The 173,371-nt window shown below is 36.1% G+C and carries 136 protein-coding genes and 11 tRNA genes; 66 read left to right on the top strand and 81 right to left on the bottom strand.

Annotated features, from left to right (window positions below; all coding sequences use genetic code 11):
* Window positions 1–208: 208 nt before the first annotated feature.
* Window positions 209–985 (bottom strand): tryptophan synthase subunit alpha, encoded by a 777-nt coding sequence (trpA, locus tag HHU12_RS00735; protein ID WP_169654223.1) that lies wholly within the window; start codon window positions 983–985, stop codon window positions 209–211.
* A 226-nt stretch (window positions 986–1,211) separates the two neighbouring features.
* On the opposite strand from trpA, the gene dapF reads away from it, so the two are divergent.
* On the top strand, window positions 1,212–1,991 hold the full coding sequence (gene dapF, locus HHU12_RS00730) for a diaminopimelate epimerase (protein WP_169654222.1): 780 nt from the start codon (window positions 1,212–1,214) through the stop codon (window positions 1,989–1,991).
* A 176-nt stretch (window positions 1,992–2,167) separates the two neighbouring features.
* Entirely contained in the window at window positions 2,168–4,138 is a 1,971-nt protein-coding gene (locus tag HHU12_RS00725) for an OmpA family protein (protein WP_169654221.1), read from the top strand.
* A gap of 119 nt (window positions 4,139–4,257) precedes the next feature.
* Here HHU12_RS00725 and HHU12_RS00720 read toward each other — a convergent pair whose 3' ends face one another.
* From HHU12_RS00720 to HHU12_RS00710, 3 genes are all read right to left on the bottom strand, one after another.
* On the bottom strand, window positions 4,258–6,246 hold the full coding sequence (locus tag HHU12_RS00720; protein WP_169654220.1) for a DUF3857 domain-containing protein: 1,989 nt from the start codon (window positions 6,244–6,246) through the stop codon (window positions 4,258–4,260).
* Between the two features lie 143 nt (window positions 6,247–6,389).
* On the bottom strand, window positions 6,390–8,312 hold the full coding sequence (locus HHU12_RS00715; RefSeq protein WP_169654219.1) for a DUF3857 domain-containing protein: 1,923 nt from the start codon (window positions 8,310–8,312) through the stop codon (window positions 6,390–6,392).
* Between the two features lie 6 nt (window positions 8,313–8,318).
* The gene (locus tag HHU12_RS00710) at window positions 8,319–10,316 is read right to left on the bottom strand and encodes a DUF3857 domain-containing protein (protein WP_169654218.1); all 1,998 of its coding nucleotides are present in this window, start codon (window positions 10,314–10,316) and stop codon (window positions 8,319–8,321) included.
* A gap of 373 nt (window positions 10,317–10,689) precedes the next feature.
* Here HHU12_RS00710 and HHU12_RS00705 point away from each other — a divergent pair, with 373 nt between their 5' ends.
* The 4 genes from HHU12_RS00705 (at window position 10,690) to HHU12_RS00690 (ending at window position 15,099) form a co-directional block, all read left to right on the top strand.
* Window positions 10,690–11,052 carry a CoA-binding protein gene (locus HHU12_RS00705; RefSeq protein WP_169654217.1) on the top strand — a complete coding sequence of 121 codons (363 nt, stop codon included), beginning with the start codon at window positions 10,690–10,692 and terminating at the stop codon, window positions 11,050–11,052.
* On the top strand, window positions 11,052–11,954 hold the full coding sequence (locus tag HHU12_RS00700; RefSeq protein WP_169654216.1) for a histone deacetylase family protein: 903 nt from the start codon (window positions 11,052–11,054) through the stop codon (window positions 11,952–11,954). The genes HHU12_RS00705 and HHU12_RS00700 overlap by 1 nt, the downstream gene beginning before the upstream one ends.
* A gap of 285 nt (window positions 11,955–12,239) precedes the next feature.
* On the top strand, window positions 12,240–13,934 hold the full coding sequence (locus HHU12_RS00695; RefSeq protein ID WP_169654215.1) for a Na/Pi cotransporter family protein: 1,695 nt from the start codon (window positions 12,240–12,242) through the stop codon (window positions 13,932–13,934).
* 205 nt (window positions 13,935–14,139) lie between these two features.
* Window positions 14,140–15,099: an acetyl-CoA carboxylase carboxyltransferase subunit alpha gene (locus tag HHU12_RS00690; protein ID WP_169654214.1), complete on the top strand. Its 960-nt coding sequence runs from the start codon at window positions 14,140–14,142 to the stop codon at window positions 15,097–15,099.
* 60 nt (window positions 15,100–15,159) lie between these two features.
* Here HHU12_RS00690 and HHU12_RS00685 read toward each other — a convergent pair whose 3' ends face one another.
* Together HHU12_RS00685 and HHU12_RS00680 are read right to left on the bottom strand one after the other, a co-directional pair.
* Entirely contained in the window at window positions 15,160–17,163 is a 2,004-nt protein-coding gene (locus tag HHU12_RS00685; protein ID WP_169654213.1) for a hypothetical protein, read from the bottom strand.
* Window positions 17,160–17,996 carry a hypothetical protein gene (locus tag HHU12_RS00680; RefSeq protein ID WP_169654212.1) on the bottom strand — a complete coding sequence of 279 codons (837 nt, stop codon included), beginning with the start codon at window positions 17,994–17,996 and terminating at the stop codon, window positions 17,160–17,162. The genes HHU12_RS00685 and HHU12_RS00680 overlap by 4 nt, the downstream gene beginning before the upstream one ends.
* A 266-nt stretch (window positions 17,997–18,262) precedes the next feature.
* On the opposite strand from HHU12_RS00680, the gene HHU12_RS00675 reads away from it, so the two are divergent.
* From HHU12_RS00675 to HHU12_RS00655, 5 genes are all read left to right on the top strand, one after another.
* The gene (locus HHU12_RS00675) at window positions 18,263–19,486 is read left to right on the top strand and encodes an asparagine synthetase B (RefSeq protein WP_169654229.1); all 1,224 of its coding nucleotides are present in this window, start codon (window positions 18,263–18,265) and stop codon (window positions 19,484–19,486) included.
* 3 nt (window positions 19,487–19,489) lie between these two features.
* Window positions 19,490–20,626 carry a glycosyltransferase gene (locus tag HHU12_RS00670; protein WP_169654211.1) on the top strand — a complete coding sequence of 379 codons (1,137 nt, stop codon included), beginning with the start codon at window positions 19,490–19,492 and terminating at the stop codon, window positions 20,624–20,626.
* The gene (locus HHU12_RS00665) at window positions 20,617–21,222 is read left to right on the top strand and encodes an RNA polymerase sigma factor (protein ID WP_062618524.1); all 606 of its coding nucleotides are present in this window, start codon (window positions 20,617–20,619) and stop codon (window positions 21,220–21,222) included. The genes HHU12_RS00670 and HHU12_RS00665 overlap by 10 nt, the downstream gene beginning before the upstream one ends.
* Window positions 21,223–21,439: 217 nt before the next feature.
* The gene (locus HHU12_RS00660; protein ID WP_169654210.1) at window positions 21,440–22,429 is read left to right on the top strand and encodes an aspartate-semialdehyde dehydrogenase; all 990 of its coding nucleotides are present in this window, start codon (window positions 21,440–21,442) and stop codon (window positions 22,427–22,429) included.
* 202 nt (window positions 22,430–22,631) lie between these two features.
* Window positions 22,632–23,939, top strand: coding sequence for a Na+/H+ antiporter NhaC family protein (locus tag HHU12_RS00655; protein ID WP_169654209.1), 1,308 nt, complete (start codon window positions 22,632–22,634; stop codon window positions 23,937–23,939).
* A 296-nt stretch (window positions 23,940–24,235) separates the two neighbouring features.
* Here the strand turns inward: HHU12_RS00655 and atpG are convergent, their stop codons facing one another.
* The 9 genes from atpG to HHU12_RS00610 all read right to left on the bottom strand — a co-directional run bounded on the left by atpG (window position 24,236) and on the right by HHU12_RS00610 (window position 31,711).
* On the bottom strand, window positions 24,236–25,132 hold the full coding sequence (gene atpG, locus HHU12_RS00650) for an ATP synthase F1 subunit gamma (RefSeq protein ID WP_062618525.1): 897 nt from the start codon (window positions 25,130–25,132) through the stop codon (window positions 24,236–24,238).
* 73 nt (window positions 25,133–25,205) lie between these two features.
* Window positions 25,206–26,783, bottom strand: coding sequence for a F0F1 ATP synthase subunit alpha (gene atpA, locus HHU12_RS00645; RefSeq protein ID WP_169654208.1), 1,578 nt, complete (start codon window positions 26,781–26,783; stop codon window positions 25,206–25,208).
* Between the two features lie 78 nt (window positions 26,784–26,861).
* Window positions 26,862–27,398, bottom strand: coding sequence for an ATP synthase F1 subunit delta (gene atpH / locus HHU12_RS00640; protein ID WP_169654207.1), 537 nt, complete (start codon window positions 27,396–27,398; stop codon window positions 26,862–26,864).
* Between the two features lie 53 nt (window positions 27,399–27,451).
* The gene (gene atpF / locus HHU12_RS00635) at window positions 27,452–27,943 is read right to left on the bottom strand and encodes a F0F1 ATP synthase subunit B (RefSeq protein ID WP_169654206.1); all 492 of its coding nucleotides are present in this window, start codon (window positions 27,941–27,943) and stop codon (window positions 27,452–27,454) included.
* Window positions 27,944–28,062: 119 nt separating this feature from the next.
* Window positions 28,063–28,314, bottom strand: a complete 252-nt coding sequence (atpE, locus tag HHU12_RS00630) for an ATP synthase F0 subunit C (protein ID WP_169654205.1) — start codon at window positions 28,312–28,314, stop codon at window positions 28,063–28,065.
* Between the two features lie 134 nt (window positions 28,315–28,448).
* Window positions 28,449–29,510, bottom strand: a complete 1,062-nt coding sequence (gene atpB / locus HHU12_RS00625) for a F0F1 ATP synthase subunit A (protein ID WP_169654204.1) — start codon at window positions 29,508–29,510, stop codon at window positions 28,449–28,451.
* 491 nt (window positions 29,511–30,001) lie between these two features.
* On the bottom strand, window positions 30,002–30,313 hold the full coding sequence (locus tag HHU12_RS00620) for an AtpZ/AtpI family protein (RefSeq protein WP_169654203.1): 312 nt from the start codon (window positions 30,311–30,313) through the stop codon (window positions 30,002–30,004).
* Complete coding sequence (locus HHU12_RS00615; RefSeq protein ID WP_240970784.1) at window positions 30,300–30,758, bottom strand: bactofilin family protein; 459 nt, start codon at window positions 30,756–30,758, stop codon at window positions 30,300–30,302. The genes HHU12_RS00620 and HHU12_RS00615 overlap by 14 nt, the downstream gene beginning before the upstream one ends.
* Window positions 30,759–30,838: 80 nt before the next feature.
* The gene (locus HHU12_RS00610; protein ID WP_169654202.1) at window positions 30,839–31,711 is read right to left on the bottom strand and encodes a M23 family metallopeptidase; all 873 of its coding nucleotides are present in this window, start codon (window positions 31,709–31,711) and stop codon (window positions 30,839–30,841) included.
* Between the two features lie 170 nt (window positions 31,712–31,881).
* Between HHU12_RS00610 and porW the strand changes: the two genes are divergently transcribed.
* The 3 genes from porW to HHU12_RS00595 all read left to right on the top strand — a co-directional run bounded on the left by porW (window position 31,882) and on the right by HHU12_RS00595 (window position 37,889).
* Window positions 31,882–34,149 (top strand): type IX secretion system periplasmic lipoprotein PorW/SprE, encoded by a 2,268-nt coding sequence (porW, locus tag HHU12_RS00605; RefSeq protein WP_169654201.1) that lies wholly within the window; start codon window positions 31,882–31,884, stop codon window positions 34,147–34,149.
* Window positions 34,150–34,386: 237 nt separating this feature from the next.
* Window positions 34,387–36,759: a transglycosylase domain-containing protein gene (locus HHU12_RS00600; RefSeq protein WP_240970783.1), complete on the top strand. Its 2,373-nt coding sequence runs from the start codon at window positions 34,387–34,389 to the stop codon at window positions 36,757–36,759.
* Between the two features lie 314 nt (window positions 36,760–37,073).
* A complete protein-coding gene (locus HHU12_RS00595) occupies window positions 37,074–37,889 on the top strand; it encodes an AraC family transcriptional regulator (protein WP_169654199.1) in 816 nt (271 codons plus the stop codon).
* 43 nt (window positions 37,890–37,932) lie between these two features.
* Here the strand turns inward: HHU12_RS00595 and HHU12_RS00590 are convergent, their stop codons facing one another.
* The 7 genes from HHU12_RS00590 to HHU12_RS00560 form a co-directional block, all read right to left on the bottom strand.
* Window positions 37,933–41,604, bottom strand: coding sequence for a S8 family serine peptidase (locus HHU12_RS00590; RefSeq protein WP_169654198.1), 3,672 nt, complete (start codon window positions 41,602–41,604; stop codon window positions 37,933–37,935).
* A 6-nt stretch (window positions 41,605–41,610) separates the two neighbouring features.
* Window positions 41,611–42,531, bottom strand: coding sequence for a hypothetical protein (locus HHU12_RS00585; protein ID WP_169654197.1), 921 nt, complete (start codon window positions 42,529–42,531; stop codon window positions 41,611–41,613).
* Between the two features lie 13 nt (window positions 42,532–42,544).
* Window positions 42,545–44,032 (bottom strand): SusD/RagB family nutrient-binding outer membrane lipoprotein, encoded by a 1,488-nt coding sequence (locus HHU12_RS00580; protein ID WP_169654196.1) that lies wholly within the window; start codon window positions 44,030–44,032, stop codon window positions 42,545–42,547.
* Between the two features lie 10 nt (window positions 44,033–44,042).
* On the bottom strand, window positions 44,043–47,171 hold the full coding sequence (locus HHU12_RS00575) for a SusC/RagA family TonB-linked outer membrane protein (protein WP_169654195.1): 3,129 nt from the start codon (window positions 47,169–47,171) through the stop codon (window positions 44,043–44,045).
* Window positions 47,172–47,654: 483 nt separating this feature from the next.
* Window positions 47,655–49,025, bottom strand: coding sequence for an ATP-dependent protease ATPase subunit HslU (hslU, locus tag HHU12_RS00570; RefSeq protein ID WP_062618540.1), 1,371 nt, complete (start codon window positions 49,023–49,025; stop codon window positions 47,655–47,657).
* 80 nt (window positions 49,026–49,105) lie between these two features.
* On the bottom strand, window positions 49,106–50,170 hold the full coding sequence (porQ, locus tag HHU12_RS00565; protein ID WP_169654194.1) for a type IX secretion system protein PorQ: 1,065 nt from the start codon (window positions 50,168–50,170) through the stop codon (window positions 49,106–49,108).
* The gene (locus tag HHU12_RS00560) at window positions 50,170–51,408 is read right to left on the bottom strand and encodes a M16 family metallopeptidase (protein WP_169654193.1); all 1,239 of its coding nucleotides are present in this window, start codon (window positions 51,406–51,408) and stop codon (window positions 50,170–50,172) included. The genes porQ and HHU12_RS00560 overlap by 1 nt, the downstream gene beginning before the upstream one ends.
* Before the next feature lie 204 nt (window positions 51,409–51,612).
* On the opposite strand from HHU12_RS00560, the gene ruvB reads away from it, so the two are divergent.
* The 6 genes from ruvB to HHU12_RS00530 all read left to right on the top strand — a co-directional run bounded on the left by ruvB (window position 51,613) and on the right by HHU12_RS00530 (window position 62,464).
* The gene (ruvB, locus tag HHU12_RS00555; protein WP_169654192.1) at window positions 51,613–52,644 is read left to right on the top strand and encodes a Holliday junction branch migration DNA helicase RuvB; all 1,032 of its coding nucleotides are present in this window, start codon (window positions 51,613–51,615) and stop codon (window positions 52,642–52,644) included.
* Window positions 52,645–52,851: 207 nt separating this feature from the next.
* Window positions 52,852–54,984, top strand: coding sequence for a tetratricopeptide repeat protein (locus tag HHU12_RS00550; RefSeq protein WP_169654191.1), 2,133 nt, complete (start codon window positions 52,852–52,854; stop codon window positions 54,982–54,984).
* Between the two features lie 71 nt (window positions 54,985–55,055).
* Complete coding sequence (glpK, locus tag HHU12_RS00545) at window positions 55,056–56,552, top strand: glycerol kinase GlpK (RefSeq protein ID WP_169654190.1); 1,497 nt, start codon at window positions 55,056–55,058, stop codon at window positions 56,550–56,552.
* Between the two features lie 114 nt (window positions 56,553–56,666).
* The gene (locus HHU12_RS00540; RefSeq protein ID WP_169654189.1) at window positions 56,667–57,854 is read left to right on the top strand and encodes an efflux RND transporter periplasmic adaptor subunit; all 1,188 of its coding nucleotides are present in this window, start codon (window positions 56,667–56,669) and stop codon (window positions 57,852–57,854) included.
* Window positions 57,854–61,021: an efflux RND transporter permease subunit gene (locus tag HHU12_RS00535; RefSeq protein ID WP_169654188.1), complete on the top strand. Its 3,168-nt coding sequence runs from the start codon at window positions 57,854–57,856 to the stop codon at window positions 61,019–61,021. The genes HHU12_RS00540 and HHU12_RS00535 overlap by 1 nt, the downstream gene beginning before the upstream one ends.
* Window positions 61,022–61,024: 3 nt before the next feature.
* On the top strand, window positions 61,025–62,464 hold the full coding sequence (locus HHU12_RS00530; protein ID WP_262889366.1) for an efflux transporter outer membrane subunit: 1,440 nt from the start codon (window positions 61,025–61,027) through the stop codon (window positions 62,462–62,464).
* Window positions 62,465–62,542: 78 nt separating this feature from the next.
* Here the strand turns inward: HHU12_RS00530 and HHU12_RS00525 are convergent, their stop codons facing one another.
* From HHU12_RS00525 to HHU12_RS00380, 30 genes are all read right to left on the bottom strand, one after another.
* Window positions 62,543–63,646: a sulfotransferase family protein gene (locus HHU12_RS00525; protein WP_169654186.1), complete on the bottom strand. Its 1,104-nt coding sequence runs from the start codon at window positions 63,644–63,646 to the stop codon at window positions 62,543–62,545.
* Window positions 63,647–64,224: 578 nt separating this feature from the next.
* Window positions 64,225–65,505 carry a M16 family metallopeptidase gene (locus HHU12_RS00520; protein WP_169654185.1) on the bottom strand — a complete coding sequence of 427 codons (1,281 nt, stop codon included), beginning with the start codon at window positions 65,503–65,505 and terminating at the stop codon, window positions 64,225–64,227.
* Window positions 65,506–65,621: 116 nt separating this feature from the next.
* Entirely contained in the window at window positions 65,622–66,869 is a 1,248-nt protein-coding gene (gene porV, locus HHU12_RS00515) for a type IX secretion system outer membrane channel protein PorV (protein ID WP_169654184.1), read from the bottom strand.
* A gap of 149 nt (window positions 66,870–67,018) precedes the next feature.
* Complete coding sequence (gene porU / locus HHU12_RS00510; protein ID WP_205959736.1) at window positions 67,019–70,420, bottom strand: type IX secretion system sortase PorU; 3,402 nt, start codon at window positions 70,418–70,420, stop codon at window positions 67,019–67,021.
* 203 nt (window positions 70,421–70,623) lie between these two features.
* A complete protein-coding gene (carA, locus tag HHU12_RS00505) occupies window positions 70,624–71,718 on the bottom strand; it encodes a glutamine-hydrolyzing carbamoyl-phosphate synthase small subunit (RefSeq protein WP_169654182.1) in 1,095 nt (364 codons plus the stop codon).
* 282 nt (window positions 71,719–72,000) lie between these two features.
* Window positions 72,001–72,471: a 50S ribosomal protein L17 gene (gene rplQ / locus HHU12_RS00500; RefSeq protein ID WP_062618554.1), complete on the bottom strand. Its 471-nt coding sequence runs from the start codon at window positions 72,469–72,471 to the stop codon at window positions 72,001–72,003.
* A gap of 156 nt (window positions 72,472–72,627) precedes the next feature.
* Window positions 72,628–73,623, bottom strand: coding sequence for a DNA-directed RNA polymerase subunit alpha (locus tag HHU12_RS00495; RefSeq protein ID WP_169654181.1), 996 nt, complete (start codon window positions 73,621–73,623; stop codon window positions 72,628–72,630).
* A 100-nt stretch (window positions 73,624–73,723) separates the two neighbouring features.
* Entirely contained in the window at window positions 73,724–74,329 is a 606-nt protein-coding gene (rpsD, locus tag HHU12_RS00490) for a 30S ribosomal protein S4 (protein ID WP_169654180.1), read from the bottom strand.
* Window positions 74,330–74,474: 145 nt separating this feature from the next.
* Window positions 74,475–74,870, bottom strand: a complete 396-nt coding sequence (rpsK, locus tag HHU12_RS00485; RefSeq protein WP_044203107.1) for a 30S ribosomal protein S11 — start codon at window positions 74,868–74,870, stop codon at window positions 74,475–74,477.
* 36 nt (window positions 74,871–74,906) lie between these two features.
* Window positions 74,907–75,275: a 30S ribosomal protein S13 gene (gene rpsM / locus HHU12_RS00480; RefSeq protein ID WP_062618556.1), complete on the bottom strand. Its 369-nt coding sequence runs from the start codon at window positions 75,273–75,275 to the stop codon at window positions 74,907–74,909.
* 61 nt (window positions 75,276–75,336) lie between these two features.
* Window positions 75,337–75,453: a 50S ribosomal protein L36 gene (rpmJ, locus tag HHU12_RS00475; RefSeq protein ID WP_082026427.1), complete on the bottom strand. Its 117-nt coding sequence runs from the start codon at window positions 75,451–75,453 to the stop codon at window positions 75,337–75,339.
* A gap of 223 nt (window positions 75,454–75,676) precedes the next feature.
* A complete protein-coding gene (gene infA, locus HHU12_RS00470) occupies window positions 75,677–75,895 on the bottom strand; it encodes a translation initiation factor IF-1 (protein WP_044203105.1) in 219 nt (72 codons plus the stop codon).
* A gap of 11 nt (window positions 75,896–75,906) precedes the next feature.
* Complete coding sequence (gene map, locus HHU12_RS00465; RefSeq protein ID WP_062618557.1) at window positions 75,907–76,680, bottom strand: type I methionyl aminopeptidase; 774 nt, start codon at window positions 76,678–76,680, stop codon at window positions 75,907–75,909.
* Window positions 76,680–78,002, bottom strand: coding sequence for a preprotein translocase subunit SecY (gene secY, locus HHU12_RS00460; protein WP_044203103.1), 1,323 nt, complete (start codon window positions 78,000–78,002; stop codon window positions 76,680–76,682). Before secY ends, map begins: the two co-directional genes overlap by 1 nt.
* Window positions 78,003–78,008: 6 nt before the next feature.
* Window positions 78,009–78,458, bottom strand: a complete 450-nt coding sequence (gene rplO, locus HHU12_RS00455; RefSeq protein WP_062618559.1) for a 50S ribosomal protein L15 — start codon at window positions 78,456–78,458, stop codon at window positions 78,009–78,011.
* Window positions 78,459–78,517: 59 nt separating this feature from the next.
* Window positions 78,518–78,697, bottom strand: coding sequence for a 50S ribosomal protein L30 (gene rpmD, locus HHU12_RS00450; protein WP_044203100.1), 180 nt, complete (start codon window positions 78,695–78,697; stop codon window positions 78,518–78,520).
* 18 nt (window positions 78,698–78,715) lie between these two features.
* The gene (rpsE, locus tag HHU12_RS00445; protein ID WP_044203098.1) at window positions 78,716–79,231 is read right to left on the bottom strand and encodes a 30S ribosomal protein S5; all 516 of its coding nucleotides are present in this window, start codon (window positions 79,229–79,231) and stop codon (window positions 78,716–78,718) included.
* A gap of 14 nt (window positions 79,232–79,245) precedes the next feature.
* Complete coding sequence (gene rplR, locus HHU12_RS00440; RefSeq protein ID WP_044203097.1) at window positions 79,246–79,599, bottom strand: 50S ribosomal protein L18; 354 nt, start codon at window positions 79,597–79,599, stop codon at window positions 79,246–79,248.
* 5 nt (window positions 79,600–79,604) lie between these two features.
* Window positions 79,605–80,162, bottom strand: coding sequence for a 50S ribosomal protein L6 (gene rplF / locus HHU12_RS00435; RefSeq protein WP_169654179.1), 558 nt, complete (start codon window positions 80,160–80,162; stop codon window positions 79,605–79,607).
* A gap of 80 nt (window positions 80,163–80,242) precedes the next feature.
* The gene (gene rpsH, locus HHU12_RS00430; protein ID WP_062619153.1) at window positions 80,243–80,641 is read right to left on the bottom strand and encodes a 30S ribosomal protein S8; all 399 of its coding nucleotides are present in this window, start codon (window positions 80,639–80,641) and stop codon (window positions 80,243–80,245) included.
* A 57-nt stretch (window positions 80,642–80,698) separates the two neighbouring features.
* Window positions 80,699–80,968, bottom strand: a complete 270-nt coding sequence (gene rpsN, locus HHU12_RS00425; protein ID WP_044203093.1) for a 30S ribosomal protein S14 — start codon at window positions 80,966–80,968, stop codon at window positions 80,699–80,701.
* A gap of 15 nt (window positions 80,969–80,983) precedes the next feature.
* Window positions 80,984–81,532 (bottom strand): 50S ribosomal protein L5, encoded by a 549-nt coding sequence (gene rplE / locus HHU12_RS00420; RefSeq protein WP_169654178.1) that lies wholly within the window; start codon window positions 81,530–81,532, stop codon window positions 80,984–80,986.
* Window positions 81,532–81,855, bottom strand: coding sequence for a 50S ribosomal protein L24 (gene rplX, locus HHU12_RS00415; protein WP_169654177.1), 324 nt, complete (start codon window positions 81,853–81,855; stop codon window positions 81,532–81,534). Before rplX ends, rplE begins: the two co-directional genes overlap by 1 nt.
* A gap of 5 nt (window positions 81,856–81,860) precedes the next feature.
* The gene (rplN, locus tag HHU12_RS00410; protein WP_044203087.1) at window positions 81,861–82,229 is read right to left on the bottom strand and encodes a 50S ribosomal protein L14; all 369 of its coding nucleotides are present in this window, start codon (window positions 82,227–82,229) and stop codon (window positions 81,861–81,863) included.
* Between the two features lie 71 nt (window positions 82,230–82,300).
* Window positions 82,301–82,555, bottom strand: a complete 255-nt coding sequence (gene rpsQ, locus HHU12_RS00405; RefSeq protein ID WP_044203085.1) for a 30S ribosomal protein S17 — start codon at window positions 82,553–82,555, stop codon at window positions 82,301–82,303.
* An 18-nt stretch (window positions 82,556–82,573) separates the two neighbouring features.
* Window positions 82,574–82,906: a 50S ribosomal protein L29 gene (gene rpmC, locus HHU12_RS00400; protein ID WP_063768999.1), complete on the bottom strand. Its 333-nt coding sequence runs from the start codon at window positions 82,904–82,906 to the stop codon at window positions 82,574–82,576.
* A 9-nt stretch (window positions 82,907–82,915) separates the two neighbouring features.
* The gene (gene rplP, locus HHU12_RS00395) at window positions 82,916–83,341 is read right to left on the bottom strand and encodes a 50S ribosomal protein L16 (RefSeq protein WP_044203083.1); all 426 of its coding nucleotides are present in this window, start codon (window positions 83,339–83,341) and stop codon (window positions 82,916–82,918) included.
* 355 nt (window positions 83,342–83,696) lie between these two features.
* A complete protein-coding gene (locus HHU12_RS00390; RefSeq protein WP_169654176.1) occupies window positions 83,697–84,581 on the bottom strand; it encodes an SdiA-regulated domain-containing protein in 885 nt (294 codons plus the stop codon).
* A gap of 56 nt (window positions 84,582–84,637) precedes the next feature.
* A complete protein-coding gene (locus HHU12_RS00385; RefSeq protein ID WP_169654175.1) occupies window positions 84,638–86,047 on the bottom strand; it encodes a right-handed parallel beta-helix repeat-containing protein in 1,410 nt (469 codons plus the stop codon).
* 7 nt (window positions 86,048–86,054) lie between these two features.
* Window positions 86,055–86,540 carry an NADH-quinone oxidoreductase subunit A gene (locus HHU12_RS00380; protein WP_169654174.1) on the bottom strand — a complete coding sequence of 162 codons (486 nt, stop codon included), beginning with the start codon at window positions 86,538–86,540 and terminating at the stop codon, window positions 86,055–86,057.
* Between the two features lie 83 nt (window positions 86,541–86,623).
* Between HHU12_RS00380 and sdaAA the strand changes: the two genes are divergently transcribed.
* The gene (sdaAA, locus tag HHU12_RS00375; RefSeq protein WP_169654173.1) at window positions 86,624–87,526 is read left to right on the top strand and encodes an L-serine ammonia-lyase, iron-sulfur-dependent, subunit alpha; all 903 of its coding nucleotides are present in this window, start codon (window positions 86,624–86,626) and stop codon (window positions 87,524–87,526) included.
* 395 nt (window positions 87,527–87,921) lie between these two features.
* Here sdaAA and mazG read toward each other — a convergent pair whose 3' ends face one another.
* Window positions 87,922–88,740, bottom strand: coding sequence for a nucleoside triphosphate pyrophosphohydrolase (gene mazG / locus HHU12_RS00370; protein ID WP_205959735.1), 819 nt, complete (start codon window positions 88,738–88,740; stop codon window positions 87,922–87,924).
* Window positions 88,741–88,859: 119 nt separating this feature from the next.
* Here mazG and HHU12_RS00365 point away from each other — a divergent pair, with 119 nt between their 5' ends.
* The 6 genes from HHU12_RS00365 (at window position 88,860) to HHU12_RS00340 (ending at window position 93,031) form a co-directional block, all read left to right on the top strand.
* Entirely contained in the window at window positions 88,860–89,534 is a 675-nt protein-coding gene (locus HHU12_RS00365; protein WP_169654172.1) for a SprT-like domain-containing protein, read from the top strand.
* Window positions 89,535–89,642: 108 nt separating this feature from the next.
* Window positions 89,643–89,715: transfer RNA gene (locus HHU12_RS00360), tRNA-Phe, on the top strand.
* Between the two features lie 38 nt (window positions 89,716–89,753).
* Window positions 89,754–89,826, top strand: a tRNA-Phe gene (locus HHU12_RS00355).
* Between the two features lie 38 nt (window positions 89,827–89,864).
* Window positions 89,865–89,937, top strand: a tRNA-Phe gene (locus HHU12_RS00350).
* A gap of 212 nt (window positions 89,938–90,149) precedes the next feature.
* Window positions 90,150–90,234 (top strand) — tRNA-Ser (locus HHU12_RS00345).
* 112 nt (window positions 90,235–90,346) lie between these two features.
* Window positions 90,347–93,031, top strand: a complete 2,685-nt coding sequence (locus HHU12_RS00340) for a tetratricopeptide repeat protein (RefSeq protein ID WP_169654171.1) — start codon at window positions 90,347–90,349, stop codon at window positions 93,029–93,031.
* On the opposite strand, the gene HHU12_RS00335 is transcribed toward HHU12_RS00340, so the two are convergent.
* Entirely contained in the window at window positions 93,028–93,675 is a 648-nt protein-coding gene (locus HHU12_RS00335) for a response regulator (RefSeq protein ID WP_169654170.1), read from the bottom strand. The two genes, HHU12_RS00340 and HHU12_RS00335, sit on opposite strands and share 4 nt — an antisense overlap.
* Before the next feature lie 178 nt (window positions 93,676–93,853).
* On the opposite strand from HHU12_RS00335, the gene HHU12_RS00330 reads away from it, so the two are divergent.
* The 3 genes from HHU12_RS00330 (at window position 93,854) to HHU12_RS00320 (ending at window position 98,175) form a co-directional block, all read left to right on the top strand.
* Window positions 93,854–95,347, top strand: coding sequence for a DUF1254 domain-containing protein (locus HHU12_RS00330; protein ID WP_169654169.1), 1,494 nt, complete (start codon window positions 93,854–93,856; stop codon window positions 95,345–95,347).
* A gap of 188 nt (window positions 95,348–95,535) precedes the next feature.
* Window positions 95,536–97,167: a hypothetical protein gene (locus HHU12_RS00325; protein ID WP_205959734.1), complete on the top strand. Its 1,632-nt coding sequence runs from the start codon at window positions 95,536–95,538 to the stop codon at window positions 97,165–97,167.
* 222 nt (window positions 97,168–97,389) lie between these two features.
* Window positions 97,390–98,175: a hypothetical protein gene (locus HHU12_RS00320; protein WP_169654168.1), complete on the top strand. Its 786-nt coding sequence runs from the start codon at window positions 97,390–97,392 to the stop codon at window positions 98,173–98,175.
* Window positions 98,176–98,258: 83 nt separating this feature from the next.
* Here the strand turns inward: HHU12_RS00320 and HHU12_RS00315 are convergent, their stop codons facing one another.
* Entirely contained in the window at window positions 98,259–101,195 is a 2,937-nt protein-coding gene (locus HHU12_RS00315) for a glycosyl hydrolase 115 family protein (RefSeq protein ID WP_205959733.1), read from the bottom strand.
* A gap of 164 nt (window positions 101,196–101,359) precedes the next feature.
* Between HHU12_RS00315 and HHU12_RS00310 the strand changes: the two genes are divergently transcribed.
* The gene (locus HHU12_RS00310; protein ID WP_169654166.1) at window positions 101,360–102,970 is read left to right on the top strand and encodes a tetratricopeptide repeat protein; all 1,611 of its coding nucleotides are present in this window, start codon (window positions 101,360–101,362) and stop codon (window positions 102,968–102,970) included.
* Here HHU12_RS00310 and recG read toward each other — a convergent pair.
* Window positions 102,967–105,072: an ATP-dependent DNA helicase RecG gene (gene recG, locus HHU12_RS00305; protein ID WP_169654165.1), complete on the bottom strand. Its 2,106-nt coding sequence runs from the start codon at window positions 105,070–105,072 to the stop codon at window positions 102,967–102,969. The genes HHU12_RS00310 and recG overlap by 4 nt on opposite strands.
* 122 nt (window positions 105,073–105,194) lie before the next feature.
* Between recG and porU2 the strand changes: the two genes are divergently transcribed.
* Window positions 105,195–110,513 (top strand): putative type IX secretion system sortase PorU2, encoded by a 5,319-nt coding sequence (gene porU2 / locus HHU12_RS00300; protein ID WP_169654164.1) that lies wholly within the window; start codon window positions 105,195–105,197, stop codon window positions 110,511–110,513.
* A gap of 61 nt (window positions 110,514–110,574) precedes the next feature.
* Window positions 110,575–112,647 (top strand): hypothetical protein, encoded by a 2,073-nt coding sequence (locus HHU12_RS00295; RefSeq protein WP_169654163.1) that lies wholly within the window; start codon window positions 110,575–110,577, stop codon window positions 112,645–112,647.
* Here HHU12_RS00295 and HHU12_RS00290 read toward each other — a convergent pair.
* The 3 genes from HHU12_RS00290 to dacB form a co-directional block, all read right to left on the bottom strand.
* Complete coding sequence (locus HHU12_RS00290; RefSeq protein WP_169654162.1) at window positions 112,577–113,734, bottom strand: hypothetical protein; 1,158 nt, start codon at window positions 113,732–113,734, stop codon at window positions 112,577–112,579. The two genes, HHU12_RS00295 and HHU12_RS00290, sit on opposite strands and share 71 nt — an antisense overlap.
* Window positions 113,735–113,824: 90 nt before the next feature.
* On the bottom strand, window positions 113,825–117,004 hold the full coding sequence (locus tag HHU12_RS00285) for a tetratricopeptide repeat protein (protein WP_169654161.1): 3,180 nt from the start codon (window positions 117,002–117,004) through the stop codon (window positions 113,825–113,827).
* Between the two features lie 191 nt (window positions 117,005–117,195).
* Entirely contained in the window at window positions 117,196–118,653 is a 1,458-nt protein-coding gene (dacB, locus tag HHU12_RS00280; RefSeq protein WP_169654160.1) for a D-alanyl-D-alanine carboxypeptidase/D-alanyl-D-alanine endopeptidase, read from the bottom strand.
* 129 nt (window positions 118,654–118,782) lie between these two features.
* Between dacB and HHU12_RS00275 the strand changes: the two genes are divergently transcribed.
* The 6 genes from HHU12_RS00275 (at window position 118,783) to hpf (ending at window position 123,621) form a co-directional block, all read left to right on the top strand.
* Window positions 118,783–119,766 (top strand): PhoH family protein, encoded by a 984-nt coding sequence (locus tag HHU12_RS00275; RefSeq protein WP_044203052.1) that lies wholly within the window; start codon window positions 118,783–118,785, stop codon window positions 119,764–119,766.
* Window positions 119,753–120,403 carry a rhomboid family intramembrane serine protease gene (locus HHU12_RS00270; RefSeq protein ID WP_169654159.1) on the top strand — a complete coding sequence of 217 codons (651 nt, stop codon included), beginning with the start codon at window positions 119,753–119,755 and terminating at the stop codon, window positions 120,401–120,403. The genes HHU12_RS00275 and HHU12_RS00270 overlap by 14 nt, the downstream gene beginning before the upstream one ends.
* Before the next feature lie 202 nt (window positions 120,404–120,605).
* Window positions 120,606–121,682, top strand: coding sequence for a potassium channel family protein (locus HHU12_RS00265; RefSeq protein WP_169654158.1), 1,077 nt, complete (start codon window positions 120,606–120,608; stop codon window positions 121,680–121,682).
* A 134-nt stretch (window positions 121,683–121,816) separates the two neighbouring features.
* Window positions 121,817–122,011 (top strand): 30S ribosomal protein S21, encoded by a 195-nt coding sequence (gene rpsU / locus HHU12_RS00260; protein ID WP_044203046.1) that lies wholly within the window; start codon window positions 121,817–121,819, stop codon window positions 122,009–122,011.
* A 215-nt stretch (window positions 122,012–122,226) separates the two neighbouring features.
* Window positions 122,227–123,117: a tyrosine-type recombinase/integrase gene (locus tag HHU12_RS00255; protein ID WP_169654157.1), complete on the top strand. Its 891-nt coding sequence runs from the start codon at window positions 122,227–122,229 to the stop codon at window positions 123,115–123,117.
* 189 nt (window positions 123,118–123,306) lie between these two features.
* Window positions 123,307–123,621: a ribosome hibernation-promoting factor, HPF/YfiA family gene (gene hpf / locus HHU12_RS00250; protein WP_169654156.1), complete on the top strand. Its 315-nt coding sequence runs from the start codon at window positions 123,307–123,309 to the stop codon at window positions 123,619–123,621.
* Between the two features lie 475 nt (window positions 123,622–124,096).
* On the opposite strand, the gene gldB is transcribed toward hpf, so the two are convergent.
* The 3 genes from gldB to HHU12_RS00235 all read right to left on the bottom strand — a co-directional run bounded on the left by gldB (window position 124,097) and on the right by HHU12_RS00235 (window position 129,683).
* Window positions 124,097–125,122: a gliding motility lipoprotein GldB gene (gene gldB, locus HHU12_RS00245; protein WP_169654155.1), complete on the bottom strand. Its 1,026-nt coding sequence runs from the start codon at window positions 125,120–125,122 to the stop codon at window positions 124,097–124,099.
* Window positions 125,123–125,293: 171 nt separating this feature from the next.
* A complete protein-coding gene (locus HHU12_RS00240) occupies window positions 125,294–126,745 on the bottom strand; it encodes a sodium:proton antiporter (protein ID WP_240970801.1) in 1,452 nt (483 codons plus the stop codon).
* Window positions 126,746–127,052: 307 nt separating this feature from the next.
* Window positions 127,053–129,683 carry a WG repeat-containing protein gene (locus HHU12_RS00235; RefSeq protein WP_169654153.1) on the bottom strand — a complete coding sequence of 877 codons (2,631 nt, stop codon included), beginning with the start codon at window positions 129,681–129,683 and terminating at the stop codon, window positions 127,053–127,055.
* A 422-nt stretch (window positions 129,684–130,105) separates the two neighbouring features.
* On the opposite strand from HHU12_RS00235, the gene HHU12_RS00230 reads away from it, so the two are divergent.
* From HHU12_RS00230 to HHU12_RS00195, 8 genes are all read left to right on the top strand, one after another.
* On the top strand, window positions 130,106–131,404 hold the full coding sequence (locus HHU12_RS00230; protein ID WP_169654152.1) for an ABC transporter permease: 1,299 nt from the start codon (window positions 130,106–130,108) through the stop codon (window positions 131,402–131,404).
* An 89-nt stretch (window positions 131,405–131,493) separates the two neighbouring features.
* Complete coding sequence (locus HHU12_RS00225) at window positions 131,494–132,690, top strand: M20 metallopeptidase family protein (RefSeq protein ID WP_169654151.1); 1,197 nt, start codon at window positions 131,494–131,496, stop codon at window positions 132,688–132,690.
* Between the two features lie 266 nt (window positions 132,691–132,956).
* Window positions 132,957–133,520 (top strand): nucleotide exchange factor GrpE, encoded by a 564-nt coding sequence (locus tag HHU12_RS00220; protein ID WP_062618588.1) that lies wholly within the window; start codon window positions 132,957–132,959, stop codon window positions 133,518–133,520.
* Between the two features lie 17 nt (window positions 133,521–133,537).
* Window positions 133,538–134,701, top strand: a complete 1,164-nt coding sequence (dnaJ, locus tag HHU12_RS00215) for a molecular chaperone DnaJ (protein WP_169654150.1) — start codon at window positions 133,538–133,540, stop codon at window positions 134,699–134,701.
* 344 nt (window positions 134,702–135,045) lie between these two features.
* Window positions 135,046–135,459, top strand: a complete 414-nt coding sequence (locus tag HHU12_RS00210) for an acyl-CoA thioesterase (RefSeq protein ID WP_169654225.1) — start codon at window positions 135,046–135,048, stop codon at window positions 135,457–135,459.
* A 6-nt stretch (window positions 135,460–135,465) separates the two neighbouring features.
* Window positions 135,466–136,416 carry a YihY/virulence factor BrkB family protein gene (locus tag HHU12_RS00205; RefSeq protein ID WP_169654149.1) on the top strand — a complete coding sequence of 317 codons (951 nt, stop codon included), beginning with the start codon at window positions 135,466–135,468 and terminating at the stop codon, window positions 136,414–136,416.
* Between the two features lie 86 nt (window positions 136,417–136,502).
* A tRNA-Ser gene (locus HHU12_RS00200) sits at window positions 136,503–136,587 on the top strand.
* 204 nt (window positions 136,588–136,791) lie between these two features.
* Entirely contained in the window at window positions 136,792–136,992 is a 201-nt protein-coding gene (locus tag HHU12_RS00195; RefSeq protein ID WP_169654148.1) for a PspC domain-containing protein, read from the top strand.
* Window positions 136,993–137,077: 85 nt separating this feature from the next.
* Here the strand turns inward: HHU12_RS00195 and HHU12_RS00190 are convergent, their stop codons facing one another.
* Window positions 137,078–138,220 carry an acyl-CoA dehydrogenase family protein gene (locus HHU12_RS00190; RefSeq protein ID WP_169654147.1) on the bottom strand — a complete coding sequence of 381 codons (1,143 nt, stop codon included), beginning with the start codon at window positions 138,218–138,220 and terminating at the stop codon, window positions 137,078–137,080.
* A 271-nt stretch (window positions 138,221–138,491) separates the two neighbouring features.
* Between HHU12_RS00190 and HHU12_RS00185 the strand changes: the two genes are divergently transcribed.
* From HHU12_RS00185 to HHU12_RS00145, 9 genes are all read left to right on the top strand, one after another.
* Window positions 138,492–139,709: a M28 family metallopeptidase gene (locus tag HHU12_RS00185; RefSeq protein ID WP_169654146.1), complete on the top strand. Its 1,218-nt coding sequence runs from the start codon at window positions 138,492–138,494 to the stop codon at window positions 139,707–139,709.
* A 133-nt stretch (window positions 139,710–139,842) separates the two neighbouring features.
* Entirely contained in the window at window positions 139,843–140,646 is an 804-nt protein-coding gene (gene rlmB / locus HHU12_RS00180; protein ID WP_169654145.1) for a 23S rRNA (guanosine(2251)-2'-O)-methyltransferase RlmB, read from the top strand.
* 47 nt (window positions 140,647–140,693) lie between these two features.
* Window positions 140,694–141,302 (top strand): DUF4254 domain-containing protein, encoded by a 609-nt coding sequence (locus HHU12_RS00175; RefSeq protein WP_169654144.1) that lies wholly within the window; start codon window positions 140,694–140,696, stop codon window positions 141,300–141,302.
* An 87-nt stretch (window positions 141,303–141,389) separates the two neighbouring features.
* Window positions 141,390–142,436: a glycosyltransferase family 9 protein gene (locus tag HHU12_RS00170; protein WP_169654143.1), complete on the top strand. Its 1,047-nt coding sequence runs from the start codon at window positions 141,390–141,392 to the stop codon at window positions 142,434–142,436.
* Between the two features lie 10 nt (window positions 142,437–142,446).
* Complete coding sequence (locus tag HHU12_RS00165) at window positions 142,447–143,046, top strand: trimeric intracellular cation channel family protein (RefSeq protein ID WP_169654142.1); 600 nt, start codon at window positions 142,447–142,449, stop codon at window positions 143,044–143,046.
* Window positions 143,047–143,209: 163 nt separating this feature from the next.
* Window positions 143,210–143,626 (top strand): DUF2141 domain-containing protein, encoded by a 417-nt coding sequence (locus HHU12_RS00160; RefSeq protein ID WP_169654141.1) that lies wholly within the window; start codon window positions 143,210–143,212, stop codon window positions 143,624–143,626.
* Between the two features lie 201 nt (window positions 143,627–143,827).
* Window positions 143,828–144,025 (top strand): hypothetical protein, encoded by a 198-nt coding sequence (locus HHU12_RS00155; protein WP_044203012.1) that lies wholly within the window; start codon window positions 143,828–143,830, stop codon window positions 144,023–144,025.
* A 198-nt stretch (window positions 144,026–144,223) separates the two neighbouring features.
* The gene (locus tag HHU12_RS00150) at window positions 144,224–145,573 is read left to right on the top strand and encodes an MFS transporter (RefSeq protein ID WP_169654140.1); all 1,350 of its coding nucleotides are present in this window, start codon (window positions 144,224–144,226) and stop codon (window positions 145,571–145,573) included.
* Between the two features lie 315 nt (window positions 145,574–145,888).
* A complete protein-coding gene (locus HHU12_RS00145; protein ID WP_169654139.1) occupies window positions 145,889–147,832 on the top strand; it encodes a GAF domain-containing protein in 1,944 nt (647 codons plus the stop codon).
* A gap of 110 nt (window positions 147,833–147,942) precedes the next feature.
* Here the strand turns inward: HHU12_RS00145 and HHU12_RS00140 are convergent, their stop codons facing one another.
* Window positions 147,943–148,671, bottom strand: a complete 729-nt coding sequence (locus HHU12_RS00140; protein WP_169654138.1) for an SH3 domain-containing protein — start codon at window positions 148,669–148,671, stop codon at window positions 147,943–147,945.
* Between the two features lie 125 nt (window positions 148,672–148,796).
* On the opposite strand from HHU12_RS00140, the gene HHU12_RS00135 reads away from it, so the two are divergent.
* The 4 genes from HHU12_RS00135 to HHU12_RS00120 all read left to right on the top strand — a co-directional run bounded on the left by HHU12_RS00135 (window position 148,797) and on the right by HHU12_RS00120 (window position 149,631).
* Window positions 148,797–148,869: transfer RNA gene (locus HHU12_RS00135), tRNA-Lys, on the top strand.
* Between the two features lie 23 nt (window positions 148,870–148,892).
* A tRNA-Leu gene (locus HHU12_RS00130) sits at window positions 148,893–148,976 on the top strand.
* Between the two features lie 38 nt (window positions 148,977–149,014).
* Window positions 149,015–149,087 (top strand) — tRNA-Lys (locus HHU12_RS00125).
* Window positions 149,088–149,205: 118 nt separating this feature from the next.
* Window positions 149,206–149,631 (top strand): hypothetical protein, encoded by a 426-nt coding sequence (locus tag HHU12_RS00120; protein WP_169654137.1) that lies wholly within the window; start codon window positions 149,206–149,208, stop codon window positions 149,629–149,631.
* A gap of 43 nt (window positions 149,632–149,674) precedes the next feature.
* Here the strand turns inward: HHU12_RS00120 and HHU12_RS00115 are convergent, their stop codons facing one another.
* From HHU12_RS00115 to rsfS, 3 genes are all read right to left on the bottom strand, one after another.
* On the bottom strand, window positions 149,675–150,136 hold the full coding sequence (locus HHU12_RS00115; RefSeq protein ID WP_169654136.1) for a MarR family winged helix-turn-helix transcriptional regulator: 462 nt from the start codon (window positions 150,134–150,136) through the stop codon (window positions 149,675–149,677).
* A 242-nt stretch (window positions 150,137–150,378) separates the two neighbouring features.
* Window positions 150,379–152,409 (bottom strand): ATP-dependent zinc metalloprotease FtsH, encoded by a 2,031-nt coding sequence (gene ftsH / locus HHU12_RS00110; protein WP_169654135.1) that lies wholly within the window; start codon window positions 152,407–152,409, stop codon window positions 150,379–150,381.
* Window positions 152,410–152,445: 36 nt separating this feature from the next.
* On the bottom strand, window positions 152,446–152,814 hold the full coding sequence (rsfS, locus tag HHU12_RS00105; protein ID WP_205959731.1) for a ribosome silencing factor: 369 nt from the start codon (window positions 152,812–152,814) through the stop codon (window positions 152,446–152,448).
* A 172-nt stretch (window positions 152,815–152,986) separates the two neighbouring features.
* Here rsfS and HHU12_RS00100 point away from each other — a divergent pair, with 172 nt between their 5' ends.
* On the top strand, window positions 152,987–153,769 hold the full coding sequence (locus HHU12_RS00100) for a biotin--[acetyl-CoA-carboxylase] ligase (protein ID WP_169654134.1): 783 nt from the start codon (window positions 152,987–152,989) through the stop codon (window positions 153,767–153,769).
* 9 nt (window positions 153,770–153,778) lie between these two features.
* Here the strand turns inward: HHU12_RS00100 and HHU12_RS00095 are convergent, their stop codons facing one another.
* Entirely contained in the window at window positions 153,779–155,083 is a 1,305-nt protein-coding gene (locus HHU12_RS00095; RefSeq protein WP_169654133.1) for an aspartyl protease family protein, read from the bottom strand.
* A gap of 451 nt (window positions 155,084–155,534) precedes the next feature.
* On the opposite strand from HHU12_RS00095, the gene udk reads away from it, so the two are divergent.
* From udk to HHU12_RS00080, 3 genes are all read left to right on the top strand, one after another.
* Window positions 155,535–156,149, top strand: coding sequence for a uridine kinase (udk, locus tag HHU12_RS00090; protein ID WP_169654132.1), 615 nt, complete (start codon window positions 155,535–155,537; stop codon window positions 156,147–156,149).
* 37 nt (window positions 156,150–156,186) lie between these two features.
* Window positions 156,187–156,888 carry a potassium channel family protein gene (locus HHU12_RS00085; RefSeq protein WP_169654131.1) on the top strand — a complete coding sequence of 234 codons (702 nt, stop codon included), beginning with the start codon at window positions 156,187–156,189 and terminating at the stop codon, window positions 156,886–156,888.
* 214 nt (window positions 156,889–157,102) lie between these two features.
* Window positions 157,103–158,044 carry an NAD-dependent epimerase/dehydratase family protein gene (locus tag HHU12_RS00080; protein WP_169654130.1) on the top strand — a complete coding sequence of 314 codons (942 nt, stop codon included), beginning with the start codon at window positions 157,103–157,105 and terminating at the stop codon, window positions 158,042–158,044.
* 63 nt (window positions 158,045–158,107) lie between these two features.
* Here HHU12_RS00080 and HHU12_RS00075 read toward each other — a convergent pair whose 3' ends face one another.
* From HHU12_RS00075 to HHU12_RS00040, 8 genes are all read right to left on the bottom strand, one after another.
* Window positions 158,108–159,379: a T9SS type A sorting domain-containing protein gene (locus tag HHU12_RS00075; RefSeq protein ID WP_169654129.1), complete on the bottom strand. Its 1,272-nt coding sequence runs from the start codon at window positions 159,377–159,379 to the stop codon at window positions 158,108–158,110.
* A 386-nt stretch (window positions 159,380–159,765) separates the two neighbouring features.
* Window positions 159,766–163,260: an efflux RND transporter permease subunit gene (locus HHU12_RS00070; RefSeq protein WP_169654128.1), complete on the bottom strand. Its 3,495-nt coding sequence runs from the start codon at window positions 163,258–163,260 to the stop codon at window positions 159,766–159,768.
* Between the two features lie 14 nt (window positions 163,261–163,274).
* Window positions 163,275–164,441 carry an efflux RND transporter periplasmic adaptor subunit gene (locus HHU12_RS00065; protein WP_169654127.1) on the bottom strand — a complete coding sequence of 389 codons (1,167 nt, stop codon included), beginning with the start codon at window positions 164,439–164,441 and terminating at the stop codon, window positions 163,275–163,277.
* Between the two features lie 18 nt (window positions 164,442–164,459).
* Complete coding sequence (locus HHU12_RS00060) at window positions 164,460–165,884, bottom strand: TolC family protein (protein WP_169654126.1); 1,425 nt, start codon at window positions 165,882–165,884, stop codon at window positions 164,460–164,462.
* A complete protein-coding gene (locus tag HHU12_RS00055) occupies window positions 165,881–166,525 on the bottom strand; it encodes a TetR/AcrR family transcriptional regulator (protein ID WP_169654125.1) in 645 nt (214 codons plus the stop codon). Before HHU12_RS00055 ends, HHU12_RS00060 begins: the two co-directional genes overlap by 4 nt.
* Before the next feature lie 476 nt (window positions 166,526–167,001).
* Window positions 167,002–167,436 carry a hypothetical protein gene (locus HHU12_RS00050; RefSeq protein WP_169654124.1) on the bottom strand — a complete coding sequence of 145 codons (435 nt, stop codon included), beginning with the start codon at window positions 167,434–167,436 and terminating at the stop codon, window positions 167,002–167,004.
* 17 nt (window positions 167,437–167,453) lie between these two features.
* Window positions 167,454–167,918 (bottom strand): DUF4920 domain-containing protein, encoded by a 465-nt coding sequence (locus HHU12_RS00045; protein ID WP_169654123.1) that lies wholly within the window; start codon window positions 167,916–167,918, stop codon window positions 167,454–167,456.
* A gap of 45 nt (window positions 167,919–167,963) precedes the next feature.
* Window positions 167,964–168,890 (bottom strand): peptidylprolyl isomerase, encoded by a 927-nt coding sequence (locus HHU12_RS00040; protein WP_169654122.1) that lies wholly within the window; start codon window positions 168,888–168,890, stop codon window positions 167,964–167,966.
* A 162-nt stretch (window positions 168,891–169,052) separates the two neighbouring features.
* Here HHU12_RS00040 and HHU12_RS00035 point away from each other — a divergent pair, with 162 nt between their 5' ends.
* Window positions 169,053–169,460 carry a response regulator gene (locus tag HHU12_RS00035; RefSeq protein ID WP_169654121.1) on the top strand — a complete coding sequence of 136 codons (408 nt, stop codon included), beginning with the start codon at window positions 169,053–169,055 and terminating at the stop codon, window positions 169,458–169,460.
* A 67-nt stretch (window positions 169,461–169,527) separates the two neighbouring features.
* Here the strand turns inward: HHU12_RS00035 and fabD are convergent, their stop codons facing one another.
* The 5 genes from fabD to yihA all read right to left on the bottom strand — a co-directional run bounded on the left by fabD (window position 169,528) and on the right by yihA (window position 171,623).
* Window positions 169,528–170,397, bottom strand: coding sequence for an ACP S-malonyltransferase (gene fabD, locus HHU12_RS00030; protein WP_169654120.1), 870 nt, complete (start codon window positions 170,395–170,397; stop codon window positions 169,528–169,530).
* 209 nt (window positions 170,398–170,606) lie between these two features.
* Window positions 170,607–170,680: transfer RNA gene (locus HHU12_RS00025), tRNA-Asn, on the bottom strand.
* Between the two features lie 16 nt (window positions 170,681–170,696).
* Window positions 170,697–170,770, bottom strand: a tRNA-Asn gene (locus tag HHU12_RS00020).
* A gap of 19 nt (window positions 170,771–170,789) precedes the next feature.
* Window positions 170,790–170,863: transfer RNA gene (locus HHU12_RS00015), tRNA-Asn, on the bottom strand.
* 157 nt (window positions 170,864–171,020) lie between these two features.
* Window positions 171,021–171,623, bottom strand: a complete 603-nt coding sequence (yihA, locus tag HHU12_RS00010; protein ID WP_169654119.1) for a ribosome biogenesis GTP-binding protein YihA/YsxC — start codon at window positions 171,621–171,623, stop codon at window positions 171,021–171,023.
* Between the two features lie 208 nt (window positions 171,624–171,831).
* Here yihA and HHU12_RS00005 point away from each other — a divergent pair, with 208 nt between their 5' ends.
* Window positions 171,832–173,196, top strand: a complete 1,365-nt coding sequence (locus tag HHU12_RS00005) for a saccharopine dehydrogenase family protein (RefSeq protein WP_169654118.1) — start codon at window positions 171,832–171,834, stop codon at window positions 173,194–173,196.
* The last annotated feature ends 175 nt before the right edge of the window (window positions 173,197–173,371 follow it).

The raw sequence follows: 173,371 nt of genomic DNA, 5'->3' as shown, positions 1-173,371 counted from the left end.
AACTCCTCGAAAATCCAAAATATTATTCTGAGGAGTTTTATTTCCTTTTGACAATGCTAAGTTAGTACGCTATCGCTTAACACTTGAAACATAGGTTTCAATTTTATTTTACAACAATACCACAATTAAAAACATGACGGCATAGAGCATAAAAAAATGCTATCAAGCCTAAAACCCAATAGCATTTTTATATCATAAAAAGAGAAAATTATTCTCCTCTAATTCCTTTTACGAAAGTATTAATATCAGCAGGTAAGTCGTTTGACTCCTTGATCAATTTTACGAAAGCAGAACCAATGATAGCTCCGTTTGCGTAAGATGACGCTTGCTTGAATGACTGATTGTCTGAAATACCAAAACCGATCAATCTTGGGTTTTTCAATTTCATGTCTTCAATTCTTTTGAAGTAATCAATCTGTGCATCAGAAATACCTGTTTTTGCACCTGTAACACTTGCAGAAGATACCATATAGATAAATCCTTCAGTGTTTTCATCAATCTCACGGATACGCTCTTCAGAAGTTTGAGGTGAGATCAAGAATGTGTTTCTGATACCGTGCTCATCAAACATCTTTTTCAAGTTCATTTGATATTCGATCATTGGTAAATCAGGAACGATAATACCGTCAATACCTACTCTTTGAGCATCTCTACAGAAGTTCTCTAAACCGTATTGCATAATTGGGTTAAAGTAGCCCATTACAACCACTGGCACTTGAACTTCTTCTCTAAAACCCTCTAATTGTTCAAATAACTTATGCATAGTCATACCGCCATCCAAAGCCACTTGATTACTGTCTTGGATTGTAGGGCCATCCGCTACAGGATCTGAAAAGGGAATTCCAATCTCAATCAAGTCTACACCTGAGTCTTGAAGTGCTTTAAGAATTACTCTTGTATCTTCTAATTTTGGAAAACCTGCTGTAAAATAAATGTTTAAGACGTCTTCTTTCTTTCTCTGAAATAATTCATCAATTCTATGCATAGTTCTATCTGTTTGTTTTGTCACGAAAGTTACGGATTAAACATCAAAGTAACACCCTTACGGTTTGAATTCTTGTGAGTAAACGCACACATCTACAATTATTTGCTTTTTTTTCAATAATTATCTCAATATTTTTGTAGTGCAAAGGAACTATACTTGTGAATAAATTTAAAATCACACCCATCCTTTCGATAATTTATAATAAATCATAGAATCTGATAACAAAATGATAAACTTCTGGAAATACCAAGGCGCAGGAAATGACTTTGTAATGATTGATGACAGAGACAATAAATTTGACATTAATGATTATAAAAAGGTGGCTTTCTTATGCGATAGAAGGTTCGGTATTGGTGGCGACGGCCTTATCCTTATCCGCTTGAAGGAAGGATATGATTTTGATATGGTTTATTTTAATGCAGATGGACACCTTGGTTCTATGTGTGGCAACGGCGGTCGCTGTGCGGTACGTTTTGCACATACTTTAGGCTTGTTTGAAACAAAGACTAAGTTCTGGGCTGCAGATGGTGAACATGAAGCAGAGTTGGACGAATCCAATACAGTACATTTGAAAATGAACCCTCCTGGTGAGATTGAAATCAACCCTGACCACTATTTTATGGATACAGGTTCACCGCATTATGTACGTTTTGAAGATTCTTTAGAAAACTTCGATACGGTTGAAGAAGGAAAAGCAATCCGTCATAATGAGCGTTTCAATGAGGAAGGTACTAATGTCAACTTTGCAGAGGTGACAGGTGACCAAGCATTGACAGTTTACACTTTCGAAAGAGGTGTAGAGGACGAGACATTGGCTTGTGGCACAGGAGTTACAGCATGTGCAATTGCCGCTAATATAGAAAAAGGAATGCCTTCTCCAATCGCTGTAAAAGTGAAAGGTGGGCAACTTGCTGTTGGATTTGAAAAAGACAGTGATAAAAAATACAACAATATCATTCTTTCGGGACCGGCTACTCCTGTTTTTGAAGGAAAGATTGATGCATAAAGATACTTTTGAGTGAAATACCTCATTCGTAAAAAATAGCCTTTATCTAAGATTTTTATTTAGACAAAGGCTATTTTTATACCTCAATATTTGCACAAAAGTAAACAAACTCCTAACTTCTATACAGTAGTCCTTTTTTACTAACCTCAGCAAACCATTGCTCGCATTAAATAAATATGAAGCGCCTCCTTATAGCAATATCAATCGCAAGCCTCTTCGGAAGCTGTTCCTCTCCACTCTCAGTAGCTGAAAAGCACTTTCTTAATGGTGAATATCAGCCTGCTATTCATAAATATGAGAACATTGTCTCTTCGGATAAATATACCAAAGAGAAACCTGAAGCTTATTTTAAAATAGCGGAAGCTTACCGTCTGTCCAACCGACTTGTCGAAGCTCTTCCCTATTACAAAAAAGCCAAAGACAGCGGATATGAGAACATGGATATGTACTATTATTATGCCTATGGTTTGGAGCTTCAAGGGGATTATGAGAAGGCTAGAAAATTATTTTCAAGATATGCTAAAGAAGGAGATGACCGTCAGCTGATCCGTAGAGCAAAAGACGAGATCAAGCAGATTGATATGGTGGACAGCCTTTCAAAGGTAGTTGACCCGTTTATTGAGGTAACAAAATGTGATGCAATCAATACGGAAGCTTCTGAATATTCTCCAATGTTCTTAAAAGGAGATTTGATTTTTGCTTCTACTAGAGATACAAAAGATGCCGTTTATCATGGTACTGGTGAAGGTTATTCAAGTTTATATCGCTATACTTTTGATAAAGCAGACAGCTGTAATGGTACCGTTACTTTCTTCGACAGCTTAATCAATAATCCTAATTTCCATGAAGCTTCGGCGACTTTCAACCGTGAAGGTACGTATATGATTTTCGCCAAAAGCAACAGCGGGCATCACAAAGAAAACTACAAAGAAGTTGACCTTTATGAATCGAGATTGGAAGGTGGAAAATGGACAGAACCTACAATATTAAACATCAGCAGTCCTCAATCATGGGACGCCTGCCCTGCCTTATCTACCAATGGAAAAACACTTTATTTCGCTTCTAACAGAAAAGGCGGTTATGGTGGTATAGACATTTACAGATCGCAATTAAATACAAATGGTTCATGGGGTAAGCCTAGAAACATGGGACCAAAAATCAACTCAAGAGGTAATGATATGTTCCCATTTGTGGCTCCTACTGGTAAAATGTATTTCGCTTCAGACGGACATCCCGGCTTAGGTGGTTTGGACCTTTTTGAGGCCACTCGTAAAAACAAGAAAATCTCTATCAGAAATATGGGGAAACCTTTCAATTCTTCTGCGGATGATTTCGGACTTGTATTTTTGGAAAAACGCTTTGGTGCTTTTACTTCCAACAGAATTGAAGGTGGTGGAGAAGCAGCAACAGATCATATTTATTTCTTCTCTGACAAGACACCTATTTTAAAACCCGTCAATTATTTCTTAGCGGGAACAGCTTTCTCTACTAAAGATACCTCTCGTGTATTATTAGCAGGTGTTGACGTTGTATTGTATACTCCAGAAATGGAATTGATTGAAAAAGTAGTTTCCAATAAAGACGGACGCTATGAATTCAAAACACAACTGACCATGGGTGATGAATATATCTTGACAGGAGATAAAGAAAAGTATTTCAAAGATTCTGTTTATTACACCACAGCCGACAAAGAAGTGGATCAAGACGATGTTAAAGATCTACCGGAAAAAATTGTGAATTGGACATTAGAGTCTGAAGTAGAATTAACGAAAGATTTCTATGATGAATTAGTAGAGGAAGGAGAAATCACACTGAATAATATCTTCTATGATTTTGACGATTACAGAATCCGTCCTGATGCGGCAAGAGAATTGAATAAATTAGTAACGCTCCTTAAACAGCACCCTAATATCAGCATCGAGCTAGGTTCGCATACCGATGACAGGGGTTCTGAAAAATATAACTTAAAACTTTCTCAAAAAAGAGCGGAAGCGGCTGTAGAATACATCGTCAGTAGAGGAATTGACCCTAACCGCTTGGAAGCAAAAGGTTACGGAGAGCTTCTCCCTGTAGAATTCAATGCTGAAACAGAGGAAGAACATCAGCTGAACCGTCGTACTACTATTGCACTTTTGGATGATATTTAGAAGTTCGGAGAAATCGTTTCTACATAAAAGATCGTACCGTTAGAATTTTATATTAATCTAACACTTAAAATACAAGTCACTCTTTTATTAATATCATGATAAAAGAGTGACTTCTTTTTTTACTGACTTTGATTAAATGCTACGGACGAGAACTGAAGAGCATAAGCATCCTCAAAAAATTTCTTTAAGAAAGGATATTCTTCTGGCAGGAAAATCATTTTATTCAGTCTAAAGTCCACCATTATCATCACTTCATTTCCGTTTGGTGCAACGACATACCTAAAACTGCCACTTTTATTATCAATAAGATTCATCCTTGTTGAAGTAGGCAATTCCTTAAAACTAAATCCATCAGGAAGTTTTAATTTCACCGTAAAAGCTCTTCGCAAAGGATACGGGAACTCTACAGGATATTTTCTTTCTTCCAATTTGAAAGGACTCTCCATAATATCCAAAACCTGAAGTGGATTAATAATAAATGAATCCCCTGCTCTTTTTATACAGTTTTCAATTTCAAATTCAACCGTTTCTATTGGAGTATTCCCCACTTTTTCAACTCCTTGAATCGCATAAGAATTTACGATTAAGCCCTCATGCTTTTCCTCTATTTTTCCGATCAACACTTCCTTGTCTGAATCTTTATTATATTCTTCCAGAAAATCTACTGCGTTATACCCTTTATGAACTCCTTTATATGATCCTTTCACCGTTAAATCAGGAGTAATTTCCAAGTCAATATTCTTAAAAAACTCATCTTTAGAGAGGGAGGGAATAGTTACAAACCGGCCATTCACTCTTAAATTATCTGACATGACGACACCCTGATAATTCAAGGCTTTTTTAGGCAAAATATTAAATGGCAAATCTTTAGAAGTGGCATCTAAAAAGTATTCTTCTCCATCACATTGTATGTATACAATCAAGTACCCGAGTCGATATAAACTTGGATTCAATCTTTCAATTTTACCATTTGAGCGAGTATTTCCCAATAATGCGAAAGCAGATACTCCTACCTCTCGAAGTGCATTGACCAGCATCAGGTTGATTTCAGCCACATTTCCCTTTCGTTGATCATAAGCTTTCTTCAACCCTCCTTCACCTACTGTTATCCCCTCTTGACCATTCCAAGTCATTCTTTCTTGTATTAAAGTATAAACTTGCTTTGCCCTTTCTATTTTATCATCTGTACTGTTTTTAATCTTTTTCAAACTGGATTTCATATAACCCACTTTACCTAATTCTCCACCACAAGATTTCGACATCAATAAAAGTTTCATGATATCATGCCAGGTTGAATAATTCTCTTGGGTAATAATATTCGTACGGGAAAATTCAATTTCAATCTTTGCTTTTTTGTCATTTGGAGCCGACATATGAGGTTCTTCTCTAAAAGAAGGTATATTCTCCTCTCTCCAGTGCCTTATAGTAACAATTTGATTATTATCTACTAACCCCATGTTGAAGTTGAAAAAAATATTCGTGGTACTACTTGGTAGTTCGGTCAGTGGATAAAAGGCTGAATTTCTGACATGGAATGAAACTACATTAGGGTATTTAAATATAAAATCACTCACCTTCACCGGAATATCTTTCTGTGCTTCCCATTTAGAGAAATAAAACCCGCCTCTCTTGATATAAGAATACTCAATGATAGAACCGACTTTTACATTTCTGAATGAGATCTTTTTAGACTTTGCATAATCAGTTAACTCTTCTTCATAGATATTCTCCGGTCTCAATTCTTCTTTAATGAGCTTGTTGTTCACCAAATTATAAACATTTCCCTTGATAGCACGAATACTCCCTCCACCGTTTTGATACTTCAACAATAGATCAGCATATTTTAGACCTTCTGTTTTAAGAATCTTTATTCTCACTGTTCTTTTTAATGCTGATATTAAAAAGCCATTACCGTTCTCGTACCAAAGTTCTCCATAATCACCCACATAATAAGCCACAGCGGAAGTGTCTACCTCATACCTTTCAGATAAAAACTCTTCCTTCGTCATTGCTCCGAATTCAAAATCTTGAGTGACAGATTGAGCAACTGAAAAGAAACTACATTGAAAAAATATTGATAATAGCAGTAATAATTTCTTTTGATTCATTTCGATGATAATTGTTGAGTAATAAACATAATGAAGAGGTGAGAGGTAAAAGTTAAGAATGAAGAGTTAAGGTGGTTCGTGCTGTGGTTTAGGAACCATTTTTCTTAACTCTTCATTCTTACTTAAAATACCTCGGTCCTAACTTATTCCAGATCTTCTTCATCCTTATAGTCAGGCGTATATTCCAACCAAAAAGTTCTTGAATCAAAAGTTCTTACCTCTTTCATAAAGTTGTAATATGCGCTGTACTTTTCTTTAGCATAAACGCCTCCTTTAATAGAGAACTTTCTGATCAAACGGATAGTGTTTTCATTCTTCTTCTCCACTGAATTAGAATACGATCCAAATTCTGTTTCCAATGTTTGAACTTCAGGAATATTTTTCAACTTCATTCCTTCCAGCAGGTAAACATCTACAGTGTCTATATCTGTGTAAGGGTAATCGATCACAAAATCGGTCTTTCTTGATCTATACCTTTTAGGCTGTTTATAATCTCCTTTATAAGGGAAAAGTACAAAAGACATCCCTCCATTCACTAGCTTGCTGTAATTACGCACATTTACAGTATAATCCATTGTAAATGTAGGATCAGGATAATGCATATCATCATCAACTTCAATGGACTTTACTTCAGAAGAGCTCAATGCGTATCTCTTCAAGAATTCTTTCTTCAAATCCTCTTCAGATTCTCTGACCAAACGGGAATAATTACCATATTGATAACCTTTAGCCTCCATATGAGATTGTACCCAAATGCTCTTATCCTGTTTCAGCTTGACCACTGTTGACCTCGATTGAAGATTGTCTTCTGCTGTATACTGTTTGGTGTTGACTAGCTTACTTTTGCCTTCCTCTATCACCAATGCTTTTCTATTTCCTGTGAAACTTCCTATAAAGCCAAAAGGACTGGTTTGAGAAGTACATTCCAACCAAACGGTATCTTGTTCTACAATATCAGGAAGACATAAAATGGCATGATTAAACTGTGTACCTACCATATCCTCATCCAATGTACTATATCCTCTTCCTGCCTTGATGATCACATAGCGGGCATCAATTCCCACTGCCTTCATCAGATTGTAGGTATAGTTTGACAAACCTTTACAATCACCATACCCTTGTTTATGGATAGAACTCGCTGGAAATGGTTTATAACCACCAATTCCCAGTTGAATACTCACATACCTGGTCTTGCCTTGCATGTATTCATAAATCAACTTTGCTTTTTCTATATCATTGGGAGCATCTTTGGTCAGTTCCTTTACTTCAGCTATCACATCAGGTGAAAGGTCTCTCGTCCCTTTATTCAAACCGACAATATAATCACCAAAATCTGACCATGTATCTAGACTTCCTTGCGTCTTCTCGTATGTAAAATGATAGGGTTGTACGGACACATTCGGAAAAATTTCTTTAAAAGGAACGCTTCTATTTTCTTTCTTCTTAGCCGCATAATTTTCAAGACTCCATTGATATACATCTTTTCCCTCATTTACGGTTTTTGCGTAAGATGGTATATTCTTTTCCTTGATTCTCAATTTTGTCCCTTCAGGCACACTAACAGAAAACTTTGAAGATAACACTGCTTCCCTATAATGATTCACAGGATACCATTTTGGATAGGCAAAAATACCATCAAACGCCAATGTATAATGATACTCCACCACTGCAGGATAACTTGTGATAACAGGCTCTATGGCTTTCACTCTATCATCAGTTACATAACCAGCATAAGGACTTGTTGCGACATCAATGATATCAGAATCCTTGAACTTTTTGGGCTTTTTATACCCCTGTTCCAGCAGTGTACCTTCTAGTTGTGTCACCTTTGTGCTTTTATCATAATGTACAGCCAAAGCCGCCTTTTCAACGCCATCGCTATTAAGGACTAGAAACTTTTCATGAAAATATAATTTAACATCTTCTTCGCTCTCAACCACCAAATCCATTTCCGATTCCAAAAGCACTATATCTGCACTTTTTAAAAGCTTTTCATCAATATCCCCTTGTGCGAAGGCTTGTGAAAGAGAAAAACAGAAAAGCAGTGTAACTATAAAACTCTTCATATTTTCTTATTGATTTTGTACTAACACAATAGGTGAATCCTGAAACGATATGGCATCTTCAATAAACTGCTTCAAATACGGATACTCATCAGGAGTGTATACTAATCGGTTGAGTTTAAATGTTACCAATACTGTAAGCAGTCTTTGACTTGGGGAAACCAAATAACGAAGACTTCCACTTTGTCTATCAATCAAACTAATCGCCGTTGGCTTAGGTATTTCTTTGATACTGAATCCTTCCGGAATAGTCAATTGCACCATCAATTTTGTCTCTCTTTGATAAGCATATTCCACCGGGTACCTTCTAGTTTCCTGTTTGAAAGGGTTTTTCACCTTTGATAATAACTTTAATGGATAAATAACATAGGCATCACCTACTTTTCGAAGTCCTTTATCGTACTCAAAACTGTATTTCTCCACCACATCTTCATTAATATTATCGATCCCTGTAATCTCAAAATTATCAATCAGCATTCCTGAACGGGAATCTTCTATTTTTGTAAGGTATTCGTCTTCATCATCACTAGACTTATATTGATTTCTCTTTATAATAGCTTCATACCCTCTGTGTATCCCTTTATATTGCCCTGTTAAACTTAAATCAGGTTCAACTGTGACTTGTAAAGATTCTACGATTTCTTTTTTAACAGTCGGTGCGATAGAAATAAAAGTGCCATTCACTCTATCATTATCAGACATGATAACCCCTTGATAATTCAGTGCTCTTGCTGGTAATACATTAAAAGGATGTGTTTTTGAAGTAGCATCTAGAAAATAAGTATTTTCACCGTCCATCACATAGGCAATAACATATTGCAACTGCGTTAATGCTGGATTTGACTGTACCACTTTTCCACCTGCTCTAACATTCCCCATCAAAGGAACTGCAGTCACTCCCACTTCTTTCAAGGCGGCTACTAACATCAAGTTAATTTCAACCACATTTCCTTTTCTCTTCTGATAAGCTTTTCTTGTTCCACCCTCTCTCACATAACGACCATAATTCTCATCCCATGTCATTCGGTTCTGAATCAAATTATACACCAGCATGGCTCTTTCCAACGGAACATCAGTTTTACTTTTGATCGCTTCCAATTCCTCTTTCATAAAAGCTGTTTTCTTAAGCTGTCCTCCACAGTAAGGGCTTTTTTGCAAATTGGTCAATACCGACTTCCAGTTGGTAGAATATTGCTTCATACCATTTTGTGTGGTAGACAATTCCATCTCCAAGCGAGCCATATACTCATGAGGAGAAGTCATAAAAGGTTCTTCTTTAAAAGCGGGAATATTCTCATGTCTCCATTGACGGACTGTTATTCGCTGATTAACGGTCTCTTCCATGTCTGTAAAACGAAATACCTGACTAGATACAGTCTGCTTTAACTCATTGATAGTAAAATATCTCGAATTCTTCACATCATAAGTTAAGTACTCAGGAATCTCAAACCTGAAATCACTAACCAGGGTTGGAATAGTTCTTTGTGCCACCCAGTCATCCGGTGCATAAATAAAGTCAGACAGCTTTGTATAAGAATATTCAATTACTGACCCCACTTTCACATTTGGCAATGAAATCTTTACAGACTTCCTGGTTTCGGTAACATCCTCCCTGAAAACATTGTCATTATCCAGCTTCTCTTTCACAACCTCTCCATTCACCATATTATACACATAGCCTTTAATAGAAGAGATACTTTCACTCGAGGACCCTTGATCAACATAACGTAAAAGAACATCAGCATAATCCAATCCTTCTTTTTTAAGTATTTTAATTCTTACGTGACGAGAAAAGCTTGTTCTAAAAAAATCCCTACCACCTGTAAAGGATAAACGGCCAAAATCACCAACTACAAAAGCAACTGCAGAGGTATCTTGTTCATAGGTAGTTAAAGCAACTAATTCGGGCTCCACTTTTCCCATTTTCATTTTTTTAGGTGGAATTTGAGCAGAAACAATAGTTCCAATCATCAAGAGCAGACACACCGCCATTAATCTTGTTAGCATAGATTATGATCTTAATTTAGTTTTACAATAGTTTTAACGGACACCAATAATATTCTGTAGAAAAGAGAATATGTAGTTCACTTAATAATCAATCTTAAAGATCATCAAAACCTATAAATAATCAAACAGTTACGTCTACAAATTGTTATATTCTAAGATTTTCTATAAAAGAAATTTATAAGTACAAATTCAAAATCATCTAATACTATTTATTGTTTTGTGATTACTTCTTTCAAAAAACTTTTAATAGAACCACTATTCATACGTTTTTTAGCACTGTACTAACAAAAAATAAATTAGAATCAACTATGATTTATTTTTGACTTTGTACTTACTTTTGTAAATACAACTCAAATATGTTTTGCAATACGATATGAAAAAAACGGTTATAATAGGTGCTACTCCTAATCCATCAAGATATGCTTTTTTTGCTGCCGAACGTCTAACGCAAAAAGGTCATCCTATTGTTCCACTAGGAATAAAAAAGGGTAAAGTAGGAAATGGCATTGAAATCATTAATGACAAGCCTCCAATAGAAGATGTAGACACCGTAACGATGTATGTTGGTCCACAGCGACAAGAAGAATGGATTGATTATATTATTTCATTAAAACCCAAAAGAATCATTTTCAATCCAGGTACAGAAAATCCATTGTTTTATAAAAAAGCAGCAGCAGCGGGCATTTTCACCGAAGAAGCTTGTACGCTCGTTATGCTATCCTCACAAACTTACTAATGTTAAAAGTAGCTTATCATCCTCGCTATGAGTATCCTGTGGAAGAAGGACACCGTTTTCCGATGGATAAATACCCTTTGCTCAAAGAACAGCTCTTATTTGAAGGAACAATCACAGAGGAAAATCTTTTTGCACCACATCCTGTAAAGGAAGAGGACATACTCACCACGCACACTTTAGAATATTGGGAAAAATTGAAAAACCAAACTCTTACGTATCATGAAGCACGTAAGATTGGCCTTCCCATGTCTGAAGATCTTATTTTAAGAGAGCTTATTATCACACAAGGTACCATTGATTGTGTTGAATTTGCTTTAGAATATGGTGTGGCAATGAATATCGCCGGTGGAACACACCACGCTTACTCCGAACATGGAGAGGGATTCTGTATTCTCAATGATTTTGCTATTGCCGCTAACTACCTTATAAACAAAAAAGGCTACAATAACATTTTAATTCTTGATCTTGATGTACATCAGGGCAACGGTACTGCCGAAATATTCCAAAACATCCCGGAAGTTTTCACCTTCAGTATGCACGGGGCCAATAATTATCCTATGAAAAAAGAAATTTCTGATTTGGATATCCCTTTAGAAGATGAAATGAACGATGCCACTTACCTTTCTATATTAAAGGAACAGCTTGAAAAACTGTTTGATGAACTAAAACCTCAATTTGTTTTCTTTCTTTCAGGCGTTGATATTCTGTATTCTGATAAACTGGGAAAACTCGGTCTTACTATACAAGGTTGTAAAAGCAGAGACGAGATGGTTTATCATAAATGTCATGAAGAAGGCATTCCTGTTGTAACAAGTATGGGGGGCGGTTACTCCAAAAAGTTGAGCACAATCATCGAAGCGCACGCAAATACCTTCCGAGTTGCAAATAATATTTATTTCTAGACTAACATTTAGGAGGAATATTATGAATATTAAATAGAAAATAGGATTATTGCACAGAAAAAGAGATACACTATTTGATTTAGCGCAAAAGGACAATCTTGCTTTCAAAATTTATATTAATCTTCTAAAATAAGAAGACTCAACATTTAATATTATCTATCTTAGATTAACAAATTATTAATTTAGATATATTTAATTAAAGAATACTTAGGAATTGAGTTACTTTGCGATCTCTAATCCCTACTATTTTGTTGGGGTTTTGATTTTGTTGTATTTACATTAGATATGGAATTTGGAATTTTTGAGTTTCTAAAACTTGTAGGAGCACTCGGGCTGTTCATCTACGGAATGAAAGTGATGAGTGAAGGTATACAGAACGTTGCTGGAGATAAGATGAGAAACATTCTTTCGGCAATGACCTCCAATAAATTTGCAGGTGTTTTTACGGGATTCTTAATCACTACTATCATTCAATCCTCTTCGGCTACTACCGTAATGGTAGTAAGTTTCGTAAATGCAGGATTACTCTCCTTAACACAGTCTATTGGTGTAATTATGGGGGCCAACGTTGGTACTACAGTTACCGCATGGATCATCTCCATTTTAGGCTTTAAGGTAAAAATGTCAAAACTGGCATTACCAATTATCGCCATCGCCTTTCCAATGATGTTCTCTGGTTCTAAGAGAACGAAAGACTGGGGTAACACCCTAACAGGATTTGCCATCTTATTTATTGGTTTACAGATGCTTAAAGAATCTGTACCAGAGTTTACGCATGAGCAGTTATCCTTCATTGAAACATTCCAAAACCTTGGTATTTTCGCACCTGCTGCCTTCGTAGTAATAGGTACATTGATCACTATTGTAGTACAATCTTCAAGTGCCGCTATGGCCTTGACACTCGTATTATGTAGTAAAGGTGTAATTCCATTTGAGATTGCAGCAGCAATGGTTCTTGGTGAAAATATCGGTACTACAATTACAGCAAACCTTGCAGCAGTTGTTGGTAATACAAATGCCAAAAGATCAGCACGTGCTCACCTTATTTTCAATGTGACAGGTGTAGTATGGATGCTATTGGTTTACCCGATATTCTTAAAAGGTGTAGTATACTTTATGATTAATCACTCTAGTTTTGGTGACCCTACTACTGATGCTGATGCTGTTCCGATTGCATTATCAATCTTCCATACATCGTTCAACATCATCAACACTTCAATAATGATCTTCTTTGTAAATGCAATTAGAAATGTTGTAGTGAAAATGGTACCAGAATCAGAAGATCAAGATGATTACAGCCTTGAGTTTATTTCTGACGGCAGACCGATTGCCAATGAGGCGGGTGTAGAGCAAGCAAGAAACGAAATCAAACGTTTCGCTCAGATTATTGCAAAACAGACCACAACAGCTAGAAACTTATTCAGTTCTGGTAAAGAAAATAAAAAAGAGAGAAAAGGTTATATCTCTAAACTTAGAAAAGTAGAAGAGAATTCTGATAGAATGGAACAGGAAGTTTCTGATTTCCTATCTAAAATCTCTAGAGATCAATTGCTTTCTTCTTCTCAAATTGACGAAGTGAAAAACCTAATGCGTGCTTCTCATGAGATTGAAAGAATTGGTGATATCTACAAAGGAATGACCTTTACTGTCGAGAAAAGATATGAAGAAAAGATTTGGTTAACTGCTGCTCAGCAAACTGACCTCAACGATTTCTTAAACATCGTGGATCAAGCTTTTGAAGTGATGATTGCTAATATTGAAGCGGATAAAGTGGATTTAGTAGCGGCTCAAAAGGCAGAAAAAGTAGTGAACCAAAAGAGAAAAGAATTACGTAAGAAACACCTTAACCGTTCTGAAATCAACGAGGAAGAAGTTTCTACAGGTGAAATTCTAGCTTATAATGACCTTCTGTCTTCTATGGAAAGAATCGGGGATCACATCCTCAATATTTCTGAAGCATTTGCTGGAGAAGAAGAATAAGATTACAATTATAACTTCCTATAAATAAGCCTCTTCCATAAAAGGAAGAGGCTTTTTTTATATCATTTAACGGTTTTCTTGTTCCTATAAACATTTTATTGCGTATGTTTGCTTTCTGAATAGTATTATTTTAGAATTCAATCTTTTAATAAATCATTCCTTGAGTGATTTTTAAAGAATATTAAACATCATATTTTTCGCAGCAATGGATCAGAATACACTGCTAGATTTCGAAAAGCCTATCGCTGAGCTTGAGGCGAAACTTGAAGACATGAGAGATCTTGCATCTAAAAATAATGTAGATGTAAGTACAGCTATAGAAGAGCTTGAAGACAAAATTGTCCAGCTTAAAAAAAGTACTTTTGAAAACCTAACTCGTTGGCAAAGAGTACAACTTTCTCGTCATGCTGACAGACCTTATACACTAGACTATATCTACCAAATTACTGACGACTTTGTAGAACTTCACGGTGATAGAGCCTTTGGAGATGATAAAGCAATGGTAGGTGGTTTCGGTACTATCGACGGAAAAACATTTATGTTGATCGGTCAGCAGAAAGGTAGAAATACGAAACAACGCCAAATGAGAAACTTTGGTATGGCTAATCCTGAAGGTTACAGAAAAGCGCTTCGCTTGATGAAACTTGCAGAGAAATTCAAAAAGCCTGTTGTGACGTTTATTGATACTCCAGGTGCATTCCCTGGTCTTGAAGCAGAAGAAAGAGGTCAAGCGGAAGCAATTGCAAAAAACTTGAAGGAAATGTTCAAATTAACAGTTCCTGTAATCTGTATTGTAATTGGTGAAGGTGCTTCTGGTGGTGCTTTAGGTATTGCTATCGGTGATTCAGTAATGATGCTTGAAAACACTTGGTACTCTGTAATTTCTCCAGAATCTTGTTCTTCAATTCTTTGGAGAAGCTGGGATTACAAAGAACAAGCGGCTGAAGCATTAAAACTTACAGCAAAAGATATGGAATCTTTCGGTTTGATCGACAAGATCATCCCTGAACCACTTGGAGGTGCTCATACTAACCCTCAAGAAATGTTCAAAATCATGAAAGAAACTATCCTTTCTGAAACTGCTGAATTAGAAAACCTAGACACAATAACACTTAAGAATAACAGAATTGAGAAATTCTCACAAATGGGTGTTTTCGAAGAATAATCAATCACTGATTATTTTTATAGATCAAAGCGATTTTAGGTCCATCCTAAAGTCGCTTTTTTATAAACTTACTTTTAGCTGAAAGGCAATATCATGCTTTGAGTTACCTTCTATTTCATCCCACCCACTGCCTATTACAGTTCTATCGTGGTAGAAAGTATAAGACCACCGTCCTATCAAACGAAACCTTCTGGAAATTCTATATTTTAGAAGTACATAATTCTTCCAACCTTTTCCATAATAAGGAGGAAATGAAAATACATACTGTAAATTCTTCTCATAACTATACAGCCTTGAATTATAATCATCTGTAGAAAAATAAGCAATGCGTGTGTCTAGCTTTAAATCATCAAAAAGTGAAGTACTTAAATCTTGTGCTAGCAAATATCCAAAACTATCTTCTTTTCCCTTGTAATAATGTACCTGTACAGTTGGCTTTAAAGTAATTTTTCTGTCTTGAATAATGGCACCTAATGTAGCCTTTTGACTGGTTTCATGGATGAGCACTGGTTTATGATAATCTTCTAAAGTGATGTACTTCCCCCTTTCAAACATTGATAGATTGAGAAATAATGTACTATTTTCATTCAACTTCAGTTTGCTTCTGCTTCTAAATTCAAAACCCTCTACACCAACAGTATTTCTATAGGTAGGAAATGGAAAAGAATATAAATCAAGATAGCCTTCCAATAGAAATTTCTTTCCTTTCTTCCATTTAAAACCAAAATAAAAACCATCCTCATTGGTCGTATTTGTACTTTCTGAAAGGGAATTCCCAAATAGTGATATATAGTTGTGAGCATAATCCCGAAAAGAAAAAACAAGATCAAATCCTTTCTTCAAACTGATGTAAGAGGAAAAAATATACGCAGTGCCACCAAAATTTGAATGGGCAATCTCTGAAAAGAAAGACAAATTTCTCCAATAATAATTAAAGTCCACACTTAGGTTTGCAGATTGCGTTCCTTTAAAAACAGAAAGTGAATCTTTTCTGACTCCTGAATCAATATAATTGGAATACTCGTTGGTCAGAAAGTTCAACCCAATATTCAAGGCATCAAAATTACTTTCAACTCTTCCTCCTAAACTCCTTAATGAAATCTGACTTCTTTTATCTATTTCACGTGAGGTTCTATGTAAACCATTACTCACAATTCTAGTCGTATCAGAAGCATAGGCATCTATCTTTTTTAAACTTCCCATCAAAGTCAATTTCACTTTATTCAACGGTTGCAACGTCACCAAACCTCCTCTAAAAAATCCACTTTCAGTTACAGAAGTATAAGGCCGTCCTTCTGATACCGCACGAGTGATATTCAAAATAGGATCACCTCCTTTTCCTAAAAAATAGCCACCGCCAAACACTAATCCTTGTCCACCAATCATCTGATAGTCTCCTATCAATAATTGCTGTACCACACCATCATTTTGAATACTGAGATGAGCAGAGGTAAAATCAAAACCGAGATGATGTCTCGAAGGATTCCAGTCCCAAACCTCACCTCTATCCTGTTGTATAGTCAAACCAAAACTGTAGCTGTTCCGTTTAGACCACAGTATTTTCTGCTGAAAGTAAGCAGGCGCGCCTAAATAATGCTCTTCCAAAAATCCTTTTGAAACAGGTGTTGTCAATCCAAAATTACTTAAAGCATAATGTAAATCAGGCTCCTTCAACTGTTCTTTCCTGCTCAAACCTTCTTCATTAATAGTCGATACATAAGTGCACGCTTTTACCAGTTGAACTAAAGTATCATCCCAACCTTCTATCCTTTTCAATTCATTGGTACTGACAAATGCCCCATATGTTTTTTTATACTTTTCAAAAGATGAGACTTCATCATAAGTCAACCCAAACAAAGTCTGCAGGCCCCAAGCTTTCATCCTATTCAGGTTTTTAGGATTTCTATGAAATGACAACCAATAATCCACCTCCTTCGGAGAAAGAATTTCTAACTTATCTTTTGAAAAAATACTTTGGAGCCAAAGCATCTCTTCCTCATTAGATTGTGCCTGCACAACCATAACCTGCAAAGCCAATACGATAAAAAATAGAATCTTTCTCATGACTTCTTTATGGTATAGCAAAGTGAAAAGGCATGTGTCCAACCCAAAACTTGATGTACTTGAAAGGCATAGTCCATCAGCCACCTTTTATAACGTAATTGAGAGCCTAAACCGATTCTAACAGAAGGAAAAGTAATACCGCTGTAAATCCTGAAGTGATCCATCAATTGATAAGTGATAGCACTTCTTGAAACAAAAGACTGGTCACTTTCTTTTTCAATTAATGTACTTAGATGAATGGACTGATCTATAGTATAAGCTATTCCAAAACGGAAAATAGAGGGGATCGTTAATTCTAATTCGTCTACAGCATAGCCTTCATTAAGAATATTCTGTCCGTGAAAAGACAATTCTAGCTTTTCATTTAATTGAGTATTGACACCAAAATTAAATGTAACCGCATGCAATCTTCGAATAGTACCTCCTCCTATCTGATTAAAATTCAAACTCCCTCCTAACCGAATAATGCCAACTTTTTTTCCAATACCTAAAGTCACAGACTGTTCATTAAAATCCGCATCTCCAAACTTCTGAAATGAAGTAGCTAAATGTATTTTCCTTGTAGGAATAATAGAAGAGAAATTGAAAGTAGATAACGCAAAAGATTGATGTGCCATACGATGACTTACTCCTGCCGACATATGTTTTGCTTTTGAGATGTTAGCAATAGCATTGACCGATGACCACACATCAGCAACAAATAAGTTGGCGTCTGTTCTGCCCAAAGAGGAAGCTCCAATTTTATGCAAAGAAGTGGTGGAATAAATAGTTTGAGCTTGCAATACCCCTACTGATATACAATAGAATAGGAGTATTCTTAATAGATGAATCATTAATTTAATTTAGATATATAGTTAGCCTTAATTTATGATACAAAAAAGAATCGTCAGCTTTTCCGAATCAACTAAAATTTAATAGATCTCTATCTACTTTCATAATAATCAGTCGAATATTGTGAAGAATTGAGGAAAGAATTGTATTTTCAATGTTCAATGATGATATTAACTTATTATCAATCGAAGTTAGAGGAAGAGAGAGAGATTCAATGAAAGAAAGAAAACAGCTTAAAAATATATTACTACTGGGATTGCTATGGCTTATGTACACCCCCGCCTTTGCCAATTACATTCTAGTACCGATGGATCATTCACAAACCAATCATTTAAAAGCTTACGGTGTCACGTATTGGGTGCTTCAAAAAGATGTGGAAGCAGAATGGTTATTGAACTTTAGAGGAGGAAGCTTCTTATTCAAATACGCACAGGATTTTGAGAATGAGATGATTGTCAGAGGGGTGAGTTATGAAGTCATTTCTGATGCTCAAGTAGTCGGAATTAAAAGGGAAATCGAACACCCTGAATCCAACATGGATATTATGCGTTTGGACGTTCCGCCAAAAATCGCCGTTTATTCTCCACCATCAAAAATGCCATGGGATGACGCTGTAACCCTCGTTTTAACCTATGCAGAAATACCTTACGATGTGATTTTTGATGATGAAGTGATCGCTGATCTTCTTCCAAAATACGATTGGTTGCACCTTCATCACGAAGATTTTACGGGGCAATATGGTAAATTCTTCAGAGCATACGGCAGACAAAAATGGTACATTGACAATCAGAAGAAATTTGAAGCTTCTGCCCACAAACACGGTTTTGGTAAGGTTTCTCAATTGAAACTAGGTGTTGCTAAAAAAATCAGAGATTTCTGTGCTGGCGGTGGATTCCTTTTCGCAATGTGTTCTGCAACTGATACCTATGATATAGCACTTTCTGCTGAAGGCGTTGACATTTGTGATTTTATGTATGATGGAGATCCTGCAGACCCAAATGCACAATCAAAATTAGATTACTCTAAAACTTTTGCCTTCAAGGATTTCAAGCTATACATGGATCCTTATAAGTATGAATATTCAAATATTGATAATCAATACTACGAAAGAGGATTAACGGAGAGCAATGACTTCTTTAAATTATTTGCTTTCTCAGCAAAATGGGACCCAATCCCTACAATGCTAACGCAAAACCACGAACAGAACATCAAAGGCTTTATGGGACAAACTACGGCTTTTAAAAAGCATTTAGTGAAATCTGATGTGATTGTATTAGGAGAAACAAGTGAGGCTAATGAAGTTCGATATATTCATGGCACTTTCGGAAAAGGTACATGGACATTTTATGGAGGTCATGACCCAGAAGATTATCAACATCTAGTAGGTGAAGAACCAACAGACTTGAACCTTCATCCTAACTCTCCAGGCTACCGTCTAATTCTCAACAATATCCTTTTCCCTGCTGCAAAGAAGAAAAAGCAAAAGACTTAAGCCATGCCCGACATTTCTTCTTTTGGGGAACAAAGCTTTTTGATCAGCATTATTTACTTTCTTCTTCTTCTTCCACAATGGATCACTTGGGGTATCATTGCTCCTTTAAACCTATGGAAAAAAAGAACGCTTCCGTCTGCTAAAACAGTACCGGTAAGTATTATTATTGCAGCAAAAAATGAAGAAAAGAATCTCACAAAACTTCTCAATTCTTTAATCCGACAAGATTACCCAGATAGTTTTGAAATCATAGTAATCAATGACCGGTCTACTGATGAAACTTCACTGATTATTGATCAATTCGTCAGCAAATATGATATGATCAAAAAAGTGGATATTACTGTTACGGATAAAAGCTGGAGTCCTAAAAAGTATGCTCTTTCCCTAGGGCTAAAAAAGGCACAATATCCTAACTATCTTTTTATTGATGCAGACTGCTGGGTAGAAAGCAATCAATGGATTGCGACAATGGCCCCTTACTTCAACCAATACGAAATACTTATTGGCATCGGTTTATACAAAAAAATAGACAAAAGCTGGGTTTCCAATATAACACAGTTTGAAACCTTTCATACCGCAATTCAATACAGTTCATATAGTAATATCGGAATAAATTATATGGCTGTGGGAAGAAATTTTGGATATACAAAAAATATTTTTGATAATGCTAATGGCTATCAAAAGCACAAAAATGTATTGAGCGGTGACGATGATTTGCTTGTGAATCAAATGTCAAATTCCAGCAACACTGTAACAATCATTCATAATAATGCACTAACCTATAGCTTACCGGAAAAAGACTGGAAAGCATGGTTTAGACAAAAAACAAGACATGTCAGTGCTAGTTATCATTATAAATTTTCAAATAAATTACTTTTAGGTACACTTAGTGCTTCGCACATATCAGTATATTTTATATATTTACTAATGATACCGCTAGATATGGCAAATTTATTGCAACTCTCAGTACTACTCTTGATCCGTACACTATTGATGATAGTATGTTTCAAAAGGTTTACAGCAATGGTAGGTGAGAAAATCAAGTGGTGGCATATACCAATTTTGGACCTAATGCTAATTGCATATCAAATATTAATAGGAGTATCCTCTGTGATCTCAAAGCGAAAAACATGGATTTAGACAGACAGTTTTCCCAAAAGGCGCTTGAAGATTTTGAATTAATAGACGAAGCGATTGAAGGTAATGAGCAGGCTTACGCACAGCTGATGGGCCGTTACCGTAAATCGGTATATCATACGATATTAAAAATGGTTAGAAATGTAGATGATGCAGAAGATCTGACCATTGAAGCTTTCGCTAAAGCATTTAAGAATCTCTCCAAGTTCAAAAAAGACTACACATTCAGTACGTGGTTATTTAGAATCGCGTCCAATAATGCAATTGATTTTATTCGTAAAAAGAAATTAGAAACTTACTCTATCGATGCTGAAGTGACCAATAAAGACGGTGACACTATGAGCATGAATATTCAAGATTCTGGCCTTACCCCTCAGGAAGAGGCTATTAAAGCTCAGAAAATTCAGATTGTAAGAGAGTTTGTAAGTCTACTTCCTCCAAAATACCAAAGACTCGTAAAATTGAGATATTTTGAAGAGAAATCTTACGATGAAATTGCTGAAGAACTTGAAGCACCTCTAGGTACTATCAAGGCACAGCTGCACAGGGCAAGAGAATTACTTTATGACTTGGCGAAGAATAGTAAAAATATTCTTTAAGAAAAGAACTTCTTGTAAATGCAGCATCAGTACTCTTGAAAATACTGATGCTGTTTTTTTTATAACACTATGTGTTATTATTGTATAAAACAGTTTTATAAATAACAATTTAAAAATTGTTTTTCTACATTTACACCGTAATCTATCTAGAAGGCCAAAACATTAATTTTCAACGGCCTTAGCGGTTATTTTCAAACAAACCAACTATCAAAATATTATGAAATTAGCAGTTGTAGGCGCCACTGGATTGGTTGGCGAGCAAATTCTAAACGTCATCGAAGAAAGAGGTTTCAAATTCGATGAATTATTACTCGTTGCATCAGCTAGATCAGCTGGTAAAGTAGTTACTTACCAAGGTAAAGAATATACAGTTGTCACTGCAGAGGAAGCGATTGCTCAACAGCCTGATATTGCTATCTTCTCAGCGGGAGGTGCATCTTCATTAGAGTACGCTCCAAAATTTGCTGAAGCAGGAAGTACTGTAATTGACAACTCATCAGCATGGAGAATGGATCCATCGAAAAAGTTGATTGTCCCTGAGGTAAACGCTAAATCTTTAACAAAAGAAGATAAGATCATCGCAAACCCTAACTGTTCTACAATCCAAATGATTGTGGCAATTGGTCCTTTGCATGAAAAATATAAAATCAAAAGAGTTGTTGTATCTACGTACCAGTCAGTAACTGGTTCTGGTAAAGCAGCTGTTGATCAATTATTCGACGAAAGAGCTGGAAAGGAGGCTAACATGGTTTACCCTCACCAAATCGACTTGAACGTTCTTCCTCACATTGATGTATTCCAAGACAACGGATATACTAAAGAGGAAATGAAGATGATCAACGAAACAAAGAAAATCTTAGAAGATGATTCTGTAAAAGTTACTGCTACTACAGTTCGTATCCCTACTGTAGGTGGTCACTCTGAGTCAGTAAACATTGAGTTCGAAAACGAATTTGATGAAGCTGAATTACGTCAGATCTTAGCAGAAGCTCCTGGTATCATCATCCAAGACGATCCTGCGAACAACGTATATCCTATGCCATTGACTTCTCATAACAGAGATGAGACATTTGTAGGTCGTATCCGTCGTGACGAAACGCAAGAGAAAACAGTAAACATGTGGATCGTTGCTGACAACCTTCGTAAAGGTGCTGCGACAAACACTGTTCAAATTGCTGAATATTTAGTAGAAGCAGGATTAGTATAGTTTTAAATCAGATTATATTTATATCCAAAACTGAGGTAATTCATTTTGCCTCAGTTTTTTTTATTTATAACAGATTAGTATAAATTAACGGCCTCTATCTCATCTAATCTGAAATCTTTCGTAGTTTAGCAGTTTGTTAAGTAGAGGTAATAATCTACTTATCAATAAACTAGATATTATCGGCAACCAAACTTTATTCATTTTGGAAAACAATATAAAGAAAGGGAATCCTTATGCTTTAATACCTTTACTAACATTCCTGGTCAGCTATTTAGCGGTATCAATTATAACTGGAGACTTCTATAAAATGCCCGCTACTGTATCCTTCTTACTGGCATCAGTAGTAGCATTATCTATGAATTCTAAAGCTACTTTAAAAGAAAAAATCAGCACTTATACTCAAGGAATGGGCCACAGCGACATCATGTTGATGTGTATTATATTTCTGTTAGCAGGTGCATTCGGTAATGTAAGTAAAAGTATGGGAGCCATTGACTCCACTGTAAACCTTGCACTCACTTACCTTCCAAGCAACTTATTAATTACAGGATTATTTATCATTTCCTGCTTTATTTCCATTTCAGTTGGAACATCTGTAGGTACTATTGTGGCTATTGCTCCAATTGCTGTAGGTATTGCTGAAAAAACGGGGATGCCAATAGGAATTGGTCTTGGAGCTGTAATTGGCGGTGCGATGTTTGGTGATAACCTTTCCATGATCTCTGATACAACTATTGCGGCAGCAAGAACACAGGGAGTAGAAATGAGAGACAAATTCAAAGCAAATATTAAAATTGCACTTCCAGCTGCTATACTCACCATTATCATTTATCTTATTACTACAAGTGGATTCTCACTTAGCTTAGAAGACAGCTATGAATATTCTCTTATTAAAGTTATTCCATATTTAGTAGTATTAATTGGTGCCTTATCAGGAATTAATGTTTTAATTGTTCTTCTACTAGGTACAGTGCTTTCAGGTATAATCGGTATATCGGTTGGATCATTTGATATTTGGGGGTTAATTTCAGCAACCTCAGCAGGTTTTATGGGAATGTCTGAAATCATCATCCTCTGCTTGATGATCGGAGGTGTAGTAGCCATTACTCATAAAAACGGAGGAATTGAATATATAATCTACACTATCACATCAAGAATCAACAGTACTAAGGGTGGCGAGCTAGGTATAGCATTATTGATTACATTTATCGATATGTGTACTGCCAATAATACTATAGCTATTATTATTGGAGGTCCAATTGCTAAAGAAATCAGTACAAAGTACAATATTGAACCAAAGAGAGCAGCAAGTATTCTTGATACTTTCTCCTGCTTCACACAAGGCATTATTCCTTATGGAGCTCAAATTTTAGTAGCCGTAGGTGCTGCTGAAGCATTATCTCCATTAAGTGTGATTCAATACCTCTATTATCCATTTATCTTAGGTATTTGTGCTTTGGGTTATATTTTTATCATGAAGAGAGAACCAAAACCAACTGTGGCAGCATAGAAAGGTTTTAAGTTATAAATAATAAAACAGCCTTATTGAGATCTACTTGAATGTAACTCAATAAGGCTGTTTTTTTTCCGTAGCAATGTAGTCTTCTACGCTAAGTACTAGAACAAAAGCTATGGAACTTTTTTAATGAAGAATTAAGAATGTAGAATTATGGTTCATAAAAACCACTTTTTTTACCTTCAAAATGCCAATTACTTTTGTCACAGTACTTACAAACCATATAGAACAAAAAAAGTCTCAACCTTTCACAAGATTGAGACTTTATATATTCAAATGAGGAATTGCTATTAACCTTCAGCTAATGCGTTTGCACCACCAACGATTTCAAGAATTTCATTAGTAATAGCTGCTTGACGCGATCTATTGTAATCTAATTTCAACTCTTTTAATAACTCACCTGCATTCTCTGTTGCTTTATCCATTGCAGTCATACGAGCGCCGTGTTCTGCCGCATTCGAATCAAGCAAATGCGTATAGAAGTTCACCTTCAACGTTTTTGGAATCAATTCTGAAAGAATCTTTTCTTTTTCAGGTTCGAAGATGTAATCCGCTTCGTTACCGTCATTCTCATCAGTAGATTCTGCCGTTTCTAAGGCAAAAGGTAAGAATTGTTTCGTTCTCACGATCTGAGTTGCAACATTTTTGAACTCATTATAAACAACTACTACCTTGTCAAACTTTCCTGAAACATAGCCATCCATAGCATATTCAGCAGCTTTTCTAGCTTCTTCAAAAGTCACTTCGTGGAAGAAGTTAACATAATCAGAGTTTGTTTGAACTCCTCTCTTTTTGAAGAAGTCAGTACCTTTTGAACCAACACCTAAGATTTCAACTCTACCTGCTTTATGTTGAGCTGCGAACTCTTCATTTAACAATCTAGAACCTTCTTTGATGATATTGGCATTAAAAGCACCTGCTAAACCACGGTCTGAAGTTACTACAATAACAAGAACGCTATTCACTTCGTCATGTGCCTCAACGAATGGACTAGAAAAGTCGTTTCCAAGTGCCGCAGTAACGTTTTCAAGTATAGACGCAAGCTTATCAGCGTACGGGCGCATACCTGTTACACGGTCTTGAGCTCTACGCATCTTTGCTGCTGAAACCATTTTCATGGCTTTAGTGATTTGCTGCGTGGAGTTTACAGAGGTAATTCTCTCTTTTACTTCTTTAAGACTAGCCATTTTCTGTTTGAGTAATAAAAGTGAATTAGCAACAAGAGTATTGAGAATACCTTGTTGCTAATTTCTAATATAATTATTTGTGGTTTTGAGCGATTTCCTCACCAACTTTCTTAAGAAGATTGATTTGGTCATCTCCCCACTTACCTGAAGCGATTTGAGACATAGTATCAGCATGCTTAGAGTTAAGTACTTCTAAGTACTCAACTTCGAATGCTTTTACTTTTTCTTCAGCTACTGGATCAAGGATACCATTAGTACCTGCCCAGATAATTGCCACTTGGTTTTCTACTCTGTAAGGAGTATACTGAGCTTGTTTCAAGATTTCAGTATTCTTACGACCACGGCTAATTGTTAACTGAGTTACTGGATCAAGATCAGAACCGAACTTCGCGAAAGCCTCTAATTCACGGAACTGCGCTAAGTCAGTCTTCAATTTACCAGAGATTTTCTTCATTGGCTTGATCTGTGCGTTACCACCTACACGAGATACTGAGATACCTACGTTCATCGCTGGACGTACACCTGCGTTGAATAAGTTAGTCTCTAAGAATACCTGTCCGTCAGTAATCGAAATTACGTTTGTAGGGATATATGCTGATACGTCACCTGACTGAGTTTCAATCAATGGAAGAGCTGTTAAAGATCCACCACCTTTCACTAAGTGCTTGATTGATTCAGGAAGGTCGTTCATATTCTTTGCGATATCATCCGATGCGTTTACTCTTGCAGCACGCTCTAATAGACGCGAGTGAAGGTAGAATACGTCACCTGGATAAGCTTCACGTCCTGGAGGACGACGAAGAAGAAGTGATACCTCACGGTAAGCTACCGCTTGTTTTGAAAGGTCATCATATACTGCTAATGCAGGACGCCCAGTATCACGAATAAATTCACCAATTGCAGCACCTGTAAAAGGAGCGAAATATTGCATTGGTGCAGGGTCAGAAGCGTTTGCTGCAACAACCACTGTATATTTCATTGCACCAGCTTTCTCAAGCGTTTGTACAATTGATGATACTGTAGAAGCCTTTTGACCTACAGCAACATAAATACAGTATACAGGTTCTCCTTTATCGTAGAACTCTTTTTGGTTGATGATTGAATCAATTGCAACCGCTGTTTTACCTGTTTGACGGTCACCAATGATTAATTCACGTTGGCCACGTCCAATAGGAGTCATCGAGTCAATAGACTTGATACCCGTTTGCATTGGCTCATCTACTGGTTGACGGTACAATACACCTGGAGCTTTACGCTCGATAGGCATTTCATACGTTTCACCTTCGATCTCGCCCTTGCCATCGATAGGGTTACCTAATGCGTCGACAACACGTCCAAACATACCTTCACCTACGTTAATAGATGCAATACGTCTTGTACGTTTTACTGTATCACCCTCTTTGATATCTGTGTATTTACCCATAATTACGGCACCTACATTATCTTCTTCGAGGTTCAATACCATACCTACGACACCTGACTCGAACTCGATCAACTCGCCAGCTTCAGCATTAAGCAAGCCATAAATACGAGCTACACCATCACCTACTTCTAAAACAGTTCCCACTTCTTCTAACTCAGAAGAAGCTTTAAACCCTGTAAGCTGTTCCTTCAGGATCGCAGACACTTCATCTGGTCTAACTTGAGCCATTTTTGTATCTGGATTTGAATTTGACTATTCTTTTCTAAAAAAAAGCATCCAAAAAATAAGGATACTTCGGATTAAAGCTTACTGAAAAGCAACCTTTAATTGTTGTAACTGTGTTTTTACTGAGCAATCTAATTGCTTATCTCCCACAGTCAGGATGTAACCACCAATGAGAGCTGGATCGACTTTCTCTTCCAACTCAACTGTTTTACCAGTAGATTTAGCTACTTTCTCTACCAATACAGCTTTTGTATCAGCTGCTAATGGAGATGAAGTAACTACAGTAGCTCTTTGAATATTTTTCACAGCATCAAATTCACTTAAAATAGATTCCATGATCTCTTTTAAGGCACTTGTTCTGTTTTTGTCTACCACCAAGTTGAATAACTTGTTAGTTAGATCGCTTACTTTAGCTGAAAAAATTTCTTTCAGAATTGCTGCTTTTTTCTCGGCTTTAATGATTGGACTGTTTAGCGCTAAGGCTAACTCTCTACTATCAATAATAGTATTCAAAACAAAATTTGCGTCATCGTATAATTTTGTTTGATCTTGTCCTTCTAATGCAACCGATACAAAAGCTTTTGCATATCGAGATGCTACTCTAGATTCTGCACTCATGGTTATGATTTATATACTACAAGGTGAATACCTTGTTTGATTTCCTGTTTAACTTAGATCTTAGCTTCAGCAACTAACTCTTTTACAAGTTCTTGTTGAGCCGCATCATCTGAAAGTTGCTTACGAACAACTTTTTCAGCAATGTCTAAAGAAAGCTCTGCTACAACACCTTTGATTTCAGACAAAGCATCTCTCTTCTCAGCCTCAATTGAAGCTCTAGCTTCATCAATGATTCTTTTAGACTCCGCTTTTGCACCTTCAGCTGCTTCAGCAACCATTGCATCTGCTTTCGCTTTTGCTTCATTGATAATTTCTTCTCTCTCAGCACGAGCAGCTTCTTTCATCTTCTCGTTATCTGCCTTAAGTTGTGCAATATCAGCTTTTGCTTGCTCTGCACTTTTTAGAGCGCTATCAATAGACTCTTCTCTATCCTTTAAAGACTTAGAAATTGCAGGAACAATTTTCTTTCCGATAATGAAGAATACAATTAAGAAAAATAAAGTATTCCAAAAGAGAAGGCCTACACCTGGAGTTATGATATCCATTTTCGTTTATATTTTGCGTGTGAGCTTTGACGTTTCTTTGTTGAAAGATACCCATCGCCGGGCAAACCCCTTAAGCGATGGATATCCAAACAAAATGTTTCTTTTGTGCGGGATTAAAATTACTTTAATCCGATCAATAGACAAACTACTACTGCGAAAAGAGCAACACCTTCAATCAAGGCTGCTGCGATAATCATTGCAGTTTGAAGGTTACCTGCGATCTCTGGCTGACGTGCCATCGCCTCAACAGCGTTACCACCAATTTTACCGATACCAAGACCTGCACCGAAAACTGCAAGACCTGCACCGATTGCTGCACCTAATTGACCTACGCTACCACTTACTTCTAGTAAAATCGAAAGTAATGACATTTTGAATTTTGTTTAAATAGTTTTAAAAAAAGAAACGTATATGAAGCTTTCGCTTGCGCGAAGATCATTCATTATATTCACTTATCCATATTTATTTAGTTAAACAACTAAAAATCAATATGTAAGACAAGATTCTAGTGATGATCGGATACCGCTGATCCGATAAACAATGCTGAAAGCATCGTGAAAATGTAAGCTTGCAAGAAAGCTACAAAGATTTCCATAAAGAACAATGGAACGATGATAAATGAAGCTACACCACCTACCCAAACTGCTTTCAAGATAAATACTAATGACATGAAAGACAATAAGATGATGTGACCACCTGTAATGTTGGCAAACAAACGAAGCATTAAGGCGATTGGTTTTGTGAAGATACCAATGATCTCTACAGGAATCATAATTGGCAACAACCAGCCTGGTACGCCTGGAGTGGCAAAAATGTGTCCCCAATAATGCTTATTACCATTGATGTTTGTGATGATCAATGTAAATACAGCCATTAACATCGTAAATGAAATGTTACCTGAAGCGTTGGCTCCGCCTGGTACTAAACCTAATAAGTTGTTGAATAAGATAAAGAAGAACAACGTTAATAGGTACGGAAGGAATTTATCCGTTTTGTGTCCTAAGTTTGGTTGAATTACCTCATCTCTCATGTATAAGATAAGAGGTTCAAATACTGATTGGATGCCTGAAGGTGCTTTGCCTTCGTTCTTTTTGTAGCCTTTTGAAATTGCACTGAATACGATCAACAGTAAAATTACGGATAATCCTGTTGAGGCTGCATTCTTTGTTAATGAAAAGTCGTAAACTTTTACGGACTCATCAACAGAAGCAATATGTTCGTGATGATTCACATAAGTACTGAACTTTCCTTCTACTTTGTTGTGGTGAAGGAAATCTTTTGAGGCTAAAAACTCAAAACCTTGTCCTTCAACATACAAGATTACAGGAAGGTTGATACCATGGTGGTGCTCATGCCCGTGATCATCTGTAGTAGAATAAATCGTCCAATAGTGTTCATCCTTTACGTGATGAAGAATTGTTTCAACTGGATTGTACTCCTTTACATGAGCCTCTCCGTGAGAGTCACTGTGTCCATCACTTGCATATGATGAAGAAGTTTGTAATAGTGCTGTAAAAAGCAACGCTAGTGTTGCAAAGCGTGTGTAAAAAGAATAAGTACTTTTCATTATTATAAAATCACTCACTACCTCGTTTTCCCTGTAACTTAGACATGAGGTGCCTTACCTCAAGGATAGTATATGCAAAATAAAAAAAGAAATAACTTAATATGAAAACTAATATCTCTTGCTTACTTGCATCCATCAAAATAAAGTACAAGACAAAGATAGTTAATGTTAGTAAAATCCTTATCAATACTGTTGCCATATAAAAGCCGTAGAAGATTTCTCCATTTCCTGATCCTGCTCCTAGACATGTAACTTCATATGACATTATCGCTAATATTACGTTGAATGCAAGTTCAAGATAAATAAAGCGACCAACATTGAAATCACTCTGATCTGCTATTATAATGATCAACAAAAAAATTGATGAAGTAATTAGCAAAGCAAAGTAAAATCTTGTTCGTAAACTTAGTTGCATATTAATTTTTCAACTCAATCAGTTGAATCGATTGCAAACATAAGGTAATACCTTTTAAACACAAAGAAGGAAGTAATCATTTTTCAGAAAAACTGTCATCTTTACCTTTTTTTTTCAATATTTCTCCTTTTTTATTAGAAATTTTCTTCAACCCGTTGATTAGAATCACTAATGAGGCAAAAGTTCCAAATAAAAGAAAACCAATAGTACAATAAGGACCATTGGCTTTAATAATATTATCTAAATACCTTCCACTGTAAGCACAGATCAGCATCATTACGATCATCTCAGTACTCAGAGAAGAGTATCTTAAAAAGGTGGAATACTTTTCTACAGCCTTCTTTGGCTTTGAAATCTCTTTCGAAGGTTCCTCCTTATGTTGTTCCATTTTCGGCCACCTCTTTAGGTGTTTTTGAATCTTTGGATGTTTTTGATGCCTTTTCAGTCAAAAGCGGCTTAGCAGACTCACCCATATGACATTGTCCGTTGAAAACTGCACCCGGATCAATAGTCAAGCTCTTTGTGACAATATCGCCATGTATCACTGCAGAAGCTCTCAACACAAGATTCTCTGACACTTCAATTTTACCATGGATCTCTCCCTCAATTTCTGCGTTCTGAGAAAAAATATCACCCTCAATCTGACCGTCTTTACCCAAAAACAATTTCGAATGACAGTGCAAGTTACCGATAACTTTTCCATCCATTCTCAAAATACCATGTGTTTCCACATCACCCTTTAGAGTGGTGCCATGTCCAATAGTATTATTTGCCGCGTTCGAAGACTGCTGAGTTGGGGCAACTCTTTCTTCATTGTTTTTAAACAAACCCATAATAATTAAATAATTTATAATCGTTAAAGTAGTACTTCTTTTTCTAAAGCCTACCAGAACTCTTTTAAAGATAAGTATTTCTATTCAAAAGGTATAAAATCAACGGGATCAACTGGGTTTCCTTTAAACCACAGTTCGAAATGAAGGTGTTGACCATCGGTCATTTCTCCGCTATTTCCTATAATTGCTATGATATCTCCAGTCCTAACCGTTTCTCCCACTTTTTTCAATAAGACTGAATTGTGCTTATAAAATGAAAGAATTTGTCCTTTATGCTGAATGCCAATAACATATCCTGAGTCCTGTGTCCAGGATGAAAGTATCACAGTTCCTTCTGCAATTGCTTTTATACCTTCATTCCGTTTGGCTAGAACATCCACACCGTAGTGGCCTTTTCTGATATCGAAACCATTAGACAATACGCCATTTGATACAGGCGGGAAAAAGAACAACTCATCCACACCAGTACTGACATCGCTTACAGGAGCTGACTTAATTTCCAGACCTTCAAACTCACTTCTAAAGACAGAATCAACAGGATCAACCTGTGTTAAATCAACTTCAGTTTCCTGCACGCTTGAAGCTTCAATTACTTTTGCTTTAATGTCTTTTGCATCGTCCACTTCTCCATCCAAAATTGCTTTGATAGATGCCATGTAAACATCTTTTTCATCTGAAGCAATTTTTAGAGAGTCTACGATTCTTTCCATCTCTATCAGTTTACGGTCTGTCTCTCTGTAGGCAACTCTAGGATCAAATATCCTAGATAATAAGGTAGTTGCTAAAAGAAAACTTAAGCCTCCAAGAATTGTAAAAACAATACCAAAGAGTAAAAGTATTTTTACATAGGATAATCTGTATGCTGCTCTTTCTGCGAATGTTTCCTCATCTCTAACAACAAGCACAAATCTTGTTGTTAGCCATTCTGATAACGTTTTACCTTGTCTTTTCATGTATAATTTCTTCTTCTTGCCAGAAGGTTCTTGTTGACAAAATTACAATAAATGCACGGTTTCTTCTCATTTTTGAAAGAAGTATTGATTTTTTATAACTTTTTGGTCAAGAAAAACTGTAAATTAGCTACTAAATAAATTCTTTAAAGAGTAATTCTTGTTGAAAAACGATGCAAACTTTTTCAAACTTCATATATAAGTATTTTTTTAAATCTTTTCTATTAATTTTTCTATTACTAGGATCGGGTTGTCATTTTTATCATAATACGGCTACGCATTATAACTCCTATTTCTTAGCAAAAGAGGGAATAGATCAGTTTGAAAATGATTACTTCAGTGCACACAATGATGATTACAATGATGTGCTTTCCATACTCATCCCTATTGACTCCAATAAAACTTTAACTTATAAGGAACAACTTGATTATGTCATCACTAAAGCATCAAGACCCATTAAGTTTCATCAGTCGAGTGATTGGATAGATGAGTGTTATCTGTTAGTGGGTTGGGTAAGATTGTATGAAGAGGATTATGAAAATGCTCTGACTACTTTCAAATATGTCAACGCAAAAACAACTGACAATGACAGCAGACATGAAGCACTCAATGCTTTATTGAGAATGTTTATTGAAAAAGAGGAAGAAGCCAATATTACGTTAGTAAAGGATGTGATCAAACAAGAAACTGCTCCTTTCTCGGATAAAAACACAAAGGATTACCACCTGAATTTCGCCCATTATTATAGAAATAAGATGGACTATGTTCAGTCTATTCAGCATTTACGCTACGCCGTAGAACTAGAAGAAAAGAAACAGTATAAAGCGCGATATTATTTTATCCTCGGGCAAATGCTTGAAAAGAGAGGAAAGATTGATGATGCTTATAAAGCTTACACTAAGGCAGAAAAACTTTCTAAGACAAATGTATTAGAATTCCAGTCTGATATCAGTGCTTACAGTATGCAGCCGGTGAACTTTGAGGATCAGAAACAAATCAAAAAAATAAAGAAGTATTTTGATAAAAAGCTGAAGGATCATAATTACTGGGATGATAGAGATAAAATCTACTATGAAATGGCTCAGTTTCAATTGAGAAAACCTGATTATGATCGTGCTTTAATAGAACTGAATGAATCTGTGCAGGTCAGCACAACCAATAAAATTCAAAAAGGACACTCTTATTTAACTGCTGGCGATATTTATTATGATGAGAAAAAGGATTATATCGCCGCCGCAGCTTATTATGACAGTGCTGTTCAAAACTTTGATGAAAGTGTATACGGATTTGAGGATATCAAGAAAAAATCTGATAACCTTCAAGATCTAGCCAAGTACACAAAAATTGTAATGGAGCAGGAACGATTGATAAAGCTTGCTGGAATGCCGGAAGATGAACAGACTATTTTCCTGGAAGAAGAAATTGAAAAGGAAAAAGAAGAAATCATTTTAAGACAGCAGTATGCGAAGGAGAATGAGAAGAGAAAAAGCAAACCTGAAGTAAGTAAATCTTCTAATTTTAATTCAAAAGCATCGAAAGAGTTCTACTTCTATAATACTACTGCTATTGCTCAAGGTAAATCTCAGTTTTTAAGAACTTGGGGTTCAAGAGCCTTAGAAGATAACTGGAGAAGATCGAATAAATTAGACTTCAATACGAATAACAATCAGGCTCAAACGAATAATAACAGACCTTCACCCAAAAACAATCCTTCTAAAAAAGGAAATGAAAATGAGGGAATTGATGAAAACCTTTTCGCAGGTGTTCGTTCTTTTGAGGAAAGAAAACAAGAAATACCCACTTCAGAAGAACAAATGCAGGCAGTACACAAAAAGCTAGCTGATGCTCTTTTTGAATTAGGTAAGGTGTATATGTATCAGATTAAAATCACTGACAATGCTTTAGCTAATTTTAATCGTTTTCTGAATGATTATCCTGAGGATGAAAACGCACATGAAGTGGCTTATTTAGTATATGTTATTTGCCAAGAATATGACGGCTGTGATGCTGAGACTTCAAAACAATATTTGATCGACAATTATCCTGATTGCTTGTATTCAAAAATTTTAGTCAATCCTAACTATGTCAAAGAAACCAATGAAAGAGAAAATTATATCAGAGATTTATATGTAGATGCCTATACCTTATATAATAAGGGAGATTATAATGCATCAGATAAAAAGCTGAATGAACTTCTAAATGATTTCCCTCAAAGTTCTTATGAGGAAAAAGGGCGTTTCTTGAGAGTTTTGTTGGTAGGAAGAACTACTAAGTATTATAAAATCTTTAAAGAAGCCATCCTTAATTTCCAGAAAAGATATCCTGAAAGTGAGTTTACTGACATTTCAAACGGTATGCTGGAACAGATTACAGAACGCAGACTAGAAAACGGTTATATCCCAGGAAGGTATCATGACTTTGATATAACGATAGAAGAATAAATATTTTTTCTTCAACGGTCATTTATTCTCTTTTAAAATAGAATGATTAACTTGCCCGTTGAAGTGACCATGTCTTAACTCAATTTAGCTTAAGTACTAGTACACAATTGATTATGTTTTTCATTTTTTACAATCAATTTTAATTTGTCCTATTACTTGAGCAATGAATAATAAAAACTTATGTATTTAAAAGCTATACGAACACTTTGGATCCTATTTTTTGTCGGTGTGATAAGCATGATATTATTAGGATTTTCATTAAAAAACAACTGGTTCAACCTCTATGGTGAATTGCCAGATCCAAGTATTTTAGAAAACCCTAAAAGTGAATTAGCTTCTGAACTTTACTCTGCAGATGGAGTACTTTTGGGTAAGTATTTCCGTAAGAATAGAACCAAGTCAGAATATGAGGATTTATCTCCTAATTTATTAAATGCACTTTTAGCTTCTGAGGATGTACGTTTCAAAGATCACTCAGGCATCGACTTCAAAGCCACACTTGCTGTTCCATATTATCTATTTAAATATGTAACAATGGGTGGACAAAAGAGGGGTTCATCTACTATCACACAACAGTTGGCTAAGAACTTATTCAAAATCAGAAGAGAGGAAAACTTAAGAGGCAGACTTTCTGATGTGAGAGGTTTGAACTTAGTAATCAACAAGTTTAAAGAATGGATTGTAGCAGTTGAGTTAGAGACTTCATATACTAAAAAAGAAATTATCACCATGTATTTGAACACAGTGGATTTTGGTTCAAATGCATTTGGTATTCATGTAGCTTCAAGAACTTTCTTTGGTGTAGACCCTGATCAGTTAAGTATTCCTGAAGCTGCTGTATTGGTGGGTATTCTTCAAGCCCCTTCATATTACAGCCCAAGATATCATCCTGAAAGAGCCGTTTATGTTCGTAATAAGGTAATTTCTCAAATGGAAAAATACGGCTATATCGACAAAGCTGAGGAACAGAAATTGATGGCCGAAGAAATGGTCCTTAATTATAATGTAGAAAACCACAATAAAGGTATTGCTCCTTACTTCAGAGCGGAGGTTGTGAAAGACCTTTTGAAATTCTGTAAAGAAAAAGGGTTTGACCTTTATGCTGACGGACTTAAAATCTATACAACTATTGATTCTAGAGTTCAGAAATATGCTGAAAAAGCTGTCGAAAAACACATGCGAGAGCAACAAGCTTTATTTAATGAGCACTGGAAAGGACAAGGAAAACCTTGGAGAGATAGAGAAGGTAAAGTGATTCCTAACTTTATGGCTAGAGCTATCAGAAGAACTCAAGTTTATAGAACATTAAGAAAACAAATTGGTAATGACTCTTTAGCGATCGACAAGCAGTTGAAAGTGAAGAAAAAAATGAGGGTCTTCTCTTGGAACAATCCAGATTATCAAATTGACACATTAATGAGTTCTTACGATTCATTGCGTTACTATAAAATGTTCTTACAGATTGGTATGATGTCAATGGAACCTAAATCAGGTGAAATCAAAGCTTGGGTAGGTGGCATTAACTACAAGTACTTTAAATACGATCACGTAAGATTAGGATACAGACAACCTGGTTCAACTTTCAAACCGTTCTTGTATTCAAGAGCATTGGAAGACAGATTCCAACCTTGTTCTCCTATTGTAGATATCCCTATCACATTCACGGCTGAAGAAGCAAAATCAGACAAACCTTGGACTCCTAAAAATGCAGACCGCTATAGTGGACAAACTTTTACAATGCGTCAAGCAATGTCAAGATCCATCAACACAGCCGCCGCCTATTTAGTAAAAGAATTAACGGCTAATGAGCTAGCAAAATACTCTGCGGATAAGTTTGGTTTCCGATTTATAAGGGATCAAATGTTTGACTATATGCTCACAGATGATGACAGAGAAAGAGGTATAACAGGTTATGATAAGAAGCCTATATTAGGTGTACCTTCACTGTGTTTGGGTACTGAAGATGTTTCTGTTTATGAAATGGTAACTGCCTACTCTACCTTTATTAATAAGGGTGTCTGGACGGAACCATTATTCATTACAAGAATTGAAGATAAAAACGGTCGTGTACTGAAAGAGTTTATTCCTAAGAAGAAGGAAGCGCTGAATGAGAAAACAGCATGGTTAATGACTTATATGTTGAGAGGTACATCTGAAGAGGCAGGTGGTACAGCTTTAAGATTGACTCGCTATAATTTCAGAAGAGATCAGAAAACAAGAGAAGATTTCCACGTAGCTGGTAAAACAGGTACAACAGCCAACTTCTCAGATGCTTGGTTTATGGGCTTCACAAATGATCTTGTCACTGGCGTTTGGTGTGGTGGTGAAGACAGAAGTATTCACTTTAGAACGATCAAATATGGTCAAGGTGCAAGACAAGCACTTCCTGCATTTGCCTACTTCATGGAAGACGTTTATGCAGATAAAAAGCTTATCAATGAGTTGGGATATAAGAGGTCTACATTCCCTGAACCTTCAAAACCAATCGATGTTGAGCTTGATTGTAGTAAATACGATGTTGAAAACTTCGGTGAATTTGGTGCAGAGCCAGATTCTACAATGGAAGATGAATATATGCAACCTACTGAAGCTACAGATGGAATTTTGTAAACAGTAGTTTCAATTAACAGAAAGGCGAGAATAGACCAAGTGTTTGTTCTCGCCTTTTTTTATACAAAGTCACTTGACAAAGTATATTATTAGTCGTTTAAGCTGTACTCTATAAAAAACTTTAAATAATATCACTTTTTACAGAGTATTGTTACGTTGACCGATTAAAAATCCAACCCACAAATATTTATTTGTTAATTTTAGCCGATTACTTATTACACTGAATACCGCATAACTCAATCAGTATCAAATAGTGTTTAAATATTATTGTTGAATCAAAGCTCTTTTCAACAGTACATTGACCTAGTTTTGAAATGGACATAGAAATAAAAGACAAATTACAGAGTAAAGGCAATATTAAAATTGAACCTTTCAAGGAAAGTATCCGCAAAACCAAACCGCATAAGCATCATAAATATTTTGAGATTATCTATTTGTATCAAGGTTCGGGCACACACATTATTGACAATGATACTTTCATAATCCAACCTCCAACGATGTTCTTTATGAGGAAAGATCAATTACATTGTTGGGATATTACTACACCTCCCAAAGGATATGTAATCATTCTGAAAAAAGATTTCCTTGAAAATTCTATGGATAAAGAACTTGAGAAACTGATTGCACAATTAAGTAATCAAGTTTGTGTGGATGTGAAAGAGTTTGAGAAAATCAACACTATTTTTGAATTGTTGGTAGAGGAAGTGAAAAAATCAACAAGTTATCAACAAACTATTGTTGAAGGTTTGCTAAAAGCATTATTTGCTAAAACTTTAACAACAATTTCACCAATTGAAAGCACTATTAAGACCAACCTTCCTTCAATTTTTGTGGATTTCAAAAGTTTATTAGAAAATGATGAAGTTATTCACAACAGTGTTCACTTCTATGCTGAAAAACTAAATACTACTCCACAAAACTTAAACACAATCTGCAGACAGGCTACAGGAATTGCCGCTTCAAAGGTAATAGGCGAATTTATTATCAAAGAAGCAAAGCGACTTTTGCTATATACAAATCTCCCTATCAGTGAAGTAGCTTATAAATTAGATTTCAAAGACACATCTCACTTCAATAAATATTTTAAAAGAAATACTGAACAAACTCCTTCTCAGTTTAGAAATGGATAATCAATAAAAAAGAGCATGCTTTTCAACATGCTCTCCTGAACTTCTATTTCTTAATGAATTTCTTATGGAATATTTCTCCGTCTTCTCGTTCTATTTTAAGGATATAAATACCTTCACTGAGCAATGATATATCCAATTTACCACTTAACAATGTTACAGGCACATCTACCTTTTCACCTGAAGTCTTAAATAAATTCACATTATTGATCTTCAATTTTGACATAATGTATAAATCCTTTCCAACACCAGGGTTGGGATATATAATTGGTGCCTTTTCTGCAAGATCTCCTTCAAGACTTGTCACATTTGCAGTTGCAGAAGTGGTCACATTTACCACGTTTGAAAAATCTCTCTGTTCATTGGTACCTACTACAAACATTGACATACTTTTCCTTCCTTCTGTTGTATATTCTATCTCATGAGGACCTTCACCATAGCGTATGATAAAATCTTCACTTGGATCATCCTGAAAAGCCCATCCGATCAATGCACCACTTGTATTTGAAGCATTTGTAAACGTCACTTTTTCATTTAACCCAACCACTGTTTTATCTACAGCGTAATTTAAAGTACCTACAGTGGGAGTGTAATCCAATACTTGGAAATCATCCATCGCTAGGCCAATACCTCCGCTAGAATCTAGTGTGGCACCTACAAAGAATAAACGCATTGCTACTTTTTCACCTTCAAACCCTGCCAATGGAATGTATTTCGTCACCCATTGATCATTTGTCGAACCTGTCATTAGCGGAATCCCTTCTCCTCCCCAGTGATCTTCACTTGATAATTCATTGGTCCAATCCGAGTCTTTATAGAAACCTAATGGACGCCATGATGCACCATAATCATCTGTAAATTCTACTCGCATACCATCAATTTTATCGGCTACGTCCATTTTCAATTGGAACGTAAACATCTGAGTGGAATCAAAATTTTCTTGATCACCAGGTAAATCAAATACAGAAGTATACAAATAGAAACCTGTCGGAACTTGATACCCTGCCGTATCTGGACCAAGAACATAAGCATTAGAACCACTTGTTGTTCCTGATTTCCCTGTTATGGCTGAACTATCCAGCAATAAATCTGTTCCTGCAAGGTTCAATGAGTAGAATAATAATTCATCAGACTCTAAATCTCCTCCATCTGAAGCCAAGAAAGGAGCTTCTTTTATCCCTAAAATACCTATGGTATCTTGGTAAGCAGATGCAGGATTATTATCTACTTCCAGCTTCACAATATATGTTCCCGCAGTAGTGTAAGTGTATGTAGGGTCTTTTTCTGTTGAAGTTCCTCCATCACCAAAATCCCAAGCATAGGTAGTTGCACCGCCAGAGTTATAGATAAAATCGATTGGTCTGTTTACATAAGCTACATCAGCAGGTTTTGTAAATTCACCAGATGGATCCTTTTTCGTTAAATTGAAGTTGTTGATCATGAATCCGTCATCCGTATCTTCAATCAAGAAAGCAGACTCCATTCTGTAGACAAACCTGAATCTTACTTTTTCACCCGTTAAAAACGATACATTATAAGATGTAGAATCCCTATCATAATTCCCTAACCAACCTACTTGATCTTGGAAAATAATAGGATGAATTGCACAAGCGTCATCTGGCGTCTTATTGTACCACCCAGTCCCTAATCCATCAAAAGCATCTCCTAATAATTTCCACGTACCACCATTATCAGTAGTGTATTCCATTTTCGCAGCTGCAGGAGCATTACAGTAGGTAATATGCATGCTTTTCAGGAAGTTGATTTTATATTCGTGGCCAGCTTCAGTAAGGTCAAAAGTTGGTGTATATAAATAGGCTTCAAATGATCTTAATGGAACTCCACCGGCTAGAGTAGTAGCCCAAGTTAACGAGTCTCCGCTATTGATATCATCACCTCTTGCTCTTCCCCATTCCCAAATATCATCTCCATCTCCACCGTCAAAATAAACGGTCTCTGTCACAAAACCGCCAGTATCCAATTGGAAGTCATTGGAGAAAGGTACTGTTTCTTCAGGTCCTTTTGGAGGTCCTTCTGTCATTCTGATTGCTCTTCTAAATGTATTTTCTCTCCCTTGATCATCTTTCACAGTAAGTGTTATCACATACGAACCTAAATCAGTCAGTGAGGTATAAGTATGAGAAGGGTTCATTTCTGTAGATGTAGTTTCATCTCCAAAAGTCCAGAAATAAGTCAAGTTTGAGCCAAAAGAAAGGTTTTCGAATTCTAAGGCTTGGTTGATGATGCCATTATCAGAAAGAATGTTGAAAGCCGCTAAAGGTCTATTGGATTGCAAAGCATCCATGGCCGCACTCATATTAATTCTTCCTGCACCCAAAGCATTCTGATAATTAGGGTTTCTAGGGTTAATATCCGTAGAAGTTCCCATTAATACTGCTGATAGCTGATCTGGTGTTAGATTGATATTCTGTGTCTTAAGAAAAGCGGCAGCTCCTGCTACCATCGGACATGACATGGAAGTACCGGTATAAGGTGCATAATCTCCTAAAGGGTTCCCATTATCTGCCGCTACGGTACTGATAATATCAGTTCCGGGTGCTGAAATGTCTATCCATGCACCATATTGAGACGAAGGTGATTTTACATCATTACTAGTCGTATTTGCTACCGCAATCACATTATCATAGCCTGCAGGATAACTTGGCAAATTCACGTTATCATTTCCTGCCGCCGCTACAAACAGCATTCCTTTTTCTTCTGTAGCTTCTTTAATCATCCTTGCAATTGTTGCCGAATAACCGTAGCCACCATAAGACATACTCACAATATCCGCTTCCATCTCAATGGCATACATTAATGCTTCTGTCGAATGTGTAATTGCTCTTGCATCAGGTGTATCATCAGAGGTTGCTTTTACTGCTAGAATCTTTACTCCATTGTTGGTAACGGATGCCCCTCCTGTACTATTATTCGTTACAGCTCCTGCAATACCTGCACAGTGTGTGCCGTGAGAAAAATTAAATCGACTTGCTTCAGATCTCGGTGGATTAGGATCAGGGTCTCCATTTTCGTAAGTATCTCCTGATGCATCCCAACCTTGGTAATCATCTATATAACCATTTTTGTCATCATCCCTTCCATTGTTAGGTATTTCACCTTCGTTGATATATATATTTGCAACTAAGTCTTCATGTGTAATCAAAACACCATCATCTACAATTGCTAATACAACATCTCTCTGCCCTTCTATCGTTTTTCCTTTTCCCCACGCTTCCATTGCTCCTACCAAGTCCAAGTGATATTGATCTTTTGCTAATGGATCATTGGGATCATTAAAAATAATCGGCAAGGGAACACTCTCCACGTACATCACATTAGGATCATTATTTAATTCCCTGCGGAAATTATCCATATCAGATTGCTCGTAAAGAGTGATCTGAAGAACGTCTGAAACACTATTCTTCAATACAGACATGGGTTCCATTACTCTTTTGATCCTCGCATCAGTCAACAGATTGTAAATTCTTCTTTTCTCACTATCCACAAACTGTTGCTGCCCTGCATCCATATAAGCAAATGCTACATCTTTAGGGTCTTTGAACCTTACAAAAAGCTTTGCGGGAGCAGATTGAATAGATGGAGTAATCCACCTTTGCGATGGAGAAGTGGCCAATTGCTGTTGCTGTGCCACTACTTCACTTCCCAACATGAGACTTCCCATGAATAGGAGTATTTTATATATATAATCTTTTTTCATGGTCTTTTACTTTTTAGTGAGAAGAAGTACCCATTGTTTTGTCGTCGTCCCATCTGTAAATAAAACTTCCAAGGAAATTTTCCCATTCGATAAAGTTTCACCTTGAAGAGACACATAATTATCTGATGGGCCTAAAAACTCACCACATTGATCTATGATTTGGAAAGGAATGTCTTGGAAATCACCTGCAATATTTGAAATGTTATAAAGTCCCCAAATATTATCTGGATTCGCTAATGGACCAACCGTAGTAAGCGTAACATCATCTACTGTTTTTGTTCCTTCTTCAGTGGTCATCTCAGCGGCATAAGTACCATCTAAACTTGTAGGGCAATGAATATCCTCAATGACAATATTATATACTTTACGAATACCTCCTTGACCTACTGTTATCTCCTGTCCATTATCTAAATTCACAGCAGATTCTAGAATAATATCTAAAGTCTTCCCTCCTTCTTTATCCACTCCATAAACTACCAATGGAGAGACTTCTATATCTGCAGTATTCCTTGTGTTTGTAAAGTTTTCTTCACCTGTAGCATCTTCTGATTTAATCCTATTTTTAATGATAAACTTTCCACCTTCAGCTGTAGCAAACTTTTCTGTTACATCTTGAAAGTCTGGATTATTTCTTTCAATGGCTTTAGCTGTAAAGTCTGTTCCAAAAGATGCAGCTCCTCCGAAGGAGTACGTCACCTCAATTCCTCGGTCTGTATTAATTGCCATAGGCATTCTTACTTCCAAGCTAAGCGGCACTGAATTTTCCTTGATGGAGTCTACTTCTCCAATAGGCGTTGCTACTGAAAAAGCCACTGTCTCCCCGATAAACTCAGCTTGAACTTCCTCTTTATAGGTATCATAAAGCTCACAGCTTTGGAAGAAAACTCCCATGCATAAAAGCCCTATTAGTATTAATTTATTTTTCATCTGTTTCTTAGGTTTAATTTGAAGGCATAAACCACATTGGGAAATCCAAAGGTTTTTGTTCTGGAATGTTCGGGTTAGCACTTATCTCATTAGGAGAGTAAGGCAATCGAGCAATGTGTTCACTCAATACAGCATCAATAGGCAATGGGCGGTCACTCGGGTAATCAGTTCTTCTTACATAAGTCCATGCGTCCATTCCTCTTTGAAATGTTTCAATATAACCTTGGTGATATACAGCTTGAAGTGCATTGCTAGGAGCTAATGTTTGTAAGTCAGGCAAGGCTCCATTATAGTTATCGTATTCGAATTGAGTGACACCACTTCCATTATCTTGAACTGCCGTCAGTGAATTCAAATGGATTATATTCAATACAATACCTTCTCTATAATAATCATTGGCATCTGAAGTAGTACCCGGAATCCACCCCTTAAGAATTGCTTCTGCTCTCATAAACTTTAACTCAGCAGCAGTTACCCAATAATCAGGAGAAGTAGCAGTGATAAAGTTTAAACTTAATACAGAATTTGAAGTGAAAGCTGAACTTGATCCTGGAGCTACACCAGTGTGTGGTACAGCGTCTACCACACCATCCGGACGATCATAAAAAATATCCAATCGTGGATCATTAGTTCCTCTCAATAAATCAATAAATGGGGTACTTGCAAAGAAGAATAAACTCTGCCCTCCAGCAAACTGAAAGTGTAGTTTATAAAATTGGTTGGCATTATTCAGGTCTTCATAGTAATTCATAACTACTTCATCACCTAAATCTTCCACGTGTTCTTGTCTGAATGCTGATTCCAATTTGGGTTTCGCATAAGCTTCATCCTTTGCTGCAATCAGCATTAAAGTTTTTATTTTAATAGAGTTCGCAAATTTAATCCATCGGTTTAAGTCGCCCTTGAAAAGTAGATCTTCACCACCAATCTTTGCAGGGTCACTCATATCAAAATTATCAACTGCTTCATCTAGCATGTCCACAATACCTTTTAAGATTTCTTCCTGAAAATTTCCATTTGGAAAAAGAATATCTGTGTTTAATGCTTCGGTAAATGGAACATCTTCAAACATTAATGTCAGGTGATAAAAAGCAAAAGCCTGCATGATCTTGAATTGTGAAGCAGTATTTACTTCTCCTATCTCATTGGCCAAAAGTTCACCTCTACTTGCATTTTTCAAGCAGTTGGCATAATAAGTTGCCCAAGTATTGGTTTGAGGGAAGGAAGGGATAGAGAAATTGTCTGCTGAGGAGAATACATTTGCTCCAGCCCCCACATAATGCTGCGCCCAGCGGTTAAACAAATTCGTTTCCATTACCTTATCAGAACTAATATTTGTCATGATTGTCGTCATGAGTAATCCCGGCTGTTCGGCTATCTGTTCATCGCCTGCAGCAAAAGGGTCTGTATTTACATCTAAAATACTATCACAAGAGTAACTGAATGTAAGGGCAACGAACACACATACTCTTGTTAATAGGTTGCTGTATTTATTATTCATCTTCATTGTTCTAGAATACTAGTTTAAGATTTCCACCAAAACTTCTTGTAGAAGGTAAACTACCCATTTCCACGGATCCTGAAGCATCACTTGCCGCTTGGAACAAACTTGTTTCTGGATCGATATGAGGTATTTCACTGTAAATAAGCCAAAGGTTTCTTGCTTCAAAACCCACAGCCACCGACTTGATAAAACCTGTTTTCTTCAACAAGGCTTTAGGCAATGCATAGGATAAACTTACTTCACGAAGTTTTATATAGGTTTTACTGAATACTGAGCCTTCTGCAATACCGCTTGTAGAGTAAGCTTGCCAGTAATCCTGATGTGTCACAGCTATATCATTTTGTTTAACAGAACCGTCTCCATTTTCGATGTAAGCATTTTTATCTATAAATACCTGCTCTCTATTAACAGCTGTTTCTGCTGCTAGACCATCAAATCTTAAATCACCTACTGTTCTTGAAATCATCTTACCTCCCTGATTCCAATCAATCAGGAAGTTTAAAGTCACGCCTTTATAAGTGAAGCTATTTTGGAACCCTAAAAGGAATTCTGGCTGAATCTCTCCGAATGTTTGTTCATCACCCTGCATTCTCAAACCAGTTTTAGGGTCAACTAGAATTTCTCCCGTTTCAGCTCTTTTAAAACCTACACCCTGTAATTGTAAAGACTCTCCTGGTACTGCTTGAACAGAAACTCCATTAAAACCAGAAGCAATCTGAAGCTTATCCAAACCTTCCGCTAATTCAGTAACCTTATTTTCATTTCTTGTGAAATTGATTTGAGAATTCCATTCAAAAGAATTGGTCTTTACCGGAATAAATGAGAGTAATAGCTCTATACCTTGATTGGTAACTGTACCTGCATTGATTCTTTTTCTTCTATAACCTGTAGATTCAGGTGTAGGTACCGCCAAAATCTGATTAGATGTTTCAATGTTGTAGAAAGTAAAATCTACTCCCGCTCTACCATTAAAGAAACTCAACTCCGTACCTATTTCCCATGAGTTTTGTCTTTCAGGAACTAGATTTTCAGGTGGAATAACATTGGTTGCAGAGTAAGCCGTCTGACCATTGAAAGGGTAATTATTAGTAGTACCATATTGGCCAAAATACTCTGATAAAGGATTATAGTAATAGTCCAATTGATATGGATTTGTATCATTACCTACTTGAGCAGCACTTAAACGAAGCTTACCAAAGGAGAAGATATCATTATGAATTTTGAATGCATCTGAGAAGACAAATGATAAACTCGCTGAAGGATAAAAATAAGAGTTGTTGTTCTTAGGAAGTGTAGATGACCAATCATTTCTCATCGTCACATTCAATGTCAAATAATTATCATAAGTCAATGATACATCACCATACATACCTAATAATCTCTGCTCTGAAAAATCTGTCCTGCTTGTTGTATTTTTTGCATTGGTAGGAGTATAAATTCCCGATACAGATAGCTCCGAAGCTTCCAACGTACTTCTTTCAAACATTCTGCTATTATATTCATGACCTACAATGGCAGTCAGTTTGAACTTCTCTCCGAAATTTTTCTGAACTGTAGCCATTAGAGATGTCGTCAATTCAGTATTTGTGATATCATCATTAGTAAATGATCCATTTAATGCTCCAAGGGTTCCCTTTGCTGATTTTCTGAATCGTTTATCTACTCTATAATCCAAACCTACTCTCGCTCTGAAGCTCAACCAATCTGTTGCCTGTGCTTCCAGCATACCAAATCCAAAGAAACGGTTAAGATTTACATCATTACCATTTTTCTCAGCCACCCAATACGGGCTATTAGAAAAGACTCCGATCGGATCTTGTTTTCCATCTACCAATTTCAAACGATCAATAGAGGTTGTTCTAGGAATACCATTGATTATACTTGTCAACACATTGGGAGAGTTACCTCCTTGAGAAACCGATCCTCTCGTTTCTGATTTCACGTAGTTGATACCTACCCTAGATTTAATGACTTTATTAAGTTGCTGTCCTGCATTAATAGCAAATGTATATCTGTCTAACCCTGCCCCTGGAACAATACCTTTTTGGTTCATGGAAGTGAATCCCAATCTATAATCTCCTTTTTCAGTAGCACTTGATACATCTATGGAATTAATAAATAACGTACCAGTCTGATAGAAATCCTCTACATTGCTCGGATAAGCAGTAAGTGATTCTAAAGGCCATTGACTTTCTGGTAAACCTGCTGTATCTGCATCATAATTATAAGATGGAACAATCTGCCCTTCAATTTTAGGACCCCATCCATTTTCTGATCTTTTATCATATTTACCATAAGAGCCTTGAGCATATTCATTTTGAAATGAAGGTAATCTATTGGGCATTTCGGCTCTAAAACTAGTACCAATACTTACAGTTGGTCCAGTAGATGATTTTCCTCTTTTAGTAGTAATAATGATTGCTCCATTGGCGGCTCTTGATCCATAAAGCGCGGCGGCTGAAGCTCCTTTCAATACAGTTACCGATGCAATATCAGCGGGGTTAATTTCGCCTGCACCATTACCAGCATCAAATGCTCCTTGAATACCACTACCTGTTGCAATATTCTGATTACTAATAGGCACACCATCCACAACCATTAAAGGCTGATTATTTCCACTCAATGAATTGGTACCTCGAATTACAATTCTGGTAGAACCTCCAGGGTTTGAACTTGCTTGTGAAATCTGTACACCTGGCACTTTTCCGGAGAGAGAGTTTAAGAAGTTGGTTGACTTTACTCTTTCTACTTCTTCCCCTTTCACGGAGGTTACGGAATAGCCTAAAGTACGTTTTTCACGCTCTATGGCATTGGCTGTCACCACTACTTCATCTAATTGTTCAGTGTCAGCTTCCATAGAAACATCAATTTTGGATTGATTTCCTACTTCTACTTCTTGTGATTTCAAACCGATGAAATTGTAGACTAGCACTTTGTCATTTTGCTGCAGTGCTATTTTATACTTTCCGTCTACATCGGATACAGCCCCTCGTCTAGTTCCTTTGACAACGACTGTTACACCAGGTAAAGGGGACCCTTCGCTGGTAATTGTACCTGTTACTACTCTTTCCTGTGCAAGTGATATTGAGATCGATAATACAGAGAGCAACCAACATAAGATTGTTTTAAGTCTCATTAGTTAAGGATGGTTTAATAATAGAAGTTTACATTTAAGTTCATCTTTGATAATTTGCTTACAGTTTAATCATTGAAGAGATATACACGTTCTATCATAATTTCCTTAAACTGATTTAGAGTAATAGATGCACATATTAGGGTGATGCATTAATGAAATTTGAAGAGTTAAGTAAAACCAATTCCCCAAAAAATAATAGGTCATTTCCTATAGTGTTCTGATGGTAGAAAGAGCTCCTGAAAACGCTTTTTCAGTCCTATATTTTGTTTAAAGTCTTAGTAGAATGTAATATCTTTTTCTATCGAAGATGAAAAAAAGGTTAATTTTCTCTTATAATATTACATAATTTTATCTTAATATCCTTCAAACAGTTAGAAGAAAAAATTGCATTTATTTAATATTCGTCCTAAAACATAAAAATCCCAACCTCAAATGAATGAGATTGAGATTCAATATTTTCAATTTATCTTTTCTAATGCAGTCTTAGATGATATACTGGCTTAAGTCTCTGTTTTTCACCAAACCTGACAATCTTTCATTGACCATCTCTTTAGTAACAACAATCTGAGCATTAGCACCAATTACGTCTGGCACATCAAACAACAAATCATTTAATAAATGAGACATTACAGTGTGCAATCTTCTTGCTCCAATGTTCTCCACTTCTACATTGATTTCATACGCTAAACGAGCGATTTCATCTAAAGCATCTTCATTGAATGACAACTGAACATTCTCAGAACCTAATAATGCTTCATATTGTTTTGTCAACGCATTCTTTGGCTGTCTTAAGATCACTTTGAAATCTTTATCCGTCAAGCTTTGCAACTCAACTCTGATTGGAAAACGTCCTTGTAATTCTGGAATCAAATCAGAAGGTTTTGCAACGTGGAATGCTCCTGCTGCAACGAAAAGCATGTGGTCTGTTTTCACAATACCGTGCTTCGTATTTACAGTACTTCCTTCTACAATTGGAAGCAAGTCTCTCTGTACACCTTGACGTGATACATCTGCACCATTCTTATTACCACCGCTAGCTACTTTATCAATCTCGTCAATGAAGATAATACCAGAGTTTTCTGCTAAACGAACTGCTTCATCCTTTACTTCATCCATATCGATCAATTTAGAACTTTCTTGATCTACAAGGATTTTACGAGCCTCAGCAATTGTCATTTTTCTTTTCTTGGTTTTCTTCGGCATCATACCGTTGATCATCTCCTGAATGTTCATCATAGAACCTTCATCGATCGGTGATCCACCAATAAAACCTAGATTACCTCCGTTTTTATCTACAGTAACGTCAATTTTTCTTTCCTCTAACTCACCCGCACGCAATTTCTCTCTGAAACGCTCTCTTGTTTTCTCATTCAATTCATGATCCTGAGAAACATACTCTCCAGTAGTAGTTGTTGGAGTTCCTTTTAAAGGTGGAATCAAAGCATCCAAAATTACATCCTCAACAGCTTGAGAAGTCTTTTCTTCTACCAATGCTTTCTTTTGATCCTGTACCATGGTCACAGCTTGTTCCACAAGGTCACGCACCATGCTTTCCACATCTCTACCCACATATCCTACTTCAGTAAACTTAGAAGCTTCCACTTTCACAAACGGTGCTTTTGCTACCTTTGCCAAACGGCGAGCGATTTCAGTTTTACCAACACCTGTAGAACCAATCATCAATATATTATTAGGCATAATCTCTTTTTGCATATCACCGGCAACGTTCATTCTACGCCAGCGATTTCTAAGAGCAATGGCTACATTCTTTTTAGCATCGTCTTGACCAATAATGTATTTATCTAATTCTGCAACAATCTCTCTTGGGGTTAAATATGATGAGTTTTCTAACATGCTATGTTTATCTTTTGTATAACTTCAATTTCTTAGCAATGGATTGATCAACATTCTGGAATTGTATTCCTTCTCTGTTATTATTCAATGACCGTCTTCTTTCTTTTATCCCAGCCTGAAGTCGCAACTGCCAGCGTTAAACTGTTTGTCGCTCCAGCCACATGATACCAAGCGGCACTGTATCCAAAGTCTATGTGCTTTTTTATCTTTAATGATGCTCCTATCGACATTCCAGCTAAGCCTTTTACGCCTTGGGTTACCATCTCTTTCCTACGCATTACATTATAGCCGACACGAAGGTTAAGCACTTTTCCTAAAACAAATTCACCGCCAAAGCTAAAATGACGTGACAATTTGTCAGCAAAACTAGGTTCTGAGTAAAGATCATTGCCAAAAGCGTCCTTTTCTCCTTTCAACGAACTGTCAGTATAGGTAATATCAAACTGATGTAAGTGATGATATGTTACAGAAAATCGGATTGGCATTCTCTCTGGTTTGAAGGAGATACCTAATTGAGTATCAAAAGGTAGTTCTGAATTATCATTAGGTTGATAATCTCTCATTACAAAACCTGCATTCTTTATCACCAAACCAACAACGAGGTCTTTTGTTGGATGAATAAAGGCTCCATTTAAATCAAACATCAACGCATTTGACTTATAAGTTTCAATCGTTGAAGCTGCAAACTTTACATCCGCAGACATTGAAAATACACCTTGAGTTCTTGTATAGCTACCTTGAAACCAGAAATCATTGGCACTATAGGTACCAGTAGAAATTCCATGATCATCAAATCCATCAAAGCTACCATAACTCATATACCCCATTCCTATCCCAACTATGCCTTTACCTACTTTATGAGCATATCCTAGAGAGGTCAAACCAGCTGAAGTGTGATAATCATAGTAATTAAAAGTCACTTTGTTCACTGATTTTTCTCCCAGTAATGCTGAGTTATAAAACATAGCATTAGGATCATCCAAGCCTGATGACACTAGAAAGCCACCTAATCCCACTTGACGTGCATTGGTTGGAACTCCTAAAAAACTATAGGTTTCACTTCCTCCCAATTGAGCAAATGAAGAGTTGATAGGAGTAATAACAGTTAAAAAAATTAAGTACAGATAAATAGATAATTGCTTCATTATCGTTTTGCCTTATAAAATAATGTCGAGCAGTTATTCGGGTTGAATAAAGTACTCTTTTTTGATTCAATTTGATCGATTGTAACACTTCTCAGCTTACCTTCTTCTTCATTAATCAAGTTTGGATTTCCTAAAGTTGCTCCATATGCAATGGACATGGCTCTCGGCAGAATTTCTGTTTTTCCGTAAGTCATAGAAAATTCCGCTTGATTTTTCACCTTTTCTAAATTCTCAGGATTGACCTCAGAAGCAATAAAACCATCTATAACACTTTGAAGTTCTCCTTCTGCATCTTCCAAACTTACACCATCAGCCGTTTTTCCAGTAATGCAGAATAATCCCGGTTCAAAAGATCCTGTGATAAATGCTGAAACTCCTGAATATACTTTTTTATCTTTCACCAGTTTTTCATAAAGTAAAGACGACTTCCCTCTACCTAATAAATCACTGATTAAGTCAGTAGTGTAATACCCCTCCTGCGATCTTCCTTCCATATGCCACACCTTATAAAGTACATCCAAAGGCACTTTTTCCTCGACAATTTTTCTTCTCGGTGCTTCTTGGATAGGTTCCACAGGAATATTTCTTATTGGTTTTTCACCTGACGGAATAGGCTCAAACCATTTTTTTGCTAATTGCTTCACTTCTTCCAACTTCACGTTTCCAGCAACAACCATCACAGCATTCGAAGGAACATAATATTTATTGAAAAATGCTTTCACATCTTCCATCGTAGCATCTTCAATATGCTTGATTTCCCTGCCAATTGTTGGCCATTTATAAGAGTGCTCTTTATAAGCCAATTCTCTTAAGTGGTGCCATACATCTCCGTAGGGTTGATTGATATAACGTTGTTTGTATTCTTCAATCACCACCTTACGTTGCACTTCCAACACATTGGGGTCAAAAGATAAACTCAGCATTCGGTCTGCTTCCAACCAAAAAGCCGTTTCCAGGTTTTGAGCAGGAAGAGTGATATAATAGTTTGTAATATCAGGTGAAGTAAATGCATTGTTGGTTCCTCCCACTTTTTGAAGAGGAGTATCATAAGAAGGAATGTTGACTGATCCGCCAAACATCAGATGCTCAAACAAATGGGCAAATCCTGTTTTTTCCGGGTCTTCATCTCTTGATCCCACATCATACATTATATTCAGAACAGCTGAAGCTATATTATGGTCTTCATGAACATAAACTTTCAGTCCGTTATCTAATTCGAACGCCGAGAACTTTATCATTGTGTTATTTTATAATAAGTATATAAAGTTAGCAGACCTATACCACTTTCCAAATTCAAATTAGAGCAAACATTTTACTAACTTTGTTTTTGAGCTCGATTTTATGAATGCTTATATGTAAAAATCAGCTCACAACAATAGAAATTATCTATTTCAGATCGATTTCACAACAGAGAAACATCACGTAAAGTTTTTTCACTAATAATGAGAGAAGATTACTTAAAAGGAGATAATGAAGGATTTTCAGATGCAGAAAGGGATGTTGAAAGAGCATTAAGACCTCTCTCATTTGATGACTTCACAGGTCAACAGAAAATTGTTGAAAACTTAGAGATATTTGTTCTTGCCGCTAAAAAAAGAGGAGAACCACTGGATCATGTACTGTTACATGGACCTCCGGGCTTGGGTAAGACCACATTATCCAACATCATTGCCAACGAAATGGAAGCTGAGATTAAAATTACATCTGGTCCCGTTTTAGAAAAACCTAGTGATTTGGCAGGTCTTCTGACTAATTTAGAAGATAATGATGTTTTATTTATTGATGAAATACACCGCCTGAATCCTGTAGTGGAAGAGTATTTATACTCCGCTATGGAAGACTTCAGAATAGATATTATGCTGGATTCTGGTCCAAATGCGAGAACGATTCAAATTGACCTCAATCCTTTTACATTAATAGGTGCAACGACTAGATCTGGCCTTTTGACAGCTCCTTTGAGAGCTCGTTTTGGTATCAATGCAAGGTTACAGTATTATGATTCTAAACTACTGACTTCCATTGTAAAAAGATCTTCAAGTATTTTAGAAACTCCTATCAATGATGATGCAGCATTTGAGATTGCAAGAAGGAGCCGAGGCACGCCACGTATTGCCAATAATTTATTGAGAAGAACACGTGATTTTGCTGAAATCAAAGGAGATGGTACTATTACCCTGGATATTGCAAAGATGGCACTTGGTGCGCTAAATGTTGACCAAGGAGGTTTGGATGAAATGGATAACCGTATCCTATCTACTATTATTGAAAAGTTCAAAGGCGGTCCTGTTGGAATCACTACAATTGCCACAGCTTGTGGTGATGAAGCGGAGACAATTGAAGAAGTTTATGAGCCTTTCTTAATTCAGGAAGGGTTTATAAAAAGGACTTCAAGAGGACGAGAAGTAACACTCAAAGCTTATGAACATTTGGGTATGATCCCTCCTTCTGACGGCACCCAAAACACTCTGTTTTAGAGGCAAATCCCACAATAATTGAGAAATAAGAAGATTGGGTAAAAAAACTTGCCTGATCTTTTTTTTTTACAAGAAAATATTGATATAATTATAAATATTATAATACTAAGAGTACTAATTACTATCGGAAACATATTACTACTAATAATTAATTGCCTCTTTTTATTAACTTCAAATTGGGTATCCTCTAGCAGTAATCAAACAAACTTGGAGGCGTCAAAAGATCAAGTTGTACTTTCTGATTCAATTACTGTTTCTCAGAAAAAAATAGAGCTGCTTTATAAAGAGAGAGCGTTTGATAGCTGTATCATACAATCAGACAACCTAATCAAAAAATATCAGCGTCGACTAATGTATCAACCATTAGCTATGGTTTTTCATGTCAAAGCCAAAGCTTGTAGAAGATTACGAAAATTTGACGAAGGGATCATTGCGTCAAAAGCAAGTATGCATTGGGCGAAGAAAACCAATCAGGAAGATATCTTTGCAATACTTTTACTAGAAGTTGCAAGAAACAGAAAAGGACTCAAACAATACGGCAAGGCAATTGAAACCTATCAGTCAGCGATAGACTATAGTCAAAAATATGGAGACTTCGTGAGTGAATCCATTGCTTTGAATAATATGGGGGCAATATATAAGATTCAAGGAAAGTTCACTAAAGCAATACAACTTTATATTAAAGATGCTGAACTCAACAACAAATTAAATAGACCTAAAGACCTAGCAATTGCTTACAACAACATTGGACAGATTCATTTACTGACAAGGGAACATGAACTGGCTAAAAGTTTCTTTACTCGCTCCAAAAATTTAAGACTCGAATTGAATGATGAATACGGCTTGGCGCTTGTTTCTAACAACCTTGGAGCTGTTTTTCATGAGTTAAAAGAGTACGACAAGGCACTGGATCAGTTTTATGTTGCCTTAGCTACTTTTGAAAAGTATAATTCAAAGTACAGAATAGGTGAAGTTTATCTCAATATTTCTGACATTTTATTGCTTCAAGAAAAATACGCTGATGCTATTGCTTTCAGTAAAAAAGGTGCTACTTTTTTTCAGGAAGTAAAAGCTGAAGGTGGAATTAACAGAGCACTTAGAATTCAAGGTGAGGCCTATTTGAATTTGAAAAATTATGCTACCTCATTAAGAGTACTTAGAAAAGCACTTTCCTATTATGAAAGTGAAGAGCATTTCACTGCTGAAAAAAGAAATATTTATAAGCTTCTTGTAACAGTTTATGCGGCTCAGAATAATTATCAAAAAGCATTTGAATACCAGAGTAAATTACAGATTATAGAAATTAATTTTACAAAAGAAGCGAATAAAAGAGACCTTGCTGTAATTCATGAGAAATACAACAACAAGGATCAGCTTCTAAAAATTGATAAGCTTCAGAAAGAAAAAGAGAGAAAAGAGGAGGCTATTAGACATCAAAAACAGCTCAACTTTTCTTTTGCTTTAGTAATTGTTGTATTGTCTGCATTTGGCCTTTATATCCTTATCAATAATAAAAAGTTAAGAAAGGCTCATTTTAAAATCAGAAAGCAAAATAATGCTATAAATGAAATCCATAATGAGTTAACAGACAGCTTACAATATGCTTCCACTATTCAGGAATCTTTAAATAGTATACCCGAAGAAATCAAAAACTTTATACATGATTATTTTATACTATTAAAGCCGGCGCAAGAGGTAAGTGGTGATGTGTATAACGTTTCTGTGGTAGATCATAAAATAGTTATTTCCATGATGGACTTTGCCGGTCATGGTGTTCCAGCCGCTCTTTTGGCTACTTTGGGAGTTAAAACATTAAATCAGATTATTCAATCCGGCATAACTGCTCCTGATAGGATATTGACGGAACTGGATGCGATAATGACTAAAATATTTGATCAGAATGAAGATATGGTGGGCATTGACATGGCGGTAGTGACCATTGATATGAAAAAAAGGACTTTAGAATACTCTGGAGCAAGAAGACCTTTACTTTACATTGAATATGGTGAAAGTCATTACATTAAAGGAACTAAAAGATCGGTCTGCGATTCTTTATCTCCTTTCCAATACACTTTCCATAAACACATTATTCCTCTTACTGAAGATTTTAGATTCTACTTGTACTCAGATGGCTTCCCTGATCAGTTTGGAGGACCGAAAGGAAAGAAATTCCTTGAAAAAAACTTGCGTGATTTACTTATTGATAATGCTGAAAAAGATTATGCCTTACAAAAAGAAATAATCCAAAATAAGAGAGATCTTTGGATGAATCCAGATGTAATGACCGAAAACAAACCAACAGATGATACATTGGTGATGGGATTTCATATAAAAATCTAATTATTTTTCTATTTTAGATGTTAGGTACTAATTCAGAGGTACTTTGAGACCAAATAAAAGTGACAACATCTATGGGTAAAAGCAAACAGTATATCCTGTCTTTAGACCAAGGTACAACCAGTTCAAGAGCCATTCTTTTTGACAAAAAAGGCAAAATTATCAATTCTGCTCAAAAAGAATTCAAACAATACTATCCAAAACCGGGATGGGTGGAACATGACCCAAAAGAAATCTGGTCTACACAAGCTTCTGTAGCAGCTGAATGTATTGCAAAAGAAGGTTTGAACGGTTTGAATATTGCCGGAATTGGAATAACGAACCAAAGAGAAACTACTGTTGTCTGGGATGCTTCTACCAATAAACCTATTTATAATGCGATTGTTTGGCAAGATAGGAGAACAGCCAAGTATTGTGATTCTCTAAAAGAGAAATATACTGAGGTCATTCAGAAGAAAACAGGTCTGATTATAGATGCCTATTTTTCTGCCAGTAAAATTCATTGGATTTTAGAAAATGTAAAAGGTGCCCGAAAAAAGGCAGAGAAAGGATTGTTGAGGTTCGGTACTATTGATACATGGTTGATATGGCAATTCACAAGAGGAAAGGCCTATGTAACGGATGTGACGAATGCCAGCAGAACCATGCTTTTTAATATTCATACATTGGAATGGGATGAGGAATTACTGAAGATTTTCAATATCCCGAAAAGTATGTTGCCCGAAGTCAAAAGCAGCAGTGAGATTTATGCTCAGACAGCTACCACACTTTTTGCCAGTAAAATACCAATTGCAGGTATTGCAGGTGATCAACAGGCCGCACTTTTCGGACAGATGTGCACCAAAAGCGGTATGGTAAAAAACACCTACGGCACAGGTTGCTTTATTATGATGAATACTGGTAAAAAAGCGATCATCTCCCAGCATCAATTACTAACTACCATTGCATGGAAAATTGGTGACAATGTAAATTACGCATTAGAAGGAAGTGTTTTTGTAGCAGGGGCCGCTATTCAATGGCTCAGAGATGGACTTGGTATCATTAAAAAAGCACATCATAGTGAAAAAATAGCCAAAGAGGTGAAAGATAACGGAGGTGTTGTTTTTGTTCCAGCACTCACAGGTTTAGGTGCTCCGTATTGGGACCAATATGCAAGAGGTACTTTGGTGGGAATTACAAGGGGCACACAGAAAGGACATATTGTTAGAGCTACTTTGGAAGCCATTGCCTTGCAGTCACAAGATGTAATAGAAGCAATGCAGGCTGATATCCAAATGCAGGCAAAAGAATTAAGAGTAGATGGAGGTGCCTGTGCTAATAATTTACTCATGCAAACTCAAAGCAATATTTCAAACATCGATGTGATCCGCCCAAAAATCCTTGAAACAACAGCAATGGGGGCCGCTTTCTTAGCAGGATTAGCGGTAGGTTATTGGAGCGACATTGACGAAATCAATAAAATTTGGAAAATGGATAAATCTTTTAAAAATAAAATGAATGAAAAAGAGCGCTCTGCTACAAATCAGCAATGGAAGAAAGCTGTTCAAAGAAGTTTTAACTGGGAAAACTAATAACAATGTATATTAACACTTCCTAAAGCTCCTCTTTAGTTAATATTAGTAAAAATTTTAATAGATTTACTCCGAATTTTAAATACGTACTTAACTACATAATATCTCAAAATAATGACATTTAACTTTTTGAATGCAACAAGTAAATTAATAACCCTTGCATTCACCATCAACCTGTTGTGTGGGTGTGGTAAAAGTTCTGAACAACAACAGACTCAGTTACCGCAACTTGAAATCCCTATCACCGAAGTAACTATTCAGGATGTACCCTTAACCAAAGAATTTGTTGGTCAAGTTTACGGTACGAAAGATATTCCTATTCGCTCCAGAGTAGAAGGTTATTTAGAGGGTATATACTTCAAGGAAGGTAGTGAAGTCAAAAAAGGACAATTACTTTACAAAGTCGACCCCAAACAATATGCAGCCAATGTAGCGATGAGAGAAGGACAGCTCGCAGAAGCTAAAGTGACGCTGATCCGTGCTTCTAATGATTTAGAGCGTATTCAGCCACTAGCAGAGCAAAATGCTGTTTCCAAATCTGACCTTGATGCTGCTTTAGCCGAAAAAGGTGCTTCAGAATCTATGGTTGTTGCAGCCGAAGCGAACTTGAGAATGGCTCAAATTGAATTAGGCTACACTAGAATTACTTCTCCTATCAGCGGTATTATTGGTAAAACAGAAGCCAAAGTAGGGGAATTTGTGGGTAAAGATCCTAACCCCGTTATCTTAAATACAGTTTCAAGAATTGACTCTGTAAATGTAAGATTCTTCATCAATGAAAATGATTACTTAAGATTGGCAAGATATGCTGTAGCTCAAGAGAAATCAGGAAAGAAAAGTGAAGACGACGGAAAACCTAAGAATAACCTTGACTTGATCTTCTCAGATAACACTGTATATAAACATAAAGGACATTTCGATTTTATTGACAGAAGTGTTGATGCGAATACAGGTGCGATCCTTATTCAAGCTACTTTTCCAAACGTTGACGGTTTAATCAGACCTGGTCAGTTTGCAAAAGTTCGTTCAATCATTGACATCGTACCAAATGGAATTCTTGTTCCTCAAAGAGCAGTAATGGAATTCCAAGGACGCTATTCTGTTTATGTGGTTGACCAAGCAGGAAAGGTTTCTCAAAGAAGTATTGAATTAGCAAGACATGCTTACAAAGATTACTTCCTTGTAAAATCAGGCTTGAAAAAAGGAGAAAAGATTGTTTTGGAAGGACTTCAAAAAGTTCAAGAAGGAGCAACAATTAAATACAAAGTAGTTCAATTCGAATCACAGTACGAAGGAGTATAATGAGCAAGGAACAAATAAAATCAAACTTTTTTGTGAGGCGACCGATTGTCGCCATGGTCATTGCCATTATTATGACCATAGTTGGTGGTGTTTCTATCACAGGACTTCCTATTGAACAATACCCCAATTTAACTCCTCCCATTGTAAAGATCAGTGCAACTTATACTGGAGCGAGTGCATTAAACGTAGAGCAATCTGTAGCCACTCCATTGGAACAGGAAATCAATGGTGTGGAAAACATGATCTATATGAAGTCCATCAACTCCAATGATGGTACACTTCAAATACAAACATCTTTTGATATTGGTACTGACCCTGATATGAGTACAGTATTTACACAAAACCGTGTAGCTACTGCCACTCCAAAACTACCAGACGGTGTCAAAAGAACAGGTGTAAAAACAGAAAAATCACTTCCAAATATCTTGATGCTGATCACCCTTACTTCACCTGATGGAAGGTATGATCAGAACTTTTTGGGTAACTACTCTTTGATCAACATCAAAGATGTACTTGCAAGAACGAAAGGTATTGGTAGTGTGTCTGTATTGGGTACTTCAGATTATTCAATGCGTATTTGGGTAAAGCCAGACCGTTTGGCTAAACTGAATTTAACTATTCCTGAAATTACAACGGCGGTAAACAATCAAAACGTTATTGTTCCGGGTGGTAAGTTTGGTGCAGAACCAGCTCCAAAAGGTACTGAATTCACTTACACAGTACTGCTTCCGGACCGTCTTCAATCAGAAGAAGAGTTTGGTAATATTGTAGTAAGAACGAATAAAGATGGTAGCCAAGTACTTTTAAGTGATGTGGCTAGAATTGAACTAGGTGTAGAAACCTATTCAGCATTTACCCGTCTAAATGGTGCCAATTGTGCTGTAATTGCCATCTACCAAGCTCCTGGTTCCAACGCCGTTGCTTTGGCTGAAGAAATGATTTCAAAAATGGATGCTTTGAAAGAAGATTTTCCAAATGGCATTAATTACGAAGTGTCATTGGACTCAACAAAACCAATTACTGCTGGTATCGATGAAATCATTGAAACGTTATTTATCGCCTTACTGCTTGTAGTACTTGTAGTATATGTGTTCATCCAAGATTGGAGAGCAACACTAGTTCCAACCATGGCGATTCCTGTTTCATTGGTCGCAGCATTTATGCTGTTCCCTCTTCTTGGTTTTACCATCAATGTATTATCATTATTAGGTTTAGTACTCGCCATTGGTATTGTAGTGGATGACGCCATTGTAGTAGTAGATGCCGTTCAGGTATATCTCGAAGAAGGCTACAATGCCAAAGATGCCACGAATAAAGCCATGAGTGAAGTAACAGCACCAGTAATTGCCACTACTCTAGTACTTGTTGCAGTATTTATCCCAGTAGCAGGTATGGCGGGTATTACAGGTCGACTCTACCAACAGTTTGCCATCACAGTAGCTGTTTCAGTATGTTTTTCATCACTCAATGCCCTTACATTATCTCCGGCACTTTGTGGTTTGATACTTAGAAAAAAAGAACCTGTAGGTGGACCATTGGGTGCATTCTTTAAAGTGTTTAATAATGTGTTTGATAGATCTACCACTTCTTATCTTAGTGTTACAAAAATTGCAACTCGTAAGATTTTGATGAGTTGTATTTTCATCGGTGGAACACTATTGGCTGCAGGTTGGCTTGGAGTAAAAGTTCCTGTTGGGTTTATTCCTGAAGAAGACCAAGGTTATATCTTCATCAATGCCCAATTGCCAGTTGCATCATCACTTCAAAGAACAAATGATTTAGCGTATAAAATTGAGAAGATTACAGCTCAAGTTGAAGAAATAGAAATGAATACTACAGTAGCAGGTTACTCCCTTCTATCAAGTAGTATGTCAACTAACTCTGCCTTCTTCTTCGTAACGCTAAAAAGTTGGGATAAAAGAGAACTCACCGCAAAGCAAGTTGTTCAAAAATTGAATTACCTCTTTGCTACTCAAATAACAGAAGCAAAAGTTTTCGCTTTTGGTCCTCCTGCCATTCCTGGTTTAGGTAATGGTTCTGGTTTTAGTATAATGGTTCAAGACAAAGGCGGTAACACTCCTGATTATTTGGCCAATTACACCAACGAGTTTATCAAAGCGGCTAATGCAAGACCAGAAATTGCAATGGCCTTTACTACTTTTGAATCAAGCGTTCCTCAGCGTTTTATTGATATCAACAGAGATAAAATCCTGAAGCTTGGGGTAAACTTAAATGATGTCTACACCACTTTCGCCGCTTTCTTAGGAGGTTCTTATATCAATGACTTCAACCGTTTCGGCCGTCTTTACAGAGCCTATGTACAAGCAGAACCTGAGTATAGAAATGACGAGAAACAGTTAGACATGTTCTATGTCAAATCTAGCAACGGGTCAAAAGTACCGCTTTCTACGCTTGTTAATGTTGAGAAAATCAGTGGTCCAGAATACACCAATAGATTTAACCTTCTACGATCTGTAGAGGTGACAGGTTCTCCTGCTCCTGGCTTTAGTTCCGGTCAAGCAATGGATGCCCTTGAAGAAGTAGCAAAAGAAGTTCTTCCTGATAATATGACTTATGCTTGGAATGGTATGTCTTACCAAGAGAAAAAAGCATCGGGTTCAGTATTTATCATTTTTGCATTCTCCTTACTATTCGTATTCTTAATTCTTGCCGCTCAGTATGAATCATGGTCAATGCCTTTCAGTATTCTGTTAGGAACTCCATTCGCCATATTTGGAGCCTTTTTAATGATATGGGTAGCGAGATTCTTCAGTGAAAGTTATGAAAACAATATTTTTGCTCAAATCTCATTGGTAATGCTTATTGCAATGGCCGCAAAAAATGCCATTCTGATTGTAGAATTTGCCAAGCTGAAATTTGATGAGGGATTGTCCTTATTTGACGCAGCTATCAAGTCTGCTGAATTACGTTTCAGACCGATTCTTATGACGGCCTTCTCTTTTATACTTGGTGTACTTCCACTAGTAATTGCAACAGGATCAGGTGCAGAAGCCAGAAAAGTAATGGGTATGGCATTACTAGGCGGTATGGGTATGGCTACAATTTTAGGTCTTTTCTTATATCCTATGCTATTTGTTCTAGTAGGTAAAATTGCGAAATACGAAGAGAAAAGAGATAAAGAAATTCAAACTAACGGAGAGGCATAAATCATGAAAAATTTAATTATATCAAATAAAACCCGCCTCCTAGTCAGTTGCCTTATTTTGCTCTCCTTGTGGGGATGTAAAATGGGTAAGAATTATGAGGCTCCCGAAATTGATACACCATTAGAATATCGTTTTGGAGTTGATACACTTGTATCAACAGAAAATGACACAATTGGCTGGTGGACTTTAATTCAAGATAAAGTTTTAGACAGTTTAATCGTTGTTGCCTTAGAAAACAATCAGGATGTAAAAGTGGCAATGCAACGAATTGTAGAGGCTGAAAAACTTTACAGAATACAGAAAGTCAATACAAGACCTCAGTTCGGGTATGATGGCAATTACACTTACGGTAACTACGGTGGTTTTGTATTACCCAATGGAGCTTCTGACAATTACTATGTCGGAGCATCTCTTAACTGGGAAATTGACCTTTGGGGTAAGAATAAAAGGCTATCCGAAGCCGCCAATGCCAATTACCTTGGTACCATTTACGGCTTAAGGGCTGTACAAATCAGCTTGATCTCTGAGGTAACTGCCGCTTATGTTCAATTACTTGAAAATAAAGCTAGTCTTGTCGTTGCTCAAGAGACTTTAGCTTCTAGAGACAGCTCTATGATTATCATGGAAGCAAGATACAAACAAGGAACTATTCCAGAATTGGACCTCAACCAAGCACAGATTCAACAAGCTATAGCAGAAAGCAGTGTTCCAATTTACAAAAGAGGGATTGCTTTGTCTGAGAACCTTTTATCTGTATTAATTGGTGCCAACCCTAGAAGTTACCTTACAGGCTTAGCTTTGGAAAATCAGATCAAACCTCCAGTAATTCCTGCAGGTATTCCTTCTGATTTATTAAAAAGAAGACCTGACTTATTAAGAGCAGAACAAGATATTGTCGCTCAAAATGCTCAAGTTGGAGCAGCAATTGCCAACAGATTCCCAACCATCAGCATCACAGGTGCAGGAGGTATTGCCTCTCAAGCTTTAAGTGCTACTAATACAGGTGGTGCTGCTGAAGCATGGAACATTGGTGCTGGTTTAACCGGACCATTATTCCAATGGGGAAGAAATAAAAGACAAGTGGAAGTTGAAAAAGCAAGGCTTGAAGCTTCTATTCAAGAATATGAAAGAAGTGCTATCGTGGCTTTTAGAGAGGTAGAAGATGCATTAGCTTCTATTCAATTCTATGAAGAGGAACGTATAGCAAGAGAAAAGCATACAAGAGCCGCAGTGAATGCTGAATATCTTTCAAAACAAAGATATGACAGAGGTGTTACCAGTTACTTGGAATACCTTGAACAGCAAAGACAGGCCTTTGATGCCGAACTTAACCTTGTGAAGGTTCAGAGTAATATCTTGACTTCTTACATTCAATTGTATAAAGCTCTAGGCGGTGGCTGGATCACTCCTCAGGAGCAACAAGACGCTCAGGGTAATAATTAATTTTAATACTAAAGCATAAAAAATGGAGTAGGCTTACCACCTACTCCATTTTTTTATTTCTATCTGAAAACTGATCTGTTACAGCATATCATAATTCCATTTTTCAAACGCATAACTCCAATTGGAGTTTACTTTATCAATCACCTCCTGAGGAAAGTTATATTGATGCTTCTTATGAGAACCTAGACTATCCAAATAAGCCTGCATTGTTCCTCTCACCTCATTAAAATCACCAAGGTTTAATTGCTGATAAATATTGTCTAAATATCCAAGGTTATCTTTCGAGAACTCTTCATATTTAACTTCCACAAGATTTTCAGCAGGGATTGATAATTTATCCTGCTCGTATTTATCATACATTTTTGTAAATACCTTCAGAATATTATCACTCAGCTGATCGTCTGTAATCGACTGAAACTGCTGACTAGGCAAAACTCCTTTGAAGAACCTGAAAGTTGAACCATAGACCTCATACGGGTTTCTATAGATGTAAATAAACTTCGCATTAGGATATATCTTCAATAATTCATCAACTCTTGCTGTATGAGGAGGGTTTTTAGAAAGAAAACGCTCACCTTTTGTCTGCCATAAAGCAAGTTTTACAAAACGTTCATAAGTTGTTCTCCAATGTTGCTTCTCACCTTCCGACAATCCTTTTCCTAATAAAAACTTATCAAAAATCTTAATTGTATCTTTAGGGAAGTACCAGAAATAGTAATAAGACATATCATGTAAATTACCTAAAGCAAACTCCTCTTCTTGTGGGAAAGCTGGATCTAACTTCAATCCATCAGCAGGTCTTTCTTTTGGCATCATCATTTTCATGATAGGCATGAAGATATTTTTACCAAACATCATTTCATTTGGAAATACACTTTGGAAAGTATTCACAAAACCAAACTGAGGATCTTTACTCAGTAAATTATGCAAATGGGTTGTACCACTTCTCCAATGTCCTAATACAAAAACGGGTTCCTTATCTGTTTCTATTTTGTCTGCTTTTTTATACAACCAATTCTGGTTGATCGCTTCAAACGGATAACAAAGGTTTCCGATTAATTTCGCCTTATTGAACTTATTTTTATACTCTGGTTCAATTGTATATTGCTTTTCTAATTTAGAGAAATTTTTTTGTGAGCTTCCTACTAAGGTTGCCATTTCCAAGTTGTCGAATGATGCCATATTTTTTGGGAAATTAAGTTAAAAAGACAATAAGAGATACGCCATTCCAGAAAATAAGAATGATTTAATTAATAATTATTGGGAAATAAGACACATACAGTACAATGTAAGTTTTTAGAGACAATTTCACTTTTTTGAATTTTTTGAATGAAGGAGAAATAAATTGAGAGAATTTTATTTTCGGGTAAAAAACAACTAAAATTATAATAATTTTAACAATCAGTATTACTTATTCAAGTAATTTTAAGAATTTAGTTAACAAATATTGTGCATCCGAATTGTTTTTAATACTATTGCATCAACGAAATAACTCAGTAAGAAATAAAACGTTTATTAGTTTTTTCGTTCCACTTTAATAGATTATAAAGCAAACATTACTACATTTTTTAAACTAAGTGCAAAAAACAAACTTTCAACTTTTTTCTATAAACTAAATTTGCACCCAACTTTTTTGATATACTAACTCAATTCAAAGAAACTATACTTTAGTCTTTTAACTTATAAAAGAAATAATACAAGCTTCACTTTCAACAATGGGAATGTAGTAAGCCACGAAGGCTTACTACACTACCTATTCGTTATCCCACACAGATTTCCAACATATTCTGCTTGAAATATTTATTCGCAACTTCTACTAATGTTGGTGCTTGTATTTCCTGAATTCTACTTACATAATCATCATAATAATTAAAAGGTAATCCCTTTTTATATAATGATTTTGTCACTTCTAAAAGTGATAGATTAGAATTAATTGACATGACAAAATTGCCTGTCATATAATTCTTTACAGTATCTAATTCTTCTGCTGAAATTTCTTCTTCTGTCAGAACTTTTATCTCCTTATAAATTTCTTGAAGTGCCAGATCCTTTGATTCTTTTTTAAGATCAGTAGCTATGATAAAGTAGCCTTGATTTGTTTCATTTCTAAATGAAGAGTGGATTCCATACGTTAAACCTTTCTCTTCACGTACATTTTTCATTAATCTTGATCCAAAATAACCTCCAAGAACTTCATTCAGTATCGTAAACGCCTCAAGATCTGGATTAGGTAATGTAAATGTAGGACAGCCTATTCTTATACTTGTCTGAACAGCATCTTCTTTTTCTTGGTAGATTTTCAACTGAGGACTACTGATTTTACTCACAAAATCAGGATAAGCAAATACAGCATCTTCTCTTACCGGAATACCTCCAAGATATTGGTTGATTTCCTGAATTTCCGTTTCAGTTACATCACCTGTGATAAATAACTGAAAGGGATTTCCTAAAATATTTTCCTGATAATATCGGCTTACCTCATCAATCTGAAAGTTTTTCAGTGCTTCTGACGAAAGAGATTTCCCATAAGGATGTTGATCTCCGTAGAAATTCTCTCTAAATAATTTCGTAGACAAGTAAGAGGTTTTCTCTTCATTAAGCTGCTGTTGCTGCAACATCACCTGAAGAATATGCGCGAAGTCTTTTTCTGCAAAAGTAGATACTGTCAAGTATTTTTTCACTAGCTGTATTACATCAGAAAAATACCTTTTCAAACAATGTCCGCTGACCGTAAAAGAATCTATATCACTTGAAGTGCTTACTATTGCCCCATAAGATTCCAGCTTCTGATGCAGTGCTTTACTATCCATTCCTTCCACTCCCTCACCAATCATCTTAGCAGTGAGCGCCGCTGCACCTTTTTCTTTTTCCAATAATTTTCCACCTTTAATGTACAGTGAAAAATGTATGATAGGTTGTGCACTATTAGGGATACTAAACACCTTACATGAATTATCTAATGTATATTCCGAAGGCTTTGGCAATGAAAAATCTTTAATTGAATAGGATTTTGGAGGTATAGACCTATCTAATGCGTTCATAACTTATCTTTAATGAAATAAAAAAGTGAGATAATTTTCTAGAAATTATCTCACTTTAAGTTAACAGACTATATTATGAATTCATAATTATCAGTTTCAATTATGATGATTATCTTCTAAATATCATCTGCGTCTAAAGTATCTGTACTGCTTCCTTTGCTATTCTTACCTTTAGATTTTTTCTTGCCTATTTTAGACTGACCAAAGTTGAATGCTAAAGTGAATCTTAATGTATCTTCTAATGGATTGTTACGCTTGAATGACAACAAGTAAGAGAAGTCTAAGCTTACTACTTGGTATCTGATACCTAAGCCCATCTGCATATATTGTCTGTCACCTTTATCTGGGTGTTCATAGAAGTAACCTACTCTAGCGGCGAATAGATCATTGTACCAGTATTCAGCTCCAACACTCCACATAAATTCCTTCATTTTCTCACTGAAACCACCCGGTGCTTGTGTCAAGCCAGACCACATACCTTCTAACACACCTACATTAGAGTTATTGATTCTGTTACCTTGCTCATCATACTCAGGAGTTGGTACTAATAATTTATTCACATCAACACCAAAAGTCAATTTATTGTAGGGATCAAATTCAGTTGTTAAAGTAGCACCCAAACGTAAGTTCGTCGGCAAGAAATCCTCTTGAGATTCTTCCGAGTAATTCATTTTTGTACCAATGTTCGAAATATTCCAACCCCATGCAAATGTGGCATCATAAGCTCCTAGTTTCACATCAGGATTCACCCAGTAACCAGAAATATCAGCTGCAAATGCATGTCCAGGCTTACTGTCCATAGCATTAGTAGAAATAGAACCCGCTAAGTTTGAGTAAATGTATCGACCAGAGACAGCCATACTGTATCTGTTAGACAGTTTCATCGCAAAATGACCATCAAATGAGTATTCTCTAGGATTAAAGTTTCTAGTAATATTACCTTGTCCATCTGTAAAGTCAATACTACCAAGGTCAAAGTAACGCATACTTAAACCTACTGTCTGTCTATCATTCAGCCTTAAGAAACCAGCTAAATAACTTAATGACATATCACCCACAATCTTTTGTAACCAAGGGTTATAAGAAAGTGATGCACCATAATCGTTCTCAATAAATGCATATTTTGAAGGGTTCCAGTGTGCAGAGTTCACATCTGATGAGGTAGCAACACCCATATCACCCATTGCGGCACCTCTAGCTTCTGGTGCGATTGTTAAAAAAGGTACGGCTGTTACAATAGGATTGCTATCTGTGCCTTGCCCTACAGTTACAGATTGACTACCTGAACTTTGGCCATAAACTAAACTAAAGTTACTGCAAATAATCAGTAAGATGAATAGGGATTTGAATTTATTGTTGTTCATAATTATCCAATGTACTTTTCTAAAAGTCTTAAAAAAATGTCCTTAGATTGACTAAGGTGTGTGAAAGTGTAAAAGTTAGACTATAGGCATTCAATTTTTAACAACCCTTAAAGATACTAAAGATTTATTAAAAAAAATGAAATCAAGGTTTATTTCAATACAATCCTAGCAGTTTGGTAGGTTTTTATTCCTAAAGCAGGACAATCTATTATCAATTGAACTACATATATCCCTCCTACAAGATTATAGTTTGTTTTCAAGCCTTGATAGGTTAATAAAATTTCAGATTCGGAATTTTCTATGCTAAAATCATTGGAAGCAACAATGTTGCCATTCATGGATATAATATTTGATTTAATTTCTAAATCCTGTCCTAATAAATTATGTGAGAATCGAATGTCCACATCATTCACTGCTGGGTTAGGAAACAAAGTAAAGTTAGATATTGTAATTTCTGACACAGGACTGACAAAAAACGAAATCGTCTGCTCACTCCTGTTGTTCGCTACATCCCAAGCTTCTAATGTCAATGAATTTTCTCCTTCTGGTAAATTCTTCAAAGGAAAAACTAATGAATAAGTTGCTTTTTCTCCTTTTACAGGAACTAAATAATCATTCAAAACCCAGCTTGAATCTTCTCCGTTCAATATCAATTTCACATCATGTCCTGCTCCTATACCCGAGATATTTAAGCCAAAATCATCTGATATTTGAGTTGTAATATAGGTATCAGGATAAACTACATTGTTATTTTTCTCTGAATAAATAGAGAGATCTATTACCGGAGGAGTTGTATCTACTATAGGGTTATCCGAAGTTCCTCCCAACATTACTTCCACATTACTGCCCAAAGCCTCAGTATTACTATTATTCACAGCATATAAATGAAACTTAGCGGCATCAAAAGCATATCGTATATCTTTAGGAATGACAAACTCTATTTGATATTCACCATTTACAACATCTGCAACCCCTCTAAAAAGTTGATACTTTCTTTCATTATACTTAAATATGGTTTCTGCCCCGTTATTCCCTCTAGTCTCAGATTCAGTTGACTTCTCAAACAATGTCACAAAAATATCTCCATTAAAAGATGTATCTCTGACTCCACCCGACTTAATTTCACCTCCAATTTTCACTTTATCCAGTGCTTTCAAAGTGTAATTACCAGTAAATTCCTCGTCATTGATTGAAGTAATCGAAGCTTCTATATTCGGGATATTAAGCTGCATTGAAGGATCACTTAATAATGCAAAATTTCTATTGTTTACACCTCTTAAACTATTATTCTTTGTCTCTCTAAAAACCTCACCTAATGCTCGGTAATTATTATTTTCATCTTTCTTAAAAACTGCTTTATAGAATGCTTCATTTATAGTAAAATTACTTGAAGCATACACAGGCCTTGTAGTTGTCATCAGTGCAATACTTCCTCCTGTTTCTTTAAATAACAATCTTTCGGCTCCAGACATAATTGCTGGATTATCATATCTGCCAAACTCACAAGTAGCTGTAAAGAATAAAGGAGTTTGATCAGGATTTTTTAAAGCTGAAACCATAGAAGGTGTAAAAATGGATTCTTCGGCCCAGTGCGTAATAGATCCATGACCACTATAATTAACAATCAGAACTCCATCATTGTCAATCCAAGAACTCAATAAATCGTTCGTTTCTGGAGACCTTGCTCCTGAAGGAGTCGATATTTTAGGTTGATTATCTATGAACAAGCGTTGTGACACAAAATTAGGACACGTTTCCTCTACATAAACAGCCAAATCATTAGCGTCACCTTGATGTGTATTTGAATCACCATCATCAGCTACAAATAATATATTCTTTTTCCATCCGGTCGTATTCAATTTCAGCGTATCATAATGAATAATTTTATTCACTAAAATCTCCGCTTCATCAGCTGTACGTGCAGGTAATCTTCCTACCCCCACTTCCATATCATAATTATCTATTTTACCATCTACTTCTTCACCCCAGAAACCTTCATTTTCATCCATAAAACCAAAATAATCATCTGAAGAGAATGTAGTTGTTCTCTTTAAAACATCTCTCGATTCATAAATAGGAACTTGACTCTTTCCTTCCTGTCTGATACCCTTATAATCATAAGAACATTGACCAAAAAGTAAGATATATTTCAGTTTATTATCCTTCAAATATAAATGACGGGCAAAATCTCTAACTGCTGATACATCTTGTCTTCCTGAAGAAAACTCATTGTAAACAGTTTCCACATTAATCACTTTCACATCGATACCACTATAAGCTGTTCGATGTGAAGCTAAACTATTAGCATAACTGCTATATGCTGAAGAGGTTATTAATAAAAGATCTGGTACGGGTAAACTTCTTAAATCTTGATTAGGAACTGTTCCTACATAAGATGGTTTTAGTATATCGCCTGCATCAAAAAACAGCAGTGAAAAATAATCCTTTGTTTTGCTTACAGTATATTTATTTGACTGTTTCGAAATACGTTTTACATTAGAAGGATCTGTAATGTCCCATACATAATCAAAACTCAGCGAAGTTGACAAATCTCCTCCGTCGCTGTTCTCACTGAAAACTCCATGATAAATAAGATTTTCTTTATCTTTTGATACACTGCTTTTAGCGTTGAATGTCAAATAATCAATATAACCTTCTGAATCACTCTGTGGCTTACTAAAGTTGACACTCACAGCCAAAGAACTAGATGAAATATTTATGCTTTTCTCTGCAAATAAATTGCTTTCCATATAACCTTGTCGGCCATATCGATAGTTATTAAAATCACTGGCACTTCTAACATTAAAAGATCCAAAATCAGTCCCATTGACTTGATATGAAAATGTACTTTCTGCTCTTGACTTTGCCATCACACCTGCCTTTAATCTCAAAGCATTTGTAGATGGATTGACATTGATATTTACAGTTGCTGTATTTGTACTCGAAAGATTTTCTCCAAACCAAAAACGTCCCGAAGGTTCACTTAATGCTGTTACTTCTTCTGATTCATGATGATAGACTTGTATTAGAGAAGTGAAAACATCTGGATTTTGAATAGAAGCATTTTCAGTTCCTATGTTTTTAGTTCTAGGAACTCCAACTCTTAAAAAGTAATAGTTAGCAACATCATATAAGTTCAATTCATAATCAATAAACTGATTTTCTGAATTATAGTAGACTTTATCTGCTCCCTCTGCATAAAACAGGAAATAATCTGAATCCTGAAAACTTTCTGCATTGCCCCCTACAAACAAAAGAGGTACCTCCGTTAAAGAACTTGGTCTTTCTTGTGCGTTTTCCTGAGGCAACATACCATTACCAAAACCAAAAACAGCAATATTATTAGTATTCAAACCGGAGGTTGACACTCCAAGCTCGTCAAGCAAACTCTTATCTATTTTATAAACACCATTTTTATCTATTTTCAATTTGAAGATTTGTCCTGTACTCAATGGGCCACTTTGAGCAAATACAGAAGTTGTCAACACATTAGTAAAAATAATGAGCAGAAAATAAGCAGATATATATTTTATAAAAGAGGAAAAAGTCATCAGTTAAAAGTATATTGATTGATCAGAATAGGTAGTCTTGATCAGATAGAATAATGATATAACGTTTTAAGTATCAAAACACAAATTGAACTCAACGCCACTTATTTATACAAAAAGTATACAATAAATGTTTTTTACACAAATTAAAAAAGTCCAATTAGAAATACTAATTGGACTTTGTAAATATATATTCAGAAACTGAATTAATTATCTTGAATAAGTTCTAAGAATCTAGTGAAAAGATATCTTGAATCATTTGGTCCTGGTGAAGCTTCTGGGTGATATTGTACCGAGAACGCCTTCTTACCATTCACTTTGATACCTTCTACAGTTTCATCGTTTAAGTTTTTGTGTGTCAATTCAACAGATTCATTGTTTTCAATGCTTTCCATTTTCACAGCAAAACCGTGGTTTTGTGAAGTCACCTCAGATCTTCCTGAAACTAGGTTTTTCACTGGGTGGTTTGCACCTCTGTGACCATGGTGCATCTTGTATGTTTCAAGACCTACAGCTCTTGAAATAATCTGATGACCTAAACAGATTCCGAATAATGGCTTATCTGCTTCTAAAATTGCTTTTGCAGTTTCTACTGCATAATCCATTGCACCCGGATCACCAGGTCCGTTTGACAAGAAGTACCCATCAGGCTTCCACTGCTTCATTTGTTCGAAAGTAGTGTTTGAAGGGAATACTTTACATAACATACCTCTTTCAGTGAAGTTTGTTAAGATAGACTTCTTAACGCCAAGATCCAATACAGCAACTTTTACAGCCGCGTGAGGATCACCTACAAAGTAAGGTTCTTTTGTACATACTTCAGATGACAACTCAAGACCATCCATATTTGGAGTTTCTTCCAAACGTTTTTTGATCTCTTTCAAGTCCTCAATCTCCGAAGTAATGATAGCATTCATTGCCCCTTGTGTACGGATGTGCTTTACAAGCTCTCTAGTGTCGATATCTGAAATACCCACTAAATTTGCAGTTTCTAGGTAATCTTGCAATGACCCTTCTGCTGTGAGTCTTGAAACAACACTCGAAAAGCTTTTTACAACAAGACCATTAATTTGAGGTTTAGAGGATTCATTCTCATTGTGAACTGTTCCATAGTTTCCAATATGAGAAACAGTGTTTACAATAATTTGTCCGTAGTATGATGGATCTGTGTAGATCTCTTGGTAGCCTGTCATACTAGTATTAAAACAAATTTCTCCAGTAGTGGTACCAATTGCACCAATAGCAGTACCTTTGTAGGTTGTGCCATCTTGTAGCATTAGTATCGCAGTCTTCTTCTCCATTGATTATTACAGTCTTATTGAACTTAGATTGTGCAAATTTAAAAAAAAATAGGAATAAACGAATTGTTTACTTTTAAGTATGTTAACATTTTCTTAATAAGGCACTTCTGAAAAACATTTTTTAAGGTAATTCGAAAGCTTGGGAAGTAAAGTAGATCATCAGAACTAAATGCGAAGCATATTTCTGAATCAATACTTCATGTTAAAAATACTTGGACCTAAAAAAAAGGGAAACAGTTACAAGAACTATTTCCCTATTTATATTAATAAACCCTCATCAGATTACTCTGCTGATTCGTTATTGTTTTCAGCTTCTGTCTTTGGCTCGATAGAAGTTGTTGTTTTCTTTCTTGAACGACGAGTTTTTGTTTTCGTCTCTTTCACGTTGTAGATATCGTTGAAGTCTACAAACTCGATCATTGCCATCTCAGCACCGTCACCTAAACGACGACCTGTTTTGATGATACGAGTATAACCACCTGGACGGTTGATAACAGCATCACGAACTGTAGTGTAAAGCTCAGTAGTAGCTTCTTTGTCTCTTAAGTAAGAGAATACTACACGACGAGAGTGCATTGTATCGTTTTTAGACTTAGTTACTAATGGCTCGATGTAAGTACGAAGAGCTTTCGCTTTAGCAACAGTAGTAAATACACGCTTGTGCTCGATTAATGAACAAGCCATGTTAGCTAACATTAGCTCTCTGTGCTTCTTTTGTCTACCTAAGTGGTTGAATTTTTTACCGTGTCTCATTTTTCACCTTAATGAATGATAAAGCCGTATTAGGAACTTCACCAAATTTTAAAAATAATTTTTAGGACTTGTAAGTATCAACTAAGCCGTAGCTTAATTTTTACCGGTGATTTCAGAAATTGCCGTGTCCAAGGAACAACTTCCTATCAGAAAAGATTAATCTTCGTCCAAACGGTACTTAGATACATCCATTCCGAATGATAAATTTCTGTCAGACATCAAAGTTTCCAACTCAGTAAGAGATTTCTTACCGAAGTTTCTAAACTTCATCATATCAGAAATTTCTAAAGAGGCTAAATCACCTAATGTTTTCACATCAGCAGCCTTCAAACAGTTATATGCACGTACAGATAATTCAAGGTCAGATAATGACGTTTTAAGTAGCTTACGCATTCTTAAGTATTCGTCATCAATTTCTACTGCACTTCCATCTGTAGGATCGTCCATAATCATGTTTTTGTCTGAGAACAACATGAAATGTTGAATCAGGATATTGGCAGCTCCTTTTAACGCTTCTTCAGGATGAATTGAACCGTCAGATTCTACTTCAATCACTAATTTTTCAAAGTCAGTACGGTCATCAACTCTCAGATCTTCTACTCTGTACTGAACATTTTTGATTGGCGTAAAAATAGCGTCAATTGGAATAAAACCTATAATATCGTCAGCTTCGCTTTCTGTTTGGTCGTCTGCAGATAGGTAACCTCTTCCGTTGTGAATAGTAAACTCCACTTGTAAGTTTACACTTTCGTCAAGATGACAAATCACAAAATCGGGGTTTAAGATTTCGTACTCCTCAGTAAACTGAGCAATATCTCCAGCCTTAAATTCGCTTTTGCCACTAAGATTTACACTGATTTTTTGTGAAGGGTTTTCACTTACAGCCTTAAATCGAACTTTTTTCAAGTTCAAAATAATCTCAGTCACGTCCTCCACAACACCATCGATTGTAGAATACTCATGAAGAACATTTGGAAACTTAATTCCTACAATAGCATACCCTTCAAGTGATGAAAGTAATATACGTCTAAGCGCGTTACCTATTGTTAAACCGTAACCTCTTTCTAGTGGTTTGAATTCGAAAAGACCGTTAAAATCATCAGCCTTTTCCATTGCCACCTTATCAGGTTTTTGGAAAGCAAGAATGGACATATAAAAGTTGTGGTTTTAATAAATTTAATAAGAGCTCATACGAAAAGCTCCTAAGAAAATTAAAGATAATCTTCTTAGAAGCTTTTTCCAAAGATCTATATTACTTAGAGTACAACTCGACGATAAGTTGCTCTTGAATTTGTTCAGGAATTTCATCACGTTCTGGGAATTGAACGAATCTACCTGTCATATCCTCAGCATTATATTCTAACCAAGAATAAGCAGTACGTTGCTTACCAGAAGTTGCTTCCTTAATCACTTTGTTTGTTTGTGACTTAGCACGAACACCAATCACGTCACCAAACTTCAAAGTATATGAAGGAATATTCACTACTTTACCGTTCACAGTAATGTGTTTGTGTGATACTAACTGACGAGCAGCACGACGAGTAGGAGCTAATCCTAAACGGTATACTGTGTTGTCTAATCTAGCTTCTAACAATTGAAGCAAGTTAGTACCTGTGATGCCTGATTTATTGGCAGCTTTTTCGAAAACGTTGCGGAACTGACGCTCTAATACACCGTAAGTGTATTTAGCTTTCTGCTTAGCAGCAAGCTGGATAGCATATTCAGACTGCTTACGACGTCTGTTTTTACCGTGCTGTCCTGGAGGATACGCCTTTTTCTTAAGTTCCTTGCATGCCCCGAAGATTGGATCATTAAACTTTCTAGCAATCTTCGACGTAGGCCCTGTATATCTAGCCATTTTTCTCTAGAATTTTAGGAGTGTCTATAATAATTTAAATTCAGGAGGTGTCAATGATCTCTGCCGTGGCTTAAGACGACAGACCTTACAAATAATGTTTTAACACACTCAATAGTTGCAATCTCAAAAAGTTGAGAAGGTCGTATCAGACTCTTCTTCTTTTTGGAGGACGACAACCGTTGTGAGGTAGAGGAGTAACATCTTTGATGATTGTTACTTCGATACCTGAATTTTGTACGGTACGGATAGCCGCTTCACGACCTGATCCTGGACCTTTAACAAAAACCTCTGCTTTACGCATACCTAAGTCATAAGCTACTTTAGCAGCATCTGATGACGCTTGTTGTGCAGCGTAAGGAGTGTTTTTCTTTGAGCCTCTGAAGCCCATTTTACCAGCTGAAGACCAAGAAATCACTTGTCCTTCTTTGTTGGTGAAAGAGATGATAATGTTGTTAAAAGAAGCTTTGATGTGCACTTCTCCCTCCTGAGTAACATTAACTACTCTTTTCTTCGCTTTTTCGTTTTTTCTTCTTTGAGCCATAATTCTTATTGTTCAGCTTAAGCGCTAAAAACTAAATTATTTCTTCTTGTTTGCAACTGTCTTACGCTTACCCTTACGAGTACGTGAGTTGTTCTTGGTATGTTGACCACGAACTGGCAAACCTCTTCTGTGACGAAGACCTCTGTAACATCCGATATCCATTAAACGCTTGATGTTTAATTGAATTTCTGATTTTAACTCACCTTCGATTTTGTGACCTTCTGTAATAAGCTCACGAATCTTTTGTGATTCTTCGTCAGTCCAATCTTGAACTTTTTTATCCTGGCTTACTTCTGCTTCAGCAAGGATATCTGCCGCTGACGATCTACCAATTCCGAAGATGTAAGTTAATGCAATTACACCTCTCTTGTTATTTGGGATGTCAACACCTGCAATACGTGCCATGTTTTACTGTGAACGGTTACTTTGTAAAACTAAATTTAACTATCGCTTATTGTACTAAGAATTAACCTTGACGTTGTTTATGTCTAGGGTTTTTCTTGTTGATAACGTACAATTTGCCTTTGCGGCGGATGATCTTATCGTCCGCACTGCGTTTTTTGATAGAAGCTTTGACTTTCATTGCTCCAATTGTTTAGAAAACGTTATAAATCCTTGATTAAATGTCAAGGCACCCGAAAGTCGCCTATCCATGCTCAGTTTATCCATATAAAAAACATCACATGCACATAACCTACCTTCTTAAATGCAAAAATAGAGGGAATAATTCCCTTATTTTGTTTCCGCATGTTAACTTAAATGAATAAAATTAAACACGGGCGTGCAAAGATAGACATTTTTTTGAATTATTTATATCTATAAACAATTCTTCCTTTAGTAAGATCGTAAGGTGACATTTCCAGACGCACTTTGTCGCCAGGGAGAATACGAATGTAGTGCATACGCATCTTACCAGAAATATGTGCTATTACCTGGTGTCCATTCTTCAACTCCACACGGAACATGGCGTTAGAAAGTGCCTCTACGATCGTACCGTCTTGGGTAATGTTTGATTGTTTTGGCATTTGATTATTAATTAAAATGGATATACTTCCTCAATGTACTTGAATGTTGTCAACACTTCAGTCTGACCATTGATAACAGCCACTGTGTGTTCATAATGAGCAGAAGGCTTACGGTCTCTCGTACGGATTGTCCAACCATCACGGTCTTGTGTGATCGCTCTTGTACCCATGTTGATCATAGGCTCAATTGCGATTACTAATCCATCCTTGATTTTTAAACCTCTACCTCTTTTCCCGTAATTAGGTACTTCTGGCTTCTCATGTAACTTTTGACCAAGTCCATGACCCACCAATTCTCTAACCACACCATAACCATGCATTTCAGCATGTTGCTGCACTGCAAAGCTGATATCACCAATTCTGTTATTGATTTTGCATTCTTCAATTCCCTTTTGAAGGCACTCTTGAGTAACCTTTAAAAGTTTCATTGTTTCAGCATCCACTTCTCCAACAGGATAAGTGTAGGCACTATCTGAATGGAAACCGTCAAGGAAAACACCACAATCCAAAGATATGACGTCTCCGCTTTTCAGCACATAATCAGATGGTAAGCCGTGTACAATAACGTCATTTAATGACATACATAATGTACCAGGAAACCCATTATAATTCAAGAATGAGGGGTGAGCCCCATTATCCTGGATAAACTCTTGAGCGATTTTATCCAAAGCATTAAGGCTAACCCCTTCTTTAATATTTTTCGCGACCTCACCATGTGCACGACCGAGTAAATCAGCCGATTTGCGCATAAGTTCGATCTCTTCTTCTGTTTTGTAGTATACCATTAGACTGTTGCCACATTTTGGCGGCCTTTGATATTACCAGACTTCATCATTGAATCATAGTTTTGCATTAGCAAGTACGATTCAATTTGTTGTAATGTATCCAAGATCACACCTACCATAATGATCAATGATGTACCACCATAGAATCTTGAGAAGGCTGAACTTACACCTAACATACTTGCAAAAGCAGGTAAGATAGCTACTACCGCTAAGTAGATAGCTGAAGGTAAAGTAATACGATCTAGAATCCAACTTACAAAACTTGAAGTCTCTTCACCTGGCTTGACATTTGGAACAAATGCATTATTTCTCTTTAAATCTTCTGCCATTTGATCAGGATTGATCGTGATAGCAGTATAGAAATAAGTGAAAATAAGAATTAGCATACCGAAAGTGAAATTATACGCAAAAGATGTGTAATCAGAGAAATTCTGCATTACCCATCTAGCGGCATCACTATCGTCTGCCCAAACACCAGCAATCAATGAAGGAAGGAACATAAGCGATTGAGCGAAGATAATAGGCATCACGTTCGCAGCATTCACTTTTAAAGGAATGTATGAACGTTGACCTGTAGCAAGCGTACGCTTCTTACCTCCGGCACCAACAACCTGACGTGCATATTGCACTGGTACTTTACGAACGGCAGCGTTTAATAAAACAACTCCCATTACGATAAAGAATAAAGCAACTAATTCAACTACCAAAATGATACTGAATCCCTGTGTTTGGAATTCTTGAACAATTGCCGTTGGAAAACCTGAAATAATACCGATCATGATCAGCATTGAAATACCGTTTCCAATTCCTTTCTCCGTGATTTTCTCACCAAGCCACATACAGAAAACTGTACCCGCAGTCAAAATAATCATTGACGCTGGGTAAAATAATGACTGGCTGATTACGATAGCTTCATTAGGGATTGTAGAGTATAAATACCCTGATCCTTGTGCTAAAGTAATCACGATCGTCAAAACACGCGTAATTTGGTTCATGCGCTTACGTCCTGACTCTCCTTCCTTCTGCAAACGCTGGAAGTAAGGGACAGCCATACCTAACAATTGGATCACAATGGATGCCGAAATGTAAGGCATAATACCAAGAGCGAAGATAGAGGCACGCGTAAATGCTCCACCTAAAAAGATGTTTAACATCCCCAAAAGACCACCTGATGAATCAGATAGTGCACTTGGATCAACTCCTGGAAGGACGATATACGACCCCAATCTAAAAATCGCTAGGAAACCCAGAGTGTAGAAAATCCTATCTCTGAGCTCCTCGATTGAAAAAATGTTCTTCAGTGTCTTGACAAACTTATTCATAGCTTCTTACAATGTAATCGCTTTTCCGCCTGCTTTTTCGATTGCCTCTTTAGCAGATGCAGAGAAAGCGTTCGCCGAAATCTCTACTGTTGCAGTTAGCTCACCATTACCAAGAACTTTAACAATACCGTTCTTAGCAACAACGCCTAACTCCACGAATGTCTCAAATGCGAAAGTAGTAATTCCTTTCTCTGTAGCGATCTTTTGGATATCATCCAAGTTGATTACGCTATACTCAACTCTGAAAGGAGCTTTGAAGCCAAATTTAGGCACGCGACGCTGTAATGGCATTTGACCTCCTTCGAAGCCAAATTTCTGGCTGTAGCCAGAACGAGACTTAGCACCTTTGTGACCACGTGTTGATGTGCCACCACGGCCTGAGCCTTGTCCACGACCTACGCGCTTATTTTGGCGAACTTTACCGCCTTTCGCAGGACTTAGTGTATGCAGTTTCATGACTGTTTCCCAATTAATACCTTTAAAGTACTAATGCCTTGTGCAAAAGTACAAAGAATTTACAACTCTTCAACACTGATTAGGTGATCAACTGCCTTAACCATGCCAAGGATCTGTGGATTTACTTCTTTTTCCACAGTTTTGTTGATTTTTCCTAAACCAAGTGCTTTAATTGTGCGTTTTTGTCTTTCAGGACGACCGATCAACGATCTAACCTGAGTAATACGGATCTTTGCCATAACAGATTAAATTTTTGATTAGCCGTTAAAAACTTTGCTCAATTTCACTCCGCGTTGTTCCGCTACCATGCGTGGATCACGCATTTTTAGTAACGCGTCGAAAGTTGCTTTAACCACGTTGTGTGGGTTAGAAGAACCTTGCGACTTTGCCAATACGTCATGAACACCTGCTGATTCAAGCACTGCACGCATCGCACCACCTGCGATAACACCAGTACCTGCAGAAGCAGGTTTGATTAGCACGCGTCCGCCACCGAATTTACCTTTTTGAGGGTGTGGTACAGTACCTTTCAATACTGGAACCTTCATAAGGTTTTTCTTAGCGTCGTCGATGCCTTTAGTGATTGCATCAGTTACTTCGTTAGCTTTACCTAAACCATAACCTGCAACACCATCACCGTTACCTACAACTACGATAGCAGAAAAGCTGAAGCGTCTACCACCTTTTACTACTTTAGCAACACGCTTAATAGCAACAACTTTTTCTGTAAGTTCTAGATCGGCTGATTTTACTTTTGTTACGTTCTGTTTCATCTCTGACAACTTCTTTAGAATTTCAAACCACCTTCTCTAGCACCTTCTGCTAACGCCTTCACTTTACCGTGGTAAAGGTAACCGTTACGGTCAAATACAACCGTAGAGATACCAGCAGCTGTAGCTTTTTCAGCAACCTTTTTGCCTACTTCTGAAGCCAAAGCAATGTTCGCAGATTTGCTATCAGCATTAATCTCACGAGAGCTTGTGGCAACAACAGTACGGCCGTTTAGGTCGTCGATCAACTGCACATAGATTGCAGTGTTACTCTTATATACAGAGAGTCTAGGACGTTCTGGAGTACCAGAAACTTTCTTACGAATGCCCCTTTTGATTCTCAGTCTTCTCAGATCTTTCTTAGTGGCCATACTTGTTATTTTTTACCAGCAGCTTTACCTGCTTTTCTTCTAATCTCTTCACCAACATACTTCACGCCTTTACCTTTATATGGTTCTGGCTTTCTGAATGAGCGAACTTTTGCAGCTACTTGTCCAACTAGTTGTTTGTCTACACCTTCGATAGTAACAACTGGAGCTTTACCTTTAGCTGTTTCAGCACTCACCTTGATTTCCGCTGGAACTTGGAAAAGGATACGGTGTGAATAACCAAGATCAAGGTCTAATAATTGACCTTGTACCGATGCTTTAAAACCAACACCAATTAACTCTAATGACTTTTTGTATCCTTCAGACACACCAGTCACCATGTTTTGAGTTAAAGCTCTATAAAGACCGTGTAATGAACGGTGGTCTTTATGATCTGATGGACGTACGAAACGTACTTCAGAACCTTCAATCTCAATATTGATGTCTTTGTTGATTTCCTGTTGCAACTCACCTTTAGGGCCTTTCACTACTAATACGTTAGCATCAGTAACTTTTACCTCAACACCTGAAGGGATAGTAACAGGTTTTTTACCAATTCTTGACATGGTTTTTACTATTACGGCTTAAGGCTTTCGACTAAGGAAAGCGGTCAGCCAATTATTTAATAAAAGTATTTCTATTACTCTTAGTATACGTAGCAAAGAATCTCTCCACCAACGTTTAATTCGCGTGCTTCTTTGTCAGTCATCACACCTTTCGAAGTAGAAAGGATTGCGATACCTAAACCGTTTAATACACGCGGCATGCTCTTAGCGTTAGCATACTTACGGAGACCTGGACGTGAAACACGCTCTAAGTCAACAACCGCAGGTTGCTTAGTTACTGGGTGGTATTTCAAAGCGATTTTAATTACACCTTGAGTATTTACACCATCCTCAAACTTGTAGCCTTGAACGAAGCCTTTCTCATGCAGTACCTTAGTCATCTGCTTCTTAATGTTAGAAGCAGGAACTTCTACGATACGCTTGTTAGCGCTAATCGCATTTCTAAGTCTCGTAAGGTAGTCCGCTATAGGATCTGTCATTGCCATTGCTTGCAAATATTTTTACAACACTAAATGTCGTAGGTTCCTAAATTTTAATTACCAGCTCGATTTTGTAACGCCTGGGATTTTACCTGCTGATGCCATTTCACGGAAAGTAACACGTGAAATACCAAACTTACGCATGTAACCTTTTGGACGTCCAGTTAATTTACAACGATTGTGTAAACGAACCGGTGAAGAGTTCTTTGGTAGGGCATCTAAACCTTCCCAATCACCTGCTTCTTTTAACGCTTTACGTTTTGCTGCATATTTTGCAACAAGTCTTTCACGCTTACGCTCTCTAGCTTTTATCGCTTCTCTTGCCATAATTTTTCGTGTTTACTACTTTTTCTTAAAAGGCATTCCAAATAATTTCAGAAGCTCATAAGCTTCTTCATCAGTGTTTGCAGAAGTAGTGAACGTGATGTCCATACCTGTCACTTTCTTTACTTGATCAATTTTGATCTCTGGGAAAATGATCTGCTCTTTCACACCTAAAGTGTAGTTACCACGACCGTCCAATTTATCTTTGATACCTTGGAAGTCACGCTCACGAGGAATAGCAATTGTGATCAAACGATCTAAGAATTGATACATTCTGTCACCTCTTAATGTTACACGAGCACCGATTGGCATATCCTCACGTAATTTGAAGTTCGAGATTGATTTCTTAGACATCGTTGGAACTGCTTTTTGACCAGAGATAGTAGAAAGTTCTTCTACTGCGATGTCTACAAGTTTTTTATCTGCAACTGCCTCACCAACACCTCTGTTGATGATGATTTTTTCCAATTTTGGAACTTGCATTACAGACTTGTAATTGAAACGCTCCTTTAATGCTGGAACGATTTCTTCCTGGTATTTGTCCTTTAATCTTGTCGCTGTAGCCATTAGTCGATAAATTTTCCAGTGTTCTTAGAATATCTTTTCAACTTACCGTTTTCGTCTTGCTTACGACCTACGCGAGTTGATTCTCCCGTTTCAGGATCGATTAACATGATGTTAGAAACGTGAATTGGTGCTTCCATTTTTTTCACACCGCCCTCAGGCTTTTCAGCTGTTGGTTTGATGTGCTTAGTTACCATATTCACACCTTCAACAGTAGCACGTTCCTTCTCACGGTCGACAGTAAGTACTACACCCTCTGCACCTTTATGGTTACCAGAGATGATCGTTACTTTGTCGCCTTTTTTGATATGGAATTTCTTATTCATAACTCTTAGAGTACCTCAGGTGCTAACGAAACGATTTTCATAAATTGCTTCTCACGAAGCTCTCTTGCGACTGGTCCGAAGATACGAGTACCTCTTGGCTCGTCCTGCGGGTTTAATAAAACCGCAGCGTTGTCTTCGAAACGAATGTAAGAACCGTCCTTTCTACGAACTTCTTTTTTTGTTCTTACAACAACCGCTTTAGATACAGTCCCTTTCTTAACGTTTGAAGAAGGGATAGCTGACTTCACAGAAACGACAATTTTGTCGCCTACTGAAGCATAGCGTTTTTTAGTACCGCCTAATACACGAATACATAAAACTTCTTTTGCTCCTGAGTTATCTGCTACTGACAGTCTTGATTCCTGTTGTATCATTCTCCTATCCTATTAAGGATTCTTTTTTTGGTGATTGTAAAAAATTAATTTTCGATGGATCGAAAAAGGAATTACTTCGCTTTCTCTACGATCTCCACCAATCTCCAACGTTTACGCGCACTCATTGGGCGCGTCTCCATGATTCTAACGGTATCTCCGATACCTGCAGTGTTGCTGTCGTCGTGCGCCATAAATTTCTTAGTCGTCTTGATGAACTTACCGTACATCGGGTGCTTTTGACGTGTTTCCACTTGCACTGTGATTGACTTATCCATTTTGTCGCTTACAACGATTCCAGTACGCTGCTTTCTGAAGTTTCTTTCCATGATCCTCTGTCAGGTATCTTAGTTGTTAACTTTCTCGATGGCTCTTAAGACCATCTTCTTGTTTACAGGTGCTAAAAACGTTGATTTGTTCAAAAACTCAGTGATTGACTCACGAGTTACGTTCTCAGCTTTAACCTTTTCCTCCAACTCAACAGTCACTTTCGCATGTAAAGCTGTTTTTAAACGAGCTACTTGCTTTCTTAGTGAACTAAGTTGCATTGGGTTCTCCAATGGTGATACTGCATGAGCATAAGCTAAATCTTCAAGTTGCTTTTGAGAAGTTTTGATGTTCTCTGCTAACTCTTCTGAAGACATTGCGTTCACCTGCTTTTTTAAATCTAGTGTTTTCATCTTCTAAGCTTATCCTACGTAGTCTGGTCGAACTACAAACTTCACTTTGATTGGGAGCTTTTGTGCAGCCAATCTCATTGACTCCTGAGCTCTCTCGATTGATACTCCATCAGATTCGAACAAGATTGTTCCGGCTTTCACTGGAGCAACCCAATAAGCAGGGGCACCTTTACCCTTACCCATACGTACCTCGGCTGGCTTTGAAGTAACTGGCTTGTCAGGGAAGATACGGATCCATACCTGACCTTCACGCTTCATCGCACGAGTCATCGCAATACGAGATGCCTCAATTTGACGAGCAGTGATCCAACCACCTTCAAGAGCTTTCAAACCGAAGCTACCGAAAGAAACGCTATGACCGCGTTGCGCGATACCATGGCTTCTACTTCTTTCTTTTTGTCTCTTTCTGAACTTGACTCTTTTTGGCTGTAACATTTTCGTTCTGTTATTTACCTACACGCAGGAACCTCCTGCGATTTCTTATGCCTAAGTGCACAAACTTCTCGGAGAACTTAAGCGTTTGACGCTAAATTCTTTTATAACAGAATTAATATTTCTTATTATCTAAGTAGTTTAGGACTTGCGCTCATGTCTGATTATAAACGTAGTTTCCCGAGGTTTGGAATGCAAAAGTATAACACTTTTTTTTGTAATCCAAGTAGTTAGCGAAAATATCTACATGAATTTAAAATCTTTTACATTTGACAGCCAAATTTTTAAGTTTTGCTATTGAGTAATACTTGCTTTAGGTCTAAAAAGTTAGTTTTGATGACATTTGTTTGGATATTACTTACTCTGCATCAGGCAATTCAAGTAACATAATCACTGGCAAGGTACCTTTGATATTGTATTTTTCTTTCGCAAAGCTAGAAACTTCAACACCGTTGTTATCCCAACCTAGCCAAATCACACCGTCTTTTATCATTAAAGCTTCCGCCATACCGTATTTTACAGGTTCATAAAGCTTTTTACCATCTTTACTTGCTACTTCTTGATAACTGAAGTGCTGTACCACTTTACGCGTCGAAGGATCTATTTTAGCAATACATAAAGCATTTCTTTCTATTCCATAAAGGTAACCTTCATAAAAATAAAGATCTGCAAAATCTTTAGAACATGTTTTTCTAACATCATATTCCTCTATGATTGTCTGCGTCTTTAGGTCTATCTTAATTATAAATCTTGGGTCTCTTTCTTTTGCTAAATATAAAACCTGCTTCTCTTTATCAATTGCAATCCCTTCAAAACCTGCGTTTTTAGCCCATTTCTTTTTAGGTAACTTTAGTTTACTCCAATCGATTTGAAGTTGTGATGCATTACCATCTTTTAAGTCAACCTTATAAACTTCATTATTTGCCTCATTAATCAAATAAGCATCTTCATTATGCAACGTGATGCCTTCGATATCTATATTCACTCCTAAATCAAAAGAAACTTTAGATGAAACTGTCCAGTCATTTTCTCTCCAGTTTAATTTATAGATATGATTATTTTCTTTTTTATCAGCAATAACATATATATCATCTCCTTTATATGTGATACCACTTAAGTCAAAACGACCCTCATATTCAGTCATTTGCTTAATATCCAGCAATTTTAACTCATGAATTTTCTGACCTAATGTTGATAATGAGGTAGCTAGGAAATAAAATAAAATTAGAATTAGTCTCTTCAATGTTCAATAAAATTATGAAGTACATAAGTACTTGTTTCTGATTTAATACAGAAGCTCTATGGCTCTGTTGCAACTTCGGTAGTATCAGGAACATACTGTAAAGCTCCAATATCTGGAGGTGATGTTCTTGGCACTCCGACTTGATCCATATTAATTCCTTCTACATCAATCCCTGCTCCTCTAGCCGGGCTTTCTTCGGATATCTGATAGTTATATGAATAAGGAACTTTAAAATATGGATCCTGATTTAAAATATTCGATGGATCAAAATCCTCTTCATTAGTCTTCAATAAATTGTGTACTACACTTATATTATTAACTCCGTCAAGGATAGAAATTTCATTACTTAAGCTTCCCCAAATAATATTATTCTTCAGCGTCAAATCTATGGGCGTCAAAACTCCTTTATCATCGGCCACAGCTTCAAATGCTAAAGAGGGTCTATCTCTAAAAAATCCTGTATTTTCATTGACTACAGTATTATAGAGAAAATTACAAATACCTCCTGATGCATGAGCATAAGCATAGCTTACTGTATGACTAATAATTGAATTGACAACAGTAACATCAGCCTTGATAACACTTACGCCAACCTGAGAAATATTCTCAATTGTTGAGTTTTCAATAAGTAAATCAATCTCATCATCCTCATCAGGGTGATAAATGTAGAGCCCAAAGGTAGCATTTTTTAAGTGAACTCCCTTTACCTCATTGTTATTACTAAGTGAATCAAATATTATCCCGCCCCATTGTCCAGGTGAATTGAAGTACCTTCCATCTGTTCTAATACTTTCTAAACGTATAGTATCTTGTACAGTTCCTTGCAATTTTAATGAACCGCTCACTTGAATCTTTGCATCATTATTGAAAACCATCTTAGCTCCGGCCTCAACAGTCAAAGAAGAAGATTCCGCCACATAAAGCGAATCCATAATAACGTACGGTCTCCCTTTAGGCCAAACTACATCTCCTATCACAATTGCGCCTCCTGCTACATAAAATGGATCTTCAGCAAAAGCACTAAGAATCACTTCCTGTCTATTGCCATTCGTAAATAGGTTTACACTCCCTGTAAACTCTCTAATATCATCTTTATTTTCATGAGGAATATTAGCTTCTGCAAAGATCAGCATACTGTCACCTCCTCTCAAGAATGTATTCTCTACTTTATCAGAAGCTTGTCCATTGATCAATAGCTGATATACATTATCAGGGTCAGAAAGTGAGATTTCAGCAATATTTACTGCATTTTCACTTCTATTGTATACCGTAAAACGCTGGGTTGTACTAGGCATATCAATCCCTTCATCCACTTTTGATGTATATAAAGTATCAAAGAAGACGGTATCTTGCGAAAACGATAATCTTAAATTTGGGTCTGTGGATAATATCTCATCTTGAGGATCACATGAAGTAAAAAAAATTAACCCAATAGCTATATAAAAAAATGGATGAATAGATCTCAAACTAATATTATTTAGTGTATTGCTTATTAAATTGATCGTATAGCGTTTTATCAAATTCCTTTGCTGTTGGATTTGCATTTGAAGCTGTTGCTGGTTTTACCCAATCCAAAAAGCCTTTTCTCCATACATACGCTAAGCCTACAATCAATATTCCTACAAAAAGAAATATCTCTACCAAGGCAAACCAACCCCATACACCATTGGTCTGCTCTATTTTTTCAGCATCACCAAATACGGTTGCCCAAGGGAATAAGAATAAAATCTCTACTTCAAAAAGAAGAAAAATCAAGGCAATGATATAGAAACGGATATTGAAACCGCCCCATGCTGAACCTACCGGATCTTCACCACTTTCATAGGTTGTCAGTTTTTCATGACTTGGTCTGTTAGGACGCATAAAACTTGCCGCCATTAATCCGCCTAAAACAAAAATGACACCTACAATGATGAATAAAGCGATATTCCCGAAGTCTGTTAGGATTTGATTGCTCATAAAAATAGAAAATTCGAGGTTGAATTATTTCTTTTGTATAAATTTCGGGATAAAAATACTAACCATATAAACACTATCATAACATGGCCGTACTTTTTGAGACATTTTTAGAATGGAAAGAGTATTGTGAAAAGAAAAATGTTCCTCTTTATCAACCTGTTCTTGAGTATGAAATCAGAGAAAAAGAACGCACTAAAGAAGAAATCCAAACTGCTCTTGAAAACGCTTTCCTAGTCATGAAAGATGCTGTAAAAACAGGTCTTCATGAAGATATGACCTCTAGATCTGGAATGATCGAAAATGGAGGCAAAAAGGTAATGAAAACACCTGTCAACGTACTTTCTGAGGAATTTAAGCTACTAGTGGCACGTGCTTTAGCGGCCAAGGAAGTCAACTCCTGCATGGGTAGAGTTGTTGCCGCGCCAACGGCAGGTGCTTCAGGTATTTTACCAGGTGTACTTGTTACATTACAGGAACTTCATAAAATTGAAGATGAAAAAATCTATGAAGGTCTTCTTATTGCCGCTGGTATTGCACTGATTATGGAAAAAAAATCGGGTATTGCAGGTGCTGTTGGTGGTTGTCAGGCTGAAACGGGTACTGCCGCCGCAATGTCTTCCGGTGCAATCGTTCACTGTCTAGGCGGTAATATTGATATGATTTTTAATGCTGTAGCGATTACTACTCAATGCATGTTGGGACTCGTTTGTGATCCAGTAGCCGGTTTAGTAGAAGTACCATGTGTGGTAAGAAATGCCAGTGCAGCGGCTATTGCCAATTCTTCTGCTCAAATTGCCTTAGCGAATGTCAGCGGGGTTATTCCTGTGGATGAATGTGTAGATGCAATGGGTGAAGTGGGACAAAGCATGGAAGACCGCTACAAAGAAACGGCTTTAGGTGGTTTGGCGGCTACTCCTACCGGAAAGAGTATCTCAAAGAAAGTTTTAATTTCAGATATTGATATTATAGATTCTAGTGAAGAATAATAATTTCAACTAAGGCATGAAACACAAAAAGGTTACTTGTGACTTTGAAATATTTCACAAGTAACCTTTCTAGGTGCATAATACTGTTTGTATATATAATCTTGTATTGATAAAAAACTAGAGAATATATCCCTCAAATTTTTTATTCAACTCCATCTTATTTCTTACCTTTTCTTCTTCAACATACAGGTCAAGATTCTTGATCGCAGTTTCAAAACGATCTGCGTAGTTTTTATACTTAGTAGAATGAGATGAAGTATTTTTTTTCTTAAAGTTAAAAGTTACCATAACATCATAATTAACGAATAACAAATTGGACTAAAAACTTATAAATATCCAGATAAAGCTTTTGTATAGATTAGACAATTGGTATTGAGAAATAGACAAAAAAGTTCCTATTTTTTTTCATTTTTTTTGATTTCTTCCCAATACTTATCCATCTCTTCTAATGAAAGACTCTCGAAATCAACATTTTCGCGACTCATTTTCTCTTCCATTTGATTGAATCTATTGATGAATTTTTTATTCGTTCTCTCCAAGGCATCAGAAGGATTCACATTCAAGAAGCGGGCATAATTGATCATTGAGAACATAACATCACCGAATTCATCTTCAATTTTATCCAAGTTATCCGCACCATTATCATGAGCAATCACCTCTTCCTGCAGCTCTTGTAACTCTTCCTCCACTTTCTTGTAAACATCTTCTTTATTGTCCCATTCAAAACCAACTCCTGCTGATTTATCCTGAATTCTTAATGCTTTCAACAATGCAGGCAGTGACTTCGGTACTCCACCTAAAACCGTTTTATTTTTATTCTCTTTTTCTTTCAGTTTTATCAACTCCCAATTTCGGCTTACCTCTTCTGCATCTGCTACCTCAACATCACCGTAAATATGTGGATGTCTTACGATCAGTTTCTCACAAATAGAATTAAGCACGCTCTCTATATCGAAATCTCCTGTCTCAGAACCGATTTTGGCATAAAACACCAAATGAAGCATCACATCGCCCAGCTCTTTTTTAATTTCTGCTTTATCGTCTTCAATGATAGCATCAGAAAGCTCATATACTTCCTCAATAGTCAGGTGACGTAATGATTCTAAAGTTTGTTTTTGATCCCAAGGGCATTTTTCTCTGAGGTCATCCATAATATCTAATAACCTTTTAAATGCTCTTAACCTTGGATCTTCAATCGTCCTATCTCCTTTCATTCTTTTTTTACTTTTATTTCAAAAGATTCCGCTTAATATTGTCAATTAGAAACACATTATTGTACTAATCAAGTAAAAATTGAAGAAAGAAATCAGAAATCAATAAATTCTATATGAAAATGAAGTCCGCACATCCTCAAAAACAATCAATGACCCATACCGAAATCACAGAACGTTTATCTAAATATACGACTCCTGAGGCTGCAACGATTTTTGCCCATTGGATATTGAAATATCAGATTTATGTGACTATTAAAGGTGGAAGAAAAACCATCAACGGCGATTACAGACCTCCGCAAAGAGGGCACGGCCATAAAATCAGTATTAATTCTACTTTAAACCCTTATCAGTTTATCATCACTTTTACACATGAAGTAGCTCACTTGCTCACTTGGGATAAATACCAGAATCATGTTGCTCCTCATGGAAAAGAGTGGAAAAGTAATTTTGGAAAATTATTGGATGTATTACTGAACAATAAAATTTTCCCTTCCAATCTGATTGAAGAAGTTAAAGAACATAAAAAAAATCCTTCTGCTTCGAGTGGAAACGATATTTCTTTGAAAAAAGCACTAGCATTTTATGATCAGGAACAAGACCACTCTACCCTATATTTAGAGGATATTCATGACAATGATGCGTTTTCTATGGAAGATGGAAGAATTTTTATTAGAAATAAAAAATTGCGCAAATATTATTTGTGTACTGAAAAATCCACAGGCAAGCAATTTAGAATCAACTCCTTAGCCAAAGTAAAACTTCTCAACAACTTAAATCACGAGAAAGCTTGTTAACGACTGTTTAATTAAAAATGAAATTTTCTTTGGCAGATAGTTTGAATAAACAACTTTTTTCCCCACTTTTGCATCGCTTTAAGCGAAAAAGGTACTTTTCTAGTATCTGGTGATGTAGCTCAGTTGGTAGAGCATCGGACTGAAAATCCGTGTGTCGGCGGTTCGAATCCGCCCATCACCACAAGTCTAAGGTTAAACAAGACTCTAAAACAGTTTCCCGGTGATGTAGCTCAGTTGGTAGAGCATCGGACTGAAAATCCGTGTGTCGGCGGTTCGAATCCGCCCATCACCACAAGTCTAAGGTTAAACAAGACTCTAAAACAGTTTCCCGGTGATGTAGCTCAGTTGGTAGAGCATCGGACTGAAAATCCGTGTGTCGGCGGTTCGAATCCGCCCATCACCACAAAAGCAAAGCTTATCCATTTGGGTAGGCTTTTTTTGTATCCTACAGTTAGGCTTTTATGTATTTAGAGAATTAAATTTCATTTTAATTAAAATTTAATTCTCTAAAAAACAATAGATTAAAATAAACATCAAAAATAAATTCAAAATATGTTTGGTGTATTCAAAATTAACCCACATATTTGCACCCGCTATCACACAAAGATAGCACATAGAGAGTTGGCAGAGTGGTCGAATGCGGTGGTCTTGAAAACCATTGTACCGCGAGGTACCGGGGGTTCGAATCCCTCACTCTCTGCAAACACAAAGCATCAAATCGAAAGGTTTGATGCTTTTTTTATGCCCTTTTGAAAATGACTGTCGAATATTTTTTATTTTGTAAAAAGTATTCAAAACAGTAACACATTACTATGACAGCTTCTCTCCGAACGTTTACTATTCTACTCTTCTCAATTATTTATTTTAATGTAGCTAATGCTCAAAAGAGTGACTCACTTTGGGGTATTTGGATCGATGAAACTATTGATCAAAAAGAAAGAGTAAACGCACTGAATGAATACTCTGAACATTATCTAAAGATCAATGTAGACAGTGCACTTCACTTTATCGAAATGTCGGTTGCTTTTGCTAAAGAAAACGGAATTATAGAGCAACAAACCTATATGCAGTTAGGGAGAGTATTAAGACGAAATTCAAAAAATGAAGATGCCATAGAAGCCTACAAAAAAGCCATTGTAATCGCAGAAAAAACCGATGACAGCCTTTCTATTGCCAATTCTCTTTACCTCATAGGAGTAAGCTATTACTATATGGGAGACTATGAACATGCTATTTCTTATTACAAGGAAAGTAAAAATAAGGTAGAAATGATGGGCAATAAACGTGGAGTCGCGAATATCTCTTCTAATATCGGTATCATCAATATGCGTCAAAATCAGTATGACAGTGCTGCTTCTAATTTTGAAGAAAGTATTAGACTCTACCTTGAGGTTGACCTACCTCAAAAGACAAATGTACCCATGCTTAATTATGCTTTGCTAAAGGAAAGATTAGGTGATTATCAAGGAGCGATGGATTTATACATGAAAAGCTTAGCAATTAACGAAAAGGAAAAGGATGAAAGTTCTATTGCTTATGTCTATACTAATATTGCTCAGATGTATCAAAAATTAGAGGATAATGATAAATTCTTTGAATACAATGAGAAAAGCCTTGATATATGGATTAAGCTCAACAACAAAAGAAATATTCTCTATAACCTCACCAATGTTGGTTCTATTTATTTTGAAACGGGAGATTATGATAAAGCATTAGAATATTTCAATAAATGTGTTCCCTTATCCAAAGAAATTAAAGACAAGAATGGTATCGCAAATGTTCTTCTCAAACGTGGAGTACTTTATATCGAAACCAATCAACTGAATAATGGAATTAAAGATATAAAAACTGCTTTTGACTTATATAAGCAACTGAAAGATGGTTCTGGAATAGCATTGTCACACCAAGCATTAGGAAAATATTATACTGCTATTGGTAAAAATAAATTGGCGATCACCAACTTGAAAAAAGCCTACGAACTGGCGGTTGATTCTGATATTGAAATTCAGAAAAATGTAGCAGAAGACCTTTACAAAGCGTATGAAAAAGCAGGTAAAAAGACACTCGCTTTTGAAGCCTACCGCAATTATATTATTGCTAGAGATAGCATCGGCAATGACAAAAACCAAAAAGAAATTGTACGGAAAGAATTAAAATATAATTATGATAAAAAAGCCTTAGCAGACAGCCTTGCTTTTGAAAACCAAAAAGCGATTCAAACGGCAAAACTTGAAAAAAGTACTACTCAACTTCGCCTTTCCTTGGTCATCCTTCTGATTGTGATCATATCAGTGGTTCTACTTTATAGAAGAAATCAAACCATCAAAAATCAAAACAGTACGATCACTTCACAAAATGAAAAGCTTACTGATCTTACCGATGAGTTGAAAGGACTGAATGAAAGTTTAGAGAAAAAGGTAGAGGAAAGAACTTTTGAAATCACAAAAATCAACAAAGAACTGAAAGCAAGTGACGAACGTTATGCCTATGCTTTGGACGCTTCTAATGATGGAATATGGGATTATAATGTAAAAGAAGGTCAGATCTCTTTTAGCCCTGCCATTTATACGATGCTGGGATTTGAACCTTATGAGTTTCCCGAAACGAGAGATAGTATTTATGACTTATTACATTCAGAAGAAAAAAAGATAACGACCCGGAAAGCTCACCACTTGTTTATTATAAGGCAGAAAACCGATTTTCTGGAAGATGAATACCGTTTGGTAGGCAAAAATGGAAAAGTAGTTTGGGTACAATCGAAAGGTAAAATTGTTGAAAAAGATGAACAAAATAAACCGCTTCGGATAGTGGGTACACATACCGACATCACTGCTCAAAAGCTGAAAAATCAAGAAATGCTTGAAGCCATCTTAAGAACAGAAGACGCTGAAAGGAGTCGTATTTCGAAAGAAATCCACGATGGCTTGCAACAGACTTTAATTATCAGTTTTATGAACATCCGACATTTTAGAAGCAAAATGAAAGATATTCCAGAAAGCATTAAAGAGAAGTTTGAGTTGGGATGGAAATATTTAGAGCGATCAATCGAGGAAGCTAGAGGAGTTGCTCATGTTTTGATGCCGAAGTCCATTGTAGATTATGGTGTTTTAGCTGCCTGTCAAATGTTGATTGATGATATGAATAGTTCAACAGATGAAATTACTTTTGACTTCCAACATAACTTGGCTTCTGAACAACTTCCAAACCAACAGATTGAAATTACGCTTTACAGAATATTACAAGAAAGCCTGAATAATGTCATGAAATACGCCAAGGCTTCAGAAGTCAATATTCAATTGTATGATTATCAAGACTCCTATTCTTTGACGGTTGAAGATAATGGAATTGGCTTTGACACTTCCAGACTGAAAGACAAAGAGGGACATGGTTTCAGAAATATCAGAAACCGACTAGATGCTATCAATGGCTCCTTGGAGGTAGACAGCCGAGAAGGTGATGGAACGACAATTATTGTTGAAATTTCAAAGACGATTTAAAAGTCAATCAAGTTGGTTCCTATTACGTAAAGGATCAATCCTGCAATATTTTTACTCCCCGTCTTTACCAAAAGATTCCGTTTGTGTGCCTCCACCGTTTTCATACTTACAAACAAGGCTTCTGCAATTTCAGTATTCGAATATTCCTTTAGAATTAATTCTAAGACCTCTTTTTCCCTTTTTGACAATTTCACCTCATTGACCATCCTTTTAGCGTGAGGCTTTGTTTTTTGAATGCTATTAATGATGATTTCTGTGACTTTAGGAGAAAAATAAGTACCTCCTGTTGATACTGTTTTAATTGCCATCAATAACTCTTCCTGCTTACAGTCTTTCAATAAATATCCACTTGCTCCTTCAGCTAAAAACTGCTTTACGTGTCTATGGTCATCCATCATGGTTAAACCCAAAACTTTTACCTCAGGGTGAAGACTACTCATCTGTTTGGCTAGTTCTATACCGTCCATTTCCGGCATATTCAAGTCAGTCACTACAATATCGGGTTGGGATGATTTTAATTTTTCAAGACAGTCCACACCATTTTCTGCTTCTCCGATACATTCTATTTCTGAAGATTTTTCAAAATAGGTTTTCAAACCTTCACGGATCATTTCATGGTCGTCTACTAAAAATATTTTAATCATAGTGTTTGTTAAAATGGAAGAGCTTTTAATTTTCTATTAAATATAACCATCACTTTTTAATGTTGTTTGAAAAAGTAAGGGAAACCCTAGTTTTTCTATTTTCAGAATTTCACCATCGGTTAAGGAGAGCACTCGCCGTAGCTTTGTAATATCAAAATTCAATCAAATCATCAAGAAAATGAAAAAAGATATCATTGCTAAAGTGGCATTAGCTTCAGTGCTATTATCTGGCTGTAATACTACCCTGCCAACTACTGATACTGTTGAAGAAATCAAATCAGATTCTAATTCAATGGATACTAGAATTGGGAAATTAGATTTTACTCATGGTTTTGAAAATGGTTACCCAACGGAAGAAACTGTACATCTTTTGTTTGATGAAATGGACTTCCAACGTGCCACTCAAGCTTATATTTGGGCTACACCTTATGTTTCCTTTTTACAATGGCAGCACTCCTTCCATCATGATTTAGGACTTAAAAATGGACAGATCATATTGCATGAATCTTATAAAGACAGAGTGGGCGGTTTGACTTACAATGCCACAACTCCTTATGCACTTACTTTTATAGAAGTACAAGATGACCCTTGGATTATGGAAGTACCAGAAGGAGGCGTTAGAGGATCGATGTCCAATATGTGGCAAATTGGCTTGGCTAGTTTTACAGAACCTACCAAGTTTTTAATATTAGGACCAGAAACGAAATTGCCAGAAGGTGATTTATCAGAATATAAAGTCGTAAGGTCAAATACTAATTCAGTCATGACAGGTCTTCGATTAATGTCACCTGATAAAGCAGAACGCATGAAGGTATTGGACAATTACAACATCTATCCTTACTCAGAACGTGAAGATCCACATCCTAGAGGATATATTGAAACCAATGAAAGACCTTGGATGGCGGCTGCACCAAGAGGTTTGGAATATTTTGAACGTTTAGCAGAAGGAATCAATGCCAATGGTCCTATTCATGAAAGAGACCGTTTCTTTATGGCGATGTTGAAACCGCTAGGCATCGAAAGAGGGAAACCTTTTGAACCTACATTGTATCAAAAAGAAATTCTAACGGAAGCCGCTTACGTTGGGGAAGCAATGACTAAAGCGATAGATTTTGATGGAACTGAACGCCTAGAAGATGCTCCGTACATGGAGGGATCAGCGTGGGAAATTGCCACTACTTCACCTCCAAACCAACGTCGTGAAAATATGGATGCTTTAGACGGACGTGCAGCTTGGTTCTATGAAGCCGTTTCTAATGACATCGCTATGCACGGTATGGTCAATGGAGGATATGGTCAAGTTTACCTTACTTCTTATAAAGATGCTGATGGCGATTGGTTAGACGGTGGACAGAATTACCGTTTACGTCTTCCAAGTAATCCTCCTGCAAAAGCATTCTGGTCAGTGACATTATATGAAGTGAGTACTCGTACACTCTTGCAAAATGAGATTCAAAAAGCAGATCTATCATCAAGACAGGATTTAAAAGTAAATATGAACGGTTCTATTGACCTTTACTTTGGTCCAAAAGCTCCAAAAGGATTTGAAAGCAATTGGATTCAAACTGAAGAAGGTCGTGCTTGGTTCCCTTACTTCAGATTCTATTCTCCTGGAAAAGAAGTAGTAGACCGCACTTGGGTACTACCTGATATTGAGAAAAAGTCCTATTAAGAATACCTTTATGACACCATAAGCCCTCTTCTGAGGGCTTTTTTTGTACCAAAATTTTAAATATCAAAAACTAAGGGAAACCCTAATTTTTTAGATCTAACCTTTCCCTAAAGGATAGAAAAGGAGATATAACCACCTTTGTAATAGATAATTAAACAATCTCATTTATCAATCTAAACAATAAGAAAATGATTAATTTAAATTCAAAAAAAGCGGTAATTGCAAGTCTTATGGTAGCATCTAGTTTTCAGGCATTAGCACAAACAGATCACCCTAATAGTAAGATGAGTGCTTTACCACAAACGAACCCTTGGTTAACTGAAAGTGTTTATCCTACTTCACATCATAACCCAGCACAAACGGATGTATCACCTATTGCAGGTCCAGCATTTAGTATGCAATTAAGTAAAGATCAGGTAAAAACTATCCCTGCCGTTTTCAACTCTAATCCTACTACTAAACATATCGGAAAAGATAGAATTATCATGATTAGTGGTGTTAATGGAGTGAGAAAAGTGCTTGCTACTGGCGATCAGTTCGAGCAGGTTTCTTTCTTACCTTACCCAGGTTTGGAAGGTGCAGAACCAAATGAAATCATGGAAGTAGTTGACCGTATGGACAAAGCACGTTTTGCTCATGATGATAAAGCCATTTTAGCGGAATCAAAAAACATGGCGGATCTTGGTTTCACCTTTAAAACAGTAGCCAATGGAGTATATAACTTGTTTGATAATGAGGGCTACCACTACTCCATGTATAGTGGTGTAAACATTATGAAATCAACTGATAATAATGATGTAAATGCACCTCAGCAATTGGTAAAAACAGCCAATATCACTGACGGTCTTCCTGCTGATCTTGCAAAAAATGTAACAAGAGCCGTTGGTTTTGGCATGACTTACGATGGTCACTTGGCAGTTGCCGCTCCAGGAATGGTAGGTTTATATTCTCGTGATTTAGATCTAAAAGGTTATATCACGTTCCCTGGTGAAATTGTAGATAACAGTATCGCAATAGATGAATCAGGTATCTATGTAGTGACTTCTGAAAATATGTACAAAGTAGTATGGACAGGTGATAAACTATCTTATGATGAAAAAGATGGTGGTTGGAAAGCACCTTATGATACCATGGACGGTGAAAAAGCAGTAGCCATGGGTGCGTTATCACGTGGTAGTGGTACAACTCCTACTTTGATGGGCTTCGGTGGTGATGAAGACAAATTGGTTCTTATTGCTGATGCTGATGAAAACGGAACAAAACTAGTCGCTTTCTGGCGAGATCAAATCCCTTCCAACTTTAAACAAAAAGAAGGAACAAAATCACGTAGAATTGCGGATCAAATCAGAGTAGATGTCAGCGATCTTACTATCGAACCTTCTCCTGTTGTGATGGGAAATAGAGTCGTTGTAATTAACTGTACATTCCCTGAACCTTCAGAAACAAGAGGAGATATTTTTGGTAATGCAATGACATCAGGTGTCACTCGTCATGCACCAAGAGGTATCCAACAATTTGTTTGGAATACAGAAGAAAACAAATTCGAGAAGTCATGGACTAATATGACGATTGATAATACGGACACAATGGTGCCTCACGTATCTGCCAAATCGAACGTCATTTACTTTGCCAACAAGGTAGGCTTGAACTACGAATACACTGGTTTGGATTGGAACACTGGTGAAATGGTAGGTCGTTGGAAAATGCCAACAGAAAGTGCTTACTACAACAACTGGGGTGGTATCGGGTACTTCCTTGAAGATGGGGATTTAATCCTTGGTGGATTCTTCAGTGCCAAACGTATTAATTTTGAAAAATAAAAATTTACATATCAATTTTTAGAAAGATCTACGGTAATTCGTAGACTATACTTTTGAGCCCTCTTCGGAGGGCTTTTTTACGTTCAATACTATCGATTTAAAAACTAAGGGAAACCCTAATTTTTTAGATCTAACCTTTCCCTAAAGGATAGAAATGGAGATATAACCACCTTTGTAATAGATAATTAAACAATCTCATTTATCAATCTAAATTCTAAAAAAATGAAAAAGTTCTTCACTTCAATTGCTATTTTACTTTTAAGTTTAACGTCCTTATATGCTCAGGATAAAAAAGGACCTTCAGCAGAAGAATTAGCCAAAGCCAATAACCCATTAGCTGACCTTGTCGCTTTCAATATTCAGCATTATGCTCGTCCTGCTTTAAATGAAACTACGGGAGGAGCTGCAAATTCTACTTGGATGCGATTTGCAATGCCAACAGGTCGTGTGTTATGGAGATTATCAGCTCCGCTGGAAACTCGATTTATCAATAATGAAACAACTAATTTCAGTAAATCAGGTCTAGGTGATATTGATTTAACTGCTTTCTATTTGGGTGTAATGAAACCAAAAATCACTTTTGGATTTGGTCCATCAGCAAGTTTCAATACAGCAAGTGATGCGGCATTGGGTAGCGGAAAAAATACATTAGGTGCTGCCGCTGTTGTTTATGCCATCGCTAGTCCTCAATTCCAATATGGTGGATTAGTAACATGGAGAACAGACATCGGTGGTGATCCAAGCCGTGATGGTGTGAATTTATTAGCGGTACAACCTTTCTACTTCTGGCAATTAGGAAAAGGATTATACTTCAGAGGTGCACCAATTATGACTTTTGATATGGAAACTGGCAACTACGCTGTTCCAATTGGTTTAGGTATGGGTAAAGTAGTAAAACTAGATAAAACGGTTTTAAACTTCTTTGTTGAACCACAACCAAGTGTTATCGTGCATGGAGCAGGTCAACCTACATTCCAAGTTTATGGAGGGTTGAATATGCAGTTCTAGAAAACAAAAAGAGTATATTATAAACACGAAGAGGCTGTTCAAAATAAGAACAGCCTCTATCTTCGTAAAGAATCAACCAACTATTATTTTATCTTTAAATCTTCTAATCTTGTTTCTCTAGGCCCCAAATAAGACTTCTTCAATCCTCCAAAATCCATCACTGCTTTATCCAACACCACTCCAGGATCTAAATAATAAATCTTCAAGGTATGTTTTCCTGGCGTAGTGATATAATGAGAGGAAGTATGAATAGAGGAATTTCTTCTTACATTATTTCTCCATCGATCACTATCAATTTCTGCCCCTACATAGATAGTCTTTGGTGACTCATCATCTACGGAAATCGCGAAACGATGCAATTGGAAACCATTGATAGGGTAAGTCGGTAATACGTAGGTGGAGATGTCAAATCGACCTGTATTGAACGTATAGAATTCGTATTCCACATGAGCATATTTATCATTTCTTGCCCAATGTCCGGCGGTTTTAGCGTGATTATTATCGATGGTCAATGAGGCACCTGTAATTCCAAGTCCTTGATTGACCACCCAATTGACTTCTTCTTTATTTACTTTTTGATGGTATTTCTCCAAAGGAATGGAAATCACACCATTTTTCTCAACAAATACACCTTGAAGACTGTCTGAATCAATTTTAGTATCAAAAGCCTTTACATAAATAATTTCCTCTTCCTCTCCACTTATTATACGAATGCTTCCCGTTGAATTAAACTTTAGTTTAGTCCAATCTACCGTCACCAAAATTCTTTCCTCTACCACCGTAGTCCCTGAAGTTTTACTCAGTTGAATCCAATCTTCACTCACTTCAGCAGACCACTTTAGAGGTTCCTTTCCTTTATTAAAAACATCGATATAATAAGTTTCTTGATAATGTGAGGTAAATGCAGGCAGGCACAAAAGGTTATTGATTCCGATGGAAGGTTCATTCTCTTCTACCATTACTCCTAACTCTGCCTTCTGAGGAATATCAATTTCAGTCGTAGGAGGTAATTTCGCAAAGGTTGCTCCTTGTGATTGAATCTCTGAGATGATACCTTTCCACTTTCCATCTAATAGTGCTCCATATTCATCTGTCAGCCACTTTGTGCTATCATGATAGGCTTTGACTTCTGAAATGAGTTGGTTGGTACCAGAATGCTTTAATGAAGCATACCATCTGTTTTTATGGGCTAAAAGCAATTTATGATTCATAAAATGTGCTCCACGTACAGGATAGTAAACCAACTCAAAAAAGGCTTCTTGGTCTTTTTCCGGCATTAAACTTCTTAGTTGATTTGCACGATGACTTAATGCTTTAAATTCCGAAAGTCTCGATTCCGCTTCTCTGTAATTGGTAAAACTAATATCAGAATCTTCAATTCTTTCTCTCCATCTTGAACTCGAAAATTCTTCTCCCCAACCCATAAATTCAGGTTTCCTCGTAAAATTGATTTGATAATAATCATACATCAAGTCGGCACATTGCTTTCCTAATTCATCTCCAAAAATATCTTGATACCATTGGTACATATGATCAAAAACAGTCTCTCTTTTTATTGAATTGACATCCCATGCTAAATCAAGGAAAAACTGTGTATTGTATTCCGTTGGTTTGATATCACCTACATTCACCATCCACACTCTATCCGCTTTATAATCATACGCTTTTTTCATTTCTTGATAAATCAATGCGGGGTTGGTAGTACTCAACCAAGTGTATTCATGTGGATTTCCTAAGTAAGCGATATGATAATAGACACCACTTCCTCCAGATCTTTTTTGCTCTAAAGGATCGCTGAGTCTACGGATATAACCATAGTTATCATCCACCCACATTAGCGTAATGTCATCAGGCACTTTTAATCCATTATTGTAGAGATGCAACACCTCGGCATAAGGCACAAATATCTGAGGAACTTCTTCTGCTGATTTCTCTGTATGCTTTGCCAAAATAGATCTTTGATCTTGGATCGCTTCTTCTACCAATTCTATTTTTCTTTCCACTGAGAAACCGCCCTCCATAGCATGATCATGAATACCTCTGATACCTATCGTGTAAAGGTTTTCATAAGGAGCATTTTCAGAAACTCTCTGATCCAATACCTTACAGATTCCTTCTCGATTGGTGGCATAATTCCACTCTCCCATGGTCTTTTTATCCCATTCTGTGGCATTATTGAATAAGACAGGTTCGCAGTGAGAAGAACCCATTACGATTCCGTATTGATCAGCCACTATTTTATTGTCGGCATATTTATTAAAGGCACCAGTACACTCATGCATTGCAGGCCATAGGTAATTTGCTTTTAAGCGTAACAGCAATTCACATACTTTAGCGTAAGTTTTTGGCCCAATATCTCCCAACTCCTTTTCAAAGTTTTTAGCACTCCACGGATGCAATCCCCAATCTTCATCGTTGATAAAAATCCCTCGATATTTCACATCAGGTGATTTACTTTTAAATCCTTTATGATTAACGTAAAGTGATTTCTTTTTTTCTACTGAAACATCTGCCCACCAATACCAAGGGGATACACCCATTTGCTTGGAGATTTCAAATACTCCGTAAGCTGTTCCCCTTCTATCACTCCCCGTAATCACTAATGCTTTTTTCTTTTTATTCCAAGGATTAGAAATCACTTGAATACTGTATTTTTCCCATTGATTAGTCAGCCCAACAGTATCGATTAAATTCTTTTCAACTAAGGCCGAGATCACTTTACTGTTATTTAGAGAACCAATAATTATCACATTTTCTTTTGGGTGTTTTGAAGTGGTTACTTTCGGTGTTTTACTACTTACTAATTGATAATCTTGAGTAAAATGTTTGACAGTAGTTTTTACAACCTCATAATCTTCTTGAGCAAATAGTATGGTAGGTATTTTCCCATTTTCGATTAATGGAAAAGCTGACGGATGATATTTTTCTGTAATAATATTTTGAGCATTGACTTCAAAAATCAACAGTCCATAGATGAAAAAATAAAAAAGAGATTTCATGGTTTTACGTGTTCTTTTCATAAGTAATAATTCCACCTAAAGATCCTCTGAAAGACTTTTTTATTCAAAAAACGGGGTCATTCAAAAATTATACAAAGACACAAAAATTTATTACACCACATCTGTTCACCTGTTTATATATTCAGTAAAAGGGAAAAATTTATCAGTTTAATTAAATACTGAAAATGAACAGATTACTTATCATTACTGGGGTACTTTTTTATCTTATTCTTCAAACTAACACTTCTTTGATAGCACAAGAAGATAGTATTTCACATTATATTCAATTATACAATACGGTCATTCAGCATGATTCTGCAAAAATAAAGGAACTTCAAAATTGCTATGATTATTTTACTTCAAAAAAAGACTCTACTTGGATGATCAAGGCCCTATTAGGACTCTCTGACCACAATGCTCGAAAAGGAAATTACAGTGATAGCTATACCCATATTTGGAAAGCTCAAGATCTTGCTGAACAATACAATCATTTCACTTTACTCTATGAAGTCCACAAACACATTGCTCGGCTTTATAATGTTTTTGACAAGAATGAGGAAGCTTTTTCTCATGAAAAACAGATGCTTCAATTTGCAAAACTAGCCGTTGAGAAAGGCGAGTTAACACCAAAGGCAATCATCTCCTGTTACTATAATTTCACGCTCCATTATCGTATTGAACGCGATTATCAAAAAGCATTTCATTACTTGGATACCTGCTATACGCTAGCGGAACAAATGAGTTATACCGAAAAGCAGAAAGTTTATTTAGATACGGAAAAAGGAAATATTCTTATGCTTCAAGGTAAAATAAATGAAGCCCTTCCCATCCTACTAAAAGCTAAAGAACACTTTGAGCGGTTTAATCCATTTTACCTTACCATCATTTATTATTACTTGGGCAGTGCCTATATAAAACTTGAAAAGTGGCCGATGGCAGAAAGTTATTTTAGAAAAGCTTTGCGAAATATTGAAGTCAAACACGCTCATTACGATACTAAAGCAGAATGCTTAAAATTGTTGGCTTTCACATTAAATAAGCAACAGCAATACAAAGAAGCTTATCAATTAATGAATGAATCCAAGGAAGTAAATGATCAACTCTTCAGTGCAAAGAGTAATCAGAATGCTGGACTGTTAGATATTAAGAATAACTATTTGGAGGAACTAAAAGAAAGGGATCAAGCCTTACTTCAAACTGAAAATGAACTAGCACATCAAAAAGCAAAAAGTCTTCAATATTCTATCCTTTTTGTAGTGGTCATTGCTTTTTTTATCATCATTCTTCTAATCATACATTCAAGACAGAAACAACAAAAATTTAAGGCTGAAAGGGAAAAGCAACAGCTTGAAGCGATGCATCAGGAAGAGAAAAATAAGGTTTTATTTGAAATAAAAAATAAAGAACTGACTTCTTTTACATTACAGTTAATTGATAAAGAATCACTCCTCAATGAATTAATGAGTGCAATCAAGATACATGCTTCGGAAAATAAAGCATTAATAAAGTTGGTGAAGTTGAATACCAAACATCGCATTCAATTATGGAATGAATTTGACCGACGATTTATTGATGTAAATAAAAATTTTTATGATAACCTAAAAAGTAACTTCCCTGAATTAACTTCTACTGAATTGAAGCATTGCGCCCTTATAAAATTACATTTCTCGGCTAAAGAAATGGCACAATTACTTAATATTTCTATCAATGGTGTCAATACTTCGAGATATAGAATTCGAAAAAAACTGAAGCTTGAAAGAGAAGAGAGCTTATCAAATGTAATTGACCGGTATTAGCTGATCCTACTCCAGTTCGTTACTGATTTTTTCACCAAGAGTGACTGCTGATGTTTGATAATTCCATGTTCTTCTTTTGCTAGATCAGGATCTTCATCAATCAATTTCTCTGCAACTCCTCTCACATATTGCAATAAAGCGGCATCTTGACCAATATCTGCGTGACGTAAATCGAGCACACCACTTTGCTGAGTACCTTCAATATCTCCAGGACCTCTCAACTTTAAATCTGCATCGGCAATTTTAAAACCATCAGTTGTATCTACCATAGTTTGAATACGGACTTTTCCATCTTTAGAAAGCTTATCACCTGTCATCAAAACGCAATAAGACTGCTCTGCCCCTCTACCAACACGACCTCTCAACTGATGCAATTGGGCAAGTCCAAATTTCTCAGCATTTTCTATAATCATGATAGAGGCATTCGGGACGTTTACACCAACTTCAATTACGGTTGTTGCTACCATAATATGTGTTTTACCGTCAGCGAAACGTTGCATTTCTGCATCTTTGTCCGCAGGTTTCATTCTGCCATGCACAATGCTGACTTTATATTCAGGAAATGCTCTTGATACTGCTTCATAACCTTCTTCAAGATTTTTATAATCCAAAGTTTCTGATTCCTCAATTAATGGGTAAACGATGTAAGCCTGACGACCTAATTCTATTTGCTCTTTCATAAAACCAAATACTCTCAATCTCCCTTTTTCAAATTTATGCCAAGTGATAATCGGTTTACGCCCTGCCGGTAATTCGTCAATAATCGACACCTCTAAATCACCATAAACGGTCATTGCCAACGTTCTTGGAATAGGTGTCGCAGTCATCACCAACATATGAGGTTTCGCTTTACTTTTCTTTTTCCAAAGCGCGGCTCTTTGTGCTACACCAAAACGGTGCTGTTCGTCAATCACACAAAGACCAAGATTATAAAAGTCTACTTTATCTTCAATTAAAGCATGAGTACCTACAATAATTTTCAACGAGCCATCTCTCAATGTCTCATCAATTACTCTTCTTTCCTTGGTTTTAGAGGAACCTGTCAGCAAAGCAATCGTCACGCCCATCTCATCTGCAAAAGGCTTCAACCCATTATAATGTTGTTGTGATAAAATTTCTGTAGGCGCCATTAATGCTGATTGAGCATCATTATCGAGTGCCATCAACATACACATAAAAGCAACAATTGTCTTACCACTTCCTACGTCACCTTGTAGTAAACGATTCATCTGATAGCCACTTCGCATGTCATTATAAATCTCTCTTACCACCCTTTTTTGTGCTCCTGTGAGGTCAAAAGGCAATTGTTCTTTATAAAAAAGGTTGAATGTTGGGATTTTCTCAAAAACCTGTCCTCTAAATTTATCTGTCCTTTTCCCTGCCTTTGATGCTATTATTTTTAACTGAAGAAAAAAGAGCTCTTCAAATTTCAAACGATACGATGCTTGTGCTAAAGTTTCAGGTGATTTTGGAAAATGTGTCCAAGCAACTGCTAATCCTTTTGATATTAAATCATTTTCCTTGATAAGGTATTCCGGCAATGTTTCAGAAATAGAACGGTACACATTTTCAAGCAAAGTCCTCGTCAACTTCGCCAGCATTTTAGAGTCCATTCCCTTATTTTTCATTTTCTCCGTAGTATGATAAACAGGCACTAAGCCACCTTTCTGCGTACGGGGTGTTGAAGGATCGTATTCATCTAGTTCAGGATGTGAAAAAGACATTTTGGCACCAAATCGTTGAGGCTTTCCATAAAGGACATACCACTTCCCTACCGTCAATTTCTTTTCAATCCATTTCGCTCCTCTAAACCACACCAATTCAATCTCACCAGTTTCATCTGAAAAAGAGGCTACCAACCTTTTAGACCTTCCTTCTCCAACTGTATTCTTAAATGTTAGCCGACCTATTATTTGTACGGCTGTAGTATCATTGATTACTTCATCGACTTTGTAAAACCTTGTTCTATCCTCATGACGGAAAGGGTACTGCTCCAATAAATCGCCGAAAGTGTATACACCCAACTCTTTATTGAGAATCTCTGCCCTAACAGTCCCTACTCCTTTTAGATATTCAATTTTTGTATCAAAGATATTATTCACTTGCTTCCTCTAGGTTTCCTTAAAATTATTATCAGTCAACAGCTCGAAATTAGTAGATTATTGCGAGAATATGTTAATTTTAAAAAACGCTTTTTTATTAAATCATTATTCTGCCGTTTACAATGCGATTATTACTCATCGTAACTCTATTTTTTCTAAATCTCCTCTCCGTATTTTCTCAAACTCCTATTGCTGACATCAACGCTTGGAGAGAAAAAACAAGAAATACTACTTTCTATAAAATGGAAGTAAGAGAGCGTGGTATTTACAGAATTGATTATGACAACCTAAACTCAGTGGGCTTTCCTGTCTCAACTGCACTTCTGTCTGAGATCAGAATGTTTAGAAGAGGTGAAGAAGTAGCTATTTATATATTCGATGTCAATGGAAATAACAAACTTGATGACACTGATTATATAGAGTTTTATGGTGAACCAAACGATGGAGAAACAGATAAACACCTATTCAGAGATACCAATGATTTTGTCAATCCCTATGAACCTATTTATTCTAGAACCGCTGCATATTTTTTAAGTTCATCAGCTTTATCTGGTGGTGAGGTATTACGTTTCGATGATGATAACACATTTGATCCTACAGGAGCCACAACCGTAGATTATCATTGGTATACAGAAATGTATAGAGATGATTCTTCAGATGCTGCTTTTGATTTGAGAAGATCACTAAGTCAAGGTCCTTCAACCAATACTTTTAGCCGAGACCGTACATCTTTTAGTTCTGCTTTTAGAAGTCCAAGGTCATGGTCTACCTATTACAATAAAGGCAAAACGGGTATTGTCAATTTTCAACTCAAGACAAATGACTTTTACAGCGGTATTTCTGATACTAATTTCAAATTGGAAAGTAGAGTAATGAACTACTCTTATAGAACAGCAAATATTGATTTCCGTGTTGGAAGCTCTGCAGACAATACCTCAAGTAAAAATACACAATCTGTCAACAGATATGATGTCACAACTAACATCAGCGTACAACTATCTGACACTGATTTTGCCAATGGAAGCACTTCTGTGTTGCTTGTCGATAATTTTAATGGAGAAGGGGCTGATTTCAATCAGATGGGTGTACTGTATTTCAACCTCACCTATCCTCAAGCCCACTCTTGGATTGGAACAGATCCTATAGACGTTGCTTTTTCGCTATATCCAACTTCAAAAAAAATTATTTCAGCACCGCTTAACAATGGTAATTTTTATAACATCAGTAACCCTAGACAACCTGCTTTATTACAAAAAAACAGGTCAGGCCAAAGGGATCAGTCTATCGTCGAAAATACAAATGGTCAAAAAGTAGACCTTTACTATAGCAACGGATTCAAAAATGTAATTTCCTTAGCGAAAGCTGAATTCGAATTTGTAGACAATAACCTCGCCTATGATTACTTGATTATTTCACATCCTGAATTAAGACAGCCAACTCAAAATTCAACTGATCCTGTGAAAGCTTATGTTGATTATAGACGTAGTGGAATGGGAGGCGATAGAAATGCCTACGCCGCTGATATTCTTAAACTCTATAATACTTTCTCATGGGGAGAACAAAACCCTATTGCTATCAGAAACTGTATCGATTTATTACGGTCGAGGCAACTAGAATATGTGCTTATTTTGGGCAAAGGTTTAGATTTTGATGATGGTGACAGAAATGGAAACAGCAAAGTAGACCCTTTCGAAATTACTCCTGCTGGGGGAAGAGCATCTAATTATGTCCCTTCCTATGGATATCCTGCCGCAGATAATGCCTATATGATGGGATTTGATGGAAAAGAAGCAAATATTTTACCCATAGGCAGAATCTCCGCTTTTACACCTCAAATCATTGAAGATTACCTTAACAAGGTAAGAGAGCATGAGCAATTGGAATTTAATGAGCTTTGGAGGAAGCGAGCTTTGCACTTAAGTGGTGGTGCGGATTTATCTCAGCAAGAAAATTTCAGAAAGGTCATTGATCAATACACAGCTATTTTTACGGATACTTTAGAGGGAGGAAGTGTTATTACAATTAGTAGACAAAGCGACGGTGCAATTGAAACCATAGATGTATCTGATGCTGTAAATGATGGTATAGCTTTAATGACATTTTACGGGCACTCTTCTGCTCAAGACGCCGATATTGATATTGGTTTGGCAAGTGACGCTTCAAAAGGATATCAAAACCAAGAAAGATATCCGCTTATCAATATGATTGGGTGTGGAGGTGGAAACCTTTTCACAACTCGAAGATCGTGGGGGGAAGATTGGATTGAAACGCCAGAAAAAGGGGCTATTGGATTTGTTGCAAAAAGTGGTTTAGGTAATAGTAGACTTCTTGAAAATTATGGTACTGATTTCTACAACGCTACTTTTAAAGTGGCAATAGGACTTCCTATTGGAGATCATATTCTTCTAGCACAAGAACTGGCTTTTTCTGATGATTTCTCTAGTGCTAATATTGCTATCGTAGAACAAACAGGTCTTCAAGGCGATCCGTTTATTAAGATTTCACCTTCAAAGCCTGATTATGCAATTGCCGATAATAATGTCCTTGTAACACCTCAAAGTAGTGATGGTTTTTCTGTAGATGATAATCTATTTAGAGTTCAAGTAGTAGTCAACAATTTTGGTAAGGCCCTTGGAGACAGAAAAATCTACTTACAAGTAAAAAGAAAATATGGCAATGGTGCTGATTCTTTTAATTCTTTAATCGATAGTGCTGATGCTACTTATCTTTCAGATACACTTTCATTTGAGTTTATCAATTCAGAGGAAGATAAAGTATTAGGAGGAGGAGAAAATATTATAAGTGTTACAGTTGGAACGATACTGAGTGAAAATGAAGTAATTCCTGAAGACAATCTTGAAAACGAAACAGGTAATAATACAGGCTCAGTAAGAGTAACTTTCTCTGATAATACAGTCCGTTTTATACAACCTCTTGACCTTTCTGTTCAACACGATTCTACCATTGACCTTTATGCATTTGATAATACTTTTGAACAAAGAGTTGAAGGTGATTTGATTGAAATTGAAATTTCAAAAGATAGTATTTTCAGTTCTCAAGGGAACCCAATTAAAATTACTAAAGAACCTGAACAGCTTATTCATCATAGCATAAACTTGAGTCTAATACCGGGCTATCTCTCTGATACCACAATCATTTATGCTCGCACCCGAATCATCAATCCCACTAGTAAAACGGAATTCCCTTACAACAAAATTTCATTTACCATTATACCAAATAGTTCTGGAGAGGGTTGGAGTCAAAGTAACTATCATCAGATGAGAGACAATCAGCTCACTGCTTTGATTGCTAAAAATGATGAAAACGGAAGCGAAACAGGTAATGTCACATGGGAATTTCCGAATGAAAATAAATTTATTACGGTCAAAACAGGAGGAGCACAAAATACTTTTTATGAAGTAGACATCAATGGAGAAAAAGTGGTTATTAATGGTGAATGCAGAACTAATGGTTCTCTTACATTTATGATTTTTGATCAAGGTTCAGGTGAAGTGATTACCGCTGATGCGTATCAATGGAACAACCGTTTTTGCGGTATTGGCTTCCCTAGTAAAGCCTCTGTTCAATTAGCATCAAGTGACCTTCTTGTATCCAAGTTTCAGGTTTTTGAGTCCATTACCTACTTTGGTCCCAACTCATTATTCGTGGACCCAAAAACTTCCAACTTAAAAGATGGCGATTATGTACTCGCTTTTTCTTCTGGAAACTTTGAGTTCCCATCGGTTCCTACTAATCCCGACAGTGAAGCATATGAAGCCTATTATCTCAACAAAGAAGCAATGCATATTGCAGGTTTTGATACAGCAAAGCTTTACAACCTTGAGCAGGGAGTTCCTTTTATAGCTTGGACACAGTTCAAAGCTTCACCATCAGAGGGACAAACTATTGAAGGCACTGGTACTAATTCTTTTCTTGATCAAAGCTTCACTATTCAGCCCGATGTAAGTCAAGGTATTCTGACCACTTCACCGATAGGAAAAACTAATTTCTTTGAAAGGTTATGGATGGACTTCAGTACCATCTCAGGGGAAATTGCAACAACAATACAGGGGCTCTATTTTAATGAAAATGGATCTCAGATCACAGAAGATTTATATACTTTCCAAGGCGAAACACCTTCTACTGGCCTTGATTTGCAGAACTTAGTTTTTGAAAAGGACAGAGATATCAACGATTATAATTACATAACTCTTAAAACTACTTTAACAGATACTTCTTCTGCAAGAATTCCATCCCAGTTACAACATATCAGGGTTTCTTATGCCACATTGCCGGAAGCTGTGATGACTTATAAAGACATCGCTGATATCACTGATATAAAAGAAGTACAGCAAGGACAAGGTATCGAATATGAGTTCTTATTGAAGAATATTTCAAAACAATCTTTCAAAGAAGAAGTTCCTACTGTACTTACTTATAAAAATGAAAATAAGATCATCACGGATACAATCACTATACCTCCTCTTATTGCAGGAGGTGAATATAATTTTAAAATAAAACCAGATACATGGGGTGATCAACTTACCGGAAATGTGTCTATGTCCTTAGTTACAAATCCAGACATTCAACTTCTTGAAAATTTTTATAACAACAACTCTGTCAATTCTAGATTCAATGTAGGCGTTGACAACACCAACCCTCTCGTTGAAATACTTTTCGATGGACAAAGAATTATAAGCGGAGACATTGTATCTCCTACTTCAGAAGTTTCTATAAGTCTTATTGATGAAAATGAATTTCTAAGGTTGGAAAATCACACCGATGATCCACTGGCTAATTTATTGACTTTATCTATTAAAAATGAAGAGGATGACAGTTTCAATGTATTAGATTCCCTTTTGTTTTCTTTTGAAAATATGGGGAGTAAAAATCACATCATTGCCTCATTACCGCTGAATCAACTAGCGAATACCAATCACATTGATATTGATGGAAATATTAAAGATGGTATTTACACCTTGCAAATTGAAGGTAGGGATGTAACAGGAAATGGTGCTGGCAATGGATCTGTGGAATCTGCAAATCAAAGACCTTATTTACAGATGAAATTTGAAATTAGCAAAGAATCCACTATTACCAATTTCTACCCTTATCCTAATCCTTTTTCTGATAAAGTACGATTTGTTTTCCAAGTCACAGGAATTGAAGTACCCGATCAAATAAAAATTCAAATTATGACGGTTACTGGTAGAGTTGTCAAAGAGATTTTCCAGGATGAACTCGGCCCAATAAGAGTGGGTACTAATATTTCCGAATACGCTTGGGACGGTAGAGATGAATTCGGGGATCAATTGGCCAATGGAGTCTACCTTTATAGAGTAATTATACCTCAAAAAAACAGTGGAGAATATCAGCATAGAAATACTAGTAAAGACAACCTGTTTAAGCACAATATTGGTAAACTATACCTTCTGAAGTAAATCATCAATCTCAATTCTAGATCTTGAGTTTTGATATAAAACAGGTTGAATATTTTTTAGGATGAAAGAGACAATCAACAAACAAACTCACTTTTCCACTGGACTTTTAACGCTTAGTTGTGTCCTTTTTTTCCTCCTTCAAAAAATCATCACTTCACCCAATCACTTTTTATTATTCAAAGGTGGTGATGCCTTAAAAAATTATTTTTTATATGCTTTCGTATCAAAATATGGCAATCTAGAAAATATCAACTTCCCTTTTGGAGAATCTATTTTATATACAGATTCAGTGGTATTACTAAGTAGTATCAATCACTTTATCTCTAAATATTTTGTTGACATTTCAGATTACAGTATTGGTATTTTACATCTAGAAATGCTTGCTGTATTTTTTATAGGGTATACCTATTCCTACAAGATATTTCGTGTTTATAAAATAGATAGAACTACTGCTGTATTATCAAGTTTACTGCTCACTTTAGGCACTCCTTCTAATAGTAGAATTCTCCTACACTTTGGTTTAGTTTTCATAGGACTAATGCCATGTTTGGTTTATTATATCATTACTTTCAAGAATAAAAAAAGACAGAATAGCCTCATCATTTTCCTTATCAACATTGGAGGTTATTTCTTACATGGCTATGTGGGGACATTATTTTCAGGCTTAACCATATTTTATTTTATCACCGAAAGCATCCTCAATAAAAATAAGCATTTCATTTATTCTGCGTTGGGGATCATACCTACTCTGATCTTTACTTCAGCAGTATATTTCACAGATACCAATTTATGGAGGAGTCAGCGTCCTTCAGGGTTATTTGATTACATCATAAATCTTGATAGAATTTCTCCTTTTACGCTTAGGGATGAAGTTTCAATACATGAAAGTTTACTGTTCAATTTCTGGTTTTATAGTCTAGTATTACTTGCTTTTATTTATTTCAAAAAAGTGAAGTTAAAACCTGCACTTCCCTTTTTCATTGTGGGTTTTATTTTTATCGTTTATGGCACTTCTGTATTTCTCCGATTTTCTTTTGTATTAGAATTATTACCAGAACTACAGCAACTTCGTGATTTACAAAGGTTCGGGTGGGTTTCCTATTTTATTATTTCTGTTGGAGTTATACGGGTTTCTTATACCTTCCTCAATAAAAAAATCCTCCTTACCATACTTTGTTTGGGACTTTTAGAATCAATCTATTTTATGGCAAAAGTTGAAGGTGAAATTCAGTACGATAAAAATGTTTTCAATCTTCAATTATATGATTTCGAAGATCAAATAAACACCAATCTCACTTCCTCCATTATTATTCATGCCGATACTACTGTTCACCTAGACCAACTAGCCGATTTACAATATCAACTTGCCTATAAATTCGGTATCTCTCCCATCAATAATTATTTATCAAGGCCCAGTCTTGAGGAGAGAAATATTCAAAAACAATTTACTATTCCTTTTATAAAGCCAAAAAAGCCTTCTATTCTAAATTATATCAATCCTGATGAAGAAGTCATTATTTTAGGAGATACTCTGAAAGAACAATATAAACCTACCCAAATATTCAACCACGCTGTTTATTCATGTAAGCTGAATAAACTGATTCCCCAGCCTGTTTCTTTAGACTCTATAAGAGATAATGCTTTGTATGTTGATTCTTTATCACAAAACAGCTTGTATCATATCAGGAATGAAATAAAAAAAGGGTGGACTGTAGATGCCTTTTTCAAAGGGAAAATTGCTTCAATTCCTATGGATATTTTAGATACTACTAAAGTATATCAACTTAATATATGGCTTTATCATTTTCATCAGGACAGCCTTATTTTTGACAAATTAGTATTATATCAGGGAACAAAAAGAATTTCAGGAATAGAACACCTAAATGAGTATGATGTACTCAGTGAAAAACGGGGGAGATTGAGTATGAATTTTAAAATCCCAAATCATAGTCGTGACTCACTATACTTATTTGCGGAAAGATCTTTTAAACAATCACCTTTTATTATAGACCGATTATCTGAAAAAATAAATGCTCAAAAAAGAAGAAAACAACCACTTGTGTTTAATGAGTTGACGATTTCAGAGATACCTTCCAAAAAAAAGAAGAAAGTAATAGTAACACAGGATAAATAGGCATGAAAAACCGTCCGTCCCAATCGACAACTGTACAACCTACAATCACAGCATTACAGAGTATAAAAGAAATCATCACTCTACTAATAGTATTTTTGAGTTTCCCTTTAAAAAAAGCTACTACTATTAAAGAATAAATAGGGAGAAGAATAATGATGGAATTCATGTTATGTACTAAGGACCAATAAGGCCTTACATGAGACCCAAAGAAGAAGACTTTGATGAAAAATAACTTGATCCAGAATAAAAAATTGAATCTTATAAATTGAATTATTTCAGTCAATGTATCTCCTTTCATATCATCCAATACTAAAAGAGAATCAGAAGTTTGTTTGAGGTAAGGGTATTTAGATAGTACTGAAGTGTAAGCAGATATATTATATATAATATCTCCTTTTATATAATCTGACGGAACTTCGAAGGTCAAAAGCATATATTTTATCAAAGCTATAATTCCTAACAGCAAGAAAGGAATTAATAGTAATTTATATTTTTGATAAGCTTTATTTTTCGATAAAACATTCCAGTATAAAACAACTATTGCGATCAAAACAGATACACCTGTAGGCTTTATAAAGACAACAAATATTGAAAATAGAATACAAACAGTAAGAAGTAACCTACTCCATTTTTCGGATAGATTAAGATAGAAATAGATTAAAGTAATAATGCAGGAAATGTAAAAACTCTCACATAGTATATAGGAGTTCCAACTAATCACTTCCAAATTAAGGATATAAATAACAGCGAGAATAGTTGAAATTTTATATCGTTTTGTAATGATAAATAAAGACTCAAACAATAATAATACTGAAGCAAAAGATAGAATGTATTGAATAGCAATTACAAAATGCAGGTTATCATAAATTGAACGCAGTACAAACAAGAATAATATATATCCTAAATACCAGAAATTATGCCCTTGATACTTAATTAATTCAAATACATTTTCTGATGACTCTAAATATCTTCCTGAATCTGTGACAACCTTTACTCCATATTTATCATAAATCACCATTGACAATATCACATACATGACACTGACAACAGTATAGCCTACCTTTCTAGAATTTAAAAAGTCTATCAATTTCAATTTATCTTACCTCTAGTCAAATAAAAAAAGTACCCTATTGCTAAGGTACTTTATTAATATATTTTTTTTCAAGATGAGATTATATTATAGTCTCAATCCCAAAATCGTAATATCATCACGTTGAGGAATAATACCCATATGTTCATCCAATGCTTTTTCTAATGCTGATTTTTGTTCAAGCATAGGTTTATCCGCATTTTCAGCCAACATATCTATCAATCTGATCTTACCAAACTTCTTACCGTGTTTGTTGTTTTGGTCTTGAAGACCATCCGTAGTTAAGTAAACTGACGATCCTTTCACTACCTCAATCACAGTGTTAGAGAAGCTGATTTTTGATGATTTTCTCTTATGAACACCACCAATTGATTTGTTATCACCTTTGTATTCCAACATCTCAGTACTTCCCGGCTCCATTACATAAAGTGGTCTCTTCGCTCCAGAGAACACAATTCTATCTTCGCCAGTCAATGTTCTTTCAATCATCAATAAACAAACATCCATACCGTCATCATTACTCTTGTTTTCCTGATGAAGGGCGTCAATTACACCTTCGTTCAGCATGTCAAGAATTTTAGCCGGATCATAAACTTGTTTCTGATTGATGATCTCGTTCAGCAATGTGTTACCAATCATGGACATGAAACCACCCGGTACACCGTGACCTGTACAGTCTAATGCTGCAATAAATATTCTTTCAGCTACATCTGTTTTCGAGAAGTTAACAGATGCTAGGTTTTCTTTTCTTTCGTCTATTTTCGAGAACCAGTAGAAGTCACCCGATACAATATCCTTCGGTTTGAAGAAAATGAAGTTCTCCAAAAGTCCTGTCTGCATCTTCGCATTGGAAGGAAGAATGGCTCTTTGGATCGTTTGAGCGTATCGAATACTGTCTGTAATATGTTTGTTCTGGTTTTCAATTTCCTGATAAGCATTCGCATTGGTCAAGGCAATTGCAACATAAGAAGCTAGTGTTCTTAAAATGTTCAATTCGTTTCTTGAGTATGCATTTCTGTCATAACTCTGTACAGTAAGTACACCAAGAGATTTTTCTGTGATCAATGGCAAGTAAACCAATGACTTCGGTATTTCTGATGTTTTAAAATCAGGTGTTTCTCTTAAGAAGTTATCTACTTCGTTTTCATAGTCATTGATTACAATTTCCTCACTTGATTTATAGCACAATACAGAAAGGCTATTTTTCTTGTCCATATCATAACTGAACAACGGTAAGCTCAAACCATTTTCAAGGAAGTTGATGTACTCAATCTTATCATACTTCTCTCTGTAAATACCAATACCAAACACAGCAGCATCCATTAGTGTATTTACATAAGCATAAGCAGTCCAGTTAATTGATTCCAAATCTAGAATAGCGGTAATTTTCTGACCGAATTCCGATAAGACTTGGATATTATCATACGCTTTTTCGATTTGAGTTTTAGCAGATTCAAGAGCATCTCTTTGCTTCTCGATCTCCATTTTCTGGCCTAAAATCTCATCGTTTTTATTTGCGAGTTTCTTGTTTTTACTTCTGTTTTGAATATAACCCGTTACAATCACACCAATAACCACAAAGAGTAATACCATCATAATGATGTATACCTTACGCATGGTCTCCGCCTCTTTGATCTTACTGTCTTGTAATTCTTTTTCACGTTCAAGAAGTTCTAATTCTTGTTCCTTCTGAGTGTTACGGATTTCAGTTTCCTGAATTCTTAATTCATTCAGTTTCTTCGTTTTTACCAGTTGATCAATCTCTTTTGCTTTCTTTTCAGCTTCAAGAGCATTTAGTGTGATTAGAAGTTCCTGTGCTTTTTTATCTTTCTCAAGTTCATTTTGCTTTAACTCAAATTCCTTGATCGATTGTTGTTGCTGTAAAAGCTCAAGGTCTTTTGCCTTACGGGCATTTTCCTCTTCCAGCTTTTTCATTTGAGCCTCAGTCACTTTCTGGTCCATGATCAAAAGGTCAATTTCTTTTTCCTTTTGCTCCGCTGCAATCCTTGCCTCTGTAATCTCCGTCAAACGTCTTCGCTCAGCACCGATGATACTATCTTTCAGTACGTTCAAACTACTGATGGCCTGAAAAGCTTTCTTATAATCATTTGTTTTCACATAATTCTGAGCAATTTTCTTGTAGTTCTTTTCTAATTGCTCATAATCACCAGCCATACGTGCATACTCCGAAGATTTATTAAAGTATTTACGTGCTTCACTGAAACTACCACGGCCTTCATATACAGTCGCTTTATAAGAATACGCTTGTGCGATTGGGCCAGGTTGTCCTTGTTTGATTCTGATATTCAATACTTCGTCATAAGCTCTCAAAGCGTCATTATGACGGAAGTTTTGATTTGATAATGTACCGATATTAATTAATAGGGTCGTATTCTGAACATCAGGCTTACCATATTTTTTATTGATTGCTAGGGCATCATTGAAGTATTTTAGTGCTTTATCACTTTTACCCAACTTCTGGAAACAGTATCCAATATCATTTAGAGGTACGTGAGTACCTTCTTCATCACCTAAAAGCTGTTTGTGCGAAAGGATTTCAAAGTTTACGTCTTTTGCTATTTCATAATTACCTCTTCTCATTTCAATTGAGGCAATTTTAGACAAGGCATTATTGTAGGATTGAAGATCTTCTTTTTTGTTGTTAAGGGCATATTGTCCCTTGTAATATTCAGCACCTTTACGGAAATAGACCAGAGCCTCGTCATAATTTCTCAACAAAAGATAAGAGTTACCCAATAGGTACCAAATCTCCGTCTGACGCTCCAGGTCATTCATACGCTCGGCTACGCGCAATGCTTTCTTTTCGAAATCGATGGCATTTTCATAAATACCCCAATCCTGATACAAGAAACACATCTCGCCATAAGCGTCGTATAAAGGGATGTCTTCATTCTCTTGTTCGAAGATCTTGATGGCTTTCAGACCATAGTCAATGGCCACATCAAAATCTCTTCTAAGCTTGTGCATCGTTGAGTACATCATCAATGCTTTTGCTCGACCAAGTTCATAATTTACCTCGCCGGAAATCTTTAAAGCTTTATCAATGCTCTCACGCATTGATGTGAAATTACTTTTGTCTAATTCTAAATGGGCTAACTGGATTAATTTATCAACTTTCGTTCTTCCATTTGGAAGAGTTGATATCTGAGATTTCAACTCATTAATGTCTTGTGCATAAGACTGCATGGAGATGAATAGAAATCCAAAAAGTACTAAAATTAAACGAGTTAATTTTTTTGTTAACATAAACTTCGCTAGTCTAAAATCTTCTTGATAATACCTATATATAAAAAATCAATAGCCGTGATCTTATTAAAAATAAAGGCGGTTTTCTGAATATTCCCTAATGTACGCAACTACTTGCCTATGAACAAAGCTTTTGCTTAAATTTTATTTGTAAAAAATACGCGTATATTCAATTAAATATTAGAATAATCCTATTTTACTAATACATCAAACAGGGGTTCCATTGCCTTTCTGACCACTTTACTTTTACATGAGAAGTTGTTGACGATAATCGTAAATGCAAGCTCATCTCCACCGTTTGTCTTGATATAGCCCGCATAGCTTCTCACTCTCCTCATTGAACCGCTCTTGCCATGAACCTTTCCTTTTGCCTGATTGTTACGGCAAAAATACTTCAATGTTCCTGAGATTCCCGTCACAGCCAGGGAGTTGTAAAAAGTTTTATATTGAGGAGCACTATAAATTTTTTCCAAAACTGACGTCATATGTGAGGCAGAAAAAGCATCAAACGGAGAGAGTCCGCTACCATCCTCCAAATAAATTCCGTCGGTAGTAACACCGATCGTAGACAACTCATTTAGAAGTGTGGAAGTGATACTGTCTGCAACAATAGACCTCGTCTTCTCATTACTAACGTACTTTGCAATGGATTCCGCATATAGATTGATACTTTTTTTATTTGTTCTATTAATTATCCAAGAAAGAGGCTTAGAATTAATCTCTCCTGCCACTTTAGAAGTTGGTACGTTTTCCTTTTGGTACTCTACTTTCAAATTTTCCTTGCTGACCACAATCCCTTGAGAAGATAATGTATCTGCTAATAACCAAACGGCATGATAATCCGGATCAGTCACACCACCTTTCACTCTGAAGTTAGAACGGTGAGGAGGTAGCGTCCCTCTTATAATATGACGGTCGGAATATGGGGCAGAAAATAAAAATGAATTATCACCTGTCCCTTTTTTTCCTGCAGTCACTTCAGAGGTGATATGAAGGTAAGGCGGATGCGGTTCCACTTTATTGATGGAGGCAACGGCACCCGTCGCACCTGTTTTCAAGTACAGCTTAAACATATTATCATTAATATTCAATGACGCCGCACCTACTCCGTAATAATTACCTAAATCTTCCCAAACCCAATTAGGAGGCGTAGTTCTAGTACCATATAAAGAAGCATCTGCTATTATTCCGCCCTTAATTTCTTTCAGAGATGGAAAGGATGCTTTCACAGCACTATCCAACGATAATAATGTAAGCGTAGGATCTCCTCCCCCATGAATAATAAGGTTTCCATCCAACACACCATCCTTAAAATCACCTGTATAGCTTATCTTAGTTTTGAATCTAAAATCCTCTCCCAATTGAAAAAGTCCAGCTGAAGTCGTTAGTAATTTCGTAATTGAAGCGGGCGTTAATGCTCTCTCTGCATCATAACCGTATTCAAATTTATTGCCTTTAATTGATTTGACATGAAAAGAAACAGAGGCTCCTTTCATCCATTCATGCTCTAAAAACTTCTGGAATTCTCCCTCCAGCATTTTATTTTTTGTCTGTGCGTTTACTTGTAAAAATAAAAATTGGAGAATTACACTAAAAAATAATATCTTACTGACTGTGAGAAAGGATGATTTAATTAGATTAGTATTCATGTTTACTTCGTTTATCTCGCAAATTCTAGGTAAATTTGACCATAGAAACAAGTTAGTATAAACTATTTATTTGTTACCATAACAGCGTCGATTAAATAGAAAAAACGTAAAAATTAAATACATAAACATTTGATAGAAAAAGTAATTCCATTAGAAGATGTTACTTTGGTTGACTTTTTAGGTGTTGACAACAGTAATATCAAAGAATTATCAACAGCTTTCCCTCATAGTAAAATCATAGCGAGAGGAAATGAGATTCGTATACAAGGTACGAGTGCTGAAATTATCAAGGTACACAAAGCCATCAATGAATTACTCATTCATTATAAGAAATTTGGAAAAGTGACTGTAGATAATGTCTTGGATTATGTGGAAATGAACGCAGACCTGCATGATGAGGACATTAAAGATGAAATATTACTTTACGGAGCAAAAGGAATTGCCATCCGTCCTAAAACAAGCAATCAGCAGAAACTAGTCAATGCCATCAAGAAAAACGACCTTGTTTTTGCACTTGGGCCTGCCGGTACTGGTAAAACTTATGTAGCTACCGCTTTGGCAGTAAAAGCACTTAAAAACAAGCAGGTAAAACGTATTATCATTTCCAGACCTGCAGTAGAGGCTGGAGAAAGTCTTGGTTTCTTACCGGGTGACTTGAAAGATAAAGTTGATCCTTATTTAAGACCAATCTATGATGCATTGGACGACATGATTCCATCAGAAAAATTAAAGTTCTACATGGAAAACAGAGTCATCGAAATTGCACCTTTGGCTTATATGAGAGGTAGAACACTTTCTAACGCGTTTGTATTGTTAGATGAAGCACAAAACACAACGGAGATGCAAATGAAAATGTTGCTGACACGTTTAGGACCTGACTCAAAAATGGTGATCACGGGTGATGAATCTCAGATTGACTTGCCTCCAAGACAAAGATCAGGTTTAGTGACTGCTTCAAGAATCCTTTCCAATGTGCCTGGCATTAAAGTAATGCACCTGACGCAAAAGGATGTAGTTCGACACCGATTAGTGAAAAGTATTATTTCTGCTTATAAAAAAGTAGAAGATAGAAAAAAAGAAGAAAAAGAGAGTGCTAAGAATGACAATAAATAAAGGTGCAAAAATAACCTTATTATTAATAGCTATAGCATGGCTCCTAAAGAGTATTGAATGGTCTTTAGGAGTCGATCTTTTTCATTTTGGTATTTACCCAAGAAACCGCCTCGGCATTTTCGGTATATTTTTTCATCCCTTCATTCATGGAGGCTTCAAACATCTTTTTTCCAATACCGTCTCATTTGCCATCCTCTGTTTTTCCCTTTATTTCTTTATTCCGAAGATCGCCTCAAGGGTTTTAAGACAGTTGACACTTTATACCGGTATTATGGTATGGCTTTTTGCCAGGCCTTCTTTTCATATTGGAGCAAGCGGTGTGATCTATGGCATTGCCTCGTTTTTGTTCTTTATAGGTATATTTCAGAAAAACCCCGGTTCCTTAATTATCTCACTTTGTATTGCAGTGCTTAATCATGGTATGCTGGTAGGCTTAGTGCCTAACGAAGAAGGCATCTCATGGGAGTCACACCTGTCAGGTTTTATTGTAGGCTGTGTGATGGCTTATTATTACAGGCATGTAGAAACTGAATTCTCTAGAAAGCAAACACTAGAAGTAGAAGATGATTTTTCTTATGAAGGTTATAGAAACTTAGAGAATAAAGAATTTAGGTATAATTATAAGGAAAAGGACTGATTGATCTAATTGACAGGTACAGTTAACCTTTTTTAAAACAATCTTATAATTACAAATTATTTTTTCATCAATCTTCTGTATTATATTTAGGTACCTGTATCTATTTTTTCAAGTACTCTAATATTTTAAAATTAAGCAGGCTGAAACAAGGTGTTATGTAACACCTCATTTTTATAACATCAAACGACAATAAAACCTTAATATGATTTTCAACTTATTTCGGAGATTCAGTCTCCACAGAGGTAGTGCAGAATTTGGGAGGTTGAAGCGTATCATTCTTTACACTTTAATGATCAATGTTCTGTTCGCTATTTTATTTAAATATGTTGAAGCTGTTTCATGGAATGAAGCCATCTGGCAGACTTGGCAAACCGCCACAACTGTTGGGTATGGTAACCGTCCTGCAGAAACATTATTCGGACGTATTATTACAATGACCCTTAGTACTGTGAGTATTGCATTTGTTGGAGCAATGTTCAGTGCTGTATTTGATTATAAAGAATATCACAAAACACAAAAGAAATTAGGCTATATGAAAAATCCATTTAATGATGGGTATGTAATTTTTAACTTCCCTGCCACATCCATCGCTAAAAATTTTATTGAAGAATTAAGAGCTATTGAAAAAGATGTCGGGATCTGTTTTGTGGATAATAACATAGAAGCATTGCCCCTCGAGATTCAAGAAATACCAAATATTCACTTTGTTAAGGGATGCCCTTTACAAAAGAGTACTTATCTAAATGCCAACATCAATCAGAACAAAACCATTATTGTATTCCCTAATGCACAAGATAATTCTTCTGCCGACGGCGCTACAAAAACCACTGTCGATCTGCTGGAACGTTTTGTGACTGAAGGGACAAGGGTTCTTTTTGTATTAGTAGAAAAAGCAAACACATGGATGTTCGAAGATAATAATGCTACTTATATCAACGCTGATTTATCAGTATTAGCCATTGTACAAGAATGTCAGGACCCTTATTCTGCTATGGTTGTAGAAGATTTGCTTTACAATACTAAAGGTGCAAACCCTGTTACAGTGGAAATAAACAGGCTGGAAGGTATGAATTGGATGGATCTTCAGTTAAAAATAATGAAGGCGAGTGTAAGCTTAAAACAGCAGTGTAATGTTATCGCTTTAATACAAAATGGGAAGACAGATGCCTGTCCAAATCCCGAAACTGTACTGAATAAAGGGGATTTATTGTCGATTGCTACTTATTCCAACTTCTCATGGAAGGAGATTGAAAGGGAAATTCTAGTACTACAAGATTGACAATCAATAAGAATCATTTAGAAATCTTCTCGATTATTTTTGCAAATCATTTTCCTTTTTTATAAAACTTGATTATATTTGCGATCCGAAATCATGAATTGAATTTGAAAAAACCTTATTAAAAGGAAAATATAATGATCGAAATTAAAGTAAAAGATAACGAGTCTATCGACCGTGCTCTTAAGCGTTTCAAAAAGAAATTTGAGAGAACAAAAGTATTACGTCAATTACGTGCACGTGCTTACTATGAGAAGCAATCAGTAGCTGACCGTAAAAAAGCTATCAAAACAGCTTACAAAATCAAAATGAGAACTGAGCAAGGTGCTTAATCTCTTTTTTGAGTTCTCAATAAAAGCCCATCAATTTTAGAATTGATGGGCTTTTTGTATGGAAAAATTTTCAAATTCTAAATTTTAAGTGTAATTTAGACACAAGTACTCTTCGAGATATTATAGTGTATAGAGTAATAGTAATTTAATATTTTGAGATTCATAATTTAAATAGAATAGAGCTCCGAAGAGAACGAACAGCAGGTACAATTTATATGACAAAACTCCAATCTTTTTTAACCTATTTAGAATTTGAAAAGAAAGTAAGTTCCCACACACTCACTGCCTATAGAATTGACTTAGAACAATTCCTATCTTTCTTACAGGAGGAAGACAAAGACGTATTACTCGAAAATGCCACTAAAGCAGAAGTGAGAGTTTGGATAGCTTCACTAATGGAAGCTGATTTAAGTCCTAGAAGTATTAATCGGAAAAGCACTTCGCTGAAAAGTTTCTACAAGTATTTAAAACAGTGTGGAATTATAGACATTGACCCTGCCAAGACTGTACATGTTTTAAAAACCTCAAAAAGGATACCGCAGTATGTAAAGCCACAAGAAATGGACAACATGCTCAATGGTGAAGTTTTTGACGACTCTTTTGAAGGAATCAGGGATAAACTGATTTTTGAGTTCCTCTATGGAACCGGACTAAGAGCAAATGAGTTATTAAGCATACAAGTCAATGACCTGGACTTTTATAAAAATACTGTAAAGGTCTTAGGAAAACGTGATAAGGAACGAATCGTTCCATTGCACGCGGTTTTAGTACAACAACTTAAAATTTACCTTAGCAATAGAAAAGAACATCAAAACCCCGATCTATTCCTACTTCAAGACGGTGCCACCTTGAAGTACAGTCAGCTTTACAGCATTGTAAAGCACTACTTGGAGTTGAATACAACAGCAGGAAAAAAAAGTCCACATATTTTAAGACATTCTTTTGCAACAAATATTTTAGAAAAAGGAGCTGCCTTAAATGACGTAAAAGAACTCCTTGGACATGCCAATCTTTCTGCCACTCAGATATATACGCATTCTTCGCTCCAAAGAATGAAAAAAGTACACGCTCAAGCCCACCCTAGAGCAAAGAAAAAAAGGGTTTGACTTCTGAAAAAATGTTGTAAATTCATACAACCAAGTTGGAAAAAAGCCGTAATATAGATTATAAGATAAACGGTAAAATTAATACTTTTAGCAGGGTGTTATCTGACACAATGTTTTGTACAAATGAGAAAATGTACAGCATCTTTTCACAGTTAAAAAATTTTTCATAACACATAAAACTGTAAGAATATGAAACTCGACATCCAATCAATACATTTCACAGCAGATCAGAAATTAATCGATTTTATAGAGGTTAAAATTAATAAATTGGAAACTTTTTATGACCGTTTTACAGGAGGAGAAGTATTCCTAAGGGTAGAAAAAAATGGTGACAACAGTCGAGATAACAAGGTAGTTGAAATCAAGTTACATATTCCAGGAGATATTCTAGTTGCTAAAAAGCATGGTGTATCCTTTGAAGCCGCAACAGATGAAGCCACTGAGTCTTTACGCCGCCAAGTAAAAAAATATAAAGAAAAACTTTTAGATAAATCTGGAGCTTAAGCTCTAGTCACCTCATTTGTAGAAAACGAGGCTAAAAGTTCAATATAAAAAGATGCTAAGGGACAGTTCATTGAAAAGTGAACTGTCTTTTTTATGCATTACGTTTTAAGAATCATCACATCAAACCCTCCCAATAAAAAAACCTCCACATACTGCAAAACAGTAGGGGAGGCTCAGTAAACGAGGATATAAATATTTTTTTTCAACATTGATTAATTCAACGCTCACCGTAATGAATACTTTGGTGCTCACCTTATCAGATTACAATTCCAATAAGGCAAGGATAAAACACGGTATATTCCTCGTTTACCAATACTAAATATTATTAGAGACAGTTGCTAATCCTTTAAGATTGTTTAGTGTTATCTAATATTTATTTGCTTAATACTAAATTCATAATCAAAGATTTAGAGCATTTTTGAAACACAATATAAACTACCTTACCTCATCCCTCTTAATAACTCTTACTTCAAAACTATTTCTTCCTATTCAAAGGCTTGTACTTGGACTGCCTCAGAATCTTTGCCGCATTATCATCTGCCATCAACTCTGCTAAAGTTACTTTAGGATGTGCTCTCATATAGCTGTCCACTATTCTCCATCCTAACCACCTTCCTATTCGCCCAGGGCTATCTCCAGAGATTTCTGATGTAGTTGGTCTGTCATCTACATAACGTTTCACTGTCATACGCTCAGACTTGTACAGCAGTTCATTCTCCACAAAGTGAGACCAAATGTAACCCTCATTATAATTTACTTCTACTAATTGCTGTGCTGTATAGGCCACTTTTATAGTATCTGGCACATATGGCAATACTTCATCAATAAATTCATAGGCTTTACCCCAGGCAATCATATGCGATAAAACTGTTCTGTCATTAGCATTGACTTTGTTGTATCGATTTGAAATGATCTGCATAGTAAAAGGCACCAAATAATCTGGAGAATAGCGCTTGAGGATATACATGGGCACCTCAGGCACTCTGTATGTTGCAGTCTTTCCTTCAAAGTAATCCAAACCTATAACAATAAAATCACCAAAATCTAAGACATCACCACCAAATCCCCAATTGGCAAATCCGGAAATAGAAGTATAGACTTTTGGAGGTTCAAAATCTGGAAAGTGATACTTGATAAATTTAAAAGCTTGCTCAAGCTCCTTTTTTTGCTTCTCAAAATCACCAAAGATTCTATCTGCATCCAGTTTCAAGGTATCATTTTCTGCTTTCTCTCTGAAGTCCCATAGTGCATCGACCAAATAGGCTCTAGAAGGATACAATCCCGCCTGTAAAAAATACTTTTGTTCTATTTCTGGGTTTTCAATCAGGTATTTCACTATTTGATCTTTACTCTCTAAAGCAAAGATTTCCTGCTCCAACCTTCTTACTTCTACTTCTACCTGAATGTCTGACACATCAGGAATCTCTTTCTCATCACTACAGCTTACAAAGGTCAAGGCTAGCAACATCCCTACTAAAAAATGGGAATATATATATCTCATAAAAAATTAGATCTGTTTGATTTGTAAATTCAGCGTTCAAATATAAACAAGTACTAAGATATAATTATCTTATGCTGATTATTATTTCTTCAAAAAGAAAAAGCGTTACCATGACAACTCATGATAACGCTTCTATATTGCTAAAGCCTAAAGCTCTATTTTATTCAATCCTTATCCTGCAAAAGCAAAGAATACTAACCAAACGATAATCAATACACTTAATAAAATCGGTAATGAGTAACGTAAAATGTATCCGAAGAATGAAGGCATTTCCACACCTGATTGCTCTGCAATAGACTTCACCATAAAGTTAGGTCCATTACCAATATAAGTCATCGCTCCGAAGAATACTGCAGCAACTGAAATTGCTGTCAATTCTAATACTGCTTCCGCATTTGGCGATCCTTGAACAATACCATTTGTAAAGTCAATTACGTCTTTCACAACACCAATCTCAGCACCTTTAGAGGCCATTGCCGCTGTAAAGAAGTTCAAGTAAGTTGGTGCATTATCCAAAATTCCTGAAAGTGCTCCTGTTGCCCAGTACAATGAGTTGTGTGTGATCAACGCTGCTCCTTCTGGAGATTTCGCAAAGTTGGCTACTAATTCCAACGCCGGCATCATTGTGCCGAAGATACCGATAAAGATAAATGCTACCTCACGGATTGGCTCAAAGTTAAATTCGTTTCCTTTGATGGCATCCTGATCCGCTAACTTGTAAGACAAGAAACCAACTGTCAACATAATAATCTCTCTGATGAAAGAGAATAACGTTGCCCCTTCATGGTGCTCAAGGTCTGCTAAGAAACCAATTGAAAAACCATCGTGAGTTTGAAGAATACCTGGCAACCATGCAATTTTTGAAGGATCTAAGAATACAGCTCCAACTAAAACAGCTAACCATGCAAAGTTCTTTGAACCTGTAATACTGATCTTATTCGAGAATTCTCTTTGCTCTTCTTCATCATACAATAAGTTTGTTTTGTTGATAAAACGCTTATCGAAGAAATAGAAGATTACTGCTAAAAATGTGATAGCGAATGCCCACATTGGCAAACTGTGAATCAATGTCCACTCAAAAGGCACCCCTTTCAAGAAACCTAAGAATAATGGAGGGTCACCGATTGGCGTCAATGCACCACCCACGTTACTTACAATAAAGATGAAGAATACAATATGGTAAGGCTGCAATCTCTCTTGATTTAGACGCATAAACGGTCTGATCAATAGCATTGAAGCTCCTGTTGTACCAATAATATTTGAAATAACTGCACCAAAAACTAATAAAATAGTATTCACCATTGGTGTTCCTTTTCTGTCTACCTTGATCATAATACCGCCTGAGGCAATATATAAACCTGATAGTAAGGCAATAAATTGGAAATACTCAAAAAATGCATGAATTGGTGCATGAGTATTATGTAACCCAAAAATATAATATAAAACCACCGCCGATGCTAAACCTACTGCAACTTTTGGATAGTTATGATGCCAGAATTTTTCGTAAAAAAGTGGTCCTGTCGCAATCATCGTTAATAATGTTGCAAACGGAATAACTGACCACGCGGCTGCTTCTGGATGCCCCCCTCCACTCGCTAGAGCCGGAGCTACCCCTACTGTCATACCTACTCCAATGGACAATAGTAGAAGTAATAATTTCTTTTTCATAATTGTGTATTATATCGTACTTGATGCTTAGTGCAACTAGAAAGATTATTTATTCATTAGTATTCAACTGAATGCCAATATGTTAAGTTAAATCCTCGTATTTTTTTAAATATTTATTCTCTGTAACTGCAATGCTATTTTAGAAAAATATGAGAATTCAAAACAATGATTAAATTCAACAAATCTATTTATGAGAGTTCATTAAGATAGTTTTAACAGTTCTTTAACCTCTTTTTAGATCTTGAACGAATGTCGTAGCTTATTACTCACATTTTATTTTTCTGTATTGATTTTCTTTTAAAATAGACTGAAACACAACTTTACCTCGTAAATCCATATATAGTAGTATATTTAATTTTGCCTGATGTATGTACTGCATGCCCATAAACAGAGGGCTCTCTGAATCACCCATATTTTCTACGGCTTCAAATTCTGGAAAAATCACATCTCCGAAGCTAGAAGTATAGATGCCAAACTTATTTTTCTTTACGTACCGAATCCAAAATTGGTCATCACTTAGCGCAAATAATTCATAACTGTCACATTCTAAAGCGATAGTATTATTCACAACATCTAGTAATTTCCATTTTTCGTCTTCCCACACAAAAGCAAGTCCGTTATTGATTGGTTTCATTTTCTCATAGTAGAGCTTGGTAGTCTTAGCATTTGAGAGCGTAAGCAGACCATATTTACCTGCTTTTTTCCCCATCCAAAGCTGTTCTCCTTCTTTTTTCAGATGCGTTCTTTCCAAAGGCTGATCAAACATTGGCGGTATCTTGAAAGAAGAATCCGGAACATATAAGCCATATTTTCCTTTTGATTTCAGATGAAATACTCCATCATCATATTGAATGGAAGCATAGCCTTCGTTATAAATTTTCTTCCCATTTAAGGCGTAGAGATATTCCAAAGTACCGTATTTAGCTGTCACTACTCCTTCTTTATAAATATTCAGTTTACTGAACTGTGGCGTCATGATTTGAGATCCATTTTCGTTCAGCAAAGCATACCTCTTATTTCTCTTACTCTTCACTGAAAGGAAAGCGGGATTAAGAGAATCTTTTCTGATGTGTGTGATGTTCCAGTCACTGTATTTCTGAAGAGAAAGTGATTTACCAGACTGAAACTTCACCCAATGTTGCTTTTCCTTTTCTATTAATAAGTCCAGCTCTTGATTTATAAATGAAAGTGTATCAGCATCATGCTCACTGATTTTGTTGCCATTCCATTGATAAGCCACCCATTGATCATTCCATTTTGATATTACACCTTTTCCTTTTACCAAAACAGGCTGAATCATGGAATCAATTTTGACTTCCATATCATAGTTGATCAACTGCCATAAAGTATCTTTTCTTACAAGCCAACCTTGTTCATCAGCTGTGTCTCTAATTTCATCAAATGCTGCTCCTTTACTCCACCTCTTTCCATTCGGTGAATAAATAGACCATTTTCCCTCTTCTGACAATGCATACCATTGATCTTTAAGCAGCTTATAACCTTCGAATTTAAAAGTGGAGTCTGTTGTTGAAATGTTATTCTCAAAAATATCTGATTCTCTATAGCTTGCCCATCTTCCCTTCTTCATTACCAGCACCATATTATCTGAAATGTGAATCAACTGCCCTGCCTCTACTGGAAATTTAATTTCACCTTCCAAAGAAATCACGCCCCACCTTGCCTTCTTTCTCACACCAAATAACCTATTACTGACTCTCAAAACCTGATCATAAATAGTAGGCATCCACTCTCCTTCATTCAATGCATAAATACCGTATTTTCCATTCTTCTTCACACTCACAAGTCCTTCTTCCAAGGAAACAATTTCATCATACTGACAAGCAACAACTTCTTTTCCCTTGCGGTCAACCCAACCCGTACCCCTTTCTTTTGTTACTTCAAAATAAGCACCCGCAGTACCATGACAATTATAGTCTTTGGATGCCTCTACAAATTCTCCTTCCAAATCAACCTCCCCGTTTCCTTTGATAAACACTACTTCATTTTCCCTGCAAACAGGAAATAACCTATCATTTTCTTTGATTAGCGATTGATAATAGTCTTTCTCAGACCATGAAGGGTAATTAACTAATAAACTGTCTTTGGAAGTAGAAAAATACCAGAGATGTGAAATTGCTGAATCAGCATAAACACTGTTGGGGTAATCTCTTATAAATTGTTCGTAATCACTTTTAGATCTGTTTTCAGTTCTAATTGCATAAAGTTGTCCTTCTACCTTATTTCTATATTTATTTTCTGGATGTTCGAGGAGAAATTGAGCCAACACCTTTTCATCAGCGTCTTTCGTTTTGGAGTGATAAACCAATAGTTCGTATTGATGTTGAGCTTCTTTTGCCTGTTTCGCTTCGGGATAAGTTCTTACAAAAACTTCGTAAGCATTATAACTATGTTCCTTCTTGGCATTTTCAAAACCCAAGCTGTCTCTTAGTTCAATTGCCCTTGGGATATGCAAGGCATGAGGGAATTTTTGGATATAAGCTGCAAAGCTTTGTTCAGTCATTTCTTCTAATGAGTGGTCAAAACCTGCTTTTTCTACCTCTTTAATCCAATTCTTGATGGAGTCTTCGGTTACATAGCTTTTAGCCCAAGTATTTTTTTCTCCTTCAGAAGCATCACTCCAAAGAGTATCAGCACTCTGAAAATAATAATAAGCCGAATCCAGATCGGACACCTTGGGTACATGAAAGAAATAGAGTCCCAAGTTAGATTGCAATACTGCACTTTCAGTTTCCGAGTCTTTTTCTTTCTGTATTTTTTTCTCAATTTTAATATACTCTCCCTTATCCAGCAACTTCCAAAATGTCTTTACATTTTGAGCAAAAAGTGAATTAGTGCAAGCATAAAAAAGTAGCAGTAGAAAGTAAAATTTCATCTTTCTATTTCCTAAATTAGATAATTCTTTATCCAAGATTTATTTGATTGCTATTTAGTTTAATATCAGACCCCACAGCTCTGTTTCCAAAATGCTGTTTTGTCTCCCTGTACCTATTTACAATCTCAAAGTTAAGATATTCTGCGTTTATAGTCCAAAAACTGATTCTCAAACGCAATTTTTTAATAAACATAAACTTATTTGTTTGGAATAATTCAAACCCAAACAACAATATTCTCTATAATAAGGATAAACTTTTTTAGTTTCGAGTGAAGTTATCACTACAATATTATTGAGAATTAAACTCTACGCTTAACTTTGTGGCTAAGTTAATAAAAAAGTAAATGTCGAAATCAGGACTACCTTTCTTTGTAGCAAAAAGATATTTCCTATCTCAAAGAAATATCAAAAGCATTCCACTAATGCTCATTGTATTAGTGCTTCAAATGTCTTTTGGTTTAATTATCTTCTTGGGAAAGGCCATTGGGGTACTTTTTACATTCTCCCCTAAAAGAATCCGCAGAACCTACAAGGGATTAGCGGAACGATTTATTAAACAAAACTTCATACAAACGTTATCTAATATTGCGATGATTGGTGTGGGTTTTGGTACTGCTGCACTAGTAATTGTACTTTCTTTATTTAATGGAATGGAACAAACACTGACGGGAATGTTCAACAGACATAACCCTGAATTGAAGATCATTCCTGCTGAAGGAAAATCATTCCCTTACACATGGTCACTTCGAAATAATATAGAAAATGTGGAAGGTATAAAGGCGATTACGGAAATAATTGAAGATAAAGTTTTAATCCTTTATAATAACAAACAAAAAGTGGTAACAATGAAGGGGGTAAGTGAAAACTTCGCTCTTCAGACACAAATTGACACTACGGTTGTATTAGGAACAAACAAACTATTTAGTAATGACACAAGATATGTTCTTGTAGGTTCGGGAGTCTATCAGGAATTGGGCCTCCGATTAAGAGACAGCATGTATCCGCTTCAGTTTTGGTATCCGAAACGAAAAGGAAAAGCTTCTTTAGACCCTGGCAAAGCGTTCAACAAAAAAATTATACAAGCAGGAGGAGTGTTTGTTGCAGAACCTCAATTTGACCAAGCTACTGTAATTGTTTCGTTGAAATTTGCGAATTCCCTGCTGAACTACGGCAACCTAAGAACAGGATTAGAAATTAAGACAACAGACGAATATTCCGCTGAAAACGTAAAAAGTGAGCTTAAAAAAGTACTGGGAGATGATTTTGTCATTAAAACTAGACCGGAACAACAAGCGCAAGTTTTAAGGGCCTTGAAAATCGAAAAGTTTTTCACTTATGGCACATTCGCACTGATTCTTGGCATCGCCTCTTTCAACGTTTTCTTTGCACTCGCAATGCTTTCCATTGAAAAAGGACATGACATGAGCATTTTGAAATCAATGGGTGCTACAAATAAAATGATCGGTAAAATCTTCCTTTTTGAAGGCAGTTTAGTTGCACTATCAGGAGCCATATTTGGTTTATTATCAGGATATATTTTCTGTTTTTCTCAGGAAAAATTCAAATGGATAAGTACTGGTGCCAATAACGGTATTCTTGATGCCTACCCCGTAGAAACAAGATGGGAAGATTTCTTAATTATCTGTCTTACTGTCACTACTATCACAGTCTTTGCTTCAATTATCCCTGCCAAAAATGCAATGAAAAACGCTGGCAGATAAGTATTAAAGTTAGGAAACAGATTATTCGTAACTTTGTGCTTAGCAACTATTGTAAGTTTTAAGATTCAAATATTAAAATAAAATATAGGATGAGTTTAATTGAAAAAATCAAAAGTTCTGTAAAAGAGAACCTTGATGAGATTGTTGCCAATAGAAGACATCTTCATGCAAACCCTGAATTATCGTATCAGGAATTTGAAACAGCAAAATTTGTAGCCGAAAAGCTTAGAAGTTATGGTATAGAAGTGCAAGAAGGTGTAGCGGAAACAGGTGTAGTTGGTTTAATCAAAGGTAATAACCCTGACTCTAAAGTGATTGCATTAAGAGGTGATATGGATGCTCTTCCTATTATTGAAGAAAATGACGTTCCTTATAAATCTAAAAATGAAGGCGTAATGCATGCATGTGGTCATGATGTTCATACGACCTCACTTTTAGGTACAGCTCAGATTTTACAATCTATCAAAAATGAGTTTGAAGGAACTGTGAAACTGATTTTCCAACCTGGTGAAGAAAAACTACCTGGAGGTGCTTCTTTAATGATCAAAGATGGAGCACTTAAAAATCCAACTCCTTCTAAAATGATCGGACAGCATGTGATGCCATTTATTGACTGTGGCAAAGTAGGCTTCAGAGAAGGGATGTATATGGCCAGTGCTGATGAAATCTATTTTACTGTAAAAGGTAAAGGTGGACATGGTGCAATGCCTGAAAAAAATATTGACCCTATTGTGATCACATCACATATTATTGTAGCTCTACAGCAAATTGTAAGTAGATATGCTGCTCCAAAAATCCCTTCAGTTTTATCATTTGGTGACGTAAGAGCATTTGGTGCTACTAACGTGATTCCTAATGAGGTAAAAGTGAAAGGTACATTCCGTACGATGAACGAAGAATGGAGAATGGAAGCACATGAGCGTATCACTAGTATTGCAAAGGGGATTGCTGAAGGCATGGGTGCTACTGTGGACATGGACATTCAAAAAGGTTATCCTTTCCTAGTAAACGAACCGGAGTTGACAAGAAGAAACAAAGCGGCTGCAATTGAATTCTTAGGAGAAGAAAACGTAGTTGATTTGGATATCTGGTTAGCAGCAGAAGATTTTTCTTACTACTCTCAAGAAATGGACTCTTGCTTCTACCGTTTGGGAACAAGAAATGAAGAAAAAGGAATTGTTTCTTCAGTTCACACGCCAACTTTTGACATCGACGAAGATGCTCTTGAAATTGGTGTAGGACTGATGACTTGGTTAGCCTTGAATGAATTGAATTTCAAAGGTTAAGCATTCATTAATGAGAAAAATATATTTATTAATTGCTTAATAAATTCCATTAAAAATATTATCACTTTTGAAAACCTTGTATAATTGCGCATTGTACAAGGTTTTTGTATGATTTGATATTCTTTTCCTGACAGAAAAAAAGACAGAATGTCAACAATTTAGCACTCTTGTCATGGTATTTCAGGACAGTTTGACCTGAATAACCGCCTTGGCAATATTGTTGAAAAGCTACGTGATGTAATTTTAGACTAGAAAAAAGTACCGAAATGGCAGAAAATAAAGAAAAAGAAAATATCGAAAACAAAGAGGAACAAGTAGAAGAAACTAGTTCTGAAACTACTGAAGAACAAACTGAAGAAACGCAAGAAGAAGTTTCTGAAACTGACAAACTAGCACAAGAGTTAGCAGAAATGAAGAATAAATACCTTCGTTTATACTCTGAATTTGACAACTTCCGTAAACGTACTGCGAAAGAGAAAGTTGACCTTACAAAAACTGCTAGTGAAAAAGTACTTTCAGCAATCATCCCTACTATCGATGATTTAGAAAGAGCAATTGCAAATACAAAATCTGAAAACGAAGAAGTGAAGCCTGTGCTTGACGGCGTTGTGATGATTAAAGATAAAATGCTTAAAACTTTAGAAGGACAAGGTTTAAAACAAATGGAGGATGCTACTGGAAAAGAGTTAAACACTGATTTCCACGATGCAATCACTCAAATCCCTGCTCCTACTGAAGAGTTTAAAGACAAGATTGTTGACGTTGTAGAAAAAGGCTACACGTTGAACGATAAAGTAATCCGCTACGCGAAGGTAGTAGTCGGTCAGTAATTTTATAAATCCTATTTATGGCAAAGGCAGATTATTACGAAGTTCTTGGTGTCAGTAAAGACGCTTCGAGTAGTGAGATAAAGAAGGCATACAGAAAAGTAGCTATCAAATATCACCCGGATAAAAACCCGGATGACGCAGCGGCGGAAGAGAAATTCAAAGAGGCTGCAGAAGCTTATGAAATATTGAGCGACGACCAGAAACGTGCTCAATATGATCGTTTCGGACATCAGGCATTTGACGGTTCTGGTGGCTTCGGCGGTGGCGGAGGTATGAATATGGATGACATATTCTCTCACTTCGGCGATATCTTCGGTGGTGGTGGAAGCCCATTCGGCGACTTCTTCGGAGGTGGCGGTGGCGGAGGCCGTCGTCAGAGAAAAGGTTCTAACTTAAGAATCAAACTAAAGCTTAACCTTCAGGAAATGGCCAAAGGGGTTGAGAAGAAAGTTAGAATCAAACGCTATACTTCGTGTGAGCACTGTAATGGTACTGGTGCGAAAAATGGCACTGACTTAGACACATGTCATCAATGTCATGGCTCTGGACAAGTTCAAAAGGTGGTCAACACTATGTTGGGACAGATGGTGTCTCAAACTACTTGTCCTACTTGTAATGGTGAAGGTAAAATCATCAAGACAAAATGTGAGCATTGCCATGGTGAAGGACGTGTTTACACTGAAGAGGAAGTGGCAATCAATATCCCTCCAGGAGTGGATGACGGTATGCAACTTTCAATGAGAGGTAAAGGTAACATGCCTAAAGGTGGTGGTGTTCCTGGTGATCTTCTTATTGTGATTGAAGCTATCGAAGATGAGCAACTTCATAGAGACGGTGAAAATATTCACTTTGAATTACACCTAAGCTTTATGGATGCCGCTTTAGGTACTACTGTTGAAATCCCTACATTGACTGGCTCTGTAAAAGTGCCAATTGATGCCGGTACTCAAAGTGGTAAAGTGCTTCGCTTAAGAGGAAAAGGTATTCGTGATATCAACGGTTATGGCGTTGGTGATCAATTGATCCATATCTCTGTTTTCACTCCAATCAAACTTTCTTCAGAAGAGAAAGATATTTTGAAAAAACTGAGAGATCACAAAAACTTCAGCCCTACAAAGGAGCATAAGCAAGAAAAACGTAAAAACTTCTTCTCTAGAATGAAAGATTTCTTTGCTCAATAGGCACTGAATTCATTAGAAAAGAATTTAAAGTTCTAAGCCAAAAATAATTGACAATTAATTCTTAATTATTTTCTGCGAGTACAACGCAAAAAAACGAATGAATAGTGGTTCTATTGATCGTTTTTTTAAGGCAGTAATCGTAAAAAATAATAAGAATTGGTATTAATTAATTTTGTCTTATTACTTATTAATACAAAATCACTTCTCTGTCTTGTACATGGAAGTGATTTTTTTATATCTCAAATAAGCCTGCAGGACGCGTCAGAAAATTGGAGATTAAAATTACCGATTTTGAGAAATCAGATGCTTATATTTACACAATTAATAGTAAAAGTGAATTTCAAATGTTAACTCGTCAAACACAAATACGCATCAATTATGCTGATACTGACCAAATGGGCTTTGTTTATTATGGTCATTATGCCAAATTCTTCGAAATAGGAAGAACAGAGGCATTAAGAAGTTTAGGGATGAGTTATAAAGAAATGGAAGCTGACGGTGTAATGCTGCCTGTATTGGAAAACTATTCCAAATACATCAAACCGGCTAAGTACGACGACCTCTTAACGATTACTACTAGATTAGTGGAAAAGCCAACAGTGAAGCTCATGTTTGAATATGAGATCACTAATGAAGCAGGGGAATTGCTCCACAAAGGATGGACAAAACTCGCTTTTATGAGCAGTTCTACTTACCGACCATGCAGAGCACCCCAAAGATTTTTGGACTGTATTGCCCCTTTCTTTTCAGAAAATTAGAATAGATTGACTAAGAAAGACATAAAAAATAAAATAAAGGAACAGGGTGTTTATCAGAAAATCACCCATTATCTCACAAGCACCAGAGTACCGCACACCAAAGTATCTTTTTATACTTTTATCAAGGCACTCATGCATAGAATAGAGCAAAACGACCTTTTACAGAGAGGTCAGGCTATTGCTTTTAGCTTTAGTCTTGCCATGCTTCCTTTTATCCTTTTTTTCTCTACTCTTTTATCTTATGTTCCTAGCAGTCAAGTGGACATGATGTTTAAAATTTTCAGAGAGGAAATGTTGCCACAATATGTATATCAAGCCATAGAAGGACCTATCCAAGACCTTACAGGCAGGTCTAGAGGAGGATTGCTTTCTTTTGGTTTTCTTGGTGCTACCTATGTGGCCACCACAGGAATGAGAACTTTAATGAATGCCTTCAATAGCTGTTATCATCTCGAAGATAAAAGGTCTCTTTTTGAGCAATTTAGAGTAGCATTATACCTTACTATTCTTTTCCTGCTTACACTGTTCCTTTCATCATTCTTATTGATCACAGGAAAACACTTTCTGGAACACCTGCATGATATCGGTTTCCTGAACAATCAATTTACCCTTTATTCATTGCTGACCCTCCGTTTATTACTCATTATTTTTATTTTCTTCTTAAACATCACTCTGATTTTCAAGTATGCACCAAGTGAAGTAATGAAGAAGAGAATCTTCAACCCTGGGTCTGTTGTAGCTACCACGTTGTCTATAGCCGTTTCCCTGTTATTTGGATTATACCTTGACACCTTCAACTCTTATGACATCCTCTATGGATCACTAGGAGCAATCATGGGAATGATGGGGTGGATTTATACTATCGCTATGATACTTCTAATAGGGTTTCAAATTAATACAACAATTGAAGAAGCACAGCTTTGGGCTAAGAGTAATGAACCTGAGGATTTTAGATGAAAATTTAATTTTATTTAGATTTTTTATTTCATAAAAGGTTGGATAATTCAAATTGAGCGTGCATATTTGCACCCGTCCAATGACACAGAGAGTTGGCAGAGTGGTCGAATGCGGTGGTCTTGAAAACCATTGTACCGCGAGGTACCGGGGGTTCGAATCCCTCACTCTCTGCAAGTAAAACCTTCAGAATTCGTTCTGAAGGTTTTTTTTATGCCTATATTTTTTCGTATTTTTAAAGTAAGCAGAAATCACTATTTGCAATACCACCCCTATCAATAAAATTCAGCTAAAAAACTCTTATTTCCATGCATCCTTTTTGGTTGAATACCGTATATGTAAATAAGTGTCAAATAAAAAGAAATAACAATAATAACTATGTCAAAGAAATTAGTAAAATCAACATCAAATTCGATTTTCTCCGGTGTTTGCGGAGGTCTTGGTAAATATTTTAATATTGATCCAACAGCAGTTCGTTTAGGTTTCGTACTTAGTTTATTTTTCAGTTTCGGTACAACTGCAGTAGCTTATGTATTGATGGCTTTTATCATGCCTAAAGACGATACCTACTTCTATTAGAATTAATCAGAATTTAATGATAAATAAAAAGAGATGAATTCCTCATAAGAATTCATCTCTTTTTTTTATGCTTCAAACTTTTCAATTATTCATCCAACAAACATCTGCTGATGACTAATTTCTGAATATTGGAAGTTCCCTCTCCAATTGTACAAAGCTTGGCATCTCTATAATACTTTTCTACTGGATAGTCCTTAGTGAAACCATACCCTCCAAAAATCTGTACTGCTTCATCCGCACATTTCACTGCAACTTCAGAAGCGTAGTATTTAGCCATAGCCGAAGCCTTATTGATATTCTCACCTCTTTGTTTCTTGATAATCGCTTCTTTGATCAAAAGCCTTGAAGCTTCTACTTGAGTGGCCATATCAGCCAATTTAAAAGAAATACCTTGAAACGAAGAAATTGACTTTCCAAACTGTTTTCTTTCTTTGGAATACTGAATAGCACATTTCAATGCACCATTGGCAATACCAAGTCCTAACGCAGCAATTGATATTCTTCCACCGTCCAATATTTTCAAAGCTTGTACAAACCCTTCTCCTACTTCTCCTAATACATTGGCTTCAGATACTCTGCAATCTTCAAAAATCATTTCTGTTGTCTCTGAAGTACGCATCCCCAGCTTTCTTTCTTTTCTTCCTCCAGAAAAGCCTTTCGTGCCTCTTTCTACTACAAAAGCAGTCATGGCATGCTTATCCCCTTTCTCTCCCGTACGTGCCATTACAACGGCAATATTTCCTGATTTACCATGCGTGATAAAGTTTTTAGAGCCATTGATCACCCATTCATTACCCTCTTTCTTTGCTACAGTCATCATATTGCCAGCATCAGAACCTGTATTCGGCTCTGTCAAGCCCCAAGCACCGATCCACTCGCCAGAAGCCAGCTTTGGCAACCATTTCTGCTTCTGTTCTTCGTTTCCGAACATTAGAATATGATTTGTGCATAAAGAATTGTGAGCAGCTAAAGATAATGCTATACCTGGATCAAAATAGGCTAATTCAGAGATTGCTGTGACGTACTCATTATAGCCCAAGCCAGTTCCGCCGTATTCTTCTGGAACTAGAATTCCCATCAATCCGAGTTCTCCAAGCTTGTGGAAAACTTCTACTGGGAAATGCTCTTCGTCATCCCATTTATCTCTATGTGGGGCGATGTGTTTTTCGCCGAAACGCTGCACTGAGTCAGCGACCATTTTTTGGGTGTCTAAACTTTCTTGTACCATAGTGTTTGTTTTTATGTGTATGTGGTTAGTATTGTTTATTTGATGCAATCATCTAAAAATCAATGAAGAATAATAGTGCATCGGTTATAGTAAAATATATTGTTTATATACTGTGTTTTAAATACTAAGAATAGTAGTTTTAAGCTTTCGTATGTATAAGCTATAAAAAATTAAACCTTTAATCAATTTATCAGTGCATTTTTTCAGACATATTTATAAGTATTTTTTTGTAATTCTATCAAGTTGGACTATTTCAAGTTACGCTCAGGACATGAATGCGGTAAAGTCCAATATCAACACATTATGTTCAAAATCATTTAAAGGAAGAGGATATACCTTTGATGGAGATAAGAAAGCAGCGCTTTTTATTAATGAACAATTCAAAGCATTAAATATCAGTCCCTTTCCAAACAAAAACAGTTACTATCAGGAATATCAACTACCTGTCAATACATTCCCAGGAAAAGCTGAAATCAAAATCAATAAGAAAAATTTTAAATTAGGTGTAGACTTTATTCCTGCTTCTGATGCTGGCGGTGGAGAAATAAAAGATGCTGTTCCATATTATATTGATGAAAAAATTTTCACAAATGATGAAAGTTTAAAGGAATTTCTAAAAATAGATCTTAGCGGTAAAGTAGTCGTTTATGGGGAAGAACAGGAGAAAAAGCGTTTTTCATGGAATAGAGTAATTCTGCAGAAAATGCTTCAAGCTGATGGTATAATTGTTTTATATAAAAGTAAGTTTAATCACAGTATAGGCCGTTGGCAACTCCCTAAACCAAGGTTTTACATCAATGAAAATGTATTTCCTAAAGATGTGACTTCCATTTCATTCCAATTGGAAGCACAAATGTTTGAAAAGTATACTTCACAGAACGTGATCGGTTATATAAAAGGAATAAAAAATCCAGAGAAATATATCATCATTTCAGCTCATTATGATCACTTGGGGAGCATTGGTAAGAAATGCATTTTCCCTGGAGCCAACGATAACGCTTCTGGTGTAAGTATGATGATAGAAGTAGCTAAATATTATGCTCAAAATCCACCAGACTATTCTATTGTTTTTATAGGCTTTGGCAGTGAAGAAGCTGGGTTAATTGGCTCTAAATACTATGTTGAAAATCCTTTCTTTCCTTTGGAACAAATACGCTTTGTTGTCAATCTAGATCTTTTTGGAAGTGGAGAGGAAGGAATGATGGCTGTAAATGGAAGCGTATTCAAAGAAGAGTATCTATTACTAGAGAAAATCAACAACAAACAACAATACCTTTCCAAGGTAGCTCAGAGAGGGAAAGCCGCCAATTCAGATCATTATTTTTTCTCTGAAAATGGTGTTCCTAGCTTCTTTTTCTACCTGATGGGCAGTTCATGGACACATTATCATGATGTTTATGATAAACCTCCACTCCCACTTTCAGGCTTCAAAGGTGCTTACAATTTGATTATTGACTTCACAAATGCACTTCAAAAGGAAGATAATTAGACTTTTTATGTCATGATTAATAGAAGTTTACAAAATGAAGGCCTTCATATGGATAAGGTTCGTTAACTTTGCGCCATGTTGGACCTAGTGCTACCGTATGTACTTGGTTCGTTTATAAGATAGAATTAAGATTATGTACGACGATAAAAAGAAGAAAAACTTTTCAAGATATAACAAAAAACCAAAACCTAATGCTGCTGATATCATGTACGGTATTCAGCCCATCGTTGAAGCATTAGAAGCAGGAAAGCAATTTGAAAAGCTTTTTATCACAAGAGACTCTCACAATGAATCAATTGCTGAGATTCACAAAATGGCTAATAAAGCGGGGATTGTAGTTTCAAGAGTTCCAGTAGAGAAACTTCAGAGAATTACTTCAAAAAATCACCAAGGTGTGATTGGTTTCGTACCAGCCATTGATTACGTGGACCCACAAAACGTGATTGCCACTACTTTTGAAGAAGGGAAAACGCCATTAGTTTTAGTGTTGGACAGAGTTACTGACGTTAGAAACTTCGGTGCTATTGCCAGAACAGCAGAATGTGCTGGAGTAGATTTGATTGTTATCCCTAAAAAAGGATCTGCTCAGATTGGCAGTGATGCAGTAAGAACTTCTGCGGGTGCATTGAACCATATTCCTGTAGCAAGGGTAGATGATTTACAAGCAGCTATTTTAGACCTTCAAGGAAGTGGACTTCAAGTGGTATGTTGTACTGAGAAAGGTTCTAAAGATGTCTACTACGTGGACATGGAAATCCCTACTGCTGTCGTAATGGGTTCTGAGGAAGATGGTATCTCACCGGATATTATTCATATGGCTGATAAATTAGCTAAAATTCCAATGACAGGTAAAGTAAGTTCACTTAATGTGGGTGTTGCGGCAGGAATTATCACTTTTGAGGCAAACAGACAGAGAATGATGGCAACACAGAAGTAGATTTTCTTATCTTTGCTTTCAAATTATAAACTATAAAAAAACATAGTATGCAATTTACAGAAAATTGTAATTCTATTTTCTCACAAAGTATTGAGAAATACCATATTAAGGATCATGTGGATACACCTATCGAAAATCCTTTCGAAAAGGAAGATATTCAACACCTTATCTACTTAAAAAACTGGATTGACACTGTGCAATGGCACCTTGAGGACATCATTCGTGATCCTAACATCAATCCTGATGAAGCTTTGAAAATTAAAAGAAGAATTGATGCTTCAAACCAAGAGCGTACTGACGTTGTTGAGTTTATTGATAGCTGGTTCTTAGAAAAATATAAAGATGTTCAGCCTGTTGAAGGTGCTAGTATCAACACTGAAAGTCCAGCATGGGCTATTGACAGATTATCAATTTTAGCATTGAAAATCTATCATATGCAAGAGGAAGTAGATCGTGAAAGCGCTACTCCTGAACACAAAGCTGCTTGTCAGACTAAATTGGATATTCTTTTAGAGCAAAGAGTAGATTTGTCTACTGCTATCGAAGAATTGATCAACGATATTGAGGCGGGTAAAAAATACATGAAGGTGTACAAGCAAATGAAAATGTACAATGATCCTTCATTGAACCCTGTATTGTATAAAGAAGGGAAGTAATTCCTTGCTATCATAAATTAAGAAGTTGTTCTGTTTCCTTTACTCTTGAATGGAAAAAGAACAACTTCTTTTTGTAAGTACTAAGTTATGTCTAAAAAAATTCTATCCTTAAGGTTTTCCGCAATGGGCGATGTGGCAATGACCGCTCCTGTTTTAAAAGAAATTTTAGCACAGAATGAAGATTTGGAAATTGTGATGGTTTCCCGTCCTTTTTTAAAACCCTTCTTTGATGATATTCCTAGATTGACATTTTTCGGTGCCGATTTAAGCAACAAGTATAAAGATTTTAAAGGGTTGAGAGCATTAACGAAAGACCTAAAACAATTAGGGCCGTTTGATGCTGTAGCAGATTTACATTCCGTACTTAGAACTTTTATTATTGGTGGATTATTTCAATTATCAGGCTATAAAGTGGTGAGAATTGATAAAGGGAGAAAAGAAAAAAAGGCATTAGTAGCTTCTGGTACTAAGGAATTAAAACCTCTTAGAGCAACAGTAGAAAGATATGCTGATGTTTTCCGTAAACTGGGTTTCAATGTTTCTTTATCCAATCAATTACCTGTCAAAAAAGAAGGTGACTTAAGTGAGGAAACGAGCAAGCTTTTAGGTGATAAAACATCTCCATGGATTGGTATTGCCCCTTTTGCACAGCATAAAGGAAAAATATGGGGAGAACAAAAAGCCGTTGCATTAGGAAAACTTTTAGCTGAAAAGAAAAATGCAAAAGTGATCTTCTTTGGTGGTCCTGGAGAAGAAGCTGAAATTTTAGATAATTGTGTCAAAGAATTACCTGGCAGTATCAGCTTAGCTGGGAAAGTAAAACTAAAGGAAGAACTAGACATTATTGCTCAACTTGATGTAATGGTCAGCATGGACTCAGCGAATATGCACATGGCCTCATTGGTAGGTACAGAATGTGTATCTGTTTGGGGTGCTACTCATCATTATGCAGGTTTCTTAGGCTATGGTCAGTCTACAGATAATATTGCAGAAATTTCTGTAAAGGAACTGGATTGCCGCCCATGTTCAGTCTTCGGAAACAAACCTTGCTTGAGAGAAGATTACGCTTGCCTTGAAGGTGTAACACCTGAAATGGTTTACAAAAAAGTAGTAGATGCTATAGGAAAAGCCTAATTCTATCAATATGACCTTAATAAATATCCTTGACCTTATCGGAACTTTTGTTTTCGCTATTTCGGGTACTCTTGCCGCATCGGAAAAACGCTTTGATATTTTCGGAGCATTATTCGTAGCAAGTGTGACGGCTGTTGGCGGTGGAACAACGAGAGATATGATGCTAGGCGCCACTCCTGTTTTCTGGATGATCGACACCAACTACCTGCTCATTATCTCCTTAGCAGTAAGTTTCACGGTACTCTTCAAAGAAAAAGTGGCTCAACTTAGAAAGACGCTTTTCCTGTTTGATACTATGGGGTTGGGGGTATTTACTTTTATTGGTCTAGAAAAGGCTTTACTTCATGATATTTCACCTGCTATTGGTGTCATAATGGGAACATTCACTGCTGTACTTGGTGGTATTATCAGAGATACGCTTTGTAATGAAGTACCATTAATCTTCAGAGATGAAATTTATGCTACAGCTTGTATTGTAGGGTGTTTGGTATTTATAGGGTTTTCATTTTTAGGTGTCAGTGCCTTGATTTGTACTTGGAGTTGCATAGGCACTGTAATTGGAATACGTCTTATTGCCATTAAATATAAAATTGGTCTCCCTAAAATTTAGAGCATCTTTGAAACATCTCTTTTAGTAAAAATCTATATTCCAAATGTGCTCTTCACATTACTCCTTCCCTTCCAACTATTTGAATAACAAATTTCTCTTTATATTGTTGATAGTAATATCACTCACGTATTACGCGTACATTTACTGAACAAAAACCAAAATCATGAAAAATATAATTTTAGGAACTCTATTATTTTTAACTGCTAACCTACTCTTCGCTCAAACACAATCAAAAATTGAATTGAAAGTTGAAGGGTTAAGAAACACCAAAGGACATATCTTAGTTCAAGTAGTTGACAAAGACCTAGCGTCTATTGTGGAATTGAAACAGAAAATAGAAGAGGATATAGTAAAGATTTCTATTCCTGATGTAAAACCTGGCGTTTACGGGATCAGAATTTGTCATGATGAGGATAATAATGACGAAATGACAAGCAATTGGATTGGTATTCCAAAAGAAGGTTTTGGTTATTCATGGGATAAGAAAGTGAAAATGAAAGAACCTGATTTTGAAGAATATGCCTTTACACTCGAAAAGGAAAATGATGCGCTCGTCAACATTAAACTTCAGTATTTATAAAAGTGCACAGCAGACATATGAACATTTGTTAATTTGTTTGAAAGTTTAAAGTAAAGTGTACTTTCCTCTTTACATTTAACACAAAAACACGCAAAGTTTATATATCTTTGTGACAACAAGTGAATTGATATCAAAAATTGATATTAGCCTTTTTACAGAAGATCATTGCCTTCATACAAGGCACATAACATAAAGTTCATTATGGAAATCGTATTATTAACCGTTGGTATTCTAGGTGCATTTTTCATTTTAATGTCCGTAAAATTAATTTTCAAGAAAGACGGTAAGTTTGAAGGAACATGTGCTTCTCAAAGCCCTTTCCTAAATCCTGAAGGAAAAACTTGTAGCTTCTGTGGAAATGACCCTAGCCAATGTAAAAACAAAAAGCAGTCTGCATAAGGATTACTTTTTATAAAAAAATAGATCAGGCCGTTACTTTTTAGTAATGGCCTTTTTTTATTTTCAAGTAACAACCGATTGCAGAAAAAAAAGTAAACAAAAACCTGAAAGACCTAACGTTTATCAGTTAATTGTTATGTTTACATTTCTATATTTGTCTATAGAGAATGAAAAAAAATTAATATCAATAAATTATCTATGTCAAATAAAAAATCCCTTAAACCTGATTTATCCTTTTGGCAAATATGGAATCTAAGCTTTGGCTTCTTAGGTGTTCAATTTGGTTTTGCCTTACAAAACGGTAATGTAAGCCGTATTCTTCAGGCACTCGGTGCTGATGTTCATGACCTAGGCTATTTCTGGCTAGCGGCCCCTATTGCAGGTATTATTATTCAGCCTATTATTGGTGGTGCTTCGGATAGCACATGGACTAAATGGGGTAGAAGAATTCCTTTTATTATTGGAGGGGCTATTGCTGCAACTGCCGCAATGTTTTTAATGCCTAACTCTGAGTTTTTTGTTGCTTTAATGCCTCCAATGCTTTTTGGTGCTACGATGCTACTGATCATGGATGCTTCATTTAACGTTACTTTCCAGCCTTTTAGAGCATTGGTGGGTGATATGGTAAATGACAAACAACGTGATCTTGGTTATTCCGTTCAAAGTTTCCTAATTAACACAGGTGCCGTAATTGGTTCCGCTTTACCTTTCATTTTAACAATGGTTGGTGTTGCCAATGAACCTGCAGAAGGTCAAAAAGTTGCAGATTCAGTGGTTTGGTCATTCTATATTGGAGGAGCTACGCTAATGATTACAGTATTATGGACGGCTTTAAGAACAAAAGAATATCCTCCTGAAGAATATGCAGAATACAACAATATTGATTTAGAAGCTAAAAAAGCTGATACTGAAAATAAAGATTCGTTCTTTAAAACGCTTTTATCATCACCTAAAGTAATGTTCCAATTAGCAGCTGTACAGCTTTGCTCTTGGGTGGCATTTTACTTTATGTGGGTATATTCAACTCCTGCCATTGCACAACACATTTGGCATACAGAACCAGGTGATTCTACGTCTGCTGCTTTCAACGAAGCAGGTAACTGGGTAGGCCTGATGTTCGCTATGTACAGTTTGGCCGCTGCATTATTCTCTGTGGCAATGCCTAGCTTAATCAAGGCTACAAATAGAAAAACAGTTTATGCAGGTGCACTTATTTTAGGAGGTTTGGGCCTATTGAGTATTGAGATGATTCAAGATAAATACTTATTATTTGCTTCAATGGCAGGTGTAGGTATTGCTTGGGCAGCTATTCTAGCAATGCCATTCAGTATTCTTTCTGAAAATCTTCCTGCTGAAAAAATGGGTATTTATATGGGTATCTTCAATGTAACTATTGCAGGTCCTCAAATCTTTGCTGGTCTTTTTGGCGGTACTATCGCATCTACTTTCTTTAATGGTAATGCTGTTGGCTTATTAACGATGGCCGGTATTGTATTAATTATCGGTGCCTTGTGTGTGTCATTAGTATCAGATCAGAAGAAAAGTTAATACATGATTTTATGCTTTCTAAAGTATAAAACTCTTCAAAAGAAAAGCTACTTCAAGAAATTGGAGTGGCTTTTTTTATATCATTATTTCAATACTATCCCTTGCACAAACAACCCTAATCAAAAATTGGCACATAATTTTCGCTTCATTCAAGTCCACTCTTTATACATTTTTAATTATAAAAGCGTTATAAAATAGAGTTTCAGAAAAATACACAGCAAAGAATAAATTAATTCTAGTATTTTTATTTCACAGGAAGATAAATCCTATTTTTTATTCCTGAAGTATCTTCGAAAGATCTAATAATATAAAATAATGATAGACAAATATTTAAAGCAATTCACTATCAAGCAAATCATTTTCTGGATTGGAGGTATTCTCACTGCAACCATGCTTTTTACTGTATTGACCTTATTGGGTTTATATCAGAATGAAAGTTTGGAGGTAGATATTTCTTCAAGAAATGCTATGCTTTCTCAAAGAATGGTATTGCTGTCAAATATTTATGTAAGCACTGGAGAAAAAGATAATCTGAATAGCCTTAAAGAAGCTTTAGACCTTTACGACGGTTCTCTTTTGGCCATGAAACACGGTGGTACAGTACCCGGTTTTGATGGCAAAAGAATTCGCCCTGCAAGCGACCGTGTAGACGATTACATTGAAAGAGTGGAAGAAGTGTGGAAACCTTTCAGAAATCATATCAGGGTTATTCTAGAAGAGCCTCTTTACACTTCAAATTACACTTTCAATATGAATATCCCTTTAGATACTGCTATGCTGGACAGTGTGGGACTTTTATCGAAAGTGGATGAAGAGAATGTAGCTGTTATAAATAGTCTTACTTATTTGGAAAAAACATCTGACGACATGCTCAAGGTCAATCAAGACCTTGTAAAAGCTTATGTCAATGATGCTGTAGAGATTGAATATCAAATCACTCGCTTTATTTTCATTGCCACTTTTCTGATTTTGATATTGGGCTTGGCCAATATTATTGTTTTGAGAAGGGCTTTGATCACACCTTTGAAAGAACTTGCTCAGAAAAGTAATAAAATCGCTTCCGGTAATCTGGATGTCAATTTTGATTCCTCCGGCACACAGGAAATGAATACCATGAGAAATTCATTACTGTTTATGAAGGAAAAACTAGAAGACATTTCAGAATATGTAATGGAATTCAGTAAGGGCAACTTTAATATTGAGTTTGAAAAGATCAATGAGGAGCAATTTAAGAATGACCCTTTCATCCATTCTTTGATTGAAACTAAAAACAGACTGGAGCAAAACTCCAAAGAAAGAAACGAGCGCGAATGGGTCAATGAAGGCTCTGCAAGACTCAATAAATTGATCCGTATTCATAGCAACGATGCTGATGAGCTAGGTAATGCCCTTGTGAAGGAGATCTCAAGGTTTATGGACTGCTCTCACGCCTCTTTCTACATTCATAAGAAAGATCCTATCACTGAAGAAGAATTTATGGAATTATCAGCATTGTATGCTTTTGACTTTCATAAAGAGGTGGAAAAACAAAAAGTACAGCTTGGTGAAGGATTGATCGGTGAAATATGGCAGGAAGGAGAATTTATTTACTTGACAGAAATTCCTGAAGATTATATCAACATCCGCTCTGGACTTGGAGACGCAGGACCTTCTGCATTGATTATTTATCCTTTCAAATCTCATGGCAACGTTGAGGTAATTCTGGAAATCGCTTCCTTCAAACCTTTCGAAAAGAAATCTTTCCAATTATTGGAAGAGATTGGCGGAGCTATTGCCACCTCCGTAATAACCTCTGAGAATACGTCTAACGTAAGCAAACTGTATAATGACAGTAAAAGACTCACAGACGAGTTAAGAACCAGTGAGGAGGAAATGAAGCAGAATATGGAGGAACTTCAAGCTACGCAGGAACTCCTAGTAAGAGAAAGAAGGGAAACAGAGAAGTCTAAAAAGCTCCTGAACGAAGTTGTAGACATTACAGGCGGACGTTTGATCATAGCTGAGGAAGATGGATCTATTTGGTTTGGCAGTCATTCTTTTATTGACTTCCTAGATTATGACTTAGAAGAAATATACCAGTATGAAATCGGTCAGTTGTTCCCTGCTTACGCTGAAAATATGGACTGGAAAGTTGTACATACTGAATTGACCACTTCCATAAGAAATAATGACGGGGAGCTAATGCAAGTATTGATCACTATACAGAAACTTTATCTGGAAGAAACTGATAAATGGGTATTCAAAATTATGGGGAAATAAAAACGTTAATATTATCATCAAAAAAGGGTTGTTCAGCTTTTCACACTGAACAACCCTTTTTTGTTTTTACTTTGAAAAAATAAAAACTAAGACAGAAGTACTGAATTTGATTATTTCACTTCAAATACAACACCTTTACGAACATAGCCTTCTGATTCATTCGGAAGCTCCACTTTGTACCAGATATCATCCTGATCAATCAATTTAAGGCGTTCTCCAGACGAAAGGTTAGAAATATTTTTACTTCCTGCTGAAGGTCCTTGCATCAACAGGGCTCCAGAACCCTTTACAATGCCTAATTCTCGCTTCATCCCACCATTGAAGGCCCATAATGCCAAAGTACTTAAAACAACTACAGCCACTGTCAGTGTAGTGATAGAGTGCTGCTCTTTTTTTCTCATGTACATCAAAGCAATACAAACTACCAAAAGAAGAATAATCACACCTCCAATTTCATTTTTCATTTTATTGAAAAGGGAAGTCAGATATTCTTTATCCGAATAGCGGTAACCGAGCAGATTATGATCTTCTGCAATTTTTGACATCTTATTTGATGTCCCACGGTCGGCTGTCAACCCATATTGAAGGTTCAAATAATACAAAGCTGATGCATAATTGCCCTGTCCCTCCTGAATAAATGCCATCCTCAACAACATTTTTGAAGAATAAACTCTTTCTTCTTCCAACAATTTGTCATAAATATTGAAGGCATCTATGTACTGTTTTGCCTCAAAATACTCATCGGCCTTGCTAATTTCAGATTCTACTGAAGAATTTGCAAAGGATATTTGATTGAAAATCAGCGCGTAAAAACTTATTAAGAATAAAAAAAATCTCATTATTTGCTTGATATTGAAAATCATTCTACATTTGCACTCGCAAAAAAGGAAACTAAACGAGTTTTCAAATTTAAGAGAGGATTTTGAATTAAGTAATATTAAGTCCAATCTTTTAGAAAAATTATGATTCCGTAGCTCAGTTGGTAGAGCATCTCCCTTTTAAGGAGAGGGTCCTGGGTTCGAGCCCCAGCGGGATCACACTTGATAATAACAGATATCAAGCTCACGTGGTGAAATTGGTAGACACGCCATCTTGAGGGGGTGGTGGGAGCAATCCCGTGTTGGTTCGAATCCAATCGTGAGCACTTGTTATTATTCTGAAAATACTTCGTAGAAATACGACGATTCCGTAGCTCAGTTGGTAGAGCATCTCCCTTTTAAGGAGAGGGTCCTGGGTTCGAGCCCCAGCGGGATCACAAAAGCCAACATGCTAAAGTGTTGGCTTTTTTTATTTGAAAAACTGACTTTTTTTTAGCATATTAATTGGCACATCAAAATATATATGCTTATGCAATAAAAATACTCTATATTACTATGAAATCACTTGAAAGTTATATTGCGAAAGATTTTCGGATAGTGATTCTTTTCGGTTTTACGTTTTTTTATACGGCGCTACAAACTACTGCCACACCAGTCGATCAGCCGGTAAAGAATAACTTCATTATAGAAGAGAATAATGGTTTAACACTGGAAATAGTCCCGTCACAAATTATCTGTGTTAATAATTCAATTGACGTTAAGATGAAAGTGAGAGGAGTGGATACTAATTTCCCTGTTCAAGTTTTACTATATAATACCATTGGAAATTTAGTATATCGAATGGATTTATCATTAGATAAAACTGACATTCAATTTCAGTTCAAGCCACAAACAAAAATCACAGAAGGTCTTTATTTTGTATCTGTATTAAATGGTACAAACCGCGTAACAAGAAGAATGGTTGTTAATACACAGGAGTAACCTGGTTTAACAACCATTTTTTTATTTCTAATTTATCGTATTTCTAGTCCTCTCTTGAGTTTCTAAGCTTATCCAGTAGCATACTCAACTGATTCGCCTCCTCTTCGCTTAAATTACGTACAGTATCCAAAATACCATCTTCATGAGGATCGAGCTCTGAGAGCTTATCTAACCCCTTCTGCGTAATCAATACATCTACCTTTCTCCTGTTACTCCCACATGTCTCCCTCTGCACATATTCTTTATCAATCAATCTATCAATCAAACGCGTTAAATCAGGACTTTTATCTATCATCACCTGTTTGATGCTCCCTGGGTTCATACAGTGCGGGTGAGCACCTCTCAAGATTCTTAAAACATTATATTGTTGCTGGGTAATATCAAACTGCTTGCACCACGTTTTTGATAGATCTTGCATCCAACTATTTGTATACATCAAATTGATATACACTTTCTGAAATGCATTCTTAAATTCCTTTTGATTTATATCCTTCTCGATAGACATTGTCGCACTATAATTTGTTTAAACAAAATATGTAATTCTTGCAATAAGGGATATTTTTTCTATTAATGCAAATTTTTAAAAATATGTTTAGGAAACATTTTGTTCAAACAACTTCTATCAGCAAACTAGTATTCTTTACAACATTAAGAGCATTTTTAATACATCTTCAAACTAAAAATAATAACAAAAAAGGCTATCCCATACAGGATAACCTCTTCATATAATACAAATGATGTTATAAACTAAGCATCATCTTTTTTCACTTCTTCTTCTGATGCTGACTTTTCAGTGCTTTCAGTTGCCTCAGCCTTTGGTTCTTCTATCGGCTCTACATCCTTCACATCTGTAAATTCTTGGTAGATTGTCTTTTTATCAAAAGGACGCTCTCCAATCAGTTTCACAAGATCAGATTGATATAAAACTTCTTTCTCCAATAATTGCTGTGCTAAAGCCTCTAATGCTTCACCATGCTCTCTTAATAGAGCTAACGTTCTTTGGTAAGCATTATCGATCAACTTCTTCACCTCATCATCAATCTTCTCTGCCAAAGCTTCTGAGTAAGGTCTAGAGCTGAATTCGCTTCTATTCGGATCATAGAAAGATACGTTACCGATCTTTTCGTTCATACCATAAATAGAAACCATGCTGTAAGCCATTTTAGTTGTTCTCTCTAAGTCACTCAAAGCACCTGTTGAAATTCTACCGAAAATGATTTCTTCTGCTGCACGACCACCTAGAGTCATACAGATTTCGTCCATCATTTCCTCCGTAGTGTTCAAGTATTGCTCTTTCGGCAAGTACTGAGCATAACCTAATGCTGCAACACCACGAGGGACAATACTTACTTTTACCAATGGGTTGGCATGCTCCAAGAACCAGCCTGTTACAGCATGACCTGCTTCATGGTAAGCTACAATTTTCTTCTCTTCAGGAGAGATGATCTTGTTTTTCTTTTCCAATCCACCGATTACTCTATCAATCGCAGCCATGAAGTCATCCATATCTACTGCAGGCTTGTTGTTACGTGCTGCAATCAGCGCTGCTTCATTACAAACGTTAGCCAATTCAGCTCCTGCAAAACCTGGAGTTTGAGTTGCTAATTCTTTTGGATTAACGTTATCTGCTACCTTGATAGGGTTCAAGTGTACTTTAAAGATCTGCTCACGACCATTGATATCAGGTTTATCCACTGAGATTTGACGGTCAAAACGGCCTGCTCTCATCAATGCACTATCCAATACATCAGGGCGGTTAGTAGCTGCAAGAATAATTACTCCTGAGTCTGTACCGAAACCATCCATCTCTACTAGAAGTGAGTTCAATGTATTTTCACGTTCATCATTTGATCCTGGCATAGAACCTTTACCTCTTGAACGACCGATCGCATCAATCTCATCAATAAAGATGATACATGGTGCTTTTTCTTTAGCTTGTTTGAAAAGGTCACGTACACGAGCGGCACCTACACCTACAAACATTTCCACGAAATCTGAACCAGACATACTAAAGAAAGGCACACCTGCTTCACCTGCTACGGCTTTCGCTAATAAAGTTTTACCAGTACCGGGAGGGCCTACAAGTAAAACACCTTTTGGAATTTTACCACCAAGGTCTGTATATTTTTTAGAGTTTTTCAAGAAGTCTACAATCTCCTCTACTTCCTCTTTTGCCTCATCTAATCCGGCAACATCCTTGAATGTTACTTTCATGTGGTTGGGCTCAAACATTTGGGCTTTAGACTTACCAATATTAAAGATTTGTCCGCCAGCACCACCTGTAGCCATTCTTCTCATCAAGAACCAGAACCCAAACAGAAGCACCAATAAGAACCCAGAACTGAAGAACCAACTTCCAAAGCTTTCTCTTTGCTGAATTTCATAAGGTATTTTCTGATCATCAGGCTTTCCTTTTTCCATTTCATCTAATTTAGAAAGGAAGTGTTCACCTGATACAACTTTAAATTTATAATTAGGTTCAATAGAAACCACTGCAAAATAACTTCTGTCCTCTTGCAATTTAGAGTGCTTATCATCTTTCAGGGCTTCATTTTTTAATATTACCTCTACCAAATTATCATTGACGATGATGACCTGCTTCACTTGTCCCTTCTCCACCATATCTTTGAAATCGTGCAGAGTGGTAGTCTTTGTAGTACTACTCTTACTAAAATAGGCCAATCCAACAACTACAAGAATCAATGCAACCAGCATCCAAACTTGATAATTGTTTTTGGGCATAGGATTTTTTGGAATATTCCTCTTGTTCTGATCCATCCGAAATGTATGATCTAATTTGTGTTATTTAATTTTTTATTCAGTAGGTAGCTTAAAAACCTTAGCGTCTCCCCAAAGCTCTTCTAGTGCGTAGAATTCTCGCTTTTTAGGAAGAAATACATGGGCTACTACGTTAATGTAATCAAGAAGGGCCCAACCTTGTGAACCTGTTCCCTCAGTAGCAAATGCTTTTTCACCTGCAGTTTCTTTTACTTCCTTTTCAATACTATCAACAATTGAATCTAGCTGAGTGTCTGAAGTAGCAGTGCAAATTACAAAGAAATCTGTTACCGCGTTCTTTACTTTTCTTAAATCTAATATTTCAATTTGCTGAGCTTTCATTTCCTGCATTCCTTTTGCCACTACATGTGCAAACTCTTCCGCTCCGATCTCCTTTTTACTCATATTTTTAAAATTAGGACTTTCCTCCTTTTATATCTATTATTTTTTATATTTCTAACAAAAGCTATAAAATGTTCTCAATTGAACTCAATTTTGTATAATTGCATTGCAAATTCAATACTTTTTTTGAATTGTATTGAATTATAACAAGATTATAAACAAAAGTAACAAATACTTGTATAAAATTTCTGCCAATACGTCTTTTATCGGTAAAAGTGTCATATATATGCCTTCTTGTCACTCTACAAACGATCACGTAGGAACGTTACTATCACAAGATAAAAACTTAAAAGAAGGTACAATTGTTCTAACGCCAGAACAAACAAAAGGTAGAGGTCAGAGAGGAAATACTTGGGAATCAAACCCCAATGAAAACATCACAGCTTCTTTTTTATTAAGACCTCAATTTATCACTGCTAGAAATCAGTTCCAACTTAATGTTGCTATAAGTTTGGGAGTTTTTGATACAATTCATCATTTAGCACCTTCTGGAACTAAAATAAAATGGCCTAACGACATTCTGGTCAAGAATAAAAAAGTAGGAGGTATATTGATTGAAAACTTTATTGTGGGGCAGAATATCTCTCATAGTATAATTGGTATTGGGCTGAATATAAATCAGGAAAGCTTTGTAGGAGATTTCCCTGCTACTTCCCTTTTCATGGAATCCAATAAAAAATTTCAGGTACCCAGAGTGATTGAAACACTTTTGGAAAATATTGAGAATAGATATTTAATGCTGAAAAATGAAGGGTATGACCGACTGCGTCAAGAATATTACTCTCACCTTTTCTGGTACCATGAAACAGGATCTTTTCAGGAAATACTTCCTAATGGTGAAATCAATATTTTTGAAGGACAGATTTTAGGCGTCAATGAAAATGGATGTCTTTCAATTGGTGATGAAAGTGGAAAAATCAGACATTTCGGTTTTAAAGAAGTCAAACACCTTTACTAATTGCTCTTCTTAGTTTTGATAAAATGGATCTTCCAATCGCAGTGAGAATGTTTTGTTTCTCCCTTCCAGATCCTCAACATCAATAGAAATTTTCTTTCCGACCTTACCCCTGAATAAAACACGTATTTCTTCAGGGGTCAAAAATGCTACAGACTGTCCATTGACTTTTATGATTCTATGCCCCTGTTCAATACCTGCTTTATCTGCCGGCGATTCATCTCTGATCTGAGAAACTCTGAAAAAGGGCAATCCAGGATAAGGCGTGATAAACTCTAACCCTAAATAATTATATAAGAAGTCATCATTGAAATCGGTATTTTTTCTGATCAGCATTTCTTCATTTTCATAATCAAAAACTACTGTAAATCTTCTCAACACCTCTGCTCCAACACTTCCATGCCTTGTGGAGTCCAGCATTTTCAAACCCAATGATTCAAAATCCGGATATTTAACAATAGGATCTTCCAAGGTGAAGGAACCTAAACTCAATTTTTCTAAACGGTGAACTTTACCGTATAAATCTCCACTTATCCCCACACCTAAATGATCACGGATTGCTTTTACAGAGGCTCTGAGATGATGATGTTCTGATTCAAAAATTGAAAGGGCGTGACTCGCTCCTGTATCCACTAAAAGAGAAACTTTATGCGTTTTATTAAGATCATTGGTGAGCAAAGCAGTTTCTATATATGCTCTGTTTTTACGTACCTTCAGCGGGATACTTTCATAACGTTTTTTAAATTTGTTTCTTCGTTTTGAATAGTAGAAGTCTCTTTTATAAAGGGTTAAAACTTTCTTTTTATAATCAATACTAACTACAAAATGATTGAAAACCGTTGACCCTATCAAACCATGAATCATCATTCCCATGTTGTCTGACAGTTTGAAAATGTCTTGATTGGGATAAATCACATCTTGATTAAAGCCCTCTATACCTTTGATATTGACTTTATTACCCCATGAATGATATGCCTTAAGTGCTCCTTCAGTACCCATCCCTTTAATGTCTACTCCTCTTGTTTTTCGAGGATCAAGGTTTAACTTTTCTGCAAATGCGGGATCACATAAAATAATGTAAGAAGCCCCTGAATCTAATATAAAATTCAAGGTATCGGAATCATTGATTGACACCGGAATCACCACAAGGTTGTTGATAAGCCTAAATTTTATCTGTGTAAAATTATGCTTCTCTTGTATAAATGCGAGGTTTTTAAGGTGAACTTCTGCTTTATTTTGTGCTAATATATTTTGAGGTTGAACAATGAAGAGTAGCAAGCCCACCAAAAAACATAATGCTGTCTTTTTGGTTCTCATTTTTGATAGTAATGTTAGTTGACTGAAAGAAATTTGACACCTATAATATAGTGATATTTCTATTCTATATCAAGCTTCACTCTCTGATTATAAACCCTTTAAACAAAAAAAGAGACTCAAAAAGCCTCCTCAATTGGTGTAATTAAATGATAAAGTAGTAAGATAATATATTAGTCAAACAGGTTTTAGCTTCTGATACGTGGTAACATTTGTAATAGTTAATTATTCAGCTGTGGAAAAACCAACAGTGCTATTAAATAGCCTTCATTACAAAAGTACCGGTTAGGCGATTATTAGACAATACCCATTTATAGGTATTTTACATCCATAAATTGATCAAAATAGGATTATACACAGATATCACCATAAATTTCTAATGAAACTATACAAATTACCGATTTCTCAATCGTATGTATTAATTTTGAGCCATTGTTTCATAAAAAATCCATAGATGGAAACTCCTTATATAGTAGGTATCACAGGTGGTAGTGGTTCAGGAAAAACTACCTTTATTAAAATGTTGACAGACCTTATCGGCGAAGATAATATCTGTACAGTCTCTCAAGATAATTACTACATCGATAAAGAAAGTCAGCCAGAAGATGCTAAGGGTATCAAGAACTTTGACACTCCCTATTCAATCGACTTGGAGAAATTCTACCAAGACATTCAGAAATTAAAGAATGGAGAGGTAGTTCAGATTCAGGAATACACTTTTAATAACGCAGCCGCAGAACCTAAGCTTCTTACTTTCAACCCTAAGAAAGTAATTATCCTTGAAGGTATTTTTGTATTTCATGACCCAAGAGTTTTTGATATGATCGATCTTAAACTTTTCATTGAAGCAAAAGCTCACCTTAAATTAAGCAGACGTATCAAAAGAGATAACGTTGAAAGAGGATATGACATCAATGATGTACTTTATAGATACGAGAATCATGTAATGCCTGCTTATGAAAATTACATCAAACCGCATAAAGAAACTGTGGATTTGATCATCAGAAATGATGTTAATTTCGATACAGGTTTGGATGTTGTTAAAACATTCTTGCTTCAGAAAATATAAGGTCCTAACTTCCCGTCTTAATTAGAAACTAATTAATATGGCAGAAGGAAAATTTGCAATTATAGGATTGGGACAATTCGGTACGTCAGTGGCCAAAAACCTCTCTATGCTTGGAGCGGAAGTAATGGCAATTGATAGAGAAATAGAAAGAGTAGACATCGTGAAAGATGATGTTGCTTATGCCGTAGCTCTTGATTCAACAGATATAAAAGCATTGAAAGCACAGTCTATCCATGAAATGGATGCTGTGCTTTTGGCTATTGGAGAAAATGTGGAAGGCCTGTTACTGACCACTGTGCTTCTTCTCGAACTTAAGGTAAAACGTATTATTGCCAGGGCTGTCAGTGAGCAGCAGAAAATCATCTTACAGAAATTAGGGGTCTCTGAAATTATCCTTCCTGAAGATGAAGTGGGTAAAATGACAGCGGAAATGTTATTGAACCCCGAAATTCAATCTTTCATGGCACTACCTGACGGCTATGAGGTTGTGGAGGTGATCGTACCAAGAAGATTGTATGGTAAATACCTGGAAGACCTAGACATTGAAGCTACTTTTAATGCTGACATTATTGCTCTTAGAAGACTGTTTGAAGAACGTAATGCCCTAGGTGTAACAGAATACAAAGAGCATCTGATCCGTAATCCAAAAGATGTGAAATCGGTATTGCAGAAAGGAGACAAACTGATTATGCTTGCCACTAAAAAATCAATCAAGCAATTCCTTGAAATAAATAGCTAACAAACAAGCAGTACTTTTTTAAAGTATTGACTCAGATAGACTCAAAACTATTGACACATTTAAATGAAAGCTCGCAATTCTGACTTTGCAGTGCTTAATGACGTCAATTGGCATGTTTTTTACATAAAAAGAACCGAGGCTAAAATTTTTGACTTAGTCCTTTAACTTAAATTACAACTCTCATTTTTTTGGAGAGAAAATCATATATACAAGAATGAAGAAATTTCTAATTACAGGTGGAGCAGGCTTTATCCCAAGCTCAATAGCTGATAAACTTCTTGAAAACCCCGACAACTTTGTAGTTTGTGTGGATAATTTCCTTACAGGTGAAAAGTGGAAAGTACCAACACATAAGAATTGTAAATTCATCAAATGCGATGTCAATCACTATGACGAGATAGCAGCAATTATGACTGCTTACAAGTTCGATTATGTATTCCATTATGCAGCTGTAGTTGGGGTGAAAAGAACGCTAGAAAACCCTGTAATGGTATTGGAAGATCTTCAAGGAATTGAAAATGTTCTTCGTTTATCTAAAAATACTGGCGTGAAAAGAGTATTCTATTCTTCTTCATCTGAAGTATATGGTGAGCCTGTGCATTTGCCACAGCACGAACATACCACTCCATTAAACTCAAGACTGCCTTACGCTATCGTTAAAAACGTAGGTGAAGCTTACTGTAGATCATTCAAGCAGGAGTTTGATTTGGATTACACTATTCTTCGCTTCTTCAATACATATGGTCCTAAACAAAGTACTGACTTTGTAATGTCTAAATTTATTGATGCAGCGCTGAAAAATGAACCTATTACTATTTATGGTGATGGCTCTCAAACAAGAACGTTCTTCTATATTCAAGACAACCTTGATGCTACCATCAAAATGCTAGAAGAAGATTTGGTTGTCAATGATGTGATCAATGTAGGAAACGACCGCATTTCAACAATCAAAGAACTGGCTGAATTGATTATTGAAAAAACAGGTTCTTCTTCAGAAATCATTTACCTTCCACCATTAAAAGAGGGTGATATGACAAGAAGACAACCTGATGTTGAGAAATTAAAAACAATACTTGACCGCCCTTTTACGCTTTTAGAAGAGGGTATGGATAAAGTAATTGAAGCTAGAAAGGAAAGAATGAAAGCAAACGCTTAAGTTTTTTTTAAAGATATAAAAGAAGGGTGAAAAGTTATTATTGATACTTTTCACCCTTTTATTTTATTGTTTGATTATTTTCACTGTCCCTTGCCCTTCTACATTAATCACATAAATTCCTTTAGGTAAGTTTGATAAATCTGCTTTTCCATTTAAAACACTTATCTCAAAAGAAATTCCAATAAGATTTGTCAATGAAAGAGTAGTATTACTAATACCTTCAAAAATCACATAATCTGAAGCAGGGTTAGGATAAACCTTGAGCACTTTTGAAAAGCGCTCTGAATCAACAGCTGTTACATTATCAGGTTCTAAATCAAATTCATCATAAGTATAAACCCTCCTCACATTTTTCATCCAAGATAAATCATTGTAGTGTTCTTTTGTAAATGAAATGACTTGATATTCAAAGTCGAATTGAAAATTATCTACAGGTCCATTGTAGAAAAAATAATAATGTGCATCATGAAAATGCTCACCTACCCCCGTAAAAGGTTTTTCAATGTCTAGTTCATACGTTGAGATAGATATAGTTTCTTTTATCTCGGTATAAACATCATAGCGATAAGCAATAATCACTACTGAATTATGTGGATAAAGATAATCTATTTCTCCGCTTAATCTTTCAATCTCACCGTCAGTCATCCAATAAGATTTTTCGTTAATTAAATACCCTTCAGCACTGTATTCAAGTAAAACCTTATCACTAGCTACTCTTGTTTTTGTATCAGTGCTGACAGAATATACAATTTCAATTAATCGGGAGTCTTCATATTTCATTTCCTTAATATTTTCTTGGTAGCCTCTATCTTCTCCAAAAACACCTTCGATATAATTAATCTCTATTCTATTTCCCAAAGCATCATACTTATACTTTATAGTAGTTCTGTAAGGCTTCCATTCTTCTGTTTCATCATCCCAATATTCAAATGTGCCTTCTATTACTTGCTGTTTATCATTCAACTTAAAAACATCTCTTGTCTTATCCGTATCATCATAATATATTAAAGTAAAAGGATCTATATATTCTATTGTTACATTTTCTAATACTTCATCTTTATCAGTTGTCCCAATGTACTGTAATGATGTATCGTCAGGATAATCAAAGTTATATTTAGAATTAAATAGCCATTCAATACCTCCTAGTTCAGAACTTTCATATAAATCAATTCTTGAAAGTTTCGTTACGGTTGATTGAGTTCGTGATGAAGAGGAATGTATGAAACTTGAAGATCTATGTGAAAAATACGCAGGGTTAACCCTTTCCTTTGGCTTTACCTGACCATAAATAGAGAGTGTAAAAAAGAAAAATAATAAAAAAGTAAATAATCTCATTAGATTAAAGTTTAGTATTTAGACATAGTTTACTTCTTTAGTTTATGCTATAATTTTGCAACTCACACTTTTAAATCTTTCACTCTAATTCAAGTGTTTGCTAGGCTTTTAGTCAGATATTCCTCCCTAAAAAAATAGTCACAATCCGCTCTTAAGTATTTCTGTCTAATAGTTAAAAAAATAAGTCTTGGTAAAGTACTATTTTCATTTCATCAACATGAGAAGGAATTTGATTATAAAAAAACACCACTATATTTTTATCTATTTTACCCCCACTATAAAAAAACAAAAAGGTGAAAAGCATCAATTAAGATCGCTTTTCACCTTTTGTTTTAGATGAAGAACGTGAACTAAATCACGTTCTCAACTTTATTTATATTCGCTTTTTAGCTATGAACCTCTTCTTTTTTCTTACCTGAAGTTAAGTTCTGGAAGAACCAGCCTAGCTGTTCCGCTAATAATAACATTACAGGTACAATTACTAAAGTAAGGAAAGTGGCGAATGTAAGACCGTAAATTACAGTCCATGCCATAGGTCCCCATGTATCAGCGTTTGGTCCTCCGAAGTAAATATCAGCATTAAAATGAGCAAACATTCCGAAGAAATCAATGTTCATACCTGTTGCCAATGGAATCAAACCTAATACAGTGGTAATCGCTGTCAATAATACAGGACGTAAACGAGTGAAGCCTGCCTGCTCTATACAGTCAATCAAATCTTTGATTGGCAAGCGATCATCAGGATCCATTCCTAATTTTTCCTTTTTAGCTACAACCAATTGATCAGCACAGTCAATCAATACAATGGCGTTGTTTACTACAATACCAGCCAATGAAATGATACCAATACCTGTCATGATGATTACAAACGGGTCATTGAAAATGATCAAACCTAGTAATACACCAATCAAACTGAACATTACTGAAGCAATAATAATGAACGGCTTCACGAATGAGTTGAATTGAGAAACAAGAATCAAGAAAATTGCACACATGGCAATTAACATCGCTCTACTTAAGAACGCCATTGATTCAGCTTGGTCTTCTTGCTCTCCACCAAATTTATAATTGTATTGTGCAGGCATTTCATAAGAACTTAGTAGATTTTTTACATTCTCTACTACTACTTGGTTATTATAACCTTTGGATACATTTGAACTAAGTGTTACTACTCTATCCAAATCCTTTCTCTTGATCTCGCCTACAGTTGTACTGTAATCTAGTTTCGCAACTGATGACACAGGCACTTGATGGAACTGACCTTTGTTATCTCTGAATGTTACTCTTTGATCATTCAATGTAGAAAGATCATAACGGTATTCATCTTTCAAACGTAATTGAATTGGATAATCATCCTCTCCATCCTTGAATTTTGAAACTTCCTGACCATAGATTGCCGTACGCATATTTTGAGCTAACAAACCTGTTGACACTCCAAAACGTCTTGCTTTATTACGGTCAATGTTCACCAATAATTCTGGCTTACTTACCGAAATATCAATTGATAATTTATCAATACCAGGGATACCCGATTGCTCAATCATGGCTTTCATTTTTCCCGCCTCTTTGATCAATACTAAATAATCCTCACCTGTCAATTCGATTGAAATTGGTTTACCCGTAGGAGGTCCATTTTGTTCTTTATCTGTAACAATTTCTACTCCTGGGATATCCTTTGCGATTTTAGCACAAAGTGTCATTACTTCCACCGAACTCACACCATCACGCTTTTCATAAGGCACAAAACCTACTGCAATTCTCGCTCGGTTTGGTGTTACTGTATTGGCCGCACCATCTTGAGGGTCATTAGTATTTTCACCTACATTGGCTACAATCGATTCAATAATATCACTGTAAGGAGATAATTCCTTATATAATTTCTTCTCAAGATCTAAAGCAATTTTATTGGTTTCTTCTACATCTGTACCTTGTGGCGCCTCAATGTACATGTATACATAACGAGGATCTGAATCTGGGAAGAATTCGATCGGTACTTTACCACTACCTAATCTAGCTCCAAACCAACCAATTGAGATCACAAGGAATGCAAAAATACCTACGATCAAGAAATAAGGTGTCTTTCCTTTTAAAGCAAACCTCAATGTTGTTAAGTAAACTGACTCAAGTTTTGTCAAGAATATATTTTGGAAGTTATGAGCTAATCTTTTTAAGACCATACCATCAAGCAAAGCGATAGTAGCTCCCAGCATTAATACATTTCCTAATGTGTACGTTGACCACATAATGTAACCAGGGATGGATAACCCTAAAAGAACAAGTCCAACTGTTACTTTAGTCTTATTGATGGTTTTATGAGCCTCTTCTGAATCTACTTTCATGTATTTGTAAGCAATTACCGGGTTGATTACCAAACCTACAAATAGTGAAGATGCTAATACAGAGATCAAAGTAATCGGTAAGTATTTCATGAACTCACCCATAATACCTCCCCAGAATGCTAAAGGAACAAAAGCTGCTAAAGTTGTAGCTGTTGATGAAATAATCGCTAATGCTACTTCTCCCGTACCTTGTTTCGCCGCTTCTTTGGTGGTCATTCCAGACTCCCTCAGTCGATAGATATTTTCAATTACTACAATGGCATTATCCACTAGCATACCTAAGGCAAGGATCAAAGCAAATAATACTACCATGTTGATGGTTACACCCAATGAACTTAAGATCAAGAACGATAAGAACATTGACAATGGAATAGCCATACCCACAAACATTGCGTTTCTTAATCCCATAAAGAAAAGAAGTACCACAACTACGAGGATCATACCTGAGATAATACTATTCTCTAAGTTCTTAAGAGATGTTTTCATCTCATTCGATTGAGATTCTGTAATGACAATATCAAGGTTGCTTGGTAAGTAACTATCTCTAGCGTCATCTAAAGCTGCCATGATTTTATCAGTAGCGTCAATTAAGTTTTCACCACCTCTTTTCACTACTTTAAGAGAAACTACTGGGTAAGCACCTTTTGTATTGAAGTCCGAAGAAGCTAAACGTGCATAACTCTTACGTTCAACATAACTATCTTTAATTTCAGCAAGGTCTTTCAAGTAAATTGTATTCTGGTCTTCCGACTTTACAATCACATTTTTGATTTCCTCTACTGTTTTGAATTCACCGTCAACACGCAATGCTCTACGGAAGCCATTACCCATTTTCACATCACCACCTGACATGGTTACGTTTTCATTGGCAATCGCATTAGAAATATCAGAGAAAGCCAACTGCATCGCATCCATTTTATAAATATCAGCATTGATCTGAATTTCTCTCTCCACAGAACCTGTGATATCTACTCTAGATACTTCTCTAAACTCTTCTAGTTCATCTTGAAGATCCTCAGCATAATCTTTCAGCTTTTGAATTTCAAAATCACCTGAAAGGTTAATTACCATAATCGGAATTTCAGAAAAGTCCATTTCCTGTACATCTGGATCAGTGTCCAAATCAGTAGGCAATTCACTTTTCGATTTATCCACCGCATCTTTTGTATCCTGAAGTGCTTTCGAAATTTCTACATCTTCATTAAACTCCACTGTAATTACAGAGAAATCTTGAGCTGATGTTGAAATAATTTCCTTTACACCTTTCATCGATTTCAATTCCTTTTCAATAGGACGAGTGATCAATGATTCAATATCCACTGGCGAGTTACCAGGGTGAATTGTACGGATATACACCATTGGAATACGGATTTCAGGAAACTGTTCCTTCGGCATTCCAACATAAGACGCCATACCAAATACCGCAATAATTACCGTCAGGATAAAAATTGAAGTACTGTTATTAATAGAAAGACTACTCAAGCCAAATTCCTTTGAGCTTGACTGTTCTTCTTCTTTTTTTAGATTAATATTCTCCTTCATCAGTCTGCTCCAAATTAAATTTGATAATCAACAATTCTTACTTGCTCACCATTAATCACCTCAGAGTAACCTTTGTTGATAACTCTCATTCCTGATTTAATTCCAGAAGTGATCATTGTATTACCTTTGTAAGATTTGCCCGTTTCAATATCAACTTTTCTCACAACATTCTGCTTACCGTCTTTGTTTTCAAGAATATAAGTAAATGTTTCGCCTTTTGTATTTTTCTGAACAAGGTTACTAGGAATAGCAACTGCATTTTCTTGTGAAAAGTCATTGATCGTCACTACAGCCATTGTATTAGGCTTGATATCCAACCCCTTTTCAGAAATGCGCATACGGATTTTGAAAGTTCTGTTGACTTGATTGATCGTCTGACCTACCACGTCTACAGTCATATCTTTCTCAATTTCCAGCATTGGGAATTTCACTTTTACTTTGTCTCCTCTTTTCACTACTCTACTGTAAGCTTCAGAAACTTCAGCCACTACTTCAATATTTGAAATATCTACCAAACGAGCATAAGGTTGACCTGCAGGTCCCATCTCCCCTTCTTTCATAAAGATTTCATCCACTTTACCAGAAATAGGAGCAATCACATATCCTTTATTCTCCTGCTCTTTCAAGCTTTCTAATTTCGCTTCTAATGACTCTTTATTATTTTTTGCTTGAAGGTATTGTACCTCAGAACCGATACCTTGCTTCCACAGTTTATCTTGTTTCTCGTAAAGTACTTCCGCCAGTTCCAAGCTTGTTTTTACTTCATCAATTTGCTTCTGAACTAACTCTACATCTAATTTTGCAAGATATTGACCTCTCTTCACGTAAGCACCTTCTCTCACATATCTCCTAATAATACGGCCTGTTGTTTCAGGAGCTACTACTACATTTCTATTTGAAGTAACATCACCAGGAACGTCCACGAAGTGATTGAAAGTTGATGATTGTACATCAAATACAGTCACAGGTTTTAAAGTATTCACTTCAGCTTTTGGTCCGCCTAATTCTTTAATTTCAGCTTCTAAAGCATGAATATTACTTTCTAATTTTACTAATTGTTGTTGGTATTCTATTAACTGAGCTTTTTTTGCTTCAATAGAATTCTCATCCTCTCCGCCTCCGCAGGCAGATACAAATGAAGCAACTGAGAGTAATGTGATTAATTTATATCTTGATAACATATCCGTATTTTTTCTATTTTATTTTCTTTCGTTATTCAACTTTAATATCTCCTTATCTTTTTCAAAATCTTCACTGTCTACATATTCCAATAGACGTCCATTTGCTTTCTCAAAAGATAATTTTGCTATTAGTACTTCATAAAGAGAGTTGTAAAACTCATTGGCAGCCGTAGCATAGTCTTGTGATGATGTTGTCACCTCCACAGAAGAACCTACTCCGTTTTTGAATTTCACTTGTGTATTTGTATAAACCTTTTCAGCCACTCCCATGTTTTTCTCTTGAAGATTCAAGGTCGCCATGTTCGTTTCATATACGATACGAGATTGCTCTTGCTCAATAGAAATTTGGCGTTCCAAATCGATACGAGTATTCAATAACTGTTGCCCTTTTAACTTCTTTTGCTCAATGACTTTTTGACGAGCAAACCCATCAAATACATTCAATGAAAGAGTTAAACCTATATTTCCGAAGTCTCCCCCATTACTGTAAAGACCTGGCAATTCTTGTCCACCGGTATTAAAACCGTATCCTCCAAAGGCATATAATTTAGGCCAATACTCCGCTTTAGTAGATCTAATATCATAATCATTTAATTTAATATTAGTTTGTAAGATGGAATACTCAATTCTATTTTTCGCAACAGCTAAATCTGTAGGAGTAACTATGAAGTCTCTAAAGTCTTCTAACTTTTCCGCTAACTCAATAGATGAATTAATATCCATTCCCATCTGGAATTTCAATAATTTTTCAGCAATCACATTCATTTGTTTTGATTGTGTTTCTGAAATCACCATACTGTTATAACTTACCTCAATTCTGTTCAATTCAGTCTCTTCCACCATACCTGCTTCATACATGGCTTTGGTTTCGTTGTATAGACCTTCCAAGATTTCTCTATTTTCAATGATCAGCTTTAAGAATTCTCTTTGTACCAATACATAATAATAGGCTTGAGTAACTGCTTCTGCTACATCAATCTTAGAACGAATCAATTCTTTTGAAGCTAATTCATTATAAACTTTTGCCGCTTGAACTCCAATAAAGAATGTACCATCAAATATTAGCTGTGAAGCTTGCAATTGAAGATTAGAGTTATACTTAGTTCCAAATTCAACCGCCACAGTTTCATTAGGATCTCCTGCTGGGTCAAAAGCATTGCCCGGTAAGAAAGCTTTTTGGATTTTCACATTATCAACTAATTGACCTTCAAAACTAATTTGAGGTAAACCAATCGAAATAATTTCTCCAACTTTGGCTTGAGAGATGCCTTGTTCTAGAACAGCATTTTTGATGGTTCCTGTATTTTGGAAAGCATAGTTTATACAATCTTGCACACTGTATAATGGAACACCGTTTTCGTTAGTGGTAGTTTGTTGTGCAGACAGTTGTAAACTAAAAAATAAGCTTAGAGAAGCTACGATCCATTGAAGGACGTTTTTCATAAGTTTGTAGATTGTGATTCTTGATTAATAAATTGTTTAAGGTATTGATCTAATAATTTGACACCGTTTGGAGTGGCAATACCTCTGATAAAGTGTTTGAATAATTCCACTTGGACTTTCGCCATTGGAAACCGGTCATGTGGAAACACTGAAGCATCAAATGCTACTTCTACTTGCCACATTCTCATTAATACTAACATTTCCACATCAATATCATTGTAGAAATGTCCTTCCGAACTTCCTTGTTTTATGATTGATATTAAAGTTTCATGAAAGCAACCTTCTTTATGGCATTCGTATTTATCCCATACTTCAGGATAAAACTTCTTTAAATCCATAAAAACTGAAGGGTTTATCGCACGCATTCTTTCATAAAAGAAGTAAAAAACCTTGGCCAATTTGAATACTCCATCTTGGTCCAATTTTGCTACATCTTCTATAAATTTTGAATCCTCTTCCATGTAATATGTCAGAGTAAATTCGATGAGTTCTTTTTTGTTTCTAAAGACATTGTACAAGGTTTTTTTAGACATACCTAGTCGCTCGGCAATGTCTGACATTGTCACTCTCTTGAGCCCAAAACCTTGAAACTGTTTTCGTGCTTCTTCAATTATACGCAGACGTAATTGATCATTTACCACGATGAATATGAATTGACTATTTAGTTAGATTAATATGAAAGTTAAGATGAAATAACCTCTGTTATTTGATGTGACAAACATAGGGAAACCCAAAGTAATAAAAAAGTTTCCGCGGTTTTATTTTACTTAATTTTAAAAAATATTCCATGGAAACTATTGTTTTGTTAAAATTTAAGTTTTTTTGATTGAAAATGGATTAATAACGTACATCTTTTAAACAGCTGAAGCCTCAAAAAGTTTAAGCACAAAAAAAAGAGGCAAAGCATCCGTATACACTTTACCTCCTTCCATTTTCAATTAAAAATAGTACTTAAGTACAAATTCAAAATTATCTAATACTAATTCTATTTATTGTTTTGCGATTACTTCCTTCAAAAAACTTTTAATAGAACCACTATTAATACGTTTTTTAGCGTTGTACTCACAAAAAATAAATTAGAATTAACTATGATTTATTTTTGAATTTGTACTTACAACTACTTTTCAATATATAATTTTTTGATTCTCACATTAGGCCCTGGACATTGTGTTTCATGACAATTCACACACAATGAAACGGTTGTATTGAAGTAATCCATCTGCCCTTTTAAAGAAATATCTTTTTGCTTTGCCACATGTTTGATAAACTGAGTAGCTTTTTGCTGATAATCTTTTGAAGCCGTTTTCCCCTCTTCTGTGGGAACTGCTGTCAGAATATGATTAACATTCAGGGGAATGGAATTCAATGGCTGACCTTCGAGAACTGCACTCCTTTGTGCTTCCATTTGATCTGTTGCATTACGCATCAGCCAGGCTAATTCAGACCCTCCATTAGGGTACCTTGAAGAAACTTTTTCTTTAGGCTGCTGACAACAAATCAGAGTGGTTAGGATAAAACTGATAGAAGCTACAATTGGAATTATTTTTTTCATCAACTAATGTAGAGTATCTAGTTTTCAATGGCTACACCTTCTGCCATAAAAGTATATTTCACTTCTGGAGCATCAATCTTCGCGATTTCCTCTTCAGTCTTTCCTGCGTCTTCAGCATAGTGTTTTAATGTAGCTACATCAATCACTTCTTTTTTCGCTACACCTTTAATCACAGCCTTCTTCCCTTTGGCATCTTTTGGAACAAAGAATTTATAATCTTTGAATTTCACAAAGACATCTTTTTCACCTTCACCCATTGGCATGGTCATCCAGCATCCTTTTTTCTGGCAAACTCCTGTGATTTCACCTTCTACCTGGACATTTACAGTTTCTTCCTCTCCTAATGTTGCTTTAAGGTCTGAAGAGGCAATAGCATTTTCAATTTCAAAAGTATCGCCAAAGTAAGCTACGTCTTGAGACTCCTTTTGACTACAGCTAAAAAATAACAGCAGCGAAATGAAGGCTATAATAATAGATTTCATGATAATTATGTTTTATGATTAGTTTGTTACAAAGATAAGGAAGTACTAATGAATTTTCTTTAAAAGTTGCTCAACATAAACGGCCGGCACTTCCTCAACCGTAATCGACATTTTTATATCTTCCAAAGGTCTTTTCTGTCTATTTACTTTTTGGGAAGCAATTTTATCAATAACATCCAAACCTTCCACAACCTGACCGAAAACGGTATATTCTCTGTCTAAAAATGGAGTACCTCCTAATTTTGTATAGGCATTTTTTTCTTTTCTCGTTGGCTTCTCAATTAATTGCACTTCATATTTTTTCTCCATCAGCGGAATACATTTTTTCATCAAGCGCTTTTGCCCTGCAGCATCTCCCTTCTCTCCTAGCTGTACGTAAGCTTGACCGACTCTCGAATACTCAGGATCTTCCATTAATGCTGTGAAATATTGGTTTACCTTTTTATAATCTGTCTTGGCATCATACAAAGCTTCCTTCGTGTACTTTTTTCCATCAACAATATAAAACTGACAACCGCTTGACTTTTTCTCAGGATTAGAGCCTCCTCCTTTTCGGGCCATTGCCAATGCTCCTTTCTGATGGATATATTTATAGTTGATCTCCGCTGGAAGTTGCTCTCCTATTTCACCTCTGCCTAAATGATCATTTTCATCTGCAAACCTTGAATCCGGGTCCCCTCCTTGGATCATAAAACCATCAATCACCCTATGAAACAATAAGCTGTCATAATAATGCTGACGCACTAGTTTGATAAAGTTTTCCCTGTGTATAGGGGTCTCTTTATAAAGTATAATTTTCATATCACCATACTCTGTCGTTAGGGTCAATAAAAAATCATCATTCGGATCTGCTACTTTTGTGGGCACATCTTTTCCTTCTTCCCAATCCCCATTTTGTGAACTAGAACAGGAAAATCCAATACAACAAATCAGTACAACATAAAAAAAAGCCGTTTGTAAAGAATATTTCATATTTTTTCCTTAATGGATATATTGTTTTTTGTTTTTTTTCGTTAATAAACTAAATGCTTAGTACTCATCATAAATAAATCTATTCTGTACTATTTATTTATAAAGAGAAAAGCGAAGTTAATAAATAAGGCACAAGGACCAAGATTGCAATTGAATATGACGATGGCGTTCACAAACAGTATTGAAAAAACTACAGCAAAAAGCAAAGCTATAGTGGTTGATAATAATATTATCAATGCTCACTATCTAAAAAAAATGCTAACAGATGAAGGACTGGAGATTAATGTAATAACAGATGCAAGTCAGTTATTTTCGTTAGTCGATGATTCATCTGTGAAAATGGTGTTTCTTGACTCAGAAACACTGGGTGTACATTTAAAGGATACGATAAGCAAACTACAAGATTTCTGTCAGTCGGATAATAGAGAAATTACTATTGTGGGGACTACTTCCTATTCTTTGGCCGGAGCAAGAAAAAAGCTTCTCAGCCTAGGAGTTCAGTTTGCATTGAGTACTCCTATCTATAAAAAACACCTTAGTGATATCTTAAGTATAAACACTATTGCATAAAAAAGCACTGCAATAGAATAAACTATCACAGTGCCATTTTTTTATTTTCTATACCGTCCTCCTTCTATTATAAAGAAGAAGTTGGCATCTTACGGTCTACTTTTTTCACTAGGCCAGATAAAACTTTACCAGGACCACACTCAATAAACTCTGTCACACCGTCAGCAATCATTGCTTGAACAATTTGCGTCCACTTTACAGGAGCCGTTAATTGTGCAATCAAGTTTTCTTTGATTACTGCAGGATCAGTTTGTGGCTTAGCATCTACATTTTGGTAGATTGGGCATTTTGGAGTGTTCAATACAGTCTCCTCGATAGCCTTTTGCAATTCAGCTTTTGCAGGCTCCATAAATGGTGAGTGGAAAGCACCACCTACAGGAAGAGGTAAAGCTCTTTTCGCTCCCGCTTCTTTTGCTGCTTCACACGCTTTTTCAATTCCCTCTTTACTACCAGAAATCACCAATTGACCTGGACAGTTATAATTAGCAGGAACAACGTCTTCAACACCTTCGCATACTTTCTCAACATCTTCATCAGAAAGACCTAAGATTGCTGCCATAGTAGACGGGTTCATTTCACATGCTTTTTGCATCGCAGCCGCTCTTTTCGCTACCAACTGTAAAGCATCTTCAAAGTTTAATGCTCCACAAGCTACCAAAGCTGAGAATTCACCAAGAGAGTGTCCAGCTACAACGTCAGGAGTAAACTCCTCTGCACATAATGCTGTAATTACTGAATGAAGGAAAACAGCCGGCTGTGTCACATTCGTTTGCTTCAACTCCTCTGCAGTACCTTCAAACATTACGTCAGTGATACGGAAACCAAGAATTTCGTTGGCTTTTTCAAAAAGTGCTTTTGCCTCTTCATTTGAGTCATATAGCTCTTTACCCATACCAGTAAACTGAGCTCCTTGTCCTGGGAATACGTATGCTTTCATATAAAATATCTTTATTGGTTGATTACATTTTAAAATAGGTATACAAACCCTAAAAAAGAGAAAAGTACACCCTCTAAAAATTTGCAATCGCAAAGATAAATGATTTATCTACTTTGTCTTATGATTTAAATAAGATAATGGATTGATTTTGGGAATTTCCGTCACTTTTGGGCAACAAAAAAGCCTTAACATTTCTGCTAAGGCTTTTGCTCTCCTTCTTGGACTCGAACCAAGGACCCTCTGATTAACAGTCAGATGCTCTAACCAACTGAGCTAAAGGAGAAAATTTATTTTGGGAGCTCCTCTTCTTGGACTCGAACCAAGGACCCTCTGATTAACAGTCAGATGCTCTAACCAACTGAGCTAAAGAGGAATGAATTTGAATAAATTTGCTCTCCTTCTTGGACTCGAACCAAGGACCCTCTGATTAACAGTCAGATGCTCTAACCAACTGAGCTAAAGGAGAAGTTATTTCAAATTCTACTTTATTTGTGGAACGTTTTTCCTTTAAAGCGTGGCAAAAGTAGTAGCATTTTTTGAATTTGCAAAATCATTAAATGAAAAAAATGCAAATTAATTTAAATTACACTGATTTTCAGTCCTAAAAAGATTGAAGTTTTTTTTTAGGATTCCCAATATCCGTTGATTTCTCCAATATAATTCCTCAAATCGTTGACTCCAGTTTTGTCTTCTGATGAGGTAATAAACATAGGAGGAAACTCTTCCCACTGCTTTTTCAACTCTCTTTTATAAGTGGCCACGGCTTTACTTATCTTTCCTTGACCTAGTTTATCGGCTTTTGTAAAAATAATAGCAAACGGCAATTCCTTCTCTCCCATCCAAGCCATAAAATCCAAATCATTTTTCAGAGGCTCGTGACGGATATCCACCAAAACAAAAGTACACATCAGGTTTTCTCTTGAAGCAAGATACTTTTTCACCATACGCATGAACTTCTCTCTTTCCGTTTTACTCACCTGTGCGTATCCATATCCTGGAAGGTCACATAAATACCATTCATTATTAATAATAAAATGATTGATCAATTGTGTCTTACCTGGTGTAGATGATGTTTTTGCTAATTTCGTTTTTCCAGTAAATGCATTGATCAATGAGGACTTCCCCACATTGGATCTTCCGATAAATGCATATTCAGGAATTTTAGGTTCAGGACATTTTGCAACATCCGTATTACTTGTCACAAATTCAGCTTCTTTGATTTTCATGCTTCTTTTACTTTGTTTTGAAATGCAAAGGTAAGAGGAATGATGGAAGAATGAATAATTCTTAATTGTTCATTATTAATTCTTTAGAATTAAATAAAATGTATTTATTACACTAATTTGAATTTTATTTTTAACCAACACTTAAAACTTCTATTTTTACCCTACCATATAAACACAAAAGTGTACTCATACACACCTATAAACACTTATGAAAACAATTATCATTTTAGGTGCAGGCCGTTCTGCATCCTCACTAATCCATTACTTATGTGGCCACGCATCAGCAAATGAGTGGCACATAAAAGTTGGTGACTATCAAAAAGAGCTAGCAGATGAAAAAATCAAAGGTTTTGAAAAAGTAGCTACTGCTTTTCAATTTGATATTAATAATGAAGAGCACCGCGAAACTTATATCTCTCAAGCTGACATTGTTGTGTCACTTCTTCCCGCACGTTTTCACATTGAAGCTGCAAAAGTAGCGGTGAAACATGGCGTTCCTTTAACTACAGCTTCATATATCACTGAAGAGATGCAAGCTCTAAGTGAGGAAGCCAAGAAAAAGGGAATTATTCTCTTAAATGAAATTGGACTGGACCCCGGTATAGATCATATGTCGGCTATGAAAATGATTGAGGAAGTAAAAGAAAAAGGCTATTCTATTGAAGGTTTTGAATCATTTACTGGTGGTCTTGTAGCTCCTGAATCAGACAATAATCCATGGAATTACAAATTCACCTGGAACCCTCGTAATGTTGTTTTGGCAGGACAAGGTGGAGCTGTTCGTTTTCTTCATAATGGCAAGCATAAATACATTCCTTACAATAAAGTATTTCGAAGAACTGAAAGAATTGAGATAGAAGGCTATGGCAAGTTTGAAGGATATGCCAACAGAGATTCACTGAAATATGTTGAGAAATACGGTCTTCAAGGCGTACCTACTGTTTATAGAGGTACTTTGAGAAGACCTGGATTCTGTAGAGCTTGGAGCTGTTTCGTAACACTAGGAGTAACGGATGATAGTTATGAAATGGAAAATACACAGGACATGACCTATCGTGAGTTTATTAATTCCTTTTTAAGGTATAACCCTAACGACTCTGTTGAATTGAAATTGATGCAGTATTTAAAACTGTCTCAAGATGATCTAGAAATGGAAAAATTGGACTGGCTGGATATTTTCAGTGATAAAAAAGTTGGACTACCCAAAGCAACACCTGCTCAAATCCTTCAGAAAATTCTGGAAGAGAAATGGCAGCTTGACCCTGATGATAAAGACATGATTGTGATGTATCATAAATTGTTCTACAAAAAAGAAGATAAAAACATCCTAAGAACATCACATATGGTGGTAAAAGGTAAAGATCAGACATACACTGCTATGTCAGACACTGTGGGGATTCCGCTGGCGATTGCTACAAAACTGATTCTGCAGGGTAAAATCACAAAAACAGGAACATGCATCCCAATCCATAAAAATATCTACGAACCGGTATTAGAAGAACTGGAAAGTATGGGTATTACATTTACTGAACAGGAAGTGGTAATGAGCCCACAAGAAATGTCTAGTTTATAATTGAATTCTAAGTATATGACAAAAAAATGACTCTCCATGAAATTGATTAAATTTGAATTTCGACATACAAAATTTATCAATTATGGAAAGTCAACACGAATATACGAAATTGTTTGAAAAAATAAATTCACAGATCAAAATCAACAAAGCTAGATTAGATTGTTTGACATATCTA

The organism is Flammeovirga aprica JL-4, from assembly GCF_012844305.1.
In the GTDB taxonomy this organism is placed as follows: Bacteria; Bacteroidota; Bacteroidia; order Cytophagales; family Flammeovirgaceae; genus Flammeovirga; species Flammeovirga aprica.
This window is presented reverse-complemented; position numbering and strand designations above follow the sequence as displayed.

Bases quoted from the DNA above. Each gene is read 5' to 3' on its own strand.
- rpmC (WP_063768999.1), bottom strand. From the start codon at position 82,906: ATGAAAACACTAGATTTAAAAAAGCAGGTGAACGCAATGTCTTCAGAA.
- rplE (WP_169654178.1), bottom strand. From the start codon at position 81,532: ATGGCTACAGCGACAAGATTAAAGGACAAATACCAGGAAGAAATCGTT.
- HHU12_RS00005 (WP_169654118.1), top strand. From the start codon at position 171,832: ATGAAAACAATTATCATTTTAGGTGCAGGCCGTTCTGCATCCTCACTA.
- atpH (WP_169654207.1), bottom strand. From the start codon at position 27,398: ATGAGTGCAGAATCTAGAGTAGCATCTCGATATGCAAAAGCTTTTGTA.
- trpA (WP_169654223.1), bottom strand. From the start codon at position 985: ATGCATAGAATTGATGAATTATTTCAGAGAAAGAAAGAAGACGTCTTA.
- HHU12_RS00295 (WP_169654163.1), top strand. From the start codon at position 110,575: ATGAAAGAGACAATCAACAAACAAACTCACTTTTCCACTGGACTTTTA.
- HHU12_RS00270 (WP_169654159.1), top strand. From the start codon at position 119,753: ATGACAATAAATAAAGGTGCAAAAATAACCTTATTATTAATAGCTATA.
- HHU12_RS00170 (WP_169654143.1), top strand. From the start codon at position 141,390: ATGTCTAAAAAAATTCTATCCTTAAGGTTTTCCGCAATGGGCGATGTG.
- HHU12_RS00255 (WP_169654157.1), top strand. From the start codon at position 122,227: ATGACAAAACTCCAATCTTTTTTAACCTATTTAGAATTTGAAAAGAAA.
- atpE (WP_169654205.1), bottom strand. From the start codon at position 28,314: ATGTCATTACTTTCGATTTTACTAGAAGTAAGTGGTAGCGTAGGTCAA.
- HHU12_RS00315 (WP_205959733.1), bottom strand. From the start codon at position 101,195: ATGAAAAGAACACGTAAAACCATGAAATCTCTTTTTTATTTTTTCATC.
- HHU12_RS00220 (WP_062618588.1), top strand. From the start codon at position 132,957: ATGGCAGAAAATAAAGAAAAAGAAAATATCGAAAACAAAGAGGAACAA.
- HHU12_RS00580 (WP_169654196.1), bottom strand. From the start codon at position 44,032: ATGAATAATAAATACAGCAACCTATTAACAAGAGTATGTGTGTTCGTT.
- HHU12_RS00150 (WP_169654140.1), top strand. From the start codon at position 144,224: ATGTCAAATAAAAAATCCCTTAAACCTGATTTATCCTTTTGGCAAATA.
- HHU12_RS00615 (WP_240970784.1), bottom strand. From the start codon at position 30,758: ATGGGTTTGTTTAAAAACAATGAAGAAAGAGTTGCCCCAACTCAGCAG.
- HHU12_RS00685 (WP_169654213.1), bottom strand. From the start codon at position 17,163: ATGAGAAAGATTCTATTTTTTATCGTATTGGCTTTGCAGGTTATGGTT.
- rplP (WP_044203083.1), bottom strand. From the start codon at position 83,341: ATGTTACAGCCAAAAAGAGTCAAGTTCAGAAAGAGACAAAAAGAAAGA.
- HHU12_RS00320 (WP_169654168.1), top strand. From the start codon at position 97,390: ATGAAAAAGTTCTTCACTTCAATTGCTATTTTACTTTTAAGTTTAACG.
- HHU12_RS00325 (WP_205959734.1), top strand. From the start codon at position 95,536: ATGATTAATTTAAATTCAAAAAAAGCGGTAATTGCAAGTCTTATGGTA.
- porQ (WP_169654194.1), bottom strand. From the start codon at position 50,170: ATGAAGCAATTATCTATTTATCTGTACTTAATTTTTTTAACTGTTATT.
- HHU12_RS00595 (WP_169654199.1), top strand. From the start codon at position 37,074: ATGGACATAGAAATAAAAGACAAATTACAGAGTAAAGGCAATATTAAA.
- HHU12_RS00340 (WP_169654171.1), top strand. From the start codon at position 90,347: ATGACAGCTTCTCTCCGAACGTTTACTATTCTACTCTTCTCAATTATT.
- HHU12_RS00035 (WP_169654121.1), top strand. From the start codon at position 169,053: ATGGCGTTCACAAACAGTATTGAAAAAACTACAGCAAAAAGCAAAGCT.
- HHU12_RS00145 (WP_169654139.1), top strand. From the start codon at position 145,889: ATGATAGACAAATATTTAAAGCAATTCACTATCAAGCAAATCATTTTC.
- HHU12_RS00725 (WP_169654221.1), top strand. From the start codon at position 2,168: ATGAAGCGCCTCCTTATAGCAATATCAATCGCAAGCCTCTTCGGAAGC.
- porU2 (WP_169654164.1), top strand. From the start codon at position 105,195: ATGCGATTATTACTCATCGTAACTCTATTTTTTCTAAATCTCCTCTCC.
- yihA (WP_169654119.1), bottom strand. From the start codon at position 171,623: ATGAAAATCAAAGAAGCTGAATTTGTGACAAGTAATACGGATGTTGCA.
- HHU12_RS00225 (WP_169654151.1), top strand. From the start codon at position 131,494: ATGAGTTTAATTGAAAAAATCAAAAGTTCTGTAAAAGAGAACCTTGAT.
- atpB (WP_169654204.1), bottom strand. From the start codon at position 29,510: ATGAAAAGTACTTATTCTTTTTACACACGCTTTGCAACACTAGCGTTG.
- rpsK (WP_044203107.1), bottom strand. From the start codon at position 74,870: ATGGCTCAAAGAAGAAAAAACGAAAAAGCGAAGAAAAGAGTAGTTAAT.
- HHU12_RS00365 (WP_169654172.1), top strand. From the start codon at position 88,860: ATGAAGTCCGCACATCCTCAAAAACAATCAATGACCCATACCGAAATC.
- atpF (WP_169654206.1), bottom strand. From the start codon at position 27,943: ATGGATATCATAACTCCAGGTGTAGGCCTTCTCTTTTGGAATACTTTA.
- hslU (WP_062618540.1), bottom strand. From the start codon at position 49,025: ATGTTAGAAAACTCATCATATTTAACCCCAAGAGAGATTGTTGCAGAA.
- HHU12_RS00120 (WP_169654137.1), top strand. From the start codon at position 149,206: ATGAAATCACTTGAAAGTTATATTGCGAAAGATTTTCGGATAGTGATT.
- rplN (WP_044203087.1), bottom strand. From the start codon at position 82,229: ATGATACAACAGGAATCAAGACTGTCAGTAGCAGATAACTCAGGAGCA.
- HHU12_RS00720 (WP_169654220.1), bottom strand. From the start codon at position 6,246: ATGAATCAAAAGAAATTATTACTGCTATTATCAATATTTTTTCAATGT.
- rpsM (WP_062618556.1), bottom strand. From the start codon at position 75,275: ATGGCACGTATTGCAGGTGTTGACATCCCAAATAACAAGAGAGGTGTA.
- HHU12_RS00620 (WP_169654203.1), bottom strand. From the start codon at position 30,313: ATGGAACAACATAAGGAGGAACCTTCGAAAGAGATTTCAAAGCCAAAG.
- HHU12_RS00045 (WP_169654123.1), bottom strand. From the start codon at position 167,918: ATGAAATCTATTATTATAGCCTTCATTTCGCTGCTGTTATTTTTTAGC.
- rpsH (WP_062619153.1), bottom strand. From the start codon at position 80,641: ATGACAGATCCTATAGCGGACTACCTTACGAGACTTAGAAATGCGATT.
- HHU12_RS00590 (WP_169654198.1), bottom strand. From the start codon at position 41,604: ATGAAAAAAGATTATATATATAAAATACTCCTATTCATGGGAAGTCTC.
- HHU12_RS00165 (WP_169654142.1), top strand. From the start codon at position 142,447: ATGACCTTAATAAATATCCTTGACCTTATCGGAACTTTTGTTTTCGCT.
- HHU12_RS00175 (WP_169654144.1), top strand. From the start codon at position 140,694: ATGCAATTTACAGAAAATTGTAATTCTATTTTCTCACAAAGTATTGAG.
- HHU12_RS00495 (WP_169654181.1), bottom strand. From the start codon at position 73,623: ATGTCCATTCTTGCTTTCCAAAAACCTGATAAGGTGGCAATGGAAAAG.
- HHU12_RS00155 (WP_044203012.1), top strand. From the start codon at position 143,828: ATGGAAATCGTATTATTAACCGTTGGTATTCTAGGTGCATTTTTCATT.
- glpK (WP_169654190.1), top strand. From the start codon at position 55,056: ATGGGTAAAAGCAAACAGTATATCCTGTCTTTAGACCAAGGTACAACC.
- HHU12_RS00040 (WP_169654122.1), bottom strand. From the start codon at position 168,890: ATGAAATATTCTTTACAAACGGCTTTTTTTTATGTTGTACTGATTTGT.
- HHU12_RS00265 (WP_169654158.1), top strand. From the start codon at position 120,606: ATGATTTTCAACTTATTTCGGAGATTCAGTCTCCACAGAGGTAGTGCA.
- HHU12_RS00095 (WP_169654133.1), bottom strand. From the start codon at position 155,083: ATGAGAACCAAAAAGACAGCATTATGTTTTTTGGTGGGCTTGCTACTC.
- rplQ (WP_062618554.1), bottom strand. From the start codon at position 72,471: ATGAGACACGGTAAAAAATTCAACCACTTAGGTAGACAAAAGAAGCAC.
- HHU12_RS00660 (WP_169654210.1), top strand. From the start codon at position 21,440: ATGAAATTAGCAGTTGTAGGCGCCACTGGATTGGTTGGCGAGCAAATT.
- HHU12_RS00160 (WP_169654141.1), top strand. From the start codon at position 143,210: ATGAAAAATATAATTTTAGGAACTCTATTATTTTTAACTGCTAACCTA.
- HHU12_RS00060 (WP_169654126.1), bottom strand. From the start codon at position 165,884: ATGAAAAACGTCCTTCAATGGATCGTAGCTTCTCTAAGCTTATTTTTT.
- mazG (WP_205959735.1), bottom strand. From the start codon at position 88,740: ATGAAAGGAGATAGGACGATTGAAGATCCAAGGTTAAGAGCATTTAAA.
- rpmD (WP_044203100.1), bottom strand. From the start codon at position 78,697: ATGGCAAAGATCCGTATTACTCAGGTTAGATCGTTGATCGGTCGTCCT.
- dacB (WP_169654160.1), bottom strand. From the start codon at position 118,653: ATGAATACTAATCTAATTAAATCATCCTTTCTCACAGTCAGTAAGATA.
- carA (WP_169654182.1), bottom strand. From the start codon at position 71,718: ATGGAGAAGAAGACTGCGATACTAATGCTACAAGATGGCACAACCTAC.
- HHU12_RS00065 (WP_169654127.1), bottom strand. From the start codon at position 164,441: ATGTTATCAAGATATAAATTAATCACATTACTCTCAGTTGCTTCATTT.
- rplX (WP_169654177.1), bottom strand. From the start codon at position 81,855: ATGAATAAGAAATTCCATATCAAAAAAGGCGACAAAGTAACGATCATC.
- HHU12_RS00540 (WP_169654189.1), top strand. From the start codon at position 56,667: ATGACATTTAACTTTTTGAATGCAACAAGTAAATTAATAACCCTTGCA.
- HHU12_RS00530 (WP_262889366.1), top strand. From the start codon at position 61,025: ATGAAAAATTTAATTATATCAAATAAAACCCGCCTCCTAGTCAGTTGC.
- HHU12_RS00115 (WP_169654136.1), bottom strand. From the start codon at position 150,136: ATGTCTATCGAGAAGGATATAAATCAAAAGGAATTTAAGAATGCATTT.
- HHU12_RS00085 (WP_169654131.1), top strand. From the start codon at position 156,187: ATGGCAGAAGGAAAATTTGCAATTATAGGATTGGGACAATTCGGTACG.
- HHU12_RS00330 (WP_169654169.1), top strand. From the start codon at position 93,854: ATGAAAAAAGATATCATTGCTAAAGTGGCATTAGCTTCAGTGCTATTA.
- rpsU (WP_044203046.1), top strand. From the start codon at position 121,817: ATGATCGAAATTAAAGTAAAAGATAACGAGTCTATCGACCGTGCTCTT.
- HHU12_RS00230 (WP_169654152.1), top strand. From the start codon at position 130,106: ATGCTCATTGTATTAGTGCTTCAAATGTCTTTTGGTTTAATTATCTTC.
- hpf (WP_169654156.1), top strand. From the start codon at position 123,307: ATGAAACTCGACATCCAATCAATACATTTCACAGCAGATCAGAAATTA.
- rplR (WP_044203097.1), bottom strand. From the start codon at position 79,599: ATGGCCACTAAGAAAGATCTGAGAAGACTGAGAATCAAAAGGGGCATT.
- HHU12_RS00195 (WP_169654148.1), top strand. From the start codon at position 136,792: ATGTCAAAGAAATTAGTAAAATCAACATCAAATTCGATTTTCTCCGGT.
- rpsQ (WP_044203085.1), bottom strand. From the start codon at position 82,555: ATGGAAAGAAACTTCAGAAAGCAGCGTACTGGAATCGTTGTAAGCGAC.
- HHU12_RS00190 (WP_169654147.1), bottom strand. From the start codon at position 138,220: ATGGTACAAGAAAGTTTAGACACCCAAAAAATGGTCGCTGACTCAGTG.
- map (WP_062618557.1), bottom strand. From the start codon at position 76,680: ATGGTATACTACAAAACAGAAGAAGAGATCGAACTTATGCGCAAATCG.
- HHU12_RS00285 (WP_169654161.1), bottom strand. From the start codon at position 117,004: ATGTTAACAAAAAAATTAACTCGTTTAATTTTAGTACTTTTTGGATTT.
- HHU12_RS00680 (WP_169654212.1), bottom strand. From the start codon at position 17,996: ATGATTCATCTATTAAGAATACTCCTATTCTATTGTATATCAGTAGGG.
- HHU12_RS00665 (WP_062618524.1), top strand. From the start codon at position 20,617: ATGGATTTAGACAGACAGTTTTCCCAAAAGGCGCTTGAAGATTTTGAA.
- atpG (WP_062618525.1), bottom strand. From the start codon at position 25,132: ATGGCTAGTCTTAAAGAAGTAAAAGAGAGAATTACCTCTGTAAACTCC.
- HHU12_RS00610 (WP_169654202.1), bottom strand. From the start codon at position 31,711: ATGAAAAGACAAGGTAAAACGTTATCAGAATGGCTAACAACAAGATTT.
- HHU12_RS00715 (WP_169654219.1), bottom strand. From the start codon at position 8,312: ATGAAGAGTTTTATAGTTACACTGCTTTTCTGTTTTTCTCTTTCACAA.
- HHU12_RS00520 (WP_169654185.1), bottom strand. From the start codon at position 65,505: ATGAACGCATTAGATAGGTCTATACCTCCAAAATCCTATTCAATTAAA.
- HHU12_RS00235 (WP_169654153.1), bottom strand. From the start codon at position 129,683: ATGAAATTTTACTTTCTACTGCTACTTTTTTATGCTTGCACTAATTCA.
- rsfS (WP_205959731.1), bottom strand. From the start codon at position 152,814: ATGAGTAAAAAGGAGATCGGAGCGGAAGAGTTTGCACATGTAGTGGCA.
- ftsH (WP_169654135.1), bottom strand. From the start codon at position 152,409: ATGGATCAGAACAAGAGGAATATTCCAAAAAATCCTATGCCCAAAAAC.
- HHU12_RS00695 (WP_169654215.1), top strand. From the start codon at position 12,240: ATGGAATTTGGAATTTTTGAGTTTCTAAAACTTGTAGGAGCACTCGGG.
- HHU12_RS00535 (WP_169654188.1), top strand. From the start codon at position 57,854: ATGAGCAAGGAACAAATAAAATCAAACTTTTTTGTGAGGCGACCGATT.
- HHU12_RS00690 (WP_169654214.1), top strand. From the start codon at position 14,140: ATGGATCAGAATACACTGCTAGATTTCGAAAAGCCTATCGCTGAGCTT.
- secY (WP_044203103.1), bottom strand. From the start codon at position 78,002: ATGAATAAGTTTGTCAAGACACTGAAGAACATTTTTTCAATCGAGGAG.
- dnaJ (WP_169654150.1), top strand. From the start codon at position 133,538: ATGGCAAAGGCAGATTATTACGAAGTTCTTGGTGTCAGTAAAGACGCT.
- HHU12_RS00525 (WP_169654186.1), bottom strand. From the start codon at position 63,646: ATGGCATCATTCGACAACTTGGAAATGGCAACCTTAGTAGGAAGCTCA.
- HHU12_RS00140 (WP_169654138.1), bottom strand. From the start codon at position 148,671: ATGAGATTTTTTTTATTCTTAATAAGTTTTTACGCGCTGATTTTCAAT.
- HHU12_RS00185 (WP_169654146.1), top strand. From the start codon at position 138,492: ATGAATGCGGTAAAGTCCAATATCAACACATTATGTTCAAAATCATTT.
- HHU12_RS00210 (WP_169654225.1), top strand. From the start codon at position 135,046: ATGTTAACTCGTCAAACACAAATACGCATCAATTATGCTGATACTGAC.
- HHU12_RS00080 (WP_169654130.1), top strand. From the start codon at position 157,103: ATGAAGAAATTTCTAATTACAGGTGGAGCAGGCTTTATCCCAAGCTCA.
- rplF (WP_169654179.1), bottom strand. From the start codon at position 80,162: ATGTCAAGAATTGGTAAAAAACCTGTTACTATCCCTTCAGGTGTTGAG.
- rplO (WP_062618559.1), bottom strand. From the start codon at position 78,458: ATGAAACTGCATACACTAAGTCCTGCGAAAGGCGGTAAAGTTCGCCAA.
- HHU12_RS00335 (WP_169654170.1), bottom strand. From the start codon at position 93,675: ATGATTAAAATATTTTTAGTAGACGACCATGAAATGATCCGTGAAGGT.
- porV (WP_169654184.1), bottom strand. From the start codon at position 66,869: ATGAACAACAATAAATTCAAATCCCTATTCATCTTACTGATTATTTGC.
- HHU12_RS00585 (WP_169654197.1), bottom strand. From the start codon at position 42,531: ATGAAAAATAAATTAATACTAATAGGGCTTTTATGCATGGGAGTTTTC.
- rpmJ (WP_082026427.1), bottom strand. From the start codon at position 75,453: ATGAAAGTCAAAGCTTCTATCAAAAAACGCAGTGCGGACGATAAGATC.
- HHU12_RS00710 (WP_169654218.1), bottom strand. From the start codon at position 10,316: ATGCTAACAAGATTAATGGCGGTGTGTCTGCTCTTGATGATTGGAACT.
- HHU12_RS00380 (WP_169654174.1), bottom strand. From the start codon at position 86,540: ATGAGCAATCAAATCCTAACAGACTTCGGGAATATCGCTTTATTCATC.
- HHU12_RS00670 (WP_169654211.1), top strand. From the start codon at position 19,490: ATGCCCGACATTTCTTCTTTTGGGGAACAAAGCTTTTTGATCAGCATT.
- gldB (WP_169654155.1), bottom strand. From the start codon at position 125,122: ATGAGATATATATATTCCCATTTTTTAGTAGGGATGTTGCTAGCCTTG.
- dapF (WP_169654222.1), top strand. From the start codon at position 1,212: ATGATAAACTTCTGGAAATACCAAGGCGCAGGAAATGACTTTGTAATG.
- HHU12_RS00560 (WP_169654193.1), bottom strand. From the start codon at position 51,408: ATGATAAAGTTCTCGGCGTTCGAATTAGATAACGGACTGAAAGTTTAT.
- porW (WP_169654201.1), top strand. From the start codon at position 31,882: ATGCAAACTTTTTCAAACTTCATATATAAGTATTTTTTTAAATCTTTT.
- fabD (WP_169654120.1), bottom strand. From the start codon at position 170,397: ATGAAAGCATACGTATTCCCAGGACAAGGAGCTCAGTTTACTGGTATG.
- rlmB (WP_169654145.1), top strand. From the start codon at position 139,843: ATGTACGACGATAAAAAGAAGAAAAACTTTTCAAGATATAACAAAAAA.
- HHU12_RS00070 (WP_169654128.1), bottom strand. From the start codon at position 163,260: ATGAAGGAGAATATTAATCTAAAAAAAGAAGAAGAACAGTCAAGCTCA.
- ruvB (WP_169654192.1), top strand. From the start codon at position 51,613: ATGAGAGAAGATTACTTAAAAGGAGATAATGAAGGATTTTCAGATGCA.
- infA (WP_044203105.1), bottom strand. From the start codon at position 75,895: ATGCCAAAACAATCAAACATTACCCAAGACGGTACGATCGTAGAGGCA.
- HHU12_RS00050 (WP_169654124.1), bottom strand. From the start codon at position 167,436: ATGAAAAAAATAATTCCAATTGTAGCTTCTATCAGTTTTATCCTAACC.
- HHU12_RS00705 (WP_169654217.1), top strand. From the start codon at position 10,690: ATGAAAAAAACGGTTATAATAGGTGCTACTCCTAATCCATCAAGATAT.
- rpsN (WP_044203093.1), bottom strand. From the start codon at position 80,968: ATGGCAAGAGAAGCGATAAAAGCTAGAGAGCGTAAGCGTGAAAGACTT.
- porU (WP_205959736.1), bottom strand. From the start codon at position 70,420: ATGACTTTTTCCTCTTTTATAAAATATATATCTGCTTATTTTCTGCTC.
- HHU12_RS00600 (WP_240970783.1), top strand. From the start codon at position 34,387: ATGATATTATTAGGATTTTCATTAAAAAACAACTGGTTCAACCTCTAT.
- udk (WP_169654132.1), top strand. From the start codon at position 155,535: ATGGAAACTCCTTATATAGTAGGTATCACAGGTGGTAGTGGTTCAGGA.
- rpsD (WP_169654180.1), bottom strand. From the start codon at position 74,329: ATGGCTAGATATACAGGGCCTACGTCGAAGATTGCTAGAAAGTTTAAT.
- HHU12_RS00700 (WP_169654216.1), top strand. From the start codon at position 11,052: ATGTTAAAAGTAGCTTATCATCCTCGCTATGAGTATCCTGTGGAAGAA.
- HHU12_RS00575 (WP_169654195.1), bottom strand. From the start codon at position 47,171: ATGAGACTTAAAACAATCTTATGTTGGTTGCTCTCTGTATTATCGATC.
- HHU12_RS00675 (WP_169654229.1), top strand. From the start codon at position 18,263: ATGTACACCCCCGCCTTTGCCAATTACATTCTAGTACCGATGGATCAT.
- rpsE (WP_044203098.1), bottom strand. From the start codon at position 79,231: ATGAAACAGAACGTAACAAAAGTAAAATCAGCCGATCTAGAACTTACA.
- atpA (WP_169654208.1), bottom strand. From the start codon at position 26,783: ATGGCTCAAGTTAGACCAGATGAAGTGTCTGCGATCCTGAAGGAACAG.
- HHU12_RS00075 (WP_169654129.1), bottom strand. From the start codon at position 159,379: ATGAGATTATTTACTTTTTTATTATTTTTCTTTTTTACACTCTCTATT.
- HHU12_RS00240 (WP_240970801.1), bottom strand. From the start codon at position 126,745: ATGACAGTAGGGGTAGCTCCGGCTCTAGCGAGTGGAGGGGGGCATCCA.
- HHU12_RS00310 (WP_169654166.1), top strand. From the start codon at position 101,360: ATGAACAGATTACTTATCATTACTGGGGTACTTTTTTATCTTATTCTT.
- sdaAA (WP_169654173.1), top strand. From the start codon at position 86,624: ATGGCCGTACTTTTTGAGACATTTTTAGAATGGAAAGAGTATTGTGAA.